The following is a 225,652-nucleotide window of genomic DNA, read 5'->3' as shown; positions in this document are numbered from 1 at the left end:
CGACGTCCTGATCGTCAACACCCGAGCCATCATTCCCGGCGCCGTCATGAGCGTCCGCCCGGTCGGCGTGCTGTTCATGGAGGACGAGGCCGGCGGCGACGAGAAGATCCTGGCGGTGCCGTCGTCGAAGCTGACGCAGCGCTACGACAAGGTGAAATCCTATTCCGACCTGCCCGACATCACGCTGCAGCAGATCCAGCACTTCTTCGAGCACTACAAGGATCTCGAGAAGGGCAAGTGGGTGAAGATCCTGCGCTGGGGCGGCCCCGAGGACGCGGCGAAGCTGATCCTCGAAGGCATCGAGCGCGAGAAGAAAAAGAAGGGCTGAGGCATCCGTGTCCCCGACGCGGCGCGGCATGAAATGACGCGACGCTGAGCCGGACCCCTGCCGCCACTGGGCCCCGGCTCAGCAGCGCACCGCTGAAGAAGCGCTGCGCTGCGTCCGGGGCACGAGAGTTTGACTTTACACCGCCGGCTTTGGCACGCCCGCGATCGCACAGGCGGCGCGGAGCGTATTCACCAGCAGGCACGCCACCGTCATCTGGCCGACCCCGCCCGGCACCGGCGTCACCGCACCGGCAACGCCAAGCGCTTCCTGATAGGCGACATCGCCGACGAGGCGGGTCTTGCCGTCCTCCTGCGGAATCCGGTTGATGCCGACGTCGATCACGGTCGCACCCGGCTTCAGCCAATCGCCACGCACCATTTCAGGCCTGCCGACCGCGGCATAGACGAGGTCGGCCTGCTTCACGAGCCCGGGCAGATTGCGCGAGCGCGAATGGGCGATCGTCACCGTGGCGTTCTCGTTCAGCAGCAACTGCACGAGCGGGCGGCCGACCAGATTTGAGCGGCCGATCACGATGGCATTCATCCCTTCGAGCGAAGCATGCACGCTCTTGGTCAGGATGATGCAGCCGAGCGGCGTGCACGGCGACAGCGCCTGGAATCCGCCGGCAAGCCGGCCCGCATTGTTCGGATGCAGGCCGTCGACATCCTTGGCGGGATCGATCGCATTGATCACGGCTTCGGTGTCGAGGCTCTTGGGCAGCGGCAGTTGGACCAGGATGCCGTGCACGGCGGGATCGCGGTTGAGCTTGGCGACGACCGCCAGAAGATCCGCTTGCGAGACGTCCGCGGGCAGCTTGTGCTCGAACGAGGCCATGCCGGCCGCCTGGGTCTGCTTGTGCTTGGAACGGACATAGACCTCGCTGGCGGGATCGTTGCCGACCAGAACGACGGCGAGGCCCGGCACCAGATTGTGCTCGCGCTTGACCCGGGCGACCTCGTCCGCGACGCGGGCGCGAAGGTCCGCGGCGATGACTTTTCCATCGATGATCTTGGCCGTCATGTCAGCTCCTTGTCCCTGTCGATTTGACTGATGCGAGCGCGCGCAATGCGTCAGCAAGCCGTGCCGGATCGCCCTCGACGGCGACCTGCTTCAGCCGCGACGTCGCCCCCGACAGCAGGCTGACGCTCGCCTTGGGCACGCCAAGCGATTTTGCCAGCAGCGCCAGAACCGCGCGATTGGCCTCGCCGCCATCGGCAACGGCGCGCACACGCAGCTTCAGTACGCTGCGGCCGTCGGACAGCTGCTCGATCCCGTCGACGGCGTCACGCCCACCACGCGGCGTCACCCGCAGAGCGATGCTGATGCCCGTGGTGGAGTTGCGCCAGGGTTCGGTCAAGGGGCCGTCGAGGCTCCGTCAAGGTTCCACTGGCTTAGGGCACGTTCGGATAGACGTACTCAGCGAGATAGAGCTGAATCAACCACAGCACGAAGAAGGCAACGATCGGAGAGACGTCGAGCCCGCCCATGTTGGGCAGCCTGCGCCTGATGGGCCCGAGGACCGGTTCGGTGATCCGATAGAGAAACTCTGCGACCGCACCGACGAACTGGTTGCGGGTATTCACGACATTGAACGCGATCAACCAGGACAGGATTGCCGATGCGATCAGTAGGTAGATGTACAGATTGATGATCTGGATCAGAATGAAGACTATCGGGCGCATCAGCGAAACGCTCTCCGAGCTAGTGTCGTTGGGGCAGTGTTTGGGGTGGTGTCGAGATTCTCTTGGCTAAATATCGGTTCCCCCCGGCCCAAACAAGGGAAGTCGGTGCTAGGGGCGGTTAAAACCGCCTTACACGCGTCCTTGACTTGACCTTTGCGGGGACTTAAATGGCGCCCGGTTGTCGGCCGCGTTTACCAGAGCGGTCAGCAAAGGGGCCATAGCTCAGCTGGGAGAGCGCGTCGTTCGCAATGACGAGGTCGGCGGTTCGATCCCGCCTGGCTCCACCAGCCTTCGCTCGCTTCGCGAGCTACGGCTAGGCAAGCCCGGGAAGTTCCTCGTACCGAAGTGAGCGAAGGCTGGCTCGCCATAGCCCGAAGGGCGACGGCGGGCTGCTACTTCCCCGTGAACCTTGGCGCCCGCTTCTCGATAAAGCTCGCCACACCCTCCCTGAAATCACTCCCATTCAGCGCCACCATCATCTCCCTGTTGGCCTCGATCGTGGCTTCGGCCAGCGTCTGGAATGGCACCTCGTAGAGCTGCCGCTTGATCACGGCCATCGCGCTCGGCGAGACGAAATCGGCGAGATCGCGGGCGTAGGCGTAAGTCTCCTCACACAGCTTCTCGGGCGAGCAGAGCCGGTTCACCAAACCGATTCGTAACGCCTCCTCGCTCGAAACGCGTCGGGCCGAGAGCAGCAGGTCCATCGCATTGGCGTGGCCGACGATGCGCGGCAGCATCCATGAGATTCCGTGCTCGGCAATCAGGCCGCGCCGCGCGAAGGCCGTCGTGAACACCGCGTTGTCGGCAGCAAAGCGCAGATCGCAATAGAGTGCGTGGACCAGACCGATGCCAGCCGTTGCACCGTTGAGCATGCCGATGATGGGCTTGCCGATCGAAGGATAGAAGCCGTAGCGCGTCTGCCAGTCCGGCCGGCGGTTCATATCGAAGGGCGGCAGGTTCGAGGCGCGCCTGACGTCGTTCGGATCGAGACCTTTCAGCGCATCCATGTCGGCACCGGCGCAGAAGGCGCGGCCCGCCCCGGTCAGCACGATGACACGGACATTGTCGTCGGCGCTCGACGCTTCCATCGCGTGGCGCACGTCACGCTCCATGGTCGGCGTCCATGCATTCATGCGATCGGGACGATTGAGCGTGATGGTCGCGATCTTGTCGCTCACCTCATAGAGAATGTGCTCATAGGCCATTGCGCTCTCCCTTTGTCCGCCGGCGCGCGTTCACGCGCGCTCGTTGGCAGCGAGCCTAGCATATCCAGGGATGAGGCAAGGACTTGCGCCGAGTATCTGCGCGGACGCGCGATTACTCGGCCGCTTGTGCCAGCAGGGGGCGGCGCGCCAGCCAGCCGTCGATGAAATGATCGAGCCAGGCGCGTTCCGCCGCGTCGTAGACGGCCCGATCCGCGAAATGATGATGCCGCTCGCGCGCACCGGGCGCGTTGAGGCCGTCATAGCCGCGCGTGGTCCAGCAATGCATCATCGCGTAGGTCACATCGGGGTGAAACTGCACACCGAAAGCATTGCCTGATCGGAACGCCTGGTTCGGAAAATCATCGCCTTCCGCCAGCAATTCGGCACCGCGCGGCAACTGAAAGCCTTCGCGATGCCAGTGATAGACCTGCGCTGGCCAGTCCGGACAGAGCGTGTGGCCGGCCGCCGTGGGACGGATCGGATAATAGCCGATCTGGGTCAGCGCCGCCGGATGCGGTGCCACCCGTGCGCCGAGCTGCATCGCCAGCATCTGCGCGCCCAGGCAAATGCCGAGGAATGGCCGCTGTTCGCGAAGGGGGACTTCGATCCAATCGATCTCGCGGCGGATGTAGTCGTCCGAATCATTGGCGCTCATCGGGCCGCCGAAGATCACGGCGCCGGCATGCCGATCCAGCGTATCGGGCAGGGAATCGCCGAAGCGCGGCCTGCGGATGTCGAGACGATGGCCGAGCGCGCGCAACGCATTGCCGACACGGCCGGGGGTCGAGGATTCCTGGTGCAAGACAATCAGAACCGGCAAGAGAGGTTCGGAGGCGGTCGCGCTCGGCGTCCTTCCGGGGAAGGGCACCACTTCTGCGCCACCAAACCTGTGCGTCCGAAACGACATGGCCTTTGCGAGTGCTATCGGTTCAAGTCGCCAGCATAGCTAAGCGAAGGTTAACATCGTGTGAGTTTGCGCACACACGCCCCGATATTGAAGCAAGCTCCGGGCCACTACGGTGATTTGAGGCTTTCTTTAATGCCTCCGCCGCTGGAAACGGCTGGTGGCGAACAGGATGAAGCCGCGCGGGAAGAACCGGAGAGCCAACGGCACAATCTTGATGCCGAAACCCGGCAGCACTGCCCGTTTGTTCGCCATCAGGCCACGATAGGCCTGTCGTGCAACCTCGGCGGCAGAGACGTTGAGAATCGCCGTATCATGCCCCGAGCCAACGCCGGCGCGCCCCTGGAATTCGGTCGGCACCGGACCCGGACACAGCACCGTGACGCGAACGCCGAGCGGCGCGAGCTCCGCGCGCAAAGCCTCGGTGAACGAAATCACATAGGCCTTGGATGCGTAATAGACGGCCATGCCGGGACCCGGCAGGAAACCGGCAACGGAGCCGACATTGAGCAGGCCGCCCTTGTTCCTGATGAGCTGATCGGCAAAACGCAGCGACAGATCGGTCAGCGCCCGGACGTTGACGTCGACGATGCCGACCTGCTCGTCGCGGTCGCGGTCGATGGCATCGCCGAACACGCCGAAACCGGCATTGTTGACGAGATTGTCAAGCTCGACCTCTTCGGCCGCGAGCGTGGCGGCGATCCGTTCGCCCGCGTCGGCTTGCTGGAGATCACAGACGATCACGATCGGCTTCTTGCCGCACGTGGCGGCGAGCTCGTTCGCGAGCGCCTCGAGCCGGTCGGCACGTCGCGCCGTGAGGGCGAGCCGATGTCCGTTCGCGGCAAACACACGCGCCAGCTCCGTGCCGATGCCCGCCGAGGCACCGGTGATCAATGTTACTCGCTCAGTCACGATTACAGTCTCTTGAATTGAAGCATTTTGGCCCGGCAATGACGGAACTGGAGCATAGGCCGGTCATGACAGGCAAGCGGCGCCGCAGCATGGCGGCCTGAGCGAACGACAGGGAACGGGAGAAAGCCGCGGAATTGCAGAGAAATCCGGAACCGTGAGGTTCAGCGGTTACATTAAAGTTTCGTCATGTGATCGGTACAACCAGCAATGATGCCGCGTTACCGACAGCTCAGCCGCCGACGGCGCTGTCCTTGACCTGGCTGCCGGTGCGGTCCGCGACCGCGTGCTTCAGCTCAATGCGGTCGCGCTGGGAAATCCCGAGCAGATCGGAGGCACGCCAGACGACGTTGTCCTCGAACTCGGTGACCTGACCGTCGGCATAGACCAGCTCCCACATCATCTGGACGATGCGCTTGCGCCCCTGTTCATCGAGCGAGCGCATGATGACGCTGGTGAAGTGATAGAGATCGACCGCCTCGCCCTCGACCTGCGTCGCGTCGGCGATCAGCCGGTCGGCGGTGCCCCGATCGAGCTTGAAATGGCTTTCGATCAGACTATGCAGCTTGCGCTGCTCGGCCTGGGTCGGCTGGCCGTCCAGCGAGACCACGTGGATCAGCAGAGCGGTCGCCGCCAGCCGATAATCGCTGTCGCCGAAGGCACGGTCCTGGGCCTGGGGGGCAACAATGTCGGCGATGAATTGGCGCAGGCCGTCGAGCATAAGAGTCCTACCGAAATCGATGACGCCGCGAGGGAAGCGCGGCGGCTACCAGTCACTATATGAGCGGGAAACTCAACCGGCGCAACGTGCGTCAGTTCCGCGCGATGCATTACGTTTCGGCAATCTGGATACGGTCATTCCGGGGCGATGCGCCAGCATCGAACCCGGAATGACGAATGACGCCTCACGGTATCTCGTACACCACCATCTTGTCGGCAATGCCGCGCAAGGCCGCCTGCTTCTGGATCGGCTTGATCTCGCGCCGCTGGAGGATCTCGGCAACCGCCGGCGCGTCCAGGACGGGGCCGGTGACGTGAATCTCCTGCGCGGTCGACAGGCTCTGTACGCGCGCGGCGATGTTGACGGTCTGGCCGAAATAATCCTGCCGCTCGTTCAACATCACCGCAAGGCACGGGCCTTCGTGGATGCCGATCTTGAGCACGAGGTCGTTGGCACCACGCTGCTTGTTCAACTCATCCATGGCCGCACGCATCCGCAGCCCTGCGGTGATCGCATGTTCGGGCCTGATGAAAGTTGCCATGACGGCATCGCCGATCGTCTTCACGACGGCGCCCTTCTCGGCAGCGATGATCTCCAGCAGCGCCCGGAAATGTGCACGCACCAGGTCGAAGGCACTGAGGTCGCCAACCCGCTCGTACAGCGCCGTCGATCCTTTCAGGTCCGTGAACAGGAACGTCAGCGACGTGATCTTCAATCGCTGGTCGACATTGAGATTGTCGGCCTTGAAGACGTCGCGGAACGTCTGATTGGACAGCATCCTCTTGGCAGTCAGGATCGGCTTGCGCTTGCCGATCATCTCGTGCAGCGCGTCGGCGGCAATCCAGACCGAGGGCAACACGCGATTGCCGGACTGATTCTCCAATGTGAGGCGCAGCGGTCCGGGGCGCACCACCGTGGTCCCGGTCGGCGCCTCCAGCTTATTGAACATGATCGAAAGCTGCTGACGTTCGCTGGTCGGCTCACCCTGGACATCCAGGAAATGGGCGGAATGGGTCACCGGCTCGAACACGATGATGAACTGGCGGGGCAGGTTCAGCGACAGGATTGCCTTTTCACCGGCGGGCAATTCCAGCGCTTCGAGCGTCACCTCGTTGATCAGGCGCGAAAAAGCCTCTTCATTGATGTCGACGCCGGAGCTCCAGAACATTTGCCGCACATATTCCCAGATCGGCAACGTGTCGGGATCGTGAGCACCGATGCGGCGGACGCGCGGACTGACGGTAAAGGCCACCTCGACCATCTCGTCGACGGAGGCCTCGTATCCCGCCGCGCAAAGCGCGCAATTGTAGTCTTCGTGCTTGAGTGATTTCAGCGTCGCATGCGCGCCCAAGACCCCGCCACAGCCGGGACACAGCACGTTCCAGCTCATGTCGAACAGGCCGAGCCGCGAGGCGTGCAGGAATCCGGAAATGACCTTCTCCTGATCGAGCCCGGTCCGATTGGCAAAATCCAGCACATTGATGCGGTTGAGGTCGCGATCGTGCCCCTTGGCGATCAGCTCGGAGATGGCCTCGACCACGACGGGATCGGCCGTCTGCCTGAGAACGGAAAACTGGGCCTGGATGTCGCTCATGGCGCAACTCCATCTGGGGCGGATCACGTCGTCGGTCGGGCAATGCCCGTCACCGAGGCGTGACGCGGAACATCGGTGAGTGGTCCGGCTGTGTCGTGACAACACCGCACGGAATGACAGGATCGGCGTCGACGAGCTCGACGCGGAATGCGCCGATCAGCCGCGCCAGCGCCAATACGGATTCGGCCTGTGCAAACGGCGCGCCAATGCAGACACGCGGACCGGCGCCGAACGGCAGATAGGCGAAGCGGTCGGGCGGCTCTTTCGACATGAAGCGTTTTGGGATGAATGCGTTCGGCTGATCCCACAGCTTCTCGTGCCGGTGCAACAGCCAGGGCGCGATCATGATGATATCGCCCTTGCTGACCGCAGTGCCGGCGACATTGTCCTTGTCGCGTGCGGCGCGGGCAATCAGGAAGGCCGGAGGATAGAGCCGCATGGTCTCGTCGATCACGGCGCGGGTGAATTTCTGCCGGTCGATATCGGCGATGCTGTCGAGATGCTCGCCTGATGTCTCGGAGGCAACTTCCTCCTGCGTCTGCGGATCGAGCGCAAGCAGATAGAGTGCCCAAAACAGCGCGGTTGCAGTCGTCTCATGACCCGCCAGGATCATGGTCGCGACCTCATCGACGAGCTGCTCGTCCGAAAAACCCTTGCCCGTTTCGGGATCGCGCGCCTCGTCCATGAGATCGAACAGATCGCGCGGCGGCGCGCCGTCCTTCTTGCCGGCCGCCCGCCGCTCGGCGATCAGCATTGCAACGAATTCGATCCAGCGTGCGCGGAAGCGGGCACGGGCGCGATCCATGGGCGTCGGCCACGATACGGGCAGCAGCATATCGAGGAAGTAGGCCCGCCCGAGCCGCTCGCCATACTCCATGACGAAGTTGCGCAGGGTCGGTCCGTGCCGGTCCATGCCGAACGAGAACATCGTGCGCCCGGCGATCTCGAGCGTCATCCGCTGCATGACCTCACGCAGATCGACCGTCTCGTTTGTGCGCGCATCCAGCTTCGCAATGGTCTCGTCGAGCACCGCCGTCATATGCGGAATGAGGTTGGCGATGGCGCGCGGCGTGAACGCCGGCGACAGCGTGCGCCGTTGAAATGTCCAGGCATGGCCTTCGGCGAGCAGGAGACCTTCGCCCAGGACGGGACGCAGTATGCGGATGCCCACCGGCGTCCGTATGTAGTTCTCGTAATTGTTCAGCAGCACGTGCCGGATCGCGTCCGGCTGGTTCAGGATGAAGCTCTTGCGCAGCAAGAAGCGCCCCTCAATGATCCCTTCCTCGTAGGCGCGCTGCCCCCAGGTGGCGATCATGTTCTGCCTGATCGCCGCGAGCCGGCCGAAGAACGACAGATCGTCCGGCGCGCGCGGCGGGGTCGGGGGGATGATGGGCCGACGCACGCTGGCGATGTTCATGGCTCTCTCCCGCAGATCCGGCGTAGGCAAATAGCTAGTAAGTCAGTTCGGCAACCGCAATCCTGTTCTGGGAGGCCGGCCAGGCGCGTGCCACAATCCGTTCTTCGTTGAACTGGGCCACGACGTTACGCCCGATATCACTGGCCGAAAGGCGCAGGGTTGCTGTCGCATCGGTGGGTACGCCCGGATGGACGTCGGCGGGCTCCTTGCCGTCGAACAGGACGATGTCGCGCGGCAGCCCGAAATAGCCGCGCGGGCGGGACATGATCACCACCGCGCCGGCGTCCTTATCCGCAGGCATGAACTGGCGCGCGGCGCGCAGATGCACGACGTCGGAAGAGCGCGGGAAGGGCGAACGGTAGAAGTGCGTGATCGGGGCGTCCGGCGAGGTCAGGACGATTTCGAGCGGCCAGGTGGATTCGACTTCGACCGGTCCCCAGCGGCCGTCTGCCTCCGTCGTCGAGCGGTGCACGACATCGCCCCTGCGCTCGCCGCTCTCACGATCGACGTGGTGGACCTCGACGGTCGCCCCCACGACCGGACGGTTGGTCGGCACGCCGTCTGCAGCGCCCGTGACCAATCCGCTGAGGCGGACAGTCCGCTCCGGCGTGATCGCAATGCGCGCGGGTTCGCGGCCGGCGATGAACTTGTAGATCTCGCGGAACGCGCGCGGAGAATACGCCGTCTCGCGATGGTCGATGGTGCCGAGCACGAGGTTGGTCGCGCCCTTCAGCTCCGGCCCTTCAGCCGTGACATTGGTCGGCACGCCCGGCTTGCCGATGAAACGGCCATCGGCTTGCGCGTATTTGTCCATGCCGTCACTGCGCAAGGTGAGGAAGGCTGTGCCCGGCGTCACCTCGCTGTCGCCCTCGTTCAAGCTGCGCAGGAAGGCGCCGCGTCCGTTGAACTCGCTGCCCAGGAGATCATCGAGCACAAACACGCCGTGATTGGGCGTGCCGCACAGCACGGCGTGGCTGACATCGCCGGCGCCGCCGTTCTTGATGACGTTGCGGATGGAATTGCCGCCGCGCGAATTGCCGACCAGCGCCACGCGGGCCGCGCCGGTACGGCGCTTCAGCTCGGCGATGGCGGCGGCAAGCTCGCGGCGCTGATCCTCGGTCGAGGAGTGGTTGGCCTGCTCGACCGTGTCGTCGGTCCGCGCACTGGGATTGGTGAAATTGATCGCCATCATGCGATCGTGTGCGACGCCGTTGGATTCCATCCGCCACAACGTCGTGATCCAGAGCGCGTCGTAATCGCCATTGCCATGCACGAACAGGATCGGCGGCACCTCCGAGCTTGCGGTCGCGGACGGTGCCTGCGCCAGCGCGTCCATCGGTAAGTTCGCAACTGCGAAAGCCAAGCCACCTGCACCTTGCAGGATCGTCCGTCGTGACAGCTTCATCTATTCCTCCCTGGTGAAACCCGCGTCTTTGCACCGCTTATAGCGGCCTAACCACTGGACAGCGAAGGACTTTCGCAGGCATCACTGAAGTCGCCGGAATCATGAAGCCATTTCTGCCAGACGACTTGGAAGGGGATATGACCGAGCAGACGAACCGTCAGAGACGTTCCGCCGACGGCATCACCGCGCCCCTGCGGTACACTGTATTCCGGCGCATCTGGCTCGCCAGCCTGCTCTCCAATCTCGGCCTCCTGATCCAGGGCGTGGGCGCGGCCTGGGCGATGACGCAGATGGCGGCCTCGGCCGACAAGGTGGCACTGGTGCAGACCGCCTTGATGCTGCCGATCATGCTGATCTCGATGCCCGCCGGCGCCATCGCCGACATGTACGACCGTCGTATCGTGACGCTCGTCGCACTGATGATCGCGCTGACCGGCGCATCCGCGCTCACGATCCTGGCCGGGCTCAAGCTGATCGCCCCGGAATCCCTGCTGGCCTTCTGCTTCGTCGTCGGCAGCGGCAACGCGCTGTTCGGACCGGCCTGGCAGTCCTCGGTCAGCGAGCAGGTGCCGCCGGACGCGCTGCCGTCGGCGGTGGCGCTGAACGGGATCAGCTACAACATTGCACGCAGCTTTGGACCGGCGGTCGGCGGCGTGATTGTCGCCGCAGCTGGCGCGGTGGCCGCATTCGCCTGCAACGCGCTCCTGTATCTGCCGCTGCTGGTCGTGCTCCTGCTGTGGCGGCGGACCACCGAGCCGTCGCGCCTGCCGCGGGAGAAGCTCAACCGCGCAATGGTCTCCGGCTTCCGCTACATCACCAATTCGCCGCCGATCAAGATCGTGCTGCTGCGCACGCTGGTGATGGGCCTGATCGGCGGCGCCGTGATGGCGCTGATGCCGCTGGTGGCCCGCGACCTGCTGCACGGCGGCGCACAGACTTACGGCATCATGCTCGGCGCTTTCGGCATGGGCGCCGTGGTCGGCGCGCTCAACATCCACGAGCTGCGCAAGCGGATGAGCGGCGAGGCGGCGATCCGCGCCTGCACGATTACGATGGCGTTCGCGATGGCAGCGCTTGCGCTCTCGACCGAGCCGGTGCTCACTGCCGCCGCGCTGGTGCTGGCGGGCGCGGTCTGGATGGCTGCCGTCGCACTGTTCAATATCGGCGTGCAGCTTTCGGCACCGCGCTGGGTCGCCGGACGATCGCTCGCCGCATTCCAGGCTTCGATATCAGGCGGCATCGCCATCGGCGCCTGGGGCTGGGGCCATCTTACCGACTATGCCGGCGTCGAAACCGCACTGCTGACGGCCGCCGGCCTGATGCTGGTCTCGCCGCTGCTCGGGATCTGGCTCACGATGCCGCGTGTCGGCGCACGCAACGAGGACGCCGAAGTGCTGGCCGATCCCGAAGTCAAGCTGTCGCTCACGGGGCGCAGCGGGCCGCTGGTGGTCGAGATTGAATATCGCGTTGCCCAGGAGAACGCGCGCGCCTTCCACAACGTGATGCAGGACGTGCAGCTCTCGCGGCAGCGCAACGGCGCCTATGGCTGGTCGATCGCACGCGATATTGCCGATCCGGAGCTGTGGACCGAGCGCTATCACTGTCCGACCTGGCTCGATTACTTGCGCCAGCGCAACCGTTCGACCCAGTCCGAACGCGCGCTGCATCAGCAGGCAATCGACTTCCATATCGGCTCCGAGCCGGTACGGATTCGCCGCATGCTGGAGCGGCCGTTCGGCTCGGTGCGCTGGAAGGAAGAGACGCCGGACCGTGCCAGCGCCGAGGTGCTGCCTGTGGTCGCGACGGCGGCGGGCAGCAGCACATAGGTTTTGCTTCGTCATTCCGGGGCGCGCCGTCAGACGCGAGCCCGGAATCCATCAGACCGCAAATACGTGGAGAAATGGATTCCGGGTTCGCGCTTCGCGCGCCCCGGAGTGACAGTCACTGTCCGTGCTCAGCCAACACCTTGTCGCAGGCCTTGCCGAGGCGTGTGCGATGCTCTTTCAAGCAGGCGAGCACGGCGCTATCGCCATTGTTCATCACGGCGCGGCAAAAGCGCGTAACGTCGCGCGCGCAGGCGTCGTGGCCGGGCTGCTGCTGCGCGAATGCACCCGATGCGCATAGAACCAAAGAAACAATGCAAAGAAATCTGGTCATCGCGTAATGCCTCATGCCCTTTGAGATATGCGGGCGAAGCTAGTGCGACGACCTCCTGGTCGCAACGGCTTTATTGGCAGGCGTTCACGCGCTGCCGCGAAGCCCCGGCCTGACGCCGGGATACATCGCGAGGGGAGCTTTGAAGCGCGCTCTTACTGGCTGTCCTGGACGTCAGCGACCTTGCGCGAGGCGCCCTTGGCGAGGTCCTTGTCCATCACCGCGCGGCAGCCGGCGCTCAGATCCGAGCGATGCTTCATCATGCAGGCAGTGATTTTCGGGATATTGGGGATTTCAGAGGAGCACAGGCGGAAGGCATCGCCGGTGCACATCTGCTGCGCTTCGGCCGAGAAGGCGAAGCTCGAGGTCGTCGAGACGATCGAGACGAGCGCGGCAAAGCCCAGGGCCAGGCTTGTGTCGCGGATTTTGACGGAAAACGACTTCGTCATGTGAAGCTCCCATTGGCACCGCGGAAAGCGGGCCCGTTGTTGATGGGAATGACCATGTTCCAGGAAAGTCCTTTCCACTGTGATGACGGTCACGGGCGACCCTCCCTCTGTGACATCGGTCACTTTGGCGCACCTACCTGAAAATCCTCCGCATCCGCCGTCGCGTTGGTGTCACGTTAACTGTTCCTTCGCATTAATGGCTCGTCGCGCGGGAAATTCCGCCGGTTTGGTTGCGTATTTGGAAAGAGTAGCGATGCGTAATGCGTTAGGCCTGATGCTGGCCAGTGTCCTCGCGGCGGTCCTGATCGCCGGAGGTTGGTACTTTTATTCCTCCCGCGCCGATCAGGGCGCTCCCAAGACAACAGCCGCCCGTGCCGCCGATCCCCTGCCGGCCAAGCTCGCCGCCAAGGATGACGTCGAGACCACCGCGGCGATCGCCGCCAAGCCCACCGCTGTTGCCGCCGCGCCAGCCCCGGCCCCAGTGCCCGCGCCGGCCCCGGTTCAGCAGACCACGACCTGCACCAATCCGGATGCGTTGGGCGTCTCGCGCGTGGTCGAGATCGACACGACGGGCGGCCCGGGCTTCGGCTTCGAGCAGTTCAAGCAGTTTGATTTCCTCACCGACAAGGAGGTCGTGCTGACCTTCGACGACAGCCCCTGGCCGCACAACACGCCGGCCGTGCTGAAGGCGTTGGCCGATGAATGCACCAAGGGCCTGTTCTTCTCGGTCGGCAAGCACGCCACCTGGCATCCGGAGATCCTGCGCCAGGTTCTGGCCCAGGGCCACACGGTGGGCACGCACACCTGGTCGCACGTCAATCTCGCCGGCAAGAAGATGACGGAGCAGCAAGCCAAGGACGAGATCGAGAAGGGCTTTAGCGCGGTGAAATGGGCGCTCGGCACCAATCCGTCGCCGTTCTTCCGCTTCCCGCAGTTGTCGCAGAGCCCGGCGCTGGTCAGCTATCTCGGCACTCGCAACCTCGGAATTTTCTCGACCGACATCGACTCCTTCGACTTCCGCAAGGAGAACACGCCGGACAAAATCGTCAGCAACGTGATGACCAAGCTCGACAAGCTCGGCAAGGGCATCATCCTGATGCACGACTTCCAGAAGCGCACCGGCGAAGCGCTGCCGACACTGCTCGCGCGGCTGAAGGCCGGCGGCTACAAGGTCGTGCAGATCAAGGCCAAGACCACGTTCGACTCGCTGCCCGAATATGACGAGGCCATCCTCAAGGAGTTGAAGGTGCCGACGTCAGGCAGTGCGACGAACGCGCGCCCGATCTCGAGCGTGGTGCAGACCGTTTCTCAGCGCTAAGCGCGTCAAGTCACGAAAAGCATGATGGCCGGGCTCAGCCCGGCCATTTTCATTTGGGAGCTGGCGCGTTGCTCACCAATAAATGCCATGTCGGTGCAGCTCAGCGATGATGCGGCCTTCAGTCGAGCTACGCTTGTGCTTGGGCTTGTCAGCTCTTGCCGTCGTCTTCGGTGCGGGACGAGTCGCGACAGGCGCGGACGGCGGCGGCGTGGTCGTGGCTGGCGCAGCGGCCGGGGTGGTCGACACCGCCGGCGGGCGATCGACATAAACAGGAACAGCCGCCACTGGCGCGGCTTCGCTCACCTGCGTGGCGGCAGGCATCGGCGCCGTCGTCGACTGAGGTGCCGGCGCCTGCTCGTCGGCCGCGGCCAGCGAAAGACTGCGCGAGCCGCCCGCCTGGGCCGATGCAGAGATCAGAACCATGGCGGTTACCAGAACGATCTTGCGCATGTGAGAACTCCCCGTGTTTGCGTGAGGGGATAGTAGGAGAGAGCTGCGCGAGGCGATGTGATGAGAATCACGGAAGCACAGGCGTGGCCTTCAGGCTGGCCTGTATCAGTCGAGCGAAATGAGGGAGCCCGCCGTCGCCCTTCGGGCTATGGCGTGGCAGCCTTCGCTACGAAGCGGCTTGCCGAGCCGAAGCAGGCGTAGCTGCGAAGGCTGGTGCCGCAAGAGGGATTCGAACCCCCGACCCCGTCATTACGAATGACGTGCTCTACCGACTGAGCTATTGCGGCGAACCCTGCCGGGGCTGGGCGATGCCGGCCCCGATACGCGCTCCTGATATCGGGCATGGCCCGAATTGGCAAGGACAAGGGAGACGCGAAATGCGGCTCACGCGCCCCAGCGGGACCAGAATCCGCGCCAACCGCCGGCCTGGGCCTTTGGTGTGCCGATTTGTTCCGTAAATTCATCGCTCGGACCGTCGTCATCAATGCCGGGGTCGTCAGGCGCGCGGACGATCGGAATGACGGTCTGGATCGGCGCCTGCGCGGGCTTTCCGAGGTCGGCACGGGTCCGGAACACCGGGGTTTCCGCCACAGGCGATGATTCGGCGACGCCAGGGGCGGGGTTGACCGGCTCGGCAGGCGTCACCGCCGGCTCCTCCCTGGCCACCGGGGGTGCGTTGTCCTGCGCGGCCGGAGCCGCAGCCGGGGTCGGATCCGGCGCGATCACGACCGGTTCCTCCGGCGCCTCGCTCGCCGCCGTCACCCGCTTCGGCGGCGGGGCGGCGAGCATGGCTTCCTCGAAGGCCGAGGACTCGATCGTCGTGCCCTTGTCCGAAGGCAGGCTCGCCACCGGCGTCTGCCACTGGAAGGCATCGAGCCTGCCGGTGACCGGGGAGACCGGCCGCCAGCGGTCGCTGACATAGCCGTCCGCGGTCCAGGCCGGGTCGTGACGGGCGCGCACCGCGCGCAAGGTCCAGGCGCGGGCGCGGCCGCCGTCGCCGTGTTCGGCGCGCTCCAGCTCGGCCATCAGCAGCGCCACGCGCTGGGTGGGATCGTTGACGTAAGGCGCGAGCACCTCGCGCGCGCGGGCGAATTCGGAGGCATCGATCGCCGCGCGCGCGATCGCGAGCTGTCCCTCGACATGGCCGGCCTTGTCGGCCGGCGTCTTCGCCGCGAGCGTCTCGACCCGCTGCAGACGCTGCCGCGCCGAATCGCCGAGTTTCACGTGCGCATAGGCGTCGGCAAGATCAGGATGCGGATTGGCGAGCCAGGCGGCCTCGACCAGCTTCATGGCGCGGCGCACCTGATGCGCCTCGCTCTCGAATTTCGCGGCGAGCACGGCAGCCGGCACCAGGGTCGGCGCCAGCTTGACGGCCTCCATCACACTCTCGCGCGCGACGTCGCGGTCCATCGTCTCCAATTCCAGAGCGCGCGCCGTGAGCAGCACGCCACGCTGGCGGCGGTAGGCAGGCTTGTCGATCAACCCCGCAGACAAATTCGAATCGAGGATCGCGAGCGCGCCGCTCCAGTCGCCGCGCGCACAGCGGAAGCCGAGCACCGCATGCGAGGCCCATGTCGAGGATGGCGACAGCTTGATCGCTTCCTCCGCGATCATCACCGCATTGACCGCATCATCAGCGCGCTGAGCCTCGATGAACAGGCCACGCAGGCCGAGCAGCCGCGTGTCTTCGCGCTCCGCCATGGCACGGAAGGCGCGCTGCGCCTCGTTGTGATTGCCCTCGAGCTGAGCCGATTGCGCATGCAAGAGAAGCGCGAGCGGATCATCGGGCGCATGCCGCCGCGCCGCTTCGGCGTGACGACGGGCAAGCGCGGTATCGCCATGGCCGATCGCGAGCAGGCCGTGGGTGATGGCGTGACGGCCGCGGGCATGGCGCTTCTCGTGACGGCGGCGCCGGATTCGTCCGGGCGTGCGCCATATGGCGGTCAGGACGCTCCAGAGCAACACGACGAGGACTGCGAAGATGCCGAGACAGAGCACGAACACAGGAATGCTCGGCGAGGCCCGGAAACCGCCCCAGGTCAGCACGACATTGCCGGGCTGATCGGCGACCCAGGCGGCGCCGGCGCCTGCAAGCGCAATCAGAACGAGGAAGAGGACGATGCGAAGCATGGCGATCCCTATACGCGCGGATTGTTGCGCTGTTCTTATCGAGCAGTCTTATGGAGCCGGTTTGGCAAGGCCAGCCAGAGCATCGTCGGCGAATTTGCGGGAGGCTGCGAGCGCGGCGTCTCTTGCATCGGCCTTGTCCAGCCACGCCTTCGCCGGCTCACGTTCGCTCTCGGGCAGCGTCATCAGCTCGCGCCGCGCCTCAGCGAAATCATTGCGCAGTGCCGCGGCCGTGACCCGCGCGACGATCGCGCCGCGATCGTTGCCGACCCCGTCGGTGCGCTCGATGCGGACCAGCTTCGATGCACCCGCCTGAAGGCGCTCGACGATGCCGGCGCCAGCGGGCGGAGCCTCCGGCGGCGGCGACAGCTTCGGCACGATGTTGAGGAGCTCGCGGGTCAGCGCGAACGGCGTCGGGATGCCCGATGCGGCGAACATATCGAGCGGCTTGAGCAATTCCGGCTTGGCTGCGAACGGCCGCGCCGCAGTGAGCTGCGCCTGATAAGGATCGTTGTGACGGACGGCCACGTCGAGCAGGGTGGCGGCGACCACATAACGCAACGGCTTGTCGTCCATCACCTTGACATCGGCGATCTTCTCGCCCTGCTGCGCGAGTTCGGCGCGCGCGGTCTTGCTGGCAAGCTCGAGCTGGGAGATGCGGTCGTCGAGAGCGGCGAGGGCGGATGGCGAGGCATCGCGTGGCGTGGATTTCGCATCGTTCAATGCGCTCGCGGTCTTGTCGGACTGCGCACGCAAATTGGCGACGTCGTTGCGCAAAGTGCCGACGGATTTCTCCAGCGCGTCGAGCCGCGCCGTCGTCGTCGGATCAGCCGCCGGCTTGCCGGCCTTGGCTTCGACTGCGGCGATGCGACCGCTCAGCGCATCGACCGCGGCACTCGTCACTTGCGGCGCGGCGGGCGGAGCCTGCACTGCGGGCCACCCCAGCATCCAACCGACTGCGATTACGACAGCCGCTGCGGCGGCGCCGGAAAATGGCGCGATGACCCAGGGAGAAATGGCGGCAGACGTTGCGGCCGCCTGCGCCTCCGCGCGCTGCGGCTCCGCCTCGGTTGCTTCGGCCTTGGTTGTTTCGGCTTTGGCCGCCTCGCTCTCGGCGTCCTCGGCAGCGGCGTGCTCGGAGCTTGCCGGCTCGGCCGCTGACTGCGTGTCGGGCTCACCCGGTACGTCCTGCGGCTGGGTGGAGACTTCGGTCGCCTCGAGGTCGATGGTCGGCGGCGTGCGCTTGGCACGGCCGGACTCGGGAGCCAACCCTGTGTCTTCAGGCTTGTCGTCGGCCATCGTGACGGTTCCTCACACTTGCATCCCAGAGACGAGCCCGATTGCGTCGGATTCGGCCCGTCCTCTTACGCCAAACGGGTGCGCAAAGCACGCTCCAAGGCGTCAAATAGGGCATTTTCGTCCGGGCTCGCGGCGACCAGCACCTGCGAGGCGCCGGCATCGCGCAGCACGCTTGCGACCGTCTCGGACAGGCAGCATTGCGGGATCGCCAGCGCCGAGATTTCGACGCCTTCGTCCCGGGCCGCATCCAGGAAGGCGCGCGCGCTGCGCCGGGAGTAATGCAGCACCGCCTCGATGCCATGCGCGGCAAAGCCTTCGCAGACCTCGCGCGGGAGAACCTTGACCGGAGCCATGCGATAGATGGTCTGCGTGACCACGCTGAATCCGTCCGCGCCGAGCTCGCCGCCGAGATCCCGCGACAGATCCGCCCCGGCAAGATAAAGCAGCGCGCTTTTCTTCTTCAGCACCTTGTCGCCCGCGCTTTGCATGACTTTGTCGCGCAAGGAGGCGGCATCACCGCCGGCGACGACCACATCCGTGAAACCTGCCTGGCGCGCCACGGAAGCCGTGTGCTCGCCGACCGCGAATAGCGGCAGCTCCGCGAGGCCGAGATCGCGCAATTTCGGCGCGACGGCGCGGATCGCATTGGCCGACGTGACGATGATGGCACCATAGCCCGCCTCGCTCTCGTCATGAAAGGCAATCGGCTCGCATTTGAGCACCGGCGCGAGCAGCACCTCATGCCCCCGCGCGCGCAGATTTTCCGCCGTCGCCTCATTGTCGGGATGCGGCCGTGTGACAAGAATGGACATCGCTCGTGTTCCCGAACTACCTGGCGGTGACGCATTCGCGCGGGATGCACGGCGCGTGACGATTGCGCAAGATGACCCGGGAATGCTACCGCGTTAGCAGAACTCTGCTTTAAGGATGAGCGCAAGGGCGCAAATTGGATAACAATTCGCCAATGCTGGTACTGGGTATCGAGACCACCTGCGACGAGACCGCGGCGGCCGTCGTCGAGCGCGCGCCTGGCGGCAGCGGCAGGATCCTGTCCAATATCGTGCGGTCACAAATCGAGGAGCATGCCCGCTTCGGCGGCGTCGTTCCGGAAATCGCCGCGCGCGCTCATGTCGACCTGCTCGACGGCATCATCGACCGCGCCATGAGCGAAGCCGGTATCGGCTTCGCCCAGCTCGACGGTGTCGCAGCCGCCGCGGGGCCGGGGCTGATCGGCGGCGTCATCGTCGGGCTCACCACCGCCAAGGCGATCGCGATGGTGCATGACACGCCGCTGATCGCCGTCAACCACCTCGAGGCACATGCGCTGACGCCGCGCCTGACCGACGGCATCGAATTTCCGTATTGTCTGTTCCTCGCCTCCGGCGGCCACACCCAAATCGTCGCGGTGACCGGCGTCGGCCAATATGTGCGACTCGGCACCACTGTCGACGACGCCATCGGCGAGGCCTTTGACAAGGTGGCAAAGATGCTGGGCCTGCCCTATCCCGGTGGACCGCAGGTCGAGCGCGCCGCGGAAAACGGCGATGCCGCGCGCTTCGCTTTCCCACGACCGATGCAGGGACGCCCCGACGCCAATTTCTCCTTGTCAGGATTGAAGACGGCCGTCCGCACCGAAGCGAGCCGCCTGGCCGAGCTCACGCCGCAGGACGTCAGCGATCTCTGTGCGAGCTTTCAGGCCGCTGTCCTGGACTCGACGGCCGATCGCCTCAGCGTTGGCCTGAAGCTTTTTCGCCAACAATTCGGCGCGCCGCGCGCGCTGGTCGCGGCCGGCGGTGTCGCTGCCAACAAGGCAATCCGCAGCGCGTTGTTCGACGTTGCTCAGCAAGCCGGGACGCAGCTGATCATGCCGCCGCCGGCGCTCTGCACCGATAACGGCGCGATGATCGCCTGGGCCGGCGCCGAACGCCTCGCGCTCGGCATCACCGATACGATGGACGCGCAGCCGCGCGCGCGCTGGCTGCTCGACGCGAATGCGACCGCACCTGATGGTTACGGCAAGACGCGGGCGGGGTACTGACGATGGCTGTGTTCCGGTCCGTCGCGGTGATCGGTGCCGGAGCCTGGGGCACGGCGCTGGCGACGGTGGCCGCGCGCGCCGGACGGAATGTGACGCTATGGGCGCGCAATGCGGAACATGCGACGCAGATCGCATCAACCCGTGACAATCCGCGGCTGCCGGGCGTGCGGCTCGCACCTGACATCGTCGTGACGAGCGATCTCGCGCTCGCCGCACGTGCCGACATGCTGCTGGTCGCAACCCCGGCGCAGCATCTGCGCGGCGCGGTCAATATGCTGGCCTCGCACATCGCGAGGCCCGTGCCGGTCATCGCTTGCGCCAAGGGCATCGAGCACGGCACCCACAAATTCATGACCGACGTGATCGCGGAAGCGGCGCCCCATGCGCTGCCCGCGATCCTGTCGGGCCCGAGTTTTGCCGACGACGTCGCGCGCGGCCTGCCGACAGCGGTGACGCTCGCGGCAAAGGACGAGGCCGTGGCGAGCCAGATGGTGCAGGCGCTGGGCTCGGCGACGTTCCGGCCCTATCACACCACCGACGTCCGCGGCGTCGAGATCGGCGGCGCGGCCAAGAACGTGCTCGCGATCGCCGCCGGCATCGTGGTCGGCCGCAAACTCGGCGCATCCGCGCTCGCCGCACTGACGACGCGCGGCTTCAGCGAACTGGCGCGGCTCGGACGCGCCTGCGGCGCGCGTGCGGAAACGCTCTCGGGTCTCTCCGGCCTCGGTGACCTCTTGCTGAGCTGTTCGACCGCGCAATCACGCAATTTTGCGCTCGGTGTCGCGCTCGGCCGTGGCGAAGCGGCGCCCGCAGGCAAGCTTGCGGAAGGTGCATTCACCGCGCCGGTGCTGGTCGAGCTCGCGGCTTCGCAAAACGTTGAGATGCCGGTATCAGAAGCCGTCGCGGCGATCCTCGCCGGTAGGAGCACGATCGATGCCGCGATATCGGGGCTGTTGACCCGTCCATTCAAAGCAGAGGAATGAACATGGCGTACTGGCTGGTGAAATCCGAACCATCAGTGTGGTCCTGGGACCAGCAGGTCGCAAAGGGCGCCAAGGGTGAAGCCTGGACCGGCGTGCGCAACTACACTGCACGCCAGAACCTCGTGAACATGAAGAGGGGCGACAAGGCATTCTTCTATCATTCCAACGAGGGCAAGGAGATCGTCGGCATCGCGGAAGTCATCAAGGAGGCCTATCCGGACCCGACGGACAAGACCGAGAAATTCGTCTGCGTCGACATCAAGGCCGACAAGCCGCTGAAGACGCCCGTGACGATGGCCGCGATCAAGGCCGAGAAGAAGCTCGCCGACATGGCACTGGTGAAATATTCGCGCCTGTCGGTGCAGCCGGTGACTTCAGATGAGTGGAAGCTCGTCTGCAAGATGGGCGGGGTGTAATTCGCTCCGATTGAGGGCCGAGTTGTGACGAATTTGTGATAGCGAGACAACCCTGTCACAACCATTGATATCTGCCGGCAATATTCCTAGGTTTGGCGGAGGAATGGAGTTCAACAGGTCTTCTCGCGTCATGGCGATGCAGGAAAGGGACGGCGGCGAGCAATCGCCATGGTCCACGGACGGCCCCGCAGGGGCCTTTCCATTCCGTCCCCGAAAAGATACTTCATCAATGCTGGCGATGCTGCTGGCCGGCGCCGCCATCATCGGAGCCCTCACGGGATGGCTTCTGACGCTGCGCGCGGAGCCGGATGCGCCGGTCATCGCACTCGTGCCGCAGGAGCAGGTGGGCGATGCCATCCCGACCCTGACACCGGACAGCCAGCGGGTCGCGCAATCCGACAGCCGGCAATGCCGTTACCCCGTCGCATTCATCACGGTGTCGACGCCGGGCAATCCGACCGGCGGGACCGTCACGTTTCGCACCAGCAAATATCGATCGCCATCATTCCGCATCACCGACCAGCCGCAGAGAATCGCGCTGCCAAATCCGCTGCCTGACAGCGGCGGGCTCGACCCGCTGACCGTCGATGGTGACGCCAAGGGTTTGCTGGTATCCCTTTATCCGACAGCGCGAATGGAGCCGATCGGCGGCTCCAGCGCCGTCACGGTGCGTTGGCCTGCGCGTCCTCCATGCAAGTGAGATTTCCGAATTGAGATTTGAATGCAGAATTTTCTGAACGCACGCTTCATCCTCGCCTTTATCTTGATCGGCGTGGCCACAGCAGGGGTCAGCGCGCTGCTGTTCAATCCGCAGATCGGCTTTTTCGGATGGATCGGCTCGCTCTTCTCCGACATCACCCCGCTGCGATTTGTCGGCGTCGCGCTGACGGCCGTATCTGCGACCGGCGTCGGCTACATTGCCTCGCGGCTCGGCGCCGACCCTACGGCATCGGGTTTCGTCCCTGTTGGAAGCGGCTACACCTATGGCCGCAGGCTGACGACGGATTCCGCGACCGGCGAGACCCGCATGGTGACGCGCACTGCGGACGACGCCCTTGACGACCTTGACATGATGGTGGGGCTCGCCTCGGTCAAAACCGAGATCAACAAGCTGCTTGCGAGCCTTGAGGTCGAGCGCCGGCGGCGCGAGCAGGGCCTGCCAGTGTTCGCGACGAGCCGGCACATGGTGTTCACCGGACCTCCCGGGGTGGGCAAGACCGTGGTGGCGCGCGCCATCGGCGACATCTATCGCTCGCTCGGTGTGTTGCGCAAAGGCCATTTGATCGAAGCTGACCGCAGCCAACTCGTCGCGAGCTATGTCGGCCAGACTGCGCCGAAGACGCTCGAGGTGTGCCGCACTGCGCTGGACGGCGTTCTGTTCATCGACGAGGCCTACAGCCTGACCGCGGCTGAGTGGAAGGGTGATTTCGGCCGCGAAGCGATCGAGGCGTTGCTGAAATACATGGAGGATCATCGCGACCGGCTGGTTGTGATCGTCGCCGGCTATCCCGCCGAGATGCACCGGTTCATCGGCAGCAATCCCGGACTTGCCAGCCGCTTCACCAAGACGATCGACTTTCCGCCCTACGATGCGCTCGAGCTCTGCGAAATCTTCCGCGCCATGGCGTCCGAGCAGCAATATCTGCTGCCGATCGGCTTCGAAGCGACTCTCGCGCCATGGATCGACTCACAACGCGACGATCCGCAATGGGGCAATGCGCGCTCAATGCGAACGCTGCTGGAAAAGACCCGCGAGGCGCATGCCCTGCGCACGTCGCGAGACCCTCATGCGAGCGTTGCCGAGTTCGAGCTCAGCGACATTCAATCGGCGATCCGGGACAGCTGATCATGAATCCGACGGCCCGCATCGCCGCGTTGCACGGTGCATTGTGGAGCATCGATCCCTGGTATCGGTGGTCGTGGTACGCGTGGCCGGCCGCGATGGCCGTGCTGATCACGGGCTGGATTCTGATCAGTAGACCGGTCAACACCGGCGCCTGGGGCAATGCCGGAAGCTGGGCCAAGCCGGTCGCGCAGAAGGCGACAACCTCGACCGCGACCCCGATCAAGACGACGACGGTCAATGCGCTGGACCTCGAGATTATGAGTTGCTTTGCCAATAGCAGCATCGGCTCGGAAGCCGTCTGCACCAAGCTGATCGATGGTGGCAAGATATCCGGCTCACGGCTGGCCTCGGTCTATACCCAACGAGGCTTCATGCGACGCGACAAGGATCCGGACAGCGCAATGTCGGATTTCAACGCCGCGCTGAAGATCCAGCCCGATTACCCTGCGGCCCTCAACGACCGCGCGTGGATCTACATGACGCGCGGAGATTACGACGCCGCGCTCCAGGATCTGAATAAAACAGCCAGCCAGACAACGCCATGGGCAATCGCAGCCGTCGCATATTATTACCGTGGCTTCGCCTATTTGCGGCTGAAAGATTACGCTAAGGCGGTGGCCGATTTGAACGAAGCGATCAGGCGGCTACCCAACAACGCCGACTATTATTTGGCGCGCGGCGAAGCCCAGCAGGCTCAGGAGAGCTATGACGCTGCCTTGCGCGATTTCGACGAGTTCGGCAAGCGCGCGCCGAAAGATCCGCGCGGCTTATTGGCGCGGGCCGTGATCTTCGAAACCACCGGCAAGCCGCGCGAGGCCCTGGCAGCGCTGGAGAATGCAGTCACGTTGGCACCCGACAACGATTTCGCCAGATCGGAACGCGACCGCTTGCGCGGACAGGTGAAAGACGATGCGCCTGAGAAGAATAATCCTGGCGGACAGCCCCCGACCTGACCGTCAACCGTACCAGGATCTGGCCGGGCCGACGAACAAATGGAAGCTGATTTGCAAGATGCGAGATTTATTAGCTACGACGTCGCAACCTGCGCCTCCAGCAGCGCAAGCACCTCGCACGGCGAAGCAATGCCACGCAGCCTGTGCAGCCCAAGCGAGACCAGCGGAATCTCCGTTTCGGCGGCGAGTGCGCCGGACACCAGCACGGTCCTGCCCAGTGGCTTGCACAGGCCCTCGAGCCGACTGGCCAGATTGACGGCGGGACCGATCGCCGTGAAGTCAAGCCGGTTGGCGGCGCCGATATTGCCCCAGAGCATCTCGCCGAGATGAAGCGCCGCGCCGAACGCAAGCGGCGGCAATCCTTGTGCCGTGCGCTCGGCGTTGAGATACGCCATCCCGGCTTCGGCAGCGCCTGCCGCGCGCAGAGCAGCCTCGCAGGCACGACGCGGTGAGGCCTCGACCACAGGAAAGATTGCCAGCACGCCGTCGCCGATGAATTTAAGCACCTCGCCGCCAAAGGCGTGAACGGCACCGGCGATGCGGTCGAACCACGCATCGAGCGCAGCGATGACATCGGCCGGCGGGCTGGTTTCAGACAAAGTTGTGAAGCCGCGCAGATCCGCATAGAGCAGCGCGGCCTGGATGGTTTCGCCGAGGTCGCGCCGCAGAGGTGCCGCCAAGACCCGCTCGGCGCTGCGCTTGCCGAGATAGGCCTCGAGCGTCGCCCGCAGCGTGGCGCGTGCAGCGAGCGCGGTGAGCGGTGCCACGGCAAAGCGGGCGGCTTGGCGCAGTTGCTCGATCTCGTCTGCAGTGAACGGTCGCGGCCCGATCCAGCCGAGCAACGGCCCATCGCGCCCGACAACGTCTTCGTGCACGTCGCCATCCGCGATGTCGCGCAGCCAGCGGCGGCCGCCATCGTCAGGCAAATCGGGCGCCGGTCCGCCAGGCACAAAGCCGAGCGCCTCGATCACCCGGCCGCTATCCGCACGCCACAGCCAGGTCCGCTTCGCGATCAGCGGATGCGGCACCTCGAGCGTCAGGGCGCCAGCTACAAGCGGCACGCCATCAGCAAGCAAATGCGTGCCGAGTTCCGCCAGCAGGCGATCGGCGCCAGAACATTCCGAGGCGGCATCGACAAGCCAGGCGAGGGTCTGAGAAAGTTGCATGCTCCGATGATGGCGAAGAAGCGCCGTCTTTGTCACGGGCAATCCTTGACGGGCTGCCTTGGCGCCGCCATGTGCGAGTGACAGCCCAGGGATGATCGCCGATGAACGAGCCGTTCGTATTGCGACGCGAGACCCAGATCGCCGCCCCGCGCGCCACCGTCTTCGCCTATTTGACCGATCCTGAGAAAATCCTGAACTGGATGGGCTCGGATGCGACCACCGAGCCGCATCCCGGCGGGCTCTATCTGCTCAAAGGCATCGGCCCGCGCGGCAGCGTCGCCCGCGGCACCTTCCGCGAGGTCGTGCCGGTACATCGCCTGGCCTACACCTTCGGCTGGGAGGGTGGTCAGGAAGTGCCACCGGGCTCGAGCCTGATCGAAATCGACCTGATCGAACGCGACGGCGGCACGTTGCTGCGCATGACGCATAGCGGGCTGCCGACCGAGGAACAGATGGCCGCGCACGCGAAGGGGTGGGCGCATTATCTGGAGCGATTGACGAGCGCAGCCACAGGCCGCGATCCCGGTCCCGACAAAGGTCTTTCGGACAATATGTAGCGCCGCGGCGGACTACACCGCCGCAGTTGCCACCACCTGCGCCAGCAGCTGCTCGCGTCTTGCCTGCGAGCGCTGACCTTTCATCGTCGCGGCAAAGCGTTCGAGGATACCTTCCTCGAAGGCAGTGACGATGGTGTCGTGGACGTAGCTCTTGCGGCAGATTGCCGGCGTGTTGGAGAGCTTGTCGGCGGCGGCCCGGATCGCATCCAGCACCTGCTTCTTGCGGCCACGCTGGCTGGTCGCCGGCGTGATCCGCGACAGCGATTCCACGACGACGGCGGAGGCCATCAGCGTGCGGAAATCCTTCAGTGAAATCTTGATGCCGGCGATCTCGCGCAGAAACGCGTTCACCTGCGTGGTGCTGACGGCGCGCACGATGCCGTAGGCATCGCGATACTGGAACATGCGCTTGCCGGGCACGCCCTGCAAAATGCCGATGGCGCGCACCAGCTTGGCGGCATCGCATTCCTTGCGCACCGCCTTGCCGCCCTTCGCCTTGAAGGTCAGCACGAAGCAGTCGTCTTCCAGCGTGACGTTGGACTTCAGCAGCGTAGTCGCGCCGCGGGTGCCGTTGAGGCGGGCGTAGGATTCATTGCCGGGACGGATCGCGGTGCGCGCGATCAGCTCGATCACCGCCGAAAGCGCGAATTCCCGCGTCGGCTCGTCGCCCGACAGGAACGCCGAGACCTTGCGACGGATCTTGGGCAGCGCACCGACGAGCTTTTCCAGACGATGCGCCTTGCGTTGTTCGCGGACCTTCTCCCAGTCGGCATGATAGCGATATTGCAACCGGCCCGCGGCATCGCGGCCCACCGCCTGGAGGTGCGAGCTTGGGTCCGCGGAGTAGCGCACTTCGCGATAGGCCGGCGGCACCGCCATGGCGTGCAGCCGGCGGATGGTACGGGCATCGCGGATATGCGCGCCGTTGGGGCGGACGAACGAATAGCCCTTGCCGCGCCTGATGCGGCGGATGGTCAGCTCGTTTTGGTCACCGAGCCGCAGGCCCAGTTCCTTGGCAAGTGCCTCGACCGTCGCCGGCGGCGCCGTGTCGTAGACCTTTTTCGGGCTGGGGCGAGAGGAACCGGCCGGTTTCGGCCATTGTCCGAGGGCTTTGGCCAGCGCAATGGCGGCAGGATCGGCCGAAGCGGGCCGCATCGTGCCGAGATTCTGCTGATCCATCATAGTCTTAAGCCTTAGCCCTGTCTGTTACCGGTCAATGCCGCTGTTCTGATTTTTGTTCCAAGAAGTCTCTTCGGACCCCGGGTTGGCCATGTAGGGGGTTCCGAACCGCATTGCGAGTCCCGAATCAGTGAAAAGAGGTTGCTAAATACCTTCGATCGTGCATAGACGCCCTGCGCGGGCCTGTTCCGGGGGTGTGGGTAAAGGCCGAAAGCAGCCGCTCGGCCTGTTTCAGATTTGCGACAACCGGACCGCGAACGTTGATCCTCCGCATGGTCGGCCCCTCATCGAAGGTCCAGCTTGTGCTGCTTGTCGGGTCCGGTTAGCCCGACGCATAATCGCTCAATGATGAAAGTCGGCTGGCCAGTCACCTGTGCTCGGCTTGCCGTATGTGGAGGGAAGCATGTCCGAGAAGATCTACGACGTCCCCGCGGAATGGGCCAAGCGCGCCTGGGTCGACCAGGCCAAGTACAAGGACATGTACGCCCGCTCGATCGCGGACCCGAACGCCTTCTGGGCCGAACAGGCCAAGCGCATCGACTGGATGCGCGCGCCGACCAAAATCGAGAACGTCTCCTTCGCGCCCGGCAACATCTCGATCAAATGGTTCGAGGACGGAATCCTCAACGTCGCCCATAATTGCATTGACCGCCATCTCGCCAAGCGCGGCAATCAGACCGCGATCATCTGGGAAGGCGACGATCCCTCGCAGTCGAAGCACATCACCTACAAGGAGCTGCACGACGAAGTCTGCCGGATGGCCAACATCCTGCGCACCCGCAACGTCAGGAAGGGCGACCGTGTCACCATCTATCTGCCGATGATTCCAGAAGCGGCCTACGCGATGCTGGCCTGCGCGCGGATCGGCGCGATCCACTCCGTGGTGTTCGCGGGCTTCTCGCCCGACAGCCTCGCCCAACGCATCAATGACTGCCAGTCCAAGATCATCATCACCGCGGACGAAGGCCTGCGCGGCGGCAAGAAGGTGCCATTGAAGGCCAATGTCGACGCCGCGCTCGCCAAGGCGGACGGCGTCGACTGGGTCGTCGTCGTCAAGCGCACCGGTGGCAAGATCGACATGAACCCGACGCGGGACCTCTGGTATCACGAAGCGGCTGCGATGGTAACGACCGATTGTCCGGTCGAGCACATGCACGCCGAAGATCCGCTGTTCATCCTCTACACGTCAGGCTCGACCGGCCAGCCCAAGGGCGTGCTGCACACCTCGGGCGGCTATCTCGTGTTCGCCTCGATGACGCATCAATACGTCTTCGACTATCACGATGGCGACATCTATTGGTGCACCGCCGACGTCGGCTGGGTCACCGGCCACAGCTACATTCTCTACGGGCCGCTCGCCAATGGCGCGACCACGCTGATGTTCGAAGGCGTGCCGAATTACCCGGATAATTCCAGGTTCTGGAACGTCATCGACAAGCACAAGGTCAACATCTTCTACACCGCGCCGACCGCGATCCGCGCGCTGATGCAGGGCGGCGATGAGCCCGTGAAGAAGACCTCGCGCGCCTCGCTGCGTCTGCTCGGCTCGGTCGGCGAACCCATCAACCCCGAAGCCTGGGAGTGGTATCACCGCGTCGTCGGCGACGATCGCTGTCCGATCGTCGACACCTGGTGGCAGACCGAAACCGGCGGCATCCTGATCACGCCGCTGCCGGGCGCGACCAAGCTCAAGCCCGGCTCGGCGACGCAGCCGTTCTTCGGCGTGGCACCTGAGATCGTCGACGCCGACGGCAAGGTGCTGGAGGGTGAGACTACAGGGAATCTGTGTCTGACGCGTTCATGGCCCGGCCAGATGCGCACCGTCTATGGCGATCATGCGCGCTTCGAGCAGACCTACTTCTCGACCTACAAGGGCAAATACTTCACCGGCGACGGCTGCCGCCGTGACGCCGATGGCTATTACTGGATCACCGGTCGCGTCGATGACGTCATCAACGTCTCCGGCCATCGCATGGGCACCGCCGAGGTCGAAAGCGCGCTGGTGGCGCATGAGAAGGTTTCGGAGGCTGCCGTCGTCGGCTTCCCGCACGACATCAAGGGCCAGGGTATCTATGCCTATGTCACCCTGATGTCCGGCATCGAGCCGACCGAGGACCTGCGCAAGGAGCTCGTCACCTGGGTGCGCAAGGAGATCGGCCCGATCGCCTCGCCCGACCAGATCCAGTTCGCGCCCGGCCTGCCCAAGACCCGCTCCGGCAAGATCATGCGCCGCATCCTGCGCAAGATCGCCGAGGACGAGCCGGGCAGCCTGGGCGACACCTCGACGCTGGCCGATCCCGCCGTAGTCGACGATCTCGTCAAGAACCGGCAGAACAGAAAGCCGGCGTAAGGTCGTCTCGTGCCCCGGACGCAGCGCAGCGCCAGTTGGCGATGCGCTGCAGAGCCGGGGCCCATCCATCTGCGCAGAAGAATGAGCTGGGTCCCGGTTCTGCGTCGCAGCACTGCGTGCCGCGCCGCGTCCGGGACACGAGCTTTGACACAGCACCCCGAAAAAACCCCGGTTCACGCCCTCACGCACTTGTCAGGATGCTCGCCGCCGCGGCTGCATGTTTCCCACCGAGTGTTGTTTCCAGGTCATTTACTTTATTTCGAACATTTCCTTTGTTTCCCCTGTCGGCTCGCCCCTGGCTGCCGCGTGTGGAAACCGTCCGGTTAACAAGCGCGGTTGAGAATGTCTCGGCGGGCAGGCTATTGCCGGTTTTTGCGTGAATTTGGATGATCCGTTCGGGGCAGGGGAAAATCGATGTCGATGAAGATTGCGCTGGTGCTGTCCACCACCATCGGGGCCGGGCTCTTGATGTCGACGGCGGCCGAGGCGCGGCCGGAAATGGTGGGTGCGCACATGGCCGATTATTCGCCAGGCACCATCGTGGTCAAAACCAATGAGCGGCGGCTTTATCTCATCCTCGATGACGGGCACGCGATGCGTTACCCGGTCGGCGTCGGCAAGTCCGGCAAGCAATGGGCTGGCACGACCCGCATCGACGGCAAGTATCGCAATCCGGCCTGGTCGCCGCCCGCCGAGGTGAAGCGCGACAAGCCGCAGCTTCCCGACGTCATTCCGGGCGGCTCGCCGCGCAACCCGATGGGCGTTGCTGCGATGACGCTGGCCGGCGGCGAATACGCCATCCACGGCACCAACGTGCCGGGTTCGGTCGGCGGCTTCGTCTCCTATGGCTGCATCCGCATGCTCAACGACGACATCACCGATCTCTACAGCCGCGTCTCGGTCGGAACGAAGGTCGTCGTGACGCGCTGATCGCCGCAACCAAAATAGAGGTTGCTACAACAGAGATTGAAGGAGCCGCGTTTCGACGCGGCTTTTTTGTTACCAGAAGCGCCAGCCTCGCGCGCACCAGCCGTCGCGATGGCCGCCATTGTAACTGCGCGCGTAACCGCCCGCGAGCATCGCCGCCGAAACGTTGGCGGTTCGCCTGGTCGCAACGTCGGCGAGAACGCGCCCGTATTTTTCCGAGCCGAGATTGTAGATCGTGACGCCACCCTGGCCGAGCAGATTGCGCAACGCCTCGGTGGCGGCTTCCGCCTTGTCCAGTTCTTCCCGGCAAGACGCCTTCAACTCGGGTGCATCGATGCCGCGCAGGCGAACCCGCGCGACGAGATCGCGCTCCCCGCGCCGGTGCACACGCGCCAGGAAGGTGTCGCCGTCAACGGTGCGGATGATATCAACCGGCAGGCGATCGTCGGGACTGCCTGACTGCCGAAGAATGATATCGGCATTCTGCGTGCGCTCATCGGCCGGATGCCGAAGCGGCCAATTCGCCCCATGCCGGAAGCTGAGTACGACCGCCGCCATGATGGCGACCACGAACATCCACGGCAACAATCCGGAGAAGCGGTGGCCGAACGGCGAGCCGCCGAACCGCGGCCGCTGGAGATTTGGGCGATCCTGGACACGCATCAGCTCACGCTAGGACTGAGTCGGGGAACACGGCAAGGCACCGCGCAGCGGGGCGATAGCGCGACCGCGGCGGCCGGGCTGGAAGGTTACCGACCGTAAAAGCGTACCTATGTGAGGCGCTGTTCCAAGCAGTCTCCATTCGATACCTCCTGTAGTTGTACGGGGTGTGATCTTCAGCTCTCGTTTAGTAATAAAGCGGAGTACTCGGTATGCGTGTGGGGAGCGGTAAGCATGGCATCGTTCAAGTTTCGCATCGGTACAAAGCTCGGATTGACGGCAAGTGCGGGGGTCCTTCTCGTTGGTGGCATGCTCGCCAACCAACTCATCAGGAACGGGCAGATCGCGGGACTGAGCGAATTGGTGGTCATCAACACCGCCAACAAGGCCAATGCCCAGGGCGCCGAGCTCGCAGTAACCCGGGCGCGCCTCGCAGTGGCGGAGATCGGATCTGCCGCCACCGCCGACAGCCTCGCCAAACAAATGGAAGTGCTGCGCAATTCGATTGCCAATGCCACCACCGAAATAGACGCGGCATTGGAGCGGTCCAAGCGCGCCGAAGCCAAGGAGCTCTGCCGCGAGGTGAAGGTCCAGCTCGAAGCTTCCCTCAAGGCCGGCAACGATCTCGGCGAGGCTCGTGGCATCGCCATCAAGGAATTCGCCGCGACTAACCAGATTGAAGATACCTGGAGCAAGTCCCTCGAAAAATTGCTGACCTCGCCCGCCCTCGCCGCAGCGTCGAATCACCTCAACATCGAGGTCGCATTGCGCGAAGCCGACGCGTCCTTCAAGGCGGTCAGCGCCTCCGATTGGCATTTCACCGCAACCGGTGACGTCGTGCAGAAAGATCGTATCGCCGTCCTTGCCGACGCGATGATCGGTGTCCTGAAACGGGTGCGCCAGTCGGCTGGCGACAAGGAGATCGCGGACGGAATCGACGCGCTGGCGGCGCTCGCGGGACGCTACAAGGCCGCGGCCGCCGAAGCCGTGAAGGCGGAAGACACCAAAACACGCATCCTTGAAGAGCGGCTGCGTCCGGCCGCAAGGGAAATCTCAACGCGCGTCGACAAGCTGGTCGCCGCGAACAACGAATATACGGCCCTGCGGCAAAGCCAGCTCATGACTGCCCTGGAACAGGCGACTTGGGTCAGCCTGGCCGTCGGCGTCCTCGTGATCCTGGTCCTGGCCGGCTCGGCGCTGTTTTCGGTGCTGAACATCGCCCGTCCGATCCGTCGCATCGGCGACGTGTTGCTGCAACTGGCTGGCGGCAACAAGGCTGTCGAGATTCCTTATACCGCCCGCGGCGACGAAGTCGGCGACAACGCCCGGGCCGCCCAGACGTTCAGGGACAATCTGATCCGCATCGAGCAGATGGAAGCCGAGCAGAAGGATCAGGAGGCGGCAGCCGCCACGCGGCGCAAGCAGGAGATGATCCGCTTGGCCGGCGCGTTCGAAGACGCGGTCGGCGGCATCATCAACTCGGTTTCGTCCGCTTCCCAACAGCTCGAATCCGCCGCCGGCACATTGTCGGGGACTGCGGAGGAGACCGAGCAGCTTTCCGGAATGGTGGCCGCGGCATCCGAGGAAGCCTCAGCCAATGTCGGGGCCGTGGCATCCGCCGCCGAGGAAATGAGCGCATCGGTCGTCGAGATCGGACGCCAGGTCCATGATTCCAGCCGCATCGCCGGCGAGGCGGTCAAGCAGGCCGAGCACACCGACGCCCGGATCAACGAATTGCTCAAGGCCGCGGGCCGGATCGGCGACGTCGTGAAATTAATCACCGCGATCGCGGAGCAGACTAATCTGCTCGCATTGAACGCCACGATCGAAGCGGCACGAGCCGGCGAGTCCGGCCGCGGCTTCGCCGTGGTGGCCAGCGAGGTCAAGGCGCTCGCGGCCCAGACTGCGAAGGCGACTGATGAGATCAGCGCGCAGATCGCCGGCATGCAGTCGGCCACGGAAGACTCGGTCGGCGCCATCAAGGTGATCGGCGCGACGATCTCCAAGATTTCGGACATCTCGACGACGATCGCGGCGACCATCGAAGAGCAGGGCGCCGCGACGGCTGAAATCGCTCGCAATGTCAGCGAAGCCGCCAAGGGAACGGTCGAGGTTGCTGACAAGATCGCGCAGGTCAGCCACGGCGCCAGCGCGACCGGTTCGGCGTCGACCCAGGTTCTGGCATCCGCGCGCTCACTCTCGATGGAGAGTGGCCGCCTCAAGAACGAGGTTGCGAAATTCCTCGATACGGTGCGGGCGGCCTGACGCCCGGACACCCAGCGGGCGGCGCGAGGCCGGCCGCGTTTCATCTTTCTGACGCGTGAATAACCAACGGCATTTGGGAGGCCCCCACGCCGAGCCCCCGCTTGTGCCTGGGACAAACGAGATAATTTGGGGGGTTGAGCGATGATCATCAGCATTGTCGGCGGCGGTGCAACCGGCATCACGATCCTGCGCCATCTGGCGGAGCTCGCCGCATCAGGGCGAGACAACGGCGCGGTCAGCGGAATTCAGCTGTTCGACAAGAGCGGTTTCGACGGCGGGCTCGCCTATCGCACGCAGAGCGATCGCCATCTGCTCAATATGAAGCCGTCGACGATGTCGATCCGACCCGGCGACGCGGACGAGTTTCCCCGCTGGCTCCAGGCTCGCGGTCTCTCCTGCCCCGCCAACAAGCATCTGCCGCGGATGGTCTATCGGGACTATCTCGACGCCGTGCGATTGGCTGCGATCGCGCAATGCCGGAGCGTCGGCCTGCCGGTTCATGTCGAACATGCCGAGGTGGTCCGTATGCGGTTCTCGCCGGATCGCGACGTCCTGCTGACGACCGACCGCAACATCACGCACATCTCGTCGGCACTGATCCTCTGCACCGGTCACAATCCGCCCGATGATCCCTACGGTCTGGCAGCACACCCGAAGTACATCAGAGATCCCTACGCCCAATTCACCTTCGCCGATCGGCCCGGCGCGGAAGTCGGCATTCTCGGAAGCGGGCTCAGCGCGGTCGACACCGCGGCAGCGCTCGCCAAGACCCACCAGGCGGTCAGGATGACCTGCTTCTCGAGAAGCGGCCTGTTTCCCACGGTGCAGCCGGCGAAGGCGCCCGTCATCGCGCACGACTTCCGCGACGCTCTGCATGGTTATGTGACCAGCTGCACGCAGATCGAAGCGGACGCTTTCGCCGCCCGCCTTTCCGAACTGCTGCTCGAGACCACCGGGATGCGCTGCGATTTGTCCTGCCGCAACGTCGGAGGCGATGCGCTTGACGATCTCGAGCACAACATCGCGCGCGCCGAGACCGGCGAGCCCAGCGTCCACTCCTATCTCGTCAGCGTCATCGACGTGATGTGCGAGGCCTGGAGCCGAATGAGCGGTACCGAGAAGATGCGCTTCATGGACGTCTACAATTCCGGCTGGCTTCGCAACCGCTCGGCGATGCCGCTGGAGAATGCCGTCCGCATGCGCGACCTGATGCGTTCGGGACGGCTCTCGACGCGCGCCGGGTTGCGCAGCGTGACCGCCACCGGCGACCGGTTTCGCGCGATCCTGGCCGATGGCCATTGCCGCGAGGTCGATTACGTCGTCGACGCGACAGGACCGTCCTACCGGCTGGACACCAGTCCGCTCTACCAGGACATGCAGCGGCAGGGCCTCATTGCCTTCGACCCGCTCGGCGGGATTCGCTGCGGCTATGACGACAGCCGCGTCCACGACCGCCACGGGACTCCCTATTCGAATGTCTATGCGGTCGGCGGTCCGACCAAGGGCACGCACTTCTACGCCGCCGCGATCGACATCAATTTGCGCCGCGCCCAGACCGTGGTCGACACGATCCTCAACCCGAAAGGTCCCGAGATGAACAGCATCATCACGTCAGTCGAAGAAACCGACCGCCTGGCCGATCTCGTGCGCCGCGACCATCCCTCGCTCGACACCATGGTCCTCGCGCCTGACGGCAAGTACCAGAACAGACCGGCGGCGCTGGACGAATTGATGTGGGAAGTGAGGGACTGCCTCGGCGAAGCATTCCGGCATTGGGCTCCCGAGGATTTCCCGACGCTCTACTGCGCATGGGGCCGCTGCCGCGTGGGTTCGACCGCGCTCACAAATCTGTTCGGCGTTGCCGGCATGCCCTCGTACTTCCAGCCGGTGAAGGTCGTCCTGCGCCATCGCTTGCTTGGAAATCCGGGCGAGCCCTGGGCCGCGCCGACGGCCGCGGAGCAGCCGCACATCTTCAGCAAGGAAATGGCTGGTCCCTATGTGCTGGCTGAAAGCCTGTTCCTGCCGCTCCAGCCACTGATCGAGGCGGGCTGGCCCGCCGAGAAGCTTCACATGATCATGCTCGACCGCGACCCCGCGAGCTCGCTCGCATCCTGGCTCGAGAAATGGTCGGACCGCGTTCCCGAGGACCGCCTGATCCAGAACTATGTGATCTCTTCCCTCAACGCGCTTCGCGTCGAGAGCTATGCAAGGCGGCACGGCGTGCCGGTGACACACTATGTCTATGAAGCCAGCAAGGACGCGACCGGCTCGGTGAGAAAACTGTTCGACCAACTCGGCCTTGGCGAACGCTTCATCGAAAGCGCCGTCACCGACTGGAAGGAGCGCGGACAGATCGAAACGAAGGGGTCGGGCGTGACCTTCCTCAGCGAGCCGAAGATCTACACCGTGGTCGGCCTTCATGGGTCGGATACGGCCTATCGCTACCGGAGCCGCAAAACGGCCTCGCTGAGCGAGGCTCTGCTCCAGGTGATCGGACGCTACGGCATCGACGACATCTATCGCGCCTCGGTCGCGGCCTGCATCCGTGATCTCTCGCTGGACACCGACACCGCGGCGCGTCTGTTCGGCGATTGCCTCGGTACCGCCGCATGAGCGGACAGCTCGCGCCCACGATGGTGGCAGCGCCGGCGCAGGACGCGTCCGATGACGCCGCCATGCGCCACGGTGCCACCAGCCATCTTCGTCGCCTCGAAGCGGAAAGCATCCACATTCTGCGCGAGACGGCGGCCGAGTTCCGCAAGCCGGTCATGCTGTATTCTATCGGGAAGGACTCTTCGGTCCTGCTGCATCTGGCGATGAAGGCGTTTGATCCCGGCAGACCGCCGTTTCCGCTGCTGCACGTCGACACGACCTGGAAGTTCCGCGAGATGATCGCGTTTCGCGACCGCCGCGCGCGCGAGCTCGGCCTCGATCTGATCGTCCATACCAACCAGGACGGATTAAACCAGGGCATCACCCCCTTCACCCACGGCTCGGCCCGCTACACCGACGTGATGAAGACGCAGGCCTTGCGGCAGGCGCTGGACCTCCACGGCTTCGACGCCGCGATCGGCGGCGCGCGGCGCGACGAGGAGAAGTCGCGCGCCAAGGAGCGCGTGTTCTCGCACCGCAGCGCGGCGCATCACTGGGATCCCAAAAACCAGCGCCCGGAGCTATGGAGCCTGTACAACACGATGCTCGCGCCCGGCGAGAGCATGCGGGTGTTCCCGTTGTCGAACTGGACCGAGCTCGACATCTGGGACTACATCCTGCTCGAGAGCATCCCCATCGTCCCGCTCTATCTGGCGGCAAAGCGCCCGGTGGTCGAGCGTGACGGCGCGCTGATCATGGTCGACGACGAACGCATGCCGCTGCTTGCGGACGAAGCGCCGCGCTGGCGCTCCGTCAGGTTTCGCACGCTGGGCTGCTATCCGCTGAGCGGCGCGACGATCTCGACGGCGGCAACGCTGCCGGAGATCGTGCGGGAGATGATGGCTTCGCGCACGTCCGAACGGCAGGGACGCATGATCGATCGCGACAGTCCTGCTTCGATGGAGCGCAAGAAAGCGGAAGGCTACTTCTGATGTCCTATCACGAGGCCCCCACGATCGCCGCTCCCGATGCGCCGCGGCTCGACCAGGACGATCGCCCGACATTGCGTTTCGTCACCTGCGGCAGCGTCGACGACGGCAAGAGCACGCTGGTCGGGCGGCTGCTCTACGATTCCAAGACGCTTTTGGACGACCAGCTCGACGCATTGGCGTCGGAAAGCAAGACCGCAGGCACCACGGGCGGCGATCTCGATTTCGCGCTGCTGGTCGACGGCTTGCAGGCCGAGCGCGAGCAAGGCATCACCATCGATGTCGCCTACCGGTTCTTCGCCACGAAGCTGCGCCGCTTCATCGTGGCCGACACGCCGGGACACACACAATACACCCGCAACATGGCAACCGGCGCCTCCAATGCCGACCTTGCCGTCGTGCTGGTCGATGCGCGCAAGGGCGTGATCACGCAGACCCGGCGCCACAGTCACATCCTGTCGCTGCTCGGCATTCGCCATGTCGTGCTCGCCGTGAACAAGATGGATCTGGTCAGCTTCGACGGCGGCCGTTTCGCGGCCATCACCGCCGAATACCTGACCCTGGCCGGACAGCTCGGAATCTCTCAGGTCCAATGCATCCCGGTCGTGGCGCCCGACGGCGACAACATCGCCGTCGCAAGCACGCGCATGCCCTGGTACACCGGGCCGACAGTCACGGCCTATCTGGAATCGGTCGACGTCGCCGGCGACATCTCGGCGCGGCCCTTCCGGCTGCCGGTGCAATGGGTCAACCGCCCACATGCGGAGTTTCGCGGTTTCTCCGGACGGATCGCCGGCGGAGCGATCGCAGCCGGCGAGACCGTCACGGTGCAGCCGTCGGGCCGCCGGACGCTTGTCGCGCGGATTCTCACACCTGGTGGCGAGCGCGATCGCGCCGCGGCCGGCGAATCCGTGACACTGACATTGACCGACGAGATCGACGTCAGCCGCGGCGATGTGCTGACGGCCGGAGCCGCACCGCTCGTCTCGGATCAGCTGGCGGCGCATCTCGTCTGGTTCGACGACGACGCCATGGTGCCGGGCCGGCGCTACATGCTCAAATGCGGCACCGCCTCATCAGGCGCAGTGATCACGACTTTCAAGCACCGCATCGCCATCGACACGATGGCGCAGGAGAGCGCCACGACGCTCGATGCCAACCAGATCGGCTATGTCCATCTCAGCCTCGACCGCGCGCTGGTGTTCGAGGCCTATCGCGACAGTCGCGAGATGGGAAGCTTCATTCTCGTCGACCCGATCAGCCATCGCACGGCTGCGGCCGGCATGATCGATCGGTCACTCCGCCGCGCCACCAACATTCACTGGCAACGGCTTGCCGTCGACAAATCCGTTCGCGCGCGGCTCAAGCAGCAGCGGCCCTGCGTGCTGTGGTTCACGGGACTCAGCGGCGCCGGCAAATCGACCATCGCCGATCTGGTCGACCGGCGACTGGCCGAATTCGGACGTCATGCCGCGTTGCTCGACGGCGACAACCTCCGCCACGGCATCAATCGTGACCTCGGCTTTTCCAGCTCGGAAAGGATGGAGAACGTCCGGCGCGTCGCCGAGATCGCGGCGCTGTTCGTCGACGCCGGCATGATCGCGCTGGTCGCGCTGATCTCGCCGTTCCGCAGCGAGCGCGAAATGGCGCGGCACCGCATCGAGGCGGGCGAGTTCATCGAGATCCATGTCGCAACCCCGCTCGCCGAATGCGAGCGGCGTGACCCCAAGGGGCTGTATCGCAAGGCGCGGGCGGGAGAGCTGCCCGGATTCACCGGCATCGACGATCCCTATGAGGCGCCGCAGGCGCCCGAAATCACGATCGACACCTCGGAACTGACGAGCGAGGCGGCCTGCGAGCGCATCATCCGCTACTTGCAGGAGGGCCATTATCTGTAGCGGCTGGACGTCGTGGCGTCAGGCCGCAGGCCTCAAAAATCCGAGGCGATACCCTTGCGCTCCCAATCGCCGTAGCGCGTCGGCTCGGGTCCCTTCGGCCCCTGCAACTCCTTGGGTGCCGTCTCGGCTTTGGCTGCGGCGGCTCGCCGGCGGGCCTCGGCTTCGGCCAGCGCGCGCTGGGCGGCCGGCGGCAAGGGCTTGCGGTTGGGAGTGGGAGGCTGGTCGTTCATCGTTCGGGTCCTAGCGCAGGATCGAGACCTGCGCGACGTCCAATAACACATTGCTGAAATGGTCCCGACGGGCTGAAATCGCCAGAGACCATTCTTACATTTGGCATATTCGCATGCCACACAAGCTGATCTCAAGGCATGCGCCCATCTCGGCGGAACTGCCGCTCGCTCAGAACCTTACGTCCGCATGCCATCTCAACGTTTTGCTCCTCCAACCGAAGTGCCCGGTCTCGCGGCGCGGCGGATCGCTGCCGACATCGTCGACGGCGTCCTGCACAAGCACCGTACGCTTGACGACCAGCTCGACGGCCCCGGCGCCCATCCCGGACTGAAGACGCTCGCCGACCGTGACCGCGCGCTGATGCGGCGCTTGGTTGCGACCATCCTGCGCCGGCTCGGCACGCTCGGCCATGTGCTATCGCGCCTGCTCGACAAGGGCATCCCGTCCGACGCGCCGCGCGCGCAGAGCGCGCTGCTGATCGGCGCCGCCCAGATCCTCTGGATGGACGTGCCCGATCACGCCGCGGTCGATCTCTCTGTCCGCCTGGTGCAATCCGACCGGCGTGCTGCGCGCTATGCCGGCCTCGTCAACGCCGTGCTGCGCCGCTGCGCGCGCGAAGGCCAGGCGCTGGTTGAAGAGGTCGCCGCCGAATCACTGGATCTGCCGCCTTGGCTGCTGGCGCGCTGGAGCGCACATTACGGCGAGGCGACCGCGCGGGACATGGCGCGCGCGCTCGGTCACGACCCCTCCCTCGACCTGACCGTGAAGTCCGACGCTGCGCAATGGGCAAGCCGGCTGCACGGCGAGGTGCTGCCGACCGGAACGGTGCGCACGCTGCTGCACGGCTCGGTCACGATGCTGCCCGGTTTCGCTGAAGGACAATGGTGGGTGCAGGACGCCGCCGCCGCGCTGCCGGTCCGGCTGTTCGGCGACCTCAAGGGCAAATCCATCGCCGATCTCTGCGCCGCTCCCGGCGGCAAGACCGCACAGCTGGCGCTGGCAGGCGCGCATGTCACGGCGATCGACCGCTCCCCCGCCCGGGTGGCACGTCTGCGCGAAAATCTGGCCCGGCTGTCGCTCCAGGCCGAGACTGTCGTCGCCGACGCCGTGGAATGGGCAGGGCCGGCCGAGGGCTTCGATGGCATCCTGATCGACGCGCCCTGCACCTCGACCGGGACGATCCGTCGGCATCCCGACGTCGCATGGCTGCGGCAGGAGTCCGATGTCGCCGCAATGACGGTTCTGCAACAGCGGCTTCTGCGCAAATCCGTCTCGCTGCTCAAGCCCGGCGGCACGCTGGTTTACTGCACCTGTTCGCTGGAACCCGAAGAGGGCGAGCAGGCGATCGCCACGCTGCTGGCCGCAGAGCCCGCGCTTCGCCGCGTGCGGATCGAGGCCAGCGAGGTCTCTGGGCTCAGCGAGATCATCACCCCTGACGGCGATCTGCGGACCCTGCCGAGCCACCTGCCACACGCCGACCCGAAGCTCGGCGGGCTCGATGGATTTTTCGCGGCCCGGCTCGTTAAATCCTGATTTTGCACCGGATTTTGCTACCGCTGGACTGATTCGGCGCCTTTCAAGGTGGTGTCAGCGGACCTTTTTTGGGATTAATAAGGATTCGTCGGAATCCTCTCCCCTTCAAGGCAAGGCGTGTCGGTCGCTCAACGCAGACGTATCTCGACGCTGGTGATGAACCGCTTCGCGCGGCACATGCTTGCGCGCGCGAGCGGTGGTTCCGTTGCGCTGTCACGGGTCTGGCCCGGCCGGACCGATCGGCTGATCATCGCGCCGCATGATCTGCGCACCGCGGATGCGACGCGCGCCGCCGAGATCTATGCCGGACGCTTCGTCTTCGCTGGCAAGATCGTCAATTGCCACGGCCGCTCGATCTTCGATCTCGATCCGCCCTCCGAGGACTGGGAGGTCGCGCTGCTCGGCTTCGGCTGGCTGCGGCACCTGCGCGCCGCCGACACCGCGCTGACCCGGGCGAATGCGCGCTCACTGGTCGAGGACTGGATCAGCAACCCCGCCAACAAGCGCCGGCCTGTCGCCCGCCGCGCCGACGTGCTGGCGCGGCGCGTGATCTCGCTGCTGTCGCAGGCACCGCTCGTCCTGAACGATACCGACAACAAATTCTACCGCCGTTACCTGCGCGCGCTGGCCCGCGAGATCCGCTTCCTGCGCTACACCATGGTCAACATCCCGGACGGGGTGCCGAAGCTCCAGGTGCAGATCGCGCTGTGCTACACGACGCTCTGCCTCGCCAACCAGGCCCGTCATATCCGCAGCGCGTCAAAGAAGCTCTCCGACGAGTTGCAGCGACAGATTCTGCCCGACGGCGGACACATCTCCCGCAATCCCGGCGCACTGATCGAGCTGCTGATCGACCTGTTGCCGTTGCGGCAGACCTTTGCCGCGCGCAACATCGCGCCGCCGCCGGCACTCCTCAATGCGATCGACCGCATGATGCCGATGCTGCGCTTCTTTCGGCACGGCGACGGCAATTTCGCGCTGTTCAACGGCATGAGCGCAACCCCGTCAGACCTGCTTGCAACGCTGCTGGCCTATGACGATACCCATGGCGCGCCGATGGCGAACATGCCGCACACCGGCTTCCAGCGCCTCGATGCCGGCCCGACCACTGTGATTATCGACACGGGCCCCCCGCCGCCGCCCGGCGTCAGCCACGATGCACATGCCGGCTGCCTGTCGTTCGAATTGTCCTCCGGCACCAGCCGCATCGTCACCAATTGCGGCATGCCGACCACAGGCCGCGACAATTGGCGGCCATTCGCGCGCGGCACCGCTGCGCATTCGACGCTGACCTATCACGATACCTCGTCATGCCAGTTCGTCGAGATGTCGGCGATGAAGCGGCTACTGCACGGTGCGCCTGTTATCAGCGGCCCCCATGAGGTCGAGAGCTATCGCGAGATCGTGCAGGACGGCACGCTACTGACGACCTCGCATGACGGCTATCTCGGCAAGTTCGGCGTGATCCATCGTCGCGTGCTGATGGTTGCCAATGACGGCGCGCGGATCGACGGCGAGGACACGCTGTCGCCGCCGCAAGGCGCACGCCTCAAGGGCGCCGGTGCCGATTTTACGCTGCGCTTCCATCTGCATCCCGCGGTGAAGGCGAGCCGGCTCTCGGATGCGCGCGGCGTCATGCTGGTGCTGCCGAATCGCGACGTCTGGACCTTCGAGGCTCTCGACGACAAGGTTGATCTCGAGGACAGCGTGTTCCTGGCCGGCAATGACGGCCCCCGCCGCACCGCCCAGATCGTGATCCGTCAGGACGCCCGTCAGGCGCCGTCGACCCGCTGGAGCTTTGTCCGCTCCTCGGCCTCGCCCGCGGTCACCAATGCCCGCCGTAACGCCCGGCGCGAGCCGGAACTTCCACTGTAAAGAGACGCGATTCAGCCCGATCCGAGCGTTGTGAAGGACGCCGAAAACTGCTATCGAGCGCTCGTTCGCGCGACTGGCGACCTTGGATGGAGCACCATCGGGAAGCGCGACACATATCCGCCGCGCGCCTGGGCATAGACACTCCCTTAGCAGAGGATCTTGCTCATGACTGACCATCCCCGCCGCGTCACCCGCGCCCTTCTCTCCGTCTCCGACAAATCAGGCCTGATCGAGTTCGCCAAGGCGCTTGCCGCCCATGATGTCGAGCTGGTCTCGACCGGCGGCACCGCGAAGGCGATCGCCGCGGCCGGCCTCAAGGTGAAGGACGTCTCCGACCTGACCGGCTTCCCCGAGATGATGGACGGCCGCGTCAAGACGCTGCACCCGAAGGTGCATGGCGGCCTGCTCGCGATCCGCGACAACAAGGAGCATGCGGAGGCGATGAAGGCGCACGGCATCGCGCCGATCGACCTGCTCGTCGTCAATCTCTATCCGTTCGAGGCCACCGTCGACAAAGGCGCGGGCTTCGAGGATTGCATCGAGAATATCGACATCGGCGGCCCCGCGATGATCCGCGCCGCCGCCAAGAACCACGACGACGTCGCGGTCGTGGTCGAAGCCGACGACTACAAGGCCGTGCTCGACGAGCTCGCCGCCAACGACGGCGCGACCACGCTGAAGCTGCGCCGGCGGCTGGCCGCGAAGGCCTATGCCCGCACCGCGGCTTACGACGCCGCGATCTCGAACTGGTTCAATCGCCAGCTCGAAATCGATGCGCCCGACTTCCGCGCCTTCGGCGGCAAGCTGATCCAGTCGCTGCGCTACGGCGAGAACCCGCACCAGACGGCCGCGTTCTATGCCACGCCCGACAAGCGCCCGGGCGTCTCGACCGCACGACAGCTCCAGGGCAAGGAGCTCTCCTACAACAACATCAACGACACCGATGCGGCCTATGAGTGCATCGGCGAGTTCGACACCAAGCGCACCGCGGCCTGCGTCATCGTCAAGCACGCCAACCCTTGCGGCGTCGCGGAAGGCGCCAATCTCGTCGAGGCCTATCGCAAGGCGCTGGCCTGCGATTCGACCTCGGCATTCGGCGGCATCATCGCGATGAACCGGCCGCTCGATGCCGACACCGCGCGCGAGATCACCAAGATCTTCACCGAGGTGATCATCGCCCCCGATGCGAGCGAAGAGGCAATCGCCATCATCGGCGGGAAAAAGAATCTGCGCCTGCTGCTCGCCGGCAGCCTGCCTGATCCGCGCGCGCCTGGGCTCACCGCCAAGACGGTCGCCGGCGGCCTCCTGGTGCAGAGCCGAGACAACGCCGTGGTCGACGACATGACCTTCAAGGTGGTGACCAAGCGTGCGCCAACCGATGCGGAGATGCGCGACCTGAAGTTCGCCTTCAGGGTGGCCAAGCACGTCAAGTCCAATACCATCATCTACGCCAAGGATCTCGCCACCGTCGGCATCGGCGCGGGCCAGATGAGCCGCGTCGATTCAGCCCGCATCGCCGCGCGCAAGGCGCAGGATGCAGCCAACGAGCTCAAGCTCGCGGAGCCGCTGACCAAGGGCTCGGTGGTGGCCTCGGACGCGTTCTTCCCGTTCGCCGACGGCATGCTCGCCTGTATCGAAGCCGGCGCCACCGCCGTGGTGCAGCCCGGTGGCTCGATGCGCGACGACGAGGTGATCAAGGCCGCCGACGAGCACGGCATCGCCATGGTGTTCACGGGAACGCGGCACTTCAGGCACTGATCTCGCCGTCATTCCGGGGTGCGCCACCTGGCGCGAGCCCCGGAATGACGCTGAATTGCGGCTACTCCCGCACCCGCATCAGTAGCGCCAGTCCCGCGACGAAGAACACCACCAGCACGGCCATGCCGGCCTTCTGGCTCGCTGTTGCTGCGGTGATCACGCCGATCAGCAGCGGGCCTATGAAGGACGTCACCTTCCCGGTCAGCGCGAACAGACCAAAATACTGCGCGATGCGATCCTTTGGCGCGAGGCGGATCAGCAGCGTGCGTGACGCCGCCTGAAGCGGGCCACCTGCCGCGCCGATCAGGCAACCCAGCACGATATAGGCTCGCTCGGCAGTGGCGGCGAACAGCGGCCCGCCCGGCTGGGGCGGCGCAACCTTGACGAACAGCACGCTATCCTTGTCGACGAGCAGGATCGCGGCGACCGAAAACAGCAGGATCAGCATGCTGCCGGCGATGACGCGCTTCGGACCGAGGAGGTCGTCGAGCTTGCCGCCGAGCCAGGCACCGAAGGTGCCGGCGATGGCGAGGATGATGCCGAACGTGCCGATCTGGATCGTGTGCCAGCCGAACGTGCCCGCGGCATAGATGCCGCCGAACGCGAACAGCGACACGAGGCCGTCGGTGTAGATCATGTTGGCAAGCAGAAACGCGGCGAGCGATTTCTGCTGCGGCAAGGTCTTCAGCGATCGCTTCAGATCGGCGAGGCCTTCGCGTAGCGCCTCGCGCACCGGACGCTTCGCCGGATAATCCGGCGTGAACAAGAACATCGGCGTCACGAAGACGATGAACCACAGGCCGGTCAGAGGTCCTGCGGCGCGGTCACCCTGGTGGGTTGCGGGATCGAGCCCGAACAGTGGCGTGAAGCCAAGTAGCGTTCGGCCGGTCTCGGGATTGGCGGCGAGGAAGCCGAGCACGATGACGAGGCTGACGATGCCGCCGACGTAACCCGTGGCCCAGCCGGTGCCGGAGAGCCGGCCGATCCGCTCCGGCGGCACCAATGTCGGCATCATCGCATTGTTGAAGACGGTGGCGAATTCCGCGCCGACGCTGGCGAGCGCAACAGCGGTCAGCAGCGGCGGAATGATGGCGTGATCGCCGGGCTTGCCGATCCACAGCGCGCAGGAGGCCAGCACCAGGACGGCGCCGAACGCTGCGATCCACGGCTTGCGACGGCCCGCAGCGTCCGCAATGGCGCCGAGCACGGGCGACAACAGCGCAATCGCCATGCCGGCTGCTGCCATGGCAAAGCCCCACAGCGATTGCCCCGAGGCGGGATCCGGCGCGACGCTGGTGGCGAAATAGGGCGCGAATACGAAGGTGGTGATCAGCGTGAAATAAGGCTGCGCGGCCCAATCGAAGAAGATCCAGCTGACGACGGCGGCGCGCGGCGGATAGGTCCGCGGCACGTCGGCCAGGCGTGCCTCCGGGGCGATCGTCGTCATTGCGCAGCTCTCATCACGAACAGTTTTGCCTCTCTCAGCGCAAACCGTATAGCATTGCAGTGACGCGTGTGAATTAGCCCGAAGGCTCGGCGGAAATTTGATGATGGCATCATTTTCGACACGACGGACTTTCTTAGCATTTATCGCCACTCTGGCGTTCGGTCTTGCATCGGCAACCGCGCAGGACGCGCGGCGGGCTTATGTCCCGCCTGCGCTGGATACGGTTCACGCTTTGCCCGCCGAGCATGGCATGGTGGTGGCGCAGGAAAAGATATCTGCGCAAGTCGGCGCCGACATCCTAAGGCGCGGCGGTAATGCCGTCGACGCGGCAGTCGCGACCGGCTTCGCCATGGCGGTGACTTATCCGCGCGCCGGCAATATCGGCGGCGGCGGCTTCATGGTGATCCATGCCGCCGAGCGCAACGAGGACATCGCGATCGATTATCGCGAGACCGCGCCGGCGGCGACCACGGCGCAAATTTTCCTTGGGCCCGACGGCAAGCCTGATGCCGCCAAGTCGCGCGATTCGGGGCTTGGCATCGGCGTGCCCGGCACAGTCGCGGGACTGACGCTCGCGTTGGAGAAATACGGCTCAGGCAAGTTCACGCTGGCGCAATTGCTCGAGCCAGCGATCGCACTCGCCCGCGATGGATTTATCGTCACCGACGATATCGCCGACACGCTGCCGGGCTGGTTCACGCGGCTCGCACGCTGGCGATCCTCTGCAAAGATTTTCGCAAGGCCCGACGGCGGGCCCCTTGGCGAAGGCGACAGGCTGGTGCAGAGCGATCTCGCGGACACGCTGGCGCGCATCGCGGCCGAAGGACCGCGCGGCTTCTACGAGGGCCCGGTGGCGGAGAAGATCGCCAGGGCGGTGTCCGATGCCGGCGGCATCATGACGCCGGCTGACCTGAAGGCCTATCAGGCCGTGATCCGCGCTCCTGTGCGCGGCACCTATCGCGGCTACGACATCGTCTCGATGCCGTTACCGTCATCCGGCGGCGTGGTGCTGCTGGAGACCCTCAACATTCTCGAAGGTTTTCAGCTCGCGGACCTCAAGCAGGGCTCGCCGGCATCGCTGCATCTGCTGATTGAAGCCATGAAGCGCGCCTATGCGGATCGTGCGCGATATCTCGGCGATCCCGCCTTCGTCGACGCGCCGATCGAAACGCTGATTGCGAAGGACTATGCCGCCAAGCTGCGCGCCGGCATTTCCACCGAGCACGCGACGCCGTCGAAGGACCTCGTTTCTGCTGCGACCTCGCCGCGGGAGGGCAGCAACACCACGCACTATTCCGTCGTCGACAGCAGCGGCAACGCGGTCAGCAACACCTATACGCTGAACTTCAGCTACGGTATTGGTCTCATCGCCGACGGAACCGGCGTGCTGCTCAACAACGAGCTCGACGATTTCACTGCGGCCGTCGGCGCCTCCAATGCTTACGGCCTCGTGGGCTACGAGGCCAACCTGCCCGGACCCGGCAAGCGACCACTGTCCTCGATGTCGCCGACCATCGTGCTGAAAGACGGAAAACCGGTGCTGGTGACGGGCTCGCCCGGCGGCAGCCGTATCATCTCGACCGTGCTGCAGGTGATCGTCAACGTGCTCGACTACAAGATGGACGTCGCGGCCGCAGTCGCCGCGCCGCGGCTGCATCATCAATGGCTGCCGGACGAGGTGCGCGTCGAGCGCGGCTTCCCTGAAGACGTGCTGTTCGAGCTGAAGGCAATGGACCATCTCATTGTCGAGCCGATGGGACAGACGTCAGCCAATTCGATTCTCGTAACACCGAATGGGCCTCTCGGCGCGCCCGATCCGCGCACGCGCGGTGCGGAAGCGGCGGGACAGTAACGCTGTCCTTGCATGGCACGGGCGGCTTGCGTCGCGACCTGCGCGTGCTACCACCGCCGGGCAGAAGATTTTGCCGAGGAAACGCACATGACAACAGCCGATCCGACTGGGCGCATCGAGCGCGCCGAGATCGAGGACACCAGCCTACTCGCCTTCTATCGCGACATGAACGTCGCCGAGCGCCGAACCTTCTGGGCCTGCGCGGCGGGCTGGGCGCTCGACGGCATGGATTTCATGATCTATCCGCTGGTGATCGGCACCATCATCGCACTGTGGAAGGTCGATGCGGGTTCAGCGGGTCTCGCCGGCACGGTGACGCTGCTGGCCTCTGCCATCGGCGGCTGGCTCGGCGGCTATCTCTCCGATCATATCGGCCGGGTCAGGACACTCCAGATCACCATCATCTGGTTCTCCGTCTTCTCGCTGGTCTGCGCAGTCGTGCAAAACTTCGAGCAATTGCTGATCGCACGCGCGGTGCTGGGCCTCGGCTTCGGCGGCGAGTGGGCCGCCGGCGCGGTGTTGATGGGCGAAGCGATCCGACCCCAGTATCGCGGGCGCGCGGTCGGTTCGGTGCAGTCGGGCTGGGCCGTCGGCTGGGGCCTTGCGGTGCTGTCGCAGGCGATCCTGTTCTCGCTGATGCCGGCCGAGACGGCATGGCGCTGGATGTTCGTGATCGGCGCGCTGCCGGCGCTGCTAGTGTTCTACATCCGCCGCTCAGTGACCGAGCCGGAGGTCGCGGCCGCCGCACGCGCCAGGCACGCGGAAACGGGTAGCCATCCAAAGCTGTGGGAGATCTTCACCTTTCCGATCGTGAAGACCACAGTTCTTGCGTCGCTGATGGCCACCGGCTGCCAGGGCGGCTATTACGCCGTCACCTTCTGGGTGCCGCAGTTCCTGACCAAGGAGCGGCATCTGTCGATCGTCGGCTCGACCGGCTATCTCTCGACACTGATCATCGGCTCCTTCATCGGCTATCTCACCGGTGCCTGGCTCGCCGACCGGATCGGACGACGCAACCTGTTCCTGATTTTCTCGATCGGAGCGATCGCCGTGGTGCTGCTCTATACGCAGCTGCCGCTGACCAACGAGATCCTCTGGGTACTCGGTTTCCCGCTCGGCTTCTTCGCTTCGGGTTACTTCTCGGGGGTCGGCGCATTCCTGACCGAACTCTTTCCGACGCGGCTGCGCGGCTCGGGCCAGGGCTTTTGCTACAATTTCGGCCGCGGCATCGGCGCGCTGTTTCCGTTCCTCGTCGGCGCGCTGTCGGCGACGACGTCGCTGGCCAATGCAATCGCGATCTTCGCAGTCGTCGCCTACGCGGTGTTCTTCATCGCCGCCTTCGCACTGCCGGAAACGCGCGGGCGCGTGCTGCACGCGGATTAACGTCATTCCGGGGCGCCCAAAGGGCGAACCCGGAATCCGGAGATGATGCCGCGAGATTCCGGGTTCACGCTTCGCGTGCCCCGGAATGACGGGAAAAAGCTTACCGCCCCACCTGATACGGCCCGCCCTTCTCGAGGGCGCGCGCATAGGCCGGCCGCGCGTGGATACGCTCCAGGAACGCCATCGCCTTCGGATGGCCCTGCTCGAGCCCACCGCGCGCTTGCGCGGCTTCAAGCGGGAAGCTCATCTGGATGTCGGCGGCCGTGAACTCATTGCCGGCGAACCATTGGCTTTTTCCCAGCTCGCCTTCCCAGTAGTCCATATGCTGCTTGAGCTGCGGATTGACGAGCGCCGTGAGCGCCTGGTTCGAGACCTTGCGCACCAGCGGACGAAGCAGCGCCGGCGCACGCTTCGGCATCAGCGTGAACAGCAGCTTCAGCAGCAGCGGCGACATCGCCGATCCCTCCGCATAGTGCAGCCAATAGGTGTAGCGCAGCCGCTCCGGCGTATCGGGCGGCGGGATCAGCCGGCCATTGCCGTAGATCGCGATGAGATATTCGATGATCGCGCCTGACTCGGCGATGGTGTTGCCGTTGTCGGTGACCACGGGCGACTTGCCGAGCGGATGGATCGCACGCAGCTCCTTCGGAGCACGCATGTCGGGCTGGCGCTGGTAGCGCACGATCTCGTAAGGAACGCCCAGCTCCTCGAGCAGCCACAGCACGCGCTGCGAGCGCGAATTGTTGAGGTGGTGGACGGTCAGCATCGCGAGATCCTCAAGATGTAAGCGTGGTCGGTCGGCCGGGTACCTGCCAGTCCCGGAACACATTGTCGAGCCATTGGCGCGGACATTTTCACCCGGGTATATTGACTACAGCAATTTACCCGGGTATTAAATTGATCGACAACGTCCAATATGGCAATGATTCCAATGCAAAAGACTTTCACCGCCTTCCAGGGACCTCACCGCCTGGCGTCCGGGCCGGCTGGAGAGGTCGCACTCGTCGTCAAACGGGTAGCGCCACGGCCGGACGAGCCCATCGTCATCTTCGAGGACGCCACGGGCCGATCGATCGACTTCGATCTGCGCGGCGGGGATCGCGAGGTGCTTGCGCGGTTGGCGAAGCTTATCCCACCGCCGGTCGAGGAGACCGCAGCACCGACTGAGCCGCGCGGGCGCGGCCGGCCCAAGCTTGGCGTCGTCGCGCGCGAGGTGACGCTGTTACCGCGACACTGGGAATGGCTCGGCGCGCAGCCCGGCGGCGCCTCGGTTGCGCTGCGCAAGCTCGTCGACGAGGCACGGCGCACAAGCGGCGACAAAGACCGCGAGCGGCAGGCGCGCGATGCGGCCTATCACTTCATGTCGGCCATGGCCGGCAATCTGCCTCAGTTCGAGGAAGCTTCGCGCGCGCTGTTTGCCGATGACCGGCGACGCTTCACCGGACTGATCGCCGAATGGCCCACTGACATTCGCGACCACATCGTCAAGCTCGCCTACAGCGACCGCGCGTAAACGCGCGCGGCACATTCTCACCCCATCAACGGCCGAGCCGCGCATTGCGCGGCAACGGTCTTGCACGCCCGATGAAAGGCACATCCATGTCCGCTTCAACACCACTCTGGAAAAACTTCCTGCGCTTTCTCGCGCCGTTGATGCTGAGCAATGCGCTGCAATCGCTATTCGGCACCCTCAGCAATGTCTATCTCGGCCATATGATCGGCGTGGACGCGCTCGCGGCCGTCTCGACCTTTTTCCCGGTGTTCTTCTTCCTGTTCGCCTTCGTCATGGGACTGAGCACGGGTGCCACCGTGCTGATCGGCCAGGCCTTCGGCGCGGGCGAGTACGGACGAATCAAGATCGTCGTCGGCACGACGCTCGCGGCCGGCCTTCTGCTCTCGATTTCGGTTGGATTGCTCGGGAGTCTATTTAGCCGGCAATTGATGATGGCGCTCGCAACGCCCGCGGACATTCTCGATGCGGCCAGCGCCTACGCTCGAATCATGATGCTGACGATGCCGCTCGGCTTTGTCTTCCTGCTGATGACGGCGATGATCCGCGGCGTCGGCGATGCCGTGACTCCGCTGCTGGCGCTGGCGTTGTCCACGACGATCGGCCTGATCCTGACGCCGATGCTGATCCGGGGCGCGGTCGGCATCACCAGCCCGGCCTGGGCGGCTGCTATCTCCAACGCGGTGACGCTGATCGTGCTGGCCGTCTACCTGCTGCGCAAGAAGCACGCGCTCGCACCTGACGCCGCACTGCTGCGCCATATCAGGCTCAACCGCGCGGTGATCGGACAAATCCTTGGCATTGGATTGCCCAGCGCGATCGGCATGGTCGTGATGGCCATTGCCGAGCTGGTTCTGCTCGGCCTGGTCAACGGCTTTGGATCGGACGCCACCGCCGCCTATGGCGCCGTCAACCAGGTAATGGGCTATACGCAGTTCACGGCGATGTCGATTTCGATCGCGGTCTCGATTCTCGGAGCGCAAGCGATCGGCGGGGGCGACCGGGCGCGGCTCGACGGCATCGTTCGCACCGGGCTTGCGTTCAACCTTGTGCTGACCGGCGGGCTGGTGGCGTTGATCTATCTCGTCCCGCGCGCCGTGCTCGGCATCTTCATCACCGACGCCGCCGTGCTCGATCTGGCAAAGACATTGCTCTTCGTCGCCCTATGGAGCTCGGTGCCGTTCGGCCTTGCGACGACGTTTTCGGGCGCGATGCGGGCCGCCGGCGTGGCGCTGACGCCGATGCTGCTGTCGATCTTCGCGATTCTCGCGATCGAGCTGCCGTCCGCGGTATTCCTCAGCCGCGCGATCGGGCTCGAGGGCGTCTGGGCCGCCTATCCGATCGTATTCTGCAGCATGTTCGTCTTGCAGATGGGCTATTACCGCCTGGTGTGGCGTAAGCGGGCGATCCGGCGCTTGATCTGACCATCAAGATATTATGACCATCATTAAACGGTGGACCTGTGGCGCACGCTGCGCCACAATGGGGAAAAGCGATCTCAGGGAGAACGAATTTGCCCCGCACTTCTCCGCAGTTCCTGTTCGATTTCGGCAGCCCGAACGCCTATCTCAGCCACCTGGTGATCCCGGCGATCGAACAGCGCATCGGCGTCAAATTCGAATATGTGCCGATCCTGCTCGGCGGTATCTTCAAGGCGACCAACAACAGATCGCCGGCCGAGACGCTCGCCGGCGTCAAGAACAAGCGCGAATTCCAGCAGGTCGAGACCGAGCGCTTCATCAAGCGCTTCCACGTCCAGCCCTATGTCTGGAATCCGCATTTTCCTGTCAACACGCTCAACCTGATGCGCGCGGCGATCGCCGCACAGCTCGAGGGCGTGTTCGAGAAATACGTCGATGCCGCCTTCCACCACATGTGGCGCGAGCCGAAGAAAATGGACGATCCTGAAATCGCGGCGAAGGCGCTGGCCTCCTCGGGGCTTGACGCCCAAAAACTGTTCGCCCGCGCCCAGGAGGGCGACGTGAAAGGCAGACTGATCAAGAACACGGAGGATGCAGTCGCCCGCGGCGCGTTCGGCTCGCCGACGTTCTTTGTCGGCGACGAGATGTTCTTTGGCAAGGAGCAGCTGCGCGAAGTCGAGGAGATGGTATCGGGAAAGTGAAGCGCGCGAATGGTGGATAGCGAATAGCGAGTGGAAATCGGACCGACTATTCGCTACTCCCTATTCGCCATTCGCCACTAAAAGCGGAGTTCTACAATGCGTATCCTCGTGGTCGGCGCCGGCGCCATCGGCGGCTATTTTGGTGGCAGGCTGTTGCAGGCGGGCCGCGACGTCACCTTCCTGGTGCGCCCCAAGCGCGCCGGCGAGCTTGCCCGCGATGGCCTCGTCATCAAGAGCCCGAATGGCGATGTGACCTTGAAGAACCCGCCGACCGTGCAGGCCGATGCTCTCAAGGACAAGTTCGACGTCGTGCTCCTAAGCTGCAAGGCGTTCGACCTCGACGATGCCGTCGCCTCATTCGCCGCGGCGGTCGGGCCGAATACGGCGATCATTCCCATGCTCAACGGCATGAAGCATCTCGACATCCTCGATGCTAAATTCGGCAAGGAGCGCGTGCTCGGCGGCCTCTGTGCCATCGCCGCGACCTTGAACGAGAAGCGCGAGGTGGTGCAGCTGCAGCCGATGCAGTCGATCAATTACGGCGAGCGCGACGGGAAGACGTCGGACCGCGTCAAGGCGATCGACGAGGCGTTCAAGAGCGGCATTATCGGCGCCACCGCCAGCCAGAACATCATGCAGGACATGTGGGAGAAGTGGGTGTTCCTGTCCTCGCTCGCAGCTTCCACCAGCCTGATGCGCACCTCCGTCGGCAATATCCTCGCCGCGCCGGGCGGGCGCGATTTCCTGCTCGGCATGCTGGACGAAACCAGTGCGATCGCCACCGCGTCGGGTTACCCGCCGGGCGGCCCGTTCTTCGAACGCGTGAAGGGCAACCTCACAACCGAGGGCTCGCCGATGACGGCCTCGATGTTTCGCGACATCAAGGCGGGCCTGCCGGTCGAAGCCGATCACGTGATCGGCGACCTCATCGTGCGCGCCGATGCCGCCAAGGTGCCGGTGCCGAAGCTCCGCATCGCCTACACGCATCTGAAGGCGTATGAGCTGCAGCGAGTGGGGTAGGTGCCGAACGCTATTTGAAATACGCCAGATAGTGCGCGACCGCGGTGATTTCCTCGTCGCTCATGCGATAGGCGACATCGGCCATTGCGGCGACGCCGCCGCCGACGCGCTGGCCCGCCTTGTAATCGTGCAGCGCCTTGACCAGATATTCCTCGCGCTGACCCGCAAGCCGCGCGACCGCCTTGGTGCCGGCAAAGCTGTCTGTGTGGCATGAGGCGCAGCGGCGGCCCTCGGCAACCTGCGCGCCTTTTTTCGACAGGTCAGGGTCCTTGTCCTCTGCCGGCTTCGGCGGCGTCATGGCAGCGAAATAGGCGCCGAGACTGCGAACGTCCTCGTTGGCAATCGCCTCGGCAATCGGCTGCATCTGCTCGTTCTTGCGCGAGCCGGCGCGGAAGAAGACAAGCTGCCATTGCAGGAACTGATCGGGCTGGCCGGCCAGCGAGGGGATGTTCTCGGTCTGCGAGATGCCGTTCTCGCCGTGACAGCCGGAGCAGACGGCCGCCTTCTCCTGGACGGCGGCGTTGTCAGCAGCCCTGGCGGAGAGCGCGCCGAGCGCGAGGAGCGCAGCCGCGCTGATGGCGTGCGAGATGAACTGCCGGCGCATGATGAGAATTCCGATCTATTTGGCTCGTCATTCCGGGACGCCACGGACTTGCGCTTCCGCGCATCCGGAACGACGGCATGAGACTCTAAAACGAAAGAGGCTGCGAACCATCGCGCGGTCGCAGCCTCGTGTCGCTTGCGCTACTTACTGTAGCTGATGCGATAGATTGCGCCGGCCCAGTCGTCGGCAACGAGGATCGAACCGTCCTTGGCGAGGATGATGTCGTCGGGACGACCGAGATAGCCCTGGTCGCCTTCGATCCAGCCGGAGGCGAACACCTCCTGCTTGGGGTTCTTGCCGTCGGGATCGACGATCACGCGCATGATGCGTGCGCCCTGGTACTTGTGACGATTCCAGGAGCCGTGCTCGGCGATCAGGATGTTGTTCTTGTACTCGGCGGGGAACTGGTCGCCGGTATAGAACTTCATGCCGAGCGGAGCGACGTGCGCGCCGAGATTCAGCACCGGCGGTGTGAACTCGGAGCATTGGTGGCCCATGGCGAATTTCGGATCGGGAAGATCGCCCTGGTGGCAGTAGGGATAGCCGAAATGCTCGCCGATCTTGTTGATCATGTTCAGCTTGTCCGAGGGCAGATCATCGCTGACCCAGTCGCGGGCATTTTCGGTGAACCAGTACTTGCCGGTGCGCGGATCGACGTCGCCGCCGACCGAGTTGCGAACCCCGAGCGCCCAGATTTCGGCATTGCCGGTCTTGGGATCGACGCGCCGTATCTGCGAGACGCTGGTCGGGGGAATGCCGATGTTGAAGGGCGGTCCGAACGGAATGAAGAACCAGCCGTCCTTGTCGACGGCGATGTACTTCCAGCCATGCGCGGCATAGGACGGCATGTCGTCATAGACGACCTTGCCCTCGCCGGGATTGTCGAGCTTGTTCTCGATATCGTCGTAGCGGATCAGCTTGTCGACCGCGATGACGTAGAGCGCGCCGTCCTTGACGGCGAGGCCGGTGGGCATATTCAGCCCCTTGAGGATGGTCTTGACCTCTTTCTTGCCGTTGTTGTCCTTGATGGCATAGACGTTGCCGAGGCCGAACGAGCCGACGAACAGCGTGCCCTTGTCACCCCAGGCCATCTGCCGCGCGGCCAGCACGCCGGAGGCGTAGACCTCCATCTTGAAGCCCGCCGGCAGCTTCACCTTCTTCACGATGTCGGCGAGCTCGGCATCGGATGCGCCGGTCGGCGGACCCGAGGGCGGTGCGAGACCCTTCTGCGCCTCGGTCTCGTCGCCGAGGAACCAGTCATCCGGCGGATGGGTCCAGAATTCCTTGGTGCCGGATTCGTATTTCTTCAGGGCCCGGTTGTTGTCCTGTTGCTGCGCATTGATATTGCTGGTTCCGGCCAGAAGGGCCACGGTCGCAAGCGCCAGCACGGATCGATAGATCATCGATTTCATCGCGTCACTCCCCTAAGGCAGCCGTGAGGGCTGCGCGTTCTTTGTTTTGCTGTTGTCGAGTAGGCGAAGTTCGGAGTCTGTCGAGAGGCAGACGCAAAAAGGTTAGCACATCTGCGCGCGGTGGAAAGCACGCCGCGTGCGCTGCGATTGCACTCCGTAAGAATTGAGACTGATCGTCTCACAGTGTCGCAAGCGGCCATGGCAACGCTCTCGCTGCAACGCGGAATCGGTCTCGCGAGCACCGCAGCCGCGAGCTGCAAAATTAGGCGACCAATGCAAAAACGCGAAAACAACCCCATGCACAGTAGAACGGCCGAGGCCGAATGAGGCGCGGTGACATCGGCCACGCGCCTGATTCATCGCGCGAATTGACAAAAGCGGCGACTACGAGGCGACCGGGTACGGGCCGTCGTCAAACAGCGTGTCGTGATAGCCCTTCGACCCCACCTCGCGCGCCAGGGCGCTGCGGAAATCGCAACCTTCGCGAAGGCTGTGCAGCACATGGGCGAAGTCGAACTCGGGATGCCATCCGAGCTCGCGCCGCGCGCGGTCGTTGACATAGACCCGGTCGATCGCGGGAAAGAGCCGCCAGCCGCGCGCCGCGTAGAGCTGCGCACATTCGGGATACAGCTCGCGCACGATTGCAGCCGCATCCCGGGCGAGCTGCGCGAGGTGGTGCTGCCTGAACGGACTCGTCGCCGAGATGATGTAGCGGCCGAAGCCGATCTCGCCCGCGCGCGCCATCGCAGCCAGATGCGCACTGACCGCGTCCGCGATATCCAGCCGGCGATAAAGCAGCTCGTTGGCCTGCGCGTTGTCGAGCGAAAAGGCCGACCGCATCGCCGGATCGTCGTCATCCTCCGGGAAGAAGCGCGAGGTCCGCAGCACCGCGACCGGCAAGCCCCGCTCGCGAAAGAACAGCTCGCACAGATTTTCCGCCGTCAGTTTCGTGGTGCCGTAGATGTTCTTCGGCACTGACGGCAGCTCTTCGGTGACCCACACTGCCGCGTGGTCCGCCTCGGGCCGAAGCTGCGAGCCGAACGCGCTGGTGGTGCTGGTGAAGACGAAGCTCGTCACGCCGGCCGCATCAGCCGCCTCGAGCAGGTTGAGCGTGCCGGAGACGTTGGTGTCGACGAAGACCTGCTTGCGGTGGGTCGCCACATGCGGCTTGTGCAGCGTCGCGGTGTGGATCACGGCCGTGATGCCGTCCATCTGCGTCCGGACGAAGGTGGGGTCGACGATCGAACCGACGGCATCGGTGAAAGGCGAGGGCTTAAGATCGATGCCACGCGCTGATGACCCGCGGCCCCGGAGCGTCCGCAAGATGGCCTCCCCAAGATGGCCGGCGCTGCCTGTGACGAGAATTGTCATGTAGGACCAAACGAACCAGCCGGGCGGAATACCAACGTGCTTAAGGTATTCAAGTAGTGCTTACCGCGAGACCTGTCGAGGGGGTTTGGTTACTCCCATGGCAGTCGTATATTGACCGGGTATCGTGATAGTGACGCAGATGAAGAGCCCCGCCTTGGTCCTGACGACTGTAAATGCGCCGTACAGCAAAAAGCTGGACGCGCATGAGCTCGTCCATTGCCTACTGGATCCCTCAGCGGCGAAGGCGGCCTGCGGGACGTTGAACCCGAACTGCAAATCGCGTTCGCTGAGATGCATGGCATCAATCACGATCAACTGGTTGCTGCTGCGAAGACATTTGCGGACTTTTCGGGACAGTCCTATCCGCTTGCGGCGTGACCGGTGAGCGCTCAATCACATTGGGCAAAGCTGTTTCGCATCCCTGTGCGATGATCCGGCAAGTCAACGCCGAACAGAAGATTTATTGATCATTGGACGTTTGGCGGCGGCACGGCGATGATGCTGCAAATCGATCATCGGAAGTCACGATGTCGATATCTTCCTACCGGATCCTCAAGCGCTTCCATTTCTTGATCCGCAGACGCACGACTTCGATTTCGAGATGAGGCCCGTTGACTACAAAGGAGATGGCGCACGGCTCCTGAAGCTCGGCTTTGGGTTTGGTGAGATCGATTTTAGCGTTGCACCATCACTAACCTCCTCCCCGACCACGCAAGCGACGGTTGGAACCAATGTGGTCCTCCTGGAGACAATCCCGGAAATCATTGCGAAGAAAATCTATCATCGAGGCGATCGCATCGCGCCGCGCGATATATTCGACATTGCGGCGAGCAGTGAAAAGCACGCGGAGTCGATTGTCAGGGAGCTAGCCGTTTATCGCGACAACGTCTCAAACACGCTGGCCGCAATCGACAGATTAAAGCCTGACTTTGTGAAGGCGGTGATCAATCAGCTTTCGATCAAAGAGCCATACAGGCCAATCGCGAACGTTGCGCTGGAAAGGACGAAGGATCTCCTTCGCGCCATATAGCCGGGACGAATCGCTCTGGATTGACGTCCATGGCGGGGGCGCCCGGGAGTTCAAGCCGTCCCATCCCACCCGCGCAAAAATCGGCACGAGTTCCTCGCCCGGAGGGTGATATGGCTAGCCTGGCTGGATGCTTCTCGGGAAAAACTGGAGCGGGCGAAGGGGCTCGAACCCTCGACCCCGACCTTGGCAAGGTCGTGCTCTACCACTGAGCTACACCCGCATCCTGTGTCGGTCGCGTGACGCGCCGGCAACGGCTGTCGTATGCCAAAAGCGGGAGGCGAATGCAACAGCTACCGGCAGCATCATCTCGTTTTCGGAGCCCCAATATGAGCCCTGAAACGGCCAAATCGAGCAAAAATGGTCCCGAGCTGCCGAATCGGCCGCCATGGATTGAAATTCGGCCCATTCGGCCCAATTTTAGGGCCTGAAACGAAGCATAGGAAGCGGCGACGTGCTAAAGACCCGCCATTCCAGACATCAGACGAGGGGATCCCGTGACGATCATCGACCAGGGTAACGGCGCGGCAGGCCCGGCTGCGGCCGATCTGATCAAGGACACCACCACCCAAACCTTCGTGAAGGACGTTATCGAGGAATCGAAGCGCCAGCCGGTGCTGATCGACTTCTGGGCGGAATGGTGCGGCCCCTGCAAGCAGCTCACCCCCATCCTCGAAAAGGCGGTCAGGGCGGCCAAGGGCAAGGTCAAGCTGGTCAAGATGAACATCGACCAGCATCCGGCGATCCCCGGCCAGATGGGAATCCAGTCGATCCCGGCCGTGATCGCCTTCGTCAACGGCCAGCCCGCCGACGGCTTCATGGGTGCGGTGCCCGAGAGCCAGCTCAACGCCTTCATCGAGAAGCTGACCAAGGGCGTGACGGCACCGGGCGAGCCCAACATCGCCGAGATCCTGCAGGAGGCCGAGGCCGTCCTTGCCGAGGGCGACACCGCAGCGGCCGCGCAGATCTATGCCGAAGTGCTTCAGTACGATGCCACCAACATCGCCGCGCTGGCCGGTCTCGCAAAATGCTATGCCACGTCAGGAGCGATGGAGCAGGCCAAGCAGACGCTGGCCATGGTGCCGGAATCCAAGCGCAACGACCCCGCCGTCAAGGCGGTGCAGACCACGATCGATCTCGCCGAACAGGCGGAACAGCTCGGGCCCATCGCCGAACTCGAACAGAAAGTCGCCGCAAACCCGCTCGATCATCAGGCGCGTTTCGACCTTGCCACCGCGCTGAACGCAAAGGGCGACCGCGCTGCTGCCACCGAGCAGCTGCTCGCCATCGTCAAGCGCGACCGCAAATGGAACGACGACGGCGCGCGCAAGCAGCTCGTGCAGTTCTTCGAGGCCTGGGGCGGCACGGACGATGCAACCGTCGAGGGGCGAAAGCGCTTATCGACGATCCTGTTTTCTTAAAGCGCAGATTGGAAATCGCCGCGGGGACTGAGATGCCGATCAATATCGAATATCGCGGCCCCGCCGACCTTCCGGAGATCATCCCGGTGTTTCCGCTGCCCGGCGCGCTGCTGCTGCCGCGCGGCCAGATGCCGCTCAACATTTTCGAGCCGCGCTATCTGGCGATGGTCGACGACTCCTTCCGGGACGGCCATCGCCTGATCGGCATGATCCAACCCGACGTGGCGCATTCGCCGAAGGACTCCGACAAGCCGGTGCTGTTCCGGGTCGGCTGCGTCGGCCGCATCACCCAGCTCGCCGAATCCGGCGACGGTCGCTACATCCTCGAGCTCACCGGGGTTGCCCGCTTCAGGGTGGTCGAGGAGCTCGAGGTGCTGACCCCGTACCGGCAGTGCAAGGTCGATTTCTTCGCCTTCACAGATGACTTCACCGCGCGCATGGGCGAGGAGGCGGTGAACCGCGAGGCGCTGCTGGTGGCGCTGGCCGATTTCCTGAAGGCCAACAATCTCAAGGTCGACTGGGAGGGCGTCGAGAGCGCGCCCAACGAGGCGCTGGTCAACGCGCTGGCGATGATGTCGCCGTATGGCCCGGCCGAGAAGCAGGCGATGCTGGAAGCGCCTGATCTGAAGACCCGCGCCGAGATCCTGATCGCCGTGACCGAAATGGACCTCGCCAAGAAGCGCACGAGCGGCGATCCGCCGCTGCAGTGAAGGCGCGAGGGCTTACGCCGCTCGGACGGCTGCCTTGTCGCCTCCTTTGGCGCCTCGCCTCAGCATTTCCGCGACGCCGGATGCAGGCATCGGCCGGCCGAAATAGTAGCCTTGCGTTTCGGCACAGCCTTCCTCGCGGAGGATATCGAGCTGCTGCTTCGTTTCGGCACCTTCCGCGGTCGTCGTCTTGCCGAGGCTGACCGCAAAGCGAACGACCGCTCGCGCGAGATGATGCGCGTCCGGGCTAGTGCTGGACAGTTCGTTGACGAAGCTGCGGTCGACCTTGATCTTGTCGAACGGGAATCTCTGTAGAAAGCTCAGGGATGAATAGCCGGTGCCGAAGTCGTCCAAGGCTATTCGCACGCCAAGCTCGCGCAATTGGCCAAGCGTTGCGAAGACAGCTTCACTGTCATGCATGATGACCGTCTCCGTCACCTCCAGCTCGAGTCGGTGTGGCGCAACGCCCGAGCTCGCCAGCGCGCCGACAATGACGGGGACGAGCTCCTTGCTCCTGAATTGGGCCGGAGACAGGTTGATCGCGATCCTGAGATGGGCGGGCCATTTGGCAGCCTCGCTAACTGCCGTCCTCAAGATCCATTCTCCCAGCGGCACGATCAAGCCGGCCTCCTCGGCGAGAGGAATGAATTCGCCGGGCAAGACCAGACCTCGCAGTGGGTGATGCCAGCGTAGCAGGGCTTCGAAGCCGCGGATCTCGCCCGTCACAGTATCGACGAACGGCTGGTAGTGCAGCTCGAATTCGCGGCCAGCAAGCGCATCCCGCATGTCGCGCTCCAGGTTGCGTCTCACATGCATGAGCTGGTCGAGTTCCGGCTCGAAGAAACGAAATGCGCCGCGTCCACCGCTCTTGGCCGAATAGAGTGCGAGATCTGCGCTCTTCATGAGCACGTCGGAATCGTCGCCATCGCGAGGTGCAATGGCAATGCCTATGCTGGTGCCCACCGTGACCCGGTGATCGCCAAGATCGAAGGGCTCGCAGAGAGCCTTTCTGATGTTCTCGGCGAGCGCGGCTGCCTCAATGGCCGGGTTGGTCACGTAGTCGATGACGGCGAACTCATCACCGCCCAATCGGGCAATCAGCGCGGCTTCGGTGGTGCATTCGCGCAAACGTGCGGCGACGGCGCACAACAGGGAATCGCCCGCCGGGTGCCCCAGTGTGTCGTTGACCTCCTTGAACCGGTCGAGATCAAGCATGAGCACCGCCAGATTGAGACTGCCATTGCGCGTCAGGACAAGTGCATGCTCCATGCGCTCCCTGAGGAGCACGCGATTGGGCAAATCGGTCAACGCATCGTGTTGGGCCATGTGAGCGATCTTGGCTTCGGACCGGCGCTGCTCGGTAACGTCGAGATGAGTGGCTACCCACCCGCCGCCGGCCATCGGCTGTCGGGTCACGCAAATCAACCGACCATCAGCGAGCTCGTCGATTCGGCTCGAGACTGCATCGAACGGCAACGCGGCCAATTTCGCGAGGAATTGCTCAGCGGCGCCCTCGCTGGTATCGCTCTTGAGGATCCCGGTCATGATGCGATGCCTGATGATGTCGGTATGCGGGGTCCCCGGTATCAGCAGCTCCGGCGGCAATCGATAGAGCCGGGCATAACGCTCGTTGCTGACGACAAGTCGCCTATCGGCATCGAACATGCACAACGCCTCGACCATGTTGTTGATGGCCGTATCCAGCCTGAGTTTCTGATCCTGGATTTCCCGTTGCGAATCCTCCACCTGTTGCCTGGCGCGCGAAAGTTCGCTGATGATTTCCTCGAGACTGCTGGTTCTGCTCGCAAGGCGACGATCCGCGACGACGCCGACGAAGCTCATCCCGAGCACTGACAGAGCCACACCGGCAATTGCAATGGCGAGGAAGCCCGGCGAAAGCGACAATGTATCGTTTTGCAGTGTCGGGTCCGGGACGATCTGCACGGCTCCCATGGCCGTGAAATGATGCGAGACGATGGCGAGCGTCAGCAGCAGTGCCGCGATAAAGGTGCCCCGCTTGTCCTTGCGGCCCATGGCGACCGCAAGCGCTGCATAGCCCAGGGCCATGCCGAGGCCGATCGAGACAAGCACCAGCCTAAGCGACCAAGTCACATGCCCCGGCACTTCGAGGGCCCACATGCCGATATAATGCATGCTCGCGATGCCGGCGCCGATGATGCTGCCGCCGGCAGCTGCGCGCCAGCGGCCGGAATTGTTGGCAGCAACTCCGAAGCCGCTCGAGGTCAGGATCATCGCCGCGGCAAGTGACAACGCTGTCAGAACGAGGCCGTACCCAGTCGAGACGCCAGGCTCGTAGGCGAGCATTGCGACAAAATGCGTCGCCCAGATTCCGTAGCCGATGGCGGCGCCAGCGATCGTAATCCACATCAAGCGCGTTCTGGCGCGCGACGCCCTGGCGCGATGAAAAATGGCGACGGCGACGATGCTCGCCGCGAAGCAAACCAGGCCAGCGAGCAGAACGAGCCGCCAGTCGTGCTGCGTCGTCAGGCAGGAAAAAACGCGGAACATGCAATATCGCTCCCTCGTCAATATGACCGTAGATTGATCCGGTCGGACTTGTTGGCGCGTTACTTTTCTTGCAATTCCTAGTTGTATGCCTATTGAGAGGTAAACGTCACTCTGCAAAAGACGCCAATTAGCCATGGTTGTGCGGGTAAGCGGGTACGGGTCCCGTAAAACTACGCGGGCAAGTGCTCGCGTGGCTCTGTCACGCCGCCTCAAATTTACTGATGGCGACGGACGCGTTTGCATCCCGAGGAGCTCGAGCCGGGCACTATCGGCGCGCCCGTCGACCCAGCCAGACATGAAGCGGGAGCATCATGGCCAGCGCGAATCCGGCGCCCAGATGGATCCAGCTCATAAAGGGCCGCACCGCTTCCGATCCCAGATAATAGAGTCCGAATGCGGTCATGATCAGCACGGCATTGATCGCAGCCATGACGGATCCGGACCCGAGATTTTGGCCGCTGCGCCAGGATCGCTGCACGTGGAGGGGAATGAGGGCTCCCAGCAGCAGCAGCGCCAGCATCGCCATGCCGCCATGGACCATCAGCAGGTTCGCGGCGATCTGCTGCCAGATCTCGTCGCCGGCAACGTCCTTCTGCCAGTCGCTCACGAGCCAACCGGCTCCTGTCAGAACCAGAGCCGCGAACGTCGCATAGAGCGGATAGCGATAAGAGGTTCTAAGCCGCAAGGTGCACCCGGTGATGCCAATCGGAGGTGATCTGAACGTCGCCACCGGCCGAGATCAGCAAGGCGCCGGCGTGATAGGATTCGAGCAGCTCGCCCGCGTCGGTCCCGCAGATCATCACGATCTTGGTCAAGGCATCGGCGATCACGCAGGACGGTGCGCGAATCGTGACGCCGTCGACGAGGCTTGCCGGCCGCCGGGTTGCGGGATCAATCACCGCCGAACCACCGGGCTCACGGCTGTCAAACAGCTCGACGCGGCGCGCAGTCGAAGCCAGCGCTTCGTCGGCGATGTCGATGCGGCAGACCGCGCGGCCGGGGTCGCGGGGATCGCGGACGTGAACTGTGCGCAATTCCACACCGAAAGCGCGGAGGTCGCCACCCGCGTTCACCATGCCGCCGGCAATGCCGAAATCGCGCAGCACGGCCACCGCGCGGTCGACCGCATAACCCTTCGCGATGCCGCCAAGGTCAATCATCACATCGCTCGACTGAAAGCGGACCTGATGGTCGGGACGCAGCTCGATCGCGTCGGCGAAGCCCGCAAGCGGCGCCTGCACCGGTCTATCCTTGAGAGGAGGCAACAGGCCCAGCGCCTGCAGCGCCGGCGCGATCGTGACATCGAACACCCCGCTGGAGCGGCGATGCAACGCGACGGCTGTGGCGAGCACCTCGTACGTCCAGGCATGAACGCTCACAGGGCGAAGACCGGCTTCGCGGTTGAGCCGGCTGACGTCGCTATCCACCTCGTGAAAGCTCATGAGCCGATGCACCTGCGCAACGGCACCGAATGCAGCCTCGAGGGCGCAGTCCAGCTCGGATCGGCGGGCGCCCGCAAGCTCGATCTCCACGAAGGTGCCGAGCAGCGGCCTGGCGCGACGGATGCTATCGGAGGCGATTGCCATAGGCCGCCAAGATGCGTTTCACGCCTTCGGTGATGTGGGTCGACGACAGCGTCGCACCAGCGATATTCCTGATGTCGCCATTGATCTTGAGCGCACTGCCGCTGGTCTTGCCGACGAACTGTGCAAGCCAGCTCGGGCTCCTGACGTCACCGCCGTAGGATTCCCTGTATTCCAGGATCTCGACCTTGTGGACCGCACCGGCTGGCGTCAGCGCCACCGCGTAGTCGATGAAAAGATGCTTGCCGACCACCCGGTCGAACACGAAGAAGCCGACCACTTTGCCGCCGGCTTCGGCTTTCCAGACGCGGCCCGCCTGAACTTCGGAAAATTGTGTCGCGGACGGAAATGCTTCCTTCTGCGCCTCCTCGATCGACAGATACCGGACGGCATAAGCGGGAGAGGCGGCAGACAAAACTGCCGCTGCCGGCACGGTGTATCGAACCCAACTCATCGTCACCTCGCTGGTCGTCCTGTCATCAGGTCCTGCAACATTGCCCTCATCGCCATCAGAAGAAGAACCCGACGCCGCCGAGGAACGAATCCGAAAGCGCGCCGGTGGCGCTCTTGTCGATCACGTGCTGATAGCTCGCCTTCAGCACGACCTTGGGCGATGGAAACACCGCAAAGCCGGCCGTGTGATACTGCCGCTGGCCCTGGCCGGTCGGCAGATTGGCATCGGTGCCGGCGAAGCCCGCCGTCTGCAGGTTCATGGAGGTGTAGCGGTAGAACGGCACGGCCTCCCACTCGCTGCCGAGGACCGTGCCGAGCGGCACATGATAGGCGATCTCGCCGGAATAGCCGTACATCGACTTGCCGACATTGTTGGTTGGATCCGTGTCGTTGTTGGCGCGCAGGTTTTCCGGGTGCCCGAATTCGGCGCGGACATATTCGCCGCGGAGCTCGAGGCCCGTGTCGGGCACCCTGTAGCGGAATTCGGCGTCGAACATCGCAAGGCTCGACCTGCCGAGGAAGTTGCCGAAATCGTCATGCGCGCCGCGCGGCGTCGTGTTGGGCGAGTAATAGGCGCTGACGCTTCCGGCGAAACCGGCCCAGAATGTCGGCGTGAAGTCGAGCCGGCCCGACACCGCCATGGCGTTGTTGAGCTGCTGGAAATCGCCGAGCGGGGGCCTGGAAAATCCGAGCGCGTTCACGCCGTCAATCCCAGCAGTATACCCCGTGCCGGGAAGCGGGACCGTCTTCGCATCGGTACGGTTGTCGAATGAATCGCCGAAATCCTCGTTGCTGGTGCTGACCATGACCTGGTATTTGAGGTCCTCGGTGATCGTCCCATAGACGCTGGTGGATGGCACCTTCCAGGTCGACGGAATGATGCTGTTGTAGAGCTCGGGACGGTTCACGCTGTAGAATTGCGTGGGCTCGTGATGCTGATTGATGTAGCCGAACGGCACGAGATCGACACCCGGAGACCGCCAGTTGAACTGGTCGATGATCTTGAAATCGATCCACACCTGCTCGATCTCGGCGGTGCCGTGCAGCTTGTCGTCGTTGTCGAAGCCGGCGCCGGCATGCTCGAACTCGATTTCGGCGTTGAAGATGATGTTCGGGGTGATCGCATAGGTCGGCAGCAGAACGAATCTCGCCGCGTCAAAACCCTTCTGCCACTGGCCGGCCGCGGCGGAATTTTGCATGGTGCCGAACTTGATCTCGCCATAGGCCCCGATGCTGAGACCTGGGACCGGAGAATCCGAAAGCCCGAGGATCGGTTTGTCCGACGCCGCCGGCAACGGCGGCAGGGCCATGAAATCTTTCGACTTCGGCTTGGTCGACTTCTCCGACGATTGGGGGTCGGTTTTTTGATCCGCGGGCTTGGCTGTCGCATCCTTTGCGTCGACAGATGGCGCCGCCGCATTGGCGTTCGTCAGCGCTGCCGTTTTCGCCGTCCGCTTTGCGTCGGCATCGGCCGCCGGGCGATCCTGCTTTTGCTTCAGTTCAGTTTCGAGCTGCTGGATGCGCCGCTCCATCTTCTCCAGCTTCTTGAGCAGGGCATCGTCGGCCCCGCCTTCGCCGGCGTAAGCTGCGCCAGAACTCAGAAGAAAATGGCGGTCGCCGCGAGCAAGGCTGATCGGCCCCGGTATCGGCGAGATCCAAAAGCTGGCGCAACTTGATCCGTGAAGACGCGAATTGACATGCACTCCCCCCAAAGCCTTGCGGCATTCGACCGCAGGAAAAACCTGCAAATTCCCGCCTTGGAAAGCAGAACGAGGGGAAGCGAAGCTAGAATAGCTCCACATTAGAATTAGAATAATGAAAAGGATGGCGCTTGCACGCCCGACGCAAGCAAATGATCCGACTGGAATCCCTGCGGAATTCAGTGGGCGCGCGCTCAGGAGCAATGGCGGATGCGCTTGCGGCCGGTGATCATGGCGCGGATCAGGTTCTCGCGCTGGAGCATGCTCATCAGCACCACGCCCACGACATGCAGCACGACGAGGACGATGGCGACGTCCGATGCAATGGCGTGAGTGTCCTCGATCCACCAGACGCCGAAGAAGGGGACAGTCACCGACAGCGCGCCCGTGATCGCCGAGATGCCAAGTGACAGCAGCAATGCCACCAGCATCAACGTTCCGGCGGGATTGAGCCCGATATAGCGGCCGGTGATGCCGCGGCGCAGATTGAGGAGATAGGAGGGCGCAGCGCGAAGCCTGACACCGATCACGCGAAAGCGCGAATAGCGGCCGCCGCAGAAACCCCAGAGCAGGCGGAAGACGAGAAGGCCGATCACTGTATAGCCGACGATGCGGTGAAGATTGTCGTGGACGGTGGGCGTGAACCACGCGGTCAGGACACTCACCGCGAGGGCCCAGTGCCAGAGCCGCAGCGGAAGGTCCCAGACCGCGACCGTTCGATCCGCGGGGGTCCGTTCGGACACCCCGCGCGCGTCTGGCACCGCTTTGTCGATCAAGCCGCGACCATCCTCAGCTGCTTCACTTGGCGATCGTGTGCTTCAGGCTGAGATCTTCCGGGCTGTAGAACAGCTCGTAGAGCTTGCCCTCCTTGACGCCATAGACCTCATAGCACGAGCCTTCGATCTTGGAGCGACGCACTTCGTAACCCAGCGCCTTGGCCTTGGCTTCGGCCTCGCTCGCCGGCTTCCACGATGCCTTGTCGAGCTTGGTGCAATCCTTGAAGCCGTCGGCCATCGCGGCCGATCCCATGCCGATCCCGGCCGTCAGTGCGATGGCAAGAACACGAATGACTCTCACTGATATCTCCTTCTCTTTCGTCTGCGCGAAGCGCGGGTCGTAGGAAGCCAAGGAGAGGATGAAGTCAATCGCGTTCGAATGAGCGCGGCGTTAGAGAAATTCTAACCATGGCGAAAACATCAGCGCGCTCCGTGCGCAACGCATGTTCGGCAGTTCAGTGCGGCCTTAAGCCTCACGGGTTCGACGGGACGCAATCCGTTCGCACTCAGTAGCCGGCCACCGCCATGGCGACGACGGCGCTGAGCGCCATCCAGCCAAAATGCCGGCCGCGCGTCGCCCAAGCGTTGGCGCAGGCCGAGAAGCCGAACACACCGATCATTGTGATCACGATCCAGCGGCGCGCCGCACCTGAATCCATCCAGGGCACAGCTATCAGCAGCACGCCGCAGCCGATCCAGGCGATGGTCGAGGCCTGCCAGACCAGGCGGATCAGGGTGCGGAGCCGCTCCGGCTCGATCCGGGCGCGGGGAAAGACCTTGGTCTCGCCGAGGACGCCGTGGATGAGCGCCACGACGATGGCCCCGACGCCGGCGCACTGGAGCAAGAGATCACGCATCGAGGCCTCCATACATCTATGTATGGTGAGATAGGCGCTGGCCACTGGCCTGTCAATACACTATTGTATGGTCGAATTCGGAATCGGACATGACCGAGCAGCTCTCAGCCGACGACTGGATCAAACAGGGGCTCAAGGCGCTCACCAGGAGCGGCTTCACCGCGTTGAAGGCCGATCCATTGGCAAAGGCAATGGGGGTCTCGCGGGGCAGCTTTTACTGGCATTTTGCCGATCTCGGCGCATTCCACGCGGCCATGCTGAAGCGCTGGCGCGAGATCGCGGCTGAGGAGATCATCGCCGCCGTCGAAGCCGGTGGCGACGAGCCGCTGAACGCGTTGTTGCGCAGGACCTTTGGCGCCCGGCTCGACCTGGAGCGCGCGGTGCGCAACTGGGCGGCGTTCGATCCGGCGGCGCAGACGGCCGTCCGCGCCATCGATCGCCGCAGGCTCGATTATATCGAGACGCTGCTGCAGCTGCGCGGCTTGTCAGCGGCCACCGCCCAGGCGCGCGCGCAGATCCTCTATTGGACGTTTCTTGGCTTCGCCCTGTCAGGCACGCCGGTGCCGCCCGCGCGCCTCCAGGGTCTGCTGGACGAGATCCAGAAGATGGTCTTCGCATAAGCCGCGGTGGGCTGACGACCTATTCTATGCTACAGCCAGCCGATCGCCGGAGACCCCCATGAACGCGCCTACCGAACGTGCCGAAAACAGCGTCGATCCAAAGCTGCTGGAGATCCTGGTCTGCCCGCTGACCAAGGGCCCGCTGGAATTCGATTCCGCCAGGCAGGAGCTGATCTCGCGCAGCGCCAAGCTCGCCTATCCGATCCGTGACGGCATTCCGATCATGCTGCCGGAGGAGGCAAGGAAGATCGATTGAGATCCGGGAATGGGGAGTGGCGAGTAGCGAATGGAGCTACTCGCAATTCGCTACTCGCCATTCGCCCTTACAACGTCTCGCCCTTCAACAGCCGCGGGATCTCGCCGGTCAGGCCGGCGGCCTGGCGGATGAAGAGGTTTTTCAACGGCGGGGTGCGATCGACGATGCCGAGACCGATGTCGCGCAACGAGCGCAGCAGCGTCGACTGGTTCGAGAACAGGAAGTTCAAGGAGTTGGTGGCAACGCCCATCGCCATGGTGTCGAAGCGGCGCCAGCGCTGGTAGCGCTCGAGCACATCTGCGCCGCCGAGATCCATGCCGAGCCGCGCGGCATCGACCACGACTTCGGCCAGCGCCGCGACGTCCTTCAGTCCCATGTTGAGGCCCTGTCCCGCGATCGGGTGAATGACGTGCGCGGAATCGCCGACCAGCGCGAGGCGCTCGGCGACGAAGGAACGCGCGACGAAATAGGACAGCGGGAACGCACGCGGCTTGTCCAGCGCCCTGAGCTCGCCGAGATGCAGGCCGAAGCGCTGCTCGAGCTCGCCGTGGAATTCCTCGTCGCTGAGCGCGATGATGCGCGCGGCTTCGGTGCGACGCTCGGTCCACACCAGCGAGGAGCGCTTTCCCGTGAGCGGCAGGATCGCGAACGGACCTGCGGGCAGAAAATGCTCTTCGGCGCGACCCTCGTGATCGCGCTCATGGCCGACCGTGACGACAATGCCGGATTGATCGTAGTCCCAGCCATGGGTGGCAATGCCGGCGCGCTCGCGCAGTTTCGACTTGGCGCCATCGGCCGCAACCAGCAGGCTCGCTGCAATCTTGCTGCCGTCGCCGAGCGTCACGTCGATGCCCTCGGCGCTGGCCTCGTAGGCCGCAACTGTCGTCGCGCGCAGATCGATGCCTTCAGCCTCGGCGCGAACAAGTAGCGCATCGATCAGACGGCGGTTCTCGACCATATGCGCGAAGGGCTCGCCGGGCGCGACATCGCCGGCGAAATTCAGGAACACCGGACGCGTCGCGTCCTCCAGCCTGGAATCGGTGACGACCATATCCAGGATCGGCTGCGCCTCGGCCTTGACGTCATCCCAGGCGCCGAGCGCCTCGAACAGGCGGCGGCAGGCCGCGACGATCGCAGTCGCGCGGGGATCACGGCTCGGCCGCGTGGCGAGCGCGGGGTCGGCGACGATGACGGGAATCTCGGGGCCGAGCCCCTGGCGCAGCGCCAGCGCGAGCGCCAGGCCCGCAAACGCGCCGCCGCCAATGACAATGTGACCCTGTACCGACATACCAAGCTTCCCGATCAATCCTTGGTCTTGCTAGCAGACTTGAGGTGGGCGAAACAGTGCGGTGAAACAAGGGCGGAACGATCTCACTCCGTCATTCCGGGGCGCGCGCGAGCGCGAAGCCGGAATCCAGAGGTTATCAGCTCGAGATTCCGGGTTCGCACTTCGTGCGCCCCGGAATGACGAGGCATTCGAAAGCACCACCATGTCCAAAAGCCTGATCGACCTGATTTCGATCCTCGACCTCGAGCAGCTCGAGGTGAATTTGTTCCGCGGCAACAGCCCGAAGACGAGCTGGCAGCGGGTGTTCGGCGGTCAGGTGATCGGACAGGCGATGGTGGCGGCCTGCCGCACCGTCGAGGGCCGGCTGCCGCATTCGCTGCATTGCTATTTCATCCTGCCGGGCGATCCACAAATTCCGATCATCTACCAGGTCGAGCGCCTGCGCGACGGCAAGAGCTATTCGACGCGACGCGTCACCGCGATCCAGCACGGCAACGCCATCTTCTCGATCATGGTATCGTTCCATGCCGAGGAAGAGAGCGCGTTCGACCACCAGGACAAGATGCCGGACGTGCCACCGCCGGAGAAGCTCACGGCGGAGGAGGTGGCGAAGCAACCGATGTTCCGCGAGATGCCGGAGTTCATCCGCCGCTACTACGAATCCGATCGTCCGATCGAGTTGCGCCCGGTGGAGCTCGGCCGTTATTTCGGCCAGAAGATCGAGGACGGCCGCATCCATGTCTGGATCAAGACGGCGGCCACGCTGCCCGACGATCCGGCGCTGCACATGTGCGCGCTGGCCTATGCGTCGGACTTCTCGCTGCTCGACGCCATCATGGCGCGCTATGGCCGCACGCTGTTCGACAAGCGCATGATGCCGGCGAGCCTCGACCACGCGATGTGGTTCCATCGCCCGTTCCGCGCCGACGAATGGCTGCTCTACGCGCAGGATTCACCGAGCGCGCGCGGCGGCCGCGGCTTGACCCGCGGCTCGATCTTCAAGCCGGATGGTACGCTGGTCGCCTCCGTCGCGCAGGAAGGCTCCGTGCGCGAGCGGCGGAGCTGACTTACATCGAACCGCGCGGCGCCAGTTCGGTCTGCGATGCGAACCAGTTCATGATCCAGCGATAGACCCACGGAATCGGAATGATGAGGCTGCACAGGATTGCGGCGACGATTCCGCGCCAAAGAATGTCGAGTCCACTGCCCTTGAACAAGATTTCACGGCGCGTGCCCTCGATGTTGCGACAGAACCAGCGCATCTGAGCCGCGGCCACCCAGGCCCAGCCGATGATCGTGATGATCGAGATCGCAAACAGCAGATTCCAGCCGATATAGGCCCAGACTGATCCGGTGAAGCTGAGGCCCAGCGGCTGCCCGTTGGAGGCGAGGTTCGCGATCATCCATTTGATCAGCATCCAGTAAAGGACGATCTGGACGACGAACAGGAGATTGCTCAGCAGCTGGCTGCCGATGAAGCCGACGACGATCGCCAGCACGATGAAGCCGAAGAACCAGGGTACGATCGCCATCGCATTGCCGGTGAAGGAGAGGTTCGGCCGCCCCGGAACCTTCACGCAGGGCACGAGCCATTCCGTGTACCAGACGAGCAGCCATGGCACCGGAATGACGAAGCAGGAGCCGATCACCATCACCAGCGTGCGCCAGGTGAAATCAAGGATGCCGAAATCGACCGACAGCGATCCGCCGGCAGCGCTACCGCTCCCTGCATAGCCACCGCCGCGCATCATCGGAGGACCACCGGCCGGGATGATCGGCGGCGCGCCTCCGCCCGAGATCAGGCCTGGAATTTCGGCGGCCTTCTGCCAGCCGGCCATGCCCTCGGTCCACACCAGCGTCTCGGGGCGCACGATCCCTTGCGCGATCAGGTCGCGGAACTGACCCTCCGGATAGGGCCCCTGCTGCTTGCCCTCGGATGCATAGAACCAACTCGCCATGACGCGTCCCCCAAAATACTTATGTACCGCTCGGCCGGCGCGGGTTCACCACATCCATGCCAAAAATGCATTGTGAAGGATGGACTGATGCCCTGTACAGAGGCGGTCATTCACATGACCGCCCTCGGCCAAACGTTTTTCCGCTTCAATGTGCAAGTTTTTTGTGCCATTTGCCCGGAAAGATGCCAGATTGACGCAGCGCCGGGGACAAGCGGCGCGGCGCATCCCGGGGAATAGGCCTGACCATGAAACTCGTCGTCGCGATCATCAAACCCTTCAAGCTCGATGAGGTCCGTCAGGCCCTGACGGCGATCGGCGTCCACGGCATGACCGTGACCGAGGTGAAGGGCTATGGCCGCCAAAAGGGTCACACCGAGATCTATCGCGGCGCGGAATATGTCGTGAACTTCCTGCCGAAGCTGCGGATCGAGATCGCGGTTGCCTCCGACGTCGCCGACAAGGCCGTGAGCGTGATCACCGCGACCGCCCGCACCGGGCAGATCGGCGACGGCAAGATCTTCGTCACGCCGATCGACCATGCGCTGCGCATCCGCACCGGCGAAACCGACAGCGACGCGCTCTGAAAACTCCGTTTGACGCGTTTTCTTCCGCGAACCGGTCATCCACTTCGCTCGAAAACGACTTGCTTCATCTTCGATCGCACCGGGCCGGGACGCCATCGCGTGCAAAGCCACCACGATGCCGGGGGAAATGACATGGCAGGATTGTTGCGCCGCGTAGCCGCGTCGGCTGCGCCGGTCGGATATTTGTCGATCTTCTTTTCGATCCTGACTTCGCCGGCACACGCAGCAAGCCCCGAGATCAACACTGCCGACACCGCCTGGATGATCGTCGCCACCGCGCTGGTGCTGATGATGACGATCCCCGGACTTGCGCTGTTCTACTCCGGCATGGTGCGCAAGAAGAACGTGCTTGCGACCATGGCGCAGAGCCTCGCCGCAGTGACGCTGATCTCCATCCTCTGGGTCGCGTTCGGCTATTCGCTTTGCTTTGTCGGCGACGGCCCGTGGCTCGGCACGCTCGACCGCTGGTTCCTCGCCGGCATGACCATGGACAGCGTCAACCCGGCGGCGAAGACGATTCCGGAAGCGCTGTTCATGCTGTACCAGATGACCTTCGCGATCATCACGGTGGCGCTGGTCGCGGGCTCGGTGGCCGACCGGATGCGGTTCTCCGCCTATCTCCTGTTCTCGGTCGCCTGGTTCATCTTCGTCTACATTCCGCTGGCGCATTGGGTTTGGGGCGGCGGCTTCCTCAACAGCATGGGCGTGCTGGATTTCGCCGGCGGCCTCGTCGTGCATCTGTCGGCGGGCACTGGCGGCCTTGTCGCCGCGAAGGTGATGGGGCGGCGTCACGGCTATGGCACCGAGAATCTCTCGCCGTTCGATCTCTCGCTTGCGGTGATGGGCACCGGCCTGTTGTGGGTCGGCTGGTTCGGCTTCAACGGCGGATCGGCCGGTGCTGCCAATTCGCGCGCGGTGATGGCGATCATCGCAACGCATCTGGCAGCCTGCTCCGGCGCGCTGACCTGGGGTGCGATCGAATGGTCGACGCGGCGCAAGCCGTCCGTGCTCGGCATGATCTCGGGCGCGGTCGCCGGGCTCGGCACCATCACGCCGGCCTCGGGCTTTGTTGCGCCGTGGCACGGCATCGTCATCGGCATCGCCGCAGGCGTGATTTGCTACTGGGCCTGCACCTGGCTGAAGCACCGTTTCAACTACGATGACTCGCTCGACGTGTTCGGCGTCCACGGCATCGGCGGCCTGACCGGCACGCTGCTCGCCGGCGTGTTCGCGACCAGCGCGATCGGCGGCACGGCCGGCCTGATCGAGGGCCATCCGCAGCAGTTGCTGATCCAGCTTTACGGCGTCGCCGTCACCTTCGTCTGGTCGGCGGGCGTGAGCTTTGTCCTGCTCAAGCTGGTCGGTCTGTTCGTCCCCTTGCGTGTCTCGCGCGAGCACGAGCTCGAGGGGCTCGATATCTCGCAGCACGGCGAGGCGCTTCAGTAAGGACTTGTCAGTAAGGACTTGTCAGTAAGGACTTGCGCAACACATAAGTACGTGCTTATGTGTTGCCATGATCGAAGCCGACATCTTCAAAGCGCTGGCAGACCCGACGCGCCGCAAGGTCTTTGAGAGGCTCGCGGGCGGAAGCCAGAATGCCAGCGCTCTGCGCGACGGATTGGAGATCAGCCAGCCGGCGATGTCGCAGCATCTTTCCGTGCTGCGCGCGGCAGGTCTCGTGCGCGAGCAGCGGCAGGGCCGCTTTGTGAATTACGCAGTCGATCCGGACGGAATCGCCGCCATCGGGACATGGCTCGCGCGCTACCGCGCCTATTGGCCGAAGCGCATGGAAGCACTCGCCGACCTCTTGAAGGACATGGATCAATGAGCGACGCCGTGAAGCCTGATCGTCCTGACGCAAAGCTGGTGCTCGAATTTGAGTTCGATGCACCGCCGGCTAAAGTCTGGCGCGCCGTGACCATTCCGGAATTGCGCGAGCGCTGGCTGCCGGATTGCGACCTTGCGGGTGCCGAGCCGGAAGCATCGATCCCCGGCGAAGAGGTGCGCTACCGGCTTCGCGATTCCGAGCCGCCGTTTCGCGAGAGCCACGTCATCTTCCGGATCGAGCCCAACGTGTCAGGCGGCACGCGCTTTCGAATCATTCAGCAAGCCTGCGAGATCAGCGTAAACCGACCGCAGCCGGCCAACACGAATTGCTGCCTGATGCGCGCAGCCGCCTAACGGAAAACAGACTTCATCGCCAGCAGACATGGAGGTCGCCGATGCGCGACATGCTTCAGCTCGTCCCTATGGTCGTCGAACAATCCGCGCGCGGCGAGCGATCCTTCGACATCTACTCGCGGCTGCTGCGCGAGCGCATCATCTTCCTCAATGGCGAGGTCAATGATGCAATGTCGGGTCTCGTCTGCGCGCAGCTCCTGTTCCTGGAGGCGGAGAATCCGAACCGGCCGATCAATCTCTACATCAATTCCTATGGCGGCGTGGTCACCTCCGGTCTCGCGATGTACGACACCATGCAATTCATCAAGGCGCCGGTTCATACGTTGTGCATGGGCACCGCGCGCTCGATGGGCTCATTCCTGCTGATGGCCGGCGAGCCCGGTCAGCGTGCCGCTTTGCCCAATGCGAGCCTTCATGTGCATCAGCCGCTCGGCGGCTTCCAGGGGCAGGCCTCTGACATCCTGATCCATGCCAACGAGATGCAGGAAACCAAGCGGCGCATCACGAGGCTCTACGCGCAGCATTGCGGGCGGACCGAAGAGGAGGTGGAACGGACCCTCGACCGCGACCACTTCATGACGGCGCAGCAGGGGGTCGAATGGGGGTTGATCGACAAGGTCTTTGCGGAGCGCGAGGCCGCCTGACGGTGCCATAGCGGCCCTCGGTCGCTTCCGGCAGGGGTGCCGGTCGCCTCGCGCGCCGTGAGCAGCAGGCGCGGCAGCTCGATAGTTCTCGTTTGTCTGAGAGTAATAAAATACCATGCAGCTGCCCGACGCGTGAGCAACATTGTGTCGGCAGCCTGTTGCTGCCCTGATTTTAATCAGGGCTGACCACGTATTGAGCGCGACGTAATAGCGCACCGCAGCAGAATACCCGTCAAAGGCGAAAACCTCCGTTTTCATAGTCCATTAGGCAAGCCGCCCGATCTGGCACGGCATTTGATTCTAGAGGGCCCGGCTGTGCCCGCGTAGTGAAACTTTCTCCCTCGTGGCGAACCAGTCGAGAAACGCCCGGCCACGTCCGGACCGGGCCCAAGCGGGGATAGGACCCATGAAAATTGTTATGGCGATTATCAAGCCATTCAAGCTGGAAGAAGTCCGTGACGCCCTGACCGCCATTGGCGTTCACGGTCTCACGGTGACGGAAGTCAAGGGATATGGCCGGCAGAAAGGCCATACGGAAATCTACCGCGGCGCCGAATATGCCGTGAGCTTCCTGCCCAAGATCAAGATCGAAGTCGCGATCGCCTCCGAGCAGGTCGACAAGACCATCGACGCCATCACCTCGGCCGCGAAAACCGGGCAGATCGGCGACGGCAAGATATTCGTCATCAACCTCGACCACGCGGTCCGTATCCGCACCGGTGAGGCCGACGCCGCGGCCCTTTGATTTCGCGCTCAACCAAAATTCAATCAGGAGTAAATGAAATGACGTTTAAGCGTCCCTATGGCGCGGGATTGGCGGCTCTCGCAGTCGGCCTGTTCGCTGCGACCGCAGCCTATGCCGAGCCAACGGTCAACAAGGGGGATAACGCCTGGATGCTGACATCGACAGTGCTCGTGCTGTTGATGACGATCCCGGGTCTTGCGCTGTTCTACGGCGGCCTCGTTCGTTCCAAGAACATGCTCTCGGTGCTGATGCAGGTGTTCTACACCGTCTGCGTCGTCACCGTGATCTGGGCCGTGTACGGCTACAGCCTCGCCTTCACCGGTGGCTCCGACTTCATCGGCGGCTTCTCCAAGGCCTTCATGATGGGCGTCACCACCGACTCGAAGGCCGCAACCTTCTCGGTCGACGCCAACATCTCGGAGCTCGTCTATGTGTGCTTCCAGATGACCTTCGCGGCGATCACGCCCGCCCTCATCGTTGGCGCCTTCGCCGAGCGCATGAAGTTCTCGGCGATCGCCCTGTTCATCCCGCTCTGGGTGACGCTGATCTACTTCCCGATCGCGCACATGGTCTGGTACTGGCCCGGCCCGGACGCGATCCAGGACGCGGCCAAGGCTCTGGCGGCTGCGACTGACGCGGCGGCGAAGACCGCGGCTCAGGCCAAGCTCGACGAGATCAACGCCGACGCCGGCTGGATCTTCAAGAAGGGCGCGATCGACTTCGCCGGCGGCACCGTGGTGCACATCAACGCCGGCATTGCAGGTCTCGTCGGCGCTCTGCTGATCGGCAAGCGCGTCGGCTACGGCAAGGAGCTGATGGCTCCGCACTCGCTGACCATGTCGATGATCGGCGCCTCGCTGCTCTGGGTCGGCTGGTTCGGCTTCAACGCCGGCTCCAACCTGGAGGCCAACGGCGGCGCTGCGCTCGCCATGACCAACTCCTTCGTCGCCACCGCGGCCGCCGCGCTGTCGTGGATGTTCGCGGAGTGGATCGTGAAGGGGCATCCGTCGGTGCTCGGCGTCATCTCCGGCGCCGTCGCGGGCCTCGTGGCCGTCACGCCTGCCGCCGGCTTCTCCGGCGTGATGGGTGCGATCGTCCTCGGCCTCGTGGTCGGTGTGGTCTGCCTGTTCTTCTGCACCGTCGTGAAGAACGCGCTCGGCTACGACGACTCGCTCGACGTGTTCGGCGTGCACTGCATCGGCGGCATCGTCGGCGCCCTCGGCACCGGCATCCTGGTCAATCCGGCTCTCGGTGGTGCTGGCATCATCGACTACACCGCGATCCCGCCCAAGGTTGCCGATTACGACTTCGCCGCGCAGATGATCTCCCAGATCGAAGCCGTCTGCACCACGCTGGTGTGGTCGGGCGTCGGTTCGGCGATCCTCTACAAGGTCGTCGACGTGATCGTTGGCCTGCGCGCCAATGTCGAGAGCGAGCGTGAAGGCCTCGACATCACCGACCACACCGAGCGCGCCTACAACATGTAAGCACTCCTCCCGGGCGCGATCTTCTTCGAGGATCGCGTCCACTCCTACGGTTTGGGCACATACCCGGCAATGCCCCGACCGTTGAGGGGCTCCAGCGCAAGTTGGAGCCCCTTTTTTTTGGGCTTGGTGCCACAAGAAAAGGGATTGCCATTCCGCACCGCCGGCGCAGAAATATCGGCCTCAAGAACAACAAACGGGAGGTCGTCATGCGTTTGGAAGGCGGATGCTATTGCGGTGAGGTGCGCTATGTCGCCGAGGGCGATCCGATGATGCAGGCGCAATGCCACTGCCGCGAGTGCCAGTACATCTCGGGCGGCGCGCCCAATACCTTCATCGCGATGCCGGCGGCCGGCTTCACCTACATCACCGGACAGCCCAAGCAGTTCACCCGCAAGGACCTCGAACGCGCCGTCACGCGCGAATTTTGCGCTGAATGCGGCACCCATCTGGTGACCAAGGTTCCGGGACTGCCGGCCGCCGTGGTGAAGGTCGGCACCTTGGACGAGCCGGAACAGTTCCAGCCGCAGATGGCGATCTACACCTGCGACATGCAGGAATTCCACACGATCCCCGCGGGCATCAAGACATTCGAGAAGCTGCCGAGGCGTTAGACGCGATGACGGTGCGCTCCCTCCCCCGCATGCATGCGGGGGAGGGCTGGGGAGAGGGTGTTTCCGCGGTGGGACAGCCGTAAGACGCGACCTCTCCCGCAAAGGTTAGGACCGTCCCGCCATCCCGTTGTTATCCGGGCTCATTATTCCCGCTCTGGACGGGCCGGCCGGCCGATGGTTAATCGCGTCTTAACCTCGCCCTATCTATGGTGAACTGAACCGCCTTCCCGCCGGCGCCTGCGCGCGTCCGGCCGTTCCGAGAGTACTGGCGCCCAGAATGGTCATGACCGCTTCATCCCGTGCGCCGCAGGCCAGTGGAAGCTCCAATAACGAACGCTCGCCCTTCGTCCGGCTGAACGAGCTGCTGGCGCCACATCAACCCGGTAAGCCCTTGATTTCGCTTGCAGTCGGCGAGCCCCAGCATCCGGTGCCTGACTTCGTCGGCCCTGTGCTGGCCAAGCACATCGCCGATTTCGGCCGTTACCCGATGAATCAGGGCACCGAGCCGTTCCGAGACGCAGCGAGCGCATGGCTATCGTCGCGTTTCAAGCTGCCGCGCGCGCTCGATCCCAAGACCGAGATTCTGGTCCTCAATGGCAGCCGCGAAGGGCTGTTCCTCGCCGCGATGGCGGCGGCGCGCTATGTCGGCCCGCGGCCCGGCAAGCCCGCCATTCTGATGCCGAACCCGTTCTATCCGGTCTATGGCGCCGGCGCTCTCGCAGCGGCCTGCGAGCCGGTCCATCTGCCGACCACGGTTGAAAACGGCTTCCTGCCCGATCTCGATGCCATCGACGAGGCGACGCTGGCGCGCACTGTCGCGTTCTATCTGGCCTCGCCCGCCAATCCGCAGGGCTCGGTCGCTTCGCGCGATTATTTCACGCGGTTGAAGCAGCTCGCCGATCGTCATGGCTTCATGATCCTCAGCGACGAGTGCTATTCGGAGATCTACACCCGCGAGGCGCCGGGCAGCGCGCTCGAATGTGCCGGCCCCGATTTCACCCGCGTCGCTGCATTCCAGTCGCTGTCGAAGCGCTCCAACCTGCCGGGCCTGCGCGTCGGCTTCGCCGCCGGCGACAAGAAGTTCATCGGCATGTTCCTGGAGCTGCGCAACATCGCAGCACCCCAGGTGCCGGTGCCGCTCCAGCATGTCGCGACCGTTGCCTATGGCGACGAGGCGCATGTCGAGGAGAACAGGCGGCTCTACCGGATCAAGTTCGATCTCGCCGACCAGATCATCGGCAATCGTTACGGCTATCGCCGGCCCGATGCCGGCTTCTGCGTCTGGCTCAATACGTCCGAGATCGGCGACGACGTGTCGGTGACGCTGAAACTCTTCAAGGAAGCAGGCGTGCGCGTGGTGCCCGGCAGCTTTTTGGCGCGGCAACAGCCCGACGGCTTCAACCCCGGGGCCGGCTACATCAGGTTGGCGCTGGTGCAGGATAGTGAGACCACGGCGCAAGCGCTGCACCGGCTGGTCGAAACTCTGGGTTAGGCGGGCCCATGAGCATGTCGGCAATCGAACGTGTGATTCCCCTGGTCGGCCATCTGCCGCCCTCGATCCGCGAGGCGCTGAGCCGGCGCATGCGCGAGCTCACTGGATTGGGCCTCGTCACGCTGTCGGGCGTCGCCTCCGCCGCGCTGATGACGTGGTCGGTGCAGGACCCGAGCCTCAGCCACGCGACCTCGCGGCCGATCCACAACATTCTCGGCTATGCCGGCGCCATCGGCGCCGACCTCGCGATGCAGATCCTCGGGCTCGGCGCAATCATGCTGATCCTGACGGTGGCGGTGTGGGGCTGGCGCATGATGACCCATCGCGCGTTCGATCGCGAGGCGCTGCGGCTCGGCTGTTGGATTCTCTGCACCGTGATCGCGGCCGGCTTTGTCAGCTGCTGGCCGCATGGCGGCGCCTGGCCGCTGCCGACCGGGCTCGGCGGCGTGGTCGGCGACGCGCTGGTGCGCGCGCCCGCGGTGATCTTCGGCCCGCCCGGCGTGATCTATCGTCTGGTGCTCGGGGCCATCCTGTTCGTCGCGCTGGCTGCGACGTTCCTGATCGCCTGCGGTCTCGGCGCACGCGAGCATGACGAAGAGCTCGCTGACATCGAGGACGACGACAAGCCGCTCGTTGACGACGAGGAGAGCGATCGCGGCTCGGTGTCGCTGGGCTGGCTGTTTCACGCGCTGATGAGCACCAAGGCGCGGCTGATCTGGCTGTTTGGCGCGGCCTATCGCTCGCTGGTCTCGAGCGGACCGAAGGCCAAGGCCGTTTCGTTCAGCCGGCAGGAACCCAATCTCGGCGGCGGCCGCGCCGCACCCTCGATCTCACCGCAGTCCAGGGACGAGGACGACGAGCACGAGCACGAAGAGGAAGAGGACGAGGAGGAGGAAGAAGAGGAACAGGCGCCCGCGCGCGCTGCGCGCAAGAAGGCCGCGCCAAAGGCAGCGGCCAAGAAGGGCTCCGACAAGTTCGATCTTCCCTCCGTCTCCATGCTGGCCGCGCCGAAGGCCGGTGATCGCCAGCCGCTCAGCAAGGCGGAGCTTGAAACCAATTCACGCTCGCTCGAAGGCGTGCTGCAGGATTTCGGCGTTCGCGGCGAGATCGTGAAAGCCAATCCGGGGCCCGTCGTCACGTTGTACGAGCTGGAGCCGGCGCCCGGCATCAAATCCTCCCGCGTGATAGGCCTTGCCGACGACATCGCGCGCTCGATGAGCGCGCTGTCGGCACGCGTTGCCGTCGTTCCCGGCCGCAACGCCATCGGCATCGAGCTGCCGAACGCGCATCGCGAAAAGGTTTACTTGCGCGAATTGCTGGTGGCGAAGGAAGCGACCGACACGGTCGCGAAGCTGCCGCTCTGCCTCGGCAAGACCATCGGCGGCGATCCTGTCATCATCGACCTCGCACGCACGCCGCACATGCTGATCGCCGGTACCACCGGCTCCGGCAAGTCGGTCGCCATCAACACCATGATCCTCAGCCTGGTCTATCGGCTGCGGCCCGATCAGTGCCGCTTGATCATGGTCGATCCCAAGATGCTCGAACTCTCCGTCTATGACGGCATTCCGCATCTGCTCACGCCCGTCGTGACCGACCCCAAGAAGGCCGTGGTCGCGCTGAAATGGGCGGTGCGCGAGATGGAAGAGCGCTACAAGAACATGGCCAAGCTCGGTGTGCGCAACATCGACGGCTACAACACGCGCCTGCTCGAGCTAAAAGCCAAGGGCGAGGAGCCGACGCGCACGGTGCACACCGGCTTCGACAAGGAAACCGGCAAGGCGATCTACGAGGAAGAGAAGCTCTCGCTCGATCCGCTGCCCTACATCGTCATCATCGTCGACGAAATGGCAGACCTGATGATGGTCGCGGGCAAGGACATCGAAGGCGCGGTGCAGCGCCTCGCACAGATGGCGCGCGCCGCCGGCCTGCATGTGATTCTCGCGACACAGCGCCCGTCGGTGGACGTCATCACCGGCACCATCAAGGCGAACTTCCCGACCCGCATCGCCTTCCAGGTCACCTCGAAGATCGACAGCCGCACCATTCTGGGCGAGATGGGCGCCGAGCAGCTGCTCGGTCAGGGCGACATGCTCTACATGGCGGGCGGCGGCCGCATCAGCCGCGTGCACGGACCTTTCGCCTCGGACGAAGAAGTCGAGAAAGTGGTGCGCCACCTCAAGACGCAGGGCCAGCCCGAATATCTCGAAGCCGTTACGGCCGAAGAGCCGACCGAGGACGAAGATGGCGGCGCCGTGTTCGACGCCAGTGGAATGGGCGCGGATGGTGGCGGCGACCTGTTCCAGCAGGCCGTCGCGATCGTCAAACGCGACCGCAAGGCCTCGACCAGCTACATCCAGCGCCGCCTGCAAATCGGCTATAACCGCGCCGCATCGCTGATGGAGCGCATGGAACTGGAAGGCATTGTCGGACCCGCCAATCACGCCGGCAAACGCGAGATTCTGGTCGAGGAAGAAGACAGCCATATGTGAGGCGAGAGTCTTACAATGACATTTTCACGCAAAATCGATCTCTGCTTTTGCCCGAAATCACGCTAAAACGACGCCCAGCCAGACAGGACGACGCGTTGACCAGACATCCGGACATTCGATTCGCAGCCTCTTTCGCTGCGCGCGGCGCGCGCGTGGCGGGCGTGCTTCTCGTTACCGCCACGATGGTGACCGCAGCGTCGTTTGCGCAGAACGTACCCGTACCGAAGCCTGCACCGAAGGGCCGCGACAGTGCTCAGCCCCCGGCCGGGCCGGCGACCACGGGTGCAACGCAGACGCCGCCGAATCCGGTCATTCCCGATCCGCGCCGGAACGTGCCGAGCAGCATCTTCCAGACCTTCGACGACAAGCAGAAGGCGCAGGCCGCCAGGGTCAGCGCCTACCTGTCGTCGCTGTCGACACTGGTCGGGAATTTCGTCCAGGTCGGCCCCGACGGCAGCAAGACGCAGGGCGACTTCTACATCCAGAAACCGGGCAAGCTGCGCTTCGAATATGACCCGCCAAGCCCGATCGACATCATCGCCGACGGATCGTCGGTTGTGGTGCGCGACCGCAAGCTCGCAACGCAGGACGTCTACCCGCTGTCGCAGACGCCGCTGCGTTTTCTGTTGTCCGACCGCATCGACCTGATGAAGGATACCAACGTCGTCAACGTCACCGCGGATGATCTCTTCATCAGTGTCACCATCGAAGAGAAGCAGGCGTTGGTCGGCACCAGCCGACTGCTGCTGATGATCGGCGCCAAGGACGGCCAGCTGAAGCAATGGACCGTCACCGATCCGCAAGGATACGACACGACTGTTGCGGTCTACAATCTCGATGCGGGCAAGAAGCTCGATCCCAACATGTTCAAGATCGACTTCACCAATTACAACGTGCCGTCGCCGGGGTGAGACCCGTTGGCTGTTCCGATGGTCGTCATGCCCGGGCTTGTCCCGGGCATCCACGTTTTTGGGCCTACAAAAAGACGTGGATGGCCGGGACCAGCCCGGCCATGACGGATGGAGTTTGTTAGATCCTTCAAATGCGCCTTTCCCTGACAACCTGGAACATCAATTCGGTGCGGCTACGCATCAATCTGGTCGCGAAGTTTCTCAAGAGTGCACGGCCCGACGTGCTGTGCCTGCAGGAGACCAAGTGCATCGATGATGCCTTTCCGCGGAAGCGCTTCAAGCGGCTCGGCTACGAACACGTCGCGCTGAACGGGCAGAAGGGCTATCACGGCGTCGCTATCGTCTCGAAGATTCCGTTCGAGAACACCGACATCCGCACCTTCTGCGACAAGGTGGATTCGCGCCATATCTCGGTCTCGTTCGGAGAGAAAGCGCAAATCGCAAAGCCGCTCGTGCTGCATAATTTCTACGTGCCGGCCGGCGGCGACATTCCCGATCCAGCGCTGAACGAAAAGTTCGACCACAAGCTTCGCTTTCTCGACGAGATGAAGGCCTGCGAGCCGCTGCATCCGCGCGGTGATGACAGGCACATCCTGGTCGGCGATCTCAACGTCGCGCCGCACGAGAACGATGTGTGGTCGCACAAGCAACTGCTGAAAGTTGTCTCGCACACGCCGATCGAAACCGAGAAGCTGAAGGCGGCGCTCGATGCCGGCGAATGGGTCGACGTCGCGCGCGACCGAATTCCGATGTCGGAAAAGGTCTACACCTGGTGGAGCTACCGCTCAGCGGACTGGACCGTCGGCGACCGCGGCCGCAGGCTCGACCACATCTGGGTCTCGCGCGCGTTGAAGGATGCGGTGCAGGATTTCAGAATTCTGCGCGATGCGCGAAGCTGGGAGCGGCCGTCGGATCACGTGCCCGTCACGGTGACGCTGGACGTGTAACTCTCTCGTCCTTCAGAGGCGCGCGTAGCGCGAGCCCGGAATGACAGGAGAGTCACGTATTCAGCTTGGCACCGGCCATCAGGATATCGCTGGCGATCTGGCTGGAGCGGACGGCGAATTCGTCGCGCAGGCGGACCGCCGCAGCAGGATCGCTTTCGAGCACCCGCTGAAACAGGCTGCGCGCGACGCGGATGACGGAGGAATGCTCCAGCGCGACCGCGCTCGAGGGCCGCTTCATCGGCACCACCAGCGCGAGCTCGCCGATCAGCGTGCCGGGACCTGCGATCATCTCGGCGCCGGCGCCATCGTCGACGCGAAAGGCACCGCGCTGGACCACGAAGCCGGAATCGGCATCGTCACCGAGATTGAACAGGATGTCGCCGCGCACGAAGTCACGCTGCTCGGAGCCGATCGCCAGCATGCGCAACGAAGCGTCTCCCAACAGGCGCAGTGTCGGGACCCGCTCGAGAAGCGCTACGTCGTCGTCAATTGACATTCAGATCCGAGGCTCAAGGGCGGGCAATCCAAAACGATTCGCACGCCCCCGAAGCGTATCACGGCACCAGCTTGTAGCCACCGGCTTCCGTCACCAGGATCTCCGGGTTGGCGGCATCCTTCTCGATCTTCTGGCGAAGACGGTAGATATGGGTTTCCAAGGTGTGGGTGGTGACGCCGGAATTATAACCCCAGACCTCCTGGAGCAGGGTTTCGCGCGACACCGGCATCTGGCCGGCCCGGTAGAGGAAGCGCAGGATCGCCGTTTCCTTCTCGGTGAGGCGCACCTTGCGGGCATTGGCGGCGGTCAGCATCTTGGAGCCGGGACGGAAGGAGTAGGGGCCGACCGAGAACACCGCGTCCTCGCTGGCCTCGTGCTGGCGCAGCTGGGCGCGGATGCGGGCCAGCAACACGGCAAAGCGGAACGGCTTTGCGACATAGTCGTTCGCCCCGGATTCCAGGCCCAAGATCGTATCGGAATCGGTGTCGTGCCCCGTCAGCATGATGATCGGCGCCTTGAAGCCGCCTTTGCGCAAGGAGCGGACCACCTCGCGGCCATCGGTATCGGGAAGGCCGACATCCATCAGGACCAGATCGGGGGCATTGGCCTTTGCGGCGCTCGCGCCCTTGGCGCCGGTATCGACCGCGGAGGCTTCAAATTCTTCGTGTAGCGATAATTGCTCCACCAACGTATCGCGCAGATCGGTATCGTCATCCACGATCAGGATCTTGCGGGCATTGGCCATGGGGGATCATCCTTTTGGGTCGGACGGGCGCGCAGGCATATGCCGCACCCAGCCGTGATGGGAAGTTTAGGGGTCGCTGTTTTTATTGTTGTTCGTGTTGAAGTAGTGGGCTGTTACCGATTCACAAGCCGGAATTACTTTAACCCAGAATAGCAGGGCGTATTGATGAATGTCCTGTAATGAATTCGACATCGCGCATTCACATGAAAAATGAAGCTGTGTCAGCCAGTTACGCCAGGAATCGAGGTCCGGGACCGCTATCCGCGATCCACGTTAAGGCTGCCGCCGGCAATCCGCGCCGAGGCTGGCTGACGGCCGGCCACCTGACGATTCCGGTTGCGCTCGGGCGCAGCGGCATCCTGGCCAACAAACGCGAGGGCGACGGCGGGACCCCGAGAGGCTGTTTTCGTCCCAGGCAATTGTGGTGGCGGGGCGACCGGCACAGCCGTCCCAAGACTTTCCTGCCGGTGCGAACCATTCACGACACGGACGGATGGTGCGAGGACCCCGGCGATCGTCACTACAACCAGTGGATCCGGCGCGGGCAGGGCGAGGGCGGCGATCGGCTCAAGCGAGCCGACCATCTCTATGACTTCATCATCGAAATCGACCACAACACCAGGCCGCGCATCGCCGGCCGCGGTAGCGCCGTCTTCCTGCATCTGGCGCGCGACAATTTCGGCCCGACCGCGGGCTGCGTCTCCATGACCAAGGCGGCGATGCTGCAATTGCTGCGGCGGATGGGACCAGGAACGAGAATCATCATCGGGTGAGGACAGATGCTCGACAAGGATCAGATCAACGCCGCTTCGCAGGTCCTCGTTCGACATTGGCGCGACGGCAGCAAGCTTGACGCGCTGGAGACGCGGCTGCGGCCGCAGAGCCGCGCTGATGGTTACGCCGTGCAGGCCGAGCTTGAAAACCGATCGTTCGGAAAACTGTTTGGCTGGAAGATCGCGGCGACCAGCGAGGCCGGCCAGAAGCACATCAATGTCACCGGACCGCTGGCCGGCCGCATCATGAGCGACACGGTGATCGCCGACGGCGGCATCGCATCGATGAAGGGCAACGCGATGCGCGTCGGCGAGCCCGAATTCTGCTTCCGCATGGGGCGCGATCTGGCGCCGCGGCCTTCGCCCTTTGGCGTCGACGAGGTCCTTGCGGCCGTCGACAGCTTGCATCCTGCCATCGAGATTCCGGACTCGCGGTTCGCCGATTTCGCCAGCGCGGGCGAGGCGCAGCTGATCGCCGACAACGCCTGTGCACATCTGTTCGTGCTTGGCGCGGCGACGCCAGCGAACTGGCGCGCGATGGATCTCGTCGAGGAGCGGCCGCAGATCACGCTGCGCGGCGAGCGCTATGTCGGTCACGGCAAGAACGTGCTCGGCGGTCCCCTGATAGCGCTGACCTGGCTTGCCAACGAGCTGCGCGGGCTCGGCATCACCTTGCGGGCAGGGGAGGTGGTGACGACGGGAACCTGTCATCCGCCGCTGCCGATCCAGGCCGGCGATCATTTTGCGGCGGATTTCGGTATGCTGGGGAAAGTGTCGGTGGGGTTTGAATAGGCGATCTCAAACTCCGCCGTCATTGCGAGGAGCTCTTGCGACGAAGCAATCCAGGCTGCCTCCGCGGAAAGATTCTGGATTGCTTCGCTGCGCTCGCAATGACGAAATCAACCACCTTGACTGACGCAGCTCTCGCCGACGGCTGTCACCGATGCCCGAAGATCGCGCTTCCCACGCGCACATGGGTGGCACCCAACATGATGGCGGTCGCATAGTCGGCGCTCATGCCCATCGACAGATTCTGCAATCCGTTGCGCGCGGCGATCTTGGCGGTCAGTGCAAAATGCGCGGCCGGCGGCTCGTCCACCGGCGGAATGCACATCAGGCCTGATATCGTCAGGCCATAGGTGTCGCGGCAACTCGCGAGGAAGGCGTCGGCCTCGCCGGGCGCGACGCCGGCCTTCTGCGGCTCCTCGCCGGTGTTGATCTGGACGAAGAGTTGCGGATGCTTGTTCTGGGATTCGATTTCCTTGGCTAACGCCACGCAAATGCTCGGACGGTCGACCGAGTGAATGGCATCGAACAGCGCGACCGCCTCTTTCGCCTTGTTGGATTGCAGCGGCCCGATCAGATGCAGCGCGATATCAGGGTAATCGGCCGTTAACGCCGGCCACTTGCTTTTGGCCTCCTGCACGCGATTCTCGCCGAATACGCGCTGTCCGGCGCCGATAACCGGGAGAATTGCATCCGCAGCGAACGTCTTGGACACCGCGATCAGCGTGACCGAGCCACGATCGCGCTGCGCATCCTTGCAGGCGCGTGCAATCTCCGCTTCGACCGCGGCAAGCGCGTTTGGTGAATCGCCGGTTACCGGCGCGGCTTTGTTGTCTGTCATGATGTCGATCGGGCTATGTCAGTACCGGAGGTAGTTCCAATTTTACCCAGTTCAAGAAAGAGTTTTTGAACCCTTCGCTTTACCTTGCCCGCGGGGTGGGTAGCGAAGATGGCCAACATCAGTTTCAACCGCAAACGAGCAAAACTCAAGCAGGCCCTCGGCATCAGGGCCCGCCTTGCATTGCTCGCGGTGATTCTGGTCGCGCCGTTGATGCTCGAGCGCATCCGCTCGCTTGAAGACACCCGCACCAAGCAGATTGCGCAGGCGGCCGCCGAATTCACCACCATCGCAAGACACAGCGCCGATGCGCAGCGCGAGGTGATCTCGTCGGTCGAAACCATCCTGAAATCGGAAGCCTTCATCCGCGCCTCCGCCGGTGGCGTCAGCAAGAGTTGCGACGTGTTGCGCGCGAGCCTGCCGGCGAACCTTCCCTGGATCCGCACGCTCCTGATCGCCGGCCAGGACGGCCGCATCCAGTGCGCGACCAACAACATGTATGTGGGCCTCGACCTTTCTGACCGGCCTTATTTCCAGCAGGCACAGGAGACCGGCCGCTTCGTGCTGTCCGACTTCATCCTGTCCCGGCCGTTGCAGGCGCCGACCGTGATGGCGGTCTATCCGGTTTCCGCGTTCAGCGGCGCCGCTGACGCCGTCGTACTCGCAACCGTCAACCTCGACTGGATGTCGAAGGTGATGAACAATCTGGGCGGCCGCGCCGGCATTACTGCGGTGCTGGTCGACAGCGCCGGCACCGTGTTGGCCGCGCCTGCGGACCAGCATAGTGCCGTCGGCCGGCCCCTCGACAACATGCCGCTGATGTCGGCGATCGCCGACATGGCCCTGCGCTCGAACCAGGACGAAGGCTCGCTGTCCTTCCTCGCCGCTGACGGATCACGTCGCGCGGTCAGCTTCATCCGCATCGCCGGCACCAATTCCCGCCTGATCGCCAGCATCGACGAAGACAAGGTCTCCGCGGCGGTGAACCGCGACATCCGCACCGCCTATCTCCAGCTCGCCTTCGTCGTCATGTTCGTGCTGCTAGGCGCGCTGATCGCCGCCGAGAAGCTCGTGATCAACCCGATCGAAATGCTCGCCGACATGGCCAAGCGTCTCGGCGAGGGCGATCTGTCGGCCCGCGCCGCGCGCAACCGGCTGCCGGCCGAATTCGTGCCGTTGGCGCGCGCCTTCAACGCGATGGCAGCCCAGCTCAGCCAGCGCGAGCGCGAGTTGATCGCATCCAACGACCGGCTGACGGTGATGGCGTCGATCGACATGCTCTCGGGACTTGCCAACCGTCGCGGCTTCCAGAGCCGGCTCGACTTCGAATGGATGCGCGCGCAGCAATATGGCAGCGAGCTCGCGCTTCTGATGATCGACGTCGACCATTTCAAGCTGTTCAACGACACCTACGGCCATCTCGAGGGCGATTCCTGCCTGACCCGACTCGGCGAGTCGCTGTCCGACATCGCCGCCGACACCATGGGCTTTGCGGCCCGCTATGGCGGCGAAGAATTCTGTCTGCTGGTGCCGAACACCGACGTCAACCGCGCCGTCGAGATTGGCGAGCAGGTGCGTGCGGCCGTCCTGAAACTCTGCCTGCCGCACATCACTTCGACCCACATGGTCGTCACGGTGTCGATCGGCGTGGCGGCGGCGCGACCGAACGAAGCCTTGCGCCCGGGCGATCTGATCGAGGCTGCCGACGCGGCGCTCTACGCCGCCAAGCATCGCGGTCGCAACAATGTCGTCGAGCATGGCGTACAGGCGATCGAGAGCGGCGCGGCCAAGATCGCGATGGCAGGCTAAACCACGACTATGAGTCCTGATCTCACAGTGCGCCGCTAACCTGCCGCCTCGGCGCGGTCGAGTTCGCTCTCCGTCACCACGCGGTTGCGGCCGCCGCCCTTGGCGAGATAGAGCGCGCGGTCGCAGCGCTCGATCAAATCGGCGATCGCCTCGCCAATCCGATACTGCGACACGCCGATTGAAACCGTGATATTCGGCAACACCTCGCCGGTCGAGCGGCGCGTGATGGTGCACTCCGCGATCGCCCGCCTGATGCGCTCGGCGATGTCAGCGCACGCTGCAAGATCAGCGTCGGGCAGCACCGCGATCAACTCCTCGCCGCCGTAGCGGGCCGGCAGATCCTGCGGCCGGACCTTTTCACGCAGCACGTTTGCGATCAGACGCAAGACCTGGTCGCCGACGCCGTGGCCGAAATTGTCGTTGAAGGTCTTGAAGTGGTCGATGTCGAGCAGCAGGACGCTCAGCGGCTCGCCCCAATCCGCCGTCGTCTGCGCCTTGCGCAGGAACTCATCCAGCGCCCGCCGGTTGGCGAGCCCCGTCAGCGTGTCGGTCCGGGCGCGCTCCTCGGACTTGGAGAGCGAATCTCTGATGACGTCGAGCTCGCGAGTCTTTTCCGCAAAGCCTGCCTCGAGCCGCGTCGTCCTCGTTGCGGCCCGCGCCAGCTCGTTCATGAGCCGGGCGACCAGCGCCTTCGGATCGACGCCCGCCTGGCCCTGATCGGCAACCTGGCTGATCACCTGCATCTGGGAGCGGTTGTCGGCGATCGCGGTGGCCAGAAACTCCTTCGCCGCGCTCATGAGTGCATGCAGCCGCTCGGACGTATTGACCACGGCGGCGCTCACATGGGGCGCGATATAGGTCTCGAACAGATCCTGATTGGTTCGGCTGTCGAAGGGACGGTTGTGGTCGATCAAGAGATCGATGGCATTGCGCAGATCGTCATGGCCGCCGGCGTAATACTGGAACCAGATGGCGAAATTGGTCGGCGTCGGCGGAATCCGCTGCTCGGCCATGCTCCGCACCGCCCGCCCGGCGATGGAGGCGGCATAGTCATAGTCGGGATCGTCGAAATTTGAGGCCATTGCCTGACGCGGGGTACCCTATTGACGGCCAAACTCGCATCGACCCCTTAATCCGATCCCAATGCCCTCATCCGTACTTTTGCGGAGCAGCATTGCGCGCCACCACTTCCCTCGGCAACCCATTGACCCCCCGAGGACTTCTATGGCCTAGTCCGGCCTCTTCAGGCCGCCGAAACCACGAAAACCCAACGATTCCATGACCTCCGAACGCTATAACGCCCGCGACGCCGAACCGCGCTGGCAACGCATCTGGGACGACCAGGCGATCTTCGTCTCGAAGAACGATGATTCGCGGCCGAAATATTATGTGCTGGAGATGTTCCCCTACCCCTCCGGGCGCATCCATATCGGCCATGTCCGCAACTATACGCTCGGCGACGTGCTGGCCCGCTTCATGCGCGCCAAGGGGTTCAACGTACTGCATCCGATGGGCTGGGACGCCTTCGGCCTGCCGGCCGAGAACGCCGCCATCGAGCGCAAGGTGGCGCCAAAGGCCTGGACCTACGACAACATCGCCGCGATGAAGAAGCAGCTCCGCTCGATCGGGCTATCGCTGGACTGGAGCCGCGAATTCGCGACCTGCGACCCCAGCTACTACAAGCATCAGCAGAAGATGTTCTTGGACATGCTCGCCGCGGGCCTCGCCGAGCGCGAGAAGCGCAAGCTCAATTGGGATCCGGTCGACATGACCGTGCTCGCCAACGAGCAGGTGATCGACGGCCGCGGCTGGCGCTCCGGCGCTGTTGTCGAACAGCGCGAGATGAGCCAGTGGGTCTTCAAGATCACGAAATACTCGCAGGAATTGCTGTCCGCGCTGGATGGGCTCGACCGCTGGCCCGACAAGGTCAGGCTGATGCAGCGCAACTGGATCGGCCGCTCCGAGGGCCTCTTGATCCGCTTCGCGCTGGATCAGGCGACGACGCCGGCCGGCGAGAGCGAGCTGAAGATCTTCACGACGCGCCCCGACACGCTGTTCGGCGCGAAGTTCATGGCGATCTCGGCCGACCACCCGTTGGCACAGGCTGCTGCAGCCAAGAACCCTGAGCTTGCAAAGTTCATCGCCGACATCAAGAAGATCGGCACGGCGCAGGAGATCATCGACACTGCGGAGAAGCAGGGCTTTGACACCGGCATCCGCGCGGTGCACCCGTTCGATCCCTCCTGGAAGCTGCCGGTCTATGTCGCCAATTTCGTGCTGATGGAATACGGCACCGGCGCGATCTTCGGCTGCCCCGCACACGACCAACGCGACCTCGATTTCGTCAACAAGTACAACCTCGGCAACACGCCGGTCGTCTGTCCCGAGGGCCAGGATCCAAAATCATTCGTCATCACCGACACCGCCCATGACGGCGATGGCCGCATGATCAATTCGCGCTTCCTCGACGGCATGACGATCGATCAGGCCAAGGACGAAGTCGCCAAGCGGCTGGAAGGCGAGCTGCGAGGCAACGCGCCGGTCGGCGAGCGCCAGGTCAATTTCCGCCTGCGCGACTGGGGCATTTCGCGCCAGCGCTATTGGGGCTGCCCGATTCCGGTCATCCATTGTCCGAAGTGCGACGTGGTGCCGGTACCGGACGACCAGTTGCCGGTGGTGCTGCCGGAGGATGTGAGCTTCGACAAGCCGGGCAACGCGCTCGACCATCACCCCACCTGGAAGCACGTCACCTGCCCGAAATGCGGCGGCAAGGCGACCCGCGAAACCGACACCATGGACACTTTCGTCGACTCGTCCTGGTATTTTGCGCGCTTCACCGATCCCTGGAACGAGACCGCACCGACGACGCCTGCGATCGCCAACCGGATGCTGCCGGTCGACCAGTATATCGGCGGCGTCGAGCACGCGATCCTGCATCTGCTCTACAGCCGCTTCTTCACCCGCGCGATGAAGGCGACCGGTCACATCGCGCTGGATGAGCCATTCGCCGGCATGTTCACGCAGGGCATGGTGGTGCACGAGACCTATCAGAAGGCCGACGGCAGCTGGGTGCAGCCCGCCGAGGTGAAGATCGAGGTTGGCGGCAACGGCCGCCGCGCGACGCTGCTGGCGACCGGCGAGGACGTCGCGATCGGCCCGATCGAGAAGATGTCGAAGTCGAAGAAGAACACGGTCGACCCCGACGACATCATCGCGACCTATGGCGCCGACGTCGCCCGGTGGTTCATGCTGTCGGACTCACCGCCCGACCGCGACGTGATCTGGAGTGACGAGCGCGTCCAGGGCGCCTCGCGCTTCGTGCAGCGGCTGTGGCGGCTGGTGAATGACGCTGCGGAACTCGGCAAGGCCGCCCCCGCGGCCCGGCCGGCCTCGTTCGGTCCGGATGCGACCGCCTTGCGCAAGGCTGCCCATGGCGCGCTCGACAAGGTCACATCAGGTGTCGAACGGCTGCACTTCAACGTCTGCCTCGCCCATATCCGCGAGTTCACGAACGCGTTCTCGGAGGTGCTGCAGCGCCCCGGCCAGCCGGCGGCGGATCTCGCCTGGGCGATCCGTGAGGCTAGCCAGATCCTGGTCCAGCTGTTCTCCCCGATGATGCCGCATCTGGCCGAAGAGTGCTGGCAAGTGCTCGGCCAGCCCGGGCTGGTTTCCGAGGCCAATTGGCCGCAAATCGAACGCGATTTGCTGGTTGAAAACAGCGTGACCCTGGTGGTCCAGGTCAATGGCAAGAAGCGGGGTGAGGTCACGGTTGCAACAGCGGCCCAAAATCCGGAAATCGAGGCTGCCGCTTTGGCCCTCGATGCTGTAAAACTGGCCCTGGACGGCAAGCCCGTCCGCAAGGTGATCATCGTCCCCAAGAGGATCGTGAATGTTGTCGGCTAGGATCCGCATCGCAGCCCGGCTGCTCGCGGTCGCCGCCTTGGCGGCGACGACAGCTGGCTGTTTCCAGCCGATGTATGCCGAGCATACCGACGGCACCCCGGGTTTGCGTGAAAAGCTGATGGGGGTCGAGCTGCCGCCGATCTCCAAGGCCAACGCCTCGCGCGAGGCGCGGGTCGGCGTCGAGGTCCGCAATGCCCTCGCTTTCAAGCTCTACGGCTCGGCAACGGGCATGCCCCCGACCCACCGGCTGGATATCCGTTTCAACACCAGCAAGACATCGCTGATCGTCGATCCCAATACCGGCCTGCCTAATACCGAGAACTACGGCATCGACTGCCAATACAATCTGGTCGAGGTCGCGACCGGCAAGTCGGTCATGACCGGCACCACCTTCTCGCGCGTGTCCTATGACCTGCCCGGCTCCTACCAGCGCTTCGCCCGCAACCGCGCGGTGCGTGACGCCGAGGATCGTGCCGCGAACGAGATCGCCGAGAACATCAACACCCGGCTCGCCGCGTTCTTCACTGCGGGCACCTGACCCTCCCCGTCATTCCGGAGCATGCGAAGCATGAACCCGGAATCTAGAGATTGTGGATCGAGATTCTCAGGCGCGCAATTGCGCGCCGTAGTTCGGCTCTTCGAGCCGTCTCGGAATGACGCCGTTGAGACAACATGGTCGCGCTGCGCGGAAAAGAGATCGACGCCTTCCTCGCCCGTCCCGATTCGGGCCGACCGATCATCCTGCTCTATGGTCCTGATGCCGGCCTGGTACGCGAGCGCGCCGACGCGCTGATTGCCTCCGCTGTCGATGATCCCAACGATCCCTTCTCCCTCGTGAAGCTCGACGGCGACGAGCTCTCCGCCGAGCCGTCGCGCCTGGTCGACGAAGCCATGACGGTGCCACTGTTCGGCGGCCGCCGCGCCATTCGCATCCGCGCGGGATCGCGCAGCTTCGCTGCCGGTGTCGACACGCTGGCCGAGATGAGCGTCAGGGATTGCCGAATCGTGATCGAGGCCGGCGAGCTGCGGCCGGAATCACCGCTGCGCAAGGCCTGCGAGAAAGCCAAGTCCGCCGTGGCGATCGGCTGCTATCCCGACACCGAGCGCGATCTGGCGAAATTGATGGAGGACGAGCTCCGCATCGCTAACTTGCGCATCGCCCCGGACGCCCGCGCCGCGCTGATGTCGTTCCTGGGCGGAGACCGTCAGGCCTCGCGCAACGAGTTGCGCAAGCTGACACTCTATGCGCACGGCAAAGGCGAGATCACGCTGGATGACGTGACGTCAGTGGTTGCGGACGCATCCGAGCTGAAGCTCGATCCGATCGTCGACGGCGCCTTCGCGGGCCGGCCCGACATCGTCGAGACCGAATTCGCCAAGGCCATGATCGCCGGCACCTATCCCGGCGTGATCATCTCGGCAGCGCAGCGCCAAGCCGCGTGGCTGCACAAATCCGCGCTCGCGATTGCCGACGGTACGCCGGCCTCCGCCGTGCTCGACGGTGGATATCCGCGGCTGCATTTCTCACGGAAGCCGATGGTCGAAACCGCGCTGCGCAATTTCAGCGCGGCGAAGCTCGCCGCGGTCATCGAGCAGCTCGCAACCGCCGCACTCGATACCCGCAAGCAATCCACGCTCGCCGCCGCCATCGCCCAGCGCACGCTGATGGCGATCGCCGCGAATGCGAAGCGGCGGGGCTGAGCCCGCGCTCTCTCCAGGTCATTGCGAGCAAAGCGGAGCAATCCAGAATCGCCAATCCGTCATCCTGAGGCGCGACTGGCGCGATGCCAAGCATCGCGCCGGAAGCCTCGAAGGATGAACGGCCCCGATGCAGCTGAGCCGTCGCCCTTCGAGGCCCGCTGAAGAAGCGGACTCCGGGTGACGGATATGCAGAGGCGGCGCGACTACAGCGCGCCCTTCGCCAGCCGCTTCATCACCTCGTCGAGCTGATCGAGGTTGCGGTAGTTGATCTGGACCGAGCCGCCGGGATCGCGGTGATTGACGGTGACCTTGAGGCCGAGTGCGTCGCTGACGCGCTTCTCCAGGTCGATCGTATCAGGGTCTTTCTCCTTGCCGCCGCTGCTGCGCGCCTTCTGCGGCTTGCGCTCCGGTACGCCCTCTTCATGCGCGAGCGCCTCAGCCTGACGGACGTTGAGACCTTCCTCGACGATGCGCTTGGCGGCGGCCAGCGGATCGGGCACGCCGATCAGCGCGCGGGCGTGACCGGCAGTCAGCTCGCCGGTCGCGATGAAGGCCTGCACCTCGGCAGGAAGCTTGGTCAGCCGCATCATGTTGGCGACGTGGCTGCGGCTCTTGCCGACGACCTTTGCGATGTCGTCCTGGCTGCGTTTGAACTCGCTGGCGAGCGCGTGATAGCCCTGCGCCTCTTCCATCGGGTTGAGATCTTCGCGCTGCACGTTCTCGACGATCGCGAACTCCAGCGCATCGCTGTCGCTGATATCGACCGGCACGATCGGCACTTCATGCAGGCCGGCCATTTGCGAGGCGCGCCAGCGCCGTTCGCCGGCGATGATTTCGTAGCGATCCTGCGCGCCCTTCACAGGACGCACCACGATCGGCTGGATCACGCCATGCTGCTTGATGGATTCAGAGAGCTCCTTGAGCTCGGTGTCCGAAAATGTTCGACGCGGATTGCGCGGATTGGCCTTGATGAATTCGATCGGCACCTTGCGCTGCGCACGGGGACGGTCGACGTGCTGGGCTTCGCCGCCGACATCACCAATCAGACTCGCAAGACCCCGGCCCAATCGCGAACGCGCTTCATCGGCCATCGCCAGCTCCCTTGGATTCACGCTGCAGCACTCCAGAACTGAATTTCAAACTGTAGGGTGGGTTAGCCCTGCAGATGCGCCTCGCATCTGCTCGGCGTAACCCACCTCTTCTGTTTCCGCGGAGATAGACAGTGGTGGGTTACGCCTTCGGCTAACCCACCCTACGGCACCGCTAATGCGTGACGCGCAGCTCGCGCTCGCGCTGGATCACTTCGGTGGCGAGCCGCAAGTACGCTTCGCTGCCGACGCATTTGAGATCGTAGACCAGCACCGGCTTGCCGTAGGACGGCGCTTCCGAGATGCGCACATTGCGCGGGATCATGGTCTTGTAGACCTTCTCGCCCATGAACTGGCGGACGTCGGCGACAACCTGGTTCGAGAGGTTGTTGCGGGAGTCGAACATGGTCAGCACGATGCCGTGGATCGACAGGTTCGGATTGAGTGTCGAGCGCACCTGCTCCACCGTCTGCAGCAATTGTGAGAGACCCTCGAGCGCGAAGAACTCGCACTGGAGCGGCACCAGAATCGCATCCGATGCAGCCATCGCATTCACCGTGAGCAGGTTCAGCGACGGCGGGCAGTCGATCAGCACGTAGGTGTAATCGGCTTCGGGCGAGACGTTGTTGTTGAGCGCGCCGATCGCGTCGCGCAGCTTGAAGGCGCGGCCGGCCGTGGTGCCGAGCTCGAGCTCGAGGCCGGAGAGATCCATGGTCGAAGGCGCGATGTGCAGCCGCGGCACCGCGGTGGAGACCACCGCTTCCCGCAGAGGCGCTTCGCCGATCAGCACGTCATAGGTCGAGCAGGAGCGGTTGCGGCGATCGATGCCGAGGCCGGTCGAGGCGTTGCCCTGCGGATCGAGATCGACGATCAGGACGCGTTCCCCAATCGCAGCGAGCGCCGTTCCAAGGTTGATCGCTGTGGTTGTTTTCCCCACACCGCCCTTCTGATTCGCCAGCGCCAGAATGCGAGGGTGGCCATGCGGGACTTGGTCCGTCTCTCGGTCCAGCTCTTGGGCGGTCTGTTCTTGCGGCGGCTCGTCAATCACGGTCATCGAAATTCCTCAACTCACTCCTGAGCGCCTTACCCGCGCCGTTCAACCGAAGTCAGTTCGACGATCCACCCGTCGCCGGTCCGGCTTCGGTGGAGCTGCGGTTGAATATTCCAATATTTAGCGGCTTCGGTCAATTCAGCCTCTACATCTTGACCCTTCGGAAATAACGCTTTTGCGCCTTGGCGCACCAGCGGCTCCGCAAAGCCGATAAGTTGATGTAGCGGAGCCAGCGCGCGCGCGGTGACGCAATCGACGGGGCCGGTGATTCTATCCACATTATCCCCGATTTCAGCGAGATGTACGATCCCCGGGGATGTGGTGACGCGTACAGCTTCGCGCAAAAACGCGGCCTTCTTGGCGATTCGCTCGATGAGGTGAACGTTCGCGCCCGGCGTGCCGGCCATGGCGCAAGCCAGCACGATGCCGGGAAAACCGCCGCCGCTGCCGAGATCGGCCCAGCGTTTTGCTGACGGCGCGAGATCGACGAGCTGAAGCGAATCGGCGATGTGCCGGGTCCAGAGCTGGGGCAAGGTCGAGGGCGCGACAAGATTGGTCTTGGCCTGCCACTCCCGGAGCAGTGCGATGTAGCGATCGAGCCGCGTCTCCGTTTCATGTGAAACGGGTGCCAGCTTGAGCGCCGCGCGCTTGTCGGCAGCGATGGTGGAGTCGAGCGCCTGATCGTTGGCGTTGGCCTTATTGACCTTCGATCTGGATGGAGCCGGGTCGGATCGAATTGCCGCGCCCTCACCCGCTCCGGGTCGTCGCGATGGCGGTCTATCCCCGCCTCGTCCGCGCTGTTTCACGTGAAACCCTATGCGATGGCCTGGGAGGTCTTGCGCGCCTCGCGGCGCAGATAAGCCGCGAGGATGCCGAGCGCCGCCGGCGTCATGCCGTCGATCCTGCCGGCCTGACCGACGGTGAATGGCCGGGCCTTCTCGAGCTTGGCCCGCACCTCGTTGGAGAGACCGGGGACGAGACTATAGTCGACCTCCGACAGCACCAGGCCCTCGTCGCGCCGGAAAGCTTCGACATCGGCGCTCTGGCGCTCCAGATAGACGTCGTACTTCGCGTCGATCTCAAGATGGGTGGCGATGCCGGGATCGATGGCGGACAGCTCAGGCCAGATCGCGCGAACCTGGCTCCAGCCGATATCAGGATAGGCCATCAGCTCGAAAGCCGACCGGCGCTGGCCATCCCGGTTCAGGGACAGCCCGTGCTTGATCGCCTCGTTCGGGGTGATGGTCAGAGACTTCGACAGCATCCGCGCCGCGTTCAAGGCATCCATCTTGGCGCGATGATGCCGAGTCCGAGCGCTGCCGACGCAGCCCAGTGCAATTCCCTTCTCGGTCAGGCGCTGATCGGCATTATCCGCCCTCAAGGTCAGCCGGTATTCGGCCCGCGAGGTGAACATCCGATAAGGCTCGCTGATCCCGCGGGTCACGAGATCGTCGATCATCACACCGAGATAACCGTCGGCGCGGTCGAACACCGTCAGTGCGGCACCACTGGCGGCGAGCGCGGCATTCAGGCCGGCCACAATGCCCTGCCCGGCGGCTTCTTCGTACCCGGTGGTGCCGTTGATCTGTCCCGCCAGGAAGAGACCGCGCAGACGTTTGGTCTGCAGGGTCGGATCGAGCTCGCGGGGATCGACGTGGTCGTATTCGATGGCATAGCCCGGACGAACCATCTTCACCCGCTCGAGACCCGGGATGCTGGCGAGGATCGCGAGCTGGACGTCCTCCGGCAGCGAAGTCGAGATGCCGTTGGGATAGACGGTCGTATCATCGAGCCCTTCCGGCTCAAGGAAGATCTGATGACCATCGCGATCACCGAAGCGGACGATCTTGTCCTCGATCGACGGGCAATAACGCGGCCCGGAGCTCTTGATCTGGCCGGAGTACATCGGCGAGCGATGGACGTTGGCGCGGATCACCTCATGGGTCGCTGAAGTCGTCCGGGTGATGCCGCATTGGATCTGTGGCGTGGTGATCCGCTCGGTCATCACCGAAAACGGCTCCGGCGGCTCGTCTCCGGGCTGCATTTCGACTGCCGACCAGTCGATTGTGGTGCCATCCAGGCGCGGTGGCGTGCCGGTCTTGAGCCGTCTGAGCTTAAAGCCGGCGCGCTCAAAGGAGACTGAGAGACCCATCGCCGGGGCCTCGCCGACCCGACCGGCGGGCCAGTTCTTCTCGCCGAGATGGATCAGACCACGGAGGAAGGTGCCGGTGGTGACGACAACAGCCCCTGCCCGGAGCTCCCGGCCGTCCGCCAAGCGCAATCCGGTCACCCGGCCATCGGCGACGATCAGCTCGTCGGCCTCGCCTTCGATCACGGAAAGGCCCGCGGTCTCCTGGATCGCGGCCTGCATGGCGGCGGCATAAAGCTTCCGATCGGCTTGGGCCCGGGGGCCACGAACAGCCGGACCTTTCCGGCGATTGAGGACACGAAACTGGATGCCACCGGCATCGCCGACCCGGCCCATCAAACCGTCGAGAGCATCCACTTCGCGGACCAGATGGCCTTTGCCGAGACCGCCAATGGCGGGATTACAGGACATGGCGCCAACGGTGGAGAAGCGGTGCGTCACCAGCGCCGTCGTTGCACTCATCCGGGCAGACGCAGCCGCGGCCTCACAGCCGGCATGGCCGCCGCCGATGACGATGACGTCGAAACTCTCTCGCTCTGATCGCATGCGCGGACTTCTAACGCAGAGGCGGGAAAGCCGGAAGTAGAAACTGGCGGAACCGATGTTTCACGTGAAACGGGCCAGCGACCAGTTTCACGAAATCAACCCCATGCACAGTAGCAGTCGGCGGGTGTTTCACGTGAAACAGGTGACGGGGAGCTCGCGGGGCCCCGGACGGAACGCTGCGAAGCCGGGCCCGGGCAATCGCGCCGGACTGCGCCGTACTCCCTCCGGGTTAACGAACTCCGGCTGCTTGCCGACCTGATCGTTTCACGTGAAACATAAACAGTGGAACAAGGGCTAGTTCTACAATGTAGAATTAGTCATTACTTGCCGATGCAGAACTTCTGGAAAATGGCCCCGAGCACGTCCTCGATGTCCACCCTGCCAAGCAGCCGGCCCAAGGCATAGGCAGCGGCGCGCAGCTCTTCGGCGGCGAGCTCTTCGCCCTCTTCTACAAGCTCAAGACTCCGGCGCAAACTGTCTGCCGAGCGGCTCAACAGATCTCGCTGCCGGGCCCGGGTGACCAATGCGCCCTCGTTGGTGCCGAAGAACTCAGCCGCGAATTTCACGAGAGCCTCGACCAGTTCGGCAATCCCATCGCCACGGCTCGCCGAGATCCCGAACCCCTCCCGCGGCCCGGCTGCTCCCAGGTCCATCTTATTGCGCACGATCCAGACCGCCCCGTCCGGCCGATCGCCCGCTCCGGATTTCCGAACTGACCGCAGCGCGCCGGGATCGACGGCCTGCCCACCCTCCACCAGCCACAGCACGAGATCGGCGTCCTCGGCGCGCGCCCGCGCACGACGCACGCCCTCCTGCTCGACCGGATCATCGGTCTCGCGAATGCCGGCGGTATCGATGACAGTGACGGGATAGCCATCGAGATCGAGCTGCACCTCGATCACGTCGCGCGTGGTGCCGGCATAGGGCGAGACGATCGCGACCTCCCGGCGGGCGAGCTGATTCATCAGGGTCGACTTGCCGACATTCGGCTCGCCGGCGATCGCGACCACCAGGCCGTCGCGCAGGCGTTCAGAATGTCCCTGTGCCGCAAGGACATTAGTGATTTCATCATGCAGCGCCTTGATCGCCTTGATCGCCGGCGCCCTCAATTCGGAGGGTACATCGCCCTCATCGGAAAAATCGATGCCGGCCTCAATCAGCGCCGACGCCTCGATGATCCGCTCGCGCCAGTCGCGCGCGCGATCGCCGAGCAAGCCCTGCAGCTGGCGCAACGCCTGGCGGCGCTGGCGATCGGTGTCGGCGTGGATGAGGTCGTCGAGGCCCTCGGCTTCCGTGAGATCGAGCTTGCCGTTATCGAAGGCGCGTCGCGTGAACTCACCGGGTTCGGCCGCGCGCGTATTCGGAATAACGGAAATAGCTCCAAGGAGCGCCGCCAGCACCGCGCGGCCGCCATGGACGTGGAATTCGGCGACGTCCTCGCCCGTCGCGCTTCCCGGCCCCGGAAACCAGAGCACCACCGCATCGTCGATTGATTGGCCGGCACCGTCACGGAGCAGGCGGCGGCTGGCCTGCCGTGGCGCGGGCGGTTCGCCGGCCAACGTTGTCAGCACCAGGCCCGCCTGCGGGCCCGAGACACGCACCATGGCGATCGCGCTCGGCGGACGGCCGGACGACAGCGCAAAAATGGTCTGGTCTCGCGGGTGCATGGCCTATTTGTCCGGCTGGCGGGGAAAAGGCAAACAGCCTGTTTGAGCGCTGATTGCCCATTTTTGCTGCGCTTCGGACTGCAGCAACAACTATATTGCACCGCAATATAAAACGCAGCGTTTGCTGCAAAATTCCCTCTCGGTCACCGAGCCCGGCATCGCCGGATCAAGCATTTTTCATATATGTCAATGGGATAGGAGAAGACCAGCAACCCACCCAGGCTATCCTCTGTGCTGCACGTCCTCTGCGGCAACGCCGCACAAACAAAAAGAGCGCCCGAGGGCGCCCTTTTAATCCTATGCTGCACCGCACTCAGGTGTTCATGGAATCGAAGAATTCTGCGTTGCTCTTGGTCGAGCGCAGCTTGTCGAGCAGGAAGTCGATCGCGTCCATGGTGCCCATCGGGTTCAGGATGCGGCGGAGCACATACATCTTCTTGAGCACCTGCGGGTCGGTGATGAGCTCCTCCTTGCGGGTGCCGGAGCGCGAGATGTCGATCGCCGGGAAAGTGCGCTTGTCCGAGACCTTGCGATCCAGGATCAGTTCCGAGTTACCGGTGCCCTTGAACTCTTCGAAAATGACTTCGTCCATGCGGCTGCCGGTATCGACCAGCGCGGTCGCGATGATGGTCAGCGAACCGCCTTCCTCGATGTTGCGGGCAGCACCGAAAAAGCGCTTCGGCCGCTGCAGCGCGTTGGCGTCGACACCGCCGGTCAGCACCTTGCCAGATGACGGCACCACCGTGTTGTAGGCGCGGCCAAGCCGCGTGATCGAATCGAGCAGGATGACGACGTCGCGGCCGTGCTCGACGAGGCGCTTGGCCTTCTCGATCACCATCTCGGCGACCTGGACGTGACGCACCGCCGGCTCGTCGAAGGTCGACGACACCACCTCGCCCTTCACCGAGCGCTGCATATCCGTGACTTCTTCCGGACGCTCGTCGATCAACAGCACGATCAGGTAGCAGTCGGGATGATTGGCCGTGATCGAATGCGCGATGTTCTGCATCAGCACGGTCTTGCCGGTGCGCGGCGGCGCCACGATCAATGCGCGCTGGCCCTTGCCGATCGGCGCGACGATGTCGATCACGCGCGCAGACAGGTCTTTCCGCGTCGGATCGTCGATTTCCATACGGAAACGCTGATTCGGAAACAGCGGTGTGAGGTTGTCGAAATTGACCTTGTGCTTGGCCTTTTCCGGGTCCTCGAAATTGAGCGTATTGACCTTCAGCAGCGCAAAATAGCGCTCGCCCTCCTTCGGGCTGCGAATGTGGCCTTCGATGGTGTCGCCGGTGCGCAGGCCGAAACGGCGGATCTGCGACGGCGAGACGTAGATGTCATCCGGACCCGGCAGATAATTGGCATCGGGTGAGCGGAGGAAGCCGAAGCCGTCGGACAGCACTTCGACGACGCCTTGGCCGACAATGTCGGTCTCGGCCAGCGCGAGTTGCTTGAGGATGGCGAACAGCAGCTCCTGCTTGCGCATGGTGCTGGCGTTCTCGACCCCATTTTCCTCCGCAAACGAGACGAGTTCGGCCGGCGTTTTGGACTTGAGGTCTTCGAGTTTGATTTCCCGCATTGGGGTGGTCCTGTGGGGTAACCTTGGAAGGGGGTGCGAGGTGGCTCTGAAATGCGGACGCGAGCAGGTGCAGGTAAGGTCCGCAGGTCTGGCAAGGTTAAGTGCCCGTAGGGCTTCAAACCTGATGCGGTGTCCGGCCTCTGGAAAGCTCGGACACAACCACATCCGCCTGCGTTGGGTGGGATATCGATAATATAGAAAATCGCTTCCCACTCCGCAAGCCGAAGCGCTGAGCGATCGTTCGTGATTGCTGCTTAGAACGGCTTCACGATCACCATGATGACGATGATGATCATCAGGACGGTCGGCACCTCATTGATAATCCGGAAGAATTTCTGGCTACGGGGACGCCGGTCGGCAGCGAAATCCTTCACCCAGCGGGAAAAAAAGCCGTGGACCGCGGACATTGCGAGCACCATTGCCAGTTTGACGTGCAGCCAACCGAAGGTGAACCAATGGCCCGACCAGGCGAGGTAAAGCCCGGCGAGCCAGGTGATGATCATCGCGGGGTTGATGATCGCCTTGAGCAGGCGGCGTTCCATCACCTTGAAGGTTTCGGACTGTTTCGAGCCGATCTCGGCCTCGCAATGATAGACGAACAGCCGCGGCAGATAGAGCATGCCGGCCATCCAGGAGATGACCGCGATCACGTGCAGCGCTTTGATCCAGAGATAGACGTCTTCAAACATATCCGGCGTCCGACTTTGCGCCCAGCCATCAGCCGGTCTGGGGATAGTAAGAACTCGTTAAGGTCTCACCTGCACACATATCCGTCCGTAGCGCCTTCCTCAAATCTAGAATCTTAGATTCTTAAAGGTTTGAGTCTGAGTGACCGTGGATTGGACTCACGCAACGCCATCCGCGCGTTCGCACGCGCTTGTTCACATCCCTCAACATGTTCCGGGCAGACCTGGCCCGTTCAGATAAGCCGCCGCGCTTCAAAGGCTTGCGCCTTTTTGTCGGCAGCTTATCAAGGGGGTTGTCCGCGCAATCCCGCTTCTCTCCCGGCATGGCGCCGGACTTGTTCTGACGGGCAGCGGTGTGAAGAAAATCGGCACTTATCCCGCCCGTGGTGTCGCGCATCCCTTTCCGAGGGGTTAAGCTCCACAGAAATCCACAAACCACCCAACGACATTCAAAGAGTTTTTGTGCCGACCTCGAGCAATTATTTCCATCTGCATCTCGTCTCCGACTCCACCGGCGAGACCCTGATCACGGTCGCGCGCGCCGTCGCCGCGCAATACGCCAACGTCACGCCGGTCGAGCATGTCTATCCGCTGGTGCGCAGCCAGAAGCAGCTCGACCGCGTGCTCGACGAAATCGAGGAAGCGCCCGGCATCGTGCTGTTCACGTTGCTGGAGAAGGACCTGGTTTCGAGACTCGAGGACAAGTGCAAGACGATCAATGTTCCGAGCCTCTCGATCATCGGCCCGGTCATGCAATTATTTGAAGCCTATCTTGGCGCGGCGACCACGGGCCGCGTCGGCGCGCAGCACGTGCTCAACGCCGAATATTTCAAGCGCATCGACGCGCTGAACTACACGATGATCCATGACGACGGCCAGCATGTCGAAGGCCTCGAGGAGGCCGACGTCGTCCTAGTCGGTGTGTCCCGCACCTCGAAGACGCCGACGTCGATCTATCTTGCCAATCGCGGCATCCGCACCGCCAATGTACCACTGGTTCCAGGCATTCCCGTGCCCGCGCAGTTGGAGACGCTGACCCGGCCGCTGGTGGTCAGCCTTCACGCGACGCCGGAACGCCTGATCCAGATTCGCCAGAACCGCCTGCTCTCCATGGGCGCCGAATCCGGCAGCGACACCTATACCGACAAGCAATCGGTGACCGAGGAGGTTGCGTTTGCGCGCAAACTGAGCGCCAAGCACGATTGGCCGCTGCTGGACGTCACGCGGCGCTCGATTGAGGAAACCGCGGCGGCGATCATGAAGCTCTACAGCGATCGCCAGCGCAACCGGCCTTCCGAGTAAGTGGCGGCGATGGGTCTGTGGCACGGTAAATCTCCGTTGATCCTGGCCTCGCGGAGCAGCGCGCGAAAAATGCTGCTGGCGAATGCCGGGCTGCAATTCGAGGCTGTGACCGCCGATATCGACGAGCGCGGTATTCAGGCCGCGTCCGGACTTTCGAACCCGCGCGAGATAGGCCTGCTGCTGGCGCGCGAGAAGGCCAAAGCGGTCTCGGTCAATCGTCCTGGTAGCTATGTGATCGGCGCCGACCAGACGCTGGCCCTTGGCGACCGTCTGTTCAACAAGCCCGCCGGCCGCGTCGCGGCAATGGCGCAACTGCGTGATCTCGCCGCCCGCACTCACGAGCTGAATTCCGCCGTCGCCGTGGCGCATGACGCCAAGATTGTTTTTGAGGATGTATCGATCGCCCGTATGACGATGCGGCAAATGTCAGAAGCCGAGCTGTCAGCCTATCTCGATGCCGCCGGCGATGCCGTCACCGCCAGCGTCGGCGCCTATCAGCTCGAAGGCCTTGGTATCCATCTGTTCGAGCGGATCGAGGGTGACCATTTCACCATCCTCGGCCTGCCGCTGCTGCCGTTGCTTGCCTTCCTGCGGCGCGAGCGGCTAGTTGCGGTGTGACTGACAAGGATGATTTTGCGCTGATGCGGATCCTCGGACTGACCGGCTCGATCGGGATGGGCAAATCCACCACCGCGAAATTGTTTGCGGAGGCGGGCGTGCCCGTCTACGACGCCGATGCTGCCGTCCATCAGCTCTATGAAGGTGAGGCCGCGCCCGCGATCGAGGCCGCCTTTCCCGGCACCACCGCACACGGCAAGGTCGACCGGCAGAAATTGTCGGCGCGCGTGGTGCACGACCAGGCCGCGATCAAGCAGCTCGAGCAAATCGTCCATCCGATGCTCGGCGCTTCCAGGCAAAAATTCTTTGCCGATGCGGAAGCGGCGAAGGCACCGGTCGTGGTCCTCGACATCCCCCTGCTGTTCGAAACCGGCGGCGAGAAGCGCGTCGATGCCGTGGTCGTGGTCTCGACCTCGCCGGAATTGCAGCGCGAGCGCGTGCTGGCGCGGGGAACCATGGACGAGGCCAAATTAGAGGCCATCATTGCCAAGCAGATGCCCGACGCCGAAAAACGTAAGCGGGCCGATTTCGTGGTGGATACGTCACACGGACTTGAGCCGGTGCGCGCGCAAATCACGCACATCCTGGCCGAGGTCGTTAAGATGCCGCAGCGGCGGGCCTGATTCGCCGACCTCTATGGCTTCCTGCGCGGCATCTCAAAATCATGCGTGAAATCGTTCTCGATACCGAAACCACCGGCCTCGATCCCCTTCGCGGCGATCGGCTGGTCGAAATCGGCTGTGTCGAGATACTTAACCGCATGCCGACGGGGCAGACCTATCACGTCTATATCAACCCCGAACGGGACATGCCGGCGGAAGCGTTCGCGGTGCACGGGTTGTCGGCCGAGTTTCTCTCGACCAAGCCGCTGTTCCACGAGGTCGTCGACTCGTTCCTGGAGTTCATCGGCGATGCGCCGCTGGTGATCCACAACGCCTCGTTCGATATCAGCTTCATCAATGCCGAGCTCGACCGGATCAAGCGCGCTCCGATCCCGCGCGAGCGGCTGGTGGATACGCTGCTGCTGGCGCGGCGCAAGCATCCCGGCGTGTCGAACCGGCTCGACGATCTCTGCTCACGCTATTCGATCGACAATTCACATCGCACCAAGCACGGCGCGCTGCTCGACTCCGAATTGTTGGCAGAGGTCTATGTCGATCTCGTCGGGGCGCGGCAGTCACAGCTGCTGCTGGCGTCGGAATCCCAGGAAATCCGCATCAAGGCGGGCGGCGACGCGCCGCGGCGGCAGCGGCCGGTGCCGCTTGCGCCGCGGGTATCTGACGCCGAGCGCGAGGCCCATCGCGCCTTCATCGCGACCATGGGCGACAAGGCAATCTGGAACGAGTTCCTGCCCGCTCCAGCCGCCCCAGCCGAGTAGTCTGCAGCTTAGGCCTGACCGGCCGGCTGCTGGGCGGCCATTTGCCGCTCCATGTTCTGGCGATAGAGACCGACGAAATCGACGGGGTCGAGCATCAGGGGCGGGAACCCACCGTCGCGCACGGCGGTCGCAATGATCTCGCGGGCGAACGGGAACAAGAGGCGCGGGCACTCGATCATGACCAGCGGATGCAAGTTCTCCTTCGGCACGTTTGCAATGCGGAACACGCCGGCATAGGCGAGCTCGAACGAGAACATCACCTTGCCCGCGGTCTCGGCCTTGCCTTCGACCGACAGCGTCACCTCGAACTCTGTTTCGCTGAGATTATTGGCGCCGACGTTGATCTGAATGTTGATCTGGGGCGGCTGGCTCTGCGGCTGGAGCGAGCTCGGGGCGTTCGGATTCTCGAACGAGAGGTCTTTGGTATATTGCGCCAGCACATTGAGCTGGGGAGCCTGGGCCGCCTCGGGAGGGGTGCCGTTACCATTGGTCATCAGAGTGTCTCCTTACCCGATTGGGGCTGAATTTCGCGGCGGTTGGCTAACATAGGGCTGCCTCATTCCACAAGGACGAAGGGCTTTGCCGGGTCGGTCCCGGCTGCGCCCACCACTGCGACGTTTGACCCGCCCCCGAACACAAAATAACACGTTAAGCGCTTGAAGATGCGCGATTTCCACCCACGATCGGGTTTCCCCTTAAGCATAAAACGCGCTACACTTCCCACTGTGCCAAAAGGCGCCATTGGCCGGGCCAAATTTCGTGCCTACATCCAGCGGACATGACGCGCGGGCCAAAATGGTGATGTCATCTTGCCGTTCGGGTATGGAACGGTCTACTTGCCGGATCGATTTTCCCGGCAGCGACCCCAAAGCAGACCTGAGTTCAAGACCAGAAAGCGATACGACGTGGACATCTACACCATCATCTTCCTAGCGCTGGCGGTCTTCATCTTCCTGCGGCTGCGCAGTGTGCTGGGGCAGCGGACTGGCAATGAGCGGCCGCCGTTCGACCGCACGGCTCGCAATGCGCTCGGGGGTGCCCCGGACAAGAACGTCGTGACCATGCCGGGCAAGGTGATCGACCAGCCGCCGCTCGCGCCCACAGCCGAGCCGACCCCGCCCTCCGACCGCTGGAAGGGCCTGGCCGAGCCTGGCACGGCACTGGCCCAGGGCCTCGACGCCATCGTCGAAAAAGATTCCACCTTCGATCCGCGCCATTTCATCTCGGGCGCCCGCGGCGCCTATGAGATGATCGTGCTGGCCTTTGCCAACGGCGACCGCCGTTCGTTGCGCGACCTCTTGTCCTCGGAGGTCTATGAGAGTTTTGACGCCGCGATCAGGGAACGCGAGAAGAACGAGCAGAAGACCGAGACCCGCTTCGTCTCGATCGACAAGGCCGAGCTCGTCGGCGCCGAGCTGCGCGAGCGCACCGCGCAGCTCACCGTGCGCTTCGTCTCGCAGATGATCTCGGTCACCCGCGACAAGGCCGGCAACATTGTCGACGGCAATGCCGACAAGGTCGCCGACATCACCGACATCTGGACTTTCGCCCGCGACATCACCTCTCGCGATCCGAACTGGAAGCTGGTTGGCACCGGAAGCGCGAATTAAGAACTTTCTGAAGAACGGCGCGACGACGCTTTGCGCAGGCCTCGTCGTGCTGTCGTCGTTTTCGCTCGGCGCCGAGGCGGCTCGGCGCCATTACCGCAGCCATCATCATCGCCTCCCCGAAGCGGCCGCGATCCCCCCGCGCGCGCTGCTCTACCCGCAGCTGCCTCTCCCGTTCGAGATTGCCGGCGCGCAATATCTGCCGCTGGCCTGGCCCGACGTGAAAGGCTGGAACGAAGACGATCATCTCGCGGCGTACAAGACCTTTCGCGCCAGCTGCCGTTCGATCAACGCGCAGACCGGTGCGCTCGAGCCGAAAGCTCTGGCTGGCTCGTTGAGCGAGCCCTGCCGGGCCGCCAAATCGCTCGACGCGACCGACGACGCGAAGGCAAAAGCCTTCTTCGAAGAAAACTTTTCGCCGCTGCGCATTTCGCGCCTTGGCGAGCCCGACGGCTTCGTCACCGGCTATTACGAGCCGGTGCTGGAGGGATCGCGCACGCAGACCGACGTCTACAACGTTCCGGTCTACCGCCGCCCCTCGAACCTGTTCGTGCGCGGCTTCAATCAGGCTTCGGTCAGCCTGCCCAACAAGGGCCCGGTCTATCGCAAGATCGGCCGCCGCAAGCTGGTGCCCTATTACGATCGCGGTGAGATCGAGGACGGCAAGATCGCCGGCCGCGGGCTGGAGATCGCCTGGCTGAAGGATCCGACCGATCTCTTGTTCGCCCAGATCCAGGGCTCGGCGCGGATCAAGTTCGACGACGGGGCGACCATCCGGATCAACTACGATTCCTATAACGGCTATCCCTACACCGCCGTCGGGCGCGTCCTGATCGAGCGCGGCATCATTCCGAAGGAAGAGATGTCGATGCAGAAGATCAGGGAGTGGATGGCGCAAAATCCCGATGGCGCCAAGGAGCTGCGGCGCCAGAACAGGTCCTACATCTTCTTCCACGAGGTCAATCTGTCCGACAAGGACGAGGCGGTGGGGGCGCAAGGCATCCCCCTGACCGCCGGCCGCTCGATCGCGGTCGACAAGTCGCTGCACGTCTACGGCACGCCGTTCTTCATCGAAGGCGAGCTGCCGATCGAGTCCGATCGCGCCAAGACGCCGTTCCATCGCTTGATGATCGCGCAGGACACCGGCTCGGCCATCATCGGTCCCGCGCGCGCCGATCTCTATTTTGGCGCGGGCGCCGAGGCCGGCCGCCTCTCGGGGCGGCTGCGCCACCCCATGCATTTCGTCATGCTGGTGCCGAAGAGCCTCGATCCGAATTTGCGCGCGGCGCGGCTGCCGGTGCCGGATCCGCGGCCGTCGGAGAAGATCGCAAAACTGTTTCCGCAGGGCGATCCGGCCAAGGATCCCAAGGCCGAGACCGTGGCCATTGCCGGCCCGGTGCCGTTGCCGGCACCGCGTCCTGTGATAGAGCCTGTGCGCGAACCACGCAGGCATATGAAAACCCGTTCCCACCAGCAATGAAGCGATCGTCCCGTCCGCCCGTGCTGGATCCGCGTCCCTCGCCGCGCCGCCGTGGGCTCAGCGACGAAGATCGCGAACTGTGGGACCTCGTCGCAAAACAAGTCAAGCCGCTGCGAAAGCACCGCGCGACGAAAGTGCACGCCGTGGCGCGCACCGAGCCTGCGCCCGCAATGTCTGTTGCCAAGCCCGCGCCATCGCCGCGGCCATCGGCTGCGGCTCCCGCTTCGCGTCCGTCAAAACCGGCGATGCCGCCGCTCGCCCCGATCGGCAAGCGCGAACGCACAAAACTGTCGCGCGGCCGCAGCGAGATCGAGGCGCGGCTTGATCTGCACGGCATGACCCAGATGCGCGCGCACCGGGCCCTCACCGGCTTCCTGCACCGCGCCCATCACGATGGCCTGACCTTTGTCCTCGTCATCACCGGCAAGGGCCGGAGCGGCGGCGAAAGCGGCGTGCTCCGTCGCCAGGTGCCGGAATGGCTGAGCCTGCCGGAGTTTCGCGGCTTCGTCGTGGGGTTCGAGGAAGCCGGGATCGGTCACGGCGGCGAGGGCGCGCTGTACGTGCGGATCCGGCGGGCCCGTTTCTAGAACGGGCGGACGATTCCGACCCGCGGGATCAGCGTGACGATCAAGCCGAAGACATTCGTCCCCTGATCCTCTTCCGGAATCGGCGCTGTCTCCTGCCTCGCCGGCAGCATCTTCACAGCGTGCAGGATCAGGAACATGCAGACCGCCCAGTTCGAGATCCAGCGCGAATAGTCGAACACCATCGCGAACATCACGAGATAGGCGAGGCTGACGCCGACCAGGGCCGCGATGACGAGCCTGCGGTGGGTCTCGCTCGCGAGTGCAGCGATCAGCTTCGCAAAATAGCGCCACAGCGGCGTGTGCAGCCAGATCAGCAGGGCGAACACGGGAATGCCGAGACTGTTGTGCGGCAGCCGGGCCCAGGTATCGGTGACTTCCTTCGCCAGCGGCTGGTACCAGATATAGGCGAATTGCAGGAGATCGTTCCGCGAAGGGTCGGCCATCCGGGTCTTCAAGTAAGCGACGAAATCCGCTTCCGGGATCGGCATCGTTCCCAGGAATTGCGCGGCGAAGAACAGCGAGGAGACCAGCACGAAAGCGACGGCGCCGAACGCGAGGTTTCCGCGCTTGAGGCCGTAAACGAGATAGTGCCTGATCACGACGATGGTGATGATCGTCGGCACATACATCAACAGATGAATGTGGTGGATCAGGACGAGGATGATCGAGAACAGCGCCGCGATCGCCACGAACAGCAATGATCCCGCCGGCATCAACAGCAGGACGATCGCGAAGGCGCAGCCATAGATGTCGAAATGGCCGAGCGTATGCATGAAATTTTTGAAGAAGAACGGCGAGCCCGCAATGAAGACGAACAACGGCAGCGTCTTCGCCGTGAAGCCGAACGTCTTCTGAAACAGCCTGGCGTAGAGGCCGAGCGTCGTGAGCCACGTCATCCCGCCGAGCGCAAACACCAGCCAGACCGGCACCGTGTCGGTAAACAGCGCGACGATCGCCCCGATCAGCGCGCGCTTGATGAAGCCGAAATGATAGTCGACGAGGAGATGGATATAGGGGACGTAAGGCGGCAGCTGGATCTTGTGCACGAACACGCCGGCGATCACCGCTGCGTTGATCGGGAGCAGAAATCGCCAGGGGTTTTGCAGGATGCGCGCGGTCACGTCGCATCCATAGCGCGGCAGGCCAAAATTACAAAATGAACCTGCTCAGATCGGCGTTCTTGGCGAGGTCGCCGACGTGCTTCTGCACGAAATCGGCATCGACCCGGACGGTCTCCCCGTTGCGGTCGGGGGCGGTGAAGGAGATCTCGTCCAGCACCCGCTCCATCACGGTCTGCAGCCGCCGTGCGCCGATGTTCTCGACGGTGGAGTTGACGGCGACCGCGACGTCGGCGAGCGCGTCGATGGCGTTGTCGGTGATGTCGAGCGTGACGCCCTCGGTCTGCATCAGGGCGACATATTGCTTGATCAGCGAGGCTTCGGGCTCGGTCAGGATGCGCCGCATGTCGTCACGGGTCAGGGCCTGCAGCTCGACGCGGATCGGCAGCCGGCCCTGCAATTCCGGCAAGAGGTCGGACGGCTTTGCGACGTGGAAGGCGCCCGAGGCGATGAACAGGATATGGTCGGTCTTGACCGCGCCGTGCTTGGTCGAGACCGTGGTGCCCTCGATCAGCGGCAGGAGATCGCGCTGCACGCCCTCGCGCGAGACGTCGCCGCCGACGCGGCCGTCACGGGCGCAGATCTTGTCGATCTCGTCCAGGAACACGATGCCGTTGTTCTCGACCGCGCTGATCGCCTCCAGGGTCAGCTGGTCGGTATCCAGCAGCTTGTCGGATTCCTCGTTGACCAGGATCTCGTGCGAACCTTCCACCGTCAGCCGCCGCGTCTTGCTGCGGCCGCCCAGCTTGCCGAAGATATCGCCGATCGAGATCGCGCCCATCTGCGCGCCAGGCATGCCCGGGATCTCGAACATCGGCATGCCGCCGCCCGAGGACTGGGTCTCGATCTCGATTTCCTTGTCGTTGAGCTCGCCGGCGCGCAGCTTCTTGCGGAAGGATTCCCGCGTCGCCGAAGAGGAATTGGCACCGACCAGCGCATCGAGCACGCGCTCCTCGGCGGCGAGCTGGGCGCGCGCCTGCACGTCCTTGCGCTTGCGCTCGCGGACCTGGGCGATGGCGACTTCGACGAGATCGCGCACGATCTGCTCGACGTCGCGGCCGACATAACCGACCTCGGTGAACTTTGTCGCCTCGACCTTCAGGAACGGTGCATTGGCGAGCTTGGCGAGGCGGCGCGCGATCTCGGTTTTGCCGACGCCGGTCGGGCCGATCATCAGGATGTTCTTCGGCAGCACCTCTTCGCGCAGGGAGCCGGAGAGCTGTTGCCGGCGCCAGCGGTTGCGCAGCGCGATCGAGACGGCGCGCTTGGCGTCGCCCTGGCCGACGATGAAGCGGTCGAGTTCGGAAACGATTTCGCGGGGGGAAAAATCTGTCATGGGACCTTAGCTAGGATCAGAAGCCGGCGGCGACAAGCCGCTTTTTTGGCCGTCAGATGATCGGCGGGCCGGATTGCCATTGCTTCACGGCCTCGATCGGGTGGATGAGCATCAGGATATTGAGCGTCAGATTGTCTCTGATGTGCAGCGCCAGCATGATCTCGAAGGCAAGCCCGAGCGCGACGGTCGCCGCGACGGGCAGCACGCGTGCGGTGAGGAACCCCAGCACCATGAACAGGGTGTCAGAGACCGAGTTGACGATGCTGTCGCCGTAATAATCCAGCGAGATCGTGCCGGCGCGATAGCGCTCGATGATGAAGGGCGAGTTCTCGACGATCTCCCAGGCGCCCTCGATCAGCATGGCGATGATCAGGCGGGCCGGCCAGCCAAGACGCCGCGAGAACAATAGCCACGTCAGCCCGTAGAACAGGAAGCCATGGAGCACGTGCGAGAAGCTGTACCAGTCCGCGATGTGCTGGGAATTCTCCGAGCTGTTCACCACGCCATGCCAGAGCTTGACATAGCCACAGGTGCAGATCGGCACTCGCCCCATCGCAAACAGGATCGAGGCCTGCAAGGCCAGCAAGAGCAGCGCGATGCCGACCCAGGTGAGCGGCGAAACGGCGGCCTTGCTTTGGTGCGTGCGTGTCAGCGTCACGGCTCACGCGCCATCAAAAGAGCGGCCCCGTCCGGGGTATCGACCATCCGATCAACGACGAAGCCTGCCTTCTCATAAGCACGCAGGGCCCGTGCGTTGCGCGGATCCGGATCGGTGACCATGCGCGGCAGGCCCTGCCGGAAGCTGTCGTCGACAAATTGGCGGATGAACGCCGAGCCGTGGCCGCGTCCGATCATGTCGCTTTCGCCGATGAACTGGTCGATCCCACGCGTGCCCTCCGGTTGCGGCCCGAAGCCCGTATTCCAATCCGTGAGCTGATAGCACTGAAGATAGCCGAACGGCCGCATCGCGGCCAATACGATGAACTGGTCCATCGCCGGCTCGTCGAGATCGCCGCTGACGAGTGCAAATTGCTCGTCCGGATCGCCCCACCATTCCCGCACATGCGCCTCGCCCAGCCATCGCCGGATCAGCGGCAGATCGTCCCTGCTCATCGGGCGGAAGGTATAGGCGGGCACCGTGGCCTAACCCGTTGCCAGGCTTTCGATGGTGACGTTGCGGTTGGTGTAGACGCAGATGTCGGCGGCGATGTCGAGGGAGCGACGGACGATGGTCTCGGCGTCCTTGTCGGTGTCGACAAGGGCGCGGGCTGCGGCCAGGGCGTAATTGCCGCCGGAGCCGATCGCCATCACGCCGGCCTCGGGTTCGAGCACGTCACCGGTGCCTGTGAGGACCAGGGAAACGTCCTTGTCGGCGACGATCATCATGGCCTCCAGCCGGCGCAGGTAACGGTCGGTGCGCCAGTCCTTGGCCAGCTCTACGGCAGCCCGGGTCAATTGCCCCGGATATTGCTCCAGCTTGCTCTCCAGCCGCTCAAACAGCGTGAAGGCGTCGGCGGTGGCGCCGGCAAAGCCGCCGATCACGTCGCCCTTGCCGAGTTTCCTGACCTTCTTGGCATTGGACTTGATCACGGTCTGGCCGATCGAGACCTGGCCGTCGCCGCCGACCACCACCCTGCCGCCCTTGCGGACCGTCAGAATCGTGGTGCCGTGCCAGACCGGCGAGCTGTTCTGGGAATCCTGCATCATAACCCTCGTTGTTCGGCCTGATTTAGGCCCTCGGGGGCAGGGGCACAACGGGCCGCTCCGGGCCGAATTTCGCTCACCATAGGCGGAAGTAGAGACCCGGCCAGCCGTTCCCGCAGTAGCGAAGGCATCATTTGGCTGTTAAGAGACTGGCGTTTTCGGCTCAAAGAGCATGATCCGGAAAAGTGGGTACCGGTTTTCCGACAAGATCATGCTCAAAACTAAAGTGGAAACCGATTTTCCATGCGCACCGCGACGATCAAGCGCAAGACCAAGGAAACCGACATCGAGGTCTCCGTGAACCTCGATGGCACGGGCGTGGCCAATATCGCGACCGGCATCGGCTTTTTCGACCATATGCTCGATCTCCTCGCCCGCCATTCCCGCATCGACCTCACGGTCAAGGCGGTGGGCGATCTGCACATTGACTATCACCATACCACCGAAGACACCGGCATCGCGCTCGGCCAGGCGGTCAAGCAGGCGCTCGGCAACATGGCGGGCATCACCCGCTATGCCGGCGTGCACATGCCCATGGACGAGACGTTGTCGCGCGTGGTCATCGACATCTCGGGTCGCCCGTTCCTGGTGTTCAAGGCCGACTTCCTCCGCGACAAGATCGGTGAGTTCGACACCGAGCTGGTGCGCGAGTGGTTCCAGGCCTTCGCCATGAACGCGGGTGTGACTCTCCACGTCGAGACCCTATATGGCGATAACAGCCACCATATCGCCGAGTCCTGCTTCAAGGGCCTGGCGCGGGCGCTGCGCACCGCGGTCGCAATCGACCCCAAGGCGGCGGGCGAAATCCCGTCCACCAAGGGCTCGCTCGGCGGCTGACATCTCCGCCGGTCAACGAAACGCCGCCGGCGGCATTGACTTGAATTCTCGAGCACGGGGCATCGACAATGCCTGTCTACACAGTTCATGCTCCCACCCCAGGCGGGGCGGATCTGCGCGCGACCGACAAGTTCGTGTTCGTGCGCGACGGTTTCCATTTCTGGGCGATGATCTTCGGCCCGCTCTGGCTGCTCTGGAACAGGCTCTGGCTGGCGCTGATCGGCTGGATCGTGTTCCTCGCCGCGTTCGATGCCGGGCTGTCCAGCCTCGGCCTCGGCCGCCGCTCGATCTTCCTCGCCAACATCATCGTCGCGCTCCTGATGGGTTTTGAAGCTTCGAGCCTGCGTCGCTGGACGCTGTCACGGGGCAAGTGGCGGCAGCTCGACATCGTCGTCGCCGACAACCGCGACACCGCCGAGCGCCGCTTCTTCGAGCGCTGGAGCGACAAGCAGGGTGGCATAGCTGGCGATCAATGGGCCGTCGATCGCGGCGGCCCGCCGCCGACCCGGGGCGTGCCCGGCCAGCCATTTTCGAATCCGCCGCCGATTCCGGCCGGCGGCATCATTGGATTGTTTCCAGAACCGGGAGGGTCAAGATGAGCGTCGCCATCATCGATTACGGTTCCGGGAATCTGCATTCCGCCGCCAAGGCATTTGAGCGCGCCGCGCGCAGCCTTGAGAATCCGCAAAAGGTATTCGTCACCAGCGATCCCGATCAGGCCTACGAGGCCGATCGTCTTGTGCTGCCTGGTGTCGGCGCCTTCGCCGATTGCCGGCGCGGGCTCGATGCGGTCAATGGCATGGTCGAGGCGATCACCGAAGCCGTGCGCGTCAAGGCGCGGCCGTTCTTCGGTATCTGCGTCGGCATGCAGCTGATGGCGAGCCGCGGCAAGGAGCACGTCGTCACTGAAGGCCTGAACTGGATCGGCGGCGACGTCGAGAAGATCACGCCGCGCGACGAGAGTCTGAAGATCCCGCACATGGGCTGGAACACGCTCGATCTGCTGCAGGAGCACCCAGTGCTGAACAAGCTGCCGCTCGGCCCCAAGGGCCAGCACGCTTATTTCGTGCACTCCTACCACCTCAACGCCGCCAATGAGGCGGATGTGCTCGCGCGCGCCGATTACGGCGGGCCTGTCACCGCGATCGTCGCCAAGGACACCGCCATCGGCACGCAATTTCACCCCGAGAAGAGCCAGCGCTTTGGCCTCGCCCTGATCTCGAACTTTTTGCGATGGAAACCGTGATGGCCGCTTCCCTCTCTCTTGTTACCTCCCCCCTTGTGGGGGAGGTCGAATGCGAAGCATTCGGGAGGGGGGTAGCCGCAACGGCGGTGTCCGTGGCTTACCCCTCTCCCCAACCCTCCCCCACAAGGGGGGAGGGAGCGCACCGTCTGCGCGGAAAACTCCTGGCTCAATCATGATCCTTTTTCCTGCCATCGATCTCAAGAACGGCCAGTGCGTGCGCCTCGAGCAAGGCGACATGGCGCGCGCGACCGTGTTCAATCTCGATCCCGCCGCCCAGGCGCAGAGCTTTGTCACGCAGGGCTTTGAATATCTCCATGTCGTCGATCTCGACGGCGCCTTCGCCGGCAAGCCGGTGAATGCGCAAGCCGTCGAAGCCATGCTGAAGACGATCAAGATCCCGGTGCAGCTCGGCGGCGGCATTCGCGATCTCAAGACCGTCGAAGCCTGGCTCGAAAAAGGCATCACCCGCGTCATCATCGGCACCGCTGCGGTGCGCGATCCCCAGCTGGTGAAGGCTGCCGCGAAGAAATTCTCCGGCCGCGTCGCGGTTGGCCTCGACGCACGCGACGGCAAGGTCGCGGTCGAAGGTTGGGCTGAGACCTCGCAAGTCACGGTGCTGGAGATCGCGCAGCGTTTCGAGGATGCCGGCGTTGCCGCCATCATCTTCACCGACATCGCGCGCGACGGCCTGCTCAAGGGCTTGAATCTCGATGCGACCATTGCGCTGGCCGACGCCATTTCGATCCCCGTGATCGCCTCCGGCGGCCTCGCCTCGATCGACGATGTGAAAGCCATGCTGACGCCACGCGCGAAAAAGCTCGCCGGCGCGATCGCCGGCCGTGCGCTCTATGACGGCCGGCTCGATCCGGCGGCCGCCCTCACCTTGATCCGCAACGCGCGCAGGAGCTGACACATGTTCAAGGTGCGCGTGATCCCCTGCCTCGACGTCAAGGATGGCCGCGTCGTCAAGGGCATCAACTTCGTCGACCTCCGCGATGCCGGCGATCCCGTCGAAGCCGCGATCGCCTATGACGCGGCCGGCGCCGACGAACTGACCTTCCTCGACATCACCGCGACCCATGAGAACCGCGGCATCATGCTGGACGTGGTCCGGCGCACGGCGGAGGCCTGCTTCATGCCGGTAACCGTCGGCGGCGGCGTGCGTGAGGTCGACGACATCAAGACATTGCTGCGTGCCGGCGCCGACAAGGTCTCGATCAACAGCGCCGCGGTGTCGCGGCGCGAGTTCGTCAAGGAAGCCGCCGAGAAGTTCGGCGAGCAGTGCGTGGTGGTCGCGATCGACGCCAAGCGGGTCAAGCGCCCAGGCGGTGATCGCTGGGAGATTTTCACCCATGGCGGCCGCAACGCGACCGGCATCGACGCCATTGAATATGCCCAGGAAGTGGTCTCGCTCGGGGCGGGTGAAATCCTGCTCACCTCGATGGACCGCGACGGCACGCGGCAGGGCTTTGACATTCCGCTCACCCGGGCGATCGCCGACAGCGTTTCGGTCCCCGTGATCGCCTCGGGTGGCGTCGGCAATCTCGACCATCTCGTCGACGGTATCCGCGATGGCCATGCCACCGCGGTGCTGGCGGCTTCGATCTTCCATTTCGGGGAATTCACCATCCGTGAAGCCAAGGAGCATATGGCCAGGCGCGGACTGCCCATGCGCCTGGATGCCTGACGACTCCCGTCCATAAAAATGCTACACAGACCAGTGGGACTGTGCCTCCTGGCCTCTGAGTGTTTTTCGAGTAATTCCGATGCCGCGTTTCACCATCCACGATCTCGCCGAGACCATCGATGCCCGCGCGGCTTCCGGTGGCGAGGCCTCCTATACTCGCAAGCTCCTCGACAAGGGCGCCGAACATTGCGCCAAGAAGTTCGGTGAGGAGGCAGTCGAAACCGTAATCGCAGCAGTCGAAAACGATCGCGCGCATCTGATCGCTGAAAGCGCCGACCTGCTCTACCATTTCCTTGTGCTCCTCAAGGCACGCGGCGTAAAGCTGGAGGAGGTCGAGGCGGCGCTGGACAAGCGGACCAATATGTCAGGATTGGAAGAGAAGGCGTCGCGCAAGGGCGCATAGGCAAGGGGCGAGCAGATCGCAACGGAAAGGTCGGTCATGGATATCCGCGCACCCGAGCAGCAGTATAATCCATACCGCGTCTATTCGCGCGAGGAGTGGGCGCGTCTGCGCGACGACACGCCGATGACGCTGGAGCCCGGTGAGTTCGACCGGCTGCGCTCGCTGCACGACCGCCTCGATCTCAAGGAAGTCGAGGACATTTATCTGCCGCTCTCGCGCCTGCTCTCGATCTATGTCGATGCTACCCAGCGCCTGTACTACGCGGAGCGCCAGTTCCTCAACATCCGCGACCGCAAGGTGCCCTACATCATCGGCGTCGCCGGTTCGGTCGCGGTCGGTAAATCCACCACGGCCCGCGTGCTCCAGGCCCTCCTCGCGCGCTGGTCGCCGCGCCCGAAGGTCGATCTCATCACCACCGACGGATTCCTCTACCCGAAGGCCCTGCTCGAGCAGCAGGGTATCCTGCAGAAGAAAGGTTTTCCGGAGAGCTACGACCTTCCGCTGCTGCTCAATTTCCTGTCCGACATCAAGTCGGGCCGCCGCCATGTGCGCTCGCCGGTCTATTCGCACCTGACCTACGACATCGTGCCGAACGAATGGGCCGAGATCGACCAGCCGGACATCCTGATCGTCGAGGGCGTCAACGTCCTGCAGACCGGCAAGCTGCCGCGGGACGGCAAGGCGGTGCCCGTCGTTTCCGACTTCTTCGACTTTTCGGTTTACATCGACGCCGACGAGGAGGCGCTGCGGCGCTGGTACATCAAGCGCTTCCTGGCGCTGCGGGACACCGCGTTCACCAATCCGAAATCCTACTTCAACCGTTATGCGCTGCTGTCGGACGAGGAGGCCATCGCCACCGCGACTGCGATCTGGGAACGCACCAACCTCGCCAATCTCGAGGACAACATTCTGCCGACGCGGCCGCGCGCGACGCTGATCCTGAAGAAGGCCGCCGACCACGCGGTGGAGAGCGTGGCGCTCAGGCGACTGTAATCTTTGGCGAGCCTTAGCTGAATTTTCAGGCTGGGCGTCTTTTGTTGCAGACTGACGGAGGGTAATCGGTTATGGCCGTCGAAAACACGAGGGGCCAATGGTCGATCGTCTCAAAACTGCTGCGGAACATCTGGAAGCGCCGACGTGCCCGGACTGCCATATCGAGATGAGGTGGTACCGGTCGGAACTGCTGGCGGAGGAACCGGTCCCGGTTATCGCGCATCTCTTCGTTTGCCCGCATTGCAAGCGGGCCGCCCGGGCAGACACCATCTTCAGGAACGACAAAGGACCGCCTGAGAAGCTCTCTGCCCCGCGTTTTGTCGCTCACGCCGCATAATGGACCTCACTCGCCGGCCAATCACTTGCAACCCCGGCTGAGAGCGATCGTGCTCTCCTCCAAGCCAGAGTACGCGCAATCGCAAGCACCGCGGGAACTTTCCATGCTTGGAGGCGGTTGAACACACCCCATCCGCGCGCAGGCCGAGGATTTCATGAGCCAGACGACGCTCGACCAACTCGGAGACGCGCGCCGTCTCGAGCTGATGGTCAATGCAATCGTCGACTATGCGATCTTCATGCTCGACACCGACGGAATCGTACGAAGCTGGAACTCGGGCGCCGAACGTCTGAAGGGTTATGCCGCCAGCGAAATCATCGGCGAGCCATTTTCGGTCTTCTATACCCCGGAAGACCGCGCTGCGGGTCTGCCGCAAAGGGCGCTGGCAACGGCGCGCGAGACCGGGCGCTTCAATTCCGAAGGTTGGCGCGTCCGCAAGGACGGCAGCCGGTTCTGGGCGCTCGTCGTACTCGATGCCATCAGGGACGAGCACGGCAAGCTGATCGGCTTTGCCAAGGTGACGCGGGATATCACCGAGCGACAGCAGGCTCATACCGAGCTAGTCGAAAGCGAACGACGCTACCGTCGCTTGATCGAGGCGGTGATCGACTATGCCATTTTCCAGCTCGACCCGGAGGGCCACGTCGCGACCTGGAATCCCGGCGCCCAGCGCATCAAGGGCTATGCCCCGAACGAGATCATCGGGCGCCATTTCAGCCAATTCTATACTCCGGAGGACCTCGCAATCGAGGTGCCGAAACGAGCCTTGGCCGAAGCCCGCGAGCACGGCCGCTTCGAGGCCGAAGGCTGGCGCGTGCGAAAGGACGGAACACGGTTTTGGGCGTCAGTCATCATCGACCGCATCGTCGATGAGGCAGGCGAAATCATCGGCTTTGCCAAGGTCACGCGCGATCTTACCGAGCGCAAGCGCGCGCAGGACGAGCTGAAGCTGGTGCAGGAGCAATTGCTCGCGTCACAGAAGCTCGAGGCCGTGGGCCAGCTCAGCGGCGGCATCGCTCACGATTTCAACAACCTGCTCATGATCGTGCTCGGCAATATCGAAACCGCGGAGCGCAATGCTCGCCAACTGGCCGGCAGCGCCAATCTGCAGCGCGCTCTGGGCCATGCCAAGCGCGGCGCCCAAAGAGCTGCAGCGCTCACCAGCCGCCTGCTTGCCTTTTCGCGCCGGCAGGCGCTCGATCCGAAGCCGATCAACGTCAACAATTTCCTGAACGGCGTGCAGGACTTCCTGCAGCGAACGCTCGGCGAGCGTGTCGAGGTCCAAACCGTTGGGAGTGCGGGTCTGTGGCAGATCGAAGCTGACGCCAATCATCTGGAATCAGCCATCATCAATCTCGCGATCAACGCCCGCGACGCCATGCCCGATGGCGGCAAGCTGACAGTCGAAGCCGTCAACGTCTCGGCGGACGATGATTACAGTCGCGCCAATCCAGAGCTGCCGCCGGGCCAGTACGTCGTCATCTGCGTAACCGATACCGGCAGCGGAATGACGGCCGAGGTGCTCGATCATGCCTTCGAACCCTTCTTCACGACCAAGGAGCCGGGCCAAGGGACCGGACTCGGGCTCAGCCAGGTCTATGGCTTCGTCAAGCAATCCGGCGGGCACGTGAAGATTTACAGCGAGGTCGGCCACGGCACGAGCATCAAGCTGTACTTCCCGCGCTACCTCGGTGCTGGCTTGGTGCCCGCCGCGGAGCCGGACGAATTGCTGCCTGAAGGCGAAAAGGTGGAGACGATCCTCGTTGTCGAGGATGATGCCGACCTCAGAACCTATGTATGCGACGTTCTGCGGGACCTGAACTATCGCATCCTGTCCGCGCCTAGTGCTCAGGGCGCCCTGACCATCCTCCTTCAGGAAGAGCCGCAGGTGAATCTGCTCCTGACCGATGTCGTCATGCCCGGAATTAACGGACGTGAGCTTGGGCGAAGGGCGCAGCAAATCCGGCCGGGACTGAAGATCCTCTACATGACCGGATACTCCAGGAACGCCGTCGTTCATCAGGGGCGGCTGGATGAAGGTGTGGATGTCCTCGAAAAGCCGGTCTCGCAGGCGAAACTGGCCCTGCGTGTGCGAGAGATCCTGGACCGCCTCGTACCCGGATGACTACTTCCTGACGCCGCGGATTTCGCGGCCGGTTAAACGGTAAGTTGCCGCGAGGCCGCGAGCCCCGCGAGCGCCTCATCCAGCTTTTCGCGATCGAGCGGCTTGATCAAGAATCCATTCATGCCAGCCTCGAAACAGGCGTAGCGATCCTCCACCAGCGTGTTCGCCGTGAGCGCGAGGATCGGCGTGTGGTGGCCGCCGGTAGCGGCCTCGTGGGCGCGGATGCGTTTGGTCGCTTCGATGCCATCGAGCTGCGGCATCTGGATGTCCATCAGAACCAGATCGTATGGCGTGCCGGCCGATGAGGCCGCGAGCCAGGATTCCAGCGCGGCCTCACCATGAACCGCGATGACGACGCGATGGCCGAGCTTCGTCAGCAGCGACCGCATCAAGAGCGCGTTGATCTCATTGTCCTCGGCGACCAGGATCGAGAGGCCGCTCGTGCGCGGTCTGACCGACGCCGGTTCGGCAGGCTCTGGCGCGAGATCGGGCGAGGCGATTTCCGGCGCCAGCGCAAGGCGCGCGGCGAGCGAGGCTGCGCGGAGCGGCTTCACCAGGAAGCCGGTGAAGGCGGTCGAGAGTTTTTCATGGCGCGAGCTCGGCGTCAGCAGCACGAGCCGTTGCGTCGCATGCGCGCGGGCGGCTTCGCCCAGGCGATCGGTGATATCTGAACCGAACGCGCGATCGAGCAGCACCGCATGCCACGAGCGCTCAGGCAGCAACGCTTCGGCGACGGTCGCATCCGTGACCAGGCAGGTCTGGCCGCCCCAGCGTTCCAGCCGCCGCGCGATCAGAGACGCTTCGATGCCAGCAGCCACCAGCAGGATCGACTTGCCAGCGAGGTCCGGGCTAGGGAATGTCGTCTGTCCGGCGCTGCCTTGCGAGGGCGCGAGCGGAATTGCGACCTCAAAGGTCGAACCCTTGCCGGGCTCACTCTCCAGCGTGATGCGGCCGCCCATACGCTTGACGATGCGTTCGCTGATGGCGAGGCCAAGGCCGGTGCCGCCATAGGTGCGGGCGACGCGGTCGTCGGCCTGCTCGAATTCGCGGAAGATGCGCGACTGTGCTTCGGGCGCGATCCCGATGCCGGTGTCGCGCACCAGAAAGCTGATTTCATTCGGCCAGATGCCGGGCTCGACGAGCAGCGCCACGCCGCCTGATGCGGTGAATTTGATGGCATTGCCGGCGAGGTTGAGCAGCACCTGGCGCAGCCGCGCGGCGTCACCGACGACCTCGAGCGGCAATTGCTCGTCGACGTAAGCGGCGATCTCGAGCTTCTTGGCCTGGGCGCGCGGCGCCAGCAGTTCGGTGACTTCTTCGATCAGGGTCGAGAGCGCGAAGGGACGCTGGTCGAGATCGAGCTTGCCGGCCTCGATCTTGGAATAGTCGAGCAGCTCCTCGATCAGCGCCATCAGTGCTTCGCCTGATGTTTTCACCGCCCTGGCATAAGTCGTCTGCTCCGGCGTCAGCGTGGTGTCGAGCAGGAGCCCGCCCATGCCGATGATGCCGTTGAGAGGGGTGCGGATCTCGTGGGAGGCCATCGCGAGGAACCGCGATTTGGCGCGGTTGGCGGCATCGGCCTGGTCGCGGGCATCCGACAGCGCGCGTTCGGTCTCGGTGCGGTCGGTGACGTCGCGCCCGACGCTCTGCAGTTCGGCGGGCTGGCCGGCATCGAGCCGCACAAAACCTTCGCGCCAGGCGATCCAGCGCGCGCCTGAGGACGTCGAGATTCTCTGGTCGTGAATGCGCGTGCCGTTGCTCTCGCGCGCGCTGTCGCCCTGTTCCAGCACGTCGAAGTCAAAGCGTGTGCCAATCAGCGCGCTTCGCGCCTGTCCGGCCAGGGCGCAATAGGCATCGTTGGCGAAGGTGATGCGGCCCTGATGGTCGCGCAGAACGATGAGATCGCCCTGCTGCTCGAACAGGCTGCGGGCGCGCTCTTCGGCTTCCTTCAGCTCCCAATTGCGGTCGATCAGCGCCTCGTTGTGGGCCGCGAGCTTGCGCATCCGCTTGTTGACGAAGCGCAGCCGCATGCTGAGCGTGGCAAGGCCGAGGCAGGCGAGCGCGAACAGGAAGCTCGCGCCGATCGCGAAGGTGTTGGGATCGTAGCCGGAATTTTCCGAGCGGCTGCCGGTGACGAAGCCATAGGCCCCGCCGAACGTCGCCGAGAAGATCATGAAGGAGCGGATCGCGAAGGCAATTCTGGGGTGCTGTCGCCTGAAGCGGCGCATGCGCACCTTGATCCGGAACGTCCGACCCATTGCCACCGACCCCGACTCTTACCCGAAACCTGCCACCGCCGTGCGCGACGATGTCTTGCCGACCTTGCGAACAGCTTGAGGGGCTGGGCCGGCCTCGAAACAGGGTTGACGCGGCATTAACGTGCTTCAGAGCGAGGCCGCCTTGAGATGGCTATGGCCGCCGCGGGCGCCGACGATCAGGGCCGCGGCTTCCTTCTGCGAAAAATTCTTCGAACGGACATAGATGCGATAGTCGGCCGGGCCTTCGGTGGTGAGATAGACCGTCGGACCGTCGCGGCCGCCCTGGCTGGAAATTGCAACCAGATGCGTGGAGGGATTGTCCTGGCAGGCGCTCGGCTCGTCGCTGGCGCCGTCGTCGACCACGGCAAAGTCGGCAGCGTCCGCATCGTCGGTGATCTGCACCCGCACGGTCGCCCGCGCGGGATCGTCTGTGAAGGCGATCTGGATGGGGGCTGTCCAGAACAACGAGGTGAGCTCGACCGAGGTGTCGCCGATGGCGATACAGGGATGCGACACCGATCCGATCTCGCTCCGCGCGAACACCGCAGCCGCCAACAGGGGAACAACCGAGGTCAGGACCTTGAAACGCAACATGACACGCTACTCGCCGGGCCCGGTACGGGAACTTGTGGGCCTTCCTTATGGTTTGCAGAGCGTAAAGGAAACTCGTTACCGCCGGGTTGACGCGCGGGATGATCACGCCAACTGCCGCACATCCTCCGCGAGTGCGCGGTAGGACAGCGCCTCGGCGAGATGCAGCCGGCCGATCTTCTCGGCGCGGTCGAGGTCGGCGAGCGTGCGTGCCACCCGCAACACCCTGTGATAGCCGCGCGCCGACAGCCGCATGGTCTCGGCGGCATCGCGCAGCAGCTTTTGTCCCTGGGTATCAGGCTTGGCGATGTCTTCGAGCACCGCAGCCGGCGCCTCGGCATTGGTGCGGACTTGCGGCAGGCCTGCATCTCTGTAGCGCGCGAGCTGGATGTCGCGCGCGGCTGCCACGCGCGCGGCGACTTCGGCCGAGCCTTCCGCCGGGGGCGGCAGGATCAGATCGGCTGCGGTGACGGCGGGGACCTCGATACGCAGATCGATGCGATCCATCAGCGGGCCGGAGATGCGTGCCTGGTAGTCACCGGTGCAGCGATCGACGCGGCCGCGCTTGCAGGCATAGCCGGGCTCGAACGCGTTGCCGCAGCGGCAGGGATTCATCGCAGCGATCAGCATGAAGCGCGCAGGGTAAGTGACGCGGTGATTGGCGCGGGAGACCGAGACCTCGCCGTTCTCCAAGGGCTGGCGCAGCGAATCCAGCACGCGCGGATCGAACTCGGGCAGCTCGTCGAGGAACAGCACGCCCTGATGCGCCAGTGAGATCTCGCCGGGCTTGGCGCGCGCGCCGCCGCCGGTGAGCGCAGCCATGCTGGCGGAATGATGTGGCGAGCGGAACGGCCGCCGCGAGGTCAGCGCGCCACCCTCGATCTCGCCGGCGACCGAGGCGATCATCGAGACCTCGAGCAATTCGCCCGGCGACAGCGGCGGCAGGATCGAGGGCAGGCGCGCCGCCAGCATCGATTTGCCGGCACCTGGCGCGCCGATCATCAGCATGTGATTTCGTCAATGGGAAAATGGCCCTCGCTTCGAAGAAGTTTTGGGTCCCATCTCGCGCACCGGACCCTAAAAGGCCGCGATGCCACCCCCACGCTTCAAAGTTTGGGGCTTGAGGCCGCTGGCGTCTTTCAGGCTCGGTGCAGCGTAGGCCCTTTGCTGCCCCAAAGCCACGTGTTCCCCGGCTCGTTGCTGCCCCCGTCTCTCTGAAGAAGTATAAGGCTAACCCGCAGTGGGCAGTGGCCGCCCACAAGGGCGCTGGGGGCAGACATGGCCAAGACAGGTAGAGACCTACAACGGCTCGTACGCGCCATCGAAGGGGCACGTGCTGCTGGACAACCAATCCAAATCGAAAGCCCGAAGCGTGTCCGGGACAAGATCACCGGAAAGCTCCGAGAGCACGATGTGGTTCTAACGATTACTCACGAGCATCACGCCCTAGTGGTCGCCTTGGAGTGTCGCGACCGCTCGCGTCCGATTGGTGTTGAGGCTGTGGAGGCCTTTCGTAGCAAGTGTGCTGACACAGGGGTCCATAAAGGCGTGATGGTTTCAAGCAAGGGGTTCACTCGCACCGCCATACGGAAGGCTGCGGTCTACAACATCCATTGCTTGTCTCTCGATCAAGCAGATGGGTTCAACTGGTGCCCACCCACGTCAGTGACCCTGTTTAGGAAAGTCATCACGAACGCCTTCTTCCATGTTGAGTTTCCAAACGGAGTGAACCTTGAGCACCCGGTGCTGTACGACGAAAACGGCGCGGTGATAGACAAGGACCGTGTGCTCCCTATTGCGCAAGCAACCCTGACAGAAACGCCCAATGCTCCTTTTACGGTCGGGGAGCATAACGTCAGCCTTCGTCAGAGTTGTCCTCTGATTTACATCATGGACGGGGATCAGCGAGTTCAGGCTTCGCTTGGCGTGCTCCTCGTTTCCTACACGGTAACTCGGGAGGAGGTGCCTTTGTCATTCCAAGTCTACTCAAGCGCCGATACTGCCACGCCCATTACGCAGGCGGCAGTGGCGACCGCAGAGCTTGCGCCGGGCCAGCACGTTGATTTGGTGCTCACCACCCAGGCGGACGGAACGATCAGCGTTAGTGCAGTGCCCAACTCCACAAAGCCCGAGTGACCCGATGCGGTGGCTAGTTCGATGGGGGCGGTCCTAGTTGCGTTGGTATTGGTGGCCCTCTACTGGCGGCATCGCTACGCTGGCGGCGTCGCCTCCCGAACGGTTGGATTGAAATCCCACAGGGTCGCAGATGATCCCGCCCGCTGCGTGGTTGACGAATAGGCCGTGGTTACGTGTGTCTCGTTTTGCCAGCGCTCGGCCTGAAGTACGCCCTCACCGAACCTTGAGGTGGCGTTCCGGCTTTGTTCAATGATAGAACATGCCATGGATCAGCCCGTCAGCCCGCAGCCGTTCATTGTCCAGAAGCGCTCCAACCATGGGACCAACAACCCAATCGTTGCGCGGCTCTCCGTCCAAACGTTGGAGGTGCTCAACTGCTCCAACCTTCCCAAGGAAGGTCAAGATCAGGTTTTTCGGCTCTACCACGATTGCCTTCAACGAAGTCTATTGCGGTGCTTCGACGCCTACACGCGCCTCTGCCAAGCTAGGGACATATCGCTTCAAGAAGTCGCTGCTGCGGTGGACCAAGGTGCCCGAAGCTTCCCTTTCGTCATCGGCATGGAGGATGAGGTCAACACATTCTTGTATGAAGCAAAGCTATACCTGCGTGACGCGCTGCGGGTGCTGAACCTGTTCTTTGGGACGAAGTTTGCGGATGCGAGCCGCCTTATTAGCTGGATCGACAAAGGAAAGATCAAAGAAGGCGCTGTGATCACATGGGCCGCCGACATGTTCGGCTCGGACGCCGATTTCACGCAGATGCTTCGTTCTGAGGAGCCGTGGGTTTCTGACATCATCAAGTTCAGAAATGCGGTCGAGCATCCGGATGCGGGCACAGCCATGGTGCTGGAGAACTATCGCGCAACATCGGACGGCCGCCTTGATCCTAGTTGGCGCCGCGAGGGTAAGGACGCTCGGCGAGAGACATCCCTGTTTCGAGACCTTGAAGTCCTGATCGAAAATCTGCTGACCTTTGGTGAGGACTTACTCGTATGTTCGATCCAAATGCGGCCCATCTCTCCACACATTGGGTTTGCGATTATCCCACCTGAGGAACGTAAGCCTGAGTGTCCGCTTCGGCTCCGCACCGTCTTGATTGGCTTGCCACCGCTACCCCAAGCATGATTTGGGTCCCATCTGGCTGGCAGGGTCCCGTTTTTGATCGAACCCGGCGCCCGGCTTCAAAATGCGCGGACTAAAGCGGTTGAATGCTGCCAAAGTCGCAGTTGCAGCGCGCTTGAGGGTGACGACGGTTCTGCAAATCACGTGCTATGGCGGTGTTCTCAACGTGGGGTTTGAGAGGGCGGGCTATGGTCCAAATACGAAAACAACAGGAGCGCGGCTTCATCGCCGCCCTGCTCATCAACTGCATTCCAGATGTCGCAATAGCGTGGGTCGCGAGCAGTTTCTTCAACGGCGATAGGGATGTGGCCGCCAACGCCGTGCTCATCTTTCTTGCACTCCAAGCGGTCTACTTCGCTATTTGGCTCCGGCGTATTGTGTGGGGCTGGGTGCTGTTCTGGGTGTCGAACCGCCGCAAGATGACGACGCATCTGGAAGACTTCCTGCACAAGCAGCGCTTTCCCTGCCCGCCTGAGGTCATCGGGGGTGTTGATGATTACCTTGCCGGCGTGGCTGACAACAGCAACGTGTCTGGACAAGTGAGACTGAAGGCCGCCACCGAGCTTGGGGTGCTCGCGGGCATCCGAGCGGCTGGCAACGGGCTGTATGCCATGCAGTTGTCGATGGCTTACGAGAGCGCCCTCCAGAGCTACGAGCGCCGGTTCGCCCCACGGGAGCCTGCCGACGAACAGTGGCATGAGGAGAGGTAGGGGCTTGGTGGTGCCTGGTGGCTAAGCAGGGGTCCTCTGGGCCAGCGTTGATTTAGCGGAGTGCCGGGGTACCAGCTAGCTATGAACTAATTCCCGGTGCCTGAATACCGCATCCTGCTGGATCAGGGTGTGCACGTGCATAAGCAGTGTCCATCGTGCACACCTTGGTCTACTCCTCGACCTCCCCGGCTTCCTGAACCCACTGGTCCCATGTGTCATCCGAGGGTGTCCAGCCGGCGTTCCGGCGCTCCTGCTCCGCCTCGGCTTCCCTCTGGCTCCTGAGTAGCGTCTGACGGGCCTGGGCGATCCTCTCGACCGTCTCTAACAGCTCTCGGTCCGACATGTTGGCGATGGAGGCCTTTGGGACCGTGGGGACCTCCAGGTCGCCTTCCTTGGTCGTGTATTTGCGGAGCAGCTCTCCGAGAGGCTGGGGCAGGTGCGGATCGTAGAGTGCAAGAGCCAGCGCGGTCACCTCGGGGTCCTCCGACAGCTTGTGGTGCATCCGGTTTCTGATGACCTTGGCCAGCCTTACGGCCACCTCGTGCTTGTCGATTTCTCCCGGTGTCGCACCGTCGTGAGCCATCTTCGCCCTCCGCCACGACACGTCTTTTAGTTCAGCTCCGAGGTTCAGCCGGAACTCCTTCGCGAAGGCGTCTCCCTTCTCGAACTTGGCCTTGACCATTCGCATGTTGGCCACAAGGCGCTCGCTGACCATTGCGAAGCGTGCGATTTCGGCCTTGCTTCCCCAGCCCAACACAACCCTTTGCCATGCCAGTTCGTAGCGGTCGCGGTCGGGTATGGCGAGCTTTATGACTTCGTTGCTCGTCACCGCGTAGTCCAACGCTTCTCGCACGCTGCCTGCGAACCAGTTGGCCTTGATCGGGTCCTTCCACTTCAGCCTTCTGTAGCATTCCAGTCGGTGGTGCCCATCGACGCACGTCCACCGATTGTCCAGCTTGACCACCGTGATCGGGTCAAGCTCGCCTATAGCGCTGATGATCTTGAGGAGGTCGTGGACGTTACGTTCATCCACTTCCTTCATCCCGTGCGAGAAGATACGTGGCTGGAATAGCTCAGGCCTTGTTTCGATGTCGTCCAAAGGTAGCTTGAGGTCCCGCTCATCTCCCTTGGCCGGCTGTTGTAGCTCCTCGGTGGCCTTCTTCACCTCGACGTCAAGTGTTGCAGCGGTGTGCTCACTTCTGAACTTCTTCTTCGCCACTCGGCTCAGTCCTCTTCCGTTAAGTCTTCCATGTCCTGCGCCTCGAAGTCGAAGCGGCTCGTGATGAACTGGGTCTCCTGCGGCTCCTCGGCGTGATGCCAAAGGATGTCCAAGCGACCTTCCTGTGGCCGCATGACCATCTTGCGCACCGCCCCTCGCAGCGCCTTATTGGCCGCCTCGGTGTCCAAGGGTTCCGCGATGAGCGCCTTCTCCACGGCTTCCAGCCGCTTTAGAACGTTGGTGCTCCTGAAGGTCTCCCTGCGCTCCAGCAGCGCCCTCAGTTCCTCACGGTGTCCATCAAGTTCCTGCTCAGCATCCCGTAGTCGCTGCCCAGCGGCCCTGCTCTTGTCCGAAATCCGCAGGTCCAGCAGTTCGTTCACGTATTCCTCACCTGCGTCCACCATCCCTTTCAGTTGTTCTATTCGGGCATCCAAGTCGGCGGTGTTGTTGCCGGTTGGTGCATCTTCGAGCACTCCCAGCAATCGAAGCCTGAAGGTACTGACTGCCTCAGCGTAGGGGACGCTCTCATATCGGCATGTGCCTGCCTTCGCGTGTGCTGCTGCGCAGACCAAGTAGACGTGCTCCCCCTTGTTGACCCTCGTAACTGTGCCACCGCAGTGCTGGCATTTCATGATCCCGGCGAAGATTGACCGCACCGGAGCGTTGGCGTTCTTCCCTCGTGGCTCTGTGGTGCCCAGTCGTGCATTGACGCGCTCGAATAGCTCTCGATCCACGGCGGCCGGGAAGCGGTGTGCAATGGGCTCTTGCGGTGTCCGCTGCTTCGTGCGCTTACCCTCGACCTTCCGCACCGTGTGGGGCACGAAGATGCCTATGGCCGCCTTGTTGGTGAGAAGCTTGCGGATATAACTGCGATGCCAATAGCGGGCCTTCCATCCACCAGCTCCCCAAGTGGGTTCCTTGGTGTCGTTGAGGTGGGCGGCAATGCTATGCACGCCCGTGCCGTCTGCGGCCATCTCGAACATCCACCGCAGCAACTCTGCGCGCTTTTCGATCAGCTCATAGCAGCAGGTCTCGGCGCTCCAGCGTATCCACGCCGGGAGCCTGAGCGTGTATGGCTTGGTGATCTTCTCCGGGCCTGCGAACTTCTGCCGTCTGGCAGCATGCGCCTTGGCCACACGCACGCCCTTGGTTGCGCTCTCCTCGTTAGCCCTGATGAACCTAACTACCATCATCATGAACAGCATCGGATCGCGGTCGAGCGTCTCGGCACTGTATTCCCGTCCACCGTCTGACATGTCCACTACGGTCACGCCCGCCTCAACGATGTCCTCAATCGCCCGGACAGCCTTGCGAGCAACCTGTCGGCTGATGCGGTCAAGGTTCTCGACCAACAGCCACGAGCCACGCGGGATCGTGCCGTCCTTGACGCGCTCAAGGAACACCCCGAGCGCTCCTGTTTCCATGTTGGCGCCGTGGAGCCCTGAGACACCCCTGTCCTGAAAGGTTAACTCATCGTCCAGCACCACCTTGTTCGCAGCGGCCCACGCCTGTGCCGCGTCGGTCTGGCGCTGGAGCGAATGTCCCTTGGCTTGCTCGGGCGTGCTGAACCGAACGTAGCTATAGGCTCTTGGAGGCCGCTGCGTGTCCATGGGCCCGCTCTCAGCCTCTCGAAGCTTGATCAGCAAGCGTGCTTAACACTTCGTCAACGCAACCCCATCGCACGGCAAAGTGGTGGGCCCAGGTCTCAAGGCGTTCCCCACGGGCTTGTCGCCTGTCGGCGGAACTCAGGATGGCCCAGCTATGGCGGATTGCGGTTGTGGCGATGCACCGTGTCAGGGCGGTGGTGAGGCGTGTCATGGTGATGTCTCCGTTAGCCCACTATGGGCATCGAAGCAATCACATGAGAAGATGATGGCCGCCGGCGGCCGCGATCTCCAGCGCCCGCTTGGCGCTCTCCTGGCCCTTGATGTCGCGCAGATCGAGCGGCGAGCTTACGGCTTCATGCACCTTCGGCACGGGCCGCGACAGCACCTGCGTGCCCTTGAAATGATTGGCGATCTGGATCAGCGAATGCGCGGCGACGATCTGGATATCAGGGCTCGCCCAGGCCGCTTCGGAGCCGCAGGCGGCAGGGCAGATCAAGCCTTCCTCGCGCACATTGGCGCCGATCGCGGCGGGAAGCACACCTGCGACGGGTGCGATCGATCCGTCGAGACCGAGCTCGCCGAGCACGGTGAAGCCGGTCAGCGCATCCGGCGGAATTGCGCCGATCGCTGCCATCAGCCCGAGCGCGATCGGAAGATCGTAGTGGCTGCCTTCCTTCGGGACATCGGCGGGTGCCAGATTGACAGTGATCCGCCGCGCCGGCAGCGCCAGCCCCGAGGCGATCAGCGCCGAACGAACCCGCTCGCGCGCCTCCGACACCGCCTTGTCGGGAAGGCCGACAATGGCAAAGGTAGACTGTCAATGACAATTCAATTGAGCTTCCGCCGCAGTCTACGCAAGATTTCCTTCAGGTCCTCCGCGTATTGCGCGATGATCCGGCGCGCCTCCTCTGTTCGCGAAGGCGAGGGCTCGGGCTCAGGCTCTGTGCGGTCCTTGGGCCGTTCCATTTCCTCATCCAGCAGGGGACTGCCGGTCGAGCCTTTGAGCTAAATCAACGGGTCCCCTTCGACGTACCGGGCCCCATTTTAGCCGACCGCCGCCCCCGTGCTTCAAACTGCTCAGGTTGAAGGGACAGCCGCCGCCGAGCTTCCCGCAGTAGTGTCCCTCAGAAAGGCATTGTGGCGGAATGCTTAATGGGTCGATGATAGGGTCGGTTCAGTTCTGCGGGTATCTTCCGGCTTAGGTTGGCAATGGCTTACGACAGTCAAACAACGCTCACCGTTCACGGTTTGGATGGAGACAACAAAGCCGTTCGTGCCGACGTTTTCACGCGGAAGCTCCGGGCCCTCCTCGCGGGTCTCGCTGTGGCTGATAAGGCCGCAAACGGGAAGTCTCTCCATCGGTTCATGATTGAGGACCTTCGGAAGGGCAGCGCTCAGGTTCAGATCGGTGAGCGCAGGCGTTTTACCCGGCCTGCTGTGGCTTCCGGTATCATCACCTACGAGAAAGCCCTCCGTGCGGTCTACAATGGTGATCGGTCTACTGTCACATTGCCTCGCCCGCTACTTCGGAGCATCAAACAGCTTGGTGCGGGCGTCGGCTCGCAGTTTTCCCATGCCGAGGTCCGCTTCCAGGACTGCGACGTAATCCGAGTGGATCAGTTCCTGTTGACGCAAGCGGAGCGCGCGTTGTCTGTCTCCGAAGAAATACGCACTCAAAGCAGTCGTCTCTACAAAGGCTTGGCTGTAGGGAGTTTCGATGGCGTCCTGAGAGTTATGGACGCTCGCGGCGATGCCCTATTGGCCAAGCTCGTCACGACGGCCGGGAGCCTTGAGATTGACTGCGTCATCAACAAGGTTCGCATCCCCGAAGTTCGTAACTATTTCGACGTTCGGGTTCGCGTAGAGGGCACCGCGCATTACAACGGCTTGACGCAGTTGCCGGTGCGGCTCGACATCCATAGCGTCCGTCCTGTCAAGACAGATGCGGACCTGAAGCGCTGGCGTGGGGCCTTCCGTGCTCCCTCCGAGAGGGAGGACTGGTAGTGTCCTTTCAAAATGTCTTCTGGGACAGCTGCGTCTTCTCTGCGTACCTCATGGATGAGCAGGCGGCGTATGACATCCCGAGTATTGAGAGCTTCCTTGAGGACGCTAAGCAGGGGAGCCTCAAGATTTACGCCTCGACGATTTCATCGGCAGAAGTGCTGCCCAGCCAGATGAAGGCTGCGGCGTCGTTCGAGGACTTCATGGCCGATTTTGAGGGAGCCATCGTTCCCATTGAGCCTAACCCCATCGTCATGACCCTGTCTGGCCGCTTCCGAGACCTTCCTTATCGAAAAGGCACTTCCACCAATCGAAGGCTCTCCACGCCCGATGCCATAATGCTCGCTACTGCCGTGCATTTGGTCGAGGGGTACGCCGTGAAGCTGGACTGCATCCACACCTTCGATGGGGGCGGTAAGAAGGACCTTGATGGAAATCGCTCCATTCCTCTTCTCGGTTATGAGACGTGGTGTGAGGGCTTCTCACCTGAGCAATTGGCTCTTGCCAACAAGATCATTCAAATCGAGCGCTGTAAGCCCGTGTACCCTGCTCCCGAGCTGCCCCTCGTGATGCCGGGCGCTCCTCCAGCGGCCGCTGCTCCCGCTGCGGAATGAGCCTCTCAGGGCTGACTGGGGCCCCTACGGCACGCTTGGTCCGTCCTCTTCCAAACCTTCTTGGTTCAAAGGGGCGACCGCCGCCGAGCTGCAACGCTGACGCTTTCGGTTTCCCTTGGTGGCACCAGCCTTGAGAGCAGAAATCACCAGCACCGCAGCGAGCACCTGTCTTGGGTCCGCGGCAGGATAGGGCGCGTGTGCGCCTTGTTGATCGTCCTGTGTCCCGTCGTGACGCTCTGCTGCGCGTGCTGCTTACGGCGGCCCGTGGGGCTCCCTGTGCCACCAAACGGGCCTGTGGCGTCGAGGGATCACAAAGAGGGCGGCCCTTCCCCCCGCTTTGTAATTTTATCTCGCGGGCTTGATCCTTCGGGGTCCCACGCCCCAATTGGTTATAAACTATAGGTCCGGTCTGCTCGCGGATGGCACCAATCGGTTATTGACTTTATCGCCCTCCCCGGAAGCACTGATTTCCACCTAACCCATTGTAATTACTTAGTGATACCCAATCGCAGGACATGTTTTCGGCCTATGCAATTGCATACCTGCAGGTCCTAAATGCACCCCGAGGAGGGGCGCGGGCTCCCTGTGGTCCCCGGAGCCGCTCAGGGGCATGACATCAATCATCACTCACAAGACCGACCCGCTTGTAAGGCTCCCAGAACTCTTCGTCCCCCTCGGCCTCCTTCTCGCTCCTCATGACGTCCTGCAGAGCCTTAACGAGGTTTGGGCATAGGTCCCGGTCGTAGAGCCACAGGGCGCGCGCGGTTACCTCGGGGTCCTCGGAGAGCTTCGTGGTCATTCTTGTGACGAGGCCACGGGCGAGCTTGGCTGCGGCGTCGTTCATGTCCCATTCCTTGGGCGCAAGGTCCAAAAGCACCATCTTGGCCTTGTTCCAAGAATGCCTGCGTAGGTCAGGCCCGAGAGCCCTGAAGAGCTTCTCGCCGGTAGGGTGCTTGTCGACACCTGTCTTATAATTATCGTGCCACTTAACCACCCGCCTCATCTGAGCGACCGTGCCATCGCTCGCGCCGGTCAGGGTCACGACTTGGGCCTTGCTGCTGCTCCAGCCTTTTCCATCCCAGTCCATCAGCGTACGCGTCCATGCGGCCTCGGCCTTGTCAGCCTGCTCCACTCGCAGGTGGGTCTTCTCGTTGCGACGCAGGCTCTCATCCATCGCTTCCCGCACGGTCCCTGCGAACCATTCACACTTGATCGGTGCCTTGTACTTGAGCTTCTGATAGGCGGCGATGCGGTGGTGTCCATCAACCACCACCCATTTGCTCCCGAGCTTCACGACCAACACAGGGTCTAACTCGCCCTTCCGTGTGATGCGGGTCGCAAGCGCGTTGACGTGCTGGGTGTCTACCTTGCGCAGACCATAGCCCGGCCTTCGGGGCTGAAACAGCTCCAAGCGTTCCGCGATGTCCTGTGGCGGAACGTGGGCATACACCGGCTTGCCGTCGCTCCCTTCGGGTCTCACGAGGTCGGCCTCGGCTTCCTTGAGCGCCTTGATCGTATCGAGAGCGCTGATCTTGCTGAGTTGATGCTTCATTCTTCTTTCTACTGCGTCTTGTCGAGGGCGTTTGAGTTCTCGGGAAACAACGCGTGCATTGGCGGTGTCGTCTCCCTGAATTCGGTCCAGTCCATGTGCCGTGTGAAGCACCGGACGTCCTGCACGTCTTCCGAGTGATGCCAGCGTATCCACAGATGGCCCTGCTCGGGATCAAGCACGATGCGGCGTATGGCGTCCCTCAGAACCGCGTTGGTCTCGGCCACATCTGTGTTACTGGTGAGTGCGCGTTCTACCGCCTTGAGACGATCCCTGACGCTTGCAATCGTCATCGTGTCTCGTTGTGTTCTCAGGTCGCGAAGTTCCCTCTGAAGGCTCTTGAGGCGGCGCTCCACCTCTCGCAGTCTTCTTGATGCTGCCGTCGCTTCGGGGCTTCCTCTCTCTTCGGCAATCAGCTCCAGCAGCTCGAACGTGAGGACCTCCATTCCGTCCGCCTCATGCTGCGTCCGCTCAATCTGCTTATCGAGGGCGCTGGCGCTCTTGCCTCGGGGTGCTTCCTTGACCAGATGCTTCCCGTTCTCCCTCAATGCCTTCTCTACGGTCTCGTACCGTACGGCTTTGTAGGCGCAGCCTCTCGCGCGCATGTTCGCTCGCGAGCACACGAGGTAAACGTAGTCCCCCTTGGCAACCCTTGTAACCGCGTGCCCGCACGTCGCGCAGAACACGATCCCCGACACGATGGACTTCGGGAGCTGTCTGGCGTTGCGCCCGCGCGCGGCTGTGGTGCTGAGCTTGCGGTTCACCCTCCAATACGTGTCTGCATCGACAGCAGCCGGAAACAGGTTCTCCACCGGGGCCATGGGCTCGTCACGGCGCGCTCGGGTGACCTCATCGTGTGTTGTGATGTGCGGCGTGAAGGTGCCAATAGGCGCGGTGCTCGTGAGGACCTTTCGGATGTAGCTTGTACGCCAGTGATCAGCAGTTCTCTGCTTTCCGCTCCTCCCCCACGTTGGAACACTACGTACGTTGAGGTCGCGGGCTATGCGCACGAGCCCGTCGCCTGCATCCATCCGCTCAAACATCTCTCGAACGATGGCCGCGCGCTCCTCAATCAGCGTGTATCGGTGCTCCTCCTCAGACCACATGATCCACGCAGGTGTCTGCCGGGTGTACGGCTTGCCTTCAAGTCCGTGCTCTGCAAGCCGCTTCTTCTTCCTCGCCTTAGCGTCACCGATGAGCTGGGCCTTCCGCACGCTCTCCTTGTTCGCCCGGATCAACTCCAACACAACGAGCAAGAGGGCCTCCGGCTCCCTTTCGAGGCGAGCCAACGAGTAGGCCTCAAGGTTCGTTAGGGTGACCACGGTGATGCCGCTGACGATCAGTTGGCTGAACAGAGCCTGTGCGGTGATGATGTCCGCCCTCGACAGGCGGTCCATGTTCTCGATCAGCAGGTAGCTGCCCCGCTGGACATAGCCCTTCTGGACGGCCTCAAGGAACTCCCCGAGTGCTCCTGTGCGCGCGTTCTTCCCTCGGAAGGCGGACACCCCCAAGTCCGTCATGTTCAACTCGGTGTCCAAGGTAAGCCCATGCTCGAGGGCATACTTGGCCGCCTTCTCGCTCTGACGCTGCAGGCTGGCTCCAGCGGCTTGGGAAGGTGTCGAGAACCGTACGTATGAGTAGGCCTTGGTCTGGGCCTCGGTGCGCACAGGGGCGTCCATGCGTCAGGCTCGGACTGCGGCGTCGCAATTCAGGGTCGCCAGCACGTCGGCAATGTCCGCCTGCCTTCTGCGAGCCTGAGGGTCCACGGTCCTCTCAAGGCGCTTCCCTGGGTCTCCCAATGCCCCCGCTGCGCGTGCTATGGCCGAAGCGAGGCGAACAATGCTCCGTAGGGCCAGTAGGGTCGTCGAGTTCCGTAATTCCATTGCAATCTCCGTGTGATGCTGCCGTATAGTATTGGCATTCACACTCTGCAATGGCAAAGGCCGGCAGGCCGGGCGCGACCTGCACCTGCACATCGACAGCGCGGGCCTCGATCCCCTCAAAGGCGACTGTCGAAACCCGCTGAACCATGCTGCCCCCTCACACAATCAACGGTAGCAGAGAGGAAGTGCCCTGACAAGAACAATACAGGAACGAAAACGGAGCCGCCGCGAATCCTAACCAATCGTAAACGGGCTCCGGACATTACGCCTCGAATGCGAGCGGCAACGCTCAGCACATTCCAACGAATGTCCGCTACTCCTAAGCACGCGGGATGGGCCGTGATCTAACGGGTGAAGAATTCAAATGCTTGCAAATCGCCGCAGAAGCGAACGACGGGTGTGCAGCCGGCTGGCCAAGATTCATTTCGGCGCGGGCTCGCTGCCGCGAGACTGCACCATCACGGATATTTCGGACGGGGGCGTCAAGGTCGTGGCGGAATTCCTGGAAGTGCCGCCGCAATTCACCATCATCTTCGCACCCGACTATTCGCGCCAGTGCCGGCTGCGCTGGCGCATCGGCTGCGAATTCGGTGCGGAATTTACGGACTGAGCCGAACCGGCCGGCTTCTTAACGGGACTTTAGGGTTAATCGGCAAAGCATCTCTGATCAGTCCGCCGGCGGTGATCAGAGTATGTCCAAGCGTTCGTCCCTTGCCTCGTCCCCGGCGAGATTCCTGCTTCCCGCGCTCGCAGCGCTTGCCCTCGGTGGCTGCCAGACGACGAGTCTGGAGGATGTGACCGGCGCGCTCGGCGTCAGCAGCAAGCCGGAAACGGCGGCGACAGCGGACGCCAGGCCCGACATGGACGGCTTGCGCGAGCGCTATCGCGCCAAGCCGAGCGATCCCAACATCGCTCTCGACTACGGCAAGGCGCTGCGCGAGACCGGCCAGCGCGCGCAGGCGGTCGCGGTGATGGAGCAGGCCGTGCTCCTTCATCCCAGCAACAAGGCGCTGCTCGCCGGCTACGGCCGCGCGCTCGCCGACAATGGCAATTTCCAGCAGGCTTTCGATGTGCTGAGCCGCGCGCATACGCCCGAAGATCCCGACTGGCACATCCTGTCGGCGCAGGGAGCGGTGCTCGATCAGCTCGGGCGCAATGAGGAAGCGCAGCAATATTATGCGACCGCGCTGAAGATCGTGCCGGACGAGCCGTCGGTGCTGTCGAATCTCGGCCTGTCCTACGCGCTCCAGAACAATCTGCCGCGGGCCGAGGAAACCATGCGCCGCGCCTTTGCGCGCGATTCCGCCAATCCTCGCGTGCGGGCCAATCTCGCTTTGGTGCTGGGACTGGAAGGCAAGCAGGGCGAGGCCGAGACCGTCGTGAGGGCCGATCTGCCGCCGGATCAGGCCGCAGCCAAGGTCACGGCACTGCGCCAGTTGCTGTCGAAGAAGCAGCAGCAGCGAGCGGAAAAGTAATCCGCCGCTGCCATTCCCCCGTTCGCCGGAAGCGCTCCCGCGCTTACGACGCCTTGCGATGCGGCGCCGATCCGCGCCCGGTCCTTGCCTTCAGCCTCTTCAGCAGCGGCCCGAGCAGCGAACGCTTCGGCTTGCGCACCTCGCCGCGCCCGGCGAGGCGGTTGGCCATGTTCTGGAACAGCTCGGTGGTGCGGTGGCTCTTCGAGACCTCCGCGATCATCTGGCCGTTATTGGCTGCAGTCGAAAACAGCTTCGAATCGAACGGAATCACCGCGAGCGGCTGGCTTTCCATCGTCTTGGCGAAGGACTTGACGTCGATCTCGGCCCGCTTGTGCATGCCGACCTGGTTGATGCAGTAGAGCGGCGGCCGATCGTTCGGCCGCGCCGTCTTGAGCACCGAGAGCATGTTCTTGGTGTTGCGCAAATTGGCGAGGTCGGGCTCGGCCACGATGACGATGTCGTCGGCATTGACCAGCGCCCGCTTGGTCCATGCCGACCATTGATGCGGCACGTCGAGCACGATGCAGGGCGTGGTCATGCGCAGCGTGTCGAAGATCGCGTCGAACGCTTCCGCGCCGAAATCATAAACGCGATCAAGCGTGGCAGGCGCAGCAAGCAGGCTGAGATGCTCGCTGCATTTGGCGAGCAGGCGCTCCATCAGGGCCGTGTCAGGCCGGTCCGGCGACAGCACCGCATTGGCGATGCCCTGTGCCGGATCCTGGTTGTAATCGAGGCCCGCGGTACCGAAGGCGAGGTCGAGATCGATCACGACGGAATCGAGCGCGAGGTCGCGCGCGATGGTCCAGGCCACGTTGTGCGCGACGGTCGAGGCGCCGACGCCGCCCTTGGCGCCGACCACCGCGATGATGCGGCCGGTGATGATGGCTTCCGAGGCCGAGAACAGGCTGCAGATCGAGCGCACCACGTCGATGGTCTCGACCGGCCCGACCACGTAATCGTTGACGCCGCGGCGCACCAGCTCGCGATAGGGCGCGGTGTCGTTGGGATTGCCGATCACGACCACGCGCGTGCCGGGATCGCAAACGCCGGCGAGATCGTCGAGGCCTTCGAGGATATCGCGCGTGCCGTCCGACTCGATCACGATGACGTTCGGCGTCGGCATCGTTTCATAGACTTCGATCGCAGCGGCGAGGCCGCCACTCTTCGCGGTGAGATGCGCCTTGGCGAGACGGCGATCCTCGCCGGCCGCAGTCACCGCCTTCAGCGTCTGCTCGGTTTCGCAGAAGGCCTGCACCGAGATGCGGGGAACCGGCGCAATGTGCTCCTCGGGGTGCTGCGGATCGTCCGCCGCTTCGTCGTGGATCTCAGTCATTTGCCTATGTCGCTGAGTTTGGCCTTGTCAGCCTCGGGATAAGCGCTCGTGGTTGCCGTGCCCTTGCGGTAACGATCGAAGGCGATGTCGCGCCGTGCCGTATAGGCCGGCGTCTCCGCGCGCGGCTGTTCGAGATCGGCGGGATTGTCGATCATGGCCGCAAGGTTGCGCTGGCTGGCACAGCCGAGATTGAAGTAGGGCTGGTTTTCGTTGTAGCCGGGGTCGAGAATCGACGGTCCCATGTCCTCGGGCCATAGTCCGCAGGGGCCGGCGACCGCGGTGATCTTGGAATAGCTCAGCCGGATGGTCGGCAGCAGGTCAGGATCCTCGGGGCGATAGGCATGTTGGACGATGGCGCGCGACGGCACGCCGCCGCTGCCGAGCACGGCGCGGATCTCATGATAGGTCGCCGCAGCGGCACGCGAATTCGCGGTATCGACGGGCACGTCGACGACGACGGAGCCGGTGCCTTCGCGCACCCAGTCCCGGGCGATGCCCATCACGTCGGCGTGCTGTGGCGCCGAGAGGCCGCCGCGCGCCTTGCCGACGAAGATCACGATCGAGCGCTTGCCTTCCTGCACCGCGATCGGGTGGCGCAGGCGGTAGTCGGTCGGTACCGTCTGGGTGGTAACGACGTCACCGGTGGTGTTGCAGGCTCCCAGCATGACGGAGAGTCCCGTCAGCGCGAGCGCGATGCGCAGATTGCGGCGTCGATCGGCGGATGTCTTCGTCATCGCCTGGTCCCCTCTTCCCCGTGTCTTGTCCCGGTCCCCAAACCGTTCGTGTCAGTCGATGATGAAGCCGAAATCGCCGCTGACGCCGTCGATCGGATCGATGCGGCGCGCGATGCCGTAGAGGCGGTTCATGCGGCCGAGCAGCGCCGATTGCGCATCCGAGGACGGCGCGAAGCCGTCGTCGGGCCGCGACAATTCCTTCTGGGCGACCGCGCGCACCACGTAGGGCGTCACGATGACCATCAGCTCGGTCTCGTTGTTGACGAAATCCTGGCTGCGGAACAGCGCGCCGAGGATCGGCACCTGGTCGAGCCCGGGCAGACCGTTGATCGCCTGCTTGGTCTGCTGCTGGATCAGGCCAGCCATGGCCATCGAACCACCCGAAGGGATTTCCAGCGTGGTTTCGGCGCGGCGGGTCTGGACCGAGGGGATCGTGATCGAGTTGTTCGTGTTCGCGGAGACCGCCTGCGTCAAGGTGATCGCGTTCGTATTCGAAAGCTCGGAGACTTCGGTCATCACGCGCAGGCTGATGCGGCCTTCGCTGAGCACGACCGGAGTGAAGTTCAGGGAGATGCCGAACTTCTTGTAGGTGACCTGGGTGGTACAAACGTGCGTGACCGGGTCGCAGGCGTAGCCTCCGGGGATCGGGAATTCGCCGCCGGCGACGAACGTCGCGGATTCACCCGAGATCGCGGTCAGGCTCGGCTCGGCCAGCGTCCGCATCACGCCCGCGGTTTCCATCGCGCGCATCGTCGCGTTGACGGTGGCGACGCCCTTGGCGAAACTGGTGACGCCGAGGCCATTGCTGCTGACGAGCGGGCCGCCGGAGACCGAGAACGGATTGGAGTTGTTGAAATTCACCACTGCGGTGCCAGCGTTGAGGCTGGCACTGAGGTCGACGCCGAGCTGCTTGACGATGTCGCGGCGGACTTCACCGACGACAACCTTCAGCATCACCTGATCGCGGCCGCGCACGACGATGTTGTTGACGACCTTGTCCGCGCTGCCGACCAGCTTTGCGGCGACGTCGCCGGCCTGCTGGGCCTCGACCGGGCTCGACACCGAGCCGGTCAGCATGACGCTGTCGCCCACGCCCTCGATCTGCACGCCGGGCATCGACTGGCGCAGCGCCGCGCGCATGCCGTTGAGATCGCGCTTCACCGCGATGTCGTAGGAGGCAACCTGCTGGCCGTCGGCGGTGAAGAACACCACGTTGGTCTGGCCGACCTGGGCGCCGATGATATAGGCGCGCTGCGACGAGCGGATCACGGCGTTGGCGATCTTGGGATCGGCCACCAGCACGTCCTTCACCTCGCGCGGCAGGTCGATGACGACCGACTTGCCGACGCCGAGCGACAGGAAGCGCGTCCTTGCCGGCGCGATGCTCGCAACCGGCGATACACCGAGGTCCGGCGCCTGCATCGGCGCCTGGTCTCCGACCGGCGCATCGGCAGCCCGGACCCAGTCCGGGGCCGCGACCAGCCCCAGCATCAGCATCACCCCCGCCCAGAACGAGCCGGCGCGCTTCCCCCGAATGCGCAGGCCCGTCCGATATTCCCCGTAGTTCATGCTGTCCCCATCACTTCTGTGACGTTAGTTGTCTTGCCTGGACGCCGTAGCGGATCACGTTGACGCCGTTCTGAGGCTGCTTGAGCGCGAGGTCTTCGGCTGAACCCTCACTTGCGTTGGCATCGGCGATGCTGCGCAGCGCGAGCGCGAGTGTGCCGCTCTGCCGCGCCTGCGAGAGCGTCGCGACCTGGTCGGGCCGGAGCTCGAGCGTGACGGTCTTGCCGACCACGGCGTTCTGGCCGTCCTTTTCCTTCGGCGCCTGATCGATCGCGAGCACCCGGATGTTGGTCAGGACGATTTCCGAGACGACCAGGTCGTTGCCCGCGGTCGGGCCGTTGGTATCGGGAGTCTTCAGGCGCCGCGTCAGCACGATGTCGACGCGGTCATTCGGCAGGATGAAGCCGCCGGCTCCGGTCTCGGCTGAAATTTCGGTGGACACGGCCCGCATGCCTGACGGCAGGATCGCGGCCATGAAGCCGGAGCCGTCGGCCTTCACCAGCTTCTGCTCGCGGATCGGCTCGCCCTGCATCAAAGGCACGCGTGCGATCGAGCCGGCGATCTGGGTCTGCGCGTCGGGCCTGGAGTCGCGGCGGATGAAGGCGCTGCTGGCGGTCGCTTGCGGCCAGGTCTGCCATTGCAGATCCTCCGCCTTTACGGCCTGGCCGAGCTGGATGTCGGATTTGGCGACGAGCACCTCGACCGTCGGCAGCTTCTCGGCCACCGGGACAACGGGCGCGGGCTTGTTGTCGTAGCTGCTCGCCAGATACGCAGCGACGCCGCCGGCGCCCAGTGCGATGACGAGAACGACAATGCGTGCGGTGTTCATACGCTTTACTCATACGCGGGGCACTCGGACCGCACGTGGCGGGTTCCCCCGCATCGATGAGTAGGGAGCAAAGGTATAAGGGGTGTTGCGAGCCCGAATGCGATGAGCGGCGACGGCCCGCGTTTTAGGCGGATGGTGAACGTCGCGTTATTCGGTCGGCCAGCGGCCCCGTAGTTTCACGCAGGTGCGCTGCTGCGTTCGAACGAGGCGCCGGGGCGTCATGGTGAACGGGTGGTTAGGAAGGGGCGGCGAGACGTCGCGATGTCACGGCGTCGCGCCGCGACGATGCCGGTGGTCCGTCGCCCTTCGAGGGCCGCTGAAGAACCGGCCCCCTCCAGCGACAACGGCCTCGCCCTTGCGCGGGGGTGACGGGTCACAACAACTTTTACTTCGCCCGCTTCTGCTCGATCACGTCCCAGATTTTGGCCGCAACGTCAGGGCCGCCGAGCCGCGCGATGGCGCGGATGCCGGTGGGCGAGGTCACGTTGATCTCGGTGAGGTTGCCGTTGATGACGTCGATGCCGACGAACAAGAGGCCGCGCTCGCGCAGCGCAGGGCCGACAGTGGCGCAGATCTCGCGCTCGCGTGGCGTCAGCTCGGTCTCCTGCGCGGCACCGCCGCGCACCATGTTGGAGCGGAGGTCGTCGGTCGCGGGCACGCGGTTCACAGCGCCGGCGAACTCCCCGTTCACGAGGATGATGCGCTTGTCACCATGCTTCACCTCGGGGATGAACTGCTGGATCACCCAGGCTTCCTTGAAGGTGACCGAGAACATGTCGAACAGCGAGCCGAAATTCATGTCCTGAGGCATCACGCGGAACACCGCGGCGCCGCCATGGCCGTGCAGCGGCTTCATCACCACGGCGCCGTACTTGTCGCGGAACGCGTTGATCTCGTCGAGGTCGCGCGAGATCAGCGTCGGCGGCATCAGCTGCGGAAAGTTCATCACGAACAGCTTTTCCGGCGCATTGCGCACCGAAGCCGGATCGTTGACGACGAGCGTTTTCGGATGGATGCGCTCGAGCAGGTGCGTCGAGGTGATGTAAGCGAGGTCGAACGGCGGATCCTGGCGCAGCAGCACCACGTCAAAGTCGTTCAGCGCCTCGCGCTTGGGTTCGCCCAAGGTGAAATGATCGCCGGCCTCGTCGCGCACGGTCAGCGGCTGCACGGGTGCAACGATCTCCTCGCCGACCATCGAAAGCTTATCGGGTGTGTAATAAGACAGGCCATGGCCGCGCTTCTGCGCCTCCAGCAGCAGGGCGAAGGTGGAATCGCCCTTGATATTGATGCGGGCGATGGGGTCCATCTGGACGGCAACGTTCAGTTTCATGGTCTGCCTTTCAGGTCGAGGCGTCGAATGCCGCCAACACATGGCGTGGAAGCGAGCGCGGCGCAATCAGCATGGCGTCGAATCGCAATTCGAATTCCGCATGCTCGGGATGCGCAACAAGCCAGCCCTGCGCGGCATTGATGATGCGTTGCTGCTGGCGCGGGGTCACCGCATAGGCGGCCTCGTCGAGGCTGGCGCGCGCCTTGACCTCGACGAAGGCGATCAGGTTGCGGCGCCGCGCCACGAGGTCGATCTCGCCATGTGGGGTGCGGTAGCGTTTTGCGAGGATGCGGTAGCCCTTGGCCATGAGGTAGGCGGCGGCGCGGCTCTCGGCGGAAATGCCGGTCCGGAACGCGGCAACGCGCTCGGGCGAGGCGATTTTCGGTTCCGCCGGGACCTCAGTCTTCGCCATCGCCGCCCCGCAGGTCTTTTGCGAGCTCGAGTGCGCGGGCATAGACCTCACGGCGCGGCCGGCCCGAGAGCGCGACCGCATGCGCCACGGCATCCTTGACGCTATGCGCCGACAGCTGCTCGCGCAGCAGATTGTCCAGCGCACCTGAAGTCAGCACCTCGGCGCCGGCGGCGGGCGGGCCGATCACCAGCACGAACTCGCCGCGTGTTTCGAGGCCAGCAGCATCGCGCGCCAATTCGTTCACGGTTGCGCGCGAAATCTCCTCGTGGAGTTTCGTCAGCTCGCGGCAGATCGCGGCCTCGCGCGCGCCCATGATCTCGGCGAGCTCGGCCAGCGTTTCCTGCACGCGGTTGCCGGATTCGAACATCACCAGCGTGGCATCGATGCGCGCGAGTTCCGCAAGGCGCGATCTCCGCGCCGCCGACTTCGCCGGCAAAAAGCCCTCGAAGAAGAAACGATCCGTCGGGAGCGCCGCCACCGACAGCGCGGCCAGCACCGAGGACGGACCGGGCAGCGCATAGACGGCGTGGCCGGCAGCGCAGACCTCGCGCACCAGCTTGAAGCCGGGATCGGAGATCAGCGGCGTCCCGGCATCCGAGACCAGCGCGACCGAACCGCCTGCCGCAAGCGCTTCCAGGATTCGTGGCCGCGCGGCTTCTGCATTGTGCTCGTGGTATTGCTTCAGCTGCGCCGCGATGGCGTAGCGCTCGGTCAGGCGGCGCGTGATGCGCGTGTCCTCGCAGGCGATGACGTCGACGCCGGCGAGGGTCTGCAGCGCTCGCAGCGTGATGTCGCCGAGATTGCCAATGGGGGTTGCGATCAGGTGGAGGCCCGGCGCGGCCTTCGGCACCGTGATGCGATGGGCGTCGATCGAGAAGCCGCGCGCGGCGGCGTCTTGAGCTTCAGGCGTATTTATCGGGGCCGGCTTTGCGCGCATAATGGGGTCAACTTAGGCACGATCTGGAAGGCTGGGAACCGGTCCTTCGAAAAAGATCGTGCTGAGGCAAGGGGCGAGGAAGGACGGAATGTGATCCATCCGGGATCGCATTCGAGAGGGAATGAAGCGCTCACGCCATATTGGCGGCGGAAAGGCCGCCTTGATGCTGCGTAAGGGACGGCGAATGGCTGGCCAGGACGTGAGGTACGCTGCCTTCAGCGGTCATTATCCTTTTGTTTTGGTTAACTATTTGCCGACAATATGCCTGAATCCGCGGCTTGTGTCGCGGCAAGAGTCGAGAGTGTTGTGACGGGCTGGCAACGGCCGGTCAGAAGAGAAGCTGCCATGCAGGGCCCGCCTCATCCAAAGTCCCCCGTTCAGGGGCCCCTGATATCGGGGGCGACCCGGCGAAGCGCGCTGGGCCTGCTGCTCGGCACGCCCCTGCTCTCGGCTTGCGCCGGCGTACAGCAGAGTCTCAGCCAGTTTTCCAGTCCGTTCTCAAGTTCCTCCCCGCCGGCCCAGCCCGCCGGCCCACCGCAGCAGGCCACCACCGCCGGCACCGGCGGGGTGAAGGTTGCCGTGATCCTGCCGCTCTCGGCCGCCGGCAATGCCGGGCTTGCCGCGCAATCCATGCGCAACGCCGCCGAGATGGCGCTGGCCGAGTTCCAGAACCCGAACATCCAGCTCCTGATCAAGGACGACAATGGCAGCCCGCAAGGCGCGCAAGCGGGCGCGCAGCAGGCGGTCGACGAAGGCGCCGAGATCATTCTGGGGCCGCTGTTCGCACAATCGGTGCCGGCGGTGGCGCAGGTCGCACGCACGCGCGGCATCTCGGTGATCGCGTTCTCGACCGATTCGAGCATCGCCGGCCGTGGTGTCTACCTCTTGAGCTTCCTGCCGGAGTCCGACGTCAACCGCATCGTCGAATATTCCGCCGGCATCGGGAAGCGCTCGGTCGCCGTGCTGGTGCCCGACAATGCCTATGGCAACGTGGTCGAGGCGACGGTGAAAGCCGCCGTGCCGCGGCGCGGCGGACGCATCGTCGCGTTCGAGAAATACGGCGCCGATCGCGCCACGCCGGCGCGATCAGTGGCGCAGCAGCTCGGCGGCGCGGATGCGCTGTTCATTGCCGATGATGGCGATGCCGTCGTCGCGGTCGCGGATGCGATGACCGCGGCGGGCGCGAATCTGCGCAACATCCAGATGCTCGGCACCGGCCTGTGGGACAATCCGCGCGTGTATGCGAGCCCGGCGCTGCAAGGCGGCCTTTACGCCGCGCCCGATCCGGCCGGCTTCCGCGCCTTCTCCGGCCGCTACCGCACCAAATACGGCGCCGAGCCGATCCGTACCGCGACGCTCGCCTATGACGCGGTCGCTCTCGTCGCCGCGCTCGCGCGCACGCAGGGCACCACGCGCTTCTCTTCCGACGTGCTCACCAACCCTTCCGGCTTCGCCGGCATTGACGGCCTGTTCCGCTTCCGTGCCGACGGCACCAATGAACGTGGGCTCGCGGTGATGAAGGTAACGACGGGCGGCGGTGTCGCGGTCGCGGGCTCGCCGAAGAGTTTTGGGGCGTAAAGCGCGATGAGATTGGGTTGAATCGTCATCGCGCTTTGGCTCTTTGCTTGAACATGATCTTTTCGGAAAAGCGCTTCACACTTTTCCGGATCATGCCCTAGCGGGCCTCGCCTACCAATCTATCCTGGCTTGGCCACGGCCGGGACCTGCGCCTCGTAACGGCGCCGATTGCTCCAATAGATGTTTGCGAACAGAGCGGCTTCCTGGCGATAAGGAATATGATCGTCGGTATCCTCGCCGGCTTGCGCTTCGATCCAGCCGATGTGCTCCGCCATGGCGCCAGAGCGGTCGCCCTGCAGGGCACGGATCTGGAATTCGTACATGTGCTGCTCGATATCGAGGTAGCGATCGTACCAGCACGTCGACCACTGACGGTTTTGCAGGGCAAAGCGCCTGATCCAGCGCTCGGCCAGGTCCATCTCATGCTCGGGCTTGGAGAACATCACGTCGCGGCGCGCTTCCTGCAGCGTTTCGATCGCGACCGGCTTGTTCCTCTGCCAGAGCGTCTGCATCGAGCTGTCGGAGAGGAAGCGGTCGGCATAGATGGGGTGCTCGAACGCAAGCTCGCGCAAATGCGGCAGCTCGAAATAGACGCGAATCTCCGAACAGACGCTCGCCTTCAGTTCGTTGTCTTCCATCTTGCGATGAAAGGCATCGAAGCCGATACCCGGAAAGTACGGCATGAAGGCCGAATGAAACATCTCGTGCAGACGGTAGAGATCCTCGATCGCGGGATTGTCGTAGGTCCGGTTCATCGACACGCCCCACCACGAGCAGAAATGAGCGCGTTCGAGCCGGTCATTGGTGGTGTCGCAAAACAAGCGCGGCAAGCTCGCGAATTGTTCGACAATGTCGTGGATGAAGCCGCCATTGGCGTGCGAGTCGCGGATCGGCTCGCATCGCCACAAGCCGTGCACATGGCGATGGATGTCTTGGGGGTAGGTCAGCGCGACGAGATTCTTCAAGATGCGCCTCCGGGGATCGGACCGGCGGTGCCGATCATTTGCGCCATGGCGGGTGTGAGACAAACGCGCAAGCCCGCCTGCGCATTGTTCGCGGGTCTCCGCAGGAAGGCGGCGAGCGCGGGGTCCAGGGTGTCAGACCGGGATGCCCGCGCAAGGATCGTGACGTCACTCGGCGTGAGCGCGATGCCGAGCCGGTGGCCGACTTCCGTGGCAGCCTCGCGCTGGACATGCTTGTAGCGGCGCGCCAGGTCGTAGACGTCATGACGCTCGATCAGCGCGAGACCGAGCTGCAGCGAGGTAAGGTTCTTGAACCATTGATTGCCGAACAGCGACGGCATGGCCTCACGGCAGAAGATGCCGCCGATGCGGTCGTAATAGACCCCGAACGGTTTGGAGAGGCTGAAGGCTACGGCCTGCACCGCGGGACTGTCCGCCGCAATGCGCGATCCGGGCGCTTCGGCAATACTCCCGATATAGGTGACGTCGAGCAGCACGCGGGGTTTTGCGGCGCCGGCCGATAGCAGCTCGAAGAACGCGTTTGCCTGCGGCCAGACATCGCCGTCGATCGCAGAGGGCTGGCTGATACAGAACAGCGCGGTTGGCGGAAGCGAACGTCCGACCTTTTCCCAATCGGCGCGGTCGTGCTCGACGGCTGTTATCCTGCATGCCTCGGCATAGGCCTTGTAGCCCTCGTACTCGCCAGAGAAGACATGGATTTCGGGCTCGAATCGCTCGCTGCGCGCGCGGTTGCCATAGGCAGCTATGACATGAAACAGGGCTTCGCTGCCGCCGGCCGTGGGATAGCGCCAGGGAAATCCGGCCGGCGAAAGCGCAACCACCGGGTCAGCCCATGCCATCCAGCGTGCGAGGAAGGCTTCATGAAGCGCAAACTGCTTGCCGGTCCAGGCGTCGCGGAATTGCTCGAGATATTGTCGCCGCGCGGCATCCGGTGACGCCGGGCAGTTGCCGAGGATTGCGTGCTTCGCAGCTTCCGTCTCCGGCATGACGAGGGCGTAGACCGTCTTGCTCGCGCCGGCATCCTTCACGCGCCGGTCGAGTTCGGGATCGTGAATTGGAGGGAGAGGGGCTCGCTCGTTCATGGCCGTCCGGTGGCGGGGCAGGATAACGCGCGAGCCAATCTAGCACGGCACAGGATCAGCCGCTGGAAAATCCCGGCAGTTCGCTTATCAAAGCCTTTACGCCGCGAGATCCGCGACCACCGCGTCCAGCACCGGAAATCCGCTGCTGGTCACGCGCAGACGGCCCGTTGCATCGACCGTGATCGCGCCTTCTTCGCGCAGCATCGCGATGCGTTTGGGATCGAGCGGGCGGCCCGACAGCGTCTTGTAGCGCTCGGGGTCGATGCCTTCGGCCAGACGCAATCCCATCAGCAAGAATTCGTCGGCGCGCTCTTCGCTGTTGAGGAGATCGTCGGTGACGATGCCGTCGCCGCTGCTTTCGACGCGCATCAGCCAGGCTTCGGGACGCTTCTCGGTGGCAGTGGCATGGCGCACCCCGTCGATATCGAGGCGGCCATGCGCGCCAGGACCGATGCCGGCATATTCCTCGCCGCGCCAGTACACCAGATTGTGCCGGCATTCGGCGCCACGCCGCGCGTGGTTGGAAATCTCGTAAGCGGGCAGGCCGAGCTTGTCGCAGGTCTCTTGCGTGACGTCGTAGAGCGCGCGCGCGACCGCTTCGTCCGGCGTCTTCAATTTGCCGGCCTGATGCAGGCCGTAAAACGGCGTGCCTTCCTCGATGGTGAGCTGATAGAGCGACAGATGCTCGGCGGCTTCATCGATGGCGAGGCGCAGCTCATCGGCCCACATTGCGGGCGTCTGGTCGGGGCGGGCGTAGATCAGGTCGAACGAGTAGCGCTCGAACGAGCGGCGCGCGATGGCAACGGCATCGAGCGCTTCCCGCGCACTGTGCATGCGGCCCAAAGCTTTCAGCGAGACATCGTCGAGCGCCTGCACGCCGAGCGAGACGCGATTGACGCCGGCAGCACGATAGCCTGCGAAACGCGTGGCTTCGACGCTGGTGGGGTTCGCCTCGAGCGTCACTTCGACGTCATTGGCGACGCTCCAGTGCTTGCCGATCGCATCGAGCACGGCGCCGACGGTCGCCGGTTGCATCAGCGACGGTGTGCCGCCGCCGAGGAAGATCGAGGTCACTTCGCGGCCGGGCGCGCGCTCGGCCGTGGTTGCGATCTCGCGGGCGAACGCACTCGCAAATCGCGCCTCGTCGATCGCGGCATGCCGGACATGGCTGTTGAAGTCGCAATACGGGCACTTCGACAGGCAGAACGGCCAGTGCACGTAAACGCCGAACGCATCCTTGTTAGCGCGGCTCAAGGCAGATCTCCGCCAGTTTCACGAAGGCGCGGGCGCGATGCGACAGGCCAAGGCCAAGCGGCGGCAGGCCATGCTTCTCGATGCTTTCCATCTCGCCGAAGGTGCGGGTGTGGCCGTCGGGGAGGAACATCGGATCGTAGCCGAAGCCGGATGTGCCGCGCGGTGGCCACACCAGCGTGCCGTCGACACGGGCCTCGACCTCCTCGAGATGATCGTCGGGCCAGGCGACGCAGAGCGCGGAGACGAAATGGGCTCTGCGGCGGTCCGGCGTGGTCGCGCCGCGCTCCTGCAACAGGCGCTCGATCTGCGCCATCGCTGCGGCGAAATCCTTCTGCGGCCCGGCCCACCGCGCGCTGTAGATGCCGGGCGCACCGTCGAGCGCGTCGACCACGATGCCGGAATCGTCGGCGAAGGCGGGAAGTTTCGTCGCCTTTGCCGCTGCAATCGCCTTGATCGCGGCATTGCTGCGGAAGTCGTTGCCGGTTTCTTCGGGCTCGGGAAGGCCGAGTTCGCCGGCCGACACCGCCGCAACGCCATGCGGCGCAAGCAGCTCCTTCATCTCGGCGAGCTTGCCGGGATTGTGGGTCGCGATGACGAGCTTTCCGGTGATTCGGCGGTGCATGGTCTATTGACTACGCGACGGCCAGTTTCTGCAAGTCAACCAAACGGCCGATGCCCTTCTGCGCCAGGGCGATCAGCTTCAGGAACTCGTCCTGGGTGAACGGCTCGCGCTCCGCCGTGCCCTGCACCTCGATGATGCGGCCATCGCCTGTCATGACGAAATTGGCGTCGGTCTCGGCTTCGGAATCCTCGGCATAGTCGAGATCCAGGACCGGCGTGCCGTTATAGATGCCGCAGGAGATCGCGGCGACGTTGTCGCGCATCACATTGGTCTTGACCATGTTGCGCGCCTTCATCCAGGCGATGCAGTCGGCGAGCGCGACCCAGGCGCCGGTGATCGAGGCCGTGCGGGTGCCGCCGTCGGCCTGCAGCACGTCGCAATCGACCGTGATCTGGCGCTCACCGAGCGCTTCGAGATCGACAATGGCGCGAAGCGAGCGGCCGATCAGGCGCTGGATCTCGACGGTGCGGCCGCTTTGCTTGCCTGCGGCCGCTTCGCGGCGGGTGCGTTCGGAGGTCGCGCGCGGCAGCATGCCGTATTCGGCGGTGACCCAGCCGCGGCCCTGGCCCTTCAGCCATGGCGGCAAGCGGTCTTCCAGCGTGGCGGTGACCAGCACATGGGTGTCGCCGAATTTCACGAGGCAGGAGCCTTCCGCATATTTGACCACGCCGCGCTCCAGCGTCACGGGGCGCAATTCGTCGGGCGCACGGCGGCTTGGCCGCATGGGAAATCCTCCAAAATTCGCGAGGGTTAGGCTATTCGCGGTGCTTGTAGGTGGGGCGAGGGTATGCGGCAAGGCTTTTTCACCCCTGATATCCACCCCGCAAACGCCACGCTTGTCAGAACCGTCCTGGATAGACAAATTATGAGCATCTGAGAGGAGTTACCGTCTGTGGCCCATCACGATCCGATCCATCTGATCGCGCCGCACGCAGGCCTCGCCCAGCTCAACGAGCGTTCCCGCGACATCTTTCGTCAAATTGTCGAAAGTTACCTCGCGACCGGCGAGCCGGTCGGCTCGCGCAACATTTCGCGGCTGATCGCCATGCCGCTGTCGCCAGCCTCGGTCCGCAATGTCATGGCCGATCTGGAACAGCTCGGCCTGATCTATGCCCCACATACCTCGGCCGGCCGGCTGCCGACGGAACTCGGCCTGCGCTTCTTCGTCGATGCACTGATGCAGGTCGGCGACCTTAATGAGGCCGAACGGCAGTCGATCCAGAGCCAGCTCACGTCGGTCGGGGAGGCTCACTCTGTCGAAGCAGCGCTCGATCAGGCCCTGACCCGGCTCTCGGGCCTCACCCGTGCGGCCGCTGTGGTGCTGACGCCGAAATCCAATGCGCGGCTGAAGCACATCGAATTTGTCCGGCTGGAACCCGAAAAGGCCTTGGTGATCCTGGTCGGTGAGGACGGTCAGGTCGAAAACCGCGTGCTGGCGCTGCCGCCCGGAGTTCCCTCCTCGGCCATCACCGAAGCCGGCAATTTCCTGAACGCGCGGATCCGCGGCCGCACCCTGGCCGAGGCGCGGCTCGAGCTGGAGACCGCGCTTGCAGAGGCCCGTGCCGAGCTCGATCAGCTTGCGCAAAAGGTAATTTCCGCCGGCATTGCCAGCTGGTCGGGCGGCGAGAGCGAGGACCGTCAACTCATCGTCCGCGGTCACGCCAATTTGCTGGAAGACCTGCACGCACTGGAGGACCTCGAGCGTGTCAGGCTGCTGTTCGACGATCTCGAGACCAAGCGCGGCGTGATCGACCTGCTCGGGCGCGCCGAAACCGCCGAGGGCGTGCGGATTTTCATCGGCAGCGAGAACAAGCTGTTCTCCCTGTCGGGCTCCTCCACCATCATCTCCCCGTATCGGGATGCCGCCGGCCGTATCGTCGGCGTTTTGGGTGTAATCGGGCCCACGCGGCTGAATTATGCCCGTGTGATCCCGACGGTGGACTATGCCGCCCGCATCGTCAGCCGCCTCCTGGGGGGCTGACCAGCATTTGAGCCGATCACGGGCGCTTGATTTTCAGCGCCCGAAGCACGATATCCGGGCCAGAAAACCTCCCCTTGAGACGAGTTCGAGAAGCAGCCGATGACCGATCCAACCCGGCAACCCGAAGACACGGCCGCGCCGACCGGCGAGCCCGTAGTGTCGAAACCCTACATCATGCCCGACGATCCCGAGCCGGGTTCGGTCGAGCTGTTGCAGAAGGAAGCCGCCGAAGCGCGTGACCGCATGCTGCGGACGCTGGCCGAGATGGAGAATTTGCGCAAGCGCACCGCCAAGGAGGTCGCCGACTCCAAGCTCTACGGCGTCACCGGCTTTGCCCGCGACGTGCTCGACATCGCCGACAATCTCCAGCGCGCCCTCGACGCCGTTCCGGCGGAAGCGCGCGCCAATGCCGATGCCGGCCTGAAGGGACTGATCGAGGGCGTCGAGCTCACCGAGCGCTCGCTGCTCAATGCACTGGAAAAGCACGGCGTGAAGAAGTTCGATCCGCAGGGCCAGAAGTTCGATCCGAACTTCCAGCAGGCGATGTACGAAGTGCCGGACGCCTCGGTGCCCGCAGGCACCGTCGTCCAGGTCATGCAGGCCGGTTACACCATCGGCGAGCGCGTGCTGCGCCCGGCGCTGGTCGGTGTCGCCAAGGGCGGCGCAAAACCCGCGCCCGCGGCCAACAACAACGAAGCGAACTGAGCAGCGTCAGCGCTTTGCTGTCATTCCGGGGCGATGCAAAGCATCGAACCCCGGAATCTGGAGATTCCGGGTTCGGCTCTACGAGCCGCCCCGGAATGACGGCGTGTGACGCTCTTACGCGCTGACCGCGATATCGCTCGACTGAATCCGTTTCACGCCGGCCTTGGCCATATCGGCCCAGGCTTTTGCCAGTGAGCCCTGATTGTCGATGCCGCGACAGGCGTCTTCCACGACATAGACCTCGAACCCCGCCTTGCGCGCATCGAGCGCGGTCCAGGCGACGCAGAAGTCGGTTGCGAGACCCGCAACGAACAGGCGTTTGATCTTGCGGGACTTCAGATAGGCGGCGAGGCCTGTCGTTGTCTTGCCATCGGCTTCGAGGAAGGCCGAATAGCTGTCGACGTCCTTGTGAAAGCCCTTGCGGATGATGAGCTCGGCCTGCGGAATCGAGAGGTCCTTCGAGAGCGAGGCGCCGTCGGTGCCCTGCACGCAATGGTCCGGCCACAGCACCTGCTTTCCATAAGGCAGATCGATAGTCTCGAACGGCTTCTTGCCGGCATGGACTGAGGCGAACGAGACGTGGCCGGGCGTGTGCCAGTCCTGCGTCATCACGACGTTCGCGAAGCCCTTCGCGATCTTGTTGATCACAGGCACGACCTGCTCGCCTTCCTTCACGGCGAGGCTGCCGCCGGGCAGGAAGCAGTTTTGCACGTCGATCACGAGCAGCGCGGAGGTGTCGTCCGGCTTGATTGCGGCTGCTGCGAAAAGTGCCGATGGAGCGAGGCTCGCAAGCGCGGTCGTTCCCAGCGCGGCCAAGATCTGTCGTCGATTAAGCATCGTCCGCCTCCCTGCAAGGATGATCCAGGGGGCAAGCCTAGTTCCGTTCGTGTACGAACGAAAGCCTGAAAATGCAGCCGGCTCTGGTGAGGGGTTAGGCTGCTCGCGGCGCGTTCGGTGCACCTCTCCTGCTTGCGATCCCGCAGGCGGGGGCGCACCGCCCTTGCGGATGTGCCTACCCCTTCGGCTGGATACCGTCGCGCACGGCGCGGAAGCGGGTGAAGGCGTCTGACCATTGATCGCGCGGGGCGCTGGCGATGATGCGCAGCGAGGTGCCGCCCCCGAAGCGGATCCACTGCACCACCGTCACCGCCGTCTTGTCCTTGCCGCTGACGCCGTCGATCCGGGTCTCGAATCCCGGCTGGCTGTTGATGCGGATCGGCTCCGACATGGTGATCTTGGATTCGCGCAAGCCCGGGATCTGGAGCGCCGCCTCCTGGGCGAAGCGGGCGCGGTCGTCGGCGGCTTGCGGGGTGGCGCCGATCAGGCCGAGGATCATGAACGGCTTGGATTCATAGCCTGCGCTCTCATTGCCGTCGGCCAGGATGATGCTGGAGCCCGGCACCAGCGTACGGATGTCCTTGAAGCCGGCGAGATCGGTGATCTTAAACGGCAACAGCCCGATCTGCTCGTCGGCCGACACCTCCTTGCGGATGGTGGCGGTCGCAAACATCTGCTTAACCGCCTCGTCGGTGTAGATCTTCGAGGCGTTCTCGGGGACCTGCACCGCGACATAGCCGGAGAAGCCGATGCCCGGCACGATCATCGAATAGCGCTTCACCGGGGTGGTGCCGGCCTTGCCGCTCTCGGCGGTGAAATAGGCAAGACCCGCCGATGTCTCGAGCTTGTCCGGCTTGACGCCGTTGGTGCCGGCCGGATTGGCGTTGAAGGCGGCCACGACCTCGCCGTAAGCCGCCGGCGGCAGCTCGGTAATCAGCACCTTGACGCTGCCGTCCTCGTTCTCGAAGCCCGGGAAAGACTTGGCCTTGCTGAGGCCGACCAGCGGCACCATGCCGAGGCGCAGGCCCGGCGGGTAGACGGCGTCGGCAGCGAGTGCCGGAAATGTGGAGGCGGCGAGGAGAGCGAGCGCGGCGAGGGGGCGGATCAGCTTCATGGGCACTCTGATTGGTTCACATTGAGGCCGTACGATGGTCGGCGATTGGGCCGCTTTGTCGCGCGAAGCAGCCCCATGGCGAGACTGTCCGGCCGGCCGCCTTTTAGCGGGTTTGGCGCTCGGGTAACAGGGTCGGGCCGGCTACCGGCGGCAGGGGCGGCCGGAGTCTGAACCTGTTAATAATTCCTCACCCGCAAGGGCGGTCGAGCCCGGATATGATCTTCCAAAACCCAATGTTTTCACGGTCCAAACTTGCGTCCGGTCCTTGCGGGCCCCTCCCCCCCTCCTATATGAGCCTCAACCATCGCAATATCGCGAATGTTTGATCTTAGGGGGTTTCGGATTGGGTGCCTTCTGGGCCCAACCAACCTGCCGTAAAAAGAAGGATATCAGGACCATGGGAAAGGTCATTGGGATCGACCTCGGCACCACGAATTCGTGCGTCGCCGTGATGGATGGCAAGAACGCCAAAGTCATCGAGAATTCCGAAGGCATGCGCACGACGCCTTCGATCGTCGCCGTGACTGATGACGGCGAGCGCCTCGTCGGCCAGCCGGCCAAGCGCCAGGCCGTTACCAATCCCGAGCGCACCTTCTTCGCAGTGAAGCGCCTCATCGGCCGCCGCTACGACGACCCGATGGTCGAGAAGGACAAGAAGCTCGTTCCGTACAAGATCGTGAAGGCTTCCAACGGCGACGCCTGGGTCGAGGCCGACGGCCAGACCTACTCGCCCTCGCAGGTCTCCGCTTTCATCCTGCAGAAGATGAAGGAAACCGCGGAAGCTCATCTCGGCCAGAAGGTCGACCAGGCCGTCATCACCGTTCCCGCCTACTTCAACGACGCCCAGCGCCAGGCGACCAAGGACGCCGGCAAGATCGCGGGCCTTGAAGTTCTGCGCATCATCAACGAGCCGACCGCGGCCGCGCTCGCCTATGGCCTCGACAAGACCAAGGCCGGCACCATCGCCGTGTACGATCTCGGCGGCGGCACGTTCGATATCTCCATTCTCGAAATCGGCGACGGCGTGTTCGAGGTGAAGTCGACCAACGGCGACACCTTCCTCGGCGGCGAAGATTTCGACATGCGCCTCGTCGGCTATCTCGCCGACGAATTCCAGAAGGAGCAGGGCATCAACCTGCGCAACGACAAGCTCGCGTTGCAGCGCCTGAAGGAAGCCGCTGAAAAGGCCAAGATCGAGCTGTCCTCGACGACGCAGACCGAGATCAACCTGCCCTTCATCACCGCGGACCAGACCGGCCCGAAGCATCTGACGATGAAGCTCACCCGCGCCAAGTTCGAGGCGCTGGTCGACGACCTCATCCAGAAGACCGTCGAGCCCTGCCGCAAGGCGCTGAAGGACGCCGGCGTCACCGCCGGTGAGATCGGCGAAGTCGTGCTGGTCGGCGGCATGTCGCGTATGCCGAAGGTCCAGGAAGTCGTGAAGCAGCTGTTCGGCAAGGAGCCGCACAAGGGCGTCAACCCGGACGAAGTCGTGGCGATCGGCGCCGCGATCCAGGCCGGCGTGCTCCAGGGCGACGTCAAGGACGTGCTGCTGCTCGACGTGACCCCGCTGTCGCTGGGCATCGAGACGTTGGGCGGCGTGTTCACCCGCATCATCGACCGCAACACCACGATCCCGACCAAGAAGAGCCAGGTGTTCTCGACGGCTGAAGACAATCAGAATGCCGTCACCATCCGCGTCTTCCAGGGCGAGCGTGAGATGGCGGCCGACAACAAGATGCTCGGCCAGTTCGACCTGATGGGCATCCCGCCGGCCCCGCGCGGCATGCCGCAGATCGAGGTGACCTTCGACATCGACGCCAATGGCATCGTCAACGTCTCGGCCAAGGACAAGGCCACTGGCAAGGAGCAGCAGATCCGCATCCAGGCCTCGGGCGGTCTGTCGGAAGCCGATATCGACAAGATGGTCAAGGACGCCGAGGCCAATGCCGCGGCCGACAAGCAGCGCCGCGAGGCGGTCGATGCCAAGAACCATGCCGACGCGCTGGTGCACTCCACCGAGAAGGCGCTCGCCGAGCACGGTTCGAAGGTCTCCGAGACCGAGCGCCGCGCCATCGAGGATGCCGTCAGCGACCTCAAGGAAGCGCTGAAGGGCAGCGATGCCGAGGCGATCAAGGCCAAGACCAACACGCTGGCGCAGGCTTCGATGAAGCTCGGCGAGGCCATGTACAAGCAGCAGGCCGAGGCCGATGCGGCCAAGGACGCTGCGAAGGATGACGTTGTCGACGCCGAATTCACCGAGGTCGACGACGACAAGAACAACAAGAAGTCCGCTTAAAGCCCGCGAGGGTGTGATGCGGACGGCTTGGACCCGACACGCTTCTCTGGCCTCCCCCGTGACGGGGGAGGCTTTCGTGTCGGGATTGACGGGTGATCGGCCCGTTACGATCGATCAATTCCCAGCCGCTATGCTCAACACTGCCATGCAGCCCTCTGCGGAAATGCGGAAGGCTGCCTATATCGTCGCGTGGCGACGGTGTTTCGCCCCGACTTGAATCGCGATCGGATAGACCTGAGTCAGACATGTCCACGTCCACCAAGCGCTGCTACTACGAAACCCTCGAAGTCGAACGCACGGCCGACGAGAGCAAGCTGAAGTCATCGTTCCGCAAGCTGGCGATGAAATTCCATCCCGACCGCAATCCCGGGGATGCGACCAGCGAGGTCAAGTTCAAGGAAATCAACGAGGCCTACGAGGTCCTCAAGGACAAGGACAAGCGTGCGGCCTATGATCGTTTTGGCCATGCCGCGTTCGAGCAGGGTGGTCCCGGCGGCGGTGGTGCCGGTTTCGGCGCGGGCTTCGCCTCCTCCTTCTCCGACATCTTCGAAGACCTGTTCGGCATGGCCGGGCAACGCGGCCGCGGCGGCCGCGAGCGTGGCGCCGATTTGCGCTACAACATGGAAATCACCCTCGAGGAAGCATTTGGCGGCAAGACCGCGCAGATCGAGATTCCGGTCTCGGTCACCTGCGAGGCCTGCTCCGGCATCGGCGCCAAGGCCGGTACCAAGCCCAAGACCTGCTCGACCTGCGGCGGCGCCGGCCGGGTGCGCCAGTCGCAGGGCTTCTTCACCCTCGAGCGGACTTGCCCCGGCTGCCAGGGCCGCGGCCAGATGATCGAGGACGCCTGCCCGTCCTGCTCGGGCCAGGGCCGTGTCACCCGCGAGCGCACGCTGTCGGTCAACATTCCCCAGGGCGTCGAGGACGGCACCAGGATCAGGCTCGCCGGCGAAGGCGAGGCCGGCGTCCGCGGCGGGCCGCCCGGCGACCTCTACATCTTCCTGTCGCTCGCCCAGCACCAGTTCTTCCAGCGCGACGGCGCCGATCTGCATTGCCGCGTGCCGATCTCGATGGTCACCGCCGCGCTCGGCGGCGAATTCGAGGTGCCGACCATCGACAAGGGCAAGGCCAAGGTGAAAGTCCCTGCCGGAACCCAGTCGGCGCGCCGTTTCCGCATTGCATCAAAGGGTATGCCGGTGCTGCGCTCGCGCCAGATGGGCGACATGTACGTCCAGGTCGTGGTCGAGACCCCGCAGAACCTCACCAAGAAGCAGCAGGAATTGTTGGCCGAGTTCGAAAAACTCTCCTCCGGCAACACCCAGCCGGAATCCGAGGGCTTCTTCGCCAAGGTCAAGGATTTCTTCGGTAATCGGGCGAACTGACCCGGCTTGACCGTATCGCCTTCGGCCTATACGTCTTTATGACCATTTTCTGACACGCCGCAGTCGCGCGGTCCCGTCCGGTCCTGACATGCCATTGCCATCGTCCGCGCGTGCGTTGAAGAAGCCCCGTCTTGATGACGAGGTGCGTTTTCTCAGGTCGTGGATCGAAAAGCCGCTGCATATGGGCGCGGTGATGCCGTCAGGCAAGCTGCTGGCGCGGACCATGGCCCACTATGTCGATCCCGATTCGGACGCGCCCGTGGTTGAACTCGGGCCAGGCACGGGTGCCATTACCTCGGCACTGATCGAGCGCGGCATCGACCAGAAGCGCCTCGTCCTCGTCGAATACAATCCCGGCTTCTGCGCCCTGCTGCGCGACCGCTATCCGCAGGCCAAGGTGGTGCAGGGCGATGCCTACCGTCTGCGCGACACGCTCTGGAATGTCCTGAGCGCGCCGGCAAGCGCCGTCGTCTCCGGCCTGCCGCTGGTCACGAAACCCATGCTGACGCGGCTGCGGCTGATCCGCGATGCCTTCACGGCGCTCGCGCCCGGCGCGCCCTTCGTCCAATTCACCTATGCGGTGGTGCCGCCGATCCCGAAATCGCTGCCCGGCGTGTCCACAGAGGCCTCGGAACGGATCTGGATGAACCTTCCGCCGGCCCGCGTCTGGGTGTATCGCAAGGACTAATTCCGCCGGCTTTCTTCCATGCGCGGCGGGGTCGTTTCGCCGAACGCATTGGATTGGATGTCAGCCCCGAAAATCCTGATCATTCCTGGTTCGCTCCGCACCGGCTCGCACAACGTGAAGCTGGCGGCGGTTGCTGCGTATGAATTCGCCCGGGCCGGCGTCGAAATCACCCGCATCTCGCTCGCCGATTTTCCGCTGCCGATCTATGACGGCGATCTCCAGGCCAAATCCGGCGTGCCCAAAAATGCGATCAATCTGAAGCGCATGATCGGTGCGCATCATGGCGTGCTGATCGTTTCGCCCGAGTACAACGCCTCGGTGCCGCCGCTGCTGAAGAATGCGATCGACTGGGTCAGCCGCGTGCACGACCTGCATGAGGCGCGCGGCGACGTGTTCCGCAACCGCGCCTTCGCGCTTGCCGGTGCGTCGCAGAGCCGGTTAGGTGCCGCCCGCGCACTCCAGGCATTGCGCCTGATCCTGACCTCCTGCCACGCCAATGTGATCGCCAGCCAGCTCACGCTCGCTTTTGCCGACCAGGCCTATGACGATATGGACAGGTTGAAGAACGAGGGCGATATCGCGGCGCTGAAAGAGCTGGTGCGGCAGTTGATCGACATTTCCCAACGCATGATGTGAGGTGACATGACGCCAGCCGAAATCGCCCCGAAGGACCGCCTGATCGTCGCGCTCGACCTACCGAATGTTGAGGCCGCGGAGGCGATGGTCACCAGGCTCGGCGACAGCGTCACCTTCTACAAGATCGGCTATCGCCTCGCTTATGCCGGTGGGCTGCCGCTGGTGGCAAAGCTTGCGGACAGCGGCAAGAAAGTCTTTCTCGATCTCAAGCTGCACGACATCGGCAACACGGTCGCGCAGGGCGTCGAGAGCATCACCAAATCAGGCGCGACCTTCCTCACCGTGCATGCCTATCCGCAGACCATGAAGGGCGCCGTCGAAGGGCGCGGCAGCTCCAAGCTGAAGCTCCTCGCCGTGACGGTGCTGACCTCCTACAATGACGACGATCTGCACGCGGCAGGCTTCCGGCTCGGCGTTTCCGAGCTTGTCGAAGCGCGCGCGCAGCAGGCGCAGGTGCTCGGCATCGAAGGGCTGGTGTCCTCGCCCGAAGAAGCCGGAGCCTTGCGCAAGATCATCGGCCACCAGATGGCTCTGGTCACGCCCGGTATTCGTCCGGCGGGCTCGGCAACCGGCGATCAGAAGCGCATCATGACACCGGGTCGCGCGATCAGCGCGGGCGCCGATTATCTCGTCGTCGGGCGTCCTGTGGTGGAAGCTGCTGACCCCAAGGCTGCGGCTGACGCCATCCAGGCCGAGATCGCCCGGGCACTTGCCTAACCAACACAAGGAGAAGAACAATGGCAAAAGGCTACTGGATCGGCCGCGTCGATGTCAGCAATGACGAGGGCTACAAGCCCTATGCCATCGCCAACGGTCCCATTTTCAAGAAGTGGGGCGGTCGCTTCGTCGTTCGCGCCGGCAAGTTCACCACCGTCGAGGGCGCCAGCCGCACCCGCAACGTCGTCATCGAATTCCCGGACTACCAGACCGCGATCGCCTGCTACAACTCGCCGGAATACCAGGCCAACATCAAGGTGCGGCAGCCGCACTCGATCGCCGACCTCATCATCATCGAGGGCTATGACGGCCCGCAGCCGCAGGACGGTTGAGGCCCGCTGTCATTCCGGGGCGGCTCGCAGAGCCGAACTATGGTGCGCAATTGCGCACCTGACAATCTCGAGATTCCGGGCCTGGTCCTTCGGACCATCCCGGAATGACGGTGAACGTGGAATCGCCCTCACCAGTCCCCCTCGGTTGCCGGAACTGCATCCCGCCGCTACAACGCAGCTGAGAGGATCACATCATGTCAGACATGCGCTTGATTGTAGCCGGAGCCGGCGGCCGGATGGGCCGCGCGCTGGTACGGGCGATTGCCGAGAGCAAAGGTGCGGTGCTGGCGGGCGCCCTGGAGGCGCCGGGTTCGGAGCTGCTCGGCAAGGATGCCGGCGTGCTCGCGGGCCTGCCGGCCAATGGCATCAAGCTCTCCGCCGACCTCTGGGCGATGTCGAAGGACGCCGACGGCATCCTGGATTTCACCGTGCCGGCCGCGACCATCGCCAATATCGCGATCGCGGCTGAGCGTGGCCTCGTTCATGTCATCGGCACCACCGGGCTTTCGGCCTCGGACAATGCCGTGATCAAGAGTGTCACCAACCGCGCGGTCGTGGTGCAGTCAGGCAATATGAGCCTCGGCGTCAATCTGCTCGCCGCGGTGGTCAAGCGCGTCGCCAAGGCGCTCGACGAGAGCTTCGACATCGAGATCGTCGAATCCCATCACCGCATGAAGGTCGATGCGCCCTCCGGCACCGCGCTGATGCTGGGCCAGGCGGCGGCGAGCGGTCGCGGCATCCCGCTCGACGAGGCGCATTCGGAGCGCGGCCGCGACGGCATCACCGGCGCGCGCAAGCCGGGCGCGATAGGCTTTGCCTCCTTGCGCGGCGGTACCGTCGCCGGCGATCACAGCGTGACTTTCCTCGGCCCGTTCGAACGTCTGACGCTGTCGCATCAGGCGGAGGATCGCATGCTGTTCGCCCATGGCGCGCTGAAGGCGGCGATGTGGGCGCATGGCAAAGCGCCAGGGCACTACTCGATGGCCGACGTGCTCGGCCTCGCCGACATCTAACTGAAGATAGCGAACGGAAAGCAGTCAATGAGCGAACGTCTTCTCGTGCTCGTGCGCCACGGCCAGAGCGAATGGAATCTGAAGAACCTGTTCACCGGCTGGAAGGATCCTGACCTCACCGAGCTCGGCGTCAAGGAAGCCCAGGAAGCCGGGCGCAAGCTCAAGGCACAAGGGCTCGTGTTCGACGTCGCCTTCACCTCGGTCTTGACGCGCGCGCAGCACACGCTCGATCTCATTCTCGCCGAGCTCGGCCAGCAGGGCCTGCCGACTTCGAAGGATCTCGCGCTGAACGAGCGCGACTATGGCGATCTCTCCGGTCTCAACAAGGACGACGCCCGCAAGAAATGGGGCGAGGAGCAGGTGCATGTCTGGCGCCGCTCCTACGACGTGCCACCGCCCGGCGGCGAAAGCCTGAAGGACACGCTGGCGCGCGCGTTGCCGTACTACGTGCAGGAGATTCTCCCGGGCGTGCTCAACGGCAAGCGCACGCTGGTGGCCGCCCACGGCAACTCGCTGCGCGCGCTGATCATGGTGCTGGAAAAGCTCTCGCCCGAAGGCATTCTGAAGCGCGAGCTCGCGACCGGCGTGCCGATCATCTACCGGCTGAACGCGGATTCGACGGTCGCCTCGAAGCTGGATCTGGCGGGCTGACGACGGTCTCGTAGGGTGGGTTAGCCGAGTAGATACGCGAAGCGCATCTGCTCGGCGTAACCCACCACGATCACTGAGGAAACCAAAGAGGTGGGTCACGCCTTCGGCTAACCCACCCCACGCAGCAACGGCATCTCGCCTACTGCATCCCCAGCTGCCCGGCTTCCCAGCCCAGCATCGCCTGCTTGCGGGTGATGCCCCAGTGATAGCCGGTGAGCGTGCCGCTCTTGCCGAGTGCGCGGTGGCAGGGCACGACGAAGGAGACCGGGTTCTTGCCGACGGCCGCGCCGACGGCGCGCGAGGCCTTCGGTCTCTTGATGTTGCAGGCAATGTCCGAATAGGACACCGCGCGTCCCATCGGGATCTTCAACAACGTCTCCCACACCCGCACTTCGAAATCGGTGCCGATCAGCACGATGCGCAATGGCTGGTCCGGCCGCCACAGTCTGGTGTCGAAGATGCGTGCCGCCAGCGGCGCGGTGCCTTCGTGGTCTTCGACATAGGTGGCGTTGGGCCAGCGCCGCGTCATGTCGGCGAGCGCGGCCTGCTCCTCACCGTGATCGGCAAAGGCGAGGCCTGACAGGCCGCGATCGGTCGCGATCACGATCGCGGTGCCGAAGGGCGAGGGATGGAAGCCGTAGCGCAGGGTGAGCCCCGCGCCGCCGTTCTTCCATTCCCCCGGCGACATGGCTTCGTGGGTGACGAAGAGATCGTGCAGCCGGCCAGGACCCGACAGACCCGAGTCGAGCGCCGCGTCGAGGATGCTCGCGGAATCCCGCAACAGTCCCTTGGCGTGGTCGAGCGTCAGCGCCTGCATGAAGGCCTTCGGCGTGATCGAGGCCCAGCGGCGGAACAGATGGTGCAGCTCATCCGGCGTGACGCCGGCCGCATCAGCCATCGCCTCGATGGTCGGCTGCGCGCGCCAGTTTTCCGAGATGAAGGCGATCGCCCGGCGCACCGAATCGTAGTCGCGCAGCGCGGCGGTCTGGGAGCCCGGCCTGGCCAGGCGCTGGTCATGTATGGCGAGTGTCATCATGAGTGGAAATGTAGGCGCGGCGCCGGGTCGAAACCACCCGATTTCCGATCCGCCGATCAGGTGATCGGGTTGTAGGTCGGGCCCCGTTTGGCGGCATTGAGCGCTTCAATCAAGCCTTTGTAAAAGCTTGCCTTTTCATCCGGTCCGAGGAACCTGGCGATCTGGATCTGGTGGCCGCGCGAGATCAGATAGAGATGCTCGATGCCAAAGTCCTCGTCGACCTCCATGTCGAGGCGGACCCAGAGCGGATTGAAGGTGAATTCGGCGACCTGACCGCGATGGCTGATACGCCGCACGCGCAATTCCGAGGTCGTAACGGTGATCTCCTCGCGCGCCCGGGCGGTGCGGAAATTGACCTTGAAGGCCCACCACACCACGAGCACGTCGAGCCCAAAAAAGCCGAGCACCGGCCAAGCGCCCTTCATCAGGAACACAATGCCGGTGGCGAAGCTGACGATGCTCAGGAACAGCATCACGGCGAGGAAACCGGTGCGATTGAGCGAGCGATGCGGCGTCAGCAGCGCGGAAAAGATCTGCTGCTCATTCTCGCGCTCAATTTCGTTGCCTGTGCTCATCGTCTCTCAGTATATCCCGATCATGGCGAAAATCACCCGCAAGCCGGCCCAACGCAAAGCGGCCGTGCCGAAGAAAAAGGCAAAGGCCGCCAAGCCCAGGCCCGCCAAAAAATCGGCGCCCGCGAAGAAATCGCTCAAGGCTATCAAGCCCTGGACGCCCGCGGAGATCCAAGAGGTGTTCAGCCGTTTCCGCAAGGCCAATCCCGAGCCGAAGGGCGAGCTCGAGCACCTCAATCCGTTCACGCTGCTGGTCGCCGTCGTGCTGTCGGCGCAGGCGACCGATGCCGGGGTCAACAAGGCGACACGGGAATTGTTCAAAGTCGCCGACACGCCGCAGAAGATGCTCGACCTCGGCGAGGAACGTTTGCGCGACTACATCAAGACCATCGGCCTCTACCGCACCAAGGCCAGGAACGTGATCGCTCTCTCGGCCAAGCTGCTCAGCGATTTCGGCGGCGAGGTGCCGCGCACGCGCGCCGAGATCGAGTCGCTGCCGGGCGCGGGACGCAAGACGGCCAATGTCGTGCTCAACATGGCCTTTGGCGAGCACACCATGGCGGTCGACACGCATGTCTTCCGCGTCGGCAATCGTACCGGGCTCGCGCCGGGCAAGACTCCGCTCGACGTCGAGCTTGGTCTCGAAAAGGTGATCCCGGCCGAGTTCATGCTGCACGCTCATCATTGGCTGATCCTGCACGGCCGCTATACTTGCCTTGCGCGCAAGCCGCGCTGTGACGTCTGCTTGATCAACGACCTCTGCCGGTGGCCCGAGAAGACGGTGTGAGTGAGAGTGCTCCGTCTTTCCGGGACGGACCGAAGGACCGGACCCGGAATCTCGAGATGTTCGATGCTTCGCATCGCCCCGGAATGACGATGGTTAAGGCGAAGTGGTTTGGGGTTATCCGTGAGTCAACAAGAACAAATCGTGCCGCCACCTGCCGTTGCACCGGCCCCGCCGCCCAAGCCGACACAGCGGCCGGTGAGTTCGCTCTGGAGCCGGCTCGCCATTCCGCTGTTCGCCGTGATCGTCGCGCTCGCCTTCGTTGCGCTGGCGACACTGCGCTTCGACGAATGGGTCGGCAATGAAGTGGTCCAGACCACCAATGACGCCTACGTTCGCGCCGACCTGACGCGGCTTGCGAGCCGTGTATCCGGCGAGGTGCTGACTGTCGGAGTGACCGACTTCCAGCGCGTCAAGGCCGGCGATCTCCTGATCCAGATCGATCCCGCCGATTGCGAGGCGCAGGTCGCTCAGTCCGAGGCGGCGGTGGCATCAGCGCAAGCCGTGCTGGACAACCTCTCCAACCAAATCGAGCTGCAATATGCGACCATCGCGCAAGCCGAAGCCTCGCGCCTCTCGGCGGAGGCGCTGGAGGTCGAAGCCAGGCAGGAGCAGGAGCGTCAGCAATCGCTGTCGCAGACCGACGCCGGCACGCGGCAGCGGCTCGAGCAGGCGGTCGCGGGCCTTGCCAAGGCGCAGGCCGATGTGCGCGCCAGCCGGGCCGTGATCGCAGCCCAGCAGCATCAGCTCGAAGTTTTGCAAGGCACCAAGAAGCAGCGCGCCGCCGATCTCGACGCTACCAAGGCGACGCTGGCGAGCGCGAAGCTGAAGCTCGGCTACACCAGGATCACGGCGCCGTTCGATGGCGTCGTCGGCGAGCGACAGGTGCAGCCCGGCGACTACGTCAATATCGGCACCAATCTCATCAACGTGGTGCCGCTGCCGAAGGTCTATGTGATCGCGAACTACAAGGAGACGCAGCTCACGCATGTTGCGCCGGGCCAGCCGGTCGAGATCACGATCGATAGTTTCCCGCGCGAGAAGCTCCACGGCAAGGTCGAGCGCATCGCGCCCGCGACCGGCGCGCAGGTCGCGCTGCTGCCGCCCGATAATGCCACCGGCAATTTCACGAAAGTCGTGCAGCGCATTCCCGTCCGCATCCGGTTCGATGACAACCAGCCTTTGCTGACGCGGCTCGTGCCCGGCATGTCGGTCGTCACCCGCATCGACACGAAAGATGCGAATGGCGGAAAATGACGATGCCGGCCGCGGCCCCGTCTCGCGCGGCGGCATCGCGCCGCAGCCTCTGTTCGCCGTCGCGGCGGTGCTGCTCGGCTCGTTCCTCGCCAATTTCGACAGCCGGCTGACCACGGTCGGCCTGCCCGACTTGCGAGGTGCGTTCGGACTCTCCTTCGACGAAGGCGCCTGGCTCTCCACCGCCGGCATCGGCTCGCAGATCTTCATCGCGCCGGCGGTGGCGTGGCTTACGACGGTATTTGGCCTGCGCCGGGTGCTCGGCATCCCCAGCGTGGTCTACGCGCTCGTCTCGCTGATCATCCCATTCGTGCGCGACTATCCGGCGCTGATCGCACTCAGCGTCGTGCATGGCCTGTTGCTCGGCACCTTCGTGCCGGCGACGCTGATGATCGTGTTTCGCAATCTGCCGATCCGCTGGTGGCTGCCGGCGATCGCGCTCTATTCGATCCGCGTCGGCTTCGCACTGGACTCATCGACTTCACTGGTCGGCTTCTATGTCGATCATCTCGGCTGGCAATGGTTGTACTGGCAGGGCGTCGTGATCGCGCCGCTGATGGGCCTGATGGTCTATCTGGGCACGCCGAACGATCAGGTGAACCGCGCGCTGCTGCGCGAGGCCGATTGGGGCGGCATGCTGCTGCTCGGCGCAGGGGTTTCGATGATCTATGCCGGCCTCGACCAGGGCAACCGCCTGGACTGGCTGGGCTCCGGCACCGTCATGGCGCTGCTGGTGGGCGGCGGCGTGCTGTTCGCCACCTTCATCGTCAACGAGTCGCTGGTGCGGCAACCCTGGGCGCATGTGAACGTGCTGTTCTCGCGCAATATCTGCCTGTCGCTCGTGGTGATCCTGCTCTACACCCTGACCTCGTTGTCCAATGCGTCGCTGGTGCCCAACTTCCTCGGTACTGTCGGCCAGCTCAGGCCGGAGCAGAGCGGGCTGTTGCTGCTCACCTATGGCGCGCTGCCGATGTTCGTTCTGGTGCCCGTCTCGATCTGGCTGCTGCGCCATTTCGATGCGCGCACGGTGGCGGTGGTGGGGTTTGCGTGCTTCGCCGCGGCCAGTCTCTGGGGTACCCAGCTCACCCATGACTGGGCGCGCGAGGATTTTGTCGGCATCGCGCTGCTGCAATCTGTCGGACAGGCGACCACGCTTCTGCCGCTCATCATCATCGCGCTGTCCAATTCCGACCCGAGCCGCGCCACCTCGTTTGCCGCTTACATCCAGATCATGCGGCTCGGCGGCGCCGAAATTGGCGTGGCGCTGATGGGAACGTGGCTGCGCGTCCGCGAGCAGATCCATTCCTTCTATCTCGGCCAGAACCTCGAAATCGGCGACGTCGATGTGGTGCGGATCCTGAAGCAGCTCGCCGGTCACTTCGCCGCTCATGGCGCCGGCTCGGCGCCGGCGCGCGCGGTTGGCACGCTTGCGAGCTTCGTCGCGCGCGAGGCCAATGTGCTCGCCTATATCGACGGCTTCTGGTTGTGCTTCTGGATGGCGGTGGCCGCGCTCGGCTTCATCGCCTTGATCACCCGCGCGCCGCCGGGCCCGTTTACGCCCGCGCCGTTCGGCTTCGCCAAGACGGTGTTGCGGAAGTGTGGGGTCAAAGTCGCGTAGCGCCCGGACACCTCTCTCGCTTGCGGGAGAGGTCGCGCCGAAGGCGCTGGTGAGGGTTCTTTCCTCTAGGGGATTGTCCCATTGCGGCGACACCCTCTCCCCAACCCTCCCCCGCAAGCGGGAGAGGGAGCGCACCGTTCACTTGGATCGCACAATCACCGCACCTGCCGGGCCGGTTCGATCAGCTCGGATCGCGGGCCGGACAGGCGCTTGTGCATGTGGACCATGAAGGCCATGCCGAAGATCGGCGTCGCCAGGTTGACGATCGGGATCGAGACGAAGGCGGCAATGAACAGGCCGGCGGTGAAGATGGTCGCAGCATTGTCGCGCCGCATCGCCTTGGCATCTTCAGGCGAGCGGAAGCGCATCGCGGCAAGCTCGAAATATTCACGGCCGAGCAGCCAGGCCGCGGCGAGAAAGAAGATCAGGAAACCCGCGCCGGCGAGAAATACCAGCGGCAACGCGGCGAGATAGACCACGATGGTGAGCAGCGCGGTCTTGATGCCTTCGAGGATGGCCTGGTTGAACGGCAGCGCCCTGCCCGGCCGTTCGGCGGGGTAACATTCGCGCTCGACCATGTCGGCGACGTCGTCGACGAAGAAGCTCGCCACCAGCGAAGTGATCGCCGGCATCAGGAATACGCTGCCGAACACGACGCCGAAACCGGCCGCAATCGAGATGATCCAGGCCAGCACCTCCAGCGACGAATGCCAGCTCGGCCCCAGCAGGCCCTCCAGCCAGACCTCGCCATAGGTGGCGAACCAGCTCAGCAGCCGCTGCAACCCGATCGCCAGCACTGATATCAGCACCAGCGCCAGCCCGATCGATCGCCACAGGATCGACCGCATCGGCGGCGACATCATTTGCGACAGCGCCTTGACGGCGGCATCCAGCATGGGAACCTCTCACGAAATCATCAGCGAGAGGTAGACACCCCGGCGCGCTTCGGCAAGGGACCTGCGTCAAGGGACCTGCGGCGTCCGCGCTACACTGTATCCAGCGCCTTGCCGCGGACGTCAGGGCCGAACAGCGCCATGGCGATCACCACGATCAGCATCGCCGCGGTGATCAGGCCGAACACGCCGGTGACGCCGGCCTGCTTCAGCATGTAGGCGACGATGAAGCCCGAGAACGTCGCGGAGAGCCGGCTCATCGAATAGACCAGGCCGGAGGCCTGGGTCCGGATCTGGGTCGGAAACACCTCGGTCTGATAGGCGTGATAGGCGTAAGACATCGTGGTGTTGCAGGCCGTCAGCAGCACGCCGCAGACGATCAGCAACGCCGGCGCGGTCAGTTGCGCGAACGCCATTCCGAACACGATGATGGCGATGCAGGCGCCGGCTATGATCCAGCGGCGCTCGAACCTGTCGGCGAAGCTCGCGGCGAGCAGCGGCGCGATCGGATAGGCGAAGGCGACGATGAAGGAATATTGCAGACTCTTGGTGACGGTGATGCCTTTCTCCACCAGCAGCGTCGGCACCCAATTGGCAAAGCCGTAGAAGCCGAAGGCCTGACAGAGGTTGAACACCATGAACAGGACGACGAGCGAAACATAGGGCGGACGGAACAGATCGGCGAAGGCGACGCGTGCGGTCGTCTGTGCCGCCGGCCGCGGGGGCGAAGCTGAGGGGCCGGGTGCCGCGCCGCCGCCTCCGGCTTCCAACGTTGCGAGAATCCGGAAGGCGTCCGCGGTGCGGCCGTGGCGCGCCAGCCAAAGCGGGCTTTCGGGCACGAACAGCCGGAGCACCCAGATGATCATGCTGGCGGCGGCGCCAATCAGCACCACCCAGCGCCAGCCCTCGACGCCGTAAGGCGCGAGCGGCACCAGCCACCAGGCAAGAAAGGCAACAACGGGCACGGCGATGAACATGATCGACTGGTTCACCGCAAAGGCGCGTCCGCGCATCCGGCTCGGCACCAGCTCGGTGATATAGGCATCGATGGTGATGATCTCGACGCCGATGCCGATGCCGGCGAGGAAGCGCCACAGCAGAAGACCTCCGGAGGAGGTCTGGCAGGCCATGATCACGGACGCGGTGGTGTAGGCGAGCAGGGCATAGGTGAAGATCGCGCGGCGGCCAAAACGGTCGGCGAGGAAGCCGAGGAAGAAGGTGCCGACGAACAGGCCGGCGAAGGTCGCGGCGACGAAGGCGCCGATGCCGGAGAAGCCGAAGAAGGCTTGCGTCGTCGTGGAGAGCAATCCGCTGCGGCTGAGGCCCGGCGCGATGTAGCCGGTCAGGAACAGATCGTACATTTCGAAACAGCCGCCGAGCGAAAGCAGGATGACGAGCTTCCAGACATGGCCCGTCGCCGGCATCGCCTCGAGCCGCCGCGAGATCTCGTCAGGTCCTGATGGTGCAGCGCCGAGCTCAAAGCCAGTGTCGATGCCGACAACGCTCATGATGTCCTCCCATGGCGCGCGGACCCGCGCGCGGTTCCCGGCGGCTCATCTCTGGGATTTTCGGTAAGCTCTGCCGGACCGCGCCATGTTGGCGGGGTGACGCCGGAAATCCAGAAGAACATATCGAAGGGAGCGTTCGAGAAACGCGAACACGGTCCTTCTTTACGTCACCCCGCAAGATTGTCGTCATGCCCGGGCTTGTCCCGGGCATCCACGTTCGTCGCGCTGCCTGGCAAGGCGTGGATGGCCGGGTCAAGCCCGGCCATGACGCCGAAGGGCTTGACCGCCCATCACCCCGCCAGCGTCGCCTGCCAGCCACCGCTGCGCACCTGTTCGGCGATCAGCGACAGCATCAAGCGGCGCATCTCTTCCATCGCGTAGGTCATCGGGCGGTTGCGCAGGCGGCAGAGATAGAGCGTGCGGGTCAATTTCGGCTCGACCACCTTGCGCGCGATCAGCCGACCGGCCGCCAGCTCCTCGCGTGCGAACAGTTTGGTGGCGATGGTGCAGCCGAGCCCCTCCACCAGCGCACCGGTCATGCCGGTGATCGAGTTGGCGTGCAGGATCGCGCCGCCCTCCAGCCGCTTGAGCAGCACGGGATCGTCGAGCAGCGCGCGGGAGGACAGGCCGAGGCCGTAGCGCAGCAGGATCAGCGGCAGCCGGCTCAGCTCCTCGAAACGGATCGGCGCCTTGCCCTTGCCGACCAGCTTGGGAATGCCGACCAGGAACATCTCCTCTTCGAGCACGGCCTCGGTGATCAGCTCCTTCTCGGACGGCGGATTGTAGACCAGCGCGAGGTCGACATTGGAGACCATCAGGTGCATCAGCGTTGCGCCCGAAAGACTCTCGGTGAGCGACAGCTTGAGTTTTGGATATTTCGTCAGCACCGTGCGCATCAGCTCGACGCCGATCGCCTTGACGCCGGAATTCGCCATGCCGATCGAGATCTCGCCGGCAATGACGCGTGCGCCCTCGCGCACCTCGGTCTCGGCCTCCGCCATCGCGCGCAGGATGATGCGGGCGTGCTCGTAGAGCCGCTCACCCGCCGCAGTCGGATCCATGCCGCGCGACTTGCGCTCGAACAGGGGCGTTGCGAACTCGGCTTCCAGGTTCGAGATATGATGACTGAGCGCGGATTGCGCGACATTCACCTGATCGGCGGCGCGCGACAGGTTCCGCTGCTCGTAGACGGCAATGAAATAGCGGAGCTGGCGCGAATCCATGGGCGGGCCAACGTTCTAGATCTGCGAAGGCATTCTTCGACAGATTATATTTTTAAGAAGGCTTGTGAAGACCTAGTCTTGGACCGAACCGACAGGGAGTGACGGATGGCTGAGACCGGATTGCCGCTCGAAGGCGTGCGCGTCGTCGAGATGACCCACATGGTCATGGGCCCGACCTGCGGCATGATCCTCGCGCAGCTAGGCGCCGAGGTGATCAAGGTCGAGCCGCCCGCCGGCGACAAAACGCGTTCCCTCGGCGGCATGGGCACCGCGTTCTTCCCGCTGTTCAACCGCGGCAAGCGCAGCGTGGTGCTGGACGTCGAGCAGCCCGACGATCGCGACACCATGCACCGGCTGCTGGAGACGGCCGATGTGTTCCTGGAGAACTTTCGCGATGGCCTGCTCGAGAAACAGGGGCTTGGCGCCGAGGAATTGCGACGTCGCCATCCGCATCTGATCATCGCCGGCCACAAGGGTTTCCTCTCCGGTCCCTATGAGCATCGTCCCGCGCTCGACGAGGTCGTGCAGATGATGTCGGGGCTGGCCGCCATGACCGGCACGAAGGAGAAGCCACAGCGCGTCGGCTCCTCCGCCAACGACATCATGGGCGGCATGTTCGGCGTGATTGCGGTTCTCGCGGCGCTCTATCAGAAGCGCGGCGGCAAGCGCGAGGGCGCGGACATCCGCATCGGCTTGTTCGAGAACTGCCTGTTCCTGGTCGCCCAGCACATGGTCGAATACGAGATGACCGGCAACAAGCCGCGCTCGATGCCGGAGCGCGAGCACGCTTGGCCGATCTACGACATTTTCGATGCCGCCGGAGAGGGTCGCATTTTCATCGGCGTGGTGACCGAGGGCCACTGGCAGGCATTCTGCCGCGAGTTCGGCTTGAACGAGTTTCTCGACGATCCCAGCTTGCGCACCACCACCGACCGCATCCTCGCGCGTCCGCGGATTCTGCCGCGCGTGGCCGGGATCATCCGGCAGTGGAACGTCGCGGAGCTGTCGCGAAAGCTGGATGCGCTCAACATTTGCTTCTCGCCGATCAACCGACCCGAGGATCTCCTGACCGATCCGCATGTGCTGCGGCCGGGCGGGCTCGTCACCAACGTCACCGCCGACGGCAAGCCGTTCCACGTGCCGACGCTGCCGATCGAGTGGAACGGTGATCATCTCGGCGAGGGCCTCAAGGTCGCGCCGCTTGGCGCCGACACCTCGGCGGTTCGCGGCGAAATCGACAGCAACGATGTCACGTCAAAAGCCGCTGGGAGGCGCGCATGAGCCGGATCGAGGCCATTTACTCTGGGGATCGCATTGCCTTGCGCGAAGTCGGCCTGCGCGACGGGCTCCAGCTCGTGAAGACATTTCCATCGACCGAAGCCAAGCAGCGCTGGCTGCGCGAGGAATACGCCACCGGTGTCAGGCATTTCGAGGTCGGCTCGTTCCTGCCGGCCAAGACCTTTCCGCAATTCGTCGACGTCCGCGATGTCATCGCGACCGTCGCAAGCCTGCCCGGCGCCCATGGCATTGCGCTGGCGCTCAACGAGCGCGGGGTCAACGAGGCGCTGGAATCAGGCGTCGGCGAGATCGCCTGGGTGGTGTCGGCGACGGAGGAGCACAGCCAGGCCAATGCGCATCGCTCGCGCGATTCGGCGATCGCCAACATCAAGCGGCTCTGCGAGCTGCGCGATGCCAGCGCCCACAAGCCGCTGGTGAACGCGGCGATCTCGATGGCGCTGGGCTGCTCGATCACCGGTGCGGTCGATCCGAAGGAGGTGCTGCGCCTCGTCGGCAAGTGCCTCGAGGCCGGCGTCGATTTTGTCGCGATCGCCGACACCGTCGGCTATGCCGGGCCGAAACAGGTGGCTGACCTGTCGCGCGCCGCGGTCAAGCTCGCAGGCAAAAAGCCGATCTGCATCCATCTGCACGACACTCGCGGCATGGGCATCGCCAACGCCGCGGCGGCGCTGGACGAAGGCGTTCGCATCCTCGACGGCTCGCTCGGCGGCCTGGGCGGCTGCCCCTTCGCCCCCGGCGCGACCGGCAATGTCGTGTTCGAGGACCTCGTGTTCCTGTGCGAGAGCAAGGGTTTTGCGACCGGCATCGATCTCGAGAGGCTGATCGCGGTGCGCAAGATCTTGCGGGAGGAGATGCCGAACGAGCAGCTCTACGGCGGCCTCGCGCGAGCCGGCTTGCCAGGCCGGGAGGCGAAGGCGGCGTAGCGTCTCCTTCGTTCTTCTCCCCTTGTGGGAGAAGGTGGCGCGAAGCGCCGGATGGGGGGTTGCCTCCGCGAGTTCAACTGAGATTGAATTCGCGAAGAGATACCCCTCACCCGTCTCGCCGCTGTGCGGCGAGCCACCCTCTCCCACAAGGGGCCCACAAGGGGAGAGGGAAAACGCAGCACTCCACTAGCGCAAGCTACCCGTGGCGATGCTCGTGCTTCCGCGCGAGCTACGTAGCTTCCTCACAGCCGCGTCGCGCGCAGCCGCAGCGCGTTGCCGACCACGCTCACCGAGGACAGCGCCATCGCCGCTGCCGCGATGATCGGCGACAGCAGCAGGCCGAAGGCCGGATAGAGGATCCCGGCGGCGATCGGAATGCCGGCGGCATTGTAGATGAAGGCGAAGAACAGGTTTTGCCTGATATTGCTCATCGTCGCCTGCGACAGTCTTCGCGCCCGCACGATGCCGGTGAGATCGCCCTTCAGGAGCGTGACGCCGGCACTTTCCATCGCCACGTCAGTGCCGGTGCCCATGGCGATGCCGACCTCCGCCGCCGCCAGCGCCGGCGCGTCGTTGACGCCGTCGCCGGCCATCGCGACGCTGCGGCCGGCCTTCTGCAGTTTGGCCACCACCGCGCTCTTCTGGTCCGGCAGCACCTCGGCCTCGATATCGGCAATGCCGAGCCGGCGGGCCACCGCTTCGGCCGTGGTTCTGTTATCGCCGGTCAACATGAGCACCTTGATGCCCTCAGTGGCGAGCGCCTTCAGCGCCTCCGGGGTCGAAGCCTTGACCGGATCGGCGATGGCGAACAGGCCGGCAAGTCTGCCGTCGATCGCCATGTTGATGACGGTCGCGCCGTCGCCGCGCAGGCCTTCGGCCTCGCTGTCGAGCGGCTTGGTGTCGATGCCAATCGACGTCAGATATTTCGCGTTGCCGAGCACGATGGTCTTGCCGTCGATCTTTCCGGTCGCGCCCTTGCCCGTCGGCGAATCGAACTGTTCGACCTGGCCCAGCGCAAGCTGCTTCTCCTTTGCGGCGCGCACGATGGCGTCGGCGAGCGGATGCTCGCTGGCGCGCTCGACGCTGGCTGCAAGCCGCAGGATGTCGTCTTCGGCGAAGCCGGAGGCCGGCACGATCGCGACCACCTTGGGCTTGCCTTCGGTGAGCGTGCCTGTCTTGTCGACCACCAGCGTGTCGATCTTCTCCATCCGCTCCAGCGCCTCGGCGTTCTTGATCAGGACGCCGGCCTGCGCGCCGCGGCCGACGCCGACCATGATCGACATCGGGGTTGCCAGGCCCAGTGCGCAGGGGCAGGCGATGATCAGCACGCTGACGGCGGCGACGAGACCGAAGGCCAGCCGCGGCTCCGGTCCGAACCAGGCCCAGGCAGCGAAGGCCGCGATGGCGACGGCAATCACTGACGGCACGAACCAGCCGGCGACCTGATCGGCCAACCGCTGGATCGGCGCGCGCGAGCGCTGCGCGTCCGCCACCATCTGCACGATCTGCGACAGCAGCGTCTCGCGCCCGACCTTGTCGGCGCGCATGATGAAGCTGCCCGACTGATTGAGCGTTCCGGCGATGATGTTTGCGTCGACCTCCTTTGTCACCGGCATGGATTCGCCAGTGACGAGCGATTCATCGAGCGAGGAGCGGCCCTCGAGAATCACGCCGTCGACCGGCACCTTCTCGCCGGGACGAACCCGCAGGCGGTCGCCGGCATGGAGCGTGTCGATTTCGACCTCGTGCTCGCTACCATCGGCGTCGACGCGGCGCGCGGTTTTCGGCGCGAGCTGCAGCAGCGCCTTGATCGCGCCAGAGGTCGCATCGCGGGCGCGCAGCTCCAGCACCTGGCCGAGCAGCACCAGCACGGTGATCACGGCGGCGGCCTCGAAATAGACTGCGACCGCGCCCTCATGGCCGCGGAAAGTGGTGGGGAAAATCGGCGGCGCGATGGTGCCGATCAGGCTGTAGACATAGGCGACGCCGGTACCCATCGCGATCAGCGTGAACATGTTGAGGTTGCGCGTCAGCAGCGACTGCCAGCCGCGGACGAAGAACGGCCAGCCGGCCCACAGCACCACGGGCGTTGCGAACACGAGCTGAATCCAGTTCGACAAGGTTGGGTCGATCCAGTTGTGCGGCCCGGCGAGGTGGCCGCCCATCTCCAGCACGACAGGGGGCAGCGCCAGGGCGCCGCCAATCCAGAAGCGCCGCGTCATGTCGGCGAGCTCCGGATTCGGTCCCGTCTCCAGGCTCGCAACCTCCGGCTCCAGCGCCATGCCGCAGATCGGGCAGCTGCCGGGTCCGACCTGGCGAATCTGCGGATGCATCGGGCAGGTGTAGATCGTGCCCGCCGGCATTTCGGGCTCGGGTGTTTTTTCCTTGGCGAGATACTTGGCGGGATCGGCGGCGAATTTGGTGCGGCAGCCGGCCGAGCAGAAATGGAAGGTCTCGCCATGATGCTCGAAGCGATGCTTCGAGGTCGCGGGATCGACCGTCATGCCGCAGACGGGATCGAGAACCTTTGTCGCGGCGGCGTCATGGCCGTGATCATGGCCGGAATGGCCGCCGCAGCATGAGGGGGTCGTAGGCGCGGGAGGGGCCGCCGCCTTGCTGGAACACCCGCATCCGCCGTGCGTCTGTCCGTTATGATCGTGATCCGCGTCGCTCATTTCCATGCTCCGGCCTTGTACTCGGTCTTGCAACCTATACCCGGTAGGGGTATATAGGCCTCATGCGCAAGGACATCAAGGCATCCGTCGGAAAACGTCTCGGCCGGATCGAGGGCCAGGTTCGCGGCCTGTCGAAAATGGTAGAGGAAGACCGCTACTGCATCGACATCGTGACACAGATCTCGGCGGTGCGCGCTGCGCTCCGCCGGGTCGAGGAAGAGATCCTGAAGGACCACGTCGCCCATTGCGTGGAGCACGCGATCGCGAGCGGCGACAAGGCCGATCAGCGCGAGAAGATCGCGGAGCTGATGGCGGTGATCGGGCGGGCGGAGCGGTAGACTTTCACCGCCGCCGCGATAGCGGAGCTTATGCAGCTCTCTCGCGCGAGCGCCCACGGCGTCTCGGACGATACGCGGCGATCCTCTGGAGCAGAGGAAACCGCGCGGAAACTTCGACGGCGCTCACTTGCTCAGCCGAAGCCTGCGCTTCTTCGTCAATCGCTTCAGGAACGAGCGGCGGCGCACGGACCGTTTCTGGAAACACACCGAATGAGCCCGCCACCTCCTCGAGCGGCTTTTGCTTGTCGGCCCAGTGCAAGGTCGTGTAGTCGAAGCCATGCACGATGGTGGGTTTGACCACTTCGAAATAGGGCGAGATATCGAAGTCGCGGGGCATGTAGAGCGAGGAATCGCGGATGTGCAGGATCTCGCGGCGGGCGGCGCGGCTGCCGGCCTTGGTGATCTTCGGCAGGATCGGATAGCGCACGGCATCGAAGGCCTGCGCGATCAGCGCCGAGCAGATGATCTTGGTCGGATCGCCCGAGCCGAGCGCGATCATGCGCCGCCGCCAGCGCTGCGGCACCGGCAGCGGGAACAGGAAGCGCATCAGATCGATGATGTTCTTGGTGTCGTAGCCGAAGCCGATGCGGTTGATCGCATAGCGGCAGACCGTGGTGCGGTCCTCGTAGGACAGCCCGACCGGCCGGCAGAGGCGGGTGTGATAGGGGAAATATTTCGACAGCGGCGCGGAGGTGACGCCTTCGCCGATATTGGCCTCGATCAGCACATGCGGCTCGCCGTCGGGCTCGACCGCGCCCTCGACAGGGCCGACATAGAGCGCGGCATGCGACCAGGTCGACTGCGTCAGATATTTGATGATGCCGGAGATGCGGTTGTTGCCCTCGACCAGCATGACGTCGCCGGGCTGGATCACGCCGCGCAGGTGTTCGGGGTCGCTCGGCGTGAACGGCTCGTAACCCGGCACCTCCTTCGAGAGGTACGCGGCAATTACTTTGCCGACTGAATCTAGGACCGTCCCCATGAACTCTCCCCGGGCCTTTCTGGCCGTCTTTTTTCCATCTGTATCATGGTCGAAACCTGTTGCAATTCGGTTCATGGCTCTGTGAGTTCAAGCACGATTGATTCACCATGATGGTTGCTGCGCAACATCAGATGCGGCAAGGTTCGCCGGCTGTTCCCGTTGGCCGCAAGTTTCCGGAAACCATGACATGACAATGACGCGCCGCAGTTTCCTATCTGCGTCGGCGGCCTTTGCTGCAGCGCCGATCCTGCGCGCAACGGCCGCGCCGCTGCCGCGCGAGGCTGACATTGTGGTGATCGGTGCGGGTGTGGCCGGCATCGCTGCGGCGCGGCGTATCATGGCCGCCAATCGCAAGGTGATCGTGGTGGAAGCGGCCGCGCAGGTCGGCGGGCGCTGCATCACTGATACCTCCACCTTCGATGTGCCGTTCGATCGCGGCGCGCGCTGGATGCACAATCCCGATACCAATCCGATGATCCGGCTGGCGCGCAGCGCCGGGCTCGATGTCTCTCCGGCACCCTCGGGTCAGAAGATGCGCATCGGTCGCCGCAATGCGCGTGCGGGCGAGACCGAGGAGTTTCTGGCGGCGCTGGTGCGCGCCAACAGGGCCATCGACGAGGCCGCGCGCGGCAAGCTCGATACCTCCTGCGCCTCAGTCCTGCCGAAAGACCTCGGTGATTGGGCTGGCGCCGCCGAATTCGTGCTCGGCGCGAGCTTTGCCGGCAAGGACCTGAAGGAGCTGTCGGCCATCGACAAGGCGCGCGCGCAGGACCGCAATGCCCCGATCGCCTGCCGCCAGGGTCTCGGCACGCTGATCACCAGGCTTGGCGAGCAGGCGCCGGTCGCGCTCGCGACACCGGCGAACCGGATTCTCTGGAGCAATCGCGAAGTCAGCGTGGAGACGCAGGCCGGCAAGATCGTCGCGCGCGCCGCCATCATCACGGTCTCGACCAATGTGCTCAACAGTGGCGCGATCAAGTTTGCGCCCGACATCCCCAAGCGCACGCTGGATGCGGCCTCCAAGCTCACGCTCGGCAGCTACGATCACATCGTGCTGCAATTGCCGGGCAATCCGTTCGGGCTGTCGCGTGACGACATCCTGATCGAGCAGAGCAACTCCACCCGCACCGCGCTGATGCTCGCCAATATCGGCGGATCCTCGCTGTGTTCGATCGACGTCGGCGGCTCGTTCGGCCGCGATCTCTCCGAGCAGGGCGAGAAGGCGATGGCGGCCTTTGCCAGGGAGTGGATCACAAAACTGTTCGGCAGCGAGGCGGCTGCCGCCGTGCAGAAGACGGCCGCGACGCGCTGGAACGCCTCGCCCTACGTGATGGGCGCGATGTCGGCGGCCTCGCCCGGCGGCCAGCTCTCGCGCAGGATATTGTCCGAGCCGATCGGCAACATGTTTCTTGCCGGCGAAGCCACTCATGAGTCATTGTGGGGCACGGTCGACGGCGCCTGGGACAGCGGCGAGCGCGCCGCCGATGCCGCGCTACGCAAGATCGGTGCGCTGAAGCAGGAGCCGGCCGACGTGCCGACGCAATCGACCAAGAAGCGACGCGCGCCGCGGCGGCCTTAAAGCCGGACTATCGCAAAATCCTATCCAGCACCGGCAGCCCGGTGATCACCGCGATTGCGATCAGGGCGTAGCAGATCCTTCGGAAGACGATTTCGCTGGCGCGGCCGAACAGCGAGGCGCCGAAGGCGACCCCGATCGCATAGACCGGGCCGACGATCAGTGACAGCACGAGCGACTCGCGCGAGATCAGGCCTGTGGTCGCGTAGCTGACCATCGAGAAGCAATCCGACGCACCGAAGAACAGCAGGATGTTGGCACGGGCGACGATCGAGGCGATGGGGCGGCCGAGCCAATAGCCGACGATCGGTGGCCCGCCAGTCTGCGCCAACCCGCTGCAAAAGCCGGAGAGGCCGCCGATGCCGACCGAAAGCCAAATGTGGTCCTTGCCGCGGTAGCGCCAGCCGGACAGCAGCAGAAGCAGGAGCGCTGCGACGAAACCGGAAATGATCCAGCGCGTGGTGACGGGCTCGAGCACGCTGAGGAAATAGGTGCCGAGGGGTACACCGACCAGCGCGCCGAGCACGATCACCGCCGTCGCCTTGCGATCGGCCTTCCGCCACGCATCGGGCAAAAGCGGCGCGGCGGCAACGAAATCGATGACGAGAAGCAGCGCGGCAACGAGACGAGGCGCCGCGACGCTGCTCGCCAGCGGCATGAAGATCAGCGCCGAACCGAAGCCGGAAAAGCCGCGCGCGGTGCCCGAAACGAAAGCGATGGCGCAGAGCGCCAGCGCGATGGTGAGACTGACGTCCTTGGGAAGGAAGTCCGTAAAGCTCATCCCCGCAGCGCGCCGCCGGTCTTCTTCGTCACCTCCGCCACGATCTTCGCGGCGACGGCGTCGATCTCCTGATCGGTCAGAGTCTTCTCGCGGGGCTGCAGCGTGACCGCGACCGCGACCGACTTCTTGCCGTCGTCGATGCCTTTGCCTTCGTAGACGTCAAAGACGTTCACGCCGGTGATCAGCTTCTTGTCGACGCCCTGCGCCGCGCGCACGATGTCTCCCGCCTTCACGGCACGATCGACGATGAAGGCGAAGTCGCGCGAGACGGGCTGGAATGCCGAGAGCTCGATCAGCGGCTTGGCGCGGGTCGGCTTCTTCTTCGCCTCGGGAATGCGGTCGAGCGTCACCTCGAACACGACAAGCGGGCCGTCGGCGCCGAGCGCCTCCAGCGCGCGCGGATGCATCTCGCCGAAATACCCGAGCACGTTCTGTGGCCCGATCTGGATCGTGCCGGAGCGACCCGGATGCAGCCATGCCGGTCCACCGGCGACGATCTGCAGCGCCTGCATCGGCGCGCCGGCCGCAGCCAGTACCGCGAGCGCGTCGGCCTTGACGTCGAACACATCGGCCTGATCAGAGCCCGACCAATGCCGTCCCACGCCTTCCGACGATGCAAGCCCGCGACGCACGCCGCTCGCGGCCATGAACTGGTCCTGTGGGCGATCGCCCCTGAACACCTGCCCGACCTCGAACAGCACGACATCGCCATAGCCGCGATCGGCATTGGCCTGGGCGGCGGCGACCAGTCCAGGCAACAGGCTCGGCCGCATATCGGAGAGGTCAGCCGCGATCGGGTTGGCCACTTCGAGCTCGCGTTGGCCGCCGCCGAACAGCTTTGCCGCAGAGTTGGTGATGAACGACCACGTCACTGCCTCGACCATGCCACGGCTCGCGAGCGCGCGCCTTGCACGGCGGGTGCGAAGCTGCAGCGGCGTCAGCACCGGTTTGCGCGCGTCCTCGCCGCGCTCGAACGGCGTCATCGGCACCTTGTCGACGCCATAGATGCGGACGATCTCCTCGACGATGTCGGCCTTGCCATGCACGTCGGTGCGCCATGAGGGTACCGCGACTTTCACGATCGGGCCGGAGCCCGCCATCATGAAGCCGAGATGGGTCAGGATCCGCTTCATCTCCGGCATCGGCACTTCGATGCCTGAGAGGCGCTTCACCTCGGTGACAGGGAAATCGATGATGCGGTCATCGCCGAAGGCCTTGCCGACCACGACGTTCTCCGACGGCGCGCCGCCGCACAGCTCCATCACGAGCTTCGTGGCGAGCTCGAGCCCGGGCACCATGAAGGCCGGATCGACGCCGCGCTCGAAGCGGTAGCGCGCATCGGAGTTGATCCCGAGCTTGCGGCCGGTCTGGGCGATGTTGATCTCGTTCCACAGCGCCGATTCGATCAGCACGTCGGTGGTGTTCTCGTCGCAGCCCGAGGCCTCGCCGCCCATGATGCCGGCGAGCGATTCGACGCCGTGCTCATCGGCGATGACGCAGATGGAGGGATCGAGATTGTAGGTGCGGCCATCGAGCGCGAGCAGGCTCTCGCCCTCGCGGCCGCGTCGCACGACCAGATTGCCCTTCACCTTCCTGGCGTCGAACACGTGCAGCGGGCGCGCGCGGTCGTAGGTCATGAAGTTGGTGATGTCGACCAGCGCATTGATCGGGCGCAGCCCGATCGCGGTCAGCCGCTTCTGCAGCCATTCCGGGGACGGTCCGTTCTTGACGCCGCGCACGAGGCGCAGCGCGAAGCCCGGACACAGCGTGGCGTCCTCGACCGTGACCTTCACGGGGCAGGGGAATTCGCCCTTGATCTGCTTGATGCCGGGATCCCGGAACTTGCCCATATCGGCGGCGGCGAGGTCACGCGCGATGCCGTGCACGCCGGTGCAGTCCTGCCGGTTCGGCGTCAAATTGATTTCGATCACGGGATCGCCGAGCCCGGCCCATTCGGCGTAAGCAGCGCCGATGGGCGCGTCCGCCGGCAATTCCATGATGCCGTCATGATCGTTGGAGATCTGCAGCTCGGCCGCCGAGCACAGCATGCCGCGGCTCTCGACACCGCGGATGGTGCCGATTCCGAGCGTGATGTCCTTGCCGGGAATGTAGGTGCCGGGGGGCGAGAACACGCTGACGAGGCCCGCGCGCGCATTCGGCGCCCCGCACACGACCTGCACCGGCGCAGCCCCGGCGCCGGTGTCGACCATGCAGACGCGCAGGCGATCCGCATTCGGATGCTGCTCGGCCGAGATCACCTTCGCGATGGTGAAGGGCTTCAGCGCCTTCGCCTTGTCCTCGATGTTCTCGACCTCGAGCCCGATCATGGTGAGCTTGTCGGCGAGCTTTTCCAAGGGCTCGTCGGTGTCGAGATGATCCTTCAGCCAGGAGAGGGTGAATTTCATGGCTGTGTGCCTCGGCTCTTGTCGGTTGAATTGCTTTGGTCGGTGTTCGTGTTCCCTCCCCCCTTGTGGGGGAGGGTCAGGGAGGGGGGTGAGCCGCGGGCTGCAGCGGAAGCGGCGTGGCGAATCGCCTCAACGACTCCCTCGAGATTCGACATCACCTGCTCATTGGTGAAACGCACAACTTGAAAACCCTCAGCAGCAAAGAATGCGTCGCGGTGCTGATCTGCCTTTTGTCGCTCTTCAAAGTCGTGCGACTCGCCATCAAGCTCGATAATGAGCTTCGAGGAAAAGCAGACGAAGTCGGCAACGTAGTTTCCGATCGGTGTTTGGCGACGGATGCCAAGACCGTCAATTCGATTGGCCTTCAGATAGCGCCACAGCAGTGTTTCAGCGCGCGTCATCGTCCGGCGAAGTTGCTTCGCCCGGCTGCGCTGACCTGCGCTCACAACTGCGTGCGGCATCCGCGGCTACCCCCCTCCCTGACCCTCCCCCACAAGGGGGGAGGGAACGGAGAGAGTCTTTGCGGGCTTACATTCTCGTTCGACGGTCACGCGCTCAGCCCTCCCGCCAGCGTCGGCACCTCCAGCGGCTTGAAGCCGTAATGGTTCAGCCAGCGGACGTCGCTGTCGAACAGCTGGCGGAGGTCGGCGATGCCGTATTTCAGCATGGCGATGCGGTCGATGCCCATGCCCCAGGCAAAGCCCTGGTACTCGTCGGGATCGATGCCGCAGGCGCGCAACACGTTCGGATGCACCATGCCGCAGCCGAGAATCTCCAGCCAGTCCTCGCCTTCGCCGAAGCGGATCTCGCCCTTGTCGCGGCGGCACTGGATGTCGACTTCCAGCGATGGCTCGGTGAACGGGAAGAACGACGGGCGGAAGCGCATGTTGATGTGGTCGACCTCGAAGAACGCCTTGCAGAACTCGTGCAGGATCCATTTGAGGTGGCCGAGATGCGAATGCTTGTCGATGACGAGGCCTTCGACCTGGTGGAATTGCGGCGTGTGGGTCGCATCCGAATCGATGCGGTAGGTGCGGCCCGGGCAGATCACGCGGATCGGCGGCTTCTGGCTCAGCATGGTGCGCACCTGCACCGGCGAGGTGTGGGTTCGCAGCAGCATGCGCGAGCCGTCCTGCTTCGGATGGAAGAAGAACGTGTCGTGCATCTCGCGCGCCGGATGGCCTTCCGGGAAATTGAGCTTGGTGAAGTTGTAGTCGTCGGTCTCGATGTCGGGGCCTTCCGCGACCGAGAATCCCATGTCGGCGAAGATCGTGGTCAGCTCGTCCCAGACCTGGCTCAGCGGATGGATGCGGCCGGCCTCGGCTTGCGCATCGCGTAGCGGCAGGGTGACGTCGACCGTTTCGGACGCGAGCCGCGCATCGAGCGCCGCGGACTTCAGCACGTCGCGGCGTGCGGCGAGCGCTTCGGTGACCTTGTCCTTGGCCTGGTTGATCGCCGCGCCTTGGGTCTTGCGTTCGTCGGGCGACATCTTGCCCAGCGTGGCGAGCAGCGCCGAGATCGAGCCCTTCTTGCCGAGGGCTGCGACGCGCACCGCTTCGAGCGCGGCTTCATCGCCGGCGGCGGCGATCTGGTCGAGGATGGATGTTTCGAGCGTTGCGAGGTCGGACACAGTCAAATCCTTAGCTCCAAATTCGGCTGGGTTGTCGCCGCCGGAAGGGCGTAACGTCAAGCAAAAAGCCGGTCATTTCAGGCTCTGAACGGCTGGATTGAACCTCGCGCGGGGGCTCGGCACCAAGACAGGATACGAGGAGACCGTTGCGATGCTGTCGAAATGCTGTCTGGCCGTCCTGGCCGTTGTCCTGTCGGTTGCCGGCACCCCGGCGCGTGCCATGGTCTGCATGGACACATCCATGACGCTGGACGAGGTCGCGGACACCATCAGCAGCCAGAAGAGCTGCGAAAATGCGATGAAGGTCTTCAGGGATTGCGAGCTGACCGCGAGCGGCGACGTCGACCTCGGCGCCGCCGTCGAAAAGAAGTGCGAAGCCGATTTCAAGCCTGGCCTCAACGCATCGCAGAACCAGGCCTACAAGCGCGAGATGCACGCATGCGACATCAAGTACCGGAACAAGTCCGGCACCATGTATCTCTCGTTCACGGCATTCTGCCGGGCGGAGGTCGCCCAGCGTTACTCTGAGCGCGCGCTGAAGGCTGCGGGCCAGACGGCCCGCTAGCACAAGCCTCGGGCTGCGAGCGCGGCCGCTTAGGCGGCCAGCGCGGCCTTGGCCTTCTCGGCGATCGCCTGGAACGAGGCGGGCTCGTGGATCGCGAGATCCGACAGCACCTTGCGGTCCACGGTGATACCCGACTTGGCGAGACCGTCGATAAATCGGCTGTAGGTCAGGCCGAACGGACGGACCGCGGCGTTGAGACGCTGGATCCACAGCGCGCGGAAGGTGCGCTTCTTACGCTTGCGGTCACGGAAGGCGTATTGCTGGGCCTTCTCCACGGCCGGCTTGGCGGTGCGGATGGTGTTCTTGCGGCGGCCGTAGAAGCCCTTGGCGGCCTTGTAGACTTTCTTGTGCTTGGCGTGGGCGGTCACACCGCGTTTGACGCGAGACATGACAAAAATCCTTCGAAAGATGACTTAGGTTTCGGATTGCCGCGCGTTGCGCGGCAGAGATGGCAACGATCCTCGACGTCCTTGGACGCGATCAGGCGTTCGGCAAGAAGTACTTCTTGACGTTGTCGCCGTCGGTCTTGAACAGCACCGCGGTCCCGCGCAGCTGACGGATCTGCTTCTTCGTCCGCTTGATCATGCCGTGACGCTTGCCGCGATGGGCGAACATCACTTTGCCGGTGGCAGTCACCTTGAAGCGCTTTTTAGCGCCCGATTTGGTCTTCAGCTTGGGCATTTGGCTCTCCTCATGGCCACAGAATTCCGCCCGCGAAGGCGGCATGGCCGTCAAAAATGCTCGTTAGAGCGTTGATTGTGCTCAGGTTTTGCGAACAAGCGCGAAACCCGCACGAGACACCGCCACGGCAGCCCGTAAATCAGCCGGGCGATGAAGACCGGGCTTATGACAGAGGACGGGCCAGAAGGCAACGATGAACCGGTGGAACCCGGCCGCCGACTATTGGGGGTTGCCACCTCATCGTTCACGCCGTCCCGTCCGGAGCAGGACCAAAATGGCCCATTTTTACCAATCGATTTTGTCTGGTTTGACTCGTCCACGCCATCTCGCGCTGTTCGCCGTGCTCGCCGCGGCCGCTGTCCCGTCGGCTGCCGATGCCCGCATCGGCGGCTATGACGGCGTCTGGAATGTCACCTTCGCCACCACCCGCGGCGTCTGCAGCTCGGGCTACAGCGTCCCCTTCACCGTCACAGGTAGCCGGGTCTCGTCCGCCGGCGGCGGCCGGGTATCCGGCACGGTCAATCGCGGCGGGGCCGTTGCCGTGCAGGTTTCGGTCGGCGCCTCCCACGCCAGCGGCGGCGGCCGGCTCGGTGGCGCAGCGGGCGCCGGCTCATGGAGGGGCGTCATCTCCGGCGACCAATGCAGCGGCACCTGGCAGGCGACGCGAACCTGAAAGCACAAACGGCCCGCCGGATGATCCGGACGGGCCGTTAAAACCTCAGCTGAAATCAGCCGGTGTCAGCGCGGCGCCAGCACCATGACGACCTGACGGCCCTCGAACCGGGCGTCCTGCTCGACCTTGGCGAGCTCGGCGACGTCGGTCTTGATCTTGTCCAGCAGCTTGGTGCCGATCTCCTGGTGCGCCATTTCGCGACCGCGATAGCGCAGGGTGATCTTCACCTTGTCGCCCTCTTCGAAGAACCGCAGCATCGCGCGCATCTTCACGTCGTAATCGTGGTCGTCGATCATCGGGCGGAGCTTGATCTCCTTGATCTCGACGGTCTTCTGCCGCTTGCGGGCTTCGGCGGCTTTCTTCTGCGCGGAATACTTATACTTCCCGTAGTCCATGATCTTGCAGACGGGAGGGCTGGTATTCGGCGAAATCTCGACGAGATCCATGCCAGCTTCCTGAGCCATCTTGATGGCGAGCATCGTCTCGACGGTGCCTTTGTTCTCACCGGCGGCGTCGATCAGCTGGATCTGCGCGTTGCGAATATCATCATTGATGCGCGGCCCGTCTTTGGCGGCAGGGGCCGGGGCTCTATTGGGACGGCGAATGGGTGGTTCTCCAAAGTTGTGAAGGGAAGCGGCTATTTTGAAGGAAGATACTGATGCCGGCAAGCAAGTCGCCCGTGCGAGAAGCGAAAAACCCTCAAATGCGAGGCATTTTGGCCACGCTTTTCGGCACGGTGCTCGACATAGACACCTTGCCCCCGTTCCGCAAGCGTCCCAAAGGGGCAATACCGAGATAGGGTTGCCCCGCGGGACATGTCCCGAGACCTCAAACCCCACAGCCAGAGTAAACGTTCCATGACCGCAGCAATTCCTGATGCCGTGCTCGACTTCATCGATGTTGGCGAGGGCTCGTCCGCGCGCCGGATCGCCGTGCGTCATCGCGCTGGCGAAGGCCCCGGTCTCGTCTGGCTCGGCGGCTTCAAATCGGACATGCAGGGCGGCAAGGCGGTGGCGCTGGATGGCTGGGCCGCAGAGCACGGCCGCGCCGTGGTCCGGTTCGATTATTCCGGCCATGGCGAATCCAGCGGCGATTTCGCTGACGGAACCATCGGGAGCTGGCTGGAGGACAGCGTCGCGGTGTTCGAGCGCTTCTGCACCGGTCCGCAAATCCTGATCGGCTCCTCCATGGGCGGCTGGATGGCGCTGCTGCTCGCGCGTGAGATCAAGAAGCGTACGGGAAAAGCCTCGCTCGCAGGTCTCGTGCTGATTGCGCCGGCGCCCGACTTCACGGAAGAGCTGATGTGGAAGAATTTCTCGCCCGCGGTGAAGAAGGAGATCGAGGCCAAGGGCTTCTGGCTCAGACCATCCGAATATGGCGACGGCACGCCCTATCCGATCACGCGCCGGCTGATCGAGGAGGGCCGCAACCATCTCGTGCTCGGCAGCGCCATCGATCTCGGCTGCCCCGTCCGCATCCTGCAGGGCGCGCAGGATCCTGACGTGCCGTGGCAGCACGCCTTCGCACTGACGCATCGTTTGCCGGCCGACGATGTCGTGCTCACCATGATCCAGGACGGCGATCACCGCCTGTCCCGGCCGCAGGACATCGCGCGCATTCTTGCCGCGGTGGCGGAGATCGGGTGAGGTGGCGCACAAATTGCGGAGTGGCTCTCTCCGCACGTCATTCCGGGGCGCCACTCGGCGCGAGCCCGGAATCCATTTCGCCACCGTCCTTGGTGGCCGATGGATTCCGGGCTCACGCTGCGCGTGCCCCGGAATGAGGACAAGCTACCGCTTCGACGGATTCGCCATCGGCTTGCGCTGCGCCAGTGCGGCGACCGTCGCGGTGCCGATCGGGCCCTGCTCGTCGTAGAGCCAGCATTCGCCGATGGCGACGCCGTCGGTGGCCTGGTGGTTCACCACCTCGAAGCCAATCCAGTTCGTCACCGGTAGACGGTGCAGATAGATCGTGACGTCGCTGTTGATGTAGCCGAGCCCGTTGTCGCCTGCGTTGGCGAAGGGACTCGCGAAATCGGCACCGACAGCGACGTGCACGAACGGTGTCATCGGCACATCAGCAACGAGCTCGCGCACCTCGCTCATCCACAGCCGGCGTGGACCGAGCGAGCCCATATGGCCGACGATCGGCCGCGTCGTCCATTTGCCGTTCATGCCGAGCTGGGGATCGGTGGGCTTTGGAATGTCTGACGGCTTCGGCACGTCCCAGTTCGGCGGCGACCAGACATTGCCATCAGGGTTTTGCGTCTTGCGCAACAACTGGCACGAGGCGCGCGCCATCCCGACGCCGCCGGAGAGGAACTCCGCTTCCACCACGCGAATGCGCAGACCGTCGCGCACCAGCCGCGTCGTCACGTGAATCGGCTTGTCGATGGTCGGCAGTCGAAACATGTCGACGGTCAATCGCGCCGGCACGAATTCAGGGCCGGAATGGCGCTCCTCGATGGCGAAGCCGAGCAGGCCGACAATGACGCGTCCGTGCAGCGATTTCGGATCCCAGGGACCGTTGGCAACTTCCGTCGGATGGAATGTGTCGCCGTCGCGGATGAAGAAGGGCATGTTTGTCATGCGCGCGACTTTGCGGGAACGAGTGGGGAAATCAAGGGCGCCGACAGCGGTGGTTAGGAAGCGGTGCGCCATTCCTCACGCACGCTCTCGTCAGACTCGCCGTCCAACGCAGCGCTCTGCAAAACCGCAAACTCACCCCGTTCCACCAACTGACCCAACGCCCACACGGCAGCTCCACGCACCAGCGGGCTCGCATCCTCGAGCAATCGCCGCGCCTCCTGCGCCAGCGCTGCATCACCCGAGTTGCCGATCGCGATCAGCACGTTCCGTAAAAAGCGATCACGCCCGATCCGCTTCACGGGCGATTTCGTGAACAGCGCGCGAAATGCGGCATCGTCGAGCCGCGAAAGCTCCGCGAGATCAGGCGCCCGCAGTTCATCACGCGCGGCGAGCTTGGCCTCGCGGCCCTCCTGCGCAAACTTGTTCCAGGGGCACGCCGCAAGACAATCATCGCAGCCATAGATCCGGTTGCCGATGGCTTTGCGAAACTCGTGCGGGATCGGCCCCTTGTTCTCGATGGTCAGATACGAGATGCAGCGCCGCGCATCGAGCTTGTAAGCAGCAGGGAATGCCGCGGTCGGGCAGATGTCGAGACAGGCCCGGCACGAGCCGCAATGATCGATCTCGGCGGAATCGCGCGGCAGATCGAGCGTGGTGTAGATCGCGCCGAGAAACAGCCATGAGCCGAACTCGCGCGAGACCAGATTGGTGTGCTTGCCTTGCCAGCCCAGATGCGCCGCTTGTGCGAGCGGCTTCTCCATCACCGCGGCGGTGTCGACGAACACTTTCACGTCCGATGGCGCGGTCGCGACCAGCCAGCGTGCCAGCGCCTTCAATCGCTTCTTGATGAGGTCGTGATAGTCGTCGCCCTGCGCATAGACCGAGATCGCCGCGCGCGTGCGCTGCTGCAGGATCGCGAGTGGATCCTGATCAGGGCCATAGTTGACGCCGAGCATGATGACGCTGCGCACGTCCTGCCAAAGCCCGCGCGGATCGACGCGTCGTTCCGGCTGGTTCGCGAGCCAGTCCATGTCGCCATGGCCGCCCGATGCGATGAATTCGAGGAAATGCGCTCCGGCCTTTTCGATCGTGCCAGGCTCGGTGATGCCGATGCAGTCGAATCCGAGCGCGCGCGCCTGCTCGTCGAGCGCAGCGCGCAGTCGGTCCTTGTCTGTATCGGCTCTGTTCAAGAATGCATCCACGTTCGACGTCGTCATGGCGGGGCTCGTCCCGGCCATCCACGTTCTTGTTTAGCAGTCATGGAAACAGAAAGTACGTGGATGCCCGGGACGAGCCCGGGCATGACGGCACGGGCTAGAAATCCAGGTCCACATAGGTCCGCGATGCCGGCACGCCGGCCAGCCATTCGCTCAGCAGCGGACGGAACGACGGACGGGATTTCACCCGCGCGTACCACGCCTTTGCTGCGTCGTCCTCGCTCCATGGCACGTCGCCGAGATAATCGATCGCCGAGAGATGCGCCGCGGCGGCGAGATCCGCGTAAGTGAGCCGGTCGCCGGCGAGGAAGTTACGGGTCTGCGCCAGCCAGCCGATATAGGCGAGATGATAGCGCACATTGGCTTTGGCCGCGCGCATCACGTCGGCCGAAGGCGGGCCGCCGCCATTTTCCTCGCTCATGAAACGCTTGTAGATGCGCTCGGTGACAAGCGGATGCGAGACTTCCTCGAAGAATTTTTCGTTGAACCACGCCATCAGCCGGCGCACCTCAACGCGCTCGGCGATCGTCTCGGGCATCAGGCGCTTGGGGCCCATCCCGGCGCCATAGGCTTCGTCGATATACTCCGCGATGATGGCCCCGCCCGGGACAGGCGGCTGTTCGTCGTCCACCAAAACCGGCGTCGCGCCAGCCGCATTGAGCAGCAGAAACGCCTCGCGGCGTTCCCAGCTGCGCTCCTCGATCAGCTTCAGTTCGAGCCCGTATTCGCCCGCAATCAGGCGGATGAAGCGCGAATGCGGACAGAACGGATGATGAAACAGGGTAAACATGAATCCTTTGACTATTTGATGATGCTTAAGAATCCATCAATGTTTGTGCGGCGCCACACTAGTTCCTCAAAACCACGAAGCAAGGCGTGATGGCGCATTTTTGCGATTGCGGCATGGGGGCGAATAGGCGAGAAGAGCCCCGCTTTTCCAGCGGAAATGGACCGTAAATATGTCAGATACAATACGGGCAGTGATCCTCGGCATCATCGAGGGTGTGACCGAGTTCCTTCCCGTTTCCTCGACCGGCCACCTCCTGCTTGCGGAGCGCTTCTTCGGCCTGGGCGAGGGCGCGTTCTGGGATTCGTTTACGGTTCTGATCCAGTTGGGTGCGATCCTTGCGATCGTCGGGCTCTATTTCAGGAAGCTCTGGGATGTCGTGATCGGCTTCTTCACGGGCGACACCTATTCGCGCCGTTTCGTGATCGGCGTGCTGGTGGCGTTCCTGCCCGCTGTCGTCGTCGGCCTCATCGCCGGCAAATATATCAAGAGCATGCTGTTCAATCCGTGGGTCGTCTGCTTCACGCTGATCGTCGGCGGCGCCATCCTGCTCTGGGTCGACAGGCTCGATCTCAAGCCGCGCGAGCATGACGCCACCAAGTTTCCGCTGCTGATGTATCTCTATATCGGCATCGCTCAGTGCGTGGCGATGATCCCGGGCGTGTCGCGCTCCGGTGCCAGCATCGTCGCCGCGATGCTGCTGGGCGCCGACAAGCGGGCGGCGGCGGAGTTCTCCTTCTTCCTCGCCATTCCCACCATGATTGGCGCGTTCGCCTACGACTTCTACAAGAGCCGCTCCGAGATGACGATGGACCACATGGGCATCGTCGCGATCGGCTTCGTGGTGTCGTTCATCACCGCGATCATCGTCGTGAAGTCGTTCCTGCAATACGTCACCCGCCACGGCTTCGTGGTGTTCGCCTGGTGGCGCGTCATCATCGGCACGCTCGGCCTGATCGCGCTGGCGCTGGGACGTTAACTTCTCGCAAACTCACCGATCCGCCTCAACGTAATATCAGCTTTTCGCCGCTAGGCAGTTCCTGGAGCGGGGTCGCCTGCGGGCAGGAGCTGAATGATGACGACAGTCAGCGGCTGGGGGCGCTTCCCGCTCGTCGCGTGCGAAATGCTGCGGCCGCGCTCGTTCGAGGGCGTGGCAGAGGCTGTCGTCGCCGGCTCGGTGGCTCGGGGCAATGGCCGCGCCTATGGCGATGCCGCGATAGGCGCTACCAGGACCATCGCCATGACCGCGTTCGACCGGATCAGGTCGTTCGATCCGGCGACCGGGCGTATCCGCGTTGAGGCCGGCGTGCTGCTGTCGGACCTGATCGACACCTTCGGCCCGCGCGGGTTCCTGCCATCAGTGGTGCCGGGCACGCGCTTCGTCTCGGTCGGCGGGGCCATTGCCGCCGACGTGCATGGCAAGAACCATCACGGCGAGGGCGGTTTTGGCCGCTATGTCGACAGCATCCTGCTGCGAACGGGCGCCGGCGAGACCATCGAAGCCTCGCGCGAGCAGAATTCCGATGCCTTCTTCGCAACCGTTGGCGGCATGGGTCTCACCGGCGTGATCCTCGAGGCGACGATGCGGCTGCGCCGGGTCGAGACCGGGTGGATCCGCGAGCGGGTGATTTCCGCGTCCGACCTCGATGCCGCGATGCGCGCGCTCGAGGCGGGTGACTCCGCGACCTATTCGGTCGCATGGATCGACTGCGTGGCGCGTGGGCGCGATCTGGGCCGCTCGCTGATCTATCTCGGCGAGCACGCGCGCGCCGGCGAGCTTGCCCAAGGCGCCGGTCGATTCCCCGTCGGCAAAGATCCGGGCATTGCTGTGCCGATCGACCTGCCGTCGACGACACTGAACCGCACCAGCATCCGCGCCTTCAATGAACTTTATTATCGCATGGGCGCAAGGCGTGCTGGCGGCGAGCGTGTGGTCTCGCTCTATCCGTATTTCTTTCCGCTCGACAGCGTCGCGGACTGGAATCGCATCTACGGTAAGCGCGGCTTCCTGCAGCATCAATGCGTGATTCCGGAAGTCCGCGCCCGCGAGGTTCTCGGCGAAATCCTCGAGCGCGTCTCGAAGCGGGGAGATGCGTCTTTCCTGGCGGTGCTGAAGAAGCTCAGTCATGGCGACGGTCTGCTGTCTTTTCCGCTGCCCGGCTACACGCTGGCGCTGGATTTCCCTGTCAAAGGTGACATCCTGATTTTCCTGGACGAGATCGATCGTCTGGTCGTCGCCGCTGGCGGTCGGATTTATCTCGCCAAGGACGCGCGACAATCGCGCGCGACATTCCAGGCGAGCTATCCCGCGCTGTCGCGCTTCAACGCAATCCGCAAAGCGCTCGATCCCGCCTGCAACATCCGCTCCAAACTTTCACAACGCCTGTTCGATGAGGTCTAGGCCGTGACATCACGCAAGTCCGTTCTGGTGCTCGGTGGCTCCTCCGATATCGGCCGCGCCGCGGCGCGCGCCTTTGCCAAGGCGGGTTACGACGTCGCCCTCGCCGGCCGCGACGTCGCCGCGCTGGAGCCCGATGCCGCCGATCTGCGGGCGCGCTATGCGATCGAAGCGAGCACGCAGAAATTCGATGTGCTCGACACCGCGTCATTCGATGGCTTTGTCGCTGGCCTTCCCACGCTGCCTGATGTCGTGATCTCGATCGTCGGCCTTCTCGGTAAGCAGCAAGACGCCGAGAGTGATCTCGCCCATGCCACCACGATCATGCGCTCGAACTACGAGGGGCCGTCGCTCATCCTCGGCCTGTTCGCGGAGAAATTCTTAGGTCGCGGCAGTGGCACTGTTGTCGGCGTGTCGTCGGTGGCCGGCGATCGCGGCCGCGCCTCGAACTATGTCTACGGCTCGGCGAAAGCAGGTTTCAGCGCTTTCTTGTCGGGCCTGCGCGCCCGCGCCAGCCGCGGCGGCGTGCATGTCGTCACCGTGAAACCCGGCTTCGTCCGCACGAAAATGACCGAGGGCATGAAGCTGATCGGGCCGCTGACAGTCGAAGCGCCTGTCGTCGGCGATGCGATTTTGAATGCCGTCGAGAAGAAGACCGACGTTGTCTACGTCAGCGGCAAATGGCGCCTCGTGATGCTGATCATCAAGACGCTGCCCGAGGCGGTGTTCAAGAAGCTGAAGTTTTGAGATTTCGCCGCGCCCGACGGTGCACTCCCTCTCCCGCAAGCAAGCGGGAGAGGTTAAGAAAGTCCGCCGTTGACGCAGGCTACGCGTTCTTGCGCTGGAACTGACCCTGCGGGCGGAAGCGCCAGAGATATTGCGGGGCGATCGCTTCCAGCGAATCCGGCGCAATGCCGAGGCCTTCCAGCGTCAGGCCGGCGGCCCTCGCCGCCTCCGACACGACATTGTCACGCTCGAGCAGCGTGACCTGGTCCGGCGTCAGCTTGAACGCGCCCGGGGCGAATTGCAGGAACGCGGCCTTGAGGCGCGCGAGGCCGAACGACAGCGGCACCAGCATCCGCTCGCGATCGGTGATCTCCAGGATCGATTCGATGATCTCGCGCATGCTCAGCACCTCGGGCCCGCCGAGCTCGTAAGTCGCACCCGCCTTGGCCTTGCCGTCGACGGCATCCGCAATCGCGGTGGCGACGTCGCCGACATAGACAGGCTGCATCTTGGTCTCGCCGCCGATCAGCGGCAGCGCCGGCGACATCCGCGCCAGTGCGGCAAAACGGTTGGTGAACTGGTCCTCGGGGCCGAACATCACGGAGGGACGGACAATCGTGGCTGACGGCACCGCGGCCAGCACCGCCGCCTCGCCGGCCGCCTTCGCCCTGGCGTAGCGCGAGGGTGATTCGGCGTCGGCGCCGATCGCCGAGACATGCACCAGGCTGGCGCCGGCGGCGGCCGCCGCCTTGGCGACGGTCTCGGCGCCCTTGGCCTGGACGGCGTCGAAAGTCTGGGCGCCGCCCTCGGCGAGGATGCCGACCAGGTTGATCACGACATGCGAATCACGCACCGCCGCCTCGACCGAGGCGGGATAGCGCAGGTTCGCCTGGATGGTGTGGACCTGCCCGACCTTGCCCGAGGGCTGGAGGTATCCGGCGAGTTCCGGGCGCCGCACCGCGACCCTGATACGGTAATCCCGCCGGCACAGCGCGCGGACGACATTCCGGCCCAAAAAGCCCGATCCGCCGAAAACCGTGACGAGAGTTTCCAGATTCGATGCCATGGGAGCTGTCCTGGGTCCAATTTTGCAGAGAGGCGCGTGTAATCAGGCTTGTATCGGCCCGGTTTGCAATGCGCAATCGGCAAGCCCAAACGGGGGGCAAGCATGAATTGACAACGGCGTCACCGAACCGTAGTAACCGCCTCCGTGCCCCAAACGGCATGCCCAGGTGGTGGAATTGGTAGACGCGCTGGCTTCAGGTGCCAGTGGCTTAACGGCCGTGAAGGTTCGAGTCCTTTCCTGGGCACCATCGCTCTTCTAAGAGCGTGAATCCAAAGCAAATTAGCAAATTCAACGGCTTGCCCGCCCCTCTGTGGTACAGAAGGGTAGTACAATGCCGTTGCGCTGTAGGCCGACCGCAAATGTCGCGGAGCCCCGGATTCTTCCGTTCGTACGCGCTAGACGGGAAGCGGGCACCGCTTCGAAAGCAAGGTAGCCCGGCGCGATTGAGGCTGTCGTTCTTAACGGCGCCGCCGCCGCACCTTCTTATGATGCAGGGTCGCCGGTTTGAGATTTGTGAGTTCGCTATCGATTTCTGAAGAAGTTTGAACAAGCGATTGAACAGACGAAAAACGGGCGGCGGACACGAACGCCAGCTTGAGCGCATCATCGACATTCATCATGCTGCCGAGAGAAGCCGAGAGCGCCTTGTTTTCGACGACGAAGAACATGCCACCCCGCGTATTCTGCGAGACGTCGCAAGGTTCGGAAAGCGCTCCCTCTTGGTTCAAGTCACCGAAGATCGCATATTTGGGCGGCGTGGACACTCCGATCTTCGCGTGATTCCGATCGGGGCTCGGTCCTCCCGTCAATCCGAATACCTTCTTCAGCCACGTACCGGTGTCCGCATTGGTGACGGCGCCGGACGCTCCAAGCGATGCGTCCCAACACTTCGGACGCCCGCCCTTGTAGTCGTCTATTTTGCCGTTGCCCATCAGCCAGGTCGCCACTGTCAAAGGTGTACCGTCCAGGGTTGCGGAAACCATCTGCCAAGGAGGCACCTGCATGTTCGGAGGCTTGGCGATGATCTGAACGCCGGTCGACAGCTTCTCAGTCAGCAGCGTGTCGTCGTGCGATAGCTTTCCGAGTCCGGATACCAGCTTCTGAATGTCGTCGGGGCCGCCGTTCCTGACGATCTGAGATCTGCTGTCCGCGCCAGCGCCGGCTTCCGTGACGACGCTGGCCTTCTGCAAGGCGCGCAGCACGGTCATGACGTCGGATTTATTCAGGCGTAGCGCGAAGAAGTGCTGACTGACCCAGACGTTGTTCTGAGGCTTGCCGCTATTATCAGTGATGCAGCCGAGAGTATTGCCGTTCTTTCTCGGAAAGTCGGGAGAGCCCGAACCGGGCCAATTCGGAGTGGACACCTGCATGACCAGTCCCTCGCCCTGGTCGTTCCATGCCAGCACACCCTTCGAGTGGCCCCATGGGGCGTTGCACGAAGTCTTTCCCTTGCAGGCTGGAAGATCCGGATCGTCGTAGAATTGATCGTTCCAGATTACGTAGCTGTAGTCGCCGTTGTAGATCTCGTCGAATGTCGCGCCGATCGGATCGTTCGTCGATTCGCCGAGGCAGCCGTTGTCGTTGTGCAGGGTCGGATTAGCGCTGCTTGCGGAAATCGACTGGAGCCCGAATCCTTTCGGATAGTCCTGAACGTCCCCTCCGAAGATGCATGCGCGCTTCGTTGTCTTCAGGCATCCTGGAAAGAACTTCGTATTGAATTTGAATACGAACCACCAATCGACGGGCGAGGCGCCCTTTTGCAGGAGGGGCGCAGGAAGCGCTTGAGCATGTCCTGGTCGCGCCGAAACCACAAAGCAGAACGTTAGAAAAACGATATGCGAGAAAAGTAGGGGGAGGAAATAGAGTTGACGTGATCGCTTATCCACGGCGTGCCCCGTTGATCATATCAAATTGTCAAGGCGCCAATACACACGCAAAGCACGAGGACTGCAACTATTTCGCGGCCGCCCGTAATTTGCTTCGGCAGATCCGGCGCCACTCTGCTACGGCAGCAACGTCCTCGAGGGAAAATGTTACGGTCGATGGCCGTGCCCAAAGCAGCGGTTTGGAAGGGCCGTTCGTAGCCATCAGCCTGGCCACCCCCCGCCTCCCCTCACACCACCCTTTTCCCCGCCCGCTCCGCCACCCCCTTCTGCACGAAATACATCGCCACCAGCGTGATGAGCGTGGTCGTGACAACCACGTAGCCGATCCGCTCGAAATGGAGCAGCGAGCCGTCGGGTTGTTGCGAGATGATCGCAGCCGCGAGCACCGAGCCGAGGCCGCCCGAGAGCTGCTGCAGCGAGGCGCTGATGGCGCTGAACGCGCCGCGCTGGCTGGGATCGGGGATCGCCGACATCACCGCCTGCGACGGGATCATGCGCGAGAAGATGCCGATGAACAGCAGCACGTTGACGGTGATCGCGGTCACCAGAGAGACGTGGCCGAGATGAGTGTAGATCAGCACCATGAGGACGGTCATCGCGCAGCCGAACACGAAGGTCGGGTATTTGCCGAAGGTGTCGGCCGCGCGGCCGACCAGCGGCCCGGTGACGATGCTGAACAGGCCGGAGACCAGATAGATCGTCGGCAGATGCACGATGTCGATGCCGATATTGTTCACGGTGAAGGCGCTGGAGAACGGCATCAGCATGTAGCCGCCGGTCGCCAGCAAGGTCGTGACGCAGAAGGCCAGCGTGTAGCGTGGCTCGAATACCGTCGCGACCAGATGGTGGAACGGGTTTCTGTCCTGCTTCAGCTTCAGATGCGCATCGACCGGCTCCATGGCGAAGGCGATGATGGCGATGGTCACGATCGCAAGGCCGACGATCGCGGCAAAGCAGACGTGCCAGCTCCAGTGATTGGCGAGAAACAGTCCTGCCGGCACGCCGAGCACCTGGCTCGCGGCAAAGGCGGTCTGGACGAATCCCATCACGCGGCCGCGCAAATGCAGCGGAAACAGGTCGGTGACGATGGCGAGCACGACCGAGCCGATCACGCCCCCGAACAATCCGGTCACGACGCGGCCGATCAGCAGCACATGGTAATCCTGGGCGATCGCGCAGAGCGCGGTGCCGAGGGTGAAACCGGTATAGAAGAACAGCAGCAGCCGCTTGCGATCGAACCGGTCGGCAAAGCCGGCCGCCAGGATGCCGGACAATCCGGCGCTGAACGCATAGGCCGACACCGCCACGCCGAATTGTGCGGCGGTGATGTCGAGCGAGGGCATCATGATGGCGCCGAGCGGCGACATGATTATGAAGTCGAGAATGATGGTGAACTGCGCGAAGGCGAGCAGCGCCACCAGGAGCGACTGGTAGCGCGTAAAGCCGCGCTGGCGTTCCTGCTGATCGTCGATCGGCGCGGCGAGCGTCTGGTCTGTCATGGCACCTGAGGCGTGATGGGGAAGCTGGCCTCAGATAGGGTCGGCGTGGGCGATTTCCACCGGCGCGTGCATCAAGTTCCGCTGGTATATCGCGACCGCGCCGGAATGTGGGATCCGTGCAACAGCGCGGTGGCCGCCCCGGTTAAGCCGCCCTTAGCCAATGCCGCCTAGGCTCGCGGCCGTCCTTTTCCCGCCTCCCAGCCCATTTCCGGCCGTGTCGCGGTCAGTCAGAGCGTTTTCGGATGGAGCAGCCCGTCAGGCAGTACGATTCGCGCGAGGCCGCGCCGCAGATCGCTTCGGCGCCGGCTCGCACGCTCGTGATCGATCTCGAAGGCGCGCTGCTGCGCTCGGAGCTGCTGATGGAGGCGCTGTTCAGTAGTCCCGCCCGCATGCTGGCCCGGTTCGGCGCGGGCGGCCGTGCCGGGATGGCGGCGCTCACCGAAATCCTGGCGCGGGCCGAGCTCGACTATGCCCACCTGCCCTACGATGCCGATGTGTTGAACCAGGCGCTGGCGGCGCGGGCGCGGGGCGCGAAGATCTTTCTGGTCGCGGGCCGCTTTGCCTCTCATGCCGCCGGCATCGCCGCGCATCTCGGCTTCGACGGCGTCGTGACGCCTTCTGATCTCGCCGTCGGCGATCACCTGCCGTTCGATCGCGCATCGATCGCGCGCATCGATCGCGTCAGCCGCGGCCGCGCAAACCTGAAGATCTGGGCCAAGGCGCTGCGGGTCTATCAATACGCCAAGAACACGCTGCTGTTCGTGCCCGTCATCACCGCGCATCAGATCAATCTTGCCACGCTCGGCGCGACGCTGCTGGCGTTCCTGGCGTTCTCGGCCTGCGCATCCGGCGCCTATCTGATGAACGACCTGCTCGATCTCGCCGCCGATCGCCAGCACCCGACCAAGCGCCATCGCGCGCTCGCGACGGGCGATTTGCCGATCTCGTCGGCGCTCTCGGCGATCCCTGTGCTGTGGGGCTTCGCGCTCGTTGCCAGCCTCTGCATCTCAGCCAGCTTCCTCGGCGTGCTCGCCGCCTATCTCGCCACCACCATCGCCTATTCGCTCGTGCTCAAGCGCAAGATGCTGGTCGACGTCGTCACGCTGGCCGGCCTTTATTCCTTGCGCATCGTCGCCGGCGCGGTTGCCGCTGGCGTCGTGCTGTCGGAATGGCTGATGGTGTTCTCGCTGTTCGCGTTCACCTCGCTCGCGCTGATCAAGCGCTTCAGCGAGCTCAGCATGCGCCAGGGCGAGGGCCTCGCCGATCCCTCCAACCGCGACTACCGCATCAGCGACCTGCATATCATCGCCGCGATGGCGGCTGCGAGCGCCATGAACGCGGTGACGGTGTTCGCGCTCTACGTCTCCTCCTCCGCGGTGACGCCGCTCTATAGCCGCCCCTGGATGCTCTGGCTGCTCGCGCCTTTGCTGCTCTACTGGTTCGGCCGGGCGCTGATGATCGCGCATCGGCGCGAGATGCCTGACGATCCGATTCTGTATGCCTTCCGGGACGGCGCCAGCCGCACCACCGTGGCGGCGATGGTCTGCATCATGCTGGCGGCGATCTGAGACCGCCATCGGCAGCTTGCGCGGCCCGCCCGCAGTGGCTAAATCGCGATCCATCCGTCGAGCCTATGCCGCCGACCGACCGATTCGATTCAAGGGTTTGAAACGCCATGACCGTACGCCTGCATCGCGGCGACCTGCCTGATCTTTCCCGCTACACCGGCGCGGTCGCGATCGACACCGAGACCATGGGCCTGAATCCGCATCGCGACAGGCTCTGCGTGGTCCAGCTGTCGCCGGGCGACGGCAGCGCCGACGTGGTGCAGATCCCCAAGGGACACACCGATGCGCCGAACCTGAAGGCGCTGCTTGCCAATCCCGCCAACACGAAGATCTTTCATTTCGCCCGATTCGACGTCGCGGTGCTGTACCAGACCTTCGGTGTGATGACCGGGCCGATCTACTGCACCAAGATCGCCTCCCGCCTGACCCGCACCTATACCGACCGCCATGGCCTCAAGGACCTCGTCCGCGAGGTGCTCAATGTCGATCTCTCCAAGCAGCAGCAGTCCAGCGATTGGGGTTCCGACAGCCTGACCGAGCCGCAGCTCGCCTATGCCGCCTCCGACGTGTTGCACTTGCATGCCCTGCGCGAGCGGCTGGACGCCATGCTGGTCCGGGAGGGCCGCGCCCAGCTCGCGAAGTCCTGTTTCGACTTCCTGCCGACCCGCTGTCTGCTCGACCTCCAGGGCTGGGAGGAAGAGGACATTTTTGCGCATTCCTGAGGCGGTTTCGATGTCATTCCGGGGCGGCTCAAAGGGCCGAACCCGGAATCTCGAGTTTGCTATGCTTTGCATCGCCCCAGAATGACGGCATGCAACGGGGCAGGGGGCCAGCGCCCCGTTTCGGACACTTTCCTGCTGCCTCTCCAAGGCTGACATGTCCAAGGCTGACCTGTCTAAGGCTGCATATTCGGACGTTGCCGGGTACAATGGCGCGGTCTTTCAACCGGACAAGGCGAGCGGCACCCTGGAGATCAGGTGAATTCGGCCCACAATCCCACTTACGACGCCGAGCTTGCGGCGAAGTTTGCCAGCGCGGCTCGCCATAGCCGCCTGGTGAGGATTTTGCGTATCGCGGTCCCGGCGACGGTGGCCGCGTCACTGGCGGCGATCGTCGCGGTCTCGACCTTCCTCAATCCCTTCAAGATCCCCATCAAGCTCGACTCCGGAAATCTCGTGGTCACGGGCACCAAGATCACGATGGAAACGCCGCACCTCTCCGGCTTCACGCCGGACCAGCGACCCTACGAGCTCTGGGCCAAGACCGCGACGCAGGACATCACGGATCCTGACCATGTCGATCTCGCCGATCTGCGCGCAAAGGTGCTGATGGAAGACAGGTCGACCCTGCTGCTCGATGCCCGCACCGGCCGCTTCGACAACAAGCAGCAGCAGCTCGACCTGCACAAGGACATCTTCCTGCGCACCTCGACCGGCTATGAGGCGCGGCTGAACTCGGCTTTCGTCGACATGAACAAGGGCACGGTCTCTTCGGACGAGCGTGTCGATGTCAAGCTGACCAACGGTACGCTCACCGCCGACCGGCTGCGCATCACGGAAGGCGGTGACGTCGTTCGTTTCGAAGGCAACGTGGTGATGCATCTGGACAAGATCAGCACGGATGAGGTGGCGCCCGCTCCCGTCGAGCAGCCCGCGCCGCCTCCGAAGTCCAGGAACAAATCTGCGAACTCAAAGTGATTTTCATGGCCAGTATTTTCCCGCGTCACAAATGGTGCGCGTTCCTCCCTGTGGCTGGGCTTGTCGCCGGCCTCGCGCTGAGCGCAACGGATGCGGTGCGCGCGCAAGGCGCCATGCAGGGCGTGCCGAACGCCATGCAGGGTTTTTCGCAGAACCGCGATCAACCGATCGAGATCGAAGCGGCCTCGCTCGAGATGCGCGACAAGAAGAAGGAGGCGACCTTCTCCGGCAATGTGAAGGTGGTGCAGGGCGACACCACCATGACCTCGAAGACGCTGGTGGTGTTCTACGAATCGAGCAGCGACAAGCAGGCCGCGCCGCAGGCGGCGCCTGCAAAAGGCCAGAAGGCGGCGCCGATGCAATCCGCGACGCCTGGGCCGGGCGGCGCCTCCTCGATCAAGCGGCTGGAAGCACGCGGCAACGTCGTGGTCACCCAGAAGGATCAGGTCGTGACCGGCGAGACCGCCGTGTTCGACACAAAGACCAACCTCATCACCATGCTCGGCGGGGCTGGAGGCAAGGTGGTGCTGACCCAATGTCAGAACGTGCTGCGCGGCGACCGCCTCATGGTCGACATGACCACCGGCGTCTCCCGGGTGGAGGCCGACAACGGCAAGGTGCAGGGCATGTTCATCCAGACCCAAGGCGGCTCGAACGGCAAATGCGGAACGCCCGTGGCCCCGGGGCCCGCCGGCGCAGGTTCGCCGCTGCAGTTGCCCGGCGGAACTAAACAGAAGTAAATTCAATCGCTTGGCCCTGATGCGATCGATCCGAGGTTGAAGCTTGCGTGATGAGACTGTATCTAGCGCGCAGGGCTTTCGAAGCGGGGTCCGCCGCTTTTCGGGCGTGTTTCACTGGGCATGAGACATCCCTTCATTCATGCTGCGTCGGCGAATCGAGAGGCCGGCGCGGCAGACCGCGCGAGTACCGCGCAGGGTCAGTAGAAGGCTAGAAGGCGGGGATGGTCGATCTCTTCAGCATGTTCCGTCGGCGCCCCGCCAAGCGCGGCCGGCCAGGATTTGCCCGTCAGGACATCACCGCCCTCGGTGACAGCGTCGGTGGCCTGGTGCCGAGCCCGGTGCGGGATGCGCCGCTGATTGCCCGTGATCAGTCCATGCAGGCCGCCGATCCCTACGGCATCGAGGCTCCGCCGCGATCGCGGCCGGCCCCGGCGCAGCCTCCCAGGGCCAGATCCAGCGCCAATACCAATGGTTCGGGCGGCGTGCAGCTGTTGCGGCGGCCGGGCTTCCTGGCTGTGCATAGCGTGGAAAAGAGCTTTGGCAGCCGCCAGGTGGTGCGCGGCGTCAGCATCTATGTCCGCCGCGGCGAGGCGGTCGGCCTGCTTGGTCCGAACGGCGCCGGCAAGACCACCGTGTTCTACATGATCACTGGCCTGATCAAGGCCGATCGCGGCGCGATCGAGCTCGACGGCCACGACGTCACGAAACTGCCGATGTATCAGCGCGCGCGGCTCGGCATCGGCTATCTGCCGCAGGAGGCTTCGATCTTCCGCGGCCTCACCGTCGAGCAGAACATCCGCGCCGTGCTCGAAGTGGTCGAGCCCTCGCGCAAGAAGCGCGAGCAGCAGCTCGATTCGCTGCTCGACGAATTCAACATCACGCGCCTGCGAAAATCCCCGTCGATCGCGCTGTCCGGTGGCGAGCGCCGCCGCGTCGAGATCGCGCGCGCGCTGGCGACGCGTCCGAACTACATGCTGCTTGACGAGCCCTTTGCCGGCATCGATCCGATCGCGGTCGGCGACATCCAGGACCTCGTCCGCCATCTCACCAACCGCGGCATCGGCGTGCTGATCACCGACCACAATGTGCGTGAGACGCTCGGCCTCACCGACCGCGCCTACATCGTCTATGCCGGTGAAATCCTGACGGAGGGCACCCCGGACGAGATCGTCGCCGATCCCGATGTCCGCCGGCTTTACCTTGGCGAGGAATTCCGCCTCTAGCCCTTTTTTGCGTTTCGTCAAGGCGTGTACATCGGGCTCAGACTAAGATAAGCAAAAATCGGACCAACTTTTGGATCGGTTCTTGCTTCGATGGCCCTGACGCAGAGATTAGAGTTCCGGCAGTCCCAGTCGCTGGTGATGACGCCGCAGTTGATGCAGGCCATCAAGCTGCTGCAACTGTCGAATCTCGATCTCACGACCTTCGTGGAGGAGGAACTCGAGCGCAACCCCCTGTTGGAGCGGGCGAGTGACGAGGCCGGCGGCGAGGCTCCGGCCGAGGCCGGTCAGTTCAGCGACCGGGATGGCGAGGATTCGAGCGGTTCGGGCGACGCTGACGGCTTTGGCGGCAGTGGCGACGCCTTCGAGCCCGGCCAGGAAGAATGGATGAGCAAGGATCTCGGCACCCGCGCCGAGATCGAGCAGACCCTGGACACAGGCCTGGACAACGTCTTCTCCGAGGAGCCGGCCGAGGCGGCTGTGCGCAACGCCCAGGACGCCGCGCCGACCACCTACACCGAATGGGGCGGCGGCGCCTCGGGTGACGAAGACTACAATCTCGAAGCTTTTGTCGCGGCCGAGACAACATTGTCCGACCATCTGGCCGAGCAGCTGTCGGTGGCCTTCACCGGCGCGGCGCAGCGCATGATCGGCCAGTATCTGATCGACCTCGTCGATGAAGCCGGCTACCTGCCGCCAGATCTCGGGCAGGCCGCCGAACGGCTTGGCGCATCGCAAAAGGACGTCGATGACGTTCTTGCCGTGCTGCAAAAATTCGATCCGCCCGGCGTGTGCGCGCGCAATTTGAGCGAATGCCTGGCGATCCAGCTCCGTGAGCTCGACCGCTACGATCCCGCCATGCAGGCGCTGGTCGAGCACCTCGATCTCCTCGCCAAGCGCGACATCGCTGCCTTGCGCAAGCTCTGCGGCGTCGACGACGAGGACATCGCCGACATGATCGGCGAGATCAGGCGTCTCAATCCCAAGCCCGGCATGAAGTTCGGCTCGGCGCGGCTCCAGACCATGGTGCCCGACGTCTATGTCCGTCCGGGTCCGGATGGCGGCTGGCATGTCGAGCTCAACAGCGACACCTTGCCGCGCGTCTTGGTGAATCAGACCTACTATTCCGAGCTGTCGAAGAAGATCGGCAAGGACGGCGACAAATCCTATTTCACCGACGCGCTGCAGAACGCGACCTGGCTGGTGCGCGCGCTGGACCAGCGCGCCCGCACCATCCTGAAAGTTGCAACCGAGATCGTGCGCCAGCAGGACGGCTTCTTCACCCATGGCGTCGCGCACCTGCGGCCGCTGAATCTGAAGGCCGTCGCCGATGCCATCCAGATGCACGAATCCACGGTCTCGCGTGTCACCGCCAACAAATACATGGCGACCAATCGCGGGACGTTCGAGCTGAAATATTTCTTCACGGCTTCGATCGCCTCGGCCGACGGCGGCGAGGCGCATTCGGCCGAAGCCGTACGCCACCACATCAAGCAGCTGATCGATTCGGAAGAGCCGTCAGCGATCCTGTCCGACGACACGATCGTGGAACGGTTACGCGCTTCGGGCATTGATATTGCCCGCCGCACGGTCGCGAAGTACCGCGAAGCCATGCGCATTCCCTCCTCGGTGCAACGCCGTCGCGACAAGCAGAGCGCTCTTGGTAACGTCCTCTCCACCGCATTGTCCGATCGCTCCCGCAATCCCGAGCCGGCCTGATTGCGCTGGCGCGAAATCGCGCTACTCTCACCCTCCCATCGCGACCGATCCAAGCTAGGCCGATTGAACCAAGCGAGGCATCACATGACTCTTCGCATTTCGGGCAAGAGCGTCAGCGTCGGCGAGGCCCTGCGTGGCCGCGTGACCGACCGGACTGAAGAGGTCCTGCGCAAATATTTCGACGGCAATTATTCCGGCCACATCACGCTATCCAAGGACGGCTTCGGCTTCCGCACCGATTGCGCGCTGCATCTGGATTCGGGAATCACGCTCGAGGCCGATTCAAATGCGCCGGACGCCTATGCCAGCGCCGACCAGGCGCTGATCATGATCGAGAAGCGGCTCAAGCGTTACAAGAGCCGGCTCAAGGATCGCTCGGCCCGCAAGGCCCATGTTGCCTCCGCGGCCCTGGCTGCCCTCGACGCCACGGCTTACGTGCTGGAAGCCCCTGGCGAGGGGGATGACGAGGACGAGGTCACCGGTTACAGCCCGGTCATCATCGCCGAGGCCACGACATCGCTGAAGCAGATGTCGGTGAGCGAAGCCGTCATGGAACTCGACCTCAGCGGGGCACCCTGCCTGGTATTCCAGCATGGCTCCTCGGGTCGGGTGAACATCATCTACCGCCGGGCCGACGGCAATGTCGGCTGGATCGACCCGCCGGGTGCGAGACCGGACGGCAAAGCGGGCGATTAGGATCGAAACCGGACCCCGTAGGAACCACGACCTTCAAACAATGACCGGGACAAAGCCGTACGCGGCAGTTGGCACCGGGATTGCGTTGGAGTAGAAGCGCCCCACATCTTGGAACGGGGCTAAGTGCGCCTCCTGCTTCATGTTATTGACGCCGGCTCAGCTTGGTCTATCAAGTTGGCCAATTCGGAACCTGACGGCTTCATTCACCTCGGAAGACTTCCATGCCGATTACCGATCTGGTCGCGCCCGAGGCGATTCTCCCGGCATTGAAGGTCAACAGCAAGAAGCAGGCGCTCCAGGAACTCGCGGCCAAGGCCGCCGAGCTGACCGGGCAGAACGAGCGCTCCGTGTTCGAGGTGCTGCTCCAGCGCGAGAAGCTCGGCACCACCGCCGTCGGTTACGGCGTTGCCATCCCGCACGGCAAGCTGCCCAAGCTCGAAAAGATCTTTGGCCTGTTCGCCCGGCTCGATCGCCCGATCGATTTCGAGGCGATGGACGGCCAACCGGTTGATCTCGTCTTTTTGTTGCTCGCTCCCGAAGGCGCCGGCGCCGATCATCTCAAGGCACTCGCCCGCATCGCCCGTCTCCTGCGCGACCAGGACATCGCCAAGAAGCTTCGCGCCTCGCGCGATGCCCAGGCGATCTACTCGGTGCTGGCCCTGCCACCGGCCACCGCGGCGTAAGGCCTTCTCATCCGCTTCCGTTGCGTGCCTAGACTAGAGCGTGCGTGAGAGATAGCGCACCGTCTTGCTGCCATTGTGAATGCTCGCGCTGCCGACCTCGGTAAATCCCAACGCGGCGTGAAAGGCATCCGACGCCGGATTCGGCGGCTCGCGATTAACTTCGCAGACGATCTGATGGTGTCCGGCCCTGGCGGCGCGGTCGAACAAGTCGATATAAAGCCGGCGCGCGCATCCCTTGCCTCGTGCGGACGCGGAGACCACGATCCGGTCGACATAGACAAAGCGCGCGTAGCGGGATCGAAACCACTGGAAGTTCGGGCTGTCGTAGTGTCCGTCCTGATCCAGCGCGATCATGAAGGCATCGAGATGGCCGATCCTGCGCGCATAGAAGGCTTGTGCAACGAGATCATTCAGCCGCTCGCGTTCGAGCCATGACAGCTCCTCTGCGTGGCTGTTGTTGAGCGCCAGCATTGCATCCCCCAGCGTCGCGCCAGATGACAGCTCGGACGTCGCAATCGCGATAGGCATGTGCTGATTCATAACCATCGTGTAGCAGCCGTAGCTGTGTAGCAGCCGTAGCGCAAATCGAAACGGCCACGCCTCCGTGTGAAAGTATACTCGTTCCAGACGGTTCTGCTCGATCCGCCGCTGCCTATCACGAATTGGGAGAGCACGATCGTGCGCTCGCCCGACTACAACGAGGCGCTTCGAATCGATCCGAAGAACCAGGATACCCTGGCCAATCGCGGCCTGCTCTACATGATGATGTCCGACGCCAAGCGTGCGCTGAACGGTTTCGAACGAGCGCGTTCTCGCGTTCGTGCCCCGGACGCAGCGTTTCTTTAACGGTGGGCTGCAGGGCCGGAGCCCACGTCTCCACGTTATGCATGTTGCACTTGGTTCCCGGCTCTGCGCAGCAGCGTTGCACGCTGCAGCGCGTCCGGGACCCGAGAGTCGCCTGCCTCAACAGACTGTCGGCAACAGGCGCCTGACTTCGTCGAGCAGTTCGGGAATCGCCGTCTTGTCATCCGCGAGGTGCCTGAGCAGCGCACTCTGGAACAGGCCGTCGAACAGGGCATAGAGCGCGGCCGGCGACGACACCGGTCGCTTGCCGCCGAGCTCGGCATAGCGCGAGGCGATGCGCCAGATCATGGCCTCCAGGCTCTTGTCGATCTCCAGCACATCCTTGCGAAACGCCGTCTCGAACATCGCCTGCGCGCGCAAATCGTACCAAAGCCGGTGCATGCGGGCCTCGTTCTGCAGCGTGGCCGCAAGCTTGGCGAGGAAGCCCTCCGTCAATTCGTCGCGGCTCGTTGCCGTCGCGACGACCTCGTCATAGCGCGTCACGCACTTCGCCTTGTAGTGGCGGACGCAGCAGCAGATCAGGTCGAGCTTGTCGCTGAAGTAATAGTGGAACACGCCGTGCGTGAACGCGGAGTTCTGCGCGATCTCGCGCAGGCTGGTGCGTGCGAAGCCGAGATCTCCAAGCGTTTCGAGCGCGGCTTCGGCAAGCTCGATGCGCCGGGCGTTGAACTTCTCGTCGCGCAGCACCTCGGCCGCTTCCGTCACACGCCGGGCCGCTCCCGTCACCTGCCGCGCCATCTCGTTCCTTCCTCAGTCCCGTTCTTTCAAGGACTTATACCGCGCCGACCGCCTGATAGCTCCAGCTCTCAGAACCACTTTCTTTGACAACTGTCAAATTCGTTCTTGACAAGTGTCAAGTTTCTGGCGGAGGTTTCGCACCAACAATTTGGACAGTCGTCAAGACGCTCGATCATGGAGGAACGCTTCGCTGGGTGCGGCCCAAAGCTCCGCGCCCATCGATCTGGCGCGCGCCTGTTGGCGCAGCACGAATCAATCACCAGCAACGGAGGAGTGCGTCATGAGTGGGAAGAGCCTTGCAGGCAGGAAAGCCCTGGTCACCGGCGGTGCCCGAGGGATCGGCGCGGCGATCGCGCAGGCATTGGCGCGCGCCGGCGCCTCGATCATGATCGCTGACATCCTGGAGGAGGCCGGCCGCGCCACCGCGGACGCAATCGCGAAGGACGATGTCGCGACCGGTTTCGTCCAGCTCGACGTCACCGACGACGCGCAATGGGAGCGGGCGGTGGCCAAGACCGTCGCCACCCTCGGCGGCTACGATATCCTTATCAACAATGCCGGCATCGAGATTACGTCGCTGGTCAGCGAGATCAGAGCCGAGGATGCGCGTCGGATGTGCGATGTCAACATCGTCGGTACCGTGCTCGGCATGAAGCACGCCTTCCGCGCGATGCGCCCGGGCGGACCGGCGGGCAAGGGCGGTGCGGTCGTCAACATCGCTTCCGTCGCGGCGACGATCGCCTTCCCGAGCATCGCGGTCTACTCCGGCACCAAATCCGCGGTCGATCGCATGACGCGGGTCGCGGCCATGGAAGCCGGCAAGCTCGGCTATGGCGTGCGCGTCAACTGCATCTATCCGGGCCTGATCCCGACCGACATGGGCATGCAGCTCGCCAATGACATCGTGAAGATCGGCCTCGCGCCGGACGTCAACGCCGCGGTCGGCTCAGTGGTGGAGCAGACGCCTCTCGGCAAGCTCGCGGAGGTCGGCGACATCGCCGACGCCGCGGTGTTCCTGTGCTCGAACGAGGCGCGCTTCATCACCGGCATCGGCCTGCCGGTCGATGGCGGCATGGGCATGTAGATAGATCGTCACAACGAAAATTCTGGAGGAACACAATGAGCGCGAAGAAGCCCGTCATCGTCTATGGTGCTTCCGGCTACACCGGCCGTCTCGTCTGCGAATACTTACGCGAGTACAACATTCCCTTCATCGCCGCCGGCCGCAGCGCCGAGAAGCTCAATGCCGCGATGAAAGCGAACGTGGCCGGTATCGAGACCGCCGACTACGAGGTGGTGGAAGTGCCACACACCGTGAGCGCATTGACGGAGTTGTTCAACGGTGCCTCGGTGGTGCTCAACACGGTAGGCCCCTTCGCCAAGTTCGGCGGCGAGGTGGTGCAGGCCTGTTGGGCGTCCCGATGCCATTACACCGACACGACAGGCGAGCAGGACTGGCTGATCACGCTCGAGCAGGAGTGGGGCACGAAGTTCGCCAATGCCGGCCTGCTGCTGGCGCCCGGCATCGCGCAGATGTACACCACCGGCGAGATCGCCGCGCAGCTGTGCCTTGAGACGCCCGGCCTCGATACGCTCGATATCGCCGTGTTCTGGGGCGGCAGCCCCACCATCGCCTCGACGCAGACCATCCTGGTCAACGCCGCGATGGCCAAGGCCTACTACCTCGAGCAGAACAAGTATGTCGAGCACCAGGTGGATGCCGGCCTCACCAATCTCGCCATCCCGGGACAACATGAGCTGGCGCTGGCGCTGCCGTGGGGCGGCACCTCGCACCCGGTGTGGTTCAAGCGCGATCCGCGCGTGGCCAACGTGAAAGTGCTGGGCGGCGTGTTCAACCGCGCACTGATGCTGGGCGTGCCGCAGATCGTCGCCGCCGCGCTGGAGGCGACCAAGGACATGAACCCCGACCACCGCTACGCCGCATTGGCGCAGACCGCCGCGGGCGTCATGAATACCATGCCGCCGCGCGAGAATCCGCGCGTCAACAAGTCGCTGGATTCGGTGTATGCCTCCGGTCCGCTGGGGCGCGCACACTGTGTCATCAACGGCAACAGCAACTACAAGCAGACCGGGATGTTGCAGGCCTATGCTGCCGCGCATCTGCTGCAGCAGGCGCCCAAGCGCGTGGGCTTCGCCTCCGGCTGCCAGGCGTTCGGCCATCACGAGCTGCTCGGCCAGCTCCGCAGCTTCGGGCTGGTCAGCAAGCCGATCCTCACCGTAAACGAATAGGCAGACGTGGCGGCGATCGGTCTTCACCTCTCCCAAGGGAGAGGTGGACCTTCGTCGCGGCGCGGCTCTAACCTGACCTCTTCATGCTTCAGGAGCGACCATGCGCTTCATCGACTATCTCGACAAAGGTGCTTCCCTCGGCGCTGACGCGCCGTGCCTCACCATGGAGGGACGCAACCTCAGCTATCGCGACGTGCAGCGATTGAGCTACCGGGTCGCGCGCGGGCTCGACCGGTCGGGCATTGCTGCGGGCCAAAAGATCGCAATCCTCTCCGGAAACGATCCGCTCGCTTTCGCTTGCGTGTTCGGCATTTCCCGCGCAGGCGCGGTCTGGTGTCCGATCAACCCCCGCAACGAGGCGGCCGAAAACAAATTCATCCTCGACCAGTTTGATTGTTCCGCGCTGCTGTTTCATTCGAGCTTCGCGCCGATGGTGGCGGCGGTCCGGTCCGACCTGCCGAAGCTGCGCGTGCTGGTCTGCATCGATGCCGAGCTGCCGTTTGCGCCGTCATTCGACAGCTGGCTCGACGGTCTCGCCGACGATCCCTACCAGCGTGCGCCGGTCGACGACCTCGCGATGATTCCGGGCACCGGCGGCACCACCGGAAAGCCGAAGGGCGTCATGCTGTCGGGCCGGAATATCGAGACCATGTCCGCCCTGACGCTGATGGGGTATCCGTTCAAGGGGCGCCCGGTCTACCTCGCATTGGCGCCGCTGACGCATGCCGCCGGCGTGCTGTGCTTTCCGATCATGACGCTCGGCGGCCGCATCGTGATCATGCATCACCCCGACATCGGTGAATTCCTCGATCTGATCGAGCGCTTTGGCGTCACGCATACCTTCCTGCCGCCAACCGTGATCTACATGCTGCTCGATCATCCCAGGCTCGACAGCGCGAAGCTCGACTCGCTGCAATGCTTCTGGTATGGCGCGGCCCCGATCTCGGCCACGCGGCTTGCTGAAGCGCTGCGACGGATCGGCCCGATGGCGCAGTTGTTCGGCCAGACCGAGGCGCCGATGATGATTTCGATGATGGCGCCTGACGAGCACTACAATGCCGACGGCACGATCGCGATGCAGCGGCTCTCGTCGGCGGGGCGTATCAGCCCGCTGGTGCAGGCCGGCATCATGGACGCGGATGGAAATTTGCTGCCATCAGGCGAGCGCGGCGAGATCGTGGTGCGCGGGTCGCTCGTGATGGAGGGATACTACAAAAATCCCGAGGCCACGGCGGAGGCATCCGCGCATGGATGGCATCACACCGGCGACGTCGGCTACATCGACGGGGACGGGTATCTCTACATCGTCGACCGCGCCAAGGACATGATCATCACCGGCGGGTTCAACGTCTATTCGATCGAGGTCGAGAACGCACTGCGCGCGCATGGCTCGGTGCAGGATTGCGCCGTCATCGGCCTGCCCGACGACAAATGGGGTGAACGGCTCGTTGCGGTGGTGCAGCCGCGCGCCGGCCAAGGCATCGATGCGGCTGCATTGGCCGCTTTCGTCAAGCAGCAGATCGGCAGCGTCAAGACACCTAAGCAGATCGAGATCTGGGACGACCTTCCGCGTTCCAAGGTCGGCAAGGTGCTGAAGCCGGACATCCGCGCGCGGCTGGCAGATCGTTCGGGCTAGCTAGCGTCTGGCGCAAAAAATACGCAGGCCACCTCGATCAAGGCATGCCCGCGTATTCGAATTCGTCAATTGCGCGCGTTAAACGCGCGTGTCAGTGCACGCTGACGGCTTGCAGCTCGTTGCTCCAGGCGTTGGCGATTGCGGCTTCCCGGCTGTCGGTCAGCATGATCGGCGTGCCGTCAGCGGCGTGAAGCGCGTATAGCTTGAGGCCAGGCGCAATCTTCGGAGCTTCAGGGAACAGGTCCGGTACGTCCTCGGAGCGGATCTGCTTCACATAGGCAATATGGCCCTCGCCGAGGGTCGCCAGCGTCTCGGGCGAGACGGCCTTGGCTTCGTATTCGAACGCAACGTGACCTTCACTCATGGTCTCGACTCCTTCACAGAAACTAAGCGGTCGAGTCCGCTACTCGTTCCATTATTCGTGCTCATTGATAGCGATTGTCTTAACGATCCTCTCCGGTTCAGGCCGGGCCAGGTCGATCGACAACAACCCGTTCTTCAGATCCGCACCCAGCACCAGCATCCCCTCCGCCAGCACGAAGGTGCGCTGGAAGTGGCGCGCGGCGATGCCGCGATGGATGTATTGCCGGGACTTATCCTCCTGCTGCCGCCCGCGGATCACGAGCTGGTTTTCCTCAATGGTTACATCGAGTTGGTCGCGGGTGAATCCGGCGACCGCCAGCGTGATGCGCAAGCGCTCGGGCTGGCCGTCCGATCGGTCGCACCTCTCGATATTGTAGGGAGGGTAGCCGTCGGCGCCTTTGACGACGCGGTCGAGCACGCGCTCGATCTCGTCAAAGCCCAGAAGGAACGGACTGGATAACGTGGGAACACGAGACATAGTTTACAAAGTCCTCGCGGAAGCGACTTTGGTGTGTCGGGGCCCCACAAAGGCACCCCTTGGTCAGCAATATGGGCATGTTCCCGTGCGGGTTCAAGCACCTAGCACCGGGCTCTGGATTCACTGCTTCCGCGGCCGCCCGACCATCACGAATGTGCTGGACGATTTATTTCAACGAAAACAGATCCCCCTCTACTGTGCATGGGGTTGTTTTCGCGTCTTTGGTCGGGCGCCTGCTCAGGCCTCGATCCGCTTGCGGCCGTCACCACTGAACAAATGCAGCTTGGAGCTGATAGCAGCGACACGGATCTTCTGGCCGATGGCGGGGGCGTCGGTTCCGGGAATGCGGACGATGACCTCGCCGGGCGGCAGCTCGCCCGGAGTGGCGGCCACGCGCTGGTCCTCCTGCTCGCGGGCGCCGTAGACGAAGGTCTCGGCGCCGACGCGCTCGATCGCTTCCACGGTCAGGGACATCGCGACGCCGCCTGATGGCGTCTGGTCGGTGATGACGAAATCCTCAGGACGGATGCCGAGGATGCCGGCCTCGCCGGCGCTGCCGCCGAGCTGCGACTTGATCTCGTCAGCGCGTGTCGACATCAGGTTCATCGGCGGCGCGCCGATGAAGGAGGCGACGAACGTCGTTGCCGGCTTCTCGTAGATCGCAAGGGGATTGCCGACCTGCTCGACCTGGCCGCCGTTCATCACGACGAGAATGTCGGCGAGGGTCATTGCCTCGAGCTGGTCGTGGGTGACGTAGATCGACGTGGTGTTGAGCCGGCGCTGCAATTTTCGGATCTCGACGCGCATCGCGATGCGCAGCTTGGCGTCGAGATTCGACAGCGGCTCGTCGAACAGGAACACTTTGGGCTGGCGCACGATGGCGCGGCCCATGGCGACGCGCTGGCGCTGGCCGCCCGAGAGCTGGCGCGGCTTGCGCTCCAACATGGCCGAGAGCTCGAGCACGCGGGCGGCTTCCTCGACGCGGCTCTTGACCTCGGCTTCCGCCATGCCGCGGTTGCGCAGGCCGTAGGCCATGTTGTTGAAGACGCTCATATGCGGGTAGAGCGCGTAGTTCTGGAACACCATCGCGATGTCGCGATCGGCGGGCTCGATCTGGTTGACGACGCGGCCGCCGATGTCGATCTCGCCGCCGGTGACGGTCTCGAGGCCTGCGACCATGCGCAGCAGCGTGGACTTGCCGCAACCGCTTGGGCCGACCAGCACGCAGAACTGGCCGTCGGCGACATCGACGTTGACGCCTTTGATCGCCTCGAAGCCGCCGAGGTAGGTCTTGCGGACGTTGCGCAGGGTGACGTTAGCCATGAAAACTCACTTTTCCGTCTCGACCAGGCCGCGCACGAACAATTTCTGCATGGCGACGACGACGAACACCGGCGGCAGCATCGCCAGCACGGCGGTCGCCATCACGATCGGCCATTCGGTCAGCGCGTCGGTGGTGGTGATCATCTTGCGGATGCCGACCTGGATGGTCTGCATGTCGTCGCGGGTGGTGATGAGCAGCGGCCAGAGATATTGATTCCAGCCGAGGATGAACAGGATCACGAACAGCGCCGCCATGTTGGTGCGCGACAGCGGCAGCAGCGTGTCCCAGAAGAAGCGCAAGGGGCCGGCGCCGTCGATGCGCGAGGCCTCGAGCAATTCGTCCGGCACCGTCATGAAGAACTGACGGAACAGCAGCGTCGCCGTGGCCGAGGCGATCAGCGGCAGCGCGAGGCCCGCATAGCTGTCGAGCATGTTCAGATCGGCGACGATCTTGTAGGTCGGATAGATACGCACCTCGACCGGCAGCATCAAGGTGATGAAGATGAGCCAGAAGATCGGCATCCGCAGCGGAAAGCGGAAATACACGATCGCATAGGCCGAGATGATCGAGATCGCGATCTTGCCGACCGCGATCAAGAGCGCCATGATCAGCGAGTTGAGCATCATGTTGGCCACGGGCTCGCGGGTCGAGCCGCTCGTGCCGACGAAGATGGTCTGGTAGTAGACTTCGAAGAAGTGCCCGCCGGGCAGCAGCGACATCTGGCCGTTGGCGATCAGCGCGTTGTCCTGGGTCGAGGCGACGATGGCGATGTAGACCGGGAAGGCGACGATCGCGATCCCGATCCAGAGGATGATATGAGCGACGTAGCGCCGTATGCCCTCTTGCTCGACCATCAGTAGGTCACCTTGCGTTCGACGAAGCGGAACTGGATTCCCGTGAGCACGATGACGAGGATCATCAGGATCACCGACTGCGCCGCCGAGCTGCCGAGATTGCCGCCGAGCAGGCCGTCGGAATAGACCTTGTAGACCAGCGTCACCGTCGACGTGCCGGGACCGCCGCGCGTCATGGTGTCGATGATGCCGAACGTGTCGAAGAAGGCGTAGACGATGTTGACGACCAGGAGGAAGAAGATTGTCGGCGACAGCAGCGGGAACGTCACGGTCCAGAACCGCCGCATCGGGCGCGCGCCGTCGATCGCGGCGGCCTCGAACACGCTCTTCGGGATGGCCTGCAGGCCGGCGAGGAAGAACAGGAAATTATAGGAGATCTGCTTCCAGGCCGCCGCGAGAATGATCAGCGTCGCAGCCTGGTTGCCGTCGAGCAGCGGATTCCAGTCGATGCCGGCGGCGCGCAAGTATCGCGAGATCACGCCGAGCGAGGGATGCAGCATGAAGATCCAGAGCACGCCGACGACCGGCGGCGCCACCGCATAAGGCCAGATCAGGAGCGTGCGGTAGAGCATCACACCGCGCAGCGGCTTGTCCGCCATCACCGCGAGCAGCAGCGCGAACGACAGTGACGACACCGCGATCGCAAAGGAGAAGAAGAAGGTCCGTATGATCGACTCGAAGTAAGCCGGGTCCTTGAACAGCTCGATGTAGTTGTCGAACCAGACGAAGCTGGACGAAAGACCGAACGCGTCCTGCAGCAGGAACGACTGGACCACCGCCTGCAAGGCCGGCCAATAGAAGAAAATCAGAACCACTGCCAGCTGCGGAGCAACTAGCAAGTACGGCAACAGCTTTGATTGGAAAATGGCCTGCTTTTGCATGATGGGTCGCGCCGGCAGGCCGCTGGTGATGCGGCCTGCCGGTACCGTCGCCTTATTTTACGGCAGTCTTTTCGAACTGACGCAGCATGACGTTGCCGCGCTCGACCGAGGCGTCGAGCGCCTGCTTGGCTGTCTTCTTGCCGGCGAGGGCCTGCTCGATCTCTTCCGCCCAGACGTCACGCAGTTGCACCATGTTGCCGAGGCGCAGACCGCGCGAATTCTCGGTCGGCTCCTTGTTGGTCAGCTCGAGCAGCGGCGTTTCGAGATAGGGCTGGTCCTTGTAGAAGCCCTCGGCCTTGGCCTTCTCATATGCCGCCTTGGTGATCGGCAGATAGCCTGACGCCTTGTGAATGTAGACCTGACGATCGGTGTCCGACAGGAAGGTCAGGAATTTCGCAACGCCCTTGTATTCGTCGGGCTTCTTGCCGCCCATGACCCAGAGCGAGGCGCCGCCGATGATCGAGTTCTGCGGCGCGCCCTTGACATCAGGATAGTACGGCATCGGCGCGGCGGTGAAGTTGAACTTGGCCTGTGCCTTGACGTTGCCGAAGAAGGACGACGAGGTCAGATAGATTGCGCATTCGCCGGAGGTGAAACGGCCTTCGCCCTGGCTGGTGCGGCCGGCATAGTCGTAGGTCTTGTCCTTCTGGAGCTCGACCAGCTTCTCGAGATGCTTGACCTGCACCGGTCCGTTGAACTCGAGCACCGTGTCGAAGCCATCGAGGCCGTTAGCCTTGGTCGAGAGCGGCACGTTGTGCCAGGCGGAGAGCTGCTCGAGATTGACCCAGGTGACCCAGGAGTTCGAGAAGCCGCAGGTGGGGTGTCCGTTGTCGTGGAGTTTCTTGGCGACCTCGAACACTTCAGGCCAGGTCTTCGGGATCTCGGCGCCTACCTTCTTCAGCTCGTCGAGATTGACCCACATGACGGTCGACGACGAGTTGAAGGGGAACGACAGCATCTCGCCCTTAGAGGTCGAGTAGTAGCCGGTGATCGCCGGCAGATAGGCCTTCGGATCGAACGTCTCGCCGGCTTCCTGCATCAGCTTGTAGACCGGCTTCACGGCGCCGGTGGCGGCCATCATCGTCGCGGTGCCGACTTCGAATACCTGCATGATGTGCGGGGCGTTGCCAGCGCGGAACGCCGCGATGCCGGCGTTCATGGTGTCGGGATAGCTGCCCTTGTAAGTCGGGATGACCTTATAGTCGCTCTGCGATGCATTGAAGTCGTTGGCGAGCTTGACGATGACATCGTTGTTCGCGCCGGTCATCGCGTGCCACCACTGGATTTCAGTGACGGCCAGCGCCGGCGAAGCCGTCATGCCGACCGCGACCGCAAATGCGGCAGCTGCCCCAAAATGTCGAAGAGCCATTAAGTAATCCTCCCTTGGCCGTCAAAAGAAGCGCTTGCGCTAGCAGCGCCATATGACGTTCACATGACTGTGTAAGCGGCCGAAACGAAAGCGGCAAGCGCCGGAAAAGGGAAGCTGTCAAATAGGCGAACGCGCGCCGGGCAGCCGCGGTGCACACCTGTCCCGGCGCCGCAGTGCGGCATCGCAATTGGAATGCCGGTGCCGGGGCCCTAGCGCTTGCGCTCGGGGCCGCAGACCGTGCCTTGCGCGATCATCGCGTCGATGTCCGCCTTTGAGTAGCCGAACTCGCCCAGCACCTCCTGGGCGTGCTGGCTGAACTTCGGCGGCAAGCGCCGCAGGCTCGGCTTGCTGCGATCGAGCCGGATCGGCGAAGCCACGCCCTTGTACCAGTCCTTCTCGATGATATCGCCGCGCGCGATCGTGTGCGGGTTCGTCAGCGCCTGGTCGATTTTCTGCACCGGCCCTGCGGGAAGGCCAGCGGAGAGCAGGCGATTGCACAGCGGCTCGGCCTCGTGCTGGCTGAACACCGCGGCAAGCTCGGCGCGCAGCGCCTCGCGATTGGCGATGCGGTCCTTGTTGCGGGCAAAGCGCGGATCGGTGCCGAGCTCGGGTTTGCCGATCTCCTTGCAGAGCTTGCGGAAGGTGCCGTCATTGCCGACGCCGATGAAGATGTTGTCGGTCTTGGTCGGGAAGATCGCGTAAGGCACGAGGTTCGGGTGCTCGTTGCCGGTCAGCGAGGGCGGCTTGCCATGCATGAAATAATTCGCGGTGTGCGGATGCATGATGGCAAGGCCGGTCTCGTACAGTGTCGTCTCCAGGAACTGGCCCTTGCCCGAGCGTTGTCGCTCCGACAGCGCCATCAGGATGCCGATCGCCGCGTAGAGACCGGTGGTGATGTCGACCAGCGGCACGCCGATCCGCATCGGCCCGCTCGCGACCGAGCCGGTCGCCGCGATCATGCCGGTCATGGCCTGGATAATGGCGTCGTATCCGGGATTGCCGCCGCGTGGGCCGTCGGCGCCGAAGCCGCAGATCCGGCAATGCACGAGGCGCGGAAACTTCCTGCTGAGTACATCGTTGCCGATGCCCCATTTCTCCAGCGTGCCCGGCTTGAAATTCTCGATCAGGACGTCGGCGGTCTCCAGCATCTTGAGCAGCACGGTGCGACCGCCCTCGGAAGCGAGGTCGAGGCCGATCGAACGCTTGTTGCGGTTGATGCCGATGAAGTATGCCGCGTCTTCCTCGTGGAAGGGAGGGCCCCATTCACGCACCTCGTCGCCTGCGGGCGGCTCGACCTTGATCACGTCCGCGCCGTGGTCGGCGAGGATCTGAGTGCAATAGGGACCGCCGAGCACCCGCGTGAGATCGATGACACGCAGTCCGCTCATTGCGCCCAATGCTGCTCCAGAACTGGCGGCTTCGGTCATGCCTTCGCTTCCCTGTGTCGATATTCGACCACAGGCCTAGCGAGGTTTTTTTATGCCAGCAATGGGCTGTCGCGTAGGGCCGCATGCGCGCCGCTGCGCAATCCCGCGATGTGGGAAATCTCGCGGAAGCGGCCGGCCCGAGGGGGATCTCAGGCCAGCCAATCCACCGTCGGATCAGACGACCGTCAGGCGGACATCGACATTGCCGCGCGTCGCGTTGGAGTAGGGGCACACCTGGTGCGCCTTCGCGACCAGCGCCTCGGCATCCGCGCGGGACAGGCCCGGCAGCGAGATGGCGAGATCAATATCGAGGCCGAAGCCGCCTTCCGAGCGCGGGCCAATGCCCACGGTCGAGGTCACGGAGGTGTCCGCAGGAACCTTCGGGCCTCCCTGCGAGGCCACGAACTTCATCGCGCCGATGAAGCAGGCGGCATAGCCGGCCGCGAACAGCTGCTCGGGATTGTTGCCGGCGCCGCCGCCACCACCGAGCTCCTTCGGCGTGGTCAGCTTGACGTCGAGTGCGCCGTCGAGGGTCGCAGCATGGCCGTCGCGGCCGCCGGTGGCTTTTGCGCTGGTCTTGTAGAGGACGTTCACGGACATTTTCGTCTCCTCAGGGGGGCTCTTGGGTTGGGGTGACAGCTATATCGCAGACAATTAGATTGTGAGCAATTGAAATTAGCATGCCTCACATTTAATTGTTCGCAATTGAATCTGCGGCCGGCTGGCCCCAGAGTGAGGAATATCCCGCGAGATTCTCCCATGGCCCGAAAACCAGCGACCCTCGATCCGCAACGCCTCGATAACCAGATCTGCTTCGCGGTCTATTCGGCCGCGCACGCCTTCAACCGCGTCTACAAGCCACTGCTCGACCGGCTCGGCCTGACCTATCCGCAATATCTGGTGATGCTGGTGCTGTGGGAGCGCGACGATTTGCCGGTGAAGGAGATCGGCGAGAAGCTGTTTCTGGATTCGGGGACCCTGACGCCATTGCTGAAGCGGCTCGAAGCCGCGCATCTGCTCAAGCGTACGCGGAGCCGCGAGGACGAGCGCCAGGTGCTGATCGCGTTGACGCCGCAGGGCCATGCGCTGAAGGAGAAAGCGCGCAGCGTCCCGCAGTCGATCCTGGCGGCCTCGAAGTGCGCGGTCTCCGAGTTGGTGGCGATGAAGGACGAGATCGTCGCGCTGAGGGATCGGTTGAATGCGGTGATCGGGGAGTAGGGGATTAGAGGCGCGCAGTCAGAAGTGCTTTTTGGCGAACGCGCGGCCGGAGCCAGATTTCAGGTACCGCTCGATCGCGACAGCGCGTGCGGCGTCATCGAAGGCGAAATACGTTCGAATTTGCCAGGGACCGTATTTCGAGGTGTGCGGCACTCCACCGGCGTTGTGCTTAGCTAACCGAGCTCGTAGATCGTCCGTGATGCCGACGTAGAAGTGCTGGGAATCGAGACTTTCGAGGATGTAGACGTATTTCATGATGCTTCCTCCCCGGGGAGGTAGGATAGCAGCTTTGAGACACGTTTAAGATGTGGCTGTAACTTGTCATCACAGCGAAGCAGATGTCCGCCCCGGTCCGCCGTCGCCCTTCGGGCTATGGCGGGACAGCCGTCGCTCACTTCGCTACGAGGGACTTCCCTAGGCTTGCCTAGCCGTAGCTCGCGAAGCGAGCGAAGGCTGGTGGAGCCAGGCGGGATCGAACCGCCGACCTCTTGCATGCCATGCAAGCGCTCTCCCAGCTGAGCTATGGCCCCTTAGTCCTTGTCAGGGGTGAATCTGGTGGATCACCCCAACCGGCGAGTCCTAAGCGACTCGCGCGGTGCACCCTTTTTCACAGATCAGGGCTGATCTCAAGTCTCTTCATCGCCTCCGACATCACCAATGATGTCGGTCACGTCCTCGTCGCCCTCTTCTTCGTCGGCAATGAAGGTCGAATCGTCGTCATCATCGTCGTCGAGGGGCTCATCGACCTCGATATCGTCCTCGGACTCGGGGACGACGGCCTTAACCTTGCCGGTGTTCTCCTCGGCATCGGCCTCCTCGAGCGAGACCAATTCTTCGGCCTCGGCCGGCTCCGGCGCGGTGTCCTGGGGCATGTTGCGAGCTTCCGCCGCACGGCCGCGCGCGGGCGCCATGGGTGCGATCGGCACCACCTCGCCGGTATAGGGCGAGATCACCGGATTCTTGTTGAGGTCATAGAACTTCTTGCCCGTGGTCGGGCAAATACGTTTGGTTCCGAGTTCGGACTTGGCCACGGCAGAGGAATCCTGGGAATGTCTGAAAAGCGGTGCTTCACTTGGCTAGTTGGCGGCCCGCTGTCAATAGCGCATTACGAGAGAAAGACATGCTCGTGACGGCGGGGAGACCGTGTGGTACCTGCCCGCAGCCCCTAAAGGGCGCATCCAAGGACACAATCTTGACCCATTCCGACAAGCCGACACCGCTGACGTCGCGCTCGAGCGGCCCCCTGACCGGAAAAGTACGGGTGCCCGGAGACAAGTCGATCTCGCACCGCGCCCTCATCCTGGGCGCGCTTGCGGTCGGCGAAACCCGGATCTCGGGCCTGCTCGAGGGCGAGGACGTTCTCAACACCGCCAAATCCATGCAGGCACTGGGTGCTAAGGTCGAGCGCACCGGCGATTTTGCCTGGAAGGTCCAGGGTGTGGGCGTCGGAGGCTTTGCCCAGCCCAAGACGGCGCTGGATTTCGGCAACTCCGGTACCGGATGCCGGCTGGTCATGGGCGCCGTCGCCGGCTGCCCAATCTCGGCGGTTTTCGACGGTGATGCCTCGTTGCGCAGCCGTCCCATGCGCCGGATCCTCGATCCACTCGAAAAAATGGGCGCGAAGGTGATTTCCGGCGGTGAAGGCGGCCGGCTGCCGCTCACCCTCCAGGGTGCGAGCGACCCGCTGCCAATCACCTACAAGACCCCGGTCGCATCGGCCCAGATCAAGTCGGCCGTATTGCTGGCCGGCCTGGCCGCGCCCGGAATCACCACCGTGATCGAAAGCGAGGCCAGCCGCGACCACACCGAGCTGATGTTGAAGCATTTTGGCGCTGACATCACGTCGGTCGCCGAGGGCGCTCACGGCCGTCGTATCACGCTGGTGGGCCAGCCCGAGCTGCATGGCGCCACCGTCATCGTGCCCGCCGATCCGTCTTCAGCGGCCTTTCCGGTCGTCGCAGCGCTGATCGTCGAAGGCTCCGATGTGGTTCTTTCTGACGTGATGACCAACCCGCTGCGTACCGGTCTTTTCACGACGCTGCGTGAAATGGGGGCGTTCATCGAGGAAAGCGAAGTCCGCGGTGACGCCGGCGAGCCGATGGCGCGCTTGCGCGTGCGGGCCTCAAAACTGCGCGGCGTCGAGGTGCCGCCGGAGCGCGCGCCCTCGATGATCGACGAATACCTGGTGCTGGCGGTCGCAGCCGCCTTCGCCGAAGGCACGACCATCATGCGCGGATTGCAAGAACTGCGCGTCAAGGAATCCGACCGGCTCGAGGCCACCGCCGCAATGCTCCGCGTCAACGGTGTGAAGGTCACAGTCTCCGGCGACGATCTGATCGTCGAGGGCCGCGGCCACGTACCCGGTGGCGGCACGGTCGCCACTCACATGGATCACCGCATCGCGATGTCCGCGCTGGTGATGGGCTGCGCGTCCGACCAGCCGGTGACGGTCGATGACACCGCCTTCATCGCCACCAGCTTTCCTGATTTCATTCCGATGATGCGTTCGCTTGGAGCCGAGTTTTCATGATCATCGCCATCGATGGACCCGCGGCCTCCGGCAAGGGCACGCTCGGCAAGCGCCTCGCGCATCACTACGGCTATCGTCATCTCGATACCGGCGTGATCTATCGTGCGGTCGCCTACGCCCTGATGGAAACAGGCCATGATCTCCGGGACGAGGCGGCAGCAGTGCAGGCAGCCCTGGAACTCGATCCCGAAAAGTTCGGAAATCCCGCCCTGAAGACCCAGGCGGCCGGCGAGGGCGCCTCGATCGTCTCGGCGATCCCCAGAGTTCGCGAGGTCCTGCTCAATTTCCAGCGGCAATTCGCGGCCGATCCGCCCGGCGCCGTGCTGGACGGCCGGGATATTGGAACCGTGATCTGTCCCCATGCCGACGTGAAGATCTTCGTCGTCGCCGACCCCAGGGTCCGGGCCCGGCGCCGCACCATGGAGGCCAGGGCAAGGGGCGAGGACGCAGACGAGGCTTTGGTGCTCGCCGACATCATCCAGCGCGATGAACGCGACAAGAACCGGCCGATTGCGCCTTTAAAACCGGCCCCGGATGCTTACTTGCTAGATAACTCCCAACTGGATATAGAAGGCGGCGTCCGGGCCGCCATCGACATTATCGAGGCCGTCCGAGCGGGCCGGCCGCGGGGTTAAGCCGCAGCCGTCATTGGAGGAAGCGCCCGCTCCCGCTCTTTGAGGTCGATACTCTCGGTCCCTATTTGGGACCGGCGCGATCCAGGCTCCGGACACAAGATTTCCACGTATCGAACGTGCGGGCCCTGCCGGCCCGCTTCCGCTGTTTCGGCCTCAAACCGGAGCAGCGAGCGGTCGCTCGAAGGTCTTGCGGACCTTCCGACACTGCGCGCGCGATACGCCCTTGAACCCAACGGCCGGCAAGACATCCGCAACT

General features: G+C 63.9%; 214 protein-coding genes, 5 tRNA genes, 3 pseudogenes and 1 riboswitch (1 of these 223 cut by a window edge). Of the genes and pseudogenes, 112 read left to right on the top strand and 110 right to left on the bottom strand.

Features of this window, described 5'->3' with window-relative positions; genetic code table 11:
• A protein-coding gene (gene ppa, locus BM374_RS05915; protein ID WP_092289814.1) for an inorganic diphosphatase crosses the window boundary here: on the top strand, window positions 1-328 show its 3' portion. The gene continues 209 nt to the left of window position 1, outside the view; 328 of the gene's 537 nt are visible here — the last part of the coding sequence; its start codon lies off the left edge, out of view; it ends in the stop codon at window positions 326-328.
• A 135-nt stretch (window positions 329-463) separates the two neighbouring features.
• On the opposite strand, the gene folD is transcribed toward ppa, so the two are convergent.
• The 3 genes from folD to BM374_RS05900 are packed head-to-tail and all read right to left on the bottom strand — an operon-like array spanning window position 464 to window position 2,010.
• Window positions 464-1,348 (bottom strand): bifunctional methylenetetrahydrofolate dehydrogenase/methenyltetrahydrofolate cyclohydrolase FolD, encoded by an 885-nt coding sequence (gene folD, locus BM374_RS05910; RefSeq protein ID WP_092289812.1) that lies wholly within the window; start codon window positions 1,346-1,348, stop codon window positions 464-466.
• Window position 1,349: 1 nt separating this feature from the next.
• Window positions 1,350-1,685: a DUF167 domain-containing protein gene (locus BM374_RS05905; protein ID WP_092289810.1), complete on the bottom strand. Its 336-nt coding sequence runs from the start codon at window positions 1,683-1,685 to the stop codon at window positions 1,350-1,352.
• A gap of 34 nt (window positions 1,686-1,719) precedes the next feature.
• Window positions 1,720-2,010, bottom strand: a complete 291-nt coding sequence (locus tag BM374_RS05900; protein WP_092289808.1) for a YggT family protein — start codon at window positions 2,008-2,010, stop codon at window positions 1,720-1,722.
• A gap of 211 nt (window positions 2,011-2,221) precedes the next feature.
• Between BM374_RS05900 and BM374_RS05895 the strand changes: the two genes are divergently transcribed.
• Window positions 2,222-2,297, top strand: a tRNA-Ala gene (locus BM374_RS05895).
• Window positions 2,298-2,402: 105 nt separating this feature from the next.
• On the opposite strand, the gene BM374_RS05890 is transcribed toward BM374_RS05895, so the two are convergent.
• The 7 genes from BM374_RS05890 to BM374_RS05860 form a co-directional block, all read right to left on the bottom strand.
• Window positions 2,403-3,215: an enoyl-CoA hydratase gene (locus tag BM374_RS05890; RefSeq protein WP_092289806.1), complete on the bottom strand. Its 813-nt coding sequence runs from the start codon at window positions 3,213-3,215 to the stop codon at window positions 2,403-2,405.
• A gap of 112 nt (window positions 3,216-3,327) precedes the next feature.
• Window positions 3,328-4,122: a glutamine amidotransferase gene (locus BM374_RS05885; RefSeq protein WP_092289804.1), complete on the bottom strand. Its 795-nt coding sequence runs from the start codon at window positions 4,120-4,122 to the stop codon at window positions 3,328-3,330.
• 129 nt (window positions 4,123-4,251) lie between these two features.
• A complete protein-coding gene (locus BM374_RS05880) occupies window positions 4,252-5,031 on the bottom strand; it encodes an SDR family NAD(P)-dependent oxidoreductase (protein WP_092289802.1) in 780 nt (259 codons plus the stop codon).
• Between the two features lie 229 nt (window positions 5,032-5,260).
• On the bottom strand, window positions 5,261-5,749 hold the full coding sequence (locus BM374_RS05875) for a tellurite resistance TerB family protein (RefSeq protein ID WP_092289800.1): 489 nt from the start codon (window positions 5,747-5,749) through the stop codon (window positions 5,261-5,263).
• A gap of 184 nt (window positions 5,750-5,933) precedes the next feature.
• Window positions 5,934-7,343, bottom strand: a complete 1,410-nt coding sequence (locus BM374_RS05870) for an adenylate/guanylate cyclase domain-containing protein (protein ID WP_092289798.1) — start codon at window positions 7,341-7,343, stop codon at window positions 5,934-5,936.
• Window positions 7,344-7,392: 49 nt separating this feature from the next.
• The gene (locus BM374_RS05865; RefSeq protein ID WP_092289796.1) at window positions 7,393-8,760 is read right to left on the bottom strand and encodes a cytochrome P450; all 1,368 of its coding nucleotides are present in this window, start codon (window positions 8,758-8,760) and stop codon (window positions 7,393-7,395) included.
• Between the two features lie 34 nt (window positions 8,761-8,794).
• Window positions 8,795-10,165: a hydrolase gene (locus BM374_RS05860; protein ID WP_092289794.1), complete on the bottom strand. Its 1,371-nt coding sequence runs from the start codon at window positions 10,163-10,165 to the stop codon at window positions 8,795-8,797.
• Between the two features lie 137 nt (window positions 10,166-10,302).
• Between BM374_RS05860 and BM374_RS05855 the strand changes: the two genes are divergently transcribed.
• Window positions 10,303-11,991: an MFS transporter gene (locus tag BM374_RS05855; RefSeq protein ID WP_092289792.1), complete on the top strand. Its 1,689-nt coding sequence runs from the start codon at window positions 10,303-10,305 to the stop codon at window positions 11,989-11,991.
• Between the two features lie 115 nt (window positions 11,992-12,106).
• Here BM374_RS05855 and BM374_RS05850 read toward each other — a convergent pair whose 3' ends face one another.
• A complete protein-coding gene (locus BM374_RS05850) occupies window positions 12,107-12,322 on the bottom strand; it encodes a hypothetical protein (protein ID WP_092290272.1) in 216 nt (71 codons plus the stop codon).
• Between the two features lie 152 nt (window positions 12,323-12,474).
• Window positions 12,475-12,768 carry a hypothetical protein gene (locus BM374_RS05845; protein ID WP_092289790.1) on the bottom strand — a complete coding sequence of 98 codons (294 nt, stop codon included), beginning with the start codon at window positions 12,766-12,768 and terminating at the stop codon, window positions 12,475-12,477.
• Between the two features lie 253 nt (window positions 12,769-13,021).
• On the opposite strand from BM374_RS05845, the gene BM374_RS05840 reads away from it, so the two are divergent.
• Window positions 13,022-14,086, top strand: a complete 1,065-nt coding sequence (locus BM374_RS05840; RefSeq protein ID WP_092289788.1) for a polysaccharide deacetylase family protein — start codon at window positions 13,022-13,024, stop codon at window positions 14,084-14,086.
• Window positions 14,087-14,158: 72 nt separating this feature from the next.
• On the opposite strand, the gene BM374_RS05835 is transcribed toward BM374_RS05840, so the two are convergent.
• The 5 genes from BM374_RS05835 to BM374_RS05815 form a co-directional block, all read right to left on the bottom strand.
• On the bottom strand, window positions 14,159-14,536 hold the full coding sequence (locus tag BM374_RS05835; protein WP_092289786.1) for a hypothetical protein: 378 nt from the start codon (window positions 14,534-14,536) through the stop codon (window positions 14,159-14,161).
• A 211-nt stretch (window positions 14,537-14,747) separates the two neighbouring features.
• Window positions 14,748-14,823: transfer RNA gene (locus tag BM374_RS05830), tRNA-Thr, on the bottom strand.
• Window positions 14,824-14,920: 97 nt separating this feature from the next.
• A complete protein-coding gene (locus BM374_RS05825) occupies window positions 14,921-16,666 on the bottom strand; it encodes a heme biosynthesis protein HemY (protein ID WP_092289784.1) in 1,746 nt (581 codons plus the stop codon).
• Window positions 16,667-16,714: 48 nt separating this feature from the next.
• On the bottom strand, window positions 16,715-17,962 hold the full coding sequence (locus tag BM374_RS05820) for a COG4223 family protein (RefSeq protein WP_092289782.1): 1,248 nt from the start codon (window positions 17,960-17,962) through the stop codon (window positions 16,715-16,717).
• A 65-nt stretch (window positions 17,963-18,027) separates the two neighbouring features.
• Complete coding sequence (locus BM374_RS05815; RefSeq protein WP_092289780.1) at window positions 18,028-18,774, bottom strand: uroporphyrinogen-III synthase; 747 nt, start codon at window positions 18,772-18,774, stop codon at window positions 18,028-18,030.
• A 152-nt stretch (window positions 18,775-18,926) separates the two neighbouring features.
• On the opposite strand from BM374_RS05815, the gene tsaD reads away from it, so the two are divergent.
• The 6 genes from tsaD (at window position 18,927) to BM374_RS05785 (ending at window position 24,198) form a co-directional block, all read left to right on the top strand.
• Complete coding sequence (gene tsaD, locus BM374_RS05810; protein WP_092289778.1) at window positions 18,927-20,000, top strand: tRNA (adenosine(37)-N6)-threonylcarbamoyltransferase complex transferase subunit TsaD; 1,074 nt, start codon at window positions 18,927-18,929, stop codon at window positions 19,998-20,000.
• Between the two features lie 2 nt (window positions 20,001-20,002).
• Window positions 20,003-20,983 carry an NAD(P)H-dependent glycerol-3-phosphate dehydrogenase gene (locus BM374_RS05805; RefSeq protein ID WP_092289776.1) on the top strand — a complete coding sequence of 327 codons (981 nt, stop codon included), beginning with the start codon at window positions 20,003-20,005 and terminating at the stop codon, window positions 20,981-20,983.
• 2 nt (window positions 20,984-20,985) lie between these two features.
• Window positions 20,986-21,399, top strand: a complete 414-nt coding sequence (locus BM374_RS05800) for an EVE domain-containing protein (RefSeq protein ID WP_092289774.1) — start codon at window positions 20,986-20,988, stop codon at window positions 21,397-21,399.
• 229 nt (window positions 21,400-21,628) lie between these two features.
• A complete protein-coding gene (locus BM374_RS05795) occupies window positions 21,629-22,099 on the top strand; it encodes a hypothetical protein (RefSeq protein WP_092289772.1) in 471 nt (156 codons plus the stop codon).
• A gap of 21 nt (window positions 22,100-22,120) precedes the next feature.
• On the top strand, window positions 22,121-23,245 hold the full coding sequence (locus tag BM374_RS05790) for an AAA family ATPase (protein WP_244552529.1): 1,125 nt from the start codon (window positions 22,121-22,123) through the stop codon (window positions 23,243-23,245).
• A 2-nt stretch (window positions 23,246-23,247) separates the two neighbouring features.
• Complete coding sequence (locus BM374_RS05785; RefSeq protein ID WP_177248115.1) at window positions 23,248-24,198, top strand: tetratricopeptide repeat protein; 951 nt, start codon at window positions 23,248-23,250, stop codon at window positions 24,196-24,198.
• Between the two features lie 74 nt (window positions 24,199-24,272).
• Here BM374_RS05785 and BM374_RS05780 read toward each other — a convergent pair whose 3' ends face one another.
• Complete coding sequence (locus BM374_RS05780; protein ID WP_177248114.1) at window positions 24,273-25,364, bottom strand: adenylate/guanylate cyclase domain-containing protein; 1,092 nt, start codon at window positions 25,362-25,364, stop codon at window positions 24,273-24,275.
• Between the two features lie 101 nt (window positions 25,365-25,465).
• Between BM374_RS05780 and BM374_RS05775 the strand changes: the two genes are divergently transcribed.
• Window positions 25,466-25,921, top strand: a complete 456-nt coding sequence (locus BM374_RS05775; protein WP_092289766.1) for an SRPBCC family protein — start codon at window positions 25,466-25,468, stop codon at window positions 25,919-25,921.
• A 12-nt stretch (window positions 25,922-25,933) separates the two neighbouring features.
• Here BM374_RS05775 and BM374_RS05770 read toward each other — a convergent pair whose 3' ends face one another.
• Window positions 25,934-27,103, bottom strand: coding sequence for a DNA topoisomerase IB (locus BM374_RS05770; RefSeq protein WP_092289764.1), 1,170 nt, complete (start codon window positions 27,101-27,103; stop codon window positions 25,934-25,936).
• A 400-nt stretch (window positions 27,104-27,503) separates the two neighbouring features.
• Between BM374_RS05770 and acs the strand changes: the two genes are divergently transcribed.
• Complete coding sequence (gene acs, locus BM374_RS05765; protein ID WP_177248113.1) at window positions 27,504-29,450, top strand: acetate--CoA ligase; 1,947 nt, start codon at window positions 27,504-27,506, stop codon at window positions 29,448-29,450.
• Between the two features lie 414 nt (window positions 29,451-29,864).
• Window positions 29,865-30,380: a L,D-transpeptidase gene (locus BM374_RS05760; RefSeq protein ID WP_092289761.1), complete on the top strand. Its 516-nt coding sequence runs from the start codon at window positions 29,865-29,867 to the stop codon at window positions 30,378-30,380.
• Between the two features lie 69 nt (window positions 30,381-30,449).
• On the opposite strand, the gene BM374_RS05755 is transcribed toward BM374_RS05760, so the two are convergent.
• Complete coding sequence (locus BM374_RS05755; RefSeq protein WP_092289759.1) at window positions 30,450-31,040, bottom strand: thermonuclease family protein; 591 nt, start codon at window positions 31,038-31,040, stop codon at window positions 30,450-30,452.
• Window positions 31,041-31,271: 231 nt separating this feature from the next.
• Between BM374_RS05755 and BM374_RS05750 the strand changes: the two genes are divergently transcribed.
• The 4 genes from BM374_RS05750 to cysC all read left to right on the top strand — a co-directional run bounded on the left by BM374_RS05750 (window position 31,272) and on the right by cysC (window position 38,781).
• Window positions 31,272-33,302 (top strand): methyl-accepting chemotaxis protein, encoded by a 2,031-nt coding sequence (locus BM374_RS05750; RefSeq protein ID WP_177248112.1) that lies wholly within the window; start codon window positions 31,272-31,274, stop codon window positions 33,300-33,302.
• 141 nt (window positions 33,303-33,443) lie between these two features.
• Window positions 33,444-35,915 carry an FAD/NAD(P)-binding protein gene (locus BM374_RS40095; protein WP_177248111.1) on the top strand — a complete coding sequence of 824 codons (2,472 nt, stop codon included), beginning with the start codon at window positions 33,444-33,446 and terminating at the stop codon, window positions 35,913-35,915.
• A 20-nt stretch (window positions 35,916-35,935) separates the two neighbouring features.
• Window positions 35,936-36,886 carry a sulfate adenylyltransferase subunit CysD gene (gene cysD, locus BM374_RS05735; protein ID WP_244552536.1) on the top strand — a complete coding sequence of 317 codons (951 nt, stop codon included), beginning with the start codon at window positions 35,936-35,938 and terminating at the stop codon, window positions 36,884-36,886.
• Window positions 36,886-38,781: an adenylyl-sulfate kinase gene (gene cysC / locus BM374_RS05730; RefSeq protein ID WP_092289755.1), complete on the top strand. Its 1,896-nt coding sequence runs from the start codon at window positions 36,886-36,888 to the stop codon at window positions 38,779-38,781. The genes cysD and cysC overlap by 1 nt, the downstream gene beginning before the upstream one ends.
• A 32-nt stretch (window positions 38,782-38,813) precedes the next feature.
• Here the strand turns inward: cysC and BM374_RS05725 are convergent, their stop codons facing one another.
• Complete coding sequence (locus BM374_RS05725; RefSeq protein WP_092289753.1) at window positions 38,814-39,011, bottom strand: DUF1674 domain-containing protein; 198 nt, start codon at window positions 39,009-39,011, stop codon at window positions 38,814-38,816.
• Window positions 39,012-39,198: 187 nt separating this feature from the next.
• Here BM374_RS05725 and BM374_RS05720 point away from each other — a divergent pair, with 187 nt between their 5' ends.
• The 3 genes from BM374_RS05720 (at window position 39,199) to purH (ending at window position 44,178) form a co-directional block, all read left to right on the top strand.
• Window positions 39,199-40,545, top strand: coding sequence for an RsmB/NOP family class I SAM-dependent RNA methyltransferase (locus tag BM374_RS05720; RefSeq protein ID WP_092289751.1), 1,347 nt, complete (start codon window positions 39,199-39,201; stop codon window positions 40,543-40,545).
• Between the two features lie 156 nt (window positions 40,546-40,701).
• Complete coding sequence (locus BM374_RS05715; RefSeq protein WP_177248147.1) at window positions 40,702-42,420, top strand: heparinase II/III family protein; 1,719 nt, start codon at window positions 40,702-40,704, stop codon at window positions 42,418-42,420.
• A 59-nt stretch (window positions 42,421-42,479) separates the two neighbouring features.
• Window positions 42,480-42,561: riboswitch (ZMP/ZTP riboswitch) on the top strand.
• 24 nt (window positions 42,562-42,585) lie between these two features.
• Window positions 42,586-44,178, top strand: a complete 1,593-nt coding sequence (gene purH / locus BM374_RS05710) for a bifunctional phosphoribosylaminoimidazolecarboxamide formyltransferase/IMP cyclohydrolase (protein ID WP_092289747.1) — start codon at window positions 42,586-42,588, stop codon at window positions 44,176-44,178.
• A 61-nt stretch (window positions 44,179-44,239) separates the two neighbouring features.
• Here the strand turns inward: purH and BM374_RS05705 are convergent, their stop codons facing one another.
• Window positions 44,240-45,625, bottom strand: coding sequence for an MFS transporter (locus BM374_RS05705; protein WP_092289744.1), 1,386 nt, complete (start codon window positions 45,623-45,625; stop codon window positions 44,240-44,242).
• Window positions 45,626-45,725: 100 nt separating this feature from the next.
• Here BM374_RS05705 and ggt point away from each other — a divergent pair, with 100 nt between their 5' ends.
• Entirely contained in the window at window positions 45,726-47,477 is a 1,752-nt protein-coding gene (ggt, locus tag BM374_RS05700) for a gamma-glutamyltransferase (protein WP_092289742.1), read from the top strand.
• Window positions 47,478-47,564: 87 nt separating this feature from the next.
• Complete coding sequence (locus BM374_RS05695; protein ID WP_092289740.1) at window positions 47,565-48,860, top strand: MFS transporter; 1,296 nt, start codon at window positions 47,565-47,567, stop codon at window positions 48,858-48,860.
• Window positions 48,861-48,960: 100 nt separating this feature from the next.
• Here BM374_RS05695 and BM374_RS05690 read toward each other — a convergent pair whose 3' ends face one another.
• Window positions 48,961-49,626, bottom strand: coding sequence for a glutathione S-transferase family protein (locus BM374_RS05690; protein WP_092289738.1), 666 nt, complete (start codon window positions 49,624-49,626; stop codon window positions 48,961-48,963).
• A 150-nt stretch (window positions 49,627-49,776) separates the two neighbouring features.
• Here BM374_RS05690 and BM374_RS05685 point away from each other — a divergent pair, with 150 nt between their 5' ends.
• The 4 genes from BM374_RS05685 (at window position 49,777) to panE (ending at window position 53,512) form a co-directional block, all read left to right on the top strand.
• Complete coding sequence (locus BM374_RS05685) at window positions 49,777-50,373, top strand: DUF2239 family protein (RefSeq protein ID WP_092289736.1); 597 nt, start codon at window positions 49,777-49,779, stop codon at window positions 50,371-50,373.
• An 86-nt stretch (window positions 50,374-50,459) separates the two neighbouring features.
• Window positions 50,460-51,794: an MATE family efflux transporter gene (locus tag BM374_RS05680; RefSeq protein ID WP_177248110.1), complete on the top strand. Its 1,335-nt coding sequence runs from the start codon at window positions 50,460-50,462 to the stop codon at window positions 51,792-51,794.
• A gap of 89 nt (window positions 51,795-51,883) precedes the next feature.
• Window positions 51,884-52,492 (top strand): 2-hydroxychromene-2-carboxylate isomerase, encoded by a 609-nt coding sequence (locus BM374_RS05675; RefSeq protein WP_092289732.1) that lies wholly within the window; start codon window positions 51,884-51,886, stop codon window positions 52,490-52,492.
• A 96-nt stretch (window positions 52,493-52,588) separates the two neighbouring features.
• Window positions 52,589-53,512: a 2-dehydropantoate 2-reductase gene (gene panE / locus BM374_RS05670; protein ID WP_092289730.1), complete on the top strand. Its 924-nt coding sequence runs from the start codon at window positions 52,589-52,591 to the stop codon at window positions 53,510-53,512.
• 10 nt (window positions 53,513-53,522) lie between these two features.
• Here panE and BM374_RS05665 read toward each other — a convergent pair whose 3' ends face one another.
• The 3 genes from BM374_RS05665 to BM374_RS05655 form a co-directional block, all read right to left on the bottom strand.
• Window positions 53,523-54,116 carry a c-type cytochrome gene (locus tag BM374_RS05665; RefSeq protein ID WP_092289728.1) on the bottom strand — a complete coding sequence of 198 codons (594 nt, stop codon included), beginning with the start codon at window positions 54,114-54,116 and terminating at the stop codon, window positions 53,523-53,525.
• A 140-nt stretch (window positions 54,117-54,256) separates the two neighbouring features.
• A complete protein-coding gene (locus tag BM374_RS05660; protein WP_092289726.1) occupies window positions 54,257-55,528 on the bottom strand; it encodes a PQQ-dependent sugar dehydrogenase in 1,272 nt (423 codons plus the stop codon).
• A gap of 384 nt (window positions 55,529-55,912) precedes the next feature.
• Window positions 55,913-56,899 (bottom strand): NAD-dependent epimerase/dehydratase family protein, encoded by a 987-nt coding sequence (locus BM374_RS05655; protein ID WP_092289724.1) that lies wholly within the window; start codon window positions 56,897-56,899, stop codon window positions 55,913-55,915.
• Window positions 56,900-57,500: 601 nt separating this feature from the next.
• Between BM374_RS05655 and BM374_RS38415 the strand changes: the two genes are divergently transcribed.
• Window positions 57,501-57,929, top strand: coding sequence for a hypothetical protein (locus BM374_RS38415; RefSeq protein WP_177248109.1), 429 nt, complete (start codon window positions 57,501-57,503; stop codon window positions 57,927-57,929).
• 145 nt (window positions 57,930-58,074) lie between these two features.
• On the opposite strand, the gene BM374_RS05640 is transcribed toward BM374_RS38415, so the two are convergent.
• A tRNA-Gly gene (locus BM374_RS05640) sits at window positions 58,075-58,149 on the bottom strand.
• Between the two features lie 274 nt (window positions 58,150-58,423).
• On the opposite strand from BM374_RS05640, the gene trxA reads away from it, so the two are divergent.
• Both trxA and BM374_RS05630 read left to right on the top strand, forming a co-directional pair.
• Complete coding sequence (gene trxA / locus BM374_RS05635) at window positions 58,424-59,347, top strand: thioredoxin (RefSeq protein ID WP_177248108.1); 924 nt, start codon at window positions 58,424-58,426, stop codon at window positions 59,345-59,347.
• Between the two features lie 32 nt (window positions 59,348-59,379).
• Window positions 59,380-60,057, top strand: coding sequence for an LON peptidase substrate-binding domain-containing protein (locus BM374_RS05630; protein WP_092289720.1), 678 nt, complete (start codon window positions 59,380-59,382; stop codon window positions 60,055-60,057).
• Window positions 60,058-60,069: 12 nt separating this feature from the next.
• On the opposite strand, the gene BM374_RS05625 is transcribed toward BM374_RS05630, so the two are convergent.
• The 8 genes from BM374_RS05625 to BM374_RS05590 form a co-directional block, all read right to left on the bottom strand.
• On the bottom strand, window positions 60,070-62,583 hold the full coding sequence (locus BM374_RS05625; protein ID WP_092289718.1) for an EAL domain-containing protein: 2,514 nt from the start codon (window positions 62,581-62,583) through the stop codon (window positions 60,070-60,072).
• 265 nt (window positions 62,584-62,848) lie between these two features.
• Window positions 62,849-63,190, bottom strand: coding sequence for a hypothetical protein (locus BM374_RS05620; RefSeq protein ID WP_143270150.1), 342 nt, complete (start codon window positions 63,188-63,190; stop codon window positions 62,849-62,851).
• Window positions 63,191-63,257: 67 nt separating this feature from the next.
• Window positions 63,258-64,169 carry an FAD:protein FMN transferase gene (locus tag BM374_RS05615; RefSeq protein WP_092289714.1) on the bottom strand — a complete coding sequence of 304 codons (912 nt, stop codon included), beginning with the start codon at window positions 64,167-64,169 and terminating at the stop codon, window positions 63,258-63,260.
• A complete protein-coding gene (locus tag BM374_RS05610) occupies window positions 64,150-64,620 on the bottom strand; it encodes an FMN-binding protein (protein ID WP_092290266.1) in 471 nt (156 codons plus the stop codon). Before BM374_RS05610 ends, BM374_RS05615 begins: the two co-directional genes overlap by 20 nt.
• A gap of 55 nt (window positions 64,621-64,675) precedes the next feature.
• Window positions 64,676-66,151, bottom strand: a complete 1,476-nt coding sequence (locus BM374_RS05605; protein ID WP_244552528.1) for a putative porin — start codon at window positions 66,149-66,151, stop codon at window positions 64,676-64,678.
• Between the two features lie 362 nt (window positions 66,152-66,513).
• Window positions 66,514-67,095 carry a cytochrome b/b6 domain-containing protein gene (locus tag BM374_RS05600; protein WP_177248107.1) on the bottom strand — a complete coding sequence of 194 codons (582 nt, stop codon included), beginning with the start codon at window positions 67,093-67,095 and terminating at the stop codon, window positions 66,514-66,516.
• Between the two features lie 22 nt (window positions 67,096-67,117).
• Window positions 67,118-67,396, bottom strand: coding sequence for a PepSY domain-containing protein (locus BM374_RS05595; RefSeq protein WP_177248106.1), 279 nt, complete (start codon window positions 67,394-67,396; stop codon window positions 67,118-67,120).
• Window positions 67,397-67,601: 205 nt separating this feature from the next.
• The gene (locus BM374_RS05590) at window positions 67,602-67,952 is read right to left on the bottom strand and encodes a hypothetical protein (RefSeq protein WP_092290260.1); all 351 of its coding nucleotides are present in this window, start codon (window positions 67,950-67,952) and stop codon (window positions 67,602-67,604) included.
• 89 nt (window positions 67,953-68,041) lie between these two features.
• Here BM374_RS05590 and BM374_RS05585 point away from each other — a divergent pair, with 89 nt between their 5' ends.
• On the top strand, window positions 68,042-68,572 hold the full coding sequence (locus BM374_RS05585) for a TetR/AcrR family transcriptional regulator (protein WP_092289710.1): 531 nt from the start codon (window positions 68,042-68,044) through the stop codon (window positions 68,570-68,572).
• Window positions 68,573-68,630: 58 nt separating this feature from the next.
• Complete coding sequence (locus BM374_RS05580; protein ID WP_092289707.1) at window positions 68,631-68,828, top strand: Trm112 family protein; 198 nt, start codon at window positions 68,631-68,633, stop codon at window positions 68,826-68,828.
• A gap of 67 nt (window positions 68,829-68,895) precedes the next feature.
• On the opposite strand, the gene BM374_RS05575 is transcribed toward BM374_RS05580, so the two are convergent.
• A complete protein-coding gene (locus tag BM374_RS05575; RefSeq protein WP_092289705.1) occupies window positions 68,896-70,116 on the bottom strand; it encodes a ubiquinone biosynthesis hydroxylase in 1,221 nt (406 codons plus the stop codon).
• 202 nt (window positions 70,117-70,318) lie between these two features.
• Between BM374_RS05575 and tesB the strand changes: the two genes are divergently transcribed.
• Window positions 70,319-71,182, top strand: a complete 864-nt coding sequence (gene tesB, locus BM374_RS05570) for an acyl-CoA thioesterase II (protein WP_092289703.1) — start codon at window positions 70,319-70,321, stop codon at window positions 71,180-71,182.
• 1 nt (window position 71,183) lies between these two features.
• Here the strand turns inward: tesB and BM374_RS05565 are convergent, their stop codons facing one another.
• Entirely contained in the window at window positions 71,184-72,074 is an 891-nt protein-coding gene (locus tag BM374_RS05565) for a GYF domain-containing protein (protein ID WP_092289701.1), read from the bottom strand.
• 245 nt (window positions 72,075-72,319) lie between these two features.
• On the opposite strand from BM374_RS05565, the gene BM374_RS05560 reads away from it, so the two are divergent.
• The 12 genes from BM374_RS05560 (at window position 72,320) to xth (ending at window position 84,168) form a co-directional block, all read left to right on the top strand.
• Window positions 72,320-72,658, top strand: a complete 339-nt coding sequence (locus BM374_RS05560; RefSeq protein WP_028176997.1) for a P-II family nitrogen regulator — start codon at window positions 72,320-72,322, stop codon at window positions 72,656-72,658.
• A 132-nt stretch (window positions 72,659-72,790) separates the two neighbouring features.
• Window positions 72,791-74,104, top strand: coding sequence for an ammonium transporter (locus BM374_RS05555; protein ID WP_092289699.1), 1,314 nt, complete (start codon window positions 72,791-72,793; stop codon window positions 74,102-74,104).
• A gap of 67 nt (window positions 74,105-74,171) precedes the next feature.
• Complete coding sequence (locus BM374_RS05550) at window positions 74,172-74,486, top strand: ArsR/SmtB family transcription factor (RefSeq protein ID WP_092289697.1); 315 nt, start codon at window positions 74,172-74,174, stop codon at window positions 74,484-74,486.
• Window positions 74,483-74,839: an SRPBCC family protein gene (locus BM374_RS05545; RefSeq protein ID WP_092289695.1), complete on the top strand. Its 357-nt coding sequence runs from the start codon at window positions 74,483-74,485 to the stop codon at window positions 74,837-74,839. The genes BM374_RS05550 and BM374_RS05545 overlap by 4 nt, the downstream gene beginning before the upstream one ends.
• A gap of 41 nt (window positions 74,840-74,880) precedes the next feature.
• Window positions 74,881-75,483 carry an ATP-dependent Clp protease proteolytic subunit gene (locus tag BM374_RS05540; RefSeq protein WP_092289693.1) on the top strand — a complete coding sequence of 201 codons (603 nt, stop codon included), beginning with the start codon at window positions 74,881-74,883 and terminating at the stop codon, window positions 75,481-75,483.
• A gap of 406 nt (window positions 75,484-75,889) precedes the next feature.
• Window positions 75,890-76,228, top strand: a complete 339-nt coding sequence (locus tag BM374_RS05535; RefSeq protein WP_164938363.1) for a P-II family nitrogen regulator — start codon at window positions 75,890-75,892, stop codon at window positions 76,226-76,228.
• Between the two features lie 38 nt (window positions 76,229-76,266).
• Window positions 76,267-77,715, top strand: a complete 1,449-nt coding sequence (locus tag BM374_RS05530; RefSeq protein WP_092289689.1) for an ammonium transporter — start codon at window positions 76,267-76,269, stop codon at window positions 77,713-77,715.
• A 206-nt stretch (window positions 77,716-77,921) separates the two neighbouring features.
• Complete coding sequence (locus BM374_RS05525) at window positions 77,922-78,326, top strand: GFA family protein (RefSeq protein WP_092290258.1); 405 nt, start codon at window positions 77,922-77,924, stop codon at window positions 78,324-78,326.
• A gap of 277 nt (window positions 78,327-78,603) precedes the next feature.
• Window positions 78,604-79,818: an aminotransferase class I/II-fold pyridoxal phosphate-dependent enzyme gene (locus BM374_RS05520; RefSeq protein ID WP_092289687.1), complete on the top strand. Its 1,215-nt coding sequence runs from the start codon at window positions 78,604-78,606 to the stop codon at window positions 79,816-79,818.
• Window positions 79,819-79,826: 8 nt separating this feature from the next.
• On the top strand, window positions 79,827-82,310 hold the full coding sequence (locus tag BM374_RS05515) for a DNA translocase FtsK (RefSeq protein WP_092289685.1): 2,484 nt from the start codon (window positions 79,827-79,829) through the stop codon (window positions 82,308-82,310).
• Window positions 82,311-82,462: 152 nt separating this feature from the next.
• A complete protein-coding gene (locus BM374_RS05510; protein WP_092290256.1) occupies window positions 82,463-83,221 on the top strand; it encodes an outer membrane lipoprotein carrier protein LolA in 759 nt (252 codons plus the stop codon).
• 131 nt (window positions 83,222-83,352) lie between these two features.
• Window positions 83,353-84,168, top strand: coding sequence for an exodeoxyribonuclease III (gene xth, locus BM374_RS05505; protein ID WP_092289683.1), 816 nt, complete (start codon window positions 83,353-83,355; stop codon window positions 84,166-84,168).
• Between the two features lie 52 nt (window positions 84,169-84,220).
• Here the strand turns inward: xth and BM374_RS05500 are convergent, their stop codons facing one another.
• Both BM374_RS05500 and BM374_RS05495 read right to left on the bottom strand, forming a co-directional pair.
• Window positions 84,221-84,664 (bottom strand): cyclic nucleotide-binding domain-containing protein, encoded by a 444-nt coding sequence (locus BM374_RS05500; protein ID WP_092289681.1) that lies wholly within the window; start codon window positions 84,662-84,664, stop codon window positions 84,221-84,223.
• Between the two features lie 58 nt (window positions 84,665-84,722).
• Complete coding sequence (locus BM374_RS05495) at window positions 84,723-85,409, bottom strand: response regulator transcription factor (protein WP_007598630.1); 687 nt, start codon at window positions 85,407-85,409, stop codon at window positions 84,723-84,725.
• A 203-nt stretch (window positions 85,410-85,612) separates the two neighbouring features.
• Between BM374_RS05495 and BM374_RS05490 the strand changes: the two genes are divergently transcribed.
• Entirely contained in the window at window positions 85,613-86,182 is a 570-nt protein-coding gene (locus BM374_RS05490; protein ID WP_177248105.1) for a L,D-transpeptidase family protein, read from the top strand.
• Window positions 86,183-86,188: 6 nt separating this feature from the next.
• Complete coding sequence (locus tag BM374_RS05485) at window positions 86,189-86,974, top strand: 2-keto-4-pentenoate hydratase (protein WP_092289676.1); 786 nt, start codon at window positions 86,189-86,191, stop codon at window positions 86,972-86,974.
• A gap of 145 nt (window positions 86,975-87,119) precedes the next feature.
• Here the strand turns inward: BM374_RS05485 and BM374_RS05480 are convergent, their stop codons facing one another.
• Window positions 87,120-87,809 (bottom strand): YggS family pyridoxal phosphate-dependent enzyme, encoded by a 690-nt coding sequence (locus BM374_RS05480; RefSeq protein ID WP_092289674.1) that lies wholly within the window; start codon window positions 87,807-87,809, stop codon window positions 87,120-87,122.
• Between the two features lie 108 nt (window positions 87,810-87,917).
• Between BM374_RS05480 and BM374_RS05475 the strand changes: the two genes are divergently transcribed.
• On the top strand, window positions 87,918-89,615 hold the full coding sequence (locus BM374_RS05475) for a diguanylate cyclase domain-containing protein (RefSeq protein ID WP_092289672.1): 1,698 nt from the start codon (window positions 87,918-87,920) through the stop codon (window positions 89,613-89,615).
• A gap of 35 nt (window positions 89,616-89,650) precedes the next feature.
• On the opposite strand, the gene BM374_RS05470 is transcribed toward BM374_RS05475, so the two are convergent.
• On the bottom strand, window positions 89,651-90,697 hold the full coding sequence (locus BM374_RS05470) for a GGDEF domain-containing protein (protein WP_177248104.1): 1,047 nt from the start codon (window positions 90,695-90,697) through the stop codon (window positions 89,651-89,653).
• A gap of 196 nt (window positions 90,698-90,893) precedes the next feature.
• Between BM374_RS05470 and leuS the strand changes: the two genes are divergently transcribed.
• The 3 genes from leuS to holA all read left to right on the top strand — a co-directional run bounded on the left by leuS (window position 90,894) and on the right by holA (window position 95,219).
• Complete coding sequence (gene leuS, locus BM374_RS05465) at window positions 90,894-93,518, top strand: leucine--tRNA ligase (RefSeq protein ID WP_092289670.1); 2,625 nt, start codon at window positions 90,894-90,896, stop codon at window positions 93,516-93,518.
• Complete coding sequence (lptE, locus tag BM374_RS05460) at window positions 93,505-94,056, top strand: LPS assembly lipoprotein LptE (RefSeq protein ID WP_092289668.1); 552 nt, start codon at window positions 93,505-93,507, stop codon at window positions 94,054-94,056. The genes leuS and lptE overlap by 14 nt, the downstream gene beginning before the upstream one ends.
• A 134-nt stretch (window positions 94,057-94,190) precedes the next feature.
• Window positions 94,191-95,219 (top strand): DNA polymerase III subunit delta, encoded by a 1,029-nt coding sequence (holA, locus tag BM374_RS05455; protein WP_092289666.1) that lies wholly within the window; start codon window positions 94,191-94,193, stop codon window positions 95,217-95,219.
• Between the two features lie 203 nt (window positions 95,220-95,422).
• Here holA and BM374_RS05450 read toward each other — a convergent pair whose 3' ends face one another.
• The 7 genes from BM374_RS05450 to hemJ all read right to left on the bottom strand — a co-directional run bounded on the left by BM374_RS05450 (window position 95,423) and on the right by hemJ (window position 103,988).
• A complete protein-coding gene (locus tag BM374_RS05450) occupies window positions 95,423-96,310 on the bottom strand; it encodes a ParB/RepB/Spo0J family partition protein (RefSeq protein ID WP_177248103.1) in 888 nt (295 codons plus the stop codon).
• A gap of 172 nt (window positions 96,311-96,482) precedes the next feature.
• Entirely contained in the window at window positions 96,483-97,361 is an 879-nt protein-coding gene (locus BM374_RS05445) for a ParA family protein (RefSeq protein WP_092289662.1), read from the bottom strand.
• A gap of 29 nt (window positions 97,362-97,390) precedes the next feature.
• Complete coding sequence (gene rsmG / locus BM374_RS05440) at window positions 97,391-98,164, bottom strand: 16S rRNA (guanine(527)-N(7))-methyltransferase RsmG (RefSeq protein WP_092289660.1); 774 nt, start codon at window positions 98,162-98,164, stop codon at window positions 97,391-97,393.
• An 8-nt stretch (window positions 98,165-98,172) separates the two neighbouring features.
• Window positions 98,173-100,053 carry a tRNA uridine-5-carboxymethylaminomethyl(34) synthesis enzyme MnmG gene (gene mnmG / locus BM374_RS05435; protein WP_092289658.1) on the bottom strand — a complete coding sequence of 627 codons (1,881 nt, stop codon included), beginning with the start codon at window positions 100,051-100,053 and terminating at the stop codon, window positions 98,173-98,175.
• 320 nt (window positions 100,054-100,373) lie between these two features.
• A complete protein-coding gene (gene mnmE, locus BM374_RS05430; protein WP_092289656.1) occupies window positions 100,374-101,720 on the bottom strand; it encodes a tRNA uridine-5-carboxymethylaminomethyl(34) synthesis GTPase MnmE in 1,347 nt (448 codons plus the stop codon).
• Between the two features lie 313 nt (window positions 101,721-102,033).
• Complete coding sequence (gene rho / locus BM374_RS05425) at window positions 102,034-103,299, bottom strand: transcription termination factor Rho (RefSeq protein WP_092289654.1); 1,266 nt, start codon at window positions 103,297-103,299, stop codon at window positions 102,034-102,036.
• 254 nt (window positions 103,300-103,553) lie between these two features.
• A complete protein-coding gene (gene hemJ, locus BM374_RS05420; RefSeq protein WP_092289652.1) occupies window positions 103,554-103,988 on the bottom strand; it encodes a protoporphyrinogen oxidase HemJ in 435 nt (144 codons plus the stop codon).
• Window positions 103,989-104,447: 459 nt separating this feature from the next.
• On the opposite strand from hemJ, the gene BM374_RS05410 reads away from it, so the two are divergent.
• The 4 genes from BM374_RS05410 to dnaQ are packed head-to-tail and all read left to right on the top strand — an operon-like array spanning window position 104,448 to window position 107,283.
• Window positions 104,448-105,287 carry a pyruvate, water dikinase regulatory protein gene (locus tag BM374_RS05410; RefSeq protein WP_092289648.1) on the top strand — a complete coding sequence of 280 codons (840 nt, stop codon included), beginning with the start codon at window positions 104,448-104,450 and terminating at the stop codon, window positions 105,285-105,287.
• Between the two features lie 9 nt (window positions 105,288-105,296).
• Window positions 105,297-105,905 carry a Maf family protein gene (locus tag BM374_RS05405; RefSeq protein WP_092289646.1) on the top strand — a complete coding sequence of 203 codons (609 nt, stop codon included), beginning with the start codon at window positions 105,297-105,299 and terminating at the stop codon, window positions 105,903-105,905.
• A gap of 23 nt (window positions 105,906-105,928) precedes the next feature.
• Window positions 105,929-106,528 carry a dephospho-CoA kinase gene (gene coaE, locus BM374_RS05400; protein WP_092290252.1) on the top strand — a complete coding sequence of 200 codons (600 nt, stop codon included), beginning with the start codon at window positions 105,929-105,931 and terminating at the stop codon, window positions 106,526-106,528.
• A gap of 41 nt (window positions 106,529-106,569) precedes the next feature.
• The gene (gene dnaQ, locus BM374_RS05395) at window positions 106,570-107,283 is read left to right on the top strand and encodes a DNA polymerase III subunit epsilon (RefSeq protein WP_092289644.1); all 714 of its coding nucleotides are present in this window, start codon (window positions 106,570-106,572) and stop codon (window positions 107,281-107,283) included.
• Between the two features lie 8 nt (window positions 107,284-107,291).
• On the opposite strand, the gene secB is transcribed toward dnaQ, so the two are convergent.
• Entirely contained in the window at window positions 107,292-107,777 is a 486-nt protein-coding gene (gene secB / locus BM374_RS05390) for a protein-export chaperone SecB (protein WP_092289642.1), read from the bottom strand.
• Between the two features lie 411 nt (window positions 107,778-108,188).
• Between secB and BM374_RS05385 the strand changes: the two genes are divergently transcribed.
• The 3 genes from BM374_RS05385 to BM374_RS05375 are packed head-to-tail and all read left to right on the top strand — an operon-like array spanning window position 108,189 to window position 110,957.
• On the top strand, window positions 108,189-108,893 hold the full coding sequence (locus BM374_RS05385; RefSeq protein ID WP_092289639.1) for a Tim44/TimA family putative adaptor protein: 705 nt from the start codon (window positions 108,189-108,191) through the stop codon (window positions 108,891-108,893).
• Window positions 108,871-110,370, top strand: coding sequence for a murein transglycosylase A (gene mltA / locus BM374_RS05380; RefSeq protein ID WP_177248102.1), 1,500 nt, complete (start codon window positions 108,871-108,873; stop codon window positions 110,368-110,370). The genes BM374_RS05385 and mltA overlap by 23 nt, the downstream gene beginning before the upstream one ends.
• The gene (locus BM374_RS05375; protein ID WP_092289637.1) at window positions 110,367-110,957 is read left to right on the top strand and encodes a Smr/MutS family protein; all 591 of its coding nucleotides are present in this window, start codon (window positions 110,367-110,369) and stop codon (window positions 110,955-110,957) included. Before mltA ends, BM374_RS05375 begins: the two co-directional genes overlap by 4 nt.
• Here BM374_RS05375 and BM374_RS05370 read toward each other — a convergent pair.
• From BM374_RS05370 to hslV, 5 genes are read right to left on the bottom strand one after another with little or no spacing between them, the layout of a single operon-like run.
• Window positions 110,954-112,078, bottom strand: coding sequence for a hypothetical protein (locus BM374_RS05370; protein ID WP_092289635.1), 1,125 nt, complete (start codon window positions 112,076-112,078; stop codon window positions 110,954-110,956). The genes BM374_RS05375 and BM374_RS05370 overlap by 4 nt on opposite strands.
• Window positions 112,079-112,106: 28 nt before the next feature.
• A complete protein-coding gene (gene hslU, locus BM374_RS05365; RefSeq protein WP_092289633.1) occupies window positions 112,107-113,411 on the bottom strand; it encodes an ATP-dependent protease ATPase subunit HslU in 1,305 nt (434 codons plus the stop codon).
• Window positions 113,412-113,463: 52 nt separating this feature from the next.
• Entirely contained in the window at window positions 113,464-114,069 is a 606-nt protein-coding gene (locus BM374_RS05360; protein WP_092289631.1) for a DUF2585 domain-containing protein, read from the bottom strand.
• Window positions 114,066-114,524, bottom strand: coding sequence for a GNAT family N-acetyltransferase (locus BM374_RS05355; RefSeq protein WP_092290250.1), 459 nt, complete (start codon window positions 114,522-114,524; stop codon window positions 114,066-114,068). Before BM374_RS05355 ends, BM374_RS05360 begins: the two co-directional genes overlap by 4 nt.
• A 30-nt stretch (window positions 114,525-114,554) precedes the next feature.
• Window positions 114,555-115,115, bottom strand: a complete 561-nt coding sequence (gene hslV, locus BM374_RS05350) for an ATP-dependent protease subunit HslV (RefSeq protein ID WP_092290249.1) — start codon at window positions 115,113-115,115, stop codon at window positions 114,555-114,557.
• Between the two features lie 243 nt (window positions 115,116-115,358).
• Here hslV and hisB point away from each other — a divergent pair, with 243 nt between their 5' ends.
• The 8 genes from hisB to BM374_RS05305 all read left to right on the top strand — a co-directional run bounded on the left by hisB (window position 115,359) and on the right by BM374_RS05305 (window position 122,743).
• A complete protein-coding gene (hisB, locus tag BM374_RS05345) occupies window positions 115,359-115,952 on the top strand; it encodes an imidazoleglycerol-phosphate dehydratase HisB (protein ID WP_092289629.1) in 594 nt (197 codons plus the stop codon).
• A 68-nt stretch (window positions 115,953-116,020) separates the two neighbouring features.
• Window positions 116,021-116,551 (top strand): DUF2628 domain-containing protein, encoded by a 531-nt coding sequence (locus tag BM374_RS05340; RefSeq protein WP_092289627.1) that lies wholly within the window; start codon window positions 116,021-116,023, stop codon window positions 116,549-116,551.
• The gene (gene hisH, locus BM374_RS05335) at window positions 116,548-117,198 is read left to right on the top strand and encodes an imidazole glycerol phosphate synthase subunit HisH (protein WP_092289625.1); all 651 of its coding nucleotides are present in this window, start codon (window positions 116,548-116,550) and stop codon (window positions 117,196-117,198) included. The genes BM374_RS05340 and hisH overlap by 4 nt, the downstream gene beginning before the upstream one ends.
• Before the next feature lie 172 nt (window positions 117,199-117,370).
• Complete coding sequence (gene hisA, locus BM374_RS05330) at window positions 117,371-118,108, top strand: 1-(5-phosphoribosyl)-5-[(5-phosphoribosylamino)methylideneamino]imidazole-4-carboxamide isomerase (protein WP_092289623.1); 738 nt, start codon at window positions 117,371-117,373, stop codon at window positions 118,106-118,108.
• Between the two features lie 3 nt (window positions 118,109-118,111).
• On the top strand, window positions 118,112-118,885 hold the full coding sequence (gene hisF / locus BM374_RS05325) for an imidazole glycerol phosphate synthase subunit HisF (protein WP_092289622.1): 774 nt from the start codon (window positions 118,112-118,114) through the stop codon (window positions 118,883-118,885).
• A gap of 79 nt (window positions 118,886-118,964) precedes the next feature.
• On the top strand, window positions 118,965-119,288 hold the full coding sequence (locus BM374_RS05320; protein ID WP_092289620.1) for a phosphoribosyl-ATP diphosphatase: 324 nt from the start codon (window positions 118,965-118,967) through the stop codon (window positions 119,286-119,288).
• A 36-nt stretch (window positions 119,289-119,324) separates the two neighbouring features.
• Window positions 119,325-120,281 (top strand): type I pantothenate kinase, encoded by a 957-nt coding sequence (gene coaA / locus BM374_RS05315; RefSeq protein WP_092289618.1) that lies wholly within the window; start codon window positions 119,325-119,327, stop codon window positions 120,279-120,281.
• 491 nt (window positions 120,282-120,772) lie between these two features.
• Entirely contained in the window at window positions 120,773-122,743 is a 1,971-nt protein-coding gene (locus BM374_RS05305) for a hybrid sensor histidine kinase/response regulator (protein ID WP_177248101.1), read from the top strand.
• 32 nt (window positions 122,744-122,775) lie between these two features.
• Here the strand turns inward: BM374_RS05305 and BM374_RS05300 are convergent, their stop codons facing one another.
• The 3 genes and pseudogenes from BM374_RS05300 to BM374_RS05290 all read right to left on the bottom strand — a co-directional run.
• A complete protein-coding gene (locus BM374_RS05300; RefSeq protein ID WP_177248100.1) occupies window positions 122,776-125,001 on the bottom strand; it encodes a PAS domain-containing hybrid sensor histidine kinase/response regulator in 2,226 nt (741 codons plus the stop codon).
• 126 nt (window positions 125,002-125,127) lie between these two features.
• Window positions 125,128-125,595, bottom strand: coding sequence for a hypothetical protein (locus BM374_RS05295; RefSeq protein ID WP_092289611.1), 468 nt, complete (start codon window positions 125,593-125,595; stop codon window positions 125,128-125,130).
• A gap of 102 nt (window positions 125,596-125,697) precedes the next feature.
• Window positions 125,698-126,606 (bottom strand): annotated as a pseudogene (locus tag BM374_RS05290) (YifB family Mg chelatase-like AAA ATPase); the annotation flags it as partial.
• 264 nt (window positions 126,607-126,870) lie between these two features.
• Here BM374_RS05290 and BM374_RS05285 point away from each other — a divergent pair.
• The 3 genes from BM374_RS05285 to BM374_RS05275 all read left to right on the top strand — a co-directional run bounded on the left by BM374_RS05285 (window position 126,871) and on the right by BM374_RS05275 (window position 129,560).
• Complete coding sequence (locus BM374_RS05285) at window positions 126,871-127,728, top strand: restriction endonuclease (RefSeq protein WP_092289609.1); 858 nt, start codon at window positions 126,871-126,873, stop codon at window positions 127,726-127,728.
• Between the two features lie 264 nt (window positions 127,729-127,992).
• Window positions 127,993-128,853, top strand: coding sequence for a hypothetical protein (locus tag BM374_RS05280; protein WP_143270149.1), 861 nt, complete (start codon window positions 127,993-127,995; stop codon window positions 128,851-128,853).
• A gap of 185 nt (window positions 128,854-129,038) precedes the next feature.
• A complete protein-coding gene (locus BM374_RS05275; protein ID WP_143270148.1) occupies window positions 129,039-129,560 on the top strand; it encodes a hypothetical protein in 522 nt (173 codons plus the stop codon).
• Between the two features lie 169 nt (window positions 129,561-129,729).
• On the opposite strand, the gene BM374_RS05270 is transcribed toward BM374_RS05275, so the two are convergent.
• The 3 genes and pseudogenes from BM374_RS05270 to BM374_RS05260 all read right to left on the bottom strand — a co-directional run.
• The gene (locus BM374_RS05270) at window positions 129,730-130,779 is read right to left on the bottom strand and encodes a ParB/RepB/Spo0J family partition protein (protein ID WP_092289603.1); all 1,050 of its coding nucleotides are present in this window, start codon (window positions 130,777-130,779) and stop codon (window positions 129,730-129,732) included.
• A gap of 5 nt (window positions 130,780-130,784) precedes the next feature.
• Window positions 130,785-132,389: a recombinase family protein gene (locus tag BM374_RS05265; RefSeq protein WP_143270147.1), complete on the bottom strand. Its 1,605-nt coding sequence runs from the start codon at window positions 132,387-132,389 to the stop codon at window positions 130,785-130,787.
• 250 nt (window positions 132,390-132,639) lie between these two features.
• Window positions 132,640-133,194, bottom strand: a pseudogene (locus BM374_RS05260) (magnesium chelatase domain-containing protein); the annotation flags it as partial.
• Between the two features lie 401 nt (window positions 133,195-133,595).
• Here BM374_RS05260 and BM374_RS05255 point away from each other — a divergent pair.
• The gene (locus tag BM374_RS05255; protein WP_092289598.1) at window positions 133,596-134,390 is read left to right on the top strand and encodes a hypothetical protein; all 795 of its coding nucleotides are present in this window, start codon (window positions 133,596-133,598) and stop codon (window positions 134,388-134,390) included.
• Window positions 134,390-135,001: a type II toxin-antitoxin system VapC family toxin gene (locus BM374_RS05250; protein ID WP_092289596.1), complete on the top strand. Its 612-nt coding sequence runs from the start codon at window positions 134,390-134,392 to the stop codon at window positions 134,999-135,001. Before BM374_RS05255 ends, BM374_RS05250 begins: the two co-directional genes overlap by 1 nt.
• 616 nt (window positions 135,002-135,617) lie before the next feature.
• On the opposite strand, the gene BM374_RS05245 is transcribed toward BM374_RS05250, so the two are convergent.
• From BM374_RS05245 to BM374_RS40265, 3 genes and pseudogenes are all read right to left on the bottom strand, one after another.
• Window positions 135,618-136,553, bottom strand: a complete 936-nt coding sequence (locus BM374_RS05245; RefSeq protein ID WP_092289594.1) for a ParB/RepB/Spo0J family partition protein — start codon at window positions 136,551-136,553, stop codon at window positions 135,618-135,620.
• An 8-nt stretch (window positions 136,554-136,561) separates the two neighbouring features.
• On the bottom strand, window positions 136,562-138,229 hold the full coding sequence (locus BM374_RS05240) for a recombinase family protein (protein ID WP_092289592.1): 1,668 nt from the start codon (window positions 138,227-138,229) through the stop codon (window positions 136,562-136,564).
• A 253-nt stretch (window positions 138,230-138,482) separates the two neighbouring features.
• A pseudogene (locus BM374_RS40265) lies at window positions 138,483-138,581 on the bottom strand (ATP-binding protein); the annotation flags it as partial.
• Window positions 138,582-138,797: 216 nt separating this feature from the next.
• Here BM374_RS40265 and BM374_RS05230 point away from each other — a divergent pair.
• Together BM374_RS05230 and BM374_RS05225 are read left to right on the top strand one after the other, a co-directional pair.
• Entirely contained in the window at window positions 138,798-139,043 is a 246-nt protein-coding gene (locus BM374_RS05230) for a PilZ domain-containing protein (RefSeq protein ID WP_011083489.1), read from the top strand.
• Between the two features lie 82 nt (window positions 139,044-139,125).
• Window positions 139,126-139,908: a tetratricopeptide repeat protein gene (locus BM374_RS05225; RefSeq protein ID WP_092289588.1), complete on the top strand. Its 783-nt coding sequence runs from the start codon at window positions 139,126-139,128 to the stop codon at window positions 139,906-139,908.
• 43 nt (window positions 139,909-139,951) lie between these two features.
• Here BM374_RS05225 and BM374_RS05220 read toward each other — a convergent pair whose 3' ends face one another.
• From BM374_RS05220 to rsmI, 7 genes are all read right to left on the bottom strand, one after another.
• A complete protein-coding gene (locus BM374_RS05220) occupies window positions 139,952-141,241 on the bottom strand; it encodes a CpaE/TadZ family protein (protein ID WP_092289586.1) in 1,290 nt (429 codons plus the stop codon).
• A complete protein-coding gene (locus tag BM374_RS05215) occupies window positions 141,238-141,975 on the bottom strand; it encodes a CpaD family pilus assembly protein (RefSeq protein ID WP_092289584.1) in 738 nt (245 codons plus the stop codon). The genes BM374_RS05220 and BM374_RS05215 overlap by 4 nt, the downstream gene beginning before the upstream one ends.
• Before the next feature lie 51 nt (window positions 141,976-142,026).
• Complete coding sequence (locus BM374_RS05210; protein ID WP_092289582.1) at window positions 142,027-143,544, bottom strand: type II and III secretion system protein family protein; 1,518 nt, start codon at window positions 143,542-143,544, stop codon at window positions 142,027-142,029.
• Between the two features lie 10 nt (window positions 143,545-143,554).
• Window positions 143,555-144,370 (bottom strand): Flp pilus assembly protein CpaB, encoded by an 816-nt coding sequence (cpaB, locus tag BM374_RS05205; RefSeq protein WP_092289580.1) that lies wholly within the window; start codon window positions 144,368-144,370, stop codon window positions 143,555-143,557.
• Window positions 144,371-144,755: 385 nt separating this feature from the next.
• Complete coding sequence (gshB, locus tag BM374_RS05200; RefSeq protein ID WP_092289578.1) at window positions 144,756-145,700, bottom strand: glutathione synthase; 945 nt, start codon at window positions 145,698-145,700, stop codon at window positions 144,756-144,758.
• A 10-nt stretch (window positions 145,701-145,710) separates the two neighbouring features.
• Entirely contained in the window at window positions 145,711-146,112 is a 402-nt protein-coding gene (locus BM374_RS05195) for a YraN family protein (RefSeq protein WP_092289576.1), read from the bottom strand.
• Window positions 146,099-147,049, bottom strand: a complete 951-nt coding sequence (gene rsmI / locus BM374_RS05190; RefSeq protein WP_092289574.1) for a 16S rRNA (cytidine(1402)-2'-O)-methyltransferase — start codon at window positions 147,047-147,049, stop codon at window positions 146,099-146,101. Before rsmI ends, BM374_RS05195 begins: the two co-directional genes overlap by 14 nt.
• A gap of 345 nt (window positions 147,050-147,394) precedes the next feature.
• On the opposite strand from rsmI, the gene BM374_RS05185 reads away from it, so the two are divergent.
• Window positions 147,395-148,627, top strand: coding sequence for a penicillin-binding protein activator (locus BM374_RS05185; protein WP_177248099.1), 1,233 nt, complete (start codon window positions 147,395-147,397; stop codon window positions 148,625-148,627).
• A 119-nt stretch (window positions 148,628-148,746) separates the two neighbouring features.
• Here BM374_RS05185 and BM374_RS05180 read toward each other — a convergent pair whose 3' ends face one another.
• The 5 genes from BM374_RS05180 to rph all read right to left on the bottom strand — a co-directional run bounded on the left by BM374_RS05180 (window position 148,747) and on the right by rph (window position 153,292).
• Complete coding sequence (locus tag BM374_RS05180) at window positions 148,747-149,592, bottom strand: hypothetical protein (protein WP_092289572.1); 846 nt, start codon at window positions 149,590-149,592, stop codon at window positions 148,747-148,749.
• Entirely contained in the window at window positions 149,589-150,692 is a 1,104-nt protein-coding gene (locus BM374_RS05175) for an aminotransferase class I/II-fold pyridoxal phosphate-dependent enzyme (protein ID WP_143270145.1), read from the bottom strand. Before BM374_RS05175 ends, BM374_RS05180 begins: the two co-directional genes overlap by 4 nt.
• A gap of 96 nt (window positions 150,693-150,788) precedes the next feature.
• A complete protein-coding gene (hemW, locus tag BM374_RS05170) occupies window positions 150,789-151,946 on the bottom strand; it encodes a radical SAM family heme chaperone HemW (protein WP_092289567.1) in 1,158 nt (385 codons plus the stop codon).
• Entirely contained in the window at window positions 151,933-152,568 is a 636-nt protein-coding gene (gene rdgB / locus BM374_RS05165; protein WP_092289565.1) for an RdgB/HAM1 family non-canonical purine NTP pyrophosphatase, read from the bottom strand. Before rdgB ends, hemW begins: the two co-directional genes overlap by 14 nt.
• Before the next feature lie 10 nt (window positions 152,569-152,578).
• A complete protein-coding gene (gene rph / locus BM374_RS05160; protein ID WP_092289563.1) occupies window positions 152,579-153,292 on the bottom strand; it encodes a ribonuclease PH in 714 nt (237 codons plus the stop codon).
• Window positions 153,293-153,460: 168 nt separating this feature from the next.
• Here rph and hrcA point away from each other — a divergent pair, with 168 nt between their 5' ends.
• Together hrcA and grpE are read left to right on the top strand one after the other, a co-directional pair.
• The gene (gene hrcA, locus BM374_RS05155) at window positions 153,461-154,549 is read left to right on the top strand and encodes a heat-inducible transcriptional repressor HrcA (RefSeq protein ID WP_092289561.1); all 1,089 of its coding nucleotides are present in this window, start codon (window positions 153,461-153,463) and stop codon (window positions 154,547-154,549) included.
• A 99-nt stretch (window positions 154,550-154,648) separates the two neighbouring features.
• Entirely contained in the window at window positions 154,649-155,254 is a 606-nt protein-coding gene (gene grpE, locus BM374_RS05150) for a nucleotide exchange factor GrpE (protein WP_092289559.1), read from the top strand.
• Between the two features lie 114 nt (window positions 155,255-155,368).
• Here the strand turns inward: grpE and pncA are convergent, their stop codons facing one another.
• Together pncA and BM374_RS05140 are read right to left on the bottom strand one after the other, a co-directional pair.
• Window positions 155,369-156,091, bottom strand: coding sequence for a bifunctional nicotinamidase/pyrazinamidase (pncA, locus tag BM374_RS05145; RefSeq protein WP_092289557.1), 723 nt, complete (start codon window positions 156,089-156,091; stop codon window positions 155,369-155,371).
• A 175-nt stretch (window positions 156,092-156,266) separates the two neighbouring features.
• The gene (locus BM374_RS05140; RefSeq protein ID WP_177248098.1) at window positions 156,267-157,205 is read right to left on the bottom strand and encodes a hypothetical protein; all 939 of its coding nucleotides are present in this window, start codon (window positions 157,203-157,205) and stop codon (window positions 156,267-156,269) included.
• A gap of 397 nt (window positions 157,206-157,602) precedes the next feature.
• Here BM374_RS05140 and dnaK point away from each other — a divergent pair, with 397 nt between their 5' ends.
• The 8 genes from dnaK to BM374_RS05095 all read left to right on the top strand — a co-directional run bounded on the left by dnaK (window position 157,603) and on the right by BM374_RS05095 (window position 164,923).
• Complete coding sequence (gene dnaK / locus BM374_RS05135) at window positions 157,603-159,504, top strand: molecular chaperone DnaK (protein WP_092289553.1); 1,902 nt, start codon at window positions 157,603-157,605, stop codon at window positions 159,502-159,504.
• Window positions 159,505-159,749: 245 nt separating this feature from the next.
• Window positions 159,750-160,886: a molecular chaperone DnaJ gene (dnaJ, locus tag BM374_RS05125; RefSeq protein WP_092289549.1), complete on the top strand. Its 1,137-nt coding sequence runs from the start codon at window positions 159,750-159,752 to the stop codon at window positions 160,884-160,886.
• An 88-nt stretch (window positions 160,887-160,974) separates the two neighbouring features.
• Window positions 160,975-161,574, top strand: coding sequence for a class I SAM-dependent methyltransferase (locus BM374_RS05120; RefSeq protein WP_092289547.1), 600 nt, complete (start codon window positions 160,975-160,977; stop codon window positions 161,572-161,574).
• A gap of 57 nt (window positions 161,575-161,631) precedes the next feature.
• Complete coding sequence (locus BM374_RS05115; RefSeq protein ID WP_092290245.1) at window positions 161,632-162,210, top strand: NADPH-dependent FMN reductase; 579 nt, start codon at window positions 161,632-161,634, stop codon at window positions 162,208-162,210.
• Window positions 162,211-162,216: 6 nt separating this feature from the next.
• Entirely contained in the window at window positions 162,217-162,927 is a 711-nt protein-coding gene (pyrF, locus tag BM374_RS05110; RefSeq protein ID WP_092289545.1) for an orotidine-5'-phosphate decarboxylase, read from the top strand.
• A gap of 20 nt (window positions 162,928-162,947) precedes the next feature.
• Window positions 162,948-163,259, top strand: coding sequence for a DUF1330 domain-containing protein (locus BM374_RS05105; RefSeq protein WP_092289543.1), 312 nt, complete (start codon window positions 162,948-162,950; stop codon window positions 163,257-163,259).
• 194 nt (window positions 163,260-163,453) lie between these two features.
• Window positions 163,454-164,272: a 4-hydroxy-tetrahydrodipicolinate reductase gene (gene dapB, locus BM374_RS05100; RefSeq protein ID WP_092289541.1), complete on the top strand. Its 819-nt coding sequence runs from the start codon at window positions 163,454-163,456 to the stop codon at window positions 164,270-164,272.
• Window positions 164,273-164,299: 27 nt separating this feature from the next.
• Complete coding sequence (locus BM374_RS05095) at window positions 164,300-164,923, top strand: 2,3-bisphosphoglycerate-dependent phosphoglycerate mutase (RefSeq protein WP_092289539.1); 624 nt, start codon at window positions 164,300-164,302, stop codon at window positions 164,921-164,923.
• Between the two features lie 139 nt (window positions 164,924-165,062).
• Here the strand turns inward: BM374_RS05095 and BM374_RS05090 are convergent, their stop codons facing one another.
• Together BM374_RS05090 and BM374_RS05085 are read right to left on the bottom strand one after the other, a co-directional pair.
• Window positions 165,063-165,959, bottom strand: coding sequence for a methylated-DNA--[protein]-cysteine S-methyltransferase (locus BM374_RS05090; RefSeq protein ID WP_092289537.1), 897 nt, complete (start codon window positions 165,957-165,959; stop codon window positions 165,063-165,065).
• A 56-nt stretch (window positions 165,960-166,015) separates the two neighbouring features.
• Window positions 166,016-166,534, bottom strand: a complete 519-nt coding sequence (locus tag BM374_RS05085) for a DUF2244 domain-containing protein (RefSeq protein WP_092290244.1) — start codon at window positions 166,532-166,534, stop codon at window positions 166,016-166,018.
• 22 nt (window positions 166,535-166,556) lie between these two features.
• Between BM374_RS05085 and nth the strand changes: the two genes are divergently transcribed.
• The 3 genes from nth (at window position 166,557) to BM374_RS05070 (ending at window position 170,187) form a co-directional block, all read left to right on the top strand.
• A complete protein-coding gene (gene nth / locus BM374_RS05080; RefSeq protein WP_177248097.1) occupies window positions 166,557-167,318 on the top strand; it encodes an endonuclease III in 762 nt (253 codons plus the stop codon).
• Between the two features lie 120 nt (window positions 167,319-167,438).
• Window positions 167,439-168,572, top strand: a complete 1,134-nt coding sequence (locus BM374_RS05075; protein ID WP_092289535.1) for an HlyD family secretion protein — start codon at window positions 167,439-167,441, stop codon at window positions 168,570-168,572.
• Entirely contained in the window at window positions 168,559-170,187 is a 1,629-nt protein-coding gene (locus BM374_RS05070) for an MFS transporter (protein WP_092289533.1), read from the top strand. The genes BM374_RS05075 and BM374_RS05070 overlap by 14 nt, the downstream gene beginning before the upstream one ends.
• Window positions 170,188-170,342: 155 nt before the next feature.
• Here BM374_RS05070 and BM374_RS05065 read toward each other — a convergent pair whose 3' ends face one another.
• From BM374_RS05065 to BM374_RS05055, 3 genes are all read right to left on the bottom strand, one after another.
• Window positions 170,343-171,083, bottom strand: a complete 741-nt coding sequence (locus BM374_RS05065; protein WP_092289531.1) for a sulfate transporter family protein — start codon at window positions 171,081-171,083, stop codon at window positions 170,343-170,345.
• An 89-nt stretch (window positions 171,084-171,172) separates the two neighbouring features.
• Window positions 171,173-172,588 (bottom strand): MFS transporter, encoded by a 1,416-nt coding sequence (locus BM374_RS05060; protein WP_092289529.1) that lies wholly within the window; start codon window positions 172,586-172,588, stop codon window positions 171,173-171,175.
• A gap of 290 nt (window positions 172,589-172,878) precedes the next feature.
• Window positions 172,879-173,811, bottom strand: coding sequence for a LysR family transcriptional regulator (locus BM374_RS05055; RefSeq protein ID WP_092289526.1), 933 nt, complete (start codon window positions 173,809-173,811; stop codon window positions 172,879-172,881).
• 105 nt (window positions 173,812-173,916) lie between these two features.
• On the opposite strand from BM374_RS05055, the gene BM374_RS05050 reads away from it, so the two are divergent.
• Window positions 173,917-175,092, top strand: coding sequence for a CoA transferase (locus BM374_RS05050; protein ID WP_092289524.1), 1,176 nt, complete (start codon window positions 173,917-173,919; stop codon window positions 175,090-175,092).
• Window positions 175,089-176,033: a hydroxymethylglutaryl-CoA lyase gene (locus BM374_RS05045; protein ID WP_092289521.1), complete on the top strand. Its 945-nt coding sequence runs from the start codon at window positions 175,089-175,091 to the stop codon at window positions 176,031-176,033. Before BM374_RS05050 ends, BM374_RS05045 begins: the two co-directional genes overlap by 4 nt.
• A gap of 242 nt (window positions 176,034-176,275) precedes the next feature.
• Here BM374_RS05045 and BM374_RS05040 read toward each other — a convergent pair whose 3' ends face one another.
• Complete coding sequence (locus BM374_RS05040) at window positions 176,276-178,708, bottom strand: heavy metal translocating P-type ATPase (RefSeq protein WP_177248096.1); 2,433 nt, start codon at window positions 178,706-178,708, stop codon at window positions 176,276-176,278.
• Window positions 178,709-178,770: 62 nt separating this feature from the next.
• On the opposite strand from BM374_RS05040, the gene BM374_RS05035 reads away from it, so the two are divergent.
• On the top strand, window positions 178,771-179,046 hold the full coding sequence (locus BM374_RS05035; protein WP_024338640.1) for a metal-sensitive transcriptional regulator: 276 nt from the start codon (window positions 178,771-178,773) through the stop codon (window positions 179,044-179,046).
• Window positions 179,047-179,074: 28 nt separating this feature from the next.
• Here the strand turns inward: BM374_RS05035 and BM374_RS05030 are convergent, their stop codons facing one another.
• Window positions 179,075-180,028 carry a YiiX/YebB-like N1pC/P60 family cysteine hydrolase gene (locus tag BM374_RS05030; RefSeq protein WP_092289516.1) on the bottom strand — a complete coding sequence of 318 codons (954 nt, stop codon included), beginning with the start codon at window positions 180,026-180,028 and terminating at the stop codon, window positions 179,075-179,077.
• 187 nt (window positions 180,029-180,215) lie between these two features.
• On the opposite strand from BM374_RS05030, the gene BM374_RS05025 reads away from it, so the two are divergent.
• The gene (locus tag BM374_RS05025) at window positions 180,216-181,607 is read left to right on the top strand and encodes a flavin monoamine oxidase family protein (protein WP_092289514.1); all 1,392 of its coding nucleotides are present in this window, start codon (window positions 180,216-180,218) and stop codon (window positions 181,605-181,607) included.
• 7 nt (window positions 181,608-181,614) lie between these two features.
• Here BM374_RS05025 and BM374_RS05020 read toward each other — a convergent pair whose 3' ends face one another.
• From BM374_RS05020 to pheS, 4 genes are all read right to left on the bottom strand, one after another.
• Window positions 181,615-182,385 carry a sulfite exporter TauE/SafE family protein gene (locus BM374_RS05020; protein ID WP_092289512.1) on the bottom strand — a complete coding sequence of 257 codons (771 nt, stop codon included), beginning with the start codon at window positions 182,383-182,385 and terminating at the stop codon, window positions 181,615-181,617.
• Complete coding sequence (pheT, locus tag BM374_RS05015; protein ID WP_092289510.1) at window positions 182,382-184,790, bottom strand: phenylalanine--tRNA ligase subunit beta; 2,409 nt, start codon at window positions 184,788-184,790, stop codon at window positions 182,382-182,384. Before pheT ends, BM374_RS05020 begins: the two co-directional genes overlap by 4 nt.
• Window positions 184,787-185,251 carry an endonuclease domain-containing protein gene (locus tag BM374_RS05010; protein WP_092289508.1) on the bottom strand — a complete coding sequence of 155 codons (465 nt, stop codon included), beginning with the start codon at window positions 185,249-185,251 and terminating at the stop codon, window positions 184,787-184,789. The genes pheT and BM374_RS05010 overlap by 4 nt, the downstream gene beginning before the upstream one ends.
• Before the next feature lie 86 nt (window positions 185,252-185,337).
• On the bottom strand, window positions 185,338-186,420 hold the full coding sequence (pheS, locus tag BM374_RS05005) for a phenylalanine--tRNA ligase subunit alpha (protein WP_092289506.1): 1,083 nt from the start codon (window positions 186,418-186,420) through the stop codon (window positions 185,338-185,340).
• Window positions 186,421-186,571: 151 nt separating this feature from the next.
• Between pheS and BM374_RS05000 the strand changes: the two genes are divergently transcribed.
• The gene (locus BM374_RS05000) at window positions 186,572-186,985 is read left to right on the top strand and encodes a hypothetical protein (RefSeq protein ID WP_092290242.1); all 414 of its coding nucleotides are present in this window, start codon (window positions 186,572-186,574) and stop codon (window positions 186,983-186,985) included.
• 29 nt (window positions 186,986-187,014) lie between these two features.
• Here the strand turns inward: BM374_RS05000 and rplT are convergent, their stop codons facing one another.
• Together rplT and rpmI are read right to left on the bottom strand one after the other, a co-directional pair.
• Window positions 187,015-187,374 carry a 50S ribosomal protein L20 gene (gene rplT / locus BM374_RS04995; RefSeq protein WP_092289504.1) on the bottom strand — a complete coding sequence of 120 codons (360 nt, stop codon included), beginning with the start codon at window positions 187,372-187,374 and terminating at the stop codon, window positions 187,015-187,017.
• A gap of 91 nt (window positions 187,375-187,465) precedes the next feature.
• Entirely contained in the window at window positions 187,466-187,666 is a 201-nt protein-coding gene (rpmI, locus tag BM374_RS04990) for a 50S ribosomal protein L35 (RefSeq protein ID WP_008143958.1), read from the bottom strand.
• A 274-nt stretch (window positions 187,667-187,940) separates the two neighbouring features.
• On the opposite strand from rpmI, the gene BM374_RS04985 reads away from it, so the two are divergent.
• Window positions 187,941-188,339 (top strand): hypothetical protein, encoded by a 399-nt coding sequence (locus tag BM374_RS04985; protein ID WP_177248095.1) that lies wholly within the window; start codon window positions 187,941-187,943, stop codon window positions 188,337-188,339.
• Between the two features lie 65 nt (window positions 188,340-188,404).
• On the opposite strand, the gene infC is transcribed toward BM374_RS04985, so the two are convergent.
• Window positions 188,405-188,944 carry a translation initiation factor IF-3 gene (gene infC, locus BM374_RS04980; protein WP_092290241.1) on the bottom strand — a complete coding sequence of 180 codons (540 nt, stop codon included), beginning with the start codon at window positions 188,942-188,944 and terminating at the stop codon, window positions 188,405-188,407.
• A gap of 252 nt (window positions 188,945-189,196) precedes the next feature.
• Here infC and BM374_RS04975 point away from each other — a divergent pair, with 252 nt between their 5' ends.
• A complete protein-coding gene (locus BM374_RS04975) occupies window positions 189,197-189,985 on the top strand; it encodes an alpha/beta hydrolase (protein WP_092289500.1) in 789 nt (262 codons plus the stop codon).
• A 144-nt stretch (window positions 189,986-190,129) separates the two neighbouring features.
• Here BM374_RS04975 and BM374_RS04970 read toward each other — a convergent pair whose 3' ends face one another.
• The 3 genes from BM374_RS04970 to BM374_RS04960 all read right to left on the bottom strand — a co-directional run bounded on the left by BM374_RS04970 (window position 190,130) and on the right by BM374_RS04960 (window position 192,934).
• Window positions 190,130-190,927 carry an acyl-CoA thioesterase domain-containing protein gene (locus BM374_RS04970; RefSeq protein ID WP_092289497.1) on the bottom strand — a complete coding sequence of 266 codons (798 nt, stop codon included), beginning with the start codon at window positions 190,925-190,927 and terminating at the stop codon, window positions 190,130-190,132.
• 53 nt (window positions 190,928-190,980) lie between these two features.
• The gene (queG, locus tag BM374_RS04965) at window positions 190,981-192,144 is read right to left on the bottom strand and encodes a tRNA epoxyqueuosine(34) reductase QueG (protein ID WP_177248094.1); all 1,164 of its coding nucleotides are present in this window, start codon (window positions 192,142-192,144) and stop codon (window positions 190,981-190,983) included.
• Window positions 192,145-192,241: 97 nt separating this feature from the next.
• The gene (locus tag BM374_RS04960) at window positions 192,242-192,934 is read right to left on the bottom strand and encodes a glutathione S-transferase family protein (RefSeq protein ID WP_092289493.1); all 693 of its coding nucleotides are present in this window, start codon (window positions 192,932-192,934) and stop codon (window positions 192,242-192,244) included.
• Window positions 192,935-193,103: 169 nt separating this feature from the next.
• On the opposite strand from BM374_RS04960, the gene BM374_RS04955 reads away from it, so the two are divergent.
• From BM374_RS04955 to BM374_RS04945, 3 genes are all read left to right on the top strand, one after another.
• The gene (locus BM374_RS04955; protein WP_092289491.1) at window positions 193,104-193,910 is read left to right on the top strand and encodes an undecaprenyl-diphosphate phosphatase; all 807 of its coding nucleotides are present in this window, start codon (window positions 193,104-193,106) and stop codon (window positions 193,908-193,910) included.
• A 96-nt stretch (window positions 193,911-194,006) separates the two neighbouring features.
• Window positions 194,007-195,332 carry an FAD-binding oxidoreductase gene (locus tag BM374_RS04950; protein ID WP_092290240.1) on the top strand — a complete coding sequence of 442 codons (1,326 nt, stop codon included), beginning with the start codon at window positions 194,007-194,009 and terminating at the stop codon, window positions 195,330-195,332.
• 3 nt (window positions 195,333-195,335) lie between these two features.
• Window positions 195,336-196,076 (top strand): SDR family oxidoreductase, encoded by a 741-nt coding sequence (locus BM374_RS04945; RefSeq protein ID WP_092289489.1) that lies wholly within the window; start codon window positions 195,336-195,338, stop codon window positions 196,074-196,076.
• Window positions 196,077-196,155: 79 nt separating this feature from the next.
• Here BM374_RS04945 and BM374_RS04940 read toward each other — a convergent pair whose 3' ends face one another.
• Entirely contained in the window at window positions 196,156-197,121 is a 966-nt protein-coding gene (locus tag BM374_RS04940) for a complex I NDUFA9 subunit family protein (protein WP_092289487.1), read from the bottom strand.
• Between the two features lie 160 nt (window positions 197,122-197,281).
• Here BM374_RS04940 and BM374_RS04935 point away from each other — a divergent pair.
• A tRNA-Leu gene (locus BM374_RS04935) sits at window positions 197,282-197,368 on the top strand.
• A gap of 211 nt (window positions 197,369-197,579) precedes the next feature.
• On the opposite strand, the gene BM374_RS04930 is transcribed toward BM374_RS04935, so the two are convergent.
• Window positions 197,580-199,007, bottom strand: coding sequence for a deoxyribonuclease II family protein (locus BM374_RS04930; RefSeq protein ID WP_092289485.1), 1,428 nt, complete (start codon window positions 199,005-199,007; stop codon window positions 197,580-197,582).
• A 227-nt stretch (window positions 199,008-199,234) separates the two neighbouring features.
• The gene (locus BM374_RS04925) at window positions 199,235-200,506 is read right to left on the bottom strand and encodes an MFS transporter (RefSeq protein ID WP_092289483.1); all 1,272 of its coding nucleotides are present in this window, start codon (window positions 200,504-200,506) and stop codon (window positions 199,235-199,237) included.
• Between the two features lie 242 nt (window positions 200,507-200,748).
• Between BM374_RS04925 and BM374_RS04920 the strand changes: the two genes are divergently transcribed.
• The 8 genes from BM374_RS04920 (at window position 200,749) to ptsN (ending at window position 208,829) form a co-directional block, all read left to right on the top strand.
• Complete coding sequence (locus BM374_RS04920; RefSeq protein ID WP_092289481.1) at window positions 200,749-202,074, top strand: UbiA family prenyltransferase; 1,326 nt, start codon at window positions 200,749-200,751, stop codon at window positions 202,072-202,074.
• Window positions 202,075-202,181: 107 nt separating this feature from the next.
• Window positions 202,182-202,796: a ribonuclease D gene (locus BM374_RS04915; protein WP_092289479.1), complete on the top strand. Its 615-nt coding sequence runs from the start codon at window positions 202,182-202,184 to the stop codon at window positions 202,794-202,796.
• A gap of 255 nt (window positions 202,797-203,051) precedes the next feature.
• The gene (gene lptC, locus BM374_RS04910) at window positions 203,052-203,771 is read left to right on the top strand and encodes an LPS export ABC transporter periplasmic protein LptC (protein ID WP_092289477.1); all 720 of its coding nucleotides are present in this window, start codon (window positions 203,052-203,054) and stop codon (window positions 203,769-203,771) included.
• Window positions 203,772-203,776: 5 nt separating this feature from the next.
• Window positions 203,777-204,511, top strand: coding sequence for an LptA/OstA family protein (locus BM374_RS04905; protein WP_177248093.1), 735 nt, complete (start codon window positions 203,777-203,779; stop codon window positions 204,509-204,511).
• A gap of 221 nt (window positions 204,512-204,732) precedes the next feature.
• Window positions 204,733-205,734 (top strand): LPS export ABC transporter ATP-binding protein, encoded by a 1,002-nt coding sequence (gene lptB / locus BM374_RS04900; protein WP_092289473.1) that lies wholly within the window; start codon window positions 204,733-204,735, stop codon window positions 205,732-205,734.
• Between the two features lie 90 nt (window positions 205,735-205,824).
• Window positions 205,825-207,450, top strand: coding sequence for an RNA polymerase factor sigma-54 (gene rpoN / locus BM374_RS04895; RefSeq protein WP_092289470.1), 1,626 nt, complete (start codon window positions 205,825-205,827; stop codon window positions 207,448-207,450).
• A gap of 84 nt (window positions 207,451-207,534) precedes the next feature.
• Entirely contained in the window at window positions 207,535-208,146 is a 612-nt protein-coding gene (hpf, locus tag BM374_RS04890; RefSeq protein WP_092289468.1) for a ribosome hibernation-promoting factor, HPF/YfiA family, read from the top strand.
• 221 nt (window positions 208,147-208,367) lie between these two features.
• Entirely contained in the window at window positions 208,368-208,829 is a 462-nt protein-coding gene (gene ptsN / locus BM374_RS04885; protein WP_008141251.1) for a PTS IIA-like nitrogen regulatory protein PtsN, read from the top strand.
• A gap of 33 nt (window positions 208,830-208,862) precedes the next feature.
• Here ptsN and BM374_RS04880 read toward each other — a convergent pair whose 3' ends face one another.
• The gene (locus tag BM374_RS04880; protein WP_177248092.1) at window positions 208,863-209,357 is read right to left on the bottom strand and encodes a GNAT family N-acetyltransferase; all 495 of its coding nucleotides are present in this window, start codon (window positions 209,355-209,357) and stop codon (window positions 208,863-208,865) included.
• Between the two features lie 150 nt (window positions 209,358-209,507).
• On the opposite strand from BM374_RS04880, the gene BM374_RS04875 reads away from it, so the two are divergent.
• A complete protein-coding gene (locus BM374_RS04875) occupies window positions 209,508-209,675 on the top strand; it encodes a tetratricopeptide repeat protein (protein WP_244552526.1) in 168 nt (55 codons plus the stop codon).
• A gap of 117 nt (window positions 209,676-209,792) precedes the next feature.
• Here the strand turns inward: BM374_RS04875 and BM374_RS04870 are convergent, their stop codons facing one another.
• Window positions 209,793-210,431 (bottom strand): TetR/AcrR family transcriptional regulator, encoded by a 639-nt coding sequence (locus BM374_RS04870; RefSeq protein WP_092289464.1) that lies wholly within the window; start codon window positions 210,429-210,431, stop codon window positions 209,793-209,795.
• A 280-nt stretch (window positions 210,432-210,711) separates the two neighbouring features.
• Between BM374_RS04870 and BM374_RS04865 the strand changes: the two genes are divergently transcribed.
• The 3 genes from BM374_RS04865 to BM374_RS04855 all read left to right on the top strand — a co-directional run bounded on the left by BM374_RS04865 (window position 210,712) and on the right by BM374_RS04855 (window position 214,317).
• A complete protein-coding gene (locus BM374_RS04865; protein WP_092289462.1) occupies window positions 210,712-211,515 on the top strand; it encodes an SDR family NAD(P)-dependent oxidoreductase in 804 nt (267 codons plus the stop codon).
• Between the two features lie 35 nt (window positions 211,516-211,550).
• The gene (locus BM374_RS04860) at window positions 211,551-212,681 is read left to right on the top strand and encodes a DUF5938 domain-containing protein (protein ID WP_092289460.1); all 1,131 of its coding nucleotides are present in this window, start codon (window positions 211,551-211,553) and stop codon (window positions 212,679-212,681) included.
• Window positions 212,682-212,781: 100 nt separating this feature from the next.
• On the top strand, window positions 212,782-214,317 hold the full coding sequence (locus BM374_RS04855; protein WP_092289458.1) for an AMP-binding protein: 1,536 nt from the start codon (window positions 212,782-212,784) through the stop codon (window positions 214,315-214,317).
• Window positions 214,318-214,408: 91 nt separating this feature from the next.
• On the opposite strand, the gene BM374_RS04850 is transcribed toward BM374_RS04855, so the two are convergent.
• The 8 genes from BM374_RS04850 to BM374_RS04815 all read right to left on the bottom strand — a co-directional run bounded on the left by BM374_RS04850 (window position 214,409) and on the right by BM374_RS04815 (window position 221,613).
• On the bottom strand, window positions 214,409-214,681 hold the full coding sequence (locus tag BM374_RS04850) for a BQ00720 family protein (RefSeq protein WP_092289456.1): 273 nt from the start codon (window positions 214,679-214,681) through the stop codon (window positions 214,409-214,411).
• 51 nt (window positions 214,682-214,732) lie between these two features.
• Window positions 214,733-215,158, bottom strand: coding sequence for an Hsp20 family protein (locus tag BM374_RS04845; RefSeq protein ID WP_092289454.1), 426 nt, complete (start codon window positions 215,156-215,158; stop codon window positions 214,733-214,735).
• Window positions 215,159-215,395: 237 nt separating this feature from the next.
• Complete coding sequence (locus BM374_RS04840) at window positions 215,396-216,481, bottom strand: sn-glycerol-3-phosphate import ATP-binding protein UgpC (protein WP_092289452.1); 1,086 nt, start codon at window positions 216,479-216,481, stop codon at window positions 215,396-215,398.
• 6 nt (window positions 216,482-216,487) lie between these two features.
• Window positions 216,488-217,336, bottom strand: a complete 849-nt coding sequence (gene ugpE / locus BM374_RS04835; RefSeq protein WP_092289450.1) for a sn-glycerol-3-phosphate ABC transporter permease UgpE — start codon at window positions 217,334-217,336, stop codon at window positions 216,488-216,490.
• Window positions 217,336-218,217 carry a sn-glycerol-3-phosphate ABC transporter permease UgpA gene (gene ugpA, locus BM374_RS04830; protein WP_092289448.1) on the bottom strand — a complete coding sequence of 294 codons (882 nt, stop codon included), beginning with the start codon at window positions 218,215-218,217 and terminating at the stop codon, window positions 217,336-217,338. The genes ugpE and ugpA overlap by 1 nt, the downstream gene beginning before the upstream one ends.
• A gap of 52 nt (window positions 218,218-218,269) precedes the next feature.
• The gene (ugpB, locus tag BM374_RS04825; RefSeq protein ID WP_092289445.1) at window positions 218,270-219,586 is read right to left on the bottom strand and encodes a sn-glycerol-3-phosphate ABC transporter substrate-binding protein UgpB; all 1,317 of its coding nucleotides are present in this window, start codon (window positions 219,584-219,586) and stop codon (window positions 218,270-218,272) included.
• 209 nt (window positions 219,587-219,795) lie between these two features.
• On the bottom strand, window positions 219,796-221,013 hold the full coding sequence (locus tag BM374_RS04820) for a CaiB/BaiF CoA transferase family protein (protein ID WP_092289443.1): 1,218 nt from the start codon (window positions 221,011-221,013) through the stop codon (window positions 219,796-219,798).
• A gap of 174 nt (window positions 221,014-221,187) precedes the next feature.
• Window positions 221,188-221,613: an organic hydroperoxide resistance protein gene (locus tag BM374_RS04815; protein ID WP_092289441.1), complete on the bottom strand. Its 426-nt coding sequence runs from the start codon at window positions 221,611-221,613 to the stop codon at window positions 221,188-221,190.
• 159 nt (window positions 221,614-221,772) lie between these two features.
• On the opposite strand from BM374_RS04815, the gene BM374_RS04810 reads away from it, so the two are divergent.
• Window positions 221,773-222,231 (top strand): MarR family winged helix-turn-helix transcriptional regulator, encoded by a 459-nt coding sequence (locus BM374_RS04810; RefSeq protein ID WP_092289439.1) that lies wholly within the window; start codon window positions 221,773-221,775, stop codon window positions 222,229-222,231.
• Between the two features lie 18 nt (window positions 222,232-222,249).
• Here BM374_RS04810 and BM374_RS04805 read toward each other — a convergent pair whose 3' ends face one another.
• From BM374_RS04805 to BM374_RS04795, 3 genes are all read right to left on the bottom strand, one after another.
• Window positions 222,250-222,486 (bottom strand): GIY-YIG nuclease family protein, encoded by a 237-nt coding sequence (locus BM374_RS04805; protein ID WP_092289437.1) that lies wholly within the window; start codon window positions 222,484-222,486, stop codon window positions 222,250-222,252.
• 199 nt (window positions 222,487-222,685) lie between these two features.
• Window positions 222,686-222,761: transfer RNA gene (locus tag BM374_RS04800), tRNA-Ala, on the bottom strand.
• A 96-nt stretch (window positions 222,762-222,857) separates the two neighbouring features.
• Window positions 222,858-223,262: a TIGR02300 family protein gene (locus tag BM374_RS04795; protein WP_092289435.1), complete on the bottom strand. Its 405-nt coding sequence runs from the start codon at window positions 223,260-223,262 to the stop codon at window positions 222,858-222,860.
• A gap of 161 nt (window positions 223,263-223,423) precedes the next feature.
• Here BM374_RS04795 and aroA point away from each other — a divergent pair, with 161 nt between their 5' ends.
• Window positions 223,424-224,761 (top strand): 3-phosphoshikimate 1-carboxyvinyltransferase, encoded by a 1,338-nt coding sequence (aroA, locus tag BM374_RS04790; RefSeq protein ID WP_177248091.1) that lies wholly within the window; start codon window positions 223,424-223,426, stop codon window positions 224,759-224,761.
• On the top strand, window positions 224,758-225,396 hold the full coding sequence (gene cmk / locus BM374_RS04785; RefSeq protein WP_092289431.1) for a (d)CMP kinase: 639 nt from the start codon (window positions 224,758-224,760) through the stop codon (window positions 225,394-225,396). Before aroA ends, cmk begins: the two co-directional genes overlap by 4 nt.
• Window positions 225,397-225,652: the final 256 nt, after the last annotated feature.

This window comes from Bradyrhizobium sp. Ghvi (assembly GCF_900115265.1).
Classification (GTDB): Bacteria; Pseudomonadota; Alphaproteobacteria; order Rhizobiales; family Xanthobacteraceae; genus Bradyrhizobium.
The sequence above is the reverse complement of the archived record's forward strand: the minus strand, read 5'-3'. Positions and strand labels throughout refer to the sequence as shown.

Bases quoted from the DNA above. Each gene is read 5' to 3' on its own strand.
- BM374_RS05450 (WP_177248103.1), bottom strand. From the start codon at position 96,310: ATGGCCGATGAAGCGCGTTCGCGATTGGGCCGGGGTCTTGCGAGTCTG.
- BM374_RS05090 (WP_092289537.1), bottom strand. From the start codon at position 165,959: ATGATGACACTCGCCATACATGACCAGCGCCTGGCCAGGCCGGGCTCC.
- BM374_RS05480 (WP_092289674.1), bottom strand. From the start codon at position 87,809: ATGACAGACAACAAAGCCGCGCCGGTAACCGGCGATTCACCAAACGCG.
- BM374_RS05025 (WP_092289514.1), top strand. From the start codon at position 180,216: ATGACAATGACGCGCCGCAGTTTCCTATCTGCGTCGGCGGCCTTTGCT.
- BM374_RS05760 (WP_092289761.1), top strand. From the start codon at position 29,865: ATGTCGATGAAGATTGCGCTGGTGCTGTCCACCACCATCGGGGCCGGG.
- ugpA (WP_092289448.1), bottom strand. From the start codon at position 218,217: ATGCAAAAGCAGGCCATTTTCCAATCAAAGCTGTTGCCGTACTTGCTA.
- grpE (WP_092289559.1), top strand. From the start codon at position 154,649: ATGACCGATCCAACCCGGCAACCCGAAGACACGGCCGCGCCGACCGGC.
- BM374_RS05755 (WP_092289759.1), bottom strand. From the start codon at position 31,040: ATGCGTGTCCAGGATCGCCCAAATCTCCAGCGGCCGCGGTTCGGCGGC.
- BM374_RS05515 (WP_092289685.1), top strand. From the start codon at position 79,827: ATGAGCATGTCGGCAATCGAACGTGTGATTCCCCTGGTCGGCCATCTG.
- BM374_RS05470 (WP_177248104.1), bottom strand. From the start codon at position 90,697: ATGGCCTCAAATTTCGACGATCCCGACTATGACTATGCCGCCTCCATC.
- BM374_RS05840 (WP_092289788.1), top strand. From the start codon at position 13,022: ATGCGTAATGCGTTAGGCCTGATGCTGGCCAGTGTCCTCGCGGCGGTC.
- hisH (WP_092289625.1), top strand. From the start codon at position 116,548: ATGAGCGTCGCCATCATCGATTACGGTTCCGGGAATCTGCATTCCGCC.
- BM374_RS05860 (WP_092289794.1), bottom strand. From the start codon at position 10,165: ATGAAGCTGTCACGACGGACGATCCTGCAAGGTGCAGGTGGCTTGGCT.
- purH (WP_092289747.1), top strand. From the start codon at position 42,586: ATGACTGACCATCCCCGCCGCGTCACCCGCGCCCTTCTCTCCGTCTCC.
- BM374_RS05720 (WP_092289751.1), top strand. From the start codon at position 39,199: ATGCCATCTCAACGTTTTGCTCCTCCAACCGAAGTGCCCGGTCTCGCG.
- BM374_RS05685 (WP_092289736.1), top strand. From the start codon at position 49,777: ATGGCAATGATTCCAATGCAAAAGACTTTCACCGCCTTCCAGGGACCT.
- BM374_RS05800 (WP_092289774.1), top strand. From the start codon at position 20,986: ATGGCGTACTGGCTGGTGAAATCCGAACCATCAGTGTGGTCCTGGGAC.
- BM374_RS05885 (WP_092289804.1), bottom strand. From the start codon at position 4,122: ATGTCGTTTCGGACGCACAGGTTTGGTGGCGCAGAAGTGGTGCCCTTC.
- BM374_RS05815 (WP_092289780.1), bottom strand. From the start codon at position 18,774: ATGTCCATTCTTGTCACACGGCCGCATCCCGACAATGAGGCGACGGCG.
- BM374_RS04870 (WP_092289464.1), bottom strand. From the start codon at position 210,431: ATGGCGCGGCAGGTGACGGGAGCGGCCCGGCGTGTGACGGAAGCGGCC.
- BM374_RS05850 (WP_092290272.1), bottom strand. From the start codon at position 12,322: ATGACCAGATTTCTTTGCATTGTTTCTTTGGTTCTATGCGCATCGGGT.
- pncA (WP_092289557.1), bottom strand. From the start codon at position 156,091: ATGCTTAATCGACGACAGATCTTGGCCGCGCTGGGAACGACCGCGCTT.
- leuS (WP_092289670.1), top strand. From the start codon at position 90,894: ATGACCTCCGAACGCTATAACGCCCGCGACGCCGAACCGCGCTGGCAA.
- BM374_RS05040 (WP_177248096.1), bottom strand. From the start codon at position 178,708: ATGAGCGACGCGGATCACGATCATAACGGACAGACGCACGGCGGATGC.
- BM374_RS04970 (WP_092289497.1), bottom strand. From the start codon at position 190,927: ATGACAAACATGCCCTTCTTCATCCGCGACGGCGACACATTCCATCCG.
- BM374_RS05825 (WP_092289784.1), bottom strand. From the start codon at position 16,666: ATGCTTCGCATCGTCCTCTTCCTCGTTCTGATTGCGCTTGCAGGCGCC.
- BM374_RS05580 (WP_092289707.1), top strand. From the start codon at position 68,631: ATGAACGCGCCTACCGAACGTGCCGAAAACAGCGTCGATCCAAAGCTG.
- BM374_RS05590 (WP_092290260.1), bottom strand. From the start codon at position 67,952: ATGCGTGATCTCTTGCTCCAGTGCGCCGGCGTCGGGGCCATCGTCGTG.
- secB (WP_092289642.1), bottom strand. From the start codon at position 107,777: ATGACCAATGGTAACGGCACCCCTCCCGAGGCGGCCCAGGCTCCCCAG.
- BM374_RS05525 (WP_092290258.1), top strand. From the start codon at position 77,922: ATGCGTTTGGAAGGCGGATGCTATTGCGGTGAGGTGCGCTATGTCGCC.
- tesB (WP_092289703.1), top strand. From the start codon at position 70,319: ATGTCCAAAAGCCTGATCGACCTGATTTCGATCCTCGACCTCGAGCAG.
- hpf (WP_092289468.1), top strand. From the start codon at position 207,535: ATGACTCTTCGCATTTCGGGCAAGAGCGTCAGCGTCGGCGAGGCCCTG.
- BM374_RS04985 (WP_177248095.1), top strand. From the start codon at position 187,941: ATGGCCCATTTTTACCAATCGATTTTGTCTGGTTTGACTCGTCCACGC.
- BM374_RS04840 (WP_092289452.1), bottom strand. From the start codon at position 216,481: ATGGCTAACGTCACCCTGCGCAACGTCCGCAAGACCTACCTCGGCGGC.
- BM374_RS05320 (WP_092289620.1), top strand. From the start codon at position 118,965: ATGCCGCGTTTCACCATCCACGATCTCGCCGAGACCATCGATGCCCGC.
- hslU (WP_092289633.1), bottom strand. From the start codon at position 113,411: ATGACAGATTTTTCCCCCCGCGAAATCGTTTCCGAACTCGACCGCTTC.
- pyrF (WP_092289545.1), top strand. From the start codon at position 162,217: ATGACGCCAGCCGAAATCGCCCCGAAGGACCGCCTGATCGTCGCGCTC.
- BM374_RS05790 (WP_244552529.1), top strand. From the start codon at position 22,121: ATGCAGAATTTTCTGAACGCACGCTTCATCCTCGCCTTTATCTTGATC.
- BM374_RS04855 (WP_092289458.1), top strand. From the start codon at position 212,782: ATGCGCTTCATCGACTATCTCGACAAAGGTGCTTCCCTCGGCGCTGAC.
- BM374_RS04915 (WP_092289479.1), top strand. From the start codon at position 202,182: ATGACCGTACGCCTGCATCGCGGCGACCTGCCTGATCTTTCCCGCTAC.
- coaE (WP_092290252.1), top strand. From the start codon at position 105,929: ATGCGGATCCTCGGACTGACCGGCTCGATCGGGATGGGCAAATCCACC.
- mnmE (WP_092289656.1), bottom strand. From the start codon at position 101,720: ATGCACCCGCGAGACCAGACCATTTTTGCGCTGTCGTCCGGCCGTCCG.
- BM374_RS05095 (WP_092289539.1), top strand. From the start codon at position 164,300: ATGAGCGAACGTCTTCTCGTGCTCGTGCGCCACGGCCAGAGCGAATGG.
- BM374_RS05530 (WP_092289689.1), top strand. From the start codon at position 76,267: ATGACGTTTAAGCGTCCCTATGGCGCGGGATTGGCGGCTCTCGCAGTC.
- acs (WP_177248113.1), top strand. From the start codon at position 27,504: ATGTCCGAGAAGATCTACGACGTCCCCGCGGAATGGGCCAAGCGCGCC.
- BM374_RS05355 (WP_092290250.1), bottom strand. From the start codon at position 114,524: ATGAGCAGGGACGATCTGCCGCTGATCCGGCGATGGCTGGGCGAGGCG.
- queG (WP_177248094.1), bottom strand. From the start codon at position 192,144: ATGACGACGTCGAACGTGGATGCATTCTTGAACAGAGCCGATACAGAC.
- rph (WP_092289563.1), bottom strand. From the start codon at position 153,292: ATGCGGCCAAGCCGCCGTGCGCCCGACGAATTGCGCCCCGTGACGCTG.
- tsaD (WP_092289778.1), top strand. From the start codon at position 18,927: ATGCTGGTACTGGGTATCGAGACCACCTGCGACGAGACCGCGGCGGCC.
- BM374_RS05175 (WP_143270145.1), bottom strand. From the start codon at position 150,692: ATGAACGAGCGAGCCCCTCTCCCTCCAATTCACGATCCCGAACTCGAC.
- BM374_RS40095 (WP_177248111.1), top strand. From the start codon at position 33,444: ATGATCATCAGCATTGTCGGCGGCGGTGCAACCGGCATCACGATCCTG.
- BM374_RS05605 (WP_244552528.1), bottom strand. From the start codon at position 66,151: ATGGAGCGGCGCATCCAGCAGCTCGAAACTGAACTGAAGCAAAAGCAG.
- BM374_RS05715 (WP_177248147.1), top strand. From the start codon at position 40,702: ATGAACCGCTTCGCGCGGCACATGCTTGCGCGCGCGAGCGGTGGTTCC.
- BM374_RS05105 (WP_092289543.1), top strand. From the start codon at position 162,948: ATGGCAAAAGGCTACTGGATCGGCCGCGTCGATGTCAGCAATGACGAG.
- BM374_RS04860 (WP_092289460.1), top strand. From the start codon at position 211,551: ATGAGCGCGAAGAAGCCCGTCATCGTCTATGGTGCTTCCGGCTACACC.
- BM374_RS05215 (WP_092289584.1), bottom strand. From the start codon at position 141,975: ATGACGAAGACATCCGCCGATCGACGCCGCAATCTGCGCATCGCGCTC.
- BM374_RS05795 (WP_092289772.1), top strand. From the start codon at position 21,629: ATGCTGGCGATGCTGCTGGCCGGCGCCGCCATCATCGGAGCCCTCACG.
- dnaK (WP_092289553.1), top strand. From the start codon at position 157,603: ATGGGAAAGGTCATTGGGATCGACCTCGGCACCACGAATTCGTGCGTC.
- mnmG (WP_092289658.1), bottom strand. From the start codon at position 100,053: ATGCGATCAGAGCGAGAGAGTTTCGACGTCATCGTCATCGGCGGCGGC.
- nth (WP_177248097.1), top strand. From the start codon at position 166,557: ATGGCGAAAATCACCCGCAAGCCGGCCCAACGCAAAGCGGCCGTGCCG.
- BM374_RS05115 (WP_092290245.1), top strand. From the start codon at position 161,632: ATGTCAGCCCCGAAAATCCTGATCATTCCTGGTTCGCTCCGCACCGGC.
- BM374_RS04815 (WP_092289441.1), bottom strand. From the start codon at position 221,613: ATGTCCGTGAACGTCCTCTACAAGACCAGCGCAAAAGCCACCGGCGGC.
- rho (WP_092289654.1), bottom strand. From the start codon at position 103,299: ATGCGGGAAATCAAACTCGAAGACCTCAAGTCCAAAACGCCGGCCGAA.
- BM374_RS05655 (WP_092289724.1), bottom strand. From the start codon at position 56,899: ATGACAATTCTCGTCACAGGCAGCGCCGGCCATCTTGGGGAGGCCATC.
- ptsN (WP_008141251.1), top strand. From the start codon at position 208,368: ATGCCGATTACCGATCTGGTCGCGCCCGAGGCGATTCTCCCGGCATTG.
- BM374_RS05185 (WP_177248099.1), top strand. From the start codon at position 147,395: ATGCAGGGCCCGCCTCATCCAAAGTCCCCCGTTCAGGGGCCCCTGATA.
- BM374_RS05120 (WP_092289547.1), top strand. From the start codon at position 160,975: ATGCCATTGCCATCGTCCGCGCGTGCGTTGAAGAAGCCCCGTCTTGAT.
- BM374_RS04880 (WP_177248092.1), bottom strand. From the start codon at position 209,357: ATGCCTATCGCGATTGCGACGTCCGAGCTGTCATCTGGCGCGACGCTG.
- BM374_RS05000 (WP_092290242.1), top strand. From the start codon at position 186,572: ATGCTGTCGAAATGCTGTCTGGCCGTCCTGGCCGTTGTCCTGTCGGTT.
- BM374_RS05070 (WP_092289533.1), top strand. From the start codon at position 168,559: ATGGCGGAAAATGACGATGCCGGCCGCGGCCCCGTCTCGCGCGGCGGC.
- BM374_RS05550 (WP_092289697.1), top strand. From the start codon at position 74,172: ATGATCGAAGCCGACATCTTCAAAGCGCTGGCAGACCCGACGCGCCGC.
- BM374_RS05245 (WP_092289594.1), bottom strand. From the start codon at position 136,553: ATGAAGCATCAACTCAGCAAGATCAGCGCTCTCGATACGATCAAGGCG.
- BM374_RS05565 (WP_092289701.1), bottom strand. From the start codon at position 72,074: ATGGCGAGTTGGTTCTATGCATCCGAGGGCAAGCAGCAGGGGCCCTAT.
- BM374_RS05680 (WP_177248110.1), top strand. From the start codon at position 50,460: ATGTCCGCTTCAACACCACTCTGGAAAAACTTCCTGCGCTTTCTCGCG.
- hisF (WP_092289622.1), top strand. From the start codon at position 118,112: ATGTTCAAGGTGCGCGTGATCCCCTGCCTCGACGTCAAGGATGGCCGC.
- BM374_RS05535 (WP_164938363.1), top strand. From the start codon at position 75,890: ATGAAAATTGTTATGGCGATTATCAAGCCATTCAAGCTGGAAGAAGTC.
- BM374_RS05560 (WP_028176997.1), top strand. From the start codon at position 72,320: ATGAAACTCGTCGTCGCGATCATCAAACCCTTCAAGCTCGATGAGGTC.
- xth (WP_092289683.1), top strand. From the start codon at position 83,353: ATGCGCCTTTCCCTGACAACCTGGAACATCAATTCGGTGCGGCTACGC.
- BM374_RS05375 (WP_092289637.1), top strand. From the start codon at position 110,367: ATGAAGCGATCGTCCCGTCCGCCCGTGCTGGATCCGCGTCCCTCGCCG.
- lptB (WP_092289473.1), top strand. From the start codon at position 204,733: ATGGTCGATCTCTTCAGCATGTTCCGTCGGCGCCCCGCCAAGCGCGGC.
- BM374_RS05865 (WP_092289796.1), bottom strand. From the start codon at position 8,760: ATGAACATCGCCAGCGTGCGTCGGCCCATCATCCCCCCGACCCCGCCG.
- BM374_RS05225 (WP_092289588.1), top strand. From the start codon at position 139,126: ATGTCCAAGCGTTCGTCCCTTGCCTCGTCCCCGGCGAGATTCCTGCTT.
- hslV (WP_092290249.1), bottom strand. From the start codon at position 115,115: ATGCAGGATTCCCAGAACAGCTCGCCGGTCTGGCACGGCACCACGATT.
- BM374_RS05405 (WP_092289646.1), top strand. From the start codon at position 105,297: ATGGGTCTGTGGCACGGTAAATCTCCGTTGATCCTGGCCTCGCGGAGC.
- BM374_RS04925 (WP_092289483.1), bottom strand. From the start codon at position 200,506: ATGACAGACCAGACGCTCGCCGCGCCGATCGACGATCAGCAGGAACGC.
- BM374_RS05725 (WP_092289753.1), bottom strand. From the start codon at position 39,011: ATGAACGACCAGCCTCCCACTCCCAACCGCAAGCCCTTGCCGCCGGCC.
- lptE (WP_092289668.1), top strand. From the start codon at position 93,505: ATGTTGTCGGCTAGGATCCGCATCGCAGCCCGGCTGCTCGCGGTCGCC.
- BM374_RS05775 (WP_092289766.1), top strand. From the start codon at position 25,466: ATGAACGAGCCGTTCGTATTGCGACGCGAGACCCAGATCGCCGCCCCG.
- BM374_RS05555 (WP_092289699.1), top strand. From the start codon at position 72,791: ATGGCAGGATTGTTGCGCCGCGTAGCCGCGTCGGCTGCGCCGGTCGGA.
- BM374_RS05610 (WP_092290266.1), bottom strand. From the start codon at position 64,620: ATGAGTTGGGTTCGATACACCGTGCCGGCAGCGGCAGTTTTGTCTGCC.
- BM374_RS05780 (WP_177248114.1), bottom strand. From the start codon at position 25,364: ATGCAACTTTCTCAGACCCTCGCCTGGCTTGTCGATGCCGCCTCGGAA.
- rplT (WP_092289504.1), bottom strand. From the start codon at position 187,374: ATGTCTCGCGTCAAACGCGGTGTGACCGCCCACGCCAAGCACAAGAAA.
- BM374_RS05045 (WP_092289521.1), top strand. From the start codon at position 175,089: ATGAGCCGGATCGAGGCCATTTACTCTGGGGATCGCATTGCCTTGCGC.
- cmk (WP_092289431.1), top strand. From the start codon at position 224,758: ATGATCATCGCCATCGATGGACCCGCGGCCTCCGGCAAGGGCACGCTC.
- ugpE (WP_092289450.1), bottom strand. From the start codon at position 217,336: ATGGTCGAGCAAGAGGGCATACGGCGCTACGTCGCTCATATCATCCTC.
- BM374_RS05230 (WP_011083489.1), top strand. From the start codon at position 138,798: ATGCTTGCAAATCGCCGCAGAAGCGAACGACGGGTGTGCAGCCGGCTG.
- panE (WP_092289730.1), top strand. From the start codon at position 52,589: ATGCGTATCCTCGTGGTCGGCGCCGGCGCCATCGGCGGCTATTTTGGT.
- BM374_RS05500 (WP_092289681.1), bottom strand. From the start codon at position 84,664: ATGTCAATTGACGACGACGTAGCGCTTCTCGAGCGGGTCCCGACACTG.
- BM374_RS05255 (WP_092289598.1), top strand. From the start codon at position 133,596: ATGGCTTACGACAGTCAAACAACGCTCACCGTTCACGGTTTGGATGGA.
- hisB (WP_092289629.1), top strand. From the start codon at position 115,359: ATGCGCACCGCGACGATCAAGCGCAAGACCAAGGAAACCGACATCGAG.
- BM374_RS05210 (WP_092289582.1), bottom strand. From the start codon at position 143,544: ATGAACTACGGGGAATATCGGACGGGCCTGCGCATTCGGGGGAAGCGC.
- gshB (WP_092289578.1), bottom strand. From the start codon at position 145,700: ATGAAACTGAACGTTGCCGTCCAGATGGACCCCATCGCCCGCATCAAT.
- coaA (WP_092289618.1), top strand. From the start codon at position 119,325: ATGGATATCCGCGCACCCGAGCAGCAGTATAATCCATACCGCGTCTAT.
- BM374_RS05275 (WP_143270148.1), top strand. From the start codon at position 129,039: ATGGTCCAAATACGAAAACAACAGGAGCGCGGCTTCATCGCCGCCCTG.
- BM374_RS04850 (WP_092289456.1), bottom strand. From the start codon at position 214,681: ATGAGTGAAGGTCACGTTGCGTTCGAATACGAAGCCAAGGCCGTCTCG.
- BM374_RS04955 (WP_092289491.1), top strand. From the start codon at position 193,104: ATGTCAGATACAATACGGGCAGTGATCCTCGGCATCATCGAGGGTGTG.
- BM374_RS05495 (WP_007598630.1), bottom strand. From the start codon at position 85,409: ATGGCCAATGCCCGCAAGATCCTGATCGTGGATGACGATACCGATCTG.
- BM374_RS04950 (WP_092290240.1), top strand. From the start codon at position 194,007: ATGACGACAGTCAGCGGCTGGGGGCGCTTCCCGCTCGTCGCGTGCGAA.
- BM374_RS05575 (WP_092289705.1), bottom strand. From the start codon at position 70,116: ATGTCGGTACAGGGTCACATTGTCATTGGCGGCGGCGCGTTTGCGGGC.
- BM374_RS04805 (WP_092289437.1), bottom strand. From the start codon at position 222,486: ATGAAATACGTCTACATCCTCGAAAGTCTCGATTCCCAGCACTTCTAC.
- folD (WP_092289812.1), bottom strand. From the start codon at position 1,348: ATGACGGCCAAGATCATCGATGGAAAAGTCATCGCCGCGGACCTTCGC.
- BM374_RS05240 (WP_092289592.1), bottom strand. From the start codon at position 138,229: ATGGACGCCCCTGTGCGCACCGAGGCCCAGACCAAGGCCTACTCATAC.
- BM374_RS04920 (WP_092289481.1), top strand. From the start codon at position 200,749: ATGGAGCAGCCCGTCAGGCAGTACGATTCGCGCGAGGCCGCGCCGCAG.
- BM374_RS05855 (WP_092289792.1), top strand. From the start codon at position 10,303: ATGACCGAGCAGACGAACCGTCAGAGACGTTCCGCCGACGGCATCACC.
- BM374_RS05305 (WP_177248101.1), top strand. From the start codon at position 120,773: ATGAGCCAGACGACGCTCGACCAACTCGGAGACGCGCGCCGTCTCGAG.
- BM374_RS05490 (WP_177248105.1), top strand. From the start codon at position 85,613: ATGAAAAATGAAGCTGTGTCAGCCAGTTACGCCAGGAATCGAGGTCCG.
- BM374_RS05085 (WP_092290244.1), bottom strand. From the start codon at position 166,534: ATGAGCACAGGCAACGAAATTGAGCGCGAGAATGAGCAGCAGATCTTT.
- BM374_RS05770 (WP_092289764.1), bottom strand. From the start codon at position 27,103: ATGATGGATCAGCAGAATCTCGGCACGATGCGGCCCGCTTCGGCCGAT.
- cysC (WP_092289755.1), top strand. From the start codon at position 36,886: ATGTCCTATCACGAGGCCCCCACGATCGCCGCTCCCGATGCGCCGCGG.
- rpoN (WP_092289470.1), top strand. From the start codon at position 205,825: ATGGCCCTGACGCAGAGATTAGAGTTCCGGCAGTCCCAGTCGCTGGTG.
- pheT (WP_092289510.1), bottom strand. From the start codon at position 184,790: ATGAAATTCACCCTCTCCTGGCTGAAGGATCATCTCGACACCGACGAG.
- hemJ (WP_092289652.1), bottom strand. From the start codon at position 103,988: ATGTTTGAAGACGTCTATCTCTGGATCAAAGCGCTGCACGTGATCGCG.
- BM374_RS05055 (WP_092289526.1), bottom strand. From the start codon at position 173,811: ATGGATTCGCGCCAGCTCCGCTATTTCATTGCCGTCTACGAGCAGCGG.
- rdgB (WP_092289565.1), bottom strand. From the start codon at position 152,568: ATGCACCGCCGAATCACCGGAAAGCTCGTCATCGCGACCCACAATCCC.
- BM374_RS05875 (WP_092289800.1), bottom strand. From the start codon at position 5,749: ATGCTCGACGGCCTGCGCCAATTCATCGCCGACATTGTTGCCCCCCAG.
- BM374_RS05615 (WP_092289714.1), bottom strand. From the start codon at position 64,169: ATGGCAATCGCCTCCGATAGCATCCGTCGCGCCAGGCCGCTGCTCGGC.
- BM374_RS05585 (WP_092289710.1), top strand. From the start codon at position 68,042: ATGACCGAGCAGCTCTCAGCCGACGACTGGATCAAACAGGGGCTCAAG.
- BM374_RS05300 (WP_177248100.1), bottom strand. From the start codon at position 125,001: ATGGGTCGGACGTTCCGGATCAAGGTGCGCATGCGCCGCTTCAGGCGA.
- BM374_RS05540 (WP_092289693.1), top strand. From the start codon at position 74,881: ATGCGCGACATGCTTCAGCTCGTCCCTATGGTCGTCGAACAATCCGCG.
- BM374_RS05625 (WP_092289718.1), bottom strand. From the start codon at position 62,583: ATGTTCCGCGTTTTTTCCTGCCTGACGACGCAGCACGACTGGCGGCTC.
- BM374_RS05520 (WP_092289687.1), top strand. From the start codon at position 78,604: ATGGTCATGACCGCTTCATCCCGTGCGCCGCAGGCCAGTGGAAGCTCC.
- dapB (WP_092289541.1), top strand. From the start codon at position 163,454: ATGTCAGACATGCGCTTGATTGTAGCCGGAGCCGGCGGCCGGATGGGC.
- ugpB (WP_092289445.1), bottom strand. From the start codon at position 219,586: ATGGCTCTTCGACATTTTGGGGCAGCTGCCGCATTTGCGGTCGCGGTC.
- ggt (WP_092289742.1), top strand. From the start codon at position 45,726: ATGATGGCATCATTTTCGACACGACGGACTTTCTTAGCATTTATCGCC.
- BM374_RS05545 (WP_092289695.1), top strand. From the start codon at position 74,483: ATGAGCGACGCCGTGAAGCCTGATCGTCCTGACGCAAAGCTGGTGCTC.
- holA (WP_092289666.1), top strand. From the start codon at position 94,191: ATGGTCGCGCTGCGCGGAAAAGAGATCGACGCCTTCCTCGCCCGTCCC.
- dnaQ (WP_092289644.1), top strand. From the start codon at position 106,570: ATGCGTGAAATCGTTCTCGATACCGAAACCACCGGCCTCGATCCCCTT.
- BM374_RS04810 (WP_092289439.1), top strand. From the start codon at position 221,773: ATGGCCCGAAAACCAGCGACCCTCGATCCGCAACGCCTCGATAACCAG.
- BM374_RS05630 (WP_092289720.1), top strand. From the start codon at position 59,380: ATGCCGATCAATATCGAATATCGCGGCCCCGCCGACCTTCCGGAGATC.
- BM374_RS05280 (WP_143270149.1), top strand. From the start codon at position 127,993: ATGGATCAGCCCGTCAGCCCGCAGCCGTTCATTGTCCAGAAGCGCTCC.
- rsmI (WP_092289574.1), bottom strand. From the start codon at position 147,049: ATGCGCGCAAAGCCGGCCCCGATAAATACGCCTGAAGCTCAAGACGCC.
- BM374_RS05340 (WP_092289627.1), top strand. From the start codon at position 116,021: ATGCCTGTCTACACAGTTCATGCTCCCACCCCAGGCGGGGCGGATCTG.
- BM374_RS04905 (WP_177248093.1), top strand. From the start codon at position 203,777: ATGGCCAGTATTTTCCCGCGTCACAAATGGTGCGCGTTCCTCCCTGTG.
- BM374_RS05665 (WP_092289728.1), bottom strand. From the start codon at position 54,116: ATGCGCCGGCAGTTCATCTCGCACGCCATCAGCGCGGCTGCGCTCCTC.
- BM374_RS05870 (WP_092289798.1), bottom strand. From the start codon at position 7,343: ATGAGCGACATCCAGGCCCAGTTTTCCGTTCTCAGGCAGACGGCCGAT.
- BM374_RS05705 (WP_092289744.1), bottom strand. From the start codon at position 45,625: ATGACGACGATCGCCCCGGAGGCACGCCTGGCCGACGTGCCGCGGACC.
- BM374_RS05060 (WP_092289529.1), bottom strand. From the start codon at position 172,588: ATGAGCGTTGTCGGCATCGACACTGGCTTTGAGCTCGGCGCTGCACCA.
- BM374_RS05020 (WP_092289512.1), bottom strand. From the start codon at position 182,385: ATGAGCTTTACGGACTTCCTTCCCAAGGACGTCAGTCTCACCATCGCG.
- BM374_RS05835 (WP_092289786.1), bottom strand. From the start codon at position 14,536: ATGCGCAAGATCGTTCTGGTAACCGCCATGGTTCTGATCTCTGCATCG.
- BM374_RS38415 (WP_177248109.1), top strand. From the start codon at position 57,501: ATGAGGCCCGTTGACTACAAAGGAGATGGCGCACGGCTCCTGAAGCTC.
- BM374_RS05485 (WP_092289676.1), top strand. From the start codon at position 86,189: ATGCTCGACAAGGATCAGATCAACGCCGCTTCGCAGGTCCTCGTTCGA.
- hisA (WP_092289623.1), top strand. From the start codon at position 117,371: ATGATCCTTTTTCCTGCCATCGATCTCAAGAACGGCCAGTGCGTGCGC.
- BM374_RS04940 (WP_092289487.1), bottom strand. From the start codon at position 197,121: ATGGCATCGAATCTGGAAACTCTCGTCACGGTTTTCGGCGGATCGGGC.
- BM374_RS05010 (WP_092289508.1), bottom strand. From the start codon at position 185,251: ATGCCGCACGCAGTTGTGAGCGCAGGTCAGCGCAGCCGGGCGAAGCAA.
- BM374_RS05035 (WP_024338640.1), top strand. From the start codon at position 178,771: ATGCGCAAGGACATCAAGGCATCCGTCGGAAAACGTCTCGGCCGGATC.
- BM374_RS05750 (WP_177248112.1), top strand. From the start codon at position 31,272: ATGGCATCGTTCAAGTTTCGCATCGGTACAAAGCTCGGATTGACGGCA.
- cysD (WP_244552536.1), top strand. From the start codon at position 35,936: ATGGTGGCAGCGCCGGCGCAGGACGCGTCCGATGACGCCGCCATGCGC.
- BM374_RS05805 (WP_092289776.1), top strand. From the start codon at position 20,003: ATGGCTGTGTTCCGGTCCGTCGCGGTGATCGGTGCCGGAGCCTGGGGC.
- BM374_RS05030 (WP_092289516.1), bottom strand. From the start codon at position 180,028: ATGGGGACGGTCCTAGATTCAGTCGGCAAAGTAATTGCCGCGTACCTC.
- BM374_RS05220 (WP_092289586.1), bottom strand. From the start codon at position 141,241: ATGACTGAGATCCACGACGAAGCGGCGGACGATCCGCAGCACCCCGAG.
- BM374_RS05820 (WP_092289782.1), bottom strand. From the start codon at position 17,962: ATGGCCGACGACAAGCCTGAAGACACAGGGTTGGCTCCCGAGTCCGGC.
- cpaB (WP_092289580.1), bottom strand. From the start codon at position 144,370: ATGAACACCGCACGCATTGTCGTTCTCGTCATCGCACTGGGCGCCGGC.
- BM374_RS05690 (WP_092289738.1), bottom strand. From the start codon at position 49,626: ATGCTGACCGTCCACCACCTCAACAATTCGCGCTCGCAGCGCGTGCTG.
- BM374_RS05285 (WP_092289609.1), top strand. From the start codon at position 126,871: ATGGCCAAGACAGGTAGAGACCTACAACGGCTCGTACGCGCCATCGAA.
- BM374_RS05785 (WP_177248115.1), top strand. From the start codon at position 23,248: ATGAATCCGACGGCCCGCATCGCCGCGTTGCACGGTGCATTGTGGAGC.
- BM374_RS05695 (WP_092289740.1), top strand. From the start codon at position 47,565: ATGACAACAGCCGATCCGACTGGGCGCATCGAGCGCGCCGAGATCGAG.
- BM374_RS05445 (WP_092289662.1), bottom strand. From the start codon at position 97,361: ATGACCGTGATTGACGAGCCGCCGCAAGAACAGACCGCCCAAGAGCTG.
- BM374_RS04845 (WP_092289454.1), bottom strand. From the start codon at position 215,158: ATGTCTCGTGTTCCCACGTTATCCAGTCCGTTCCTTCTGGGCTTTGAC.
- BM374_RS05890 (WP_092289806.1), bottom strand. From the start codon at position 3,215: ATGGCCTATGAGCACATTCTCTATGAGGTGAGCGACAAGATCGCGACC.
- BM374_RS04820 (WP_092289443.1), bottom strand. From the start codon at position 221,013: ATGACCGAAGCCGCCAGTTCTGGAGCAGCATTGGGCGCAATGAGCGGA.
- BM374_RS05140 (WP_177248098.1), bottom strand. From the start codon at position 157,205: ATGAAGCTGATCCGCCCCCTCGCCGCGCTCGCTCTCCTCGCCGCCTCC.
- BM374_RS04960 (WP_092289493.1), bottom strand. From the start codon at position 192,934: ATGTTTACCCTGTTTCATCATCCGTTCTGTCCGCATTCGCGCTTCATC.
- dnaJ (WP_092289549.1), top strand. From the start codon at position 159,750: ATGTCCACGTCCACCAAGCGCTGCTACTACGAAACCCTCGAAGTCGAA.
- BM374_RS05065 (WP_092289531.1), bottom strand. From the start codon at position 171,083: ATGCTGGATGCCGCCGTCAAGGCGCTGTCGCAAATGATGTCGCCGCCG.
- rpmI (WP_008143958.1), bottom strand. From the start codon at position 187,666: ATGCCCAAGCTGAAGACCAAATCGGGCGCTAAAAAGCGCTTCAAGGTG.
- BM374_RS05660 (WP_092289726.1), bottom strand. From the start codon at position 55,528: ATGAAATCGATGATCTATCGATCCGTGCTGGCGCTTGCGACCGTGGCC.
- BM374_RS05265 (WP_143270147.1), bottom strand. From the start codon at position 132,389: ATGGACACGCAGCGGCCTCCAAGAGCCTATAGCTACGTTCGGTTCAGC.
- BM374_RS05475 (WP_092289672.1), top strand. From the start codon at position 87,918: ATGGCCAACATCAGTTTCAACCGCAAACGAGCAAAACTCAAGCAGGCC.
- BM374_RS05050 (WP_092289524.1), top strand. From the start codon at position 173,917: ATGGCTGAGACCGGATTGCCGCTCGAAGGCGTGCGCGTCGTCGAGATG.
- BM374_RS05845 (WP_092289790.1), bottom strand. From the start codon at position 12,768: ATGACGAAGTCGTTTTCCGTCAAAATCCGCGACACAAGCCTGGCCCTG.
- BM374_RS04865 (WP_092289462.1), top strand. From the start codon at position 210,712: ATGAGTGGGAAGAGCCTTGCAGGCAGGAAAGCCCTGGTCACCGGCGGT.
- BM374_RS05295 (WP_092289611.1), bottom strand. From the start codon at position 125,595: ATGTTGCGTTTCAAGGTCCTGACCTCGGTTGTTCCCCTGTTGGCGGCT.
- BM374_RS05900 (WP_092289808.1), bottom strand. From the start codon at position 2,010: ATGCGCCCGATAGTCTTCATTCTGATCCAGATCATCAATCTGTACATC.
- BM374_RS05195 (WP_092289576.1), bottom strand. From the start codon at position 146,112: ATGGCGAAGACTGAGGTCCCGGCGGAACCGAAAATCGCCTCGCCCGAG.
- BM374_RS04975 (WP_092289500.1), top strand. From the start codon at position 189,197: ATGACCGCAGCAATTCCTGATGCCGTGCTCGACTTCATCGATGTTGGC.